The sequence below is a fragment of the Kribbella ginsengisoli genome, assembly GCF_039537185.1.
Classification (GTDB): Bacteria; Actinomycetota; Actinomycetes; order Propionibacteriales; family Kribbellaceae; genus Kribbella; species Kribbella koreensis.
Window position 1 is genome coordinate 1 of the sequence record NZ_BAABAA010000014.1, and the last position, 230,686, is coordinate 230,686.

Below are 230,686 nucleotides of genomic sequence, written 5' to 3' on the forward strand. Positions count from 1 at the left end.
GAACACGACGGTGCCGAAGACGACGTAGTGGAAGTGCGCGACCACGAAGTACGAGTCGGACAGCTGGTAGTCCAGCGCGGGCGAGGCCAGGATGACGCCGGTCAGGCCGCCGAACAGGAAGGTGGTGAGGAAGCCGACCGACCACAGCATCGGGGTGTCGAAGGACACCGAGCCGCCCCACATGGTGCCGATCCAGTTGAAGAACTTCACCCCGGTCGGTACGGCGATCAGGAAGGTCATGAAGGAGAAGAACGGTAGGTTCACCGCTCCGGTGACGAACATGTGGTGCGCCCACACCGCCACCGAGAGGACCGCGATCCACAGCGTCGCGCCGACCAGGCCGATGTAGCCGAAGACGGGCTTGCGGCTGAAGACCGGCAGGATCTCGGTGATGATGCCGAAGAACGGCAGCGCGATGATGTAGACCTCGGGATGCCCGAAGAACCAGAACAGGTGTTGCCACAGCAACGGCCCGCCGTTCGCGCAGCGCGCCGGCCAGGATCGGGAAGGCGATCAGGACCAGGATCGAGGTCACCAGGATGTTCCAGGTGAAGATCGGCATCCGGAACATCGTCATACCGGGAGCGCGCATCGTGATGATGGTCGTCACGAAGTTGACCGCACCCAGGATGGTACCGAGACCGGCCATCCACAGACCCATGATCCACAGGTCACCGCCGACACCCGGCGAACGGACCGCGTTCGACAGCGGCGCGTAGGCGAACCAGCCGAAGTCGGCCGCACCGCCCGGGGTGAAGAAGCCGCTGATCGTGATCAGGCCGCCGAACAGGAACAGCCAGAAGCTGAACATGTTCAGCCGCGGGAACGCCACGTCGGGCGCGCCGATCTGAACCGGCATGATCACGTTCGCGAAGCCGACGAACAGCGGCGTTGCGAACAGCAGCAGCATGATCGTGCCGTGCATGGTGAAGAGCTGGTTGTACACCTCTTCGTTGACGATCTGCAGACCCGGCTTGGCCAGCTCGGCCCGGATCAGCAGCGCCATCACGCCACCGATCAGGAAGAACGCGAACGACGTGATCAGGTACAGATGCCCGATCAGCTTGTGGTCGGTCGTGGTCAGCCACTTGACCGCGATCTGGCCCTTGGTGCGCCGCCTGGGCAGCGCGGTCGCCGCACCGATGGCGCCTGTGCGCTCGGCGAAGTCGGTCACTTCTCGCCCTCCTGCTCACCGTGGCCGGGAATGGTCGTCGCGTCCTGACCGCCGGTCGCCGCCCCGGTCTGGCCCTTGGCGGCCAGCTCCTTGAGGTGCGCCTGGTACTCGTCCGCGGTGACCACCTTGACGGTGAAGATCATCCGGCTGTGGTAGAGACCGCACAGCTCCGCGCACTTGCCCGCGAAGGTGCCGGTCTTGGTCGGGGTCAGCTCGAGCTTGTTGGTGCGGCCCGGGATGACGTCGAGCTTGAAGTAGAAGGCCGGCACCCAGAACGAGTGGATGACGTCCGGCGAGGTCAGGTCGAAGTGCACCGACTCGTTCACCGGCAGCCACAGCGTGGCGGGGTTGTCCAGCGTGCCGGTCTCCCAGACGCCTTCCTGCCCGTCGACGGTGTCCTTGTAGTTGAAGGTCCACTGCCACTGCTGGCCGACCACGTTGATCGTGTGGGACGGGTTGTCCGACATGTGCGTGATCTTGTTGCCGTGCTCGACGGTGTAGAAGAACAGCACACCGATGATCGCGAACGGCGCCAGCGTGTAGAGCACCTCGAGCGGCAGGTTGTAGCGCGTCTGCCGCGGGGCGTCCTCGTTGCGCCGGCGGTACCGGACCGAGGCGTACAGGATCAGGCCCCAGGTGAGCACACCGATGATCAGGGCGGCGATCCAGGCGCCGATCCAGAGGCTCTTCATCGCCTCGGTGCGGTCGGACGCGCCCGGGGGCAGACCGAGCCGTTTCCACTGCTCGGTGGTCTCCGACGAGCAGCCGGTCAGCACCAACGTGCCTACCGCTACTGACGTCGCCACCAGCAAGCGTCGCTTCGCCGGACGTACCGCGGCGCGGGCCCTCTTCAGACCTGCTGCGCGCACCACTCCGGGCGTGCCGTTCGAACCCACGGGGCGCCTTTCCCTTCCCAGGTGAGACTGACGACAGAACACTACTGGACACCTCTGGCGGTTCTGCGCATAGGTAGGGCTTAGCGTTTCCCGTGTGAGCAACCGTGCATACCTAGATGCCGCGACAGCGGAACCACTGCATCCCGCAGCGCGGGAAGTGTTGCTCTCGGCATTGGAATCCGGGTGGGCCGATCCGGCCCGGCTGCACCACGAGGGACGGACGGCCAGACTGCTGCTCGACAACGCCCGCGCGGTGCTGGCCGAAGGCCTCGGAGTACGGGTGGATGAGCTGTTCTTCACCGCCTCCGGCACGGCCGCCATCCATGCCGGGTTGCTCGCTGTGACGGCTGCCCGGCGGCGGGTCGGGGACGTGGTCGTGCACTCTGCGGTGGAGCACTCCGCAGTACTCCATGCGGCGGCAGCAGCCGGTACTGCGAACGAGATCCCCGTCGACAGCCTCGGACGAGTCGACCTGGACGCCTTCACGGCACAGGTCAGGCAACCCGGTGTAGCCGTCGCTGCGCTCCAGTCGGCCAACCATGAGGTCGCTACGCGCCAGCCGATCGCGGAGCTCGCCGAGGCGTGCGCAGCCGCGCAGGTGCCGCTGTTCGTCGACGCAGCCGCCTCGATCGGGCATGACGTCGTACCAGCCGGGTGGTCCGCGTTGACGGCCAGTGCCCACAAGTGGGGCGGGCCGGCGGGCGTCGGGCTGCTCGCCGTACGGAAGGGGACGCGGCTTGCGCCGAGCTGGCCCGTGGACGAGCGGGAGGACGGCCTCTCCCCCGGCCACCCGAACGTCCCCGCTGCTCTGGCGGCCGCAGCGGCTCTGCAGGCGCGACTGCTGGAGGCTGAGGAGCTCAACAAGCAGCACCGGGCGTGGATCGACGAGCTGCGGCACCGGGTCGCGGCAGACATCACCGACGTCGAGGTAGTCGGCGACCCGGACGACCGACTGCCACACGTACTCACCTTCTCCTGCCTGTACGTCGATGGCGAGGCACTGGTCACCGCCCTGGACGCCGAGGGCTTCTCCTTGTCGAGCGGCTCAGCCTGTACTGCGAGCACGCTCCGCCCCTCGCATGTGCTCGCAGCCATGGGTGTGCTGACCCACGGCAACGTACGCGTCTCCCTGGGCCGCACCTCCACCCACGACGAGGTCGACCGCTTCGCTAGCGTCCTGCCCGGCATCGTGCAGCGGATCCGGGCCGAGGTGGGCATGTGACGCTGGACTGCCGCGGCATGCTCTGCCCACTCCCCGTGATCAAACTCGCCCAGGCGTTCCCCAGCCTGCAGATCGGCGACACCATCACCGTCCTGGCCGACGACCCCGCCGCCGCCACCGACATCCCCGCCTGGTGCCGCATGCGCGCCCAGGAACTCGTCTCCGCGACCGGCGGCGAGTACGTCGTACGCCGGCTCAGCTAAAACGGTTGGCGCCCACGGCCGGGGCGTTGCGAGACTTCGCTGCGTGACTGACTTCGCCTACAAGCCGACGCTGACCGGAGAGCTGGTCGTCCTGCGGCCGGTGACCGAGGACGACTATCCGGCGATGCAGGTCGCCATGGACGATCCCGATGTGGTGCGGTTCACCGGGAGTCGGGGGGAGATCGGCGAAGAGGCCGCGCGCAAGTGGTACCGGACCAGGGGTGAGCAGACCGACCGGCTGGATCTGGCGATCGTCGACAAGGCCGGTGGTGAGGTTGTCGGGGAGGCTGTGCTCAACGAGTGGAGTCCGGAGGACGAGAGCTGTAACTTCCGGATTCTGATCGGGCCGGCCGACCAGGGGCGCGGGCTGGGGACCGAGGCGACCCGGCTGATCGTGGGGTACGGGATCGAGCAGCTCGGGCTGCACCGGATCGATCTCGGCGTCTACGCGTTCAATCCGCGGGCGCAGCGGGCGTACGAGAAGGCCGGTTTCGTCACCGAGGGGGTCAAGCGGGATGCCCTGAAGTGGGACGGCGAATGGGTCGACGAGATCGTGATGGCGGTACTGGCCACCGACTGGAAGCCGCTACCTTCGACCACGTGACCGATTTAGTCTCGAAGGCCCGGCGGATCGCCGTACTGACCGGCGCCGGAATCTCCACCGCCTCCGGGATCCCCGATTTCCGCGGTCCGCAGGGCCTGTGGACGAAGAACCCGGCCGCGCAGGCGATGTTCGACATCGACGAGTACGTCGCCTCGACCGAGGTCCGGGCCGAGGCCTGGAAGTTCCGCCGCGCGGCCGCCGCCTGGGACGCCGAGCCCAACGCCGGCCACCGCGCCCTCGTCGACCTCGAACGCCAGGGCCGCCTGACCGGCCTGATCACCCAGAACGTCGACGGCTTGCACCAGAAGGCCGGCTCGGTGCTCGTCCACGAACTCCACGGCACGGTCTGGTACGTCGATTGCCTCACCTGCGCCGATCGCGTCCCCATGGCCGAGGTTCTCCCCCGCCTCGAGGCAGGCGACCCCGACCCGGCCTGCGAGCTCTGCGGCGGCATCCTCAAATCCGCCACCATCTCCTTCGGCCAATCCCTGGACCAAGCTGTCATCGACGCAGCCACCAGAGCCACCCAGGAAGCCGACCTCTTCCTCGCGATCGGCACCTCCCTCCAGGTCTATCCCGCTGCCGGCCTCTGCGACCTGGCCCTCCGGGCCGGCATCCCACTCGTCATCCTCAACGCCGAGCCCACCCCGTACGACGACGAAGCCACCGCCGTGATCACCACCCCGATCGAGGAAACCCTCCCCGGCCTCGTCGCCTGATTCACGGATTCGCGGTAAAGGTGCTGACGATTCGGGCCCGGCGCGGTGAGGGACTCCGCAGCGCCGCCGGCCCTGTTGGGCGGGCCACTGGCAGGTTTCGGCCCCGGACCGCCCTGCACGCACAACCCGCGGCAACCCCTTCGACACGCCGAGGTAACCGCTTACCCGTCGAGTTGTGCATGCACCCACCGCCCCCCTGTTGCCCCAAGCAACCAAATCCGAACCCACCTCGCCTCGTCGCCCTAGGCTCAGACCCCTCCTCGGGATCCCGATAGCTACGACCACGGCCGTCCTCACCGCGGCAATCACGACCCTCCCCGGCCACCCGTCACCTGACCGCGACCTTTCAGGCCTTCCGTCGGGCTGGGGAGGGAGTTAGCGTCCCCGGCAGGCCGTACTGGCGTGGGAGGGGACCGAAATGCGTGGGTTCAGGCGAGGTATTGCAGGCGTGACCGTGGCGGCGGTGATCGCGCTGGGACTGGGGACAGCGTCGACCGCGACGGCACAACAGGCGACAGGACTACCGGCGACGGCGCAAGCGCAACGGGTGATCACGGTCGCCGGTTCGCTGCAGAGTGAGCTCGGCTGTCCGGGCGACTGGGATCCGGGCTGTGCTGCGACCAGTCTGGGCGCGGCCGCGCCGTACACGAAGGTCTTCGACGTCCCGGCCGGCAGCTACGAGTTCAAGGTCACCGTCAACGGCGCCTGGGACGAGAACTACGGCGCCGGGGGTGTGCGCGACGGGGCCAACATCCCGCTGCGGCTGGAAGGGCCGGCCAAGGTCCAGTTCAGCTACGACGACACGAGCCACGTCGTCGCGATGAAACCGGTCGACCTGGCCGGGCCGGCGGTGACCGCGGCCGACCAGGCGCTCGCGTCGCCCAGCCTGCGGCAGGACCTCACCAAGGAACGCTTCTACTTCCTGATGGCCGACCGGTTCGCGAACGGCAACAAGGCCAACGACTCCGGCGGCCTCACCGGCGACCGGCTGACCACCGGGCTGGACCCGGCCGACAAGGGCTTCTACCACGGTGGCGACCTGGCCGGCGTGATGCAGAAACTCGACTACATCAAGTCCCTCGGTACGACGTCCATCTGGCTGACCCCGTCGTTCAAGAACCGGCCGGTCCAGGGCGAGGGCGCGAACGTCAGCGCCGGCTACCACGGCTACTGGATCACCGACTTCACCCAGATCGACCCGCACCTGGGCACCAACGCGGACATGCAGCAGCTGATCACGCTGGCGCACCAGAAGGGGATGAAGGTCTTCTTCGACATCATCACCAACCACACCGCCGACGTGATCGCCTACCAGTCCGGCCAGTACGGCTACATCCCGAAGTCGGCCTCACCCTACAAAGATGCCAATGGCAACGTCTTCGACGACAAGCTGTACGCCGGTGGCGACACCTTCCCGCCCCTCGACGCGCAGACGTCCTTCCCCAACGTGCCGATCTTCAAGACTCCCGCGGACGCGACCGTCAAGCAGCCCGCCTGGCTGAACGACCCGACGCTCTACCACAACCGCGGCGACTCCACCTTCGCCGGCGAATCCGCGGAGTACGGCGACTTCGTCGGGCTGGACGACCTGTTCACCGAGCAGCCGAAGGTCCGCGACGGGATGATCGACGTCTACAAGACCTGGGCCGAGCTGGGCATCGACGGCTTCCGGATCGACACCGTCAAGCACGTCAACCTGGAGTTCTGGCAGAAGTTCTCACCGAAGATCCTCGAGGCGGCCAAGGCGAAGGGCACCAAGAACTTCTTCATGTTCGGCGAGGTCTACGACGCCGACCCGAAGTTCATGTCGACCTACACCACGGCCGGCGCCCTGCAGGCGACCCTCGACTTCGGGTTCCAGCAGAACGCGGTCGCCTATGCGAAGGGCGACCCGAGCACCAAGCTGCGCGACCTCTACGCCAACGACGACTACTACACCGACGCCGACTCGAACGCCTACCAGCTGCCGACCTTCCTCGGCAACCACGACATGGGCCGGGTCGGCACCTTCATCAAGCAGTCCGGCGCCAGCGGGCAGGAACTGCTCGCCAGGGATGAGCTGGCGCATTCGCTGATGTACCTCACCCGCGGCCAGCCGGTGATCTACTACGGCGACGAGCAGGGCTTCACCGGTCCGGGGGGCGACAAGGACGCCCGGCAGGACATGTTCGCGACCAAGACCGCCGACTACACCGACGACGAGGTCGTGGACGGCACCGGTACCTCGACGATCGGGAGCAAGGACAGCTTCAACACCAACTCTCCGATGTACAAGCACATCGCGGGGCTGGCCGAGCTGCGGGCGAAGTACCCGACGCTGGCCGACGGCACCCAGGTGCACCGCTACTCCTCCAACACCGGCGGGCTCTACGCCTTCAGCCGGTTCGGGAAGGACAACACGGAGTACCTGGTCATCGCCAACAACGCCACGACGACCAAGACGGCGACCATCCCGACGTACATGGCCGATGGCCGGTTCAGGTGGATCTACGGTGGCGGCAAGCAGCTCAGGGCCGATGAAGAGGGCCGAGTGGTCGCCACAGTGCCTCCGCTGTCCGTCTACGTCTACAAGGCCACAGAGCAGCTCCCCCGCCGGCTGGCGGCTCCCCCGGTCTACATGAGCTCGCCAGAGCCGGGTGCGGCGGTCAGTGGTCGCGCAGAGATCGCAGCAGCCGTCCCTGCTAACACCCCTGTCACAGTGACCTTCGGCTACCGCCCAGTCGGTACTACGGCTTGGCAGCGGCTCGGGAGCGACGACAACGCGCCGTACCGGGTGTTCCAGGACACCAGCAAGCTCCCCAAGGGCACCCTGCTCGAGTACCGGGCAGTCCTGAAGGATGCGTCTGGCAACTACTCGGTGTCAGGCTCGTACGGAATCGTCGGGGACGCGCCAGCCCCAACCCCGGGCGGCGGTGGCCAGGACCCGGTCTCCCAGCCGGCCAACGTCAGCGTGCCGGGCGATCACAACAGCGAGATGGGCTGTCCCGCGGACTGGTCACCCGACTGCCCGCAGGCGCAGCTGACCCTGGACCCGAAGGACCAGGTCTGGAAGGGCACCTACACGCTCCCGGCCGGCGAGCACGCGTACAAGGCAGCCATCAACAAGACCTGGGACGAGAACTACGGAGCCGGCGGCAACGCCAATGGCGCCAACATCTCCTACACCGCTCCGGCGACCCCTGTGACCTTCTACTACGACCACGGCCGGCACTTCGTCACGTCGACCGCCGAGGGACCGATCGTCACGGTGCCGGGGTCGTTCCAGTCCGAGTTCGGCTGTCCGGCGGACTGGTCCCCCGACTGCATGCGTCCCTGGCTGACCGACCAGGATGGCGACGGCACCTTCACCTGGTCGACGAGCAAGATCGGAGCAGGCAGCTATGAGGCCAAGGTCGCACACGGCCTTTCGTGGGACGAGAGTTACGGCGCCGGGGGCAGCCCGACCGGCGGCAACATCCCGATCACCGTTCCGGGCGATGGGTTGGTCGTCACGTTCTCGTACGTCCTCGCGACCCACGTGCTCACGGTGACGACCTCCAAGCCCGGCGCGCAGCCGGATCTCAAGCAGGCCAAGGCCTACTGGCTCGGCAAGGACCTGCTCGCTGTACCGGCGGTAGCGCATCCCGAGTGGTCGCGCTGGCGGCTGCACTGGTCGGCGACCGGGTCGCTGGCGGTGGACGCCGACGACATCGGCGGCACCTCCGCCGGACTGCGCGTCGACCCCAGCGGGATCCCGCCCACGGTCCTCGCCAAGTTCCCAGCGCTCAAGGGCTATGTCGCGCTGAGGCTGGAGCACGGCGATGCGAAGAAGATCCTCACCGGGCAGCTCGGGCTGGCGCAGTACGACGACGCCGGGCGGTTGCTCGACGCGACGGGGGTGCAGATTCCCGGCGTACTGGATGACCTGTACGGCGCCGCGGCGGACCGCTCGTACGGCGTGACGTGGAACGGCGGGACGCCCAAGTTCTCCTTGTGGGCGCCGACCGCCCAGGGTGTCACTCTGCTGCTGGGCGACCAGCGGATCGCGATGCAGCGCAACACCGACGGCTCGTGGACCGCTGACGGGAAGCGGAGCTGGGAGAACGCGCTTTACCGGTTCGAGGTGAAGGTGTACGCGCCGAGCACCGGCAAGGTGGAGACGAACGTCGTCACCGATCCGTACTCGGTCGCGCTGGCCACCGATTCGGCGTACTCGGTCGCGGTGAATCTCGCGGCGCAGGCCGGCAAGCCCGCGCTGTGGAGCGACACGCCGTCGCCGACGCTCGCCCGGGCGGTCGACTCGACGATCTACGAGCTGCACGTGCGGGACTTCTCGATCGACGACGCCTCGGTACCGGCGGCTCATCGCGGGACGTACCTGGCCTTCGCGGACGAGGGGAACGGCACGAAGCACCTGCGGTCGCTCGCGCAGGCCGGGTTGAACACCGTGCATCTGCTGCCGACTTTCGACATCGCCTCGATCCCGGAGACCGGGCAGCAGACACCTGCCTGCGACCTCAAGTCCTACCCGGCGGACTCGGACCAGCAGCAGGCCTGCGTGACCGCGGTCGCCGCGAAGGACGGCTTCAACTGGGGCTACGACCCGTACCACTGGCTGGCGCCGGAGGGGTCGTACGCGACGTCCAAGGACGGGCTGGCGCGGGTCGCCGAGTTCCGGACGATGGTCGGCGGGCTGCACAAGTCCGGTCTGCGGGTCGTACTGGATCAGGTCTACAACCACACGCCCGCGGCCGGTCAGGCGCCGACGTCGGTGCTGGACAAGGTCGTACCGGGCTACTACCAGCGATTGAACAAGACCGGTGGCGTGGAGACGTCGACCTGTTGCAGCAACATCGCCACCGAGCACGCGATGGCCGAGAAGATCATGGTGGACAGCACGGTGTCGTGGGCGCGCAACTACCACGTCGACGGCTTCCGCTTCGACCTGATGGGCCATCACAGCAAGGCGAACCTGCTCAAGGTCCGGGCCGCGCTGGACAAGCTGACGCTCGCCAAGGACGGCGTCGACGGCAAGAAGATCTACCTGTACGGCGAGGGCTGGAACTTCGGCGAGGTCGCGAACAACGCGCTCTTCGTGCAGGCGTCGCAGGGCAACCTCGGCGGTACCGGGATCGGCACCTTCTCCGACCGGATGCGCGACGCGGTCCGTGGCGGCGGGCCGTTCGACGACGACCCGCGGGTGCAGGGCTTCGGCTCCGGCGCGGCGAGCGACCCGAACGGCGCGCCGATCAACGGTACGCCGGCCGAGCAGGCGAAGCGGCTCGCGCACGACACCGACCTGGTCCAGCTCGGGCTGGCCGGCAACCTCCGCTCGTTCACCTTCCGCTCGGCCGACAGCGGGACCGAAGTACGGGGTGACGCCGTCGACTACAACGGATCACCCGCCGGGTACGCCGATCAGCCGGTCGAGGTGATCAGCTATGTCGACGCCCATGACAACGAAACGTTGTGGGACTCGCTCACCTACAAGCTGCCCGCGACGCTGCCGATGGCCGACCGGGTCCGGATGAACACGTTGTCGCTGGCAACGACCGCGCTGGCCCAGACACCGTCGTTCTGGCATGCGGGTGCGGACCTGTTGCGGAGCAAGTCGCTGGACCGCAACTCGTACGACTCGGGCGACTGGTTCAACACCCTGGACTGGACAGGCGCCGACAACGGCTTCGGCCACGGCCTGCCCCCGAAGGCCGACAACGAAGCCAAGTGGCCCTTCATGAAGCCGCTGCTCGCCAACCCGGCGCTGAAGCCTTCCCAGGCCGATGTGACGACAGCGAGCGCGGCCGCTGCCGATCTCCTCAAGCTCCGCTTCTCCACGCCGCTGTTCCGGCTGGGCTCCACGGACCTCATCAACCAGAAACTCTCCTACCCCCTCAGCGGTACCCCCGCCGCCAAGCCGGGCGTCGTCGTGATGCGCATCGACGACACCGTCGGGCCCAACGTCGACCCAGCCCTGAAGGGCGTGGTGGTCGTCTTCAACACCACCGGCTCACCGGTCACCCAACAGATCCCGGGCCTGGCCGGCGCCAACCTCACCCTCTCCCCCGTCCAAGCCGCCGGCTCGGACGCCACCGTCAAGCAGACCACCTGGACCGCGGCGACCGGCACCGCAACAGTCCCGGCCCGCACGGTCGCAGTACTAGTCCAGCCCTGACAGGAACACCTCGGCCACCAGGTCGTCGGACTCGGCTGCTTCGGCGTCGACCGTCGTGCGCGACATCGTGCACTGACGGTCGGCGCCGCGGCTGTGGAAGCTGCTGGTGAGATACCCGAAGATCCCTCCGTTGTGGCCCCAGAGCTCCGTTCCGTCGGCCAGCTGCCGCCGCGCGATCCCGAGCCCGTAGTCGCCAACCGTCGTGAGCATGGCTTCAAGCTGCGCCGCAGGAAGCAACTCACCGGCCAGCAGCGCGGCGAAGAACTTGTTGAGGTCGGCTGCGGTCGAGATGAGCTCACCGGCCGCCCAGGCCTGCGACGGATTCAGCTCGTCCAGGTCAACGGACTCGTCGTCGACCAGCAGATACCCGTGCGCGTGCGGCTGGGGCAGCTTGGGCTCGTCGCCGGGGACCAGGGTCTGGTGGAGGTGCAGGGGCTCGATCGCTCGCGCTCGCACGGCATCGGCGTACGAGCCGTCAGTGATCTCCTCGATCAGCAGACCGAGCAGTGTGTAGTTGGTGTTCGAGTACGACCAGTCGGCGCCCGGTGCGAAGAGCGGCTCATGCGCGAAGGCCAGGCTCAGCGCCCGCTGCGGTGCCCAGTGATCGAAGCGCTCTCGGACGATCTGCGCCGGGTCGGGGAGGTCGTCGGTGTAGTTGTAGAGGCCGCTGGTGTGGTTGAGGAGACGGCGGACGCTGATGCCGTCGCCGGCCGGTACGACGCCGGGCAGCCACTGCTCGATGGGCTGATCGAGGTCGACCAGTCCCTCGGCGACCAGCGACAGGACCACGGTCGCGGTGAAGGTCTTGGTGACGCTGCCGATCCGGAACCAGCCGTCGGGGGCGACCGGTTGGCGGGAGTCGAGGTCGGCGACGCCGGCTGAGCCGCGCCACTCACGATGTCCGTCGCGGTAGTGCATCAGTACGCCGGTGGCACCGGCTTCGACCAGGCGATCCAGGATCTGTTGCATGGCGGTCAGCCTAAAGAGCGGGCTGCCAGGCGCTCGCGCCACCAGTCTTGGAACGGGTTGCCCATGGGGGCGCCTTGGAGTTGGTTGAGGAGTGGCTCGAGGTCGGACGGGTCGGCGTCGTCGATGTGCATGGAGAGGTAGCGCCAGGGGCGGCCGCGCGGGATTTCGGTGGGGAGGCCGGTGCCCAGGCTGCCTTCGTCGATGGCTTGGAGGACCTGATCGGGGTCCTGGAAGGCCAGTAGGCGGTCCAGAAGGCCGCCGGTCAGGACCTCTGTGATAGCGGCAGCGCAGCGGTCCGGGCCTTCGGAGGCTGGGTAGGACCACAGCTCGGTGGCTGACCCCGTCACGAAGGCGGGCGGGGCCGGTACGCGGTCGGCGATCACGCCCCACGTGATCGATGGCGACTTCGAACCGGCGTGGAAGGCGAAGGCTGCCGACGGGATCACGGCCCATTCGAGGTGGAAGCCGACCTTGGTCTGGTCGCCGGTGAACGGGGCGAAGGCAGCCAGTACGGCGTTGCCGGGGGCACCGGCCGGCGGCATCAGCAGATACCGCCGCCCGGACTTCGCGAAGCCGGCCGCGCCGAACAGCGCCGCGACCGCCTTCACCAGCTCGTCGAGAGGTTTCACCCGCCCATCATCACCGAACAGCCGGTCACCGGATCACCGCGCGGCCGGTCGTCGGATCGGCGATACGGGCGGTCACCGGATCAGTGGGATCGGGATGGGGATGGGAATCGGGATCGGGATGGGGATCGGGATCGGCGGGAAGAGCGGGTTCGGCTTCTGCTCGCTTTCCGGTTGCGGTGGTGGCGCGGGGCACCCGCACGGCTGGGTCTGCCGCCAGGTCTTCCAGCGGTCGCGTTCGGGGGCGAACTCCTCCAGCGTGCCGATCTCCTGCGAGTCCTTCAGATGCTGCTTGACCTTCGGCTGGTCCTCGTCGCCATAGGTGACCGCACCATCGACGATCCCCCAGTAGTTCGTCTTCGGGAACCCGGCGACGTCCTTGTACGGCCCGCCGATCGTCCAGCCGGTCCGGGCGAAGATCGGCTTCCCCGGATCGGACAGGTCCTGCAGGTGGTCGGCGTACCACTGGGCCTCCTTCTGAGCCCGGTAGTTGCGGTCCTGCCCCAGTGCCTTGACCTCCCAGACGTACCGCTGGTCGTAACAGGAGGCCGGCCCGGTCGGGCACATCTCGACGGTGAGCATGATGTCGGCCTCACCATCGGCCGTACAGCCCGGTATCTGGATCCAGGTCGTCTTGTCGGCGCACTTCTTGGCGCCTTGTGGCACTTTGACCTTGAACTGCAGCCGGACGTTCTTCATCCCGAGCGCCCTGGCCTGCCGCGCGATCCGCTCACCAGCTGCGGTCTGCACCGCGTCATGCTTGGCGGTGAAGTTCTGCGGGTGCAGCAGGTTGGTCCCGTTGTACTCCGGACTCGACGGGCAGACACAAGTGCCGTCTGCGGCCTGGTACTCCGTGCAGGCAGGGTCATCGCACATCCGCAGACCGGTCGGGTCGGCAGCGCTGACCGGGTCGTTGTTCGCATAGGCATACCCGTTGAGCTGCTGCGGAACAGCCGGATCGAGCACCTTGTCGACCGACAGGAACCGCCCGGTGTCCGGGTCATAGGCCCGGGCCCCGATCTGGGTCAGCCCGGTGGACGCGTCCTGCGTCCCCCCGACGAATCCCTTCTCACCAGGCAGGTCCACAGTCGTCCCACGCGGACCACCGAACGGCAGCGACCGCTGCTGGACGACCGATTGAGCCTGCGAGTCGATTGCCAGCTGCTCGGTGTTGTGGTGATCACTGGCCAGCCAGGAGAGCCCCGCCGTCGTCCTGACCGCTATCGCGGACCCCGCGTGGTTGTAGTAGCGGGTAGGAGTCAGTGCGCCGGTAGCGCGGTCGAGCTTGAGCTCCTGGTTGCCGAGATAGAGCGTGGTGCTCGTCGGGTCCCGCCGAAGCAGGCGGGTCCCCTCGGAGTCGTACAGGAACTCAGTGCTCTTCCCTGCCTCGGTCACCTTGCTCAGGCGACCCTGCGGATCCCAGGCAAGGGTCTGCGCACCCTTGGCCGTCGTATTGCCACTCAGGTCGTAGCCGTAGTCCTCGGTCCGGGTCCCAGTCGGTTCGCCGGTGACAGTCACCGAACCGACCGCATGCGGACGTGTTGCCCCCGCTGCCGGATAGGTGGAGGTGCGGACACGGTCTACGGCACCGGCGTGCTGCGTCTCGGTCTTGCGGTTGCCAGTGCTGTCGTAGGTGTAGGAGTTCCAGTACGGCGCCCCGCCCGCGAGCTGGTCCTTCGCCGGTGCATTCTCACAGCCGTTGCCCGGGGTCCACGCCTCGGTCAGCCGCTGCAGGTAGTCGTACCTGAAGCACTGGACGTCCGCCGGTTGCTCCATCGGGGTGTCCGCGATCGAGGTGATCCGGCCGGACTGGTCCCGCGTGTAGTGCACATCGGACTGCATCGGCTGGGGTAGCTCGGCATCGACGATCGTGCGGTTGAGCCGGCGCGTGCTGTCCTCGTAGTAGCTCGACAGCCAAACCCGCTTGGTCCCCTCACCCAGCTGGACCCGTTGCTGTTCGCCGTACTTCGTGTAGTCGGTCTGCAATGCATACTCGACCGTCTGGCCGGTCGGACCGCCATAGGTCCGCAGTGGCCGGGCCTGATCGTCGTACGTGTGGAAGACCGACTCCTTGAAGAGCCCACCGATCTCTGGGTAGGTCTCGCTGGCCACACTGCCGTCGACGTTGTAGGTGGTGCTCGCCTCGTACGTCCCCGCCAGCGGCCCCTCTGAGCCGACTGCCGTCTCCGGGACGGTCAGCGTGGTCTTCACCGGCTTGTAGAGCTGGTTGTACCCGAGCACGGCCTCCTTGTAGGCGGCTCCCCCTGGTCCGTAGCTGGTCGCCGTCGCCAGTTGGCCCTTGACCGTCGCCCCGTTGTCCAAGGTGTCGTAGGTCCAGGATGCGGTCTTCGTACCGCTGGTCGAGCCGACGTAGTCGCCCGTCTTCCGGCCGAGCACGTCGTAGGTGTAGGCGATCGTCTGGCTACGGGCATCCGTGGTCGAGACCACCTGACCCACGTCGTCGTACTCGGTGGTGGTGATGCCCTTGTCCGGGTCCTTGCGCCAGACCTCCTGCCCGCGGAGGTTGTAGCGGTACTCCCACTTGTTGCCCGCGGCATCGGTCATCGTGGCCAGCTGGCCGGACGGCGTGTAGGCGTAGCTGGTCTTGTCGAAGTCCCCGGTCGGTGCGGCGCCGCGATACTGCCGGAGCTCGATCGCCCGGCCACGCCCGTCCGTGATCGTCTTGGTCGGCGTGGTGCCGTCCGGCGGATCGATGGAGGTCCAGTCCCCGCTGTACCGGGTGCTGGTCCGCCAGAGCTCGTGCCCGTCGCCGCCACCGCGGTAGATCGACTCGGCCGGTCGCCCGCCCCCGTCGTACTCGGTGGTCGTCAGCCCCGGTACTTCGTTGTCGTTGGCAAGCCAGAGCTCGGTGTCGACCGCCTTGTCGTTGAAGAACGCCTGCGTCGTCTTGGCCTGCCGGCCCTGCGAGTCGTACCGGGTATCCACGAGCAGACGGCCACCACCGGGAGACGGGCTCTGGGTCTGGCGCTGCCGCAGCAACCCGTCGTACAGGGCGGTCGAGGTGGAGTAGAGCCCGCGCGGGCCGAGGGTCGACGTGGTGACGGCCGTCGGGGCGTCATTGCGGACGAGGTAGGTGTAGCGGTAGTTGCCGGTCTGCGGCGGGTTGGCGTTGCGCAGGCGGTTCGGCAGCCAGGTCTCGACCAGCCTGCCGAGGGCGTCGTACGCGGACTCGGTCCTGCGGTTGTTGGGATCGACGACCAGCACCGGCTGTCCCTTGGCCGGGTCCAGCGTGGTCGTGGTCGTGTGGCCGAGCGCATTGGTCTGCGTGGTCTTGAGGACCGGCCCGCCCGTCTCCGGGGCGTACGTGGTCGTCGTGGCACGCCCGAGAGCGTCCTTGCTCACGGTCACCCGGCCATGCGCGTCGTACTCGGAGGTCGCGACGGTCTTGTACACCGGTGCGCTGGCTGTCCCGCCGACGCGCTGCTCCAGCCGGGTCACCGAGCCGGACACCGGTGCGGTCGCCGCTGCCTGTCCGTCGAAGGAGGTCCGTACGTCGGAGATCAGGTCGTCGGGGTAGGTCGGAGTGGTGGCGCACTTCACCGCCACCGTCTCCACCCGGGACGGCAGGCTGAGCAGCCACTTGCCGTCGTTGCGGAGGTACGTCGTCCGGGTGCAGGTGTCGTCCGTGGCGACCGCGACGTCACCGGCGTCGTCGACCTTGGTCACCTGGCCGCGGTCGTCGTACTCGGTGCTGGTCTCGGTGACCCGCCAGCCGCGGCCAGCGTCGAGCGCGGCGTACTCGCGCTTCGTTCCCGGCCTGACGATGTAGGCGTTGAAGGCGCCACGGGTCGCGGTCGGCCCTTGCCAGGCCGGGTCGGTGATCGTCTTGCCGAGGACCGTGTCCGAGTCGCCGTCGTAGGTGGTCGTCTCGTACTCGGTCCCGGCCAGCCAGTCCTCGTCGGCATGGACGCCGCCCTCGGAGTCGGTCACCGACACCGTCTTGGTGCCGCCGTCCTTGTTCAGGCGGTCGCCGTTCATGCCGCGGTAGAAGCGCTGCTCCGAGCGGGTGATCGGGCCGGCCTCGTCGTGCTCGCTGCCGCCGCGGATCACCACCCGGCCGAAGCCGCGGAACTCGTTCCAGGTCTTCTTGTCGGCGGGGGTGAACTCGGACTGGTCGTAGTGCCAGGCGGCGCCGTCCAGGTACTCGTAGTGGATCTCTTGCTGGGTGCTCGAGCTGAGCCGGTCGGACTGGATCACCGACTCGACGACGTACTTGTTGAAGTAGTCGGTGCGCTCGGCGAAGTCCTTCTTCGTCCAGCGGACCGGGAAGCAGCGTTTGGTGTTCGACTCCGGGTTGGTCGGCGGCGCGAGACAGTCCGGTGGCGCGTAGTTGACCGAGATGACGCCGCCGGACTCCGAGACGATGCCGGTGATCCGGTACCGGATGATCGGCGACAGGTTGTCCGACTGGTAGACGCGGTTCGCCATCTTGGCGCCCTCGAACGTCACCGCCGGCAACGTGATCGAGCCGCCGCCGGCCAGTCCCGTGTGAGTGATCGACTTGAGCCACAGCGCGGCCTTGTCGCCGTCGCCCGGCGCGGGGAACTGCTGGTCGAGATCCCAGCGGTCGACATCGGCGTACGTGTCGTCGCCGGTCCGCACCTGGGTGGTGATCGCGCTCAGCCGCTTGGTGGTCCAGAAGGTCGGCGAGTAGTGGTCCTTGCAGGTCGCGACCACGCAGCGCTCGTCGAGCGGGACGTCCGGGAAGTTGTCCTTCTTCTCGTAGACACAGGTGCTGCCAGGGACACAGCGTTCGGCGGTCGTGAACAGGACCCGGCCGGTCGGCTGCACGTCGAGCCCGGTGTGCAGGCCGTACTCCGCCTTGGTCAGCCAGCCACCACGGATGTAGGAGACGGCCGCGTCCTTGACGTTCTGGCCGTACGAGTTGCTCTCGGTCTCGTAGTCGTACTGGATGACGTTGCCGTACCGGTCGATGACCTGGTCCAGGTTCCACTTCCACGCCTGGGTGCAGACGGAGGTGGCGAAGGTGCTGCCGTGACACGGCTCGTCGGTGTCGTCGCCGTACACCGGGACGGTCCAGGTCGACTTGGCGGCGGGCCGGGACCCGAACAGGTACTGCGTGCCGTCGACCGTGGTGATCCGCCAGTACTCGCCGTCCTTGGCCCCGTTGGCCGCACCGGTCAGCTTCTCGATCCGCGACCCGTTGTCGTTGCGCTGACGCCACCCGTTGGCGCCGATGATGAGCTGGCCGCCGCCGCCCGGGTAGGAAGCGGTGGCGTTGTCCGACCGCCAGCACAGGTCCCCCGCGTTCTGGCCCTTGTTGCTGCCTTCCTTGTCCTCGGAGCAGCCGCCATAGGTGCGCTCGATCGAGCCGACGTCGAGGTCCCAGCCGTCACCGACCCAGGACGGCTGGTTGTTGGTCGCGCTGGTCCGGCCGTCCACTGCCGACGAGGAGTAGGACAGCGCCAGCGAGGGCTGCAAGCCACCGGGAGCCGGCGGTACGTCGATCGGGTACGACCAGGTGAACGTCCCCGACTGCGCCGCGACGCTCCAGGTCGAGGACGGCGCCAGCTGCGTCGCGTGCTGCGTACCGGACCCCTCAGCGGCCGCTCCGGACTGCGGCTGATCACCGCTCAATGCGCGGATGCTGGCCTCGTCCTTGCCTCTCGGCTGCATCTGCTGGCCGGTGACGTTGACGGAGGGCACGTTCGGCAGTGGGACGCTCGGACCGCCTCCGGCCGCCGCCGCGGTGACCGTGGTCGGTGGCGACCCGACCAGTACCGAGATGAACAGAGTTGCCGCCAGGACACCGGCCAAGCGGCGGCGCGTTCGTGTTTCCTTCACAGTTGTGACACCCCTCCCCTGTGCGGGTGGGCATACCCGCACAGGTGATGGTGGTGCCTGTCACCGGTCCTGATCGACCTGTTCCATCAGCATGGAAGAGGTCGACGGCTCAGGGCACCTTCACCAGCAGAGCGGCAGGGTCGACCGTTGCCGTGAGAGTGCTGCCGTTGGCGATCTGATCGCCGTCCAGTTCGCGGCGGACCGTCGTCGACGCCTTCACCCGGATGGTCTGGCCGGTGAAGCGCTCGATGTGCCGGCCTTCCTGGACGCGCTTGACGACCAGGCTCAGGGCCAGCCGGGGCCAGTGGCTGACGCGACGCGGCGCCAGCACGACCAGGTCGATCTTGCCGTCGTCGGGCTCGGCGTCCGGGAGCAGCGGGATGTTGGCCTGCAGGGTGCCGACGTTGCCGATCACGACGGTGCGGGCTCGCCGGCGTACCGGAGGCCGGTCGTCGATGGTGATCTCCACCCGGATGAACGGGTGGTTGAGGTTCTTCACGGTCGAGACCACGTACGCCGCCCAGCCGACGTGCTTCTTCAGGCCGTCGGGGGCGTCGGCGATGATCGCGGCGTCCAGCCCGAGGCCGGCCATCACGACGAAGCGGTCGTCGTCGAGCTGGTCGCCCTTGACCGTGACGCTGTCGATGCGGTGTTCGCCGCCGTCCAGGAGCTGGCCGAGGGCCTCGTCGAGGTCGAGCGAGATGCCGAGATTGCGGGCCAGCAGGTTGCCGGTACCTGCGGGAAGTACCGCGACCGGGATGCCGGTCCCGGCCAGCTCGGCGCAGACGACCCGGACGGTCCCGTCGCCGCCGGCCACGACGACCAGGTCGACACCCTCGTCGATCGCCTTCCGCGCCATCGACGAGCCGGGGTCGTCCTCGGTCGTCTCCAGCCACAACGGCTCGGCGACGCCGCGTTCCGCGAGCGCCGCTGCGACCTTGCTCTGAAACCCGTCGGGGACCTTGATCGGATTGAGGATCACGGCGGCTGTGGATATCACTGTGCTTTTTGTCCGTTCGACGGGATAACTTGCTCGGGTGAGCAGCCTCCTACGGAGTACCCCAGAAGACCAGGGCCTATCCGCCACCGCACTGGACGCCTTCGTCGGCGCGCTCGACGCGTCCGCGCAGGAGATCCAGACACTGATCCTGCTGAGACACGGCAAGGTCGTGCTCGAGGAGGCCTGGGCGCCGTACCGGATCGAGGATCCGCACCTGCTGTTCTCGATCTCGAAGAGCTTCACCTCGACCGGGATCGGCCTGCTCGTCGCCGACGGCAAGCTCTCGATCGACGACAAGGTGGTGTCGTTCTTCAGCGCGGACGAGCTGCCGGACACGATCAGCGACAACCTGGCCGCGATGGAGATCCGGCACCTGCTCACGATGTCGACCGGTCATGCCCAGGACACCATCGAGGCGCTCGGCCGGGACGAGCGGATGATCCGCACCTTCCTCGGCCTGGAGGTCGCGCACGCGCCGGGCGCTCCGTTCGTCTACAACACCGGCGCGACCTACATGCTGTCCGCGATCGTGGGGAAGGTCACCGGCGAGACGCTGCTCGACTACCTGCGGCCGAGGCTGTTCGGGCCGCTCGGCATCGACGAGGCGACCTGGCCGACGTCGAAGGAGGGCGTCACGCTGGGCGGCTGGGGGCTGAGCATCAACACCGAGTCGCTGGCGCGGTTCAGCCAGTTCCTGCTGCAGCGCGGCGAGTGGGACGGCGAGCAACTCGTGCCCGCGGCCTGGATCGACGAGGCGACGAAGAAGCAGGTCGACAATTCCTCCGAGACCAACCCGGACTGGCAGCAGGGGTACGGCTACCAGTTCTGGCGCGCCCGCAACAACGCGTACCGGGGCGACGGCGCCTTCGGTCAGTACTGTCTGGTCTTGCCCGATCACGACGCGACGCTCGTCATCACCAGCGCCTCGCCGGACATGCAGGCCGTCATGGACATCATCTGGGAGCACCTGCTGCCGGCTCTGCAGGGCGAGGCAGGCGACGGTACTGCGCGGCCGCCACGGCTCGAGCTGGTGCCGCCGACCGGCGCGACCTATGCCGGCGACGGGCGGACGTACGAGTTCGACGCCAACCCGATGGGGATCGCCGCGGTCCGGCTCGACCCGGACGGTACCGGCACCTTCACCCTCGTGCCCGGCTCGCTGGCCGACGATGCGCAGGCGACCACGGGCAGGACGCAGGAGCTGAGCTTCGCTCCCGGGCCGTGGCAGGAGGATGTCGACAAGCTGCAGGACACCCCGCAACGGCTGGTCACCAGCGCGTACGGGGACGGCGACACCTTCGTCGCGATCGTCCGCTACCTCGAATCGCCGTATGTCGTCACGATGCGCTGCCGGGTCGACGGTGAGGCGCTGCAGATCGACCTGCGCTTCAACGTCTCCTTCTGGCCACCGGAGCTGACCCTGCGCTCACGCTGAGCACGTGACGCGGGTCATAGTCACACCCGCGCTCTCCGCCGTGTCCCTGGGTCGTCAACGGTGAGACGGAGGATGACATGAAGGTGTTGGTGGCAGGTGCGACCGGCGGGCTCGGACGTTCGCTGGTGCCGAAGCTGATCGCGGCGGGGCACGACGTGACCGGGATGATCCGGTCCGAGTCGGGCGCGGCCGGCGTACGGGCGCAGGGTGCTCAGGTGGTGCTGGCGGACGGGCTGGATGCTGCCGCGGTGAAGGCGGCCGTCGGGTCCGTGCAGCCGGAAGTGGTAGTGCACCAGATGACGGCGCTGAAGTCCGGGATCGACTTCAGGAAGTTCGACGAGAGCTTCGCACTGACCAACCGGCTGCGCACCGAGGGCACGGACAACTTGCTCGCTGCCTCGCACGCGGCCGGCGTACGGCGGATCATCGTCCAGAGCTACGCCGGCTGGAACCTGCAGCGCAGTGGCTCGCCGACCAAGACCGAGAGTGATCCGCTGGATGCTCACCCGGTCGCCGCGACCAGTCAGACGATGGCCGGCATCCGCCACCTCGAGGCGGCCGTCACCGCAGACCAGGCAATCGAGGGCCTCGTACTCCGGTACGCGAGCTTCTACGGCCCGACGGGCGCGATCGGCAAAGGTGGCGAGCTGGTCGAGCTGATCCGCCGCCGCAGGCTGCCGTTGATCGGCGACGGGTCCGGCGTCTGGTCCTTCATCCACTACGACGACGCGGCCGATGCGACCGTTCGGGCAGTCACGACGGGCGACCCCGGCATCTACCAGATCGCCGACGACGACCCGGCCTCCGCTGCGGTCTGGCTGCCCGAGCTCGCCCGCATCCTCGGCGCGAAGCCACCACGTCACCTCCCGGTCTGGCTGGCCAAGCTGGCCGCGGGTGAGGCAGCGGTCTCGGCCTTCACCCAGATCCGCGGGGCGGACAACGGCAAGGCGAAGGACGCCTTCGGCTGGCACCCCGCCTACGCCAGCTGGCGACAGGGCTTCCGCCACGGCCTGTGAGCGGCGTGAGGTGACGGCCGGTCCCAGCGCCTGGTCACCCGTTCGGGCAGGGGTGTCTTTCCGAACATGCAGCGTCCGGTGGATTCGCCCCCTTGGGTGGTGCGAGCTGCTTACGGTTCCAACAGACCGAAGTCATCGCTCAAGGGGGATACACCCATGCGTTACAAGTCGTTGCTCGCAGCAACCGCGCTGCTTGCTTCCGGACTCGCGTTCGGCACGCCCGCCGAGGCGGCGCCGTCCGCCGCGCCTGCTCTTCCCGAGTGCAAGCCGCTGGTGCCGGCGAAGCTGATCATGCGGAGGCGCACGACGAACTACACGGTCGGCCTGGCCGCCTCCTGCCCCGCAACCCTGTACAACGCCGACTGGAAGGGCATCCAGCCCGGCGACCCGGAGAAGACGAAGCTCGAGTTCCTGAACGGCGACCGGTTCGCCGAGCTCCAGCTGTCCGCCTTCGTCTCACCGGTCGGCCGGGTCACCTGGACGCCGACCAGCGAGACCGGCACCGACTCGCAGGGTGACGACGTCGCCATCCTCAAGCCGGTCCCGTCCGTGACGAAGTACGCGTCGTCGGCAACGGTTTCCGGCAAGCGCGTCGGCGGCACCACGACGGTGGTCGCCACGGTCGGCTACTACAACCCGAAGGCGAACGCGTTCGTCCGCTGGCCGTCGAAGGCCGTCACCCTGCAGTACAAGGTGCCGGGCAGCACGAAGTGGCTGTACCTGCGCAAGGTGACCACCAACAAGGTCGGCCAGGCCGCCTTCACCTGGACCCCGAAGGCGACCCGGTACTACCGCGCGGTCGTTCCGGCGAACACCACCATCTGGGACTTCACCACCGCCGCCATCAGCAAGTGAGCTCGCAGGCCGCGTCCCCCACTGGGGGTCGCGGCCTTCCGCTGCGAAACTGACTTCATGATCACACCCGCCGAACAAGCCGTCCTCGATCGCGTCGACGAACAGCTCCTCGTCCGGATCACCCAGAACCTGCTGCGGGCGCCCGGGCAGAATCCACCCGGCGAGGAGGCTGCGACGGTCTCTGCGTTGAGCGCGGCCGCGATCGAACTGGATCTCGATGTCGTAGCCACCCGGGTCGAGCCCGGCCGCGACAACCTCACCATCACCCTTGCCGGCGGCAACGGCCCGGGCCTGCTCCTCCTCGGCCACACCGACGTCGTCCCGATCGGCGACGGCTGGACCAGGGACCCCTTCGGCGGCGAACTACTCGACGGCCGCATCTACGGCCGCGGCGCCTCCGACATGAAAGGCGGCCTCGCCGCCGCACTCGCCGCCCTCGCGGCGCTTCGCGGCGTCGAGCTGAGCGGCCCGGTCGAGCTGGCCGCCCTGATGGACGAGGAAGAAACCGGCAAGGGAATCCGCGCCTATGTCGAAGCCACAAGGCGGGACGCCACCGCCGATGGCGGCGACAGCGGAGGCAGTGGTGTTGGCGGCGGCAGCGGCGTCGGCGGCGGCTCGTGGCTTGGGTGCATTACGGCTGAGCCGACTGACTTGCAGACCATCATCGGCGCTCGTGGCGACTCCTACCTTCGGGTGGAGATCCATGGGAAGTCTTGTCATGCGGGGAATCCAGCTGATGGAGCGAACGCCATCTACGGCGCGGCTGCTGTGGTTGCGGAGATCGAGCGGTTGCATGCGGAGTTGGCCGAGGCGCCGCATCCGTTGCTGGGGGCGGCTACTTGGAGCGTCGGGCAGATCCAGGGTGGTACGGGTGGTTCGATCGTGCCGGCCGAGTGCGTGCTCGTCGCCGACCGGCGGCTGCTTCCGGGTGAATCACCTGAGGCCGTCCTCGACGATCTCAAGGCCCGGGTCGCTGCCCTCGAGCTGGAAGATCGCGGCCTTTCGGTAGAGCTCGAGATGCCGATGGAGATGCCCGCGTTCCTCACCTCCGCGGATACGGAGCTGGTCACCGTGACCGATGCGGCGCTCGCCGACGCCGGTGGACCGCGGCTCCCGCTCGGCGGTTGGACAGCTGCCTGCGACGGCGGTTTCGTAGCGCGCGACCTCGGCGTACCGGTCGTAGTGCTCGGCCCCGGCTCCGTCACCGACCAAGCCCACCGCGCCGACGAATCCGTCGGCGTCGATGAGCTGGTGGTAGCCGCCCGGACCTACGCCCTGACTGCCCTACGGCTACTTGGCTGAGCACTGATCGATGACCGGTACGGAGCCGGCGACTCGCAGAGCGGCGGTCGAGAGCAACCGGCGGACTGGGTCACCGCAGACCGCGTCAGAAGGTTCGGTCGAAGGTGATGAAGAGGCCGTTGGCGTCGATCGTCACGGTGCGGGCGTCGCTGACGATGCCCTTGATCGCACCGATCTTCTGGCCCGGCAGAGGATTGGTCACGGTTCCTGATCCCAGGTCGACGGCAAGCAGCCCGTCGTCGAAGGTGTTCGCCAAGAGGCTGTTACCGAGGACTTCGGATGCCCCCTGCCTCAGGGGCGAGCCGGTTGCGGAGATCTGCGTTCGCCAGCGTTCGGTGCCGTCGGTGAGGTTGCGGGCAACCAGGTCGGACGACTTCGGCTTGCTGTTGCTCTTCTCGTAGGACAGGACGAGGTCGCCGGTCACCTTGAAGGAGTCGACGAGCCAGTAGCCGAACTGGTTCTTGAAGTCGTGCTTCCACAGTTGTTTGCCGGCTCGATCGATACCGGTCATCCAGGTCTCGGTCATCAGGGTCTTGCCTTGATCGGACGAGCGGCGGGAGATCACTACCGCGACGTCCTTGCCGGTGCCGACGACGTTACTGATCCAGCCTCGATCGTCGGGTCCACGGTAGGACCAGGTCGGCGTACCGTCCGCAGCCGACCGCGCCACGACGGCACCCCGATCCCTGACCGGCGGCTCCGACCTGCGGTCCGGATCGAGTTTCCGCGAGCGGCCGATGTCGTCCAGGTCGGTGGGGAACCGGCTCAGCAGGACCTGGTCGTGCAGCAGCTGCACAGAATCGGCCTCGTCGAGGCCCGCGACGCGCTTGTTCCAGCTGACTTTGCCCGACCGGGTGTCGATGCGGGCCAACCGCACGTCATGATCCGATTTCTTGGTCGCGTCGGATGGGCGGACGACGAAGAGCGCGTCCCCGGACGCCGCCGAGCCGAAGGTCCAGCGCGAGTCCGTATCGCTGTCCTTGCCGACCTTCGTGCACCATGCGATATCGCCGTTGCTGGTGTCCACGGCCGTGATCCGTGGCGCCTTGTCCCTGGGCATGCGCATCAACAGCATGCGGTTGGCCAGGTCCCCACCGCCGGCGCCGTAGCCCACCTGGTGGCGTCCCCAGACCGGCTGTCCGGTCTCGCCGTCGACCTGCACGAGGGCACCGCCGGTACCCGGCCCTAGGAGGCCGCCGTCGCCTACCTCGAATCGGACGTCCCCGTCGTTCGAGTTGGCCAGAGTCGCGATAGCCGTACCCGTTTCACTGGGTAGGACGACGGCACTACGGGCGGCCCCGAGCGGTGCCACCGGATGCTGTGCGACCTCCAGCAGATTCCGGAGGTCCTGCCGAACCCCGTCGTAGAAGTCGTCGACCTTGACCTGGTCCAGCGGCACCGCGTGGAGCCGCGCCAGTTTCGCGACCGGAACCTCTCCGAAACTCGCCGCGCACCGCCCCGTCCACAAAGGCCGGACGATCAGAACTCCGGCCGCGATCACCGCGACGCCGGTGACGACGGCGATGGCCCGCCGGTTCATTGTGGTCTCCGTTCGAGGTAGGGATCCGTAGCGGGCCGAGCCCGGCCCGTCAGAAGGTTCGGTCGAAGGTGATGAACAGGCCGTTGGCGTCGATCGTCACGGTGCGGCCGTCGCTGACGATGCGGTCGATCGGGCCGATCTTCCGACCCGGCAGCGGATTGGACACGGCTCCCGAGCGGAGGTCGACGGCCGTGAGGCCGCCGCCGTAGGTGCTCGCCAAGAGATCGTTGCCGAGGGTTTGGGCTGCCTCGGGCCGCAGTGGCGACCAGGTTCCGGTGAGCTGGGTTCGCCAGCGTTCGGTGCCGTCTGTCAGGCTGCGGGCGACCAGGGTGGAGGTATCGGCCTTACTGTCTCGCTGCTCGTGGGACAGGACCAGATCGCCCGTCACCAGGAAAGAGTCGCGCCGGAGGTCGGTGAACTGGCCCTTGAAGTCGTGCTTCCACAACTGCTTGCCGGTCCGATCGATGCCGGTCAGCCAGTTCTCGTTGACCAAGAGCTTTCCCTGATAGGACGAGCGGCGCGAGATGACTACCGCGACGTCCTTGCCGGTGCCGACCACGTTGTTGATCCAGCCTCGATCGTCCGGTCCGCGGTACAGCCAGGTCGCGCTACCGTCCGCAGCCGACCGGCCCACAATCGCGCCGCGGTCGTTCACCGGCTGCGACATGTCGTCCGACTCCAGGACCTGCCTTCGGCCGTTGGCGTCCAGATCGATGTGGAACGGGCTCAGCAGGATCTGGTCGTGCAGCACCTGCAAGGAGTCGGCCTGGCCGAGACCCTCGACGGGCAGGTTCCAGTTGACGTCGCCGGACCGGGCGTCGATGCGGGACAACCGCACGTCGTCGTCGGATTCGTTGTCCGCATCGGATTCGCGGACGACGAAGAGTGCGTCTCCGGACGCCGCCGAATCGAAGGTCGGACGGTACCGGGTCTCGCTGTCCTTGCCGAGTTTCGTGCACCAGGCGAGGTCACCGTTGCCGGTGTTCACCGCCGCGACGCGTGGGGCCTTGTTCCTGGGTGTGTGCATCAGGATCAGGTGGCCGGCGAGGTCTCCGCCGCAGGCGCCGTAGCCCACTTGGCGGCGTCCCCACACCGATTGACCGGTCTTCGCGTCGACCTGCACGATGGCACCAGCTGTCTCCGTCCCGACGAGACCACCACCGTCCAGCTCGAATCGCACGTTCCCGTCGTCCGAATTGGCCAGGCTCGCGGCACCCGAGCCTCCTACATGGGGTACGACAACGGCGCTTCGGGCCGATCCGAGTGGGCCCACCGGATGCAGTGCGACCTCCAGGAGATTCCGGACGTTCTCCCGATACTCATCGTCGAAGTCGTCGACCTCGACCTGGTCGAGCGGCATCGCATGGAGCGTCGTCAGCTCCGCGGCCGGGATCTTTGCGAAGCTCGCCGAGCACCGCCCGGCCCACAAGGGCCGGCCGATCAGAACTCCGCCGGCCGCGATCACCGCAACGCCGACGGCAATGGCGATGATCCGCCGTTTCATCGTGGTCTCCGTTCGGGGGTGAAGAGCAGTTCTGATGCTATGGGCAACGATCGTCGACCTGGACGTCCGGTTCGGCATCGAGTCCGGTGCCGGTCAGGAGCCGCCGGGCACACCCGGCATCCGGTCGGCGGACACCCATTTCCCGGACCGTCCGATCAGATGGTTGCCGCCGGCGACCGCGAGCTGGGTCGCGCGCATCCTTGCAGAGTTGCGGTCGAAAGGCCGTCAGAAAGTCGTTGATTGCAGCAACCTGCAACAGGCAACTGCGTGGGACCGGTGCGGGCGACAGATGCGTCCGGCTCGGTGGACGGCTGGTGCAGCCGGGCTGAGATCGTCAAACGCGATGTCCTCTCGCGAGCAGCTGCCTGTGGTTCGCCGGGGTTCTCGTCGGTGACCAGGCCGAGGGTTCTCACAGCCGAGATTTTGAGGGGCCTGGCCACCTGGATGGGTGGGGCTGGGCCTACTTTCGGGCCGGTTCGGCCAGAATCGGGAGCCGGTCGGTACAGAGTGGAGACAGCGAGCCGTACCGACGACTGGAGGAGACATGCGACAGGTGGTGCCGTGGCTGGTGAGGGTGTGCGTGGGGTTCGCGCGGGCCTGTGTTCTGGTTGGGGTGACCATGGTGGTTCCGGCCGTCTGGGCGATTGCCGCGGTGGTGTGGATCTGGTGGGGTGGCAACCCCTGGTCGCTTTTCGCACCGGTCGTGCTGGCGGCCATCGGCACGTTCGCCCTGGCCCGGCCGGTCTGCCGGATGATCCGGTACTTCGTAGCGCGCTGGACCGGCACCGTCATCCCCGGCGGCTACCTGGAGCCTGCACCCGTGACCCAGATGTCCACCGGCTACTGGTGGAACGGCCGCTCCTACTCCTCCACGCAGAAGGAAGCCAAGGAGGACCAGGAACTCGCGAACCTCTGGCGCGATCCCGCGACCTGGCGCGACCTGCGCTTCCTGGAGATCGCCCCCTTCGCCATCGGCCTGCCCGCCGCCATCCCACCAGCCGGCATCGCGCTGGCGGTCCTCGCCTTCATCGAGCCGTCGGGCCTCACCATTCTGCTCGGCGCTCTGGGCCTGATCGCCGCAATCGCCGTCTCCCCCTACGCCTGGCGCACCACCGGGCCAGTGGCCATCCGCTTCCTGCGTCCGTCGCAGGAGCAACTCCTGGCAGAGCGAGTCGATGAATTGACCGCCCAGCGTGCCGACAGCACCGTCGCCCAGGCCGCTGAAATCCGCCGAATCGAGCGCGACCTCCACGACGGCGCCCAAGCCCGACTGGTCGCCCTCGGCCTCGCTCTGGCCACCGCCGAGAAGCTGATGGAGACCAACCCCGAGCAAGCCAAGGCACTCATGCGCGAAGCCCGAGCCGGCGCCGCCACCTCCCTGACCGAGCTCCGCGAACTGGTCCAAGGCATCAACCCGCCCGTCCTCAACGAGCGCGGCCTCATCGACGCGGTCCGAGCCCTCGCGCTGGACAGCCCACTCGCGGTCACCGTCAGCGCCGATACCCGCCTCACCCTCGACCCACCCATCGAGTCCGCCCTGTACTTCGCAGTCGCAGAACTACTCACCAACACCACCAAACACGCCCACGCAACGTCAGTACGAATCACCTTCACCCGCTCGCCGGTGCCGGACGAGGATCGAAAAGGCGCGGCGCTCGTCGTCGAGGTCTCCGACGACGGCAAGGGCGGCGCCACCGCTCGCAAGGGCGGCGGACTCGAGGGATTGCAACGACGGCTGGCGGTCTTCGACGGCGGGTGCGAGATCGCCAGCCCGCCCGGTGGCCCGACGACGGTCAGAATGGTGGTGCCATGCGAATCCTTGTAGCCGAAGACCTGTACCTCCTCCGCGACGGAATGGTCCGCCTGCTCGAGGCCTACGGGCACTCGGTCGTCGCGACCACGAGTACCGGTCCTGAGACCCTCGCCGCCCTGCTGGAGCTCCGGCCCGACGTCTCGATCATCGACGTCCGGATGCCACCGACCCAGTCGGACGAGGGCCTCCGCGCTGCCCTTGCCGCGCGCAACGAAGTACCGGGCCTGCCGGTCCTGATCCTGTCCCAGCATGTCGAACAGCTCTACGCCCGCGAGCTCCTCGCCGACGGCACCGGCGGCATCGGCTACCTGCTCAAGGAGAGCGTCTTCGACGCCGACCAGTTCGTCGACGCCCTCGAACGCGTCGCCGCCGGCGGCACCGCGATGGACCCGGCCGTGATCGCCAAGCTGCTCAACGCCGGCACCCCCGGCAAGAAACTCGGCCGGCTCACCGAACGCGAACACGAAGTCCTCGCCCTGATGGCCGAAGGCCTCTCCAACCAGGCCATCTGCCGGCGCCTGTACCTGAGCGAGAGCGCGGTCAGTAAACACACCACCGCCCTGTTCACCAAACTCGGCATCACCGACGACACCACCACCAACCGCCGGGTCCTGGCCGTCCTCGCCTACCTGAACCAAGTCACAAGCTGAAGTGGGAACCGGCGGCGGCCGGAACAGGTCCAACTGGCCAAAGGGATCCAGGAGGACACCAGGATGAGAGCGGCCGCGTTGTCGTTGCACGAGTTGTCCTACCTCTGTGGTGGGGCTCGGCGGGCTGTGGTGACGGCGGTGCTCGCGCTGTGTCAGTCGGAGCAGTTGGAACTCGGCGCGGACGGGCGCGCCTACCGGGTGGACGAGGGACCCTCCGCCCCGGGCGCGGTGAGCGCCGTGCCGGGTGCGGCACCCTCCGCGCCGGGTTGGTCTGTTGAGGTCGACGGCGTGGAGCAGGCCGTGCTTGAAGCGGTAGGGGCGGGCGGGGTCGAGTTGAGCGCGATTGCGGACGCGGTCGATGGGTCCAGGGGCATGCGGCAGGCGCGGAGCATGTTGGTTGCGCGGGGGCTGGCGAGGAAGTGGTGGCCGGGGCTCACCGGGGCGGGTCGGCGGGCACGTCGTGAGGTGCTGGCCAACCCGCCCGATGGGCTGCGCCGGATCGCGGTGCTCGGGCCTGAGGCGATCGAGGACGCGCAGCTCCGGCGTACCCTCAGCGAGTCGTCGTACCGGCCAGAACGGCAGGGAGTTCACCCGACGCCAGTACGCCGAGGCGCCGCGTCGAGCGCGTGACCGCGACGTACAGGTCGGACAACCCCCTGCCCGAGTCGGCGATGATCGCGCCCGGGTCGGCGATCAGCACTCCGTCGAACTCCAGTCCCTTCGACTGCGCGACATCGAGCACGACCGTCGTCGCGTCGAGCACCGAGGGATCCGGCCCGTACGCGATCCCCGGCACCTTGGCTGCCAGTAACGCGGTCAAGGCAGCATGCCGTGACGACGGCACGATCACCGCAAGCCGCCCGTCACCGACCGCCTCCTGCTCAGCCAGAACGGCCTCCACCAGCGCTGAGTCAAAGGCCTCCGGAGCCACGACCTGGCTCCAAGGCGCCGCGCCGGTCTCACGGACCGACGTAGGCGGGGTGAGTGAGGGATTGATCGCCGCCAGCACATCGGCGGCGACCGCCATGATCTGCGCCGGTGTCCGGTAGTTGACCGTCAACTCCTCCGTCCGCCATCGCTTCGGCGCATACCGATCCAGTACCTCCGCCCAAGACCCGGTACCAGCCTCAGACCCGGTCTGCGCGACATCCCCGACCAGCGTCATCGACCGCCGCGGACACCGGCGCATCAGCGTCCGCCACTCCATCGCGGACAGCTCCTGCGCCTCGTCCACGATCACATGCGCGAACTGCCAGCTCCGATCCCCGTAGGCCCGCTCCACGATCGTCGCCAGCGGATCCCTGACCCGGTTGCGATTGGCCGCCTGCCCGATGAACTGCTCGATCTCCCACGGCATCAGCGTGATCCGGTCCGAGCCCGCGTCGAGCTCCTCCTTCACCACCGTCTTCATGTACTCGAGGTTCTCCCGTACCGCCGCCGTCTCAGCCGCAGCAGCGGCGGCCCGTTCCTGGATCGCCGACTCCGGCTCCCCCAGCAACTCGGCAGCCTCATCCAGCAACGGCACATCGGACTGCGCCCAAGCCGAATCACGCGACCGAAGCAGCAAGGCCAGCTCAGCCTCGGACAAGTGCGGCGCCGCCGAGGCCAACCGCTCCCGCGAAGACAACAGCAGCGCCACCACCGGCTCCGGCGTGAGCTCCGGCCACAACTGATTGATCACCGACCGGACCAGATCGTCCTCACGCACCTCCTTGCGAAGATCCGCGACGTCCTCCTCCCCCATGTACCGCCCGCCGACCTGGTTCACGACCTGCTGCGTCAGCTCCTCGATCACCCCACGCGCGAAGTGCCGCCGAGCCTGGTTGTGCCGATCGTCGCGCCGACGGGCCCGCTCCCCGAGCTTCCGCACGACGGCCGGCTTCAGCTGCAACCGATACCCACCGATCTTGATCGCGATCGGCTCGTCCGGCACCAGCTGGAAGTCCCGCACAGCCCTAGCGACGACATCGACCATCGCAAGATCACCCTTGAGCCGGGTGGCGGCGGCTGACTCAACAGCGGTTCCGACGACTCCAGGGAACAACTCGCCTGCAGTCGACAGCATCACGTCGGTCTCACCGAGCGACGGCAGCACCTGATCGATGTAGCGCAGGAAGGTGGAGTTCGGCCCGACGACGAGCACGCCCTTCTCGGACAACTGCTCCCGATGCGTATAGAGCAGGTAGGCCGCCCGATGCAGTGCGACCACCGTCTTGCCCGTCCCCGGCCCACCCTGCACAACCAGTACTCCGGGCAGCCCCGACCGCACGATCTCGTCCTGCTCGCTCTGGATCGTCGCGACGATCTCCTTCATCCGCCCGGTCCGGTTCGACGCGACCGAAGCGAGCAACGCAGCCTCGCCGGTCAGCGAACTCCGATCGCTGATCCCGTCGAGGTCCAGCAGATCGTCGTCCACCCCCACCACCGTGCGGTGATGCAACTGGATGTGCCGCCGCCGGGTCGCCCCGAGCGGATTGGCCGCGGTCGCCCGGTAGAACACCTGCGCGGCCGGAGCCCGCCAATCGATCAGCAGCGGTTCGTAGTCGTCGTCGAACAATCCGATCCGGCCGACATGGAAACGGCTCTCGTCCGCGTTGTCGACCCGGCCGAAACACAATCCACGCTCGACCGACGACAACTGGGTGTGCCGCCGGGAATAGAGCGTGGTGAGCGATTCGCGTTCACCCAACGCCTGGTCGGTACCGGTCGTCTGCTCGCCGAGCACCCGGCGCAGATCGGCCGCCGCACGCTCCCGGAGTACGTCCAAACGGTCGTAGAGCAGGGTCACCTGCTCCTGCTCTTCGGCGATCTCATGCTTCTGCGTTCCACCCGTCATGCGCGCTCCCCGATCCCCTGCTGCCCTTTCAGGAATTCCACGATTTGCCTTTTGACACACCGCGCCTGAATGCGTTAAGCTGTTAGCAGTTGCTCCCTTGAGGGAGCTTTTTTTATGTCCAGACACAAAGACAAAAGGCTACTCCGGTAATACCGGGCAGGCAATCAGCACTTGACCCTGACACCGTGTCAGACCGTAGAGCTGACGCCATGAACAGACTCCGTACCGCGACCGAGGCCGCCGCGGCGATCCGCACCGGCCAGACCTCCTCCCGCGAACTCACCGAAGACCTGCTGGCCCGCATCGCCGCCGACACCACCGTCAACGCGATCGTCGAGACCCGACCCGAGTACGCGCTGGCAGCAGCCGCAGCCGCCGACAAGGCAGGCGGTGCCGGCCCGCTGCACGGCGTACCGATGACCGTGAAGGACGCGATCGACGTCGCCGGTCTGCACACGACCTGGGGCGACCCGGCCTTCGCCGACTACCTCCCGACCACGTCGGCGCCATTGGTCGAGCGGTTGACCAGGGCCGGCGCGATCATCGTCGGCAAGAGCAACGTCCACACCATGCTCGGCGACTTCGGCCAGACGGCCAACGAGCTCTACGGTCGCACCAACAACCCCCACGACCCCGCCCGTACGCCGGGAGGCTCCAGCGGAGGTGGCGCCGCCGCACTGGCCGCCGGCCTCACGTACCTCGAATACGGCTCCGACCTGGTCGGCTCCATCCGCCTCCCCGCTGCGTATTGCGGCGTCTACGGCCTCAAACCCACCGCGGGCGTAGTACCGCTCGACGGCTTCCAGCCCCCAGGCCCGCCCGCCCCCACCACCGAGTTCCCCAATCCCTCAAGCCTCGGCCCACTCGCGTCCTCGGCCGCCGACCTCCGCACTGCTCTCGCGGTCACCGGCGGCCCGACTGGCAAAGCAATGTCTTGGCACCTGGAGCGGCCTCGCCATCAAAGGCTCGCCGACTACCGGGTAGGCGTAGTCCTCGACCACCCCGACGCGCCCGTCACCGACGAGGTGGGCAAGGCACTCTCCAACCAAGCCGACGCGCTGGCAAGCCAAGGCGTGAAGATCGTCGAAGGCTGGCCGGACGGCGTCGACCCGACAGCCCAGGCGGAGGCGTTCGGCTTCCAGATCGGACTGTTCTTCGCGACCCACGGCGAGGACGCCGACTTCGCCCCGCTCGCTCAGGTCATTCACGAGGAGCAGAACCGGATCGCCGCACGAGCCGCCTGGCAGAGGTACTTCGAGGAGATCGACGTCTTCCTCTGCCCGACCAGCTTCACGACCGCGTTCCCGCACGACGACCGCCCCTTCGAGGAACGGACGATCGACGGCCGCCCGTACGACGCGCAGGTCTTCTGGATCTCGCACGCCTCCCTGGCCGGGCTGCCCGCCGTCAGCATGCCGATCCCGGCCGACGGCCTGCCGGTCGGCGGTCAAGTGATCGGCCCGTTCCACGAGGACGACACCGCGATCACCTTCGCCGAACTACTGGCTGATTGACTTGCACCATGTTCGCGATCGGGGATTTCGCCAGGCACGGCCGGGTGTCCGTGCGGATGCTGCGGCACTACGACGCCATCGGGCTGCTCCGGCCGGCCCACGTCGACGAGGCGACCGGCTACCGCAACTACGACGCCGCGCAGCTCGCCGACCTCAACCGGATCGTCGCGCTGAAGGACCTGGGCTTCAACCTCGAGCAGGTCGCGACGATGCTCGCCGACGAGATCAGCCTGGTGGAGGTACGGGCCATGTTGTCGTTGCGGCGGGCCGAGCTCGAGTCCGCCGTGGCCGAGAGCGTCGCGCGGCTGACCCAGGTCGAGTCACGGTTGCGCAGCATCGAGCAAGGCGACGACGTGCCCGCCGTGGTCGTCAAGGACCTTGCGGCCGCCAGGTTTGTCGAGCTGACCAGTACCGCGGCCAGCTTCACGCCCGACGACATCGGACCGGTCGTCCACCCGCTCTGCGCCGAGCTCGGTCGACGGTTGCCTGAGGCAACTGGAGTCCGGCCGGCCGGGCGGTTGACCTGCTATTACGAGGCGTCCGGCGACGAGGTGATCGTGCATGCCGCAGTACCGGCCGCCGTCGACTCCGATGCCTCGCTCAACGGCCTGACGGTGGTCGATCTGCCCGGGACCCGCGCCGCAACACTCGTCCACCGCGGGCGCATCGACGAGGTACTGCCGTCCTGGCAGGCATTGGCCCGCTGGATCGACGACAACGGCCACCGCTCCGGCAGCCCGTCCCGCGAGCTCTACCTGGACTGCCCCGACGACCCCGCAGCCTGGGTGACCGAGCTCCAGGAGCCTCTACTTCTCAGCGAGTGAAGCCAGCCCGGCCACGATCACCTGTACGCCGAACTCGAACCGCTCATCGCCCCCGGCGCCCGAGGTGAGCGCACCGGCCAGCGCGACCATCATCGGGAACTTCTCCGGCGGCAGCCCTTCGAAGAACCGGCGCAGTCCGCCGACGAACTCGGTGACGTCCTGTTCGCTCCACTCGTCGGCGCGCTGAACGCTCTCCTCGAACGCCGTCGCGGTGACGAACAACGGGATCAGGTCGACCGCGAAGGCCGCGACCTGATCCGGCAGCTTGCCCGCCTTGAGGATGCCGAGCATGTTCTCGCTGCTCTGCAGTGCGCGCTCCCCCAGCGGAACCTGCCCGATCGCCGCCCGCGCGACCCCGGGATAGGCGCGCATCATCTTCAGCATCTGCCGCATCGAGTCCTTCAGCTGCTCCTGCCAGCGCTCCGGATCGGGCTCCTCGAGCTCGAGCCCCTGCGCCGCCCGGTCGAGCATCAGCTGGTCGAGCTCCTTCTTGTTCGCCACGTGCGCGTACAGCGAGGCCGGCCCGGTGTTCAGCACCTGGGCGACCTTGCGCATCGAGACCGCCTCGTAGCCCTGCTCGAGCAGCACGCTCAGCGCCGCGTCGACGATCCGCTCCCGGCTGAGCGGCTCGCGGACCGGCCGGGCCGGCTTCTCGGGGCTGATGGGTTGCCACGGCGACTGGTTCATACCGACCACTGTAGCGAACACCGTACTTGACACGAACACTGTACGCGCGTAGAACAGTGTTCGTAGACGAACACCGTTCGACAAACGACACTTCTGGAAGGGGCGCCACCGATGAGCACCCAAACCCTGACCGAACCGGCCGCGCCGGCCACCTCCCCGGCGTACAAGTGGCGCTGGATCGTGCTCGGGACCGTGCTGGTCGCCGAGATCATGGATCTGGTCGACGCCACCATCGTGAACATCGCGGCCCCGTCGATCCGGGCCGACCTGGGCGGCTCCGAGGCGGCGATGCAGTGGATGCTGGCCGGTTACACGCTCGCCTTCGCGATCGGGCTGATCACCTTCGGCCGGCTCGGCGACCTGGTCGGCCGGCGCCGGCTGTTCCTGATCGGCGCGGCCGGCTTCACCCTCACCTCGGCGCTCTGCGGACTCGCCACCTCGCCGGAGTTGCTGATCGGCAGCCGGATCGCCCAGGGACTACTGGGCGCGGTGATGATCCCGCAGGGTTTCGCGATCCTGAAGTCAGTCTTCCCACCGGCTGAGATCGGCAAGGCGTTCAGCCTGTTCGGTCCGGTGATGGGTCTGTCCGCGGTGGCCGGCCCGATCATCGCCGGCGTCCTGATCGATGCCAACTGGTTCGACTCGGGCTGGCGGATGATCTTCTTCATCAACGTCCCGATCGGCGCTCTGGCCCTGTCCGGTGCGCTGCGCTACATGCCCGAGCTGAAGACACCTGGCGCCTCTCGGCTCGACCTGCCCGGCGTACTTCTGGTCAGCCTCGCCTCCGGCCTGTTGGTGTACCCGCTGGTGCAGGGCCGCGAGCTCGGCTGGCCGGCCTGGTCGATCGCGATGCTGATCTCGTCCGTGGGTGTGTTCACGCTGTTCGGCTGGCGTGAACGCCGGTCCGGCAACCCGGTGATCGACCCGTCGCTGTTCCGCAACCGCGGCTACGTCGCCGGTCTCGGCGTGATCTCCACGTTCTTCCTCGCGATGTCCGGCTTCATGCTGGTGTTCAACCTGTTCACCCAGCTCGGACTGCACTACAGCCCACTGAAGGCCGGCCTCGCGATGGTGCCGTTCTCGCTCGGGATCGCGATCGGCGCGCCGCTGTCCGGCGGACTGCTCGCTCCCCGGCTGGGCCGGACCGCGCTGCAGCTGGGCATCGCGGTGATGACGGTGGCGATGGTCGGCGTCTGGTTCACGCTGCACACCCAGGGCGACGCGACGACGATCTGGAACCTGGTACCGGCCACGCTGGCGACGGGGATCGGCGCGGGCATGGTGTTCGCCCCGCTGTTCGACATCATCCTGGCCTCGATCGACGACCAGGCGGCCGGGTCGGCTTCCGGCGTACTGACCGCCATGCAGCAGTACGGCGGAGCGATCGGCGTCGCGGTGATCGGCACGATCTTCTTCCAGCTCCTGCCGGCCCACCAGTTCCTCGGCGCCACCAAGACGGCCACCCTGGTCGCCGTCGCCCTCTTCATCGTCAGCTTGCTGGTCACCTTCGCCCTGCCCAAGCGGGCGCGTGAAGGCGTACAGGCTCACTGATTCGTTGAACCGGCCGGCCTCCGTTGTCCGGGGGCCGGCCGGTTCATGCGTTCAGCCCGGGATCATCCACTCGAGGACCGTGGCTTGAAGCAGGGCGATGAGGCCGACGACGAAGGCGAGGATGAGCGACCACCAGAACGTCATCCGGAGTAGCTGGCCTTCCTTGCCGCTCTGGCCGATCGCGGTGGCGCCGATCGCGAGGTTCTGTGGCGAGATCATCTTGGCCATCACACCGCCCGCGGTGTTGGTGGCGCCGGCCAGGATCGGGCTGATGTGCAGTTGCTGGGCGGAGATCACCTGCATCGGGCCGAACAGGCTGTTGGCCGACGCGTCCGAGCCGGTGAGGAAGACGCCCAGCCAGCCGATGTACGCCGAGAACAGCGGGAAGAGCACGCCGGTGGTGGCGAGCGCCAGGCCGAGGGTCTGGGTCGCGCCGGAGTAGTTCATGACGAAGGCGATGGCGAGGATCATGAAGATCGTCAGCAGGGCCCAGCGCATTTGGTGGAGGGTTTTGCGGTAGGTGGCGACGAGCAGGCCGGGCTTGGCGCCCATCGCGAAGCCGGCGATCAGGGCCGCGATGAGGGCGATCGTGCCCGGGGAGAACAGCCAGTCGATGGTGATCGTGGCGGCGTACGGTGCGTCCTTGGCGGTGATCGGGGCGTGCTGGATGACCTCGTTGTGGAGGCCTGGCCAGGGGAACTTCCAGTCGGCGCGATGGAGCAGAGCGCTCAGGTCGAGCCAGGCCGGCAGGTTCTTGATGATCGAGCCGATCCGGGACAGGAAGATCGCGACGATCAGGATGACGTACGGCATCCACGCGGAGAGCGTGCCGGTCCTGAGTCCCACACTCTGTTGTGCCGGGGTGGGCTCGTCGTCGAAGCGCCAGATGGTCGGGGGCTGCCAGAAGCGGGTGAGCAGCCAGAGCGCGCCCATCGCAGAGAGGGCGGCGATCACGTCGACGAGGCTGGGGCTGATGAAGTTCGACGTCACGTACTGCATCACGGCGAAGGTCAGGCCGGTGGTCAGTACGGCCGGCCAGATCTCGATCATCCGCTTCCAGCCGGCCATCACGATCACCAGGAACGCCGGGACGATCCACGCGATCAGCGGAAGCTGCCGGCCGACCATCGAGGAGTACAGGTCGGTGGCTTGATCCTGCTTCATGCCGAGGATCGGGGCCGTCAGCCGGCCGAGCACGATCAACGGGTTGCCCAGGCCGCCGAAGGCGACGGGCGCGGTGTTGGCCAGCAGCGCCAGTACGACCGCTCGGATCGGCGGGAAGCCGAGCGCCGCCATCATCGCCGCGGTGATCGCGATCGGCGAGCCGCCACCGGCGATGCCCTCGAGCAGCGCGCCGAACCCGAACGCGATCAGCAGCGCCTGCAGCCGCCGGTCCTCACTGAAGCCCGCCAGCACCGACTTGATCTGCTCGAACCGGCCGGTCGCGACGGTGACGTTGTGGAAGTAGACGGCATGGAACGCGATCCAGGCCACCGACCAGACTCCGAACACGATGCCCATCGCGGCCGAGTCGAACGCCAATCGGGCCGGCATCCCATAGCCGATCAGAGCGACGCCGAGCGCCGTGAGCAGCGACAGCGCGGCCGAGAGCGGTGCCGAGAGTCGCGCGATGCCGAGCGCGACGAGCAGTACGACGACTGGTAACGCGGCCATCAGAGCGGAGAGCCACAGTGGGCCGGCCGGTTGATAGTCCTGGATCCAACCCATGTCATTCTCCCCAGGTAGGTATGGCGCAAGTCACACCGAGCGAGGGGACGCTAACACCGGGTATCTCCGGCCGGGAAGAGTTTTCGGTAAGCGTTTGCACACGTCACACTCCGGATGGAACTCGGCTCGCCGGAGGTCCGCTGCGGGGCCCGAAAACAGCCTTTTCAGCCGGTTCAGGACATGACAAAGCCCCGCACACCGGAGTACCGGTGAGCGGGGCTCTGCTGGCTAGCTCAGTTGAACGAGTCGCCGCAGGCGCAGGAGCCGGTCGCGTTCGGGTTGTCGATCGTGAAGCCCTGCTTCTCGATCGTGTCCACGAAGTCGATCGACGCGCCCTTGAGGTACGGCGAGCTCATCCGGTCGGTGACGACGCTGACGCCACCGAAGTCGGTCACCACGTCGCCGTCGAGCTGACGCTCGTCGAAGAACAGCTGGTACCGCAGCCCGGAGCAGCCGCCCGGCTGCACCGCGACACGGAGGGCCAGGTCGTCGCGACCTTCCTGGTCCAGCAGCGCCTTCACCTTGGCGGCGGCGCCATCGGTCAGCAGAATGCCGCTGCCCGTCGTGGTGCCCTCCGTAGTCTGCACTGCCTCGGTCTGCGCTTCAGTCATTCCTGACTCCAGTCATCTCATGAGCGCCCGGCCGCTTTGGGCAGGCGGCCACGCGCGGAAAGTCCGCTGTCATTCGAGCCAACATCAGCTGATCCCGAACCATTCCCATGGTCGCACACCATTTTCCAGACTCAACTCCCCACCACACCCCTGAGACCGCCCCGCCTCCCGCCGGCCCGCCCTCTCCGTCGACCTCGGACACCCATCCGCGACCTTGAACACCCATCGGCGACCTTGAACACGTTATTTCATGTCCGAGGTCGCCATTGGGTGTCCGAGGTCGCCGGATCTGGTACGCGTCAGCGGGCCCAGGTGCGGGCTACGCGCTCGGCTACCGTCGCAAGCGAGCCGTGGGGGTCGGCGAATGCCTGGTCCTCGCCGACGGCGTCGACCAGCGAGTACGCCGACTCGACGCCCATCGTGCGCATCTCGCGGGCGCCGATCTGGACCTTCCCGGCCAGTACGACGCACGGCCGCATCGCGTCGTTGGCGACCTTCGCCACCCCCGAGATCACCTTCCCGTCCCGCGACTGGAAGTCGAACGCGCCTTCGCCCGTCAGCACCAGATCAACCTGCTTCGCCTTGGTCTCCAGCCCGGTCAGCCCGGCGACCAGGTCGATACCCGAGACGCGCTCCGCGCCGAGCAACAGCAACGCGTACCCGAGCCCACCAGCAGCCCCCGCGCCCTTCTGATCAGCCGTCTTCCGCCCCGCCAGCTCCGCGAACTGCGTCAGATAACCGTCGACCGCAGGCTTCCGCTCGTCGGCGATGCCCTTCTGCGTACCGAAGATGTTGGTCGCCCCGCGCAGCCCCAGCATCGGGTTCTCGACATCGCTGGCAGCAACGAACTCAACGCCAGCCAACCGACTCCGCGCCGGCTCCAGATCCACCGCCGTCAACGTCGCCAGCCCCGTGGCCCCTGCCTCGAGACTCCCGCCCTCGGAGGTAGCCCCGAGCGCCGCGAGCAACCCAGCCCCCGCGTCGTTCGTCCCCGACCCACCCAACCCGAGAATGATCCGCTTGGCCCCGGCATCCACCGCGGCCCCGATCAACTGCCCCACCCCGTACGTCGACCCGTCCTCCGGCCGCCGATCAGCCACCTCAACGAGATGCAAACCACACGCCTGCGCCGTCTCGATATAAGCGGTCTCCCCCGCCACCAGCACCGTCGCCGGCACCTCGTCGCCCAACGGCCCCCGCACCGTCACCGACAGCAACGTGCCATCCACCACAGCCGCCAGCACATCGATGAACCCTGGCCCCCCATCAGCCATCGGCGCCACCAACACCACAGCCTCAGGATCCCGCCGCCGCCACCCCTCCTCAATCGCAGCCGCAGCCTCCACAGCCGTCAACGTCCCAGCAAACTTGTCCGGAGCAATCAGCACGCGCATGCCCACATCCTCCCCTACCCCTCACCCACCCCGCCGCCACCCAGCCCAACCCCCGGACAAACGCTTACCCGCACCGGTACACCTGTCAGGCGCGATAGCCTCCGCGGAGTGGACTGGCCTACGACAGCAGCTGAGGCGATTGCGGCGCAGGAGGAGCTTCGGGGGCAGGTCGATGGCATCGGGCCGGGGCCGTCGCCCGACAGCACGCGCTATGTGGCGGGGCTGGATGTTGCTTATGACGGGGATGAACTGGCGGCCGCCATTGTCGTGCTCGATGGGCAGAGCCTGGTCGAGGTGGATCGCTCGATCGTTCTCGGGCGCACAGGCTTCCCTTACGTTCCCGGGCTTTTCGCGTTTCGGGAGATTCCGGTGCTGCTGGAGGCGTTGGGCAAGCTGTCCGTCACGCCGGATCTGCTGGTCTGCGACGGGCAAGGGCTCGCGCATCCGCGGCGGTTCGGGCTGGCTTGTCATCTTGGGGTGCTGACTGGGTTGCCGACCATCGGGGTCGCCAAGAACGCCTTCGTCGGCACCTTCCTGCCACCCGCCGCTGAGCGCGGGGCCAGCTCCGACCTGGTGCTGGACGGTGAGGTGGTCGGAGCGGTCGTTCGGACTCAGAAGGCGGTCAAGCCGGTCTTCGTGTCTGTTGGGCATCGGGTTGATCTGGCGACCGCTGTCGCGCACACGTTGCACCTCACGCCGAAGTACCGGTTACCGGAGACCACCCGGGCCGCCGATCACGCCTGCAGGTCGGCGCTCACGAGCTGAGGGCGGTGGCTACTGCGTTGGCGGCTCGGTGGCCGGAGACCAGGGCGCCTTGGATTGAGGCTGTGTCTCGGTGGTCGCCTGCTATGAAGAGGTTGTCGCCTAGGGCTACGGGTTGGCGGGTGACGAGTGGAGCGGGTTGCTCGGGTAGTGCCTCGTGGATGTCGTGGCGGATGAGCAGGTCCCAGGCGCCGGCTGAGCGGCCGTAGAGGCGGGTCAGCTGGATGCGCACCTCGGCCTCCGTGGCATCTGTGGGCCAGAGGGTGGTGGCCTGGACCAGGTGGCGTCCAGGAGGCGCATACGACGGCGCCACGTTGGAGATGACCGCTGTGTTGAGCACAGGTCCGTTGCGGCGGCCGTCGACGACCAGGAGCTTGTCGGCCCGCGGCGCTTCCTCGGTGGCGAACCAGTAGGTGCGCAGTCCCTTCATCCGAGGACGCGGCAGGTCGGTGAGTCCTGCGGTCGGGTTGGCGGCGACCACCACGGCGCGGGCAGTCAGTTCGCCGTCGGCGGTCTTCACCGAGCAGCCGGTCACCGCCTCGGCCCGTACGCCGGTACGCACGGGCTCGGCCAGCCGGGCGGCCAGTTGCCGGGGTAACGCCGACATACCGGCGGCCGGCAGGCCCGGAGTACCGAGCAGGAAGGCCCTGAGCAGGAGTCGCACGAAGGCGGCTGATGTGGATCCGTCGTCCGAAGCCAGTACGCCGGCCAGGAACGGCTCGAGAATCTCGTCCCGCAGTCGGCCGCCAACCCCGGCGTCATCCAGCGACTCGGCCAGCGTGGTGTCGCGCCCGCCGAGCAGACGCGGTACCGGCCCCAGCGCGGGAGCTGCCCACGCGGCGAGACGGGCTACTTCGAGCGGACGGACGTAGCCGCTGAGGAGCGAGCGCCCGATGAGTCGCGGCTCACGCCGGGGGTCCGCGACCGTCGTAGTACCGGCATCTCCCCCGACCGCGACCCCCGCGGCGAAGGACTGCAGCTCGAGGGCCGGCAGGTCGACGTACCGGCGTACGGCCGGATAGCTGGGGTTGAGTAACTGAAAGCCACGATCACAGCGGAAGCCGTCGACCAGATCGGTCCGGACCCGGCCACCCACCTCATCGGCCGCTTCGAGGACCGTGACGGTGAGGCCGTGCCGTTGCAGGCCGATCGCGCAGCTGAGTCCGGCGAGCCCTGCCCCGACCACGATCACGTCAGCCATCCACCGATGCTTGCACAAGCGTTCGCGCTTGTGCTTCCGTGCACAAGATTTCGCATGCTGGGCAGTGACGTGGACCATGAAATCCGGTGGCGGGTGCGTGGCACGATGGGTGCCGTGACAACCATTGCAGAGGGCTCGAAGTCTCTCCCGTTGCTGTTCCTGGGCCGCGACACCGACCCACATTCGGAGCGTGGGGTGGAGTGCCCGGGCGCGCTGCCGCCGGCCTCCGACCCCGACCTCGTCGAGCGCGCGCTGAAGGCCAAGGCGGCGCTCGGTGACCAGGTCTTCGTGCTCGGCCACCACTACCAGCGCGACGAGGTGATCCAGTTCGCCGATGTCACGGGTGACTCGTTCAAGCTCGCGCGCGACGCGGCGAACCGGCCGGACGCGCCGTACATCGTGTTCTGCGGTGTGCACTTCATGGCCGAGTCCGCCGACATCCTCACCAACGACAACCAGACGGTGATCCTGCCCGACCTCGCGGCCGGGTGCTCGATGGCCGACATGGCCCGGATCCAGCAGGTCGAGGCGGCCTGGGACGCCCTCGCCGACGCCGGGATCGCCGACGTCACCGTCCCGGTCACCTACATGAACTCCAGCGCCGACATCAAGGCGTTCTGCGGCCGCAACGGCGGAGCGGTCTGTACCTCGAGCAACGCCGACGTCGCCCTCGACTGGGCCTTCCAGCAGGGCGAGAAGGTGCTCTTCCTGCCGGATCAGCACCTCGGGCGCAACACGGCGGTACAGAAGATGGGCATCAGCCTCGACGAGTGCGTCGTCTACGACCCGCACAAGCCGGGCGGCGGCCTGACCAAGGAGCAGCTCGCCAAGGCGAAGATGATCCTCTGGCGCGGGCACTGCTCCGTGCACGGCCGCTTCACCGCAGCGTCCGTCGACGACGTCCGCAGCCGCGTCCCCGGCGTCAACGTGATCGTGCACCCCGAGTGCCAGCACGAGGTGGTCCTGAAGGCCGACCTGGTCGGCTCGACGGAGTACATCATCGACACCATCGACAAGGCCGAGCCCGGTACGTCGTGGGCCGTCGGCACCGAACTCAACCTGGTCCAGCGGCTGGCCAAGCAGCACACCGACAAGAACATCGTCTTCCTCGACAAGACGGTCTGCTACTGCGCCACGATGAACCGCATCGACCTCCCCCACTTCGTCTGGGCCCTGGAGAACCTGGTCGCCGGCCACGTCGTCAACCCCATCAAGGTCGACCCCGACACCGAGAAGTACGCCAAGATCGCCCTGGACCGGATGCTCGCCCTCCCCGGCAAGACCGCCCGGGACTGATGCCTTGAGCAACTCGGCCTTCCACCTGCTCCAAACCGGCACGGACCCAGCAGACGCCGAAGCGCTCGTCGCGCGGCTGCTGGACCTCAACGGCTCGGAGCAGGTGAGGGTCGAGCTCCAGCTCGACACCGACAGCCACGCGGCTACGCGGTACTTCGACCTTGCCCGGATCGCGCAGGTCCAGATGGAGTACGTCGTACCGCCGGAGCACGCCGAGCTGATCGAGTCGCTGCTGGTGGTCGACGATCGGCCGCGCACCGGCGTACCGGGCGCCGACGGCGTCGACCTGTGGGTACTGCCAACGGACACCAAGGCGCTCGAGCAGCTCGGCGAGCTCGCGCCGATGCCGGTGTCGGTCCACCTGTACTACCGGTCCGCACGAGACTTCGACTGGGATGTCGTCTCGCGCATCGGCGAGTCGGAGCGGGCGGCCGTGCAGTGGACCGACTGCTGGTGGCGGCCGGTTCCAGAGGCCGGCCTTCCGGGCGACTCGAAGCATGCCGGCGTGATGCTCTCGGTCAACTCGTCCGGGCAGTGGGAGCTCATCCCTGCTCCCCCAGGGTTTCGCCTGTACGTCGAGACCCGCGAGGGCACGGACGGCCTGGCCCGCTGGCTAGGAGCTCAGGTACAACGGCCGATCCTGCCGGAGTAGCTCCGGTAAGTACGCCGGGGTGCAGGGCTAGTGCGGGACCCGTGTGGTGCTGTACCAGCCGGCGAGGACGTCGGGGAGGCGCTCAGGTGCCCAGCGGTTGACCGGGTCGATGCGGCCGGTCAGCGAAGCCAGTCCCTTGGCCAGGCCGCCTACTACGTCGCCTTGCAAGGGGACTACGGCGCCGTCTTCTGGGGAGACGATGACTGAGGGGCCGGCCCGGTCGATGCAGACGACCGGGCAGCCGCTGGCCAAGGCCTCGGCTACCGCCCAGCCGGCGGCTTCGCGCATGGCGGGGGCGAGCATGGCGTCGGCTCGCAGGAACGCAGCGAGGACCTCTTCGCGGGGGAGCTGGCCGACGAACTCGACCCGGTCCCGTACGCCGAGTTCCTCCGCGAGCCGTTCTGCGCGGCGCCAGTCCGGGCCGTCCCCGATGACACGGAGTTCCCAGTTGGCGGCCTCGGGGCGGGCGAGGACGCTGATCGCGATCAGCAGGCCCTTCCACGGGATCATCCGGCCGACGAAGACCGCCGTCTTCACGCCAGGCGCGCCGTACGGCTCGCGCGGACCGCAAGCGGCGGCGAAGCGGCTGATCGCCACGTTGGGCTGGACGGTGACGGAACGCGCGTACTTACCGAAGTACTCGGCGACATCCTTGTTCTGGGCAACGACCAGGTCGGCCCGCGCAGCGTGCTTGCGGCCGACCAGTCGCCGCATCAGCCCGGTGTAACCGCGGCGTACCAGCTCGTTGACCAGCCCCTTCGACCCCAGCCAGTGCGCCATCGACAACGGCACCGTCGTCGAGCCGCCGACCGGTCCCCAGATCACCTTCGCCGTCGACTCCTGGACGACGCCCGCAGGCATCCAGTCCGTCGCGAAGGTCAGGTGATGGATGACATCGAAGGAGTGCTTGGCGTGCAGCCGAGCAGCCGTCCGCCCGGCCAACTTCTGCCAGAGCGGGTAATACCAGTAGACGTCCGCATGCCGCCGACGAAGCTTGAGCAGCCACTTCGGCAGTTCCAGCGGTACGACAGTCAGCGACGGAATCGGCCGGACGGCCAGCTCCTCGGTGATCTCGTGCGCGAACTTTCCCCGGGTGATCAGCCAGACGTCGTGATCGCGCGCCGCGGCCTTCGCCCAGGCCCAGCCGGCACCCGGCTCGGACCCGCCCTTCGGCCGGCACGCATAAGCGCTGAGCAGGATCTTCGGCCGGGTCGACATCAGAGCGTCCCCTCCAGGAGCCTGCGGAGATCCGTGCTGGACGTGGAGGCCGTGTACGGGAAGTAGTGCACGCTGGCACCGACCTCGCCGAGCAGCTTCTCCAGCCGCAGGCCCTTCTCGGTGCCCTTCCAGTCGTCACCTTTGAAGAGCACGTCGTAGCGCAACTGCTTCCACATCTCGAACTTGTCGCTGGACCAGTCGCTGACCACCTCGTCGACCAGGCCGATCGCCCGGACGACCTCCATCCGCTCGTCGTGCGGAACGACCGGCGGACGGCCCTTGATCTTGGTCACCACGTCGTCCTCGACCACGCCGGCGATCAGGTAGTCGCAGTGCTCGCTGGCCCGGCGCAGGATGTTCAGGTGGCCGATGTGAAACATGTCGTAGACCCCGGGCGCATACCCGATCACGCCCATCAGCCGTTCACCCCGGTACTGCGCGGAGCCGGCTGCAACGCGGCCATTTCCCTGTACCACTTGGCGATCGCGGCCAGCAGGAAGAGCAGGTTCGCGGCCAGCAGTACGCCGTACAGGGTGGCGAACAGCCTCGGCCAGCCGAACGTCAGGAAGACCAGGCAGAGTACGCCGTAGTCGGTCGGTGCTATCAGCAACGACTTCACCACGGAGTCGCCCCGCACGTTGGCGGTGCTCGCGCCGTGCCGGCGGCGGAGCTGATCGACCAGGATCAACCCGAAGAACAACACCGCCGAAACGCACAGATAAGCGAGCGGAATGAGCAGCACCAGCTCGTTGCTGAAGGCATCGAATCGGTAGAACGAGATCAGCACCGCGCTGTGCAGCAAGGCGATCTTGACGCAGTCGATCATGTGGTCGAGCCACTCACCCAGCGGCGACCCACCGCCCCGCAGCCGCGCGAGCTGGCCGTCGGCGGAGTCGAAGGCGTACCCGAGCACCAGCATCAAGGTCACCACCAGCGCGAGCGGAACGCTCGGCTCGACGGTGGCCAGCACAACGATGCCGACGAGCGAGCAGAACCCGCTCGTCAGGCTGATCTGGTTGGGCGTCCGGCCGGCCAGGAACGCGCCGGCAGCCAGGTACCGCCCGATCCGGCGATTGACGAAGCGCGAGTACGCCGGGGTGCCGGCGGACGGCTTCTGCGCGCGCGACAGTTCGCCGACGACGTCTCCGATGGAGCGCCGGCTCATGCGACCGAGCTGCGCGACTGCCGCTGGTCGATCGCGGCGCGCAGGATCTGGCTTCGGGAACCGCGGCCGGACGCCAGCACACTGACTCGCTCGGCCGGGACCCCGTCCAGCTCGTCGGGACCCAGCACTCCGTCCGTACCGTCAGCGGCGAACACGATGGCGTCGGCGAAGTCATGAGCCGCCTCGGCGCCGTCCACCACGACGATCTCGTCCACGCAGCGTAACTGCTCGAGAATCTGCGCCCGCTCGACGATCGGCACGAACGGCCGCGCGCCCCATGCGTCCGCGGCCCAGTCGTCGGTGAGCACGCCCACGACGAGGCGGTCGCACTGCTGCTTCGCCCGCTCCAGCACGTCCAGGTGCCCGACATGGAACAGGTCGAAGACCCCGATCAGATAGCCGATGCGTAGCGGCACCTTGTACTCCCCCACTGAGCCCTCACGGACCCTGCCCCGTCGCCCCCCGGGCGAGCTGAAAGACGAACTCCTGGTGAACATCCCGACAACCGGACCCCACCAGTGACCGACGTGACCCCCCACGTCTGGGCTGACCTTACACCGGGTAATCGCCACTCGCCTAGCTATCCGCCGGACGGCGTGCCTGGCTGCGCGGGCCGGTCCGTGGGTCGGCCGCGTGCCGCGCGATCGCATCGGTGTAGATCCTCTCCGTGGCCGCCAGGTCGCGCTCCGGAGTGAAGCGGTCGAGATAGACCTGGCGTGCTCGTTGGCCGAAGGCTATCGAAGTCGCGGGCTCGGTGAGCAACCCGAGGGCCTTTCGGAGCGCCTCCGTGTCGCCCGCGGCGACCAGCGCGCCGGTCTCGCCGTCGTCGACGAGCTCGGCCAGCGCCCCGATTCGGGACGCCACCACGGGTACTCCGTTGGCGAAGGCTTCGATCACCACGAGTCCGAACGTCTCATAGGACCGCGCCGGTACGACGACGGCGCGCGCGGACCGTAGTACCTCCATGCACTCGGCCCACGGCAGCGCGCCGAGCACCTGGACCGACGAGTCCCGGGCAGCCCGCTCGTCGGCCTCGGCCCGGAGCGGACCGTCGCCGATGACCTTCAACTCCCCCAGTGACGCGTCCCAGGCCTTCAGCAGATCGGCGAAGCCCTTCTCCTCGGTCAGCCGCCCCAGGAAGACGACGCCCTCCCCTGCCCCTTCCCGCACCGAGCCCTCATGGGGGACCGCATGGGGTTTCACCACGATCCGGTCGGCGTCGAACCCGCCGGCGACGTACCGGGACCGGACGAACTCCGACGGCGCGATCAGCGTGGTGACGTACCGCTGCCAGGTATCGAGGATGTTGTGCACAGCGATCCCGGCGACGAGCGGCAGGCTCTGCACCTTGGAGTCGCGGTAGCAGCCGTGGACCGCACCACGCCACGGAAGCTTGCCGACGCAGGACTCGCAGGGGCCGCCGTCGCGCTGCAGCACCCCGTTGGCGCACATCAGCCGGAAGTTGTGCAGCGTGGCCACGATCGGCAGGTCCTGGCGGGCCGCGGCCCGCAGTACCGACGGGCTGAACAGCGGGAAGGTGTTGTGCACATGCACGATGTCCGGACGCGCCGATTGCAATCGGAATGTTAAATCGCGTTCGGCGGCGAATGACCATACGGAGCGGACCGGTAACAGCGCGCGATCTTTTCGGCTCATTTGCGCAATGTCGTCGCTGTGCTGCGCGTAAAGCTCAACATCATGTCCTGAACTACGCAAAAGATCAGCCGTTTGATCGACCACGGTGTTCTCGCCACTGGGTTGACCCGAACGGTAACGGTTGTGCAACATGGCGACCCGCATGACACCACCTTAAGTCTCGCGGTGGTGACAACTGGTACTTGACTGGCCGCACCTGGGGACGAACTACCGCGCGCCGAGACACCCGGAGGGTGCTTTGAGGTTGATTGGTTCGAGAAGGGTGTTGTTCGTCGCCCTTATCGCCGTGGCACTGGCTGTCGTTACAGTCGCCTACCCGGTTATCTCTCATCACAAGAACGCGGCATCGGCCGAGAAGTCACGCGAAACGGCCCAGAACGGTCCGTCCGGCTCAGCAGTCCTCCCCTCGAAACACCCGACTGCGCAGCCGAGCAAGGCCCCTGGCACCGTCTCGAGCAAGCCCCCGACTGTGGCACCTCCGAAGAAAGTTGTGCCCAGCAACAAGTTGCCGGCTACCACCAAGCCGACGACGGCCGAGCCCACCGGGACTCCGCCGTCCAGGACCGAACCCGCCATCGGCGAGACCGACGCCGGCCCAGCCGTCGCCGGTCCCTGCAGCGGCGTACTGATCAAGCCCGGCCAGAACGCCCAGGCCGTGGTCAACTCGCAGCCCGCGGGCTCGACCGTCTGCTTCGCCTCCGGTCTGCACCGGATCAGCCAGACGATCCGCCCCAAGGCGAACATGACGATCGCCAGCTCCGCCCGCGCGGTCCTGACCGGCTCGGTGCCCCTCACCGGTTGGGCCAAGTCAGGCACTCGCTGGGTCAACCACGGTGCGCTTCCCTCGGCGTACGGGAAGGCGGGGCAGTGCGAGGACAACAAGGCGAACATCTGCTCGCTGCGTGAGCAGGTCTTCCTCGGCGGTACCCACCTGACGCGGGTCGCGTCGCTGGCCGGCGTCAAGGCCGGCACGTTCTACGCCGACTACGCCGCGAATGCGATCTACCTCGGCAGCAACCCGGCCGGCAAGCCGGTGGAGATGTCGAAGACGGCGACCGCGATCGAGTCGAACCAGCCCGGCGTCACCGTGCGGGGGTTGACCATCGAGCACTTCGCCAGCCCGGCCCAGGCCGGCGCGCTGGTCTCCGGCCCCAACTGGACCGTGAAGGCGAACGAGGTCCGCTGGAACAAGTCGGTCGGCCTGATGCTGGTGAAGGCGAACAACACCAAGGTCGAGCGCAACCTGGTACACCACAACGGCCAGCTCGGCGTGGGCCAGTACAACTCGCTCAAGGCCAACGTCACCCGCAACGTGATCACCTACAACAACACCGACGGCTTCTGGATCGCCGACTGGGAGTCCGGCGGGATGAAGTCGACCCGCTCGTCGGGCACGGTCAGCGCCAACCTGATCCGCTCCAACAAGGGCGTCGGGTTCTGGGCGGACGTCGCCGACGACGGCCGGGTGATCAGCTCGAACAAGATCACCGGCAACGCCGCCGACGGGATCCGGTTCGAGATCAGCCGCAACGGCGTGATCGAGAACAACACGATCACCGGCAACGGCTTCGGCACCGGCCGCGGCTCCGGTACGTCGCTGTGGGACGGCGGCGGCATCAACGTCAACACGTCGGCGAACGTGACGGTCCGGAACAACACCGTCTCCGGCAACGTCAACGGCGTCTCGATCCAGTCGCGGACCCGCGGCGACGGTCCCTGGGGCCGCTACCTGCTGCGCAACGTGCACGTCACCGGCAACACGATCGGGATGACCGGCGGCACCCAGGCGACCGGGATGGTGCAGAACTCCGGCGCCGAGGTCCCGGCCGGGCAGCTGACCTTCAGCGCCAACACCTACCTGCTGGACAAGCTGGCCGCGCAGCGGTTCAGCAAGTTCGGCACCAAGCTCACCGCCATCGGCTGGCGCAGCGCCGGCCTCGACACCGCAGGGAGCTTCTCGACGAGCTGAGCCGACGCGACACTCCCGAGCCCGATGCCCCGGGCAAGCATCACGGAGCGCAGTTTCGATGACAGAGCGCAATTGATGCACCCAGCAACAACGTGCCGATATCCACCTCGGCACGCCTGGGGCACCTGACTCGGAAGAATGCCGATTTCCCTGCGTACAGGGAGGCCTGGTCGGTATTGGGGGGCAGACGCAACCATTTGCGTATTGCCACGACTACCGCTAGTAGTAGTCTTCTGGGGAAGGCCGCACCAGGGGGGTGCAGAAATAGGTACCCAACCCCCGGAGGGTCGTCAGTGAAGAAGTCAGTGACCATCATCTGCGTCGCGGCAGCCGGTGCGGTCGCCTTGACGGGGATCGTGGCCGGGACGCGGACCAACATGGCGTCCGCGTTCGGCCAGGACAAGTCCGGTGTTCTGCCGGGCGACCGGCCGCACAAACCATGGCCGCCCCGACATACCCCCAGCCCGACCGCCGGCGTGCCTACCACGCCCACCCCGACGCCCACGGCGACAGCTACCTCGGCCACGCCGACGGCGACGCCGACCACCACGAAGCCGACGTCGACACCGACGTCCACGCCGACCCAGCCGCCGACCACTCCGCTGCCACCTGGCGCCTTCCCGGCCGGCCCTTCGCTGGCCCCGGCATGCAAGGGCACCACGATCGGTACCGATCAGAACGCGGCCGACGTCATCGACAAGGCCCCGACCGGTACCACGTTCTGCTTCTCGGCCGGGCTGCACCGGATCAACCGCACACTGCAGCCGAAGGCGAACTCGACGCTGGCCAGCGACCAGGGCGCCGTGCTGACCGGGTCGATCCCGCTGACCAGCTGGACGGCGGACAACGGCGACTGGGTGACGCGCGGCGTGCTGCCACCGGCGTACGGGATGTCCGGGCAGTGTGAGGACAACGTCGCCAACATCTGCTACCTGCGCGAGCAGCTCTTCCTGAACGACAAGCACCTGACCCGGGTGAAGACCCGCGACAAGGTTGCGCCCGGCACCTTCTACGCCGACTACGCGGGCAACGCCGTCTACCTGGGCGACAACCCGGCCGGCAAGTCCGTGGAGATGTCCAGGACGCCGACCGCGATCCAGTCGGGCGGGACGAACGTCGCCGTCGTCGGGCTGACCGTCGAGCACTTCGCCTCGACGCCGCAGTCGGGCGCGGTCGTACTGGGCAACGGCTGGCGGGTGTACGCCAACGACATCCGCTGGAACCACGCGGTCGGCGCGATGCTCGTCAACGCGGACGGCGCGGTGCTGGACAAGAACCTGATCCGCAACAACGGACAGCTCGGCATCGGCCAGTACAGCACCACCAACGGCCGGATCGTGGCCAACGAGGTGAGCGGCAACAACACCGACGGGTTCTGGATCGCCGACTGGGAGTCCGGCGGCATCAAGACCACCTGGTCGACCAACGGCGCCGTCACCGGCAACCTGATCAAGGACAACCGCGGCGTCGGGCTGTGGAGCGACGCGTACGACGACGGCCGGGTGTTCAGCGAGAACCAGATCATCGACAACGCGGCGGACGGGATCCGCTACGAGATCGGCCGCAACGGGGTGATCGCGGACAACGTGATCACCGGCAACGGCCTCGGCACCGGGCGCGGTTCGGGCCGGTCGCTGTGGGACGGCGGCGGGATCAACGTGAACACCTCGACGAACGTGGTGGTCCGCAACAACACGCTGCGCGACAACGTGAACGGCATCTCGATCCAGTCCCGGACCCGCGGCAACGGCCCGTGGGGCCTGAACGTGCTGCGCGACGTGACCGTCACCGGCAACAAGGTGACGATGCGCGGCGGCACCACCTCGACCGGCATGGTGCAGAACTCGGGCGCCGCGATCCCGACCGGTGAGGTCGTGCTCAAGTCCAACACCTACGTCCTGGACAGCCTGACGGCCGACCGCTTCCAGAAGTTCGGCCAGTGGTTCAGCGCCGCGGAATGGAAGGCCGCGGGCCTGGACACCGACAGCCAGTTCACCACCGGCTGACCCGATCGCCCGGCTGCTTCTCCCAGGGGTTGCCGGGCTACAGGTGGCGGCCGCCGCGAGCAGCATCTCGCGGCGGTCGCTCCCCTTCTATTCGGTGAGACTGCCGACCTGCTCGACCAGCAGCTCCCGAAACACCGAGTTCTCCCGAAGGTCGGCCCCGAAGATCGACTCGACCCCCAGCAACGCGTCGACGACGGCAGCCGGGGTGGCGCCGAGAGCGATGCCGCCGGCCCCGCCCGGCGCGCCCGCAGGGCGGGCGAGCGAGGTGCCACCTCCGCGTGATCGGAGTCCCGGGGTGATGCCGGCGTCGGCAAGGGTTGCTTGGAGTTTGTTTGCTTGCGGGTCGTCGAGCTTCAGGGGGTTGCCGTTGGCATCTACTCCACCGGCGACATAGACCATCCAAGCGGCGACGGCGAGGCCGGCCAGCCTGGGCTCTGCGTTGGCGGCGAGGCGGTCGCGGATGGTGCCGAGCAGCCGGACCGGAAGCTTGACCGAACCATCCATCGCCACCTGCGCCGTACGGTGCTTCAGCGCCGGATTCGCGAAGCGCTCCAGCACACTCTGCCCGTACGCCGTGAGGTCGAGCCCCTCCGGCGGCGTCAGCGTCGGGATCACATCCGCTGTCATCAGCTCATTGGCGAGCCCCGCCAACTGCTCGTCCCGCACAGCCTCGGCGATCGTCTCGTACCCCCGCAACGCGCCGAGATACGCGAGCATCGAGTGCGTCGCGTTGAGCATCCGCAGCTTCGCCTGCTCCCACGGCGCGACATCACCCGTGAGAATCGCCCCCGCCTTCTCCCACCCCGGTCGCGGCCCCGCGAAGTCGTCCTCGATCACCCACTGCAGAAACGGCTCCGCGACAACCACAGCCTCATCCCGCACCCCGAGCAGCCCCGCGGCCTCCTCCCGATCGGCATCGGTAGTAGCCGGCACAATCCGATCCACCATGCTCGCCGGAAACCTCGCGACCTCCAGCTCATCAATCAAGCTCTTTCCATCGGGTAATGCGGCGGCGTAGTCCTCCATCAGGCGGCGGAGGAACGGGCCGTTGGCTACCAGGTTGTCGCAGGACAGCACGGTCAGCGGTCCGGCTCCGGTCTGAGCACGCCGTACCAAGCCGGCGGCCAACTGCCCCACCACGGTCCGCGGCGCCCGCCCGGCCAGGTCCGCCTGGATTTCCGGATCGGTGAGATCGAGCCCGCCTTGTACCGCCGCCCGGTACCCCTTCTCGGTGACCGTCAATGTCACCACCGACACCGCCGGGTCCGCGATCCGGGCAACCACCGCCTCCGGATCCTCCGGCGCGGTCAGCACCTCGCGAATGCTCCCGATCACCCGGATGCTGGGGTCACCCAACCCGCGCGTCAACACGGAGTACAGGCCGTCCTGCGGGGCGAGCTGCTCGCGGACGGCGGCCGACCGCTGACTGATCCCGCTGATCCCCCAGCCGGTCTCGCCGGTAAGGATCGCCGCCTCCTCGGTGAACACCGCCTGGTGCGCCCGATGGAATGCCCCCAACCCGAGATGGACTATCCCGATCTTGCTCGGCTCCACGACAGGCTGCAGCGCCGCAGGCAAGGTGGTCAGGCTGAGTCGGGCAGTCATGCAGATACCTCCGCTGTTCCGTTGGCTGCGTGCGCCCGGGTCTCCTCGAGCGTGGCGACATGGCCGGTACCACCGAGTCCACTCACCGACAGCGAGGCGGCCGCCACCCCGAGCCGGACTGCCTCCTCCAACGCATCGCCGAGCGCAAGCCGCGCAGTCACTGTCCCGGCGAACGAGTCGCCCGCACCCGTCTGGTCGACAACCACCGGCGCCGGGATCACCGGCACCTCCACGATGCGACCACCGTCGTCCAGCAACACTCCATCGGCGCCACGAGTCAGAGCGACCGCGTCCACCCCGAGCCCTCTGATGGCAGCACAAGCCGCCACCGAGTCGGTAGCGTCGGTGACCAGCTGTGCCTCATGCGGCCAGCCGGGCGTGACCAGCCGCGTGTACTGCGCGAGCGCCCGCAGATGATCCCCCGCACCGGCCGCACTCACCAAGCGCGGTCGCCAGTTGGGGTCGTAGACGAAGCATCGCGAGGTGGACGCCGCAACCCGCACCGCCTTCGCCGACAGCGGGGAGATGGCACAAGCGATCCCACTCGCCAGCACTGCACCCACTTTGGCCACGAGGTCCAGTGGTACATCGCCCGGCCCCAGTCCAGAGCCCGCGCTCCCCCGCCGTACATAGGTGAACTCCCGCGCCCCCGACGGATCGGCATGCTGCAGATAGAGCCCATGCTGGCCGGCCACCCGCAACACCTGCGACGTATCGATGCCCAGAGCAACCACTCGGTCGAGCAGCCGATCGCCCAGCTCGTCGTCCGGCACCCGGGCGAGCAGCGCCGTGTGCGCCCCGGCCGCAGCAGCCGCGGCCGCCGAGTTGAGCGCGTCCCCGGAGAAGTTGAGGGTCAGCGCGGTCCCGGCGTCGAGCGGCTCGGTGGAGCTCAACTCCACCAGGATCTCGCCGATCACCAGTACGTCCGGGATCACCATGCGTGCACCGTTCCATCCTCCAGGCGATTCACCGGCAAATAGGCCGGGCGGTACGGATAGGCCGCTGCGGCCTCTTCGTCGAGGTCCACACCGAGCCCCGGCTGCTCGCTGGGCTGCAGGTAGCCGTCCGCGAAGCTGTAGCTGTGCGGGAAGACCGCATCGGTCTCCGCCGAGTGCGGCATGTACTCCTGCAGACCGAAGTTCGGGATGGAGATGTCGAGCTGCAGCGCCGCTGCCAGGCAGACCGGCGACAGATCGGTCGCGCCGTGCGAACCGCTGCGGACGTGATGCAGCGCGGCCAGGTCGAAGATCCGGCGCAGGTGCGTGATGCCACCCGCGTGCACGACCGTCGCCCGGATGAAGTCGATCAGCTGCTCCTGGATCAGCTGCTGGCAGTCCCAGATGCTGTTGAACACCTCGCCGACAGCGATCGGCGTCGTCGTGTGCTGCCGGATCAGCCGGAACCCTTCCTGCAGCTCCGCCCGCACCGGATCCTCGATCCAGTACGGCGCGTACGGCTCCAGGCTCTTGCCCAACCGTGCTGCCTCGATCGGAGTCAGCCGATGATGCACGTCGTGCAGCAGCCGCAGCGTCGGGCCGAACTCCGCCCGAACCGCCCGGAACACCGACGGAACATGATCCAGGTACTTCTCGGTCGACCACACACTCTCGCCCGGCAACGCCAGCGAAGGGTTCGCAGGCTCGTACGTCGTACCAGCGGTGCCCACCCCATACGTCGAGGCGAGGCCGGGGACGCCGGTCTGGATCCGGACTGCCTTGTAGCCGAGGTCGACGTAGCGGCTGACTTCCTTCAGCAGGTCCTCGGTCGTCTCCGCGCTGGCGTGGCCGTAGACCGTCACGCCGTCACGGCTGCGACCGCCGAGCAGTTGGTAGACCGGAAGACCGGCCACCTTGCCCTTGATGTCCCACAACGCGGTGTCGACCGCGGCGATGGCCGACATCGTGATCGGGCCGCGCCGCCAGTACGCGCCCTGGTACAGGTACTGCCAGGTGTCCTCGATCCGTGCCGGGTCGCGCCCGATCAGCAACGGGATCACGTGATCGTTCAGGTACGACGCGACGGCGAGCTCACGGCCGTTGAGGGTGCCGTCGCCGATGCCGTACACGCCTTCGTCGGTCTCGAGCTTCAGCGTGACGAAGTTGCGTCCGGGGCTGGTGACGACGACCCGGGCGGCGGCGATCCTCATTCGGGCTCCTCCTTCACCCGGGCGACCAGTTGGGTCGGGTTCACGAAGCGCAGCGCGACGACGAGCAGCACCAGCATCATCGAGGTGTAGATGATCGCCATCGCGTCCACCGACTGCTGTGCGCGGATGCCGGCCGCGGACATCGAGTAGTAGAGGGCGACGACCAGGGTCTGCGAGTCGGGCCCGGCGGTGAGGAAGGTCAGCTCGAACATCCCGACCGTGCGGACGAGCACGAGGATCGCCGAGGCGAGCAGCCCGGGCACGAGCAGCGGCGTGAGGATCTTGAGGAAGATCGCGCGGGTGCCGGCGCCGAGCATCCGGGCGGCGCTCTCGATCCGGGGATCGACCTGCTCGATGAACGGGGTCATCGTCAGGATCACGAACGGCACCGAAGGCACCAGGTTCGCCAGCACGACGCCGGACAAGTGCCCGGCGAAGCCGAACTTGTAGAGGACCGTTGCGAGCGGGATGCCGTAGGTGATCGGCGGCATCAGGATCGGCAGCAGGAAGGTCAGGTAGACGAGTCGCTTGCCCGGGAAGTTCTGCCGGGCCAGCACGTACGCCGCCGGTGCCCCGATCAGAACCGACAAGACGACCACCAGCGCCGAGGCGATCAGCGTGACGGTGATGACATGCAACAGACCGAACTCGCGCCAGGCATCGCCGTACCAGTCGGTGGTGAAGCCGCTCGGCAGCCAGGTGTCGAACCACCGCCGCCCGAACGAGCTGACCAACACAGACCCGACAACACCGGCCAGGTTCACGAAGAAGAAGATCACAACGGCCCAGATCACCCAGGCAGTCGGCGTCCCCCGCAGAACCCGCCGTCGGGGCGAACCGCCCGGGGCCGGCTGGCCGGCGGGCGGCCGTCCAGCGGTCGTGGTTGCTGTGGTCATCCTTTGCCTCCGGTTGATCCGGTGTAGAGGCGGGCTCGCCAGACGAGGACGATCGCCACCACGACGAGCTCGACCGCGCCCATGATCATCGCGATCGCGGAGGCGTAGGAATAGTCGTACTGCTCGTAGGCCGCCTGGTAGGCAGCGAGCGAGATCACCCGGGTGGAACCGGCCGGATTGCCGACCAGGACCGCCGAGGGGAAGACCGAGAACGCGAGCACGAAGGTCAGCAGGAAAGTCGTGGCCAGCCCCGGAGCGAGCAACGGCAGCGTGATCCGGCGGAAGCGTTGCGAACGGGAGGCGCCCAGCGTCGCGGCCGCGCGCTCGAGCGTCGGGTCGATGCCGCTCAGGTAGGACAGCACGAGCAGGAACGCGAACGGGAACCCGGTGATGATGAGGCTGAAGAACACCCCCCAGTAGTTGTTCGTCAACCGCACCGGGCCCTCGGTGAGGTGGAGGCCCATCAGCACCCGGTTGAACCAGCCGGTCGGGCCGAGGAAGTTCAGCAGGCCCTGGGCGGTCAGCACGGTGCCGAGGGTGATCGGCACGACGAGCAGCGTGGTCATCAGCCGCTTGCCCCGGAACCGGCCACGCATCCGGAAGGCGATCGGCACCGCGGCCAGCACGTTCAGCAAAGCGGCGGGCAGAGCGATCTTCAGCGTGGTGGCGATCGTGTCGCGCTGATAGGCGTCGCTGAAGAACTTGCTGTAGTTGGCCAGCACCCCGCCGCCGTTCATCGGCTGGAACGACAGGCTCAGGCCATAGAGGAACGGGTAGATGAAGAGCACCAGCACGAAGACCGTTGCCGGCAGCAACAGCCAGAGCTTGCGATCGACACCCCGCTCGGCCAGCCGATGCCGCCAGTTCAGCGCTTGCCCCGAGCCCACTCCCCAGCCCGTCGGTCCGGAGCCCGTCGGTCCGGAGCCCGTCGGTCCGGAGCCCGTCGGCCCTGAGTTCGTCGGCCCTGAGTTCGTCGGCCCCGAGTTCGCCGGCCCGGAGCTCGTCGTGGTGCTCATACCGCGAGGCCTGCCGTCGCCAGCTCGGCCGCTGGGCGGTCGGCCGGGTCTCCGGACGGGTACACCAGGAGCCGTCCGGGCGTGATCGTGATGGCGACCTGCTCACCCGGCTCGACCTTGCGATCGGTACGAGCATGCAGCCGGACACCATCCGGCAGAGCGACCTCGACGGCCAGCTCGCGGCCCTGGTACTCCACGACCTCGATCCGGCCCTTCAGCCCGGCGACATCCGCACTGCCCAACCGCACGTCCTCCGGCCGGACCGCCGCGACCACCTCGTCCCCGGCGTTCATCTCACCCTGGGCGACGCCGTTCACCGTCGTCTCGCCGAGTGGCACCGTGACGGCGTCGCCCTCGACCCGCGTGGCCGACACCGGCAGGAGATTCCGGTAGCCCATGAAGTCGGCGACGTGCCAGGTGGCCGGCTTGGTGTGGACCTCCTCGGGCGTGCCGATCTGCTGCACCCGGCCGAGCCGCATCACGACCAGGCGGTCGGCCATGCTGAGCGCCTCCTCCTGGTCGTGCGTGACATAGACCGTCGTCAGGCCCAGCGACTGATGCAGCCGGCGGATCTCGGTGCGCATCTCCAGCCGGAGCTTCGCATCGAGGTTGCTGAGCGGCTCGTCCATCAGCACCAGCGACGGCTCGAGCACGGTCGCACGCGCGATCGCCACTCGCTGCTGCTGGCCACCGGACAGCTGGCCGGGCAGCTTGCTCGCGTGCTCCGCGAGCCGGACCATCTCGATCGCGGCCTCGGTCCGGCGGCGGACCTCGTCCTTCGGCAGCCGGCGCATCCGCAGGCCGAAGGCGATGTTGTCGCGGACCGTCAGGTGCGGGAAGAGCGCATAGTTCTGGAAGACCATGCCGAAGCCGCGCTTCTCCGGCGGCAGCGTGTCGATCCGCTGGTCGTCCTGCCAGATGCTGCCCGCGGTCAACGGCAGCAGCCCGGCCAGGCAGTTCAGCGCGGTCGATTTGCCGCACCCGGACGGCCCGAGCAGGGCGATGAACTCGCCCCGCTCGATGGTCAGGTCCAGGTCGGCGAGCGCATCCGCGGTACCGAATCTGCGGCCGACGCCTTCGAGCCGGAGCTGGTCGAATCCAGTCACGAGCTCTTCACCTTGCTGCCACCGACCTCGCGGTCCCACTTGTCGAAGGCGGCAACCAGGCTCTTCGCGTCCAGCGGCACCTCGGTCGGGTTGTCCGCGATGAGCTTGTCGTACTCAGCCCGGCCGTAGTCCTTGATCGCGTCCTGGCTCTCCTGCGGTGCCTGCGAGAGCTCGACCCCCTTGATCGCCGGGCCGGGGTAGAAGTAGCCCTTGTCGTACGCCTTGGCCTGCTGCTCCGGGGTGAGCATGAACTGCAGGAGCTGCAGGATCGCCGCCTGCTTGTCGGTCGAGACACCCTTCGGCACGACGGCGTAGTGCGCGTCGGTGACCCAGTGGAAGCCCTTGAGCGTGGTGATCGCGGCTTCCTTCGGCACCGTGCCGAGCACCCGCGGGTTGATGTCCCAGCCGGTGGTGCTGACGATGATGTTCGACGAGCCGTTGGCCAGCGCCTTCATCGTGTCCGCGGTGCCCGACGGGTAGTAGTCGACGTACTGGTTGAGCTCCTTGAGGTACGCCCAGGTCTTGTCCCAGCCGTTGATCGGATCCTTCGGATCCTTGTCACCCAGGATGTAGGGCAGGCCCATCAGGAAGGTGCGGCCCGGTCCGGAGTTCGACGGTCGCGCATACATCACCTTGCCCTTGTTGGCCTTGGCGTAGGCGAGCAGCTCGTCCGCGTTCGTCGGCGGCTTCGCGACCTTGGCCGGCAGGTACTCGAGGAGCGGACCGGACGGGTAGTAGGTGACCGTGACGCCGCTGTTGCCCGCGAGCTCCTGCATCTTCTGCGCCGGTGGCAGGTAGTCCTTCATCCCTGGCAGCCGATCGGCGTACTTCGGGAGCAGCTCGTTCCACAAGCCTTGCTGGGTGCCGGCCGACAAGCCGTCGGTGCCGGTCAGGACCAGGTCGATGTCGACCCGGTTCGCGTTCTGCTGGGCCTTGATCTTGCCCGACAGCTCCGGGGCGGGAGCCTTGGAGTAGGTGACCTTCGAGATCACGTCGGAGTGCTGCTTGACGAACTCGTCGATCATGCCCTGTGTCAGCTGCAGGTCGCCGGCCACGTCGAGGATGTTGAGGCTGACTGCCTTGGCGGGCTTGTCCGGCACGTCGCCGGTGGTGTCGGCGGCGGGCTTGCCGGCGGTCGGGGCTCCACAGGCTGCCAGCACGGCGAGTGCGCTGGCGGCGGCGATTATCCGGTAGGGGCGCATCGGAATCTCCTCAGGATCAGGGTCGTGCGGGGTCGGAGGTCCGGTCGGCCGCGAGGCCGGTGGAGTCCCGCACCATCAGCTCGCCGTGCAACGTGCCCCGGGTGCCGATGATGGTGTCCGGATCGGGGTCGTCGATCATCGCCAGCAGCAGCTCGACGGCGATCTCACCCGCCCGCTGTTTGGGCAGCCGCACCGTGGTCAGCGCCGGCCGGGACATCCTGGACATGGCGATGTCGTCGATGCCGACCACGCTCAGGTCGTCGGGCACCGTGATCCCCCGTGCATGCAACCGGGCCAGCAGCCCGATCGCGACCAGGTCGTTGTAGGCCACGACCGCGGTCGCACCACTGGCGACCGCCTGGTCGGCCGCGGCCATCCCTCCTTCGTACGTCGGGGCGAAGTGGCCGACGTCGACCAGCTTCACCCCGTGGTCGTGCGCAGCGGCGTACAGACCGATGCTGCGGTGGGCGCTGGACCAGGACGTCTTCGGTCCGCCGACCCAGGCGATCTTGCGGTGCCCGAGCGCGACCAGGTGGGCGATCGCCTGCCGCATCCCGCCCTCGTTGTCGAAGGTGACGGCCGGGACGCCTTCGACCAGCCGGTTGACCAGGACGACGTTGGTGTCGGCCGCGATCGCGGCGAGCTCGTCCTCGTCTGCTCGTGGTGAGCACAGGATCAGCCCGTCGACCTGCTTGGCCAGCGCCAGCACGAGGCCCACCTCGGCCGCCGCGTCCTCGTCGGTGTCGGCCAGGAAGACCGCCACGTCGTGCATCCGGGCGCGAGCCTGGACACCCTTCACAACGCTCGGGAAGAACGGGTTGGCCAGGTCGGGGACGACCAGGCCGATATTGCCGGTACGGCCGGTGATCAGGCCTCGGGCGGCCTTGTTGGGCGCGTAGCCCAGCTGCTCCGCCGCGGCCTGCACCCGGGCCCGGGTGGTCGCGTTCACCACACCGGGCATGGACAGCGCGCGGGAGACCGTCGACGCGGACACGCCCGCCAGCCGGGCGACGTCGCGAATGGTCGCTGCCATCTCCCACCTCCGGGGTCGTCGGGCCTGGTCGTGGAGCGAGTCTGCAACCGTTTGCAATCCTGTGTCAAGACGTCGTCAGCGAGCTGTGGACGACACGCTGGATTTCCTTTATTTGCTGGGCTTGTGTGACGCTGAGCGGGCTGCAATCCTTTTCAGCCGCCGTTGCAGCCCGACCCCACGGAGGACTCATGCCGAAGGCTCTGCAGCCTCATCCGGACCGCGCCCTGCCCGCCGGCGAGGCGCGCGACGTGGCCCGCCGGATCCACGCGTCCACGAAGGACCTGCCACTGCTCTGCTTCCACGGGCACGTCGACGCCGGGCTCTTCGCGACCGACGAGGCCTTCGGCGATCCGGCCGAGCTGCTGGTGGTCCCGGATCACTACGTCACCCGGATGCTGGTCTCCCAAGGCGTCTCCCCCGACCGGCTCGGGTTGCCGCGCCGCGACGGCCTTCGGACGGCGGAGCCGCGCGACATCTGGCGGGAGTTCTGCTCGCACTGGCAGCTGTTCCTCGGCACCCCTAGCCGGTACTGGCTGGAGCACGAGTTCGCCGAGGTGCTCGGGTTGAAGGTCGCACCGTCGGCCGAGACCGCGGACGAGCTGTACGACGAGATCTCGGCCCGGCTGGCCGAGCCGGAGTTCCGGCCGCGCGCCTTGCTCGACCGCTTCAGGATCGAGGTCATCGCCACCACCGACGCCGCGACCGACGATCTGGCTCAGCACGCCAAGCTCGCCGCCGATCTCCCCGGCCGAGTCATTCCCACTTTCCGGCCGGACGCGGTCGTCCACGTCGACCGGCCGGGCTGGAGTGAGCTCGTGGTCGACCTCGGCGTACGGGCGGGCATCGACACTTCGTCGTATGCCGGATATCTGGAGGCACTGCGGCAACGGCGGCAGGCATTCCTTGCGGCCGGGGCGCTGGCGACGGATCACGGGCACTTGAGCGCGTCAGCCACACCGCTCGACGAGTCGGCGGCGGCGCGGATCTACGAGACGGCTTTGCGGGGCGAGGTGTCGACGGAGGATGCGGCCGCGTTCGCCGGACACATGTTGTTCCAGATGGCGGCGATGTCGGCCGAGGACGGGTTGGTGATGCAGCTGCATCCCGGCGTACTGCGCGATCACCACTCGGGGATCCATGGGACCTACGGGCCGGATCAGGGGCACGACATCCCGGTGGCGACTGAGTTCACGCGGTCGCTGCGGCCGGTGCTGGAGAAGTTCGGGCATGCCGAGGGGTTCCGGCTGGTCCTGTTCACGGTCGACGAGACGGCGTACTCGCGGGAGCTTGCGCCGATCGCCGGCGTCTACCCGTCGGTGCGACTGGGGGCACCCTGGTGGTTCCTCGACAGCCCTGACGGGATGCGGCGGTTCCGCGAGCTCGTCACCGAGACGGCCGGCTTCTACAACACCTCCGGCTTCGTCGACGACACCCGCGCCTTCCTCTCCATCCCCGCCCGGCACGACCTGTCCCGCCGGATCGACGCCGGCTACCTCGCCAACCTCGTCGTCGAACACCGGCTGGAGGAAGACGACGCCTTCCAACTGGCGCAGGACCTCGCCTACAACCTCGCCCGCAGCACCTACGTGCGCTGACTCAACCTCGCCCACACCAAGCACCTCGGCATGCTCCTCGAGCACCTGCAATCGATGGTTGCGTATTCCTGGGTAGCTGATCTACTCTCGTGCAACCGATTGTTGCAGAAGAGGAGAGGTTGCCATGTCTGACTATTCGACGTCCTTCACGGTTCAGCAGTCAGCGGACGAGGTATATGCCGCGATCCTGAACGTCGGCGCCTGGTGGACGGGTGAGATCGAGGGCCGGGCCGATGAGGTCGGTGGGGAGTTCGCCTACCGCCATCTCCCCCAGCACTACAGCCTGCAGCGCGTGGTGGAGCTCGAGCCCGGTCGCCGGGTGGCCTGGGAGGTCGTCGACAGCAAGCTGGCGTTCGTCTCCGAGCCGAGCGAGTGGACCGGCAGCCAGATCGTCTTCGACATCCTGCCGGGGACTCAGGCCAGCGGTGGCACAGACGTCGGCGGTGGCGAACACGAGGACACCCCCGACGGCGGAGCGGTTCGCGGACGGTCCATCGGCAGCGGGGCGGTTCGCGGACGGTCTGTCGGTGGCCGGGCGGTTCAGGCGGGTGGTGTGGGTGCGGAGGTTCGGTTCACTCATCTTGGGCTGGTGCCGGAGGTTGAGTGCTTCGGGGCTTGTTCGACGGCTTGGCGGCACTACGTCAACGGGAGTCTGTACAGCTTGATCACTACGGGCGAAGGGCTGGCCGATCCGTGGTGAACCTATAGTTGGGCAACTTCTGGGGTCGGCTGTGTGGGGGAATTGATGGGACGCGGGTTCAGGTCGGCTGGCGGGGTTGTGCTGGCCGTCTTCTTGGTGGCTGGGTGCACGGACGACAAGGCGGCGTCCCCGCCGCCGGATGAGCCGACGGTCGCGCTGCCGTCGGGTCCTCCCCCGGCCGCGAGCATCAAGCTCGGACCGACCGGGCCGGCGGCCGCGGCCAAGTGTGTCGGGGTCGCGATTCCGGCCGGCACGGATCCGCAGCAGGTGATCGACGCCCATCCGGATGGCGGCACGTTCTGCTTCGGCAAGGGACTGCACCGGATCACGCGAGCGATCCGGCCCGTGGACGGATCAACGCTGGCGAGCAGCGAAGGGGCCGTACTGACCGGGTCGGTGCAGCTGACTCGGTGGCTGCCCGAGGGTGGCCACTGGGTGGTGCGTGGCGCACTGCCTGCGCCGTACAAGTTGAAGGGGAAGTGCGAGGACGAGAAGGCTGATCCTTGCCAGCTTGCTGAGCAGGTGTTTGTGGATGGGGTGCATCTGTCTCGGGTGATGAGCCTTGATCAGCTCACCGCCGGGACCTTCTACGGCGACTATCAGAGCAACGCGCTGTACCTGGCTGATGATCCGGCTGGGAAGGACGTCGAGATGTCGCGGACGCGGACGGCGGTCGAGGCGTCGGCGCGGGAGGTGACGGTCAGCGGGCTGACGATCGAGCACTTCGCGAGTCTGCCGCAGGGTGGGGCGCTGGAGGTTGGTACGGGGTGGAAGGTGGTTGCCAACGAGGTTCGCTGGAATCACGCGGTCGGGGTGATGGTGATCGAGGGCGATCGGGCGAGGGTCAGCGGCAATACCGTTGCCGACAACGGGCAGCTCGGGATCGGGCAGTACCACTCGGCCGATGTGAAGCTGACCGGGAATCTGGTGACTCGCAACAACACGGATGGCTTCTGGATCGCGGACTGGGAGTCGGGCGGGATCAAGTCGACGCGGTCGTCCGGTGAGGTGTCGGGCAACGACATCGTGGCGAACCGCGGGATCGGGATGTGGAGCGACATCGCGGAGTACGACCGGAAGATCGTCGGGAACCGGATTCGCGACAACGCGGCGGACGGGATCCGGTACGAGATCAGTTATCAGGCGGAGATCTCGGGGAATGTTGTCGAGGGCAACGGGTTCGGGACCGGGCGGGGGTCGGGGCCGAGTCTGTGGGACGGCGGCGGGATCAACGTGAACACGTCGGCCGGGGTCAGCGTGGTGGGGAATCTGATCAAGGACAACCGCAACGGGATCGCGATCCAGTCGCGGACGCGGGGTGATGGGCCGCGCGGGCAGTACGTGCTGAAGGACGTGCTGATCGAGGCGAACCAGGTCGTGATGGACGAGAAGACGGCCAGCACGGGTGTGGTGGAGAACAAGGAGTCGCCCGCTGCGGACGGTGCGATCCGGTTCAGCCGGAACAGCTACCGGATCGGCGGCCGGCAGGCGGAGCGGTTCGCCTACCGCGGCGAGACGATGACCTGGGAGCAGTGGCAAGCAGCCGGCTTCGACAAGGACAGCATCACCAGCTGAAGAGCGCCGCCCCGCCGCCAACGGCCGGGTGGCCGAGCCGACGGCGGTGGCTGGCCGACCGAGCCAGCCGCGGTGGGTGTGGCCGACCGAGCCAGCCGCGGTGGGTGTGGCTGGCTGAGCCAGCCGCGGTGGGCGTAGATGGCCGAGCCAGCCGTGGTGGGTGTGGGTGGCCGCGGTGGATGTGGGTGGCCGCGCCAGCCGCGGTGGGCGTGGGTGGCTGAGGCAGCCGCGGTGGGTGGGTGGTGGTGGCTAGACCCAGCGCGGCTTTGGTGGTTTGGGTGGGGGTGGATGGGCTTTGGCTCTCATGCGGTCGGCGTCGCAGACTGCGGCTGCTACCAGGAGGTGCAGGGTCATGGAGCTCAGGTCGGAGAGGCCGCTCTCGTTGAGGGAGGCGACCGAGACGTAGCCGAGAAGCAGGGCGCCGCTGGCCTTCACGTACGGCGTGGGCGCCCGGAGGACCGAGATCCAGGCGACGATGAAGGCGATTCCGACGATGGTGACCGCCAGCAGGCCGGTCTCCCAGTAGAGGCTCAGCCAGCTGTTGTCGATCGCCATCACGTCGATGTCTCCCTCGCCGCGGCGCAGCAGGACGCGCTTGTTGCCGAGGCCGTGCCCGATGATGGCCGTCTGCAGCGACACCTCTTCGTCGATGACGTAGTGCCAGCTCGTGGTCCGGCCGCTCAGCGAGCTGATCTGCTTGGTCCCCTGCCCCCGCAGCAACCAGTTGTGCAGCGTCGGGACCACCAGGAACGCCAAGCCCATCAAGGCCGGCACCGAGATCGAAGCGATCCGGGAGAACCAGGTCTTCCGGGTCAGGAACAACGCCAGCACCAGACCGACCGCGACCGCCGCGGCCGCCGTCCGCGTCCGGCTGGCGCCCACCAGGACGACGCCGAGGCCGATCAGCACGGTCGCCGGCACGAACGCCAGCTTGCGGGAGAAGAAGGCGACGATCGCCAGCCCGAGCAGAATCGCTCCGACCTCACCGACCCGCGGCGGCAGCATCGGAATCAGCACACCCTGCAGCCGATAGCCGCTACCGAAGGAAGTCAGCGGCCGCCAAGCCACAGTCGGCCGCCAAATCACACTGAGCACGACCGTGAGCGCCAGCAGCAGATGCGCGACCAGATGCGCGCGGATCAACCGCTCCGGTACCCGGATCAGCGGCCGCCACAGCATCAGCAGCAGAACCAGACCGATCAGCAACCGGGCCAACCGCAGCAGCGGACCGCCCGGATCGGCCAGCAGGAACGCCGTCGCCGTCGCGAAGAGCGCATAGACGACGTACATCGTGGTCGCCGGGCTCGAGCGAGTCCGGAACCCAGGCTTCGTCGCCGCCAGGCAGATCAGGAAGATCGCGCCGAGCAGCACGCCCTTCATCAAGCTGTTGGTCGACCCCGTCGACCCCTGCGGCGCGGCAGCACGAGAGGACCACGGCTGCACCCCGAGCACCAGCAGGCACCACATGGCGATCCAGAGCCAGCTCGCCTTCGTGCTGTCCGACTCTTCGATCGTCCCCGGCACGGGCGGTGCCGTCAGCGTCATCCCAGCACCATCAGCGCAGCGGAAGAGTGGAGATCTCGGCCGGGGTGAAGTTCGCCGGGATGCCCAGCGTCTCGTCGTGCTTCGAAGCACCGATCAGTACGACGCCCAGCACCGGCGCCCCCGCGAACCGCAGAGCCGCCGTGAGCCGCGTCAGGTCCGTCTCCTTGTCCTGACCGACCTGCACCACCAGCACCGACGCATCGACAGCAGCCGCCAGCGGCGTGATCCCGTGCCGGCCGAGCGAGGCCTGGCCATGGACGACGACCGAATACCCCGGCGGCAGATCCGCCACGATGCCCGGAACCAGCGACGGCGCGACGGCCAGCGCCGCCTCGTCGTGAGTCAGCCCAGGAGGCAGGACGTACAGATCCGCCACCGTGCCCGGACGGAACATCTTGCGGGCCCGCACCGCGCGGGTCGGAGCCGGCTCCGTCACGAGATCGCTCAGACCTTCGTGGTCGGTCACATGCGACAGCACCGGGGCGCTGCGCAGATCGGCGAGCACCAGCAACGTCTCGCGGCCGTCGCGCGCGCTGGCCTCGGCCATCGCCAGCGCGATCCCGGCCGTGTTGCTGTTCGGCGAGGCCGAGACGACCAGCAGAGCGCCGGCGCCGCCGGACCCGATGCCCTTGGGGTTCAGCTCACGACGAGCCAGCGCGCCACTCGCCTCGGTGCCCAGCGCCGTCGTCTCCGAGGCCGGCAACTGCGGAGTGGCCCGGAGCCAGAACCGGAGGCGGAAACCGAGCCGGTACCGCCGGAAGCCGATCGCCGTGGTGATGACCGGCGCACCGGCGGCGCGGGCCGCCTGGTCGCGGGTCAGGATGAAGGGGCTCAGATGCGTGCTGAGCAAGGCCAGACCGAAGCCGAGCACCAGGCCGAGAATCGCGCCGACGGTGATGTCGCGCGCTACCAAGGGTGACGACGACGCGGTGTCCACCGTGGCCGGCGTGACGAGCGTGCTGCTCGCGCCGACACCGGTCAGCGCCTTGTTCATCGCGGCCGCCTCGTCGGCGGCCTGCCGGGCTTCGGTCGCCAGGCCGACCCGCTGGTCGCGCAGCGAGCTCGCGCCCTGGGTGTCGTTCCGCCCTTGCGCCTCCTCGATCTGCTTGACCAGGGTCTTCGACTGGGCGTTCGCGGTCTTGGCCCGGTCGGTGGCCTGGCTGGCCAGTGTGACCAGCAGGTTCTTGGCCTCCCGGCTGCGCTGCGCGAGGTAGATCTGCGCGATCGCGTTGGCGCGGCGGACCGCCTCGTCGGCGGTCGGGCCGTCGATGGTGATCAGGTAGGCGTTGTCGGTGACCGCCTTGACCCGGGTCACGCTCGCCAGCGACTGGATCGAGTCGTCCGTGGTCGGCATCTGCAAGAACTTGGCGACCTCGCGCAGGATCGCCGGGCTGGCCATCACCCGGGCCTGCGTCTCGGCCGGCAGGTCGAGGCCGAGCGGGCCGGTCTTGTCCGAGCCGGTGGGCAGGTTGCCGACCAGGGCCGGCGGAACGGCCGGGCCGATCACCACCTGGCTGGACGCGGTCCAGCGGACGGTCTGCGACAGCGAGAAGAAGGCCGCGCCGCCGATTCCCAGCAGAACACATCCGATGATCAGCCACTTGTGCCTCAGCAGTGACTGCGCGGTGTCCCGCCAGACGACAGTGCCCGGTTCCATTCCGGTCCCCCAACTTCCCAAACCTTGGTCACGCGAGGTGACCGGCTCCTTGCCGGGGCCAGGATATAGGCATCGCCACACTGACGCGGCAATCGTCCACACCGATCACACGCAGTGACGAAGGCTGGCAACTCGCCGACGATAACCGTTTGGTGACTGGTCAAAGCTCACTTTGTGTGGCCTACTCTGTCTCGGGGGAATTCTGGGGATCACGAAAACGGGAATCACTTGTAAGGCGCCGGGGATGGCGCCTGTCCGAGGGGGGACACCGCAGGATGAAGAAGAGATGGCTTTTCGCGCGCCTTGGCGCCGTCGGAGCGCTGCTGGCCGGGGCCGGCATCATGGTGCTCGCGCCGTCGGCCCAGAGCATCGAGGCCTCGCTCTCGGCGCAGGACAGCCCGGTCTGGCAGACCAACGCCAGCGTCCAGGGACTGGCCGTGGCCGCTGGAAAGGCTTACGCAGGCGGACGCTTCACCAGCGTCCGGCCGCCGGGCTCGCCGCTCGGCAGCAACGAGGTCGGCCAGGCCTACCTGGCGGCCTTCGACTCGGCCACCGGGAACCTGGTCGCGTCGTTCAACCCGGTCCTCGACGGCCAGGTGTACGCCGTGGCCGCGTCGGCCGACGGCTCCCGGATCTTCGTCGGCGGTGACTTCACCACCGTCAACGGCCAGACCCGCAACCGGATCGCCGCCTTCGACACCGCCACCGGCGCGCTGGTCGCGAACTGGAAGCCCTCGGTCTCGTACCGGGTCAAGTCGATCGCCGTCTACGGCAGCACCGTGTACTTCGGCGGCTCGTTCGGGCTCGTCAACGGCGAGGACCGGCTCCGGCTCGCCGCGGTCACCGCGGACACCGGCACCCTGTTGCCCTGGGCCCCTGCCACCAACGGCGACGTGTACGCCGTGGACGTGGCCGACGACGGCTCCAAGGCGTACGCCGGTGGCCAGTTCAGCACCGTCAACGGCACCAACCAGAACACCGTCACCAGCCTCGACCCGGTGACCGGCGCGGTCCTGCCCTTCCCGGGCGCGTCCGCGGTCCCGCCGCCGAACGGCTCCTGCACCACCCGCGTCAAGACCATCGACGCCAGCGGCGACACCGTGTACTTCGGCAACGGCGGTGACGGCGGCGGCTGCTTCGACGGCACCTGGGCGGTCGACCTCGCGACCAACACGCTGAAGTGGAAGAGCCAGTGCCTGGGCGCCACCGAGGCGATCAAGATGGTGAACGGCTGGCTGTACAAGGGTTCGCACGCGCACGACTGCGCCAACCAGGGCGCCGGCGGCTTCCCGCAGGGCTTCGGCTACCGCTTCCTGCTCACCCAGAACCCGGTCGACGGCAAGCTCGGCCCGTGGTTCCCGAACACCAACGCCGGTCCGCCCACCGAGGTCGGCCCGCTGGCGTTCGCGACCGGCGGCTCGGACCTGTGGGTCGGCGGCGACTTCCTGCTCACCAACGGCGTCGCCCAGCAGGGTCTGACCCGCTTCACCAACGCGACCCCGGGCGCCGCTCCGGCCAAGCCGGCCAAGCTGCTCCCGTACTCCGTCCAGCCGGGCGTCGTCCAGATCCACTTCCCCACGGTCGTGGACAACGACGACAGCACGCTCACGTACCGGCTGCTGAAGGGCTTCAGCAACACCACGATCGCGACCTGGACCGTCAAGTCGACGCCGTGGGACAAGCCCTGGATCCACTACACCGACACCAACGTCACGCCGGGCGAGGTGACCAACTACCGGGTCGAGGTCACGGACGGCAGTACGACGATCCGCGGCAACTACTCCGACCCGCTGACCGTCGCGAGCACCGCGAGCACGGCGTACGACCAGCTCATCAACGCCGACGGGCCGCAGGCGTACTGGCGGCTCGGCGAGGCGGCCGGCACGACCACCTCGGTGGACGCGTCCGGGCAGAGCAACAACGGCACGTTCAGCGGCATCACGCTGGGCACCGCCGGCAAGGTGAGCGGCAACACGGCGGCGACGATCAGCGCGAGCAACGGCAAGATGGTCGGCGAGAAGGCGTACAGCATGCCGCAGCAGTTCACCGTCGAGGCCTGGTTCAAGCAGGGCTTCCTGAAGGGCGGCCGGATCATCGGCTTCGGCAACTCGAAGACGGCGAACAGCAGCCTGAACGACCGGATGCTCTACCTGCGCTCCAACGGCCAGGTCACCTTCGGGATCAACGACGGCAGCCAGCGGACCATCAACAGCGCGTCGAACAAGAACAACAGCGCGTGGCACCACGCGGTCGGCACCTACGACAACGGCGCGATGAAGCTCTACGTCGACGGCGTGTTGGCCGGCAGCCAGACGATCGGGCAGGCCTCCCTGTACTACGGTTGGTGGCGAGTCGGCAACGACACCACCAGCAGCTGGTCGGGTGGCGGCGCGACCCAGACCGGCATGGTCATCGACGAGGCGGCGGTCTACCCGTACGCGCTCACCGCGGACCAGGTCACCGCTCACTACAACGCGGGCTGATCCAGCCGCGCCGACGCGCACGCTGAGCGGACGGTCAAACGTTCATAGCACAAAGTCATAACGCCGGTGGGAGCCTGACTTCCAGTCGGGTTCCCACCGGCGCTAGGTTACGGACGCTAATGGACTTTCCCCCCGCCCAGTCCTAAGGAAGTTGATGAAGAAGTTAGTTCTGGCAGTCGTGACGGTCGCCGCCGTGCTCGCCGCGGCGCTGATCCCGTCCGGGCCACCCGTACAAGCGGCCAACGGCGGCTTCGGCTCCGCCGTGTCCGCGATCAAGCAGCTCTCGTGGCAGACGAACTCCAGCGTGAACGCACTCGCCACCGCCGGCAACGTGGTGTACGCCGGTGGCCTGTTCACCCGGATCCGGCAGCCCGGCAAGGCCGCCGGTCAGGGCGAGGCGGTGCGCACCTACGTCGCCGCCTTCAACCGCACCACCGGCGCGCCGCTGGCGTTCGCGCCGAAGCTGAACGGCGCCGTCTGGGCGATCGCGACCAGCCCGGACGCCAAGTGGGTCGTGATCGGCGGCGACTTCACCACCGTGAACGGGATCAAGCGCAACCACATCGCGATGTTCAGCGTCGCCACCGGCAGGCTGGTCTCCGCCTGGGACGCCTCCGTCGCGACCCGGGTCAAGGCGATCGCGATCTTCGGCAACAGCGTCTTCTTCGGCGGCTCGTTCGGCCGGGTCGACAACACCGTCCGCAACCACCTGGCCGCGGTCCGGCTGATCCAGGGCGATCTGCTGCCGTGGAACCCGAACGCCGACGACGACGTGTACGCGATCGACCTGTCCGACAACGGCACCCGGGTGTTCGTCGGCGGGCCGTTCACCAAGATCAACGGCAAGGACCACTACTCGCTGGCGATGGTCGACAACGGCCGCGGCAACGCGTTCGCCTTCCCGGCCGCGGCGGCGATCCCGAAGCCGACGATCGGCTGCACCACCCGGGTCAAGGACATCGACACGCTCGGCACCAAGGTCTTCGTCTCCAACGGCGGCGACGGCGGCGGCTGCTACGACGGCGTACTGGCCGCGGACGTCGCGACCGGCAAGCTGCTGTGGCAGAACAAGTGCCTGGGCGCGACCGAGGCGATCAAGGCGATCGGCAACTGGGTCTACAAGGGCTCGCACGCGCACAACTGCAGCTCGAGCGGTGCCTTCGGCGACGGGACCGGGACCCACTACCTGCTGGTGGAGAGCGGCATCGACGGCAAGATCGGGCCGTGGTTCCCGAACACCGACGCCAACCCGAACAGCACCACCCAGGTCGGCCCGCTGGCGTTCGCGTCCGGTGGCAACGACCTGTGGGTCGGCGGCGACTTCCTGCACGTCAACGGCAAGGTCCAGCAGGGCCTGACCCGGTTCACCAACGCCGCGGGGGGCGCGGCGCCGGCGGCACCGAAGGTCCCGACCGTGTCCACCGCAGTGACCAACCAGGTGTCCGTCAGCTTCAAGGACAGCTACGACCTGGACAACCTGACTCTGACCTACAACGTGTTCCGCGGCTCGACCAACATCAGCTCGCAGAAGTTCACCACGTACTACTGGCAGCCGCGCAAGACGATCACGGTCGTCGACAAGGGCGTCAAGCGGGGCCAGTCGGTCAGCTACCACGTCGAGATCCACGACGGCAGAAACATCATGAAGGGCCCGGCGATCGCCGTGAAGGTGAAGTGAGCCCGGGCAGGTGACTCTCGGCCGCACCAGGCGGCCCGGGAGTACATCCTTGAGGGGGGATGTCGTGAAGAAGGTGGGGATATTCGCGCTGGGCGGACTGCTGGTGGCAGCGTTGCTGTCACCAGCAGCACCCGCACAGAGCATCGGAGCTTCGCTGTCGGCTCTCACGAGCCCGGCGTGGCAGACCAACGCCAGCGTGCAAGGACTCGCGGTGGCGAACGGCAAGGCGTACGTCGGGGGACGTTTCACCACGGTCCGGCCACCGGGGGCGGCAGCCGGCACCAGTGAGACCGCGCGGACCTATCTGGCCGCGTTCAACCAGAGCACCGGCGCGCTGGACACCGGCTTCAACCACACCCTGAACGGCATGGTCTGGGCGATCGCCGCGACCGCTGACGGTTCCCGCGTCTTCGTCGGCGGCGACTTCACCAACGTCGACGGTCAGACCCGCAACCGGGTGGCCGCGTTCGACACCGCGACCGGCGCCCTCGTCTCCAACTGGAAGCCGTCGGTCTCGTACCGGGTCAAGGCGCTCGCCGTCTCCGGCAGCACGGTCTATCTCGGCGGCTCGTTCGGCCTCGTCAACAACGTCGCCCGGCCGCGCCTGGCGGCGGTCACCACGAGCACCGCGTCGCTGCTCCCCTGGGCTCCCCAGGCGGACAACGACGTCTACGCGATCGACGTGGCCGACGACGGCAGCAAGGTGTACGCCGGCGGCACGTTCTCGACCATCAACGGTACGTCGAGCTGGGCCGTGGCAAGTCTCGACCCGACCGACGGTTCCCTGCAGCCGTTCGCGGCCGCGAGCGCAGTACCGGCTCCGAACCCGGGCTGCACGTCACGGGTCAAGGACATCGAGACCAGCGGCGACCGGGTGTACTTCGCCAACGCCGGTGACGGCGGCGGCTGCTTCGACGGGACCTGGGCGGCCGATGTTGCCTCGGGCAACCTGGTCTGGAAGAGCAACTGTCTCGGCGCGACCGAGACGGTCACCGTGGTCAACGGATGGCTCTACAAGGGCTCGCACGCGCACGACTGCAGCTACCTGGGCGGCAACGGCTTCCCGCAGGGCGCGGGACGCTACCTGCTCACCCAGAACCTCGACACCGGCGAGCTCGGCCCATGGTTCCCGAACACCAACACCGGTGGCCCGACCGTGGTCGGTCCGCTCGTGTCCGCGACCGGTGGCTCCGACCTCTGGGTCGGCGGCGACTTCACCACGGTGAACGGAGCCGGTCAGCAGAGCCTGGCCCGCTTCACCAACACCGGGCCGGGTGCTGCACCGGCCAAGCCGGCCAAGGTGACTCCGGTCAGCTACAAGGCCGGCCAGGTCAAGGTGAACTTCCAGACCGTCGTAGACAACGACGACATCACCCTGACCTACCGGGTACTCCGCAGCTTCAGCAACACCGTCGTCGCGACCTACACGGCCGACTCGCGGTTCTGGAACCGGCCCTGGCTGTCCTTCACCGACACCGGGCTGACCCCGGGCTCCTCGCAGGTCTACCGGATCGAGGTGACCGACGGGAACAGCACCCTGCGCGGTGACTACTCGGCAGCGGTGACAGTGGCCAGCGTGGACGCGCCGTACGACCAGCAGGTGATGGCGGACGGCCCGACGGCGTACTGGCGACTCGGTGAGCCCAACGGCACGGCCAACGCGACCGACTCGTCCGGCCAGGGCAACACGGGCCCGTACTCCGGGGTGACGCTCGGCGTTCCCGGCGTACTGACCAGTGGTGGCAACACGGCCGGCGACTTCGACGGTGCGGGCAGGCTGATCGGGCAGACCGCGATCAGTCAGCCGCAGAACTTCAGCGTCGAGGCCTGGTACAAGACCACCTCGACCAGCGGCGGCAAGATCGTTGGCTTCGGCAACAGCTCCAACGGGACGAGCAGCCAGTACGACCGGCACATCTACCTGCAGAACGACGGCACTGTGACGTTCGGGCTGTGGGACGGCTCAGCGCGGACGATCAGCTCCGCACCGGGGACGAACGACGGCCAGTGGCATCACGTGGTCGGCACGTTCTCACCGGGTTCGCAGAAGCTCTACCTGGACGGCGTACTGCAGGGCACCCAGAACGTGACCGCCGCGGAGGCGTACACGGGGTACTGGCGGGTCGGCGCCGACAACCTGGGCGGCTGGCCGAACGGCCCGTCCAACGCCGGTATCAACGGCACCCTGGACGAGGTGGCCGTCTACCCGATCGCGCTGGATGCGGACCAGGTCGTAACGCATTACGACGCACGCTAGATAAAGGGAGTGCCGGAGGGGGTTCCGGCACTCCCAAGGGGGGAACACACATGCGACTACGAAGAATCACTGCTGCACTCGGTGCGGCAGGTCTCGCGCTGGCCATCGTGCCGACGCTCCCGGCGCCCGGTACCGGCGCCTCACTGACAGCGGTGGCCGGCTCCACCTGGCAGACCGACGCCAGTGTGCTCGGGCTGGCGGTGGCGAAGGGCAAGGCGTTCGTCGGCGGCCGCTTCACCCGGGTCCGCCCGCCTGGCGCCGCACCCGGCACCAGCCAGACCGTCCGGACCTACCTGGCGGCCTTCAACCAGACGACCGGCGCGCTCGACACCACCTTCAACCATGACGTGAACAACCTCGTCTGGTCGATCGTGGCGTCACCCGACGGCTCGAAGATCTACATCGGCGGCGACTTCACCCGCGTCGACGGCCAGGTCCGCAACCGGATCGCCGCCTTCGACGCGACCACGGGCGCGCTGCTGCCCAACATCAAGCCGAACGTCTCGTACCGGGTCAAGACGCTCGCAGTCGGCGGTACCAGCCTGTACTTCGGCGGCTCGTTCGGACTCGTCAACAACGTCGCCCGCAACCGCGCCGCGGCGATCAGCACGGTCGACGGCAGCCTGTTGCCGTGGAACCCGAACGCCGACGCGGATGTCTACGCGATCGACGCGGCCGACGACAACTCCAAGGTCTACCTGGGCGGCACCTTCGCCAAGGTCGGCGGCGTGGCCCACTGGGCCGTTGCCAGCGTCAACAACTCGACCGGCGCACTGCTGCCGTTCGCGGCCTCGTCCGCGGTACCGGTGCCGAAGCCGGGCTGCACGACACGGGTCAAGGACATCGAGACCAGCGGCGGAGTCGTGTACTTCTCCAACGCCGGTGACGGTGGCGGCTGCTTCGACGGGACCTGGGCGGCGAACATCGCCACCGGCAACCTGCTCTGGAAGAACACCTGCCTCGGCGCCACCGAGACGATCACGATGGTCGGCGGCTGGCTGTTCAAGGGTTCGCACGCACACAGCTGCCCGGGCGCCTTCCCGGACGGCACCGGAGCGCACTTCCTGCTCCTGCAGAACCCGGCCACCGGCGCACTCGGGCCCTGGTTCCCGAACACCAACGCAGGCCCGCCCACCGAGGTCGGCCCGCTCGTGTCGGCGACCGGTGGTTCGGACCTGTGGGTCGGTGGTGACTTCACCACGGTCAATGGCGTCGGCCAGCAGGGCCTGACGCGCTTCAACAACCTGGGCGCGGGCGCAGTGCCGCTTGGCCCGGTGCTGCCGACGCTGTCCAGTACTACTGCCGGCCGGGTTCAGGCGACCGTCCAGACGTCACTCGACAAGGACGACATCACCCTGACCTACCGGTTGCTCCGTGGCAGCACCAACACGGTCGTCGCGACCACGACGGCGAACTCCACCTTCTGGAGCCGCCCGAACGTCACACTGACCGACACCGCTGCCCCATCGGGCACATCTCAGCAGTACCGGATCGAGGTCTCAGACGGCAACAACACCGTCCGAGGCGGCTTCGCCAGCGTCACCGTCCGCTAGATGCCTGAGGTCGTGGTGGCCATTGCCACCACGACCTCAGCACTACTTGGTGAGGTCCGGCACGCGCGCGGCATCGAACCCGTGCAGCCAGGCGACCTTGTCCTGTAGCTCCTCGACCGACAGCCCGGACAGCATCTCGTTGCGAGCCACCCGCGCCGCTCCTGCCGGGTGATACAGCTGCGTCCCGAGCTCCCGGGCCACCAGCGTCGTCCGGGCCGTCCGATCGCGTCGAGCCTCGACGAACCGCTCCAGCCGGTACTGCGACTCGCCAGCCGGGCAGTCGAGTAGCTCACCGAGCAGTACTGCGTCCTCCAGCGCCATGCACGCGCCCTGGGCGGCGTACTGGAGCATTGGGTGCGCAGCGTCGCCGAGGAGGACTACCCGGCCGTCGGACCACTCCGAGATCGGGTCTCGGTCGCAGAGCACCCAGACCCGCCAATCGGCTCCCAGCTCGAGCAGCCGCCGAGCGGTCTCCCCCAGGTCCGGGAACTGCCCGAGTACATGAGAACGCTCGGCCGGTTGCCCGGCTACCGCGACCTCAGCGCTGTCATCCCGTGTCGCAGCCAGGTTCAGCAGCGTTCCACCGGCGATCGGGTAGTGCACGAAGTGCCACTTCGGACCGGCCCACAAGGTCACCGCATGCCAGCGCAAGTCTTCTGGAACCAACTCCATCGGGATGACGGACCTGTAGATGGTGTGCCCGGACACCCGCGGCTCACCGTCGCCGACCAGCTGGCGACGGATCGTCGACCGGATGCCGTCAGCACCGACCAGCAGGTCGCCCCAGACGCTGCTGCCGTCAGCGAGCAGCAGGGTGACGCCATCTGCGTCCTGCTGATAGCCCGAGACCGCACTGTTGCTCCGCAGCTCGATCAGCGGCGACCGCTGCGCCGCCGCGAGCAGCGGGGCGTACAGGTCAGCCCGCGCGACAACGGCGTACGGGTTGGCGAAGCGTGCCCGGTAGTCCTCGTCAAGCCGCAGGCTCTGGACACGTTGCCCGGTAGTGCCGTCCATGAACCGCAGCTCGTCGATGTAGACCGCGCGCTCGCGGACCTCGTCGCCGATCCCGAGCCGGTCCATCGCGCCGAACCCGTTCGGGCCGATCTGGATCCCGGCGCCCAGCTCCGCGAAGGCCGCCTGCCGCTCGAGTACGACGATCTGGTGACCGCGTTCAGCCAGCGACACCGCCGTCGCGAGCCCACCGATGCCACCCCCGGCGATCAGGATCGTGCTCATCGAGACACCAGCGCGTTGCTCGCCAGCAGCCGGCTGAAGGCGTCGTGCAGCAACAGCACGCCTTCCTCGGTCAGCACGGACTCGGCATGGAACTGCATCGACGCGAACCGTGGGCCACGCAGCGCGTGCACCTCGTTGGTCACCGGGTTGCGGCTGATCTCGACGTCGCCGATCCGGTCCGTCGCGGACCGCGCGGCGAAGGTGTTGTAGAAGCCGACCCTGGCCGGACGGCCGAACAGGTCGATCTCCTTCTGCACCCCCTGGTTGGGCTTCGGGCAGCGCTCGATCTCCAGCCCGAGGATGCCGCTGAGCACCTGATGACTCAGGCAGACCGCCAGGAACGGGCGCTCCTCGGCGATCAGCCGCTTGATCGTGGCCCGCAGATGCGCGATCTTCGGGTGCTGCAGCTCGCCCGGATCGCCCGGACCGGGACCTGCCACGACCAGGTCGTAGTCCTCGATCCGGTAGGACTCGTCGTACCGGCGTACGGTGACCGTCAGGCCGAGCGAGCTCAGCTGGTGCGCGATCATCGAGGTGAAGGTGTCCTCGGCATCGATGACGAGCACGGTATGCCCATTGAGATCAGTTGCTGCAGGCAACGACCGGTCGTTGAACCAGAACCCGGAGATGCCGGCGTTACGGCCCTCCAGCGCACGCCGTACCTGCGGGTGATCCGCGAATCGCGAACCACTGCCGCCCGCCAGCGCGGCAAGCAGCCCAGCCGCCTTGGCGCGAGTCTCGGCAACCTCGGACAACGGGTCCGAGTGCCGGACCAGCGTGGCGCCGACACCGATCGAGAGCCGCCCGGCGCCGGAGATCTCTGCGGTCCGGATCAGGATCGACGAGTCCATCGTCCGGCCACCGGCCGCGTCCGAGCCGATCAATGCGACCACACCGCTGTAGTAGCCACGGCCGTTGAGCTCGTGCCGGCTGATCACCTTGCAGGCGCTCTCCAACGGCGAACCGGTGACGGTCGGCGCGAACAAAGTCTCGCGCAGGATCTCGCGGACGTCGCGAGTGGTCCGGCCCTCGATCAGGTACTCCGTATGAGCCAGCCGGGCCATCTCCTTGAGGAACGGCCCGACCACCGTGCCGGCGCCGTCGCAGACCCGGGCCATCATCTTGAGTTCCTCGTCGACGACCATGTAGAGCTCGTCGGTTTCTTTGCCATCGGCAAGGAAGCCGAGCACGCCGTCCAGGGTCGGACCGGAGGCCGGATAGCGGTAGGTGCCGCTGATCGGGTTCATCACGGCGGTACCGCCGGAGACGCTGACGTGCCGTTCCGGGGTGGCGCCGACGAAGGTGCGGTCGCCGGTGTGGACGACGAAGGTCCAGTAGGCGCCCACCTCGGAGCTGAGCAGCCGGCGGAAGAAGGACAGCGCGTGGGCGACGCTGTAGCCGGTGATCTCGGCGGTGAAGGACCGCTTGATCACGAAGTTCGCGCCCTCGCCGGTGCCGATCTCGTCCTCGACGACGCGCCGCACGATCTCGGCGTAGGTCTCGTCCTCGACGTCGAACCGCTCGTTGACGAGCGGCGTCCGCAGATTCGGCAGCCGCTGCATCAGCTCGTCCAGCGGTACGACGGCCTGCTCGGCGACCTGCAGCACCAGCAGCGGGGCGCCGTCGTCGGTGCACTGGAAACCACGCTCGGCGAGCTGGCGATACGGCACGAGTACCAGCACCTCGTGCTCCCCCGCCGGTGCGTTCGCGGCCAGCGGTACGTCGGCCAGCGTCTGCACCGCGCCCGACTCCCCCACGATCAGGTCGACCCGGTCACGGCCGGCCGTCTCCGGCCGGTAGAGCAGGGCGAACGGCGGCACACCGTTGCCATCAGCAAGCACTTGATCGAGCAGGGCGGTCATACCAGGACCTCCTCGGCGACCAGGGACCCGAGCAGCACGTCGGTCGGCGCGACGACGGCGCACCGCTCAGCGGCGTACGTGAGAGCCGTCTGGTGGTACGACGCGTTGAAGTCGGCGACGGCGTCGGCGGCCAGGAAGGCCTCGATGTCGTTGGTGAAGGCGTCGCAGAGACTCATCAGTACGCCGACGTGCGCATACACCCCGCAGACGATCAACTGGTCGCGGCCGGCCGCGCGCATCCGCTCGAGCAGATCACTCTTGTGGAAGGCGCTGTACCGCCACTTCGTGAACACCCAGTCGCCCTCGGACGGCGCCAGCTCGGGCACCAGCGCGCGGTCCTCCGGGGACGGCGTCATACCAGGGCCCCAGAAGTCCTTGAGCAGGCCGCGCTCGGCCACCGTCATCCCGCCGGGCTGGGCTGTGTAGGCCACCGGCATGCCGAGCTCGGCGGCCGCCTTGCGAAGCCGCGCGGCGTTGTGCACCAGGGTTTTCACCGGTGCCGCGTCGCCGAACGGCCTGAGAAAGTACCGCTGCATGTCATGGACGAGCAGCACCGCACGCGCCGGGTCGGCCTGCCAGCCGGCCACGTTGACCGGCAGCTCCGATGCCACCGGCATCTCATAGGTCTCGATCAGGGGAATTCCAGCCATCATTGCCTCCTTACACGCCTAGGGTTGCGCCGCCGTCGACCGTGAGGTCGTGCATCGTGATGTGCCCGGCCTGGTCCGACAGCAGGAACAGCACTGCTGCCGCCACGTCGGCCGGCTGAGCGATCTTGCGCAGCGGGATACCGAGCTTGTACGCCGACGGAGTGCCCGCGATCGAGCTCTCCGGGCCGGCGCCGTCCTTCCAGAGACTGGTCAGCATCGCGGTGTCCGTCGAACCCGGCGCCACCACGTTGCAGCGGATCCCGTACTCCGCGGCCTCCAGCCCGAGACACTTGGTGAACATCGCCGCCGCGGCCTTCGAAGCGGCGTACGCGGCCATCTCGGTCCGCGGCGTGCCGGCCGCGTTGGACGCGATCGTCACGACGGCCCCGGTACGCCGGGCCGCCATCCGCTCGATCACGGCCCGCGAGACGTAGAAGGTCCCGGTGGCGTTGACCGCGAACGTGCTGGCCCAGTCGTCGTCGGTCAACTCGCGAGTCGTGCCGAGCCGTAGTACGCCGGCGCCGTTGACCAGGTAGTCGATCGGGCCCAGCCGGCGCTCGACCTCGTCGACCACAGCGGCGACGTCCTGGCTGGAGGTGATGTCGAGCCCGAACGCCTCCGCCCGCAGGCCGTCAGCGACGAGCAGCTCGACCTGCTCCTTCAGCACCTGCTCGTTCCGGTCGGCAGCGGCGACGATGGCACCCTCACGGGCGAGCGACTCGATCACCGCAGCGCCGATGCCACCGGCCGCGCCGGTCACCAGGGCCACCCGGCCCGCCATCCCCGTGTTGCCGCTCATGACTGCCACTCCGCCGCGACGGTGATGGCCTGGTTCGGGTTGAGCCGCGGGTCGCAGAAGCTCGTGTACACGTCGCCCACCTCGTCGAGGCGGCTCAGGTCGTCGGCGCACTCGGTCACGCCGGTCGGCGTCGTCTCGAGGTGAAGCCCACCGGCCACACCACCCGCGGCCGGTACGACGAGCTGGAAGTCACGGACCTCCTGGATGACCCGCTCGACCAGCCGCGTCTTCAGCCCACCGGGCGCGGTCATCGTGTTGCCGTGCATCGGGTCGCACATCCAGATCACTGGGTGTCCGGCAGTCCGTACTGCGGCGACCAGCGGCGGCAGCAGCTCCGTCACCGCGTTCGCGCCCATCCGGCTGATCAGCGTCAACCGGCCGGGCTCGCGGTCCGGGTCCAGCTGCTCGCAGATCGCCAGCAGGTCTTCGGCCGTCGTACTCGGTCCGACCTTGCAGGCAACGGGATTCGCCACCATCGCGAGCATGGTGAGGTGAGCGCCGTCCACCTGGCGGGTGCGGTCGCCGATCCAGGGCCAGTGTGTCGAGGTGAGCAGCGACCGGCCGTCGGCGTCGCGACGGATCATCGAGAGTTCGTAGTCGAGCAGCAGTGCTTCGTGGCTGGTCCAGATCGGCGCGTCGGCAACGGGATCGCCTGCAGCACCACGGTCCCGCAGTGCACCGGACACCGCGGCCGCGGCGTGGTAGCCCGCGAGCAGCCGCTCCGGCTGGGCCCGGCGCGACACCAGGTCCGCCTCGGGCCCGTTCACCATGTGACCACGGAAGACCGGCATCTCCTGGCCGTCCACGTGCTCGGTCGGCTTCGACCTCGGCTTGCCGAACTGCCCGGCGATCCGGCCGACCCGAAGCACCTTGCGGCCCGCGTTCAGCGACATCACCGAGGCCAGTACGTCGAGCAGCGCCGCCTTCGGGGCGACCGCCGCCGGGGTGCACTCGGCCGGGTCCTCGGCACAGTCGCCGGCCTGCAGGACGCGCAGCTCTCCGGCCGCCACCCGGGCGAGCAACGCCTTCAGGGTGTCGATCTCCGCCCCGTCGACCAGTGGCCGGGCCTGCTCCAGCTCACTCGTCACCGCCGCCAGTTCGGCGGCGTCGTGCCACTCCGGCTGCTGAACCGCCGGCAGCGATCGCAGGAACTCGCGATCCACGCCGGCTTCCGCCAGCGGGTCCGCTGCGATATTGCCGAATCCGGCTGTCGCACCGCTCATTGGATCCTCTCCCCAGAACGATTGAAAACGTTGTGGCCCAGTTGTCTGCCAGCACAAAGATCGCCTGCCCGGGCGGCCCGGAAGTAGCGACCGGACCGCACTTCGTCAGGTCGCCGCTACTTGGTCACTTCGTGAAGCAAGCGTTGTAATCGGGCAACGAAAAACTCCTGACCCGCAGTGCGGATCAGGAGTCTCGGGGGCGGTCGGATCAGCTGGTCAGGACACTGCCCGCAACGCCGTTTCGTCAAGTGCCGAAGGCATCTGGCCCACTTCGGCCAGCGCGCGGACCGAATGTGCGATCGATGCCAGGGTCGCGTGCCGGTGCCACCCCTGGAAGCTGCGGCCCTCGAAGTCCTGGATGCCGACGTCCTTGGCGATCGCCTCGAAGTCGTGGTCCACCCGCAGGACCAGTTTGGACAACCGGAGCAGCTCGGCCGTCGACCGGCCGCTGACATCGGTCAGCCAGAACCTGTCCGGCTTGGGGCCGGGCTTGTCCCACTCGGCCAGCAGCACCATCGGCACCCGGCCCTGCGGGGTCGGCAGCTGCACCCGGATGGGCGCCGCACAGCTGCGACGCAAGCCGAGCCGCGGATCCAGCCAGTAGACGGGCCGGCGCAGGATTCCGGCGGACTCCGCCAGCTTGTTGGCTCCGGTCAACTCACCGGACGGACTCTGCAGCCGCGAGTCCGCGCCCACCAGCTGCAGACCTGGGCCCACCTGCATCATCACCGGTACTCCGGCCGCGCGGAACTCGCGCACGCAGGCGACCGGGTCGAGCACCCCGACACTCAGCACGGCCGGCAGCGGCTCGGCGTCCCGGCGCCCGTCGATCAGGTCCAGCACGGACCGGCACGCCGCCTCCCCCGGGAACGTCTCAGCCTGCTGCTCCGGTACTCCGGCGCGGCGCCGCCGGTCGGTGTCGGTCACCCAGGCGTCGGGCAACTGCAGCCGCCAGTTCATCGGGCTGCTCGCCGTCTCCGCGGCCGCCCAGACGCCGAACGCCTGCTGGCTGTTGACCGTCTGGCCGAGCATCCGCACGAAGGACTGCCCCACCCCCACCGAGTGGTTGCCCGCCTTGGGCACGATCATCTGCCGGACCACCCAGGCCTGCGGGTCCAGGCCGTCCTGCAGCTGACACCTCAGGGCCTGCCGAACAGGCATCCAGTCCCAGGGCGAGTTGCTGATGAAGTGCTGCATCCGCTGCTGCTCGGCGTCACCGCCGTACTGCTCGGCGAGGCTGCGCATCGTCTTGCGCCCCTGGACCGTCAGCAGCCCGTTCACGTACCGAACCGCGGTGGCCCGCTGAGCCCGCCGGCGCAGCGACGCGAACAACGGCCCGAAGAACTCGCCGACCGGATCCTCGAGCAGACCGATCGACGAGGTGGGCTGAGCGACCGAACACGTTTCCACAGATACCGTCCCCTCCACAGCGACAGAGCCTCACCTGCCGTTGGCAACGGAATCGTAACAAACCGGAAGGTCTGTTTCCTTCTCCCAGCCGAATTTGAAACAAACTCGCCTGAACCAGCAGGGTTCAGCCGGCCGCCGGCGGGTCGGTGGTCAGGTGCGGGAGCACTCCAGGCACCGCGATCCCCGGCAGCAGGTACCGCCAGAAGGCGCTCAGCCGCTCGGCCAGATCCTCCCGCCGGCTGTACACCTGCGACACCAGCTGGATGCCGGTGAACGACGCCACCACCAGCTCCGCGACCGCCGCCGGCTGGACATGCCCGAGCAGCTCGCCATTCGCCTTCGACTCGGTCAGCAGGCCGCCGCAGATCTCGATCCATTTGGCGTAAGGACTCGCCTGGCTGGCGCCGAGGAGGTTCAGCGTCCGCTCCTCCACGGTCAGCCTGACGCCTGCGCGGAGCAGTACGTCGGTCTGCAGCCGGCGGGCGATCGACTGGGTCAGGCAGACCAGGTCCTGCAGCTTCGACCCGGTCTCGGGCAGCTCCAGATCGGCGGTCTGGGCGTCGATCACGCCGAGCGCCAGCGCCTCCTTGGAGGCGAAGTGGAAGTACAGCGCGCCCTTGGTCATCTTGCTGCGACTCAGGATCTCGCTGATGCTGGCCGCGTCGTAGCCGACCTCGTCGAAGACCGAGGCGGCCGCCAGCAGCAGCACCTGCCGGGTCCTGATCGCGCGCTCCTGCTGGGCCACTGACATCCATCCTCACGGGAAACCAGACCGTACGGTCTCTATATTTCTAGCAGACCGAACCAGCGGGCGATGGCCCGGTCCAGGGTGATCGGGTCGTCATCGCGACCGCGGGCACTCCAGGCGACGTAGCCGTCGGGCCGCACCAGCAACGCGTCGGTGCCGACCCATGAGCTGGCATTGGCAGTCAACACCTTCAACCGGTCAGAGCGTCCGGCCGCAACGGCCTGCAGGTCGGACCGCCCGGCGAGGTCCAGCAGGAACGCCTTCCCCTCGTGCTGAAGGCGCGCCACGCTCGTGATTCCGTCACTGGTCTTCAGGCGCAGGTCCGGCGCCAGCTCGCCGGCCAGTGGCGCGTCCGGGAGGCCCACGTCGTACGCGACGTCCATGCCGCTGATCATCCGGCCCAGGTACTCGTTCACCTGATCCAGTCCCATCAGCTCCCGAAACAGGTCACGTAGCCAGTCGACCCGCGGGTCAGGCTGCATCAGCGCGACCTGGGCCCGCACGTTCCACAGCACCCGGGCGCCGATCGGGTGGCGCTCGGAGTGGTACGTGTCCAGCAGGCCGTCCGGCGCCCAGCCGTGCACCGCCGCGGCCAGCTTCCAGCCCAGGTTGAGCGCGTCCTGCAGACCGAGGTTGACCCCCTGACCTCCGGCCGGGAAGTGCACGTGCGCAGCATCACCGGCCACGAACACGTTGCCCTTGCGGTACTGCTCGGCCTGCAGCGCCGCGTCGCCGAACCTGGCCAACCAGCCGCCGTCGGTCATCGGCACATGCCGGCCGGCGAGGTAGTCGACGGTCTGACTGAACTCCTCGAGCGTCAGCGGCTCGTCCCGGTTCTCGTGCGGGCCGCGGAAGTCGTACGCGAAGATCCGGCTCGGCCCTGCCGCCGAGGCGGAGACCATCGTCCAGCCGCGGGCGTTTCGCTGCCAGCCCTGCGGGGCGTTGTAAGGATCCAGCAGCCGCACCTCCCCCATCATCGCGGCGACAGTCGCCTCCGTGCCGGTGAACGGGATGCCCGCACTCTTGCGTACCGCGCTCCGTGGGCCGTCGCATCCGACCACGTAGCGCGCGGTGAAGCGGCCCTCGGCCGTCTGCACCGACACATGGTCGCCGTGATCGGTGACGTCCAGAACCTCCTCGCCGCGCAGGACCTCGGCGCCGCGGATGACGGCCTGTTCGGCGAAGACCCGTTCGGCGTACGCCTGCGGGCTGCCCACGATCGCGGGCCCCTCGTCGACCACCTCCGCCAGGTCCAGATCGAACATGCCGGCGAAGTGGAACGGCACCGGGCCGGCACCGGACTGGTTCACCGCGACCAGGTCCAGCAGCCCACGACGCTCGAGAACCTGCGCGGTGCGGGCGTGCAGCGTGCCGGCCTTGGACCGGCCGGTCGGCGCGGCCAGCGCCTCCAGCAGACCCACGCGGACGCCCTGCAGAGCCAGCTCGGCGGTGAGCAGAGAGCCGACCGGGCCCGCCCCCACCACGACCACGTCGAAGTCGAAGGCCATGTCACTTCCTCACGAAACGGTAGACCGGATTACTGTACGTGGATAGTCGTACAGTTAACCGGCGGCCGGTGTCAACCGGGCTACTCGGAGTGAGTCAGTACGGTTGTCCGCGTACAATCCTTGACGTGCTGGAACCTCATCACCCGACCCGCGACCAGATCCGTCTCGAGAACGTGCTGGCCGCCCTCGGCAACCCGCTGCGGATGACCGTGCTGCAGGTGCTGGCCGCCGGCGGCGAGTACCCGTGCGGAGCCATCGTCGAGGGGGTCTCGAAGTCGACGCTCACCCACCACTGGCGGGTGCTGCGCGAGAGCGGTGTGATCAACCAGCGCGCGTCCGGGCGCGAACTCCTGCTGTCGCTGCGCCGCGAGGATCTGGACGCCCGGTTCCCGGGCCTCCTCACCACGATCCTCGCGGCTCACCAGCAGTCCTCGTCCTAGGCAGCCCCGAGGACTAGGCGGTCACGCCGCCGTCGGCGACCAGGTCGTGGCCGACCACGAAGGCGGCCTCGTCCGATGCCAGCCACAGCACGGCCGACACGATCTCGTCGGTACCACCCACGCGGCCGATCGGGACGACACTCGCGAGCCGCTCGGCGCGGCCGTCGGCGTCCTCACCCGGACGCAGCGACATCGAGGTGTCGGTCGCCCCGGGGCTGACGGCGTTGATCCGGATGCCGTCCTTGATGTGGTCCAGCGCGGCAACCCGGGTCAGCGTGCTCGCGGCGGCCTTCGAGGCGGCATAGGCAGCCATCCCGGGCCGACGGCCGTGAGCGCCGATGTTCGAGCTGGTGTTGACGATCGCGCCACCACCGTTGTCCCGCATGTACTGGATCTCGTACTTCAGCGAGAGCAGCAGGCCGGTGAGGTTGATGTCGATGGCCCGCTGCCAGACCTCGAGGTCGGTGTCGCCGACCGGTCCCGGCTTGGGGAACACTCCCGCGTTGTTGTGTGCGATGTGCAGACCACCGTGCTGCTCCACGGTGGTCCGGATCAGGTTGGCGACCTCGTCGGCCTTGCTGACATCGGCGACGACGGCGCTCGCCGTGCCGCCGGCCGCCTCGATCAGCGCGACGGTCTCCTTGATTCCCTCGCTGCCCCGGGCCGCCGCGACCACGGTGGCGCCTTCGCGCGCGAACGCGAGGGCGCTGGCCCGGCCGATGCCGCTGCCGGCACCGGTGACCAGGACGACCTTGCCCCCGAAACGATCAGTCATGTACTGCTCCTTCTTGTTGTAGCTCGGGAATTTCCGTCGCAGCCGCCCGCGGTCCGCGCAGTACCGCGAATCCGGCGGCCGCGAGCAGGAACGCAATGGCCCCGATGGCCAGTGCGAAGCTGTAGCCGGACGTCAGCGCCGCGCCGGCCGTCCCGGCGGAGGTCAGGCTGTCGGTCCGGGCCGCCGCCACCGTGACCAGGATGGCAAGCCCGACGGCAGGCCCCATCTCCAGTGCAGTCGTGGCCACTGCGCCGGCCAGCCCCGCCTGCCCGGCGGGTACGTCGCTCGTGGCCGAGACGGTCGCTCCGGCGAACACCATGCCGACACCGACCGGGAAGACGACCAGGCCGATCAGTACCGGCCCGACGTACGGCGTGGTGGTGCTGATCAGGCTCAGTGCGCCGAGACCGGCCGCGCAGATCACCAAGCCGGCCAGCGTGACGGTCCGCGGGCCGAAACGGCCGACCAGGCGTCCGACGTTCGCGCCGGTGGCCACCAGAGCGAGGCCGAACGGGACGAAGGCCGCGGAGGCCTTCAGGGGTGAGTAGCCCAGCACTTCCTGGAAGTACAAGGACAGCATGAAGAAGATCGTCGTGATTCCCGCGGCTCCGAGGAAGACGGCGAGCAGGGCCACCGCGCGGCGCGGCGATGCGAGGAAGGACAGCGGCAGGAGCGGGCGCGCAACCCTGGTCTCGACCAGGACGAACAGCCCGAGCATGACCACGCCACCGATCAGGGTCGCGAGCACCAGCGGTGAACCCCAGCCACGCTCGGGTGCCTCGACCAGGCCGTACCCCAGCACGGTGATGCCTGCGGTCACCAGGATCGCGCCGAGGATGTCGACGCGTTCACGAGGCGCCGTCGCGGCTTGCGGAAGCATCCGCGACGCCAGCGCGACAGCCACCACCGAGATGGCTACCGGTACGACGAAGGCCCAGCGCCACGAGTCCCACCAGGCGACAACGCCGGACAGCAACATGCCCGCCGTACCGCCGAAGGCCGCAAGTCCACCCCAGACAGCCATCGCCCGGGCGTGCCTGGCCGGCTCGGAGTACACCAACCCGACCAGCGCCATCGCCGCGGGCACTGCGAACGCAGCACCGATGCCCTGCACGAACCTGGCCGACAACAACACCTCGAACCCGGGTGCGAGTCCAGCGGCGGCCGAGCTGATCGCGAACAGCGCAGTGCTCACGACGAACACCCGGCGCGCGCCGTACAGGTCCGAGAGCCTGCCGCCGAGCAGCAGCAGACCGCTGAAGGACATTCCGTACGAAGCGCTCAGCAGCACCAGCTCGGCCCGGCTCAGGCCGAACTCCTGCTGGATGTCCGGCATCGCCACGTTCAGCACCGTCATCCCGAGGATGAGGACGAACTGGACCGAGGCCAATACCGCGAAAGCGCCGCTCTTGGACCTTGATGTCATGTTGGCAGGCCGATCGATTGGGAGTGCCGGAAGATGTTCCGCGGGTCGTAAGCGGCCTTGACCCGCTGGAGCCGCGGGTAGTTGTCCTTGTAATACAAGGTGTGCCACGGCACGCCGGACCTGTTCTGCGCCGGGTCGGTGATGTCGCTGTCCGGGTAGTTGATGTAGCAGCCGTCCGTCTGGCCGGTCGCGGACGGAACCGGGTAGCCACCGGTCGCCGCGAAGACGTCGCGGAACACGTCGCGGGTCCACGCCAGGTTGACCGGGTCGTCGTCCGGGTCGCCCCAGAAGCTCTGGAACAGCCCCTTGAACAAGGAGTCTCGCTGAGCCGAGGCGGTCGCGTCGGAGCGGACGCTGTTGATCTTGCCGCCGTACGACAGCAGCACGACCATCGAGGCCGGGTTGTGGTGGTCTTCCCGGGTCAGATGCCGGTACATCGCCGCGATCTGGTCATCGGTCAGCCCCTGCCGCAGGTACGCGGACTTGTGATGGCCCCGAAGCGTCGGATTCGTCAGAGTCGGGTTGCTCGTGCCCAGCAGCTTGACCGAGCTCAGCCACGGCAGCCGCTGCGGCGTGAAGAACTCCGGCAACGGTCCGAGCTCCCCGGCCGGCGCGTGCAGCGGCTGGATCTCCAGGTCGGCAGTCAGGTCGGTGAGGTAGTCCTGCAGCAGGCGCTCCGCGTTCGGTACGCCGGCATCGATCTGCGTCAGCAAGCCGATCGACCCGTTGGACTTGTGGTTCATCATCAGGAAGCTGCAGAGCGCGGCGTACGGGCTGTCGGGCGCGTTGTTGCGGGCGTGGAACGCGCCGAACTTGCGCACCAGCGACTTGTGCGCGGCCGGCGTGAGCGAGCTCCAGGGCAGACCGACGGCGCTGACCAGCACCTCGCGCGGCGGGTGGATCAGCTGCTGCGCGGGATCCGACCCGGTCGAGCCAGGGGTGCGGAACCAGTACCGCGTGACGATGCCGAAGTTGCCACCGCCGCCACCGGTGTGGGCCCACCACAGCTCACGGTTGGGGTCGCCTGGCTCGCGGGTGGCGACCACCGCGCGGGCCCGGCCGTTCGCGTCGACCGTGACGACCTCGATGGCCAGCAAGTGGTCGACGGTCAGGCCGTGGCGGCGGGAGAGCATCCCGTAGCCACCGCCACTGATGTGGCCGCCCATGCCGACCGAGTAGCACATACCGCCTGGGATGGTGACGCCCCAGCCCTTGTAGAGCGACTCGTAGACCCGCAGCAGCGTCGCGCCCGCCTCGACGGAGAACGCCTTGCGGTCCTCGTCGTAGCTGACCGCGGTCATCTGCGAGGTGTCGATCACGACCTGGACGGCCGGGTTGAAGACGAAGTCGGCGTAGCAGTGGCCGCCGCCGCGGACCGAGATCCGCTTACCGGCACTGACCGCCTCCTGGACGGCCCGGACCACCTGGGCGGTGGTGGTGACGAGGCGGACGGCCTCGGGGCGGCCGACCCAGCGGGAGTTGTTGCCGACCACCAGGTCGGCGTACCGCGGGTCACTGGGCAGCACGGTGACTGCGTCGGTCGCCCGCAGGGCCTCGGCTGTGGTGGCGCCTTGGGTGGCCAGCGCGGCAGTACCCGCCGCAGCGGCGGCGCCGCTGGCGAGGAAGCGTCGTCTGTTCAGCATGGTGTTTCGGTCTCTCCTGGGTTCGGGCGGGAACGAAGGGTGGATGAGGTCAGCTCGGCCACAACAGGCCCAGGCCGAGTTGCTCGGCGAAGTCCTGCGTGCGGGCGGGCGACCAGCGATCGCCGACCGGTGCCGCTGCCCCCAGGTCGAGCGGGTAACCGGCCTCGGCGAAGAACTTTTCGAACCCGCCGGGGGTGGTGATCACGTAGAAGTCGGCCGTGTCGGACTCGACCAGGTAGGAGTGCGGAATCCCGCGCGGCAGGAAGACCACGCCGGCGCCCTCGATCTTCGAGGTCTCCTCCCCGGCGGTCACCACCACCTGGCCACCGCGGACCATGAAGATCTCGTCTTCGAGGGTGTGGATGTGCTTCGGCGCACGCTCCCCGCTCTTGGCGGCGAAGTGGGTGATGCCGAGCGCGCCCGCGGACTCCTCCGCGGTCAGGCAGGTGGTCACGATCGAGCCGACGCCCCACAGACGTGAGCGGCTCGGGTCCGTCGGCACGATGGCTGGGACGGGTGAGGTCATGGTCGTTCCAATGCAGGGTTGCGCGGGGGATCTGCTGTCGCCGCCACGGTCACACGCGGCGCCGGAGCCGGACAACGAGCGCTCCGGTACTTAGTCAGGTACAGGTTTGAGACAACGAGACCCTGGGTGGAGAGCAGACCGTTCGGTATGTATCTTGCTAGGCACCGGCCCCGCCTGGCCGGTACCGAGGGGAGTGGGGGCCTCGAGCCTCCGCTCGATGGAGGGGTCCTGCGAGCATGTCCACACAGATCGTCATCGCCGCGGATCGGAGCCCGCTGACGGCTTCGATCCCGATACTCACCAGCACCGTTCCGAGCCAGTACGTCCACCGCGCGGCCATCGCCGAGGTGCTGCTCACCTCCTGGCGGGCCGAGGCTCCGGAAACGTTCAGCGTCACCGCTCAGTGGCCGCGCTGCCACTCCTTCTACACGCCGATCGCCGGCCATCGGTGCCAGGATCCGATGCTCGGCGCCGAGACCGTCCGGCAGGCCGGGCTGCTGCTGGCGCATGCCGAGTTCGGCGTACCGCTCGGCCACCAGTTCCTGGTGTCGGAGTTGTCCTTCGAGACGACGCCCGAAGCTCTGCGGGTGTCCAGCACGCCGACCGATCTCGACCTGCAGGTCACCTGTCACGACATCGTCCGCCGCGGCAACCGTCTCAGCGGGATGCGCTACGAGGTGAGTTTCTTCCGCGACGGCGTCCTGGCCGGCTCTGGCCAGGCCAAATACACCTGTACTTCGCCATCGGTCTACCGCCGGCTCCGGGTCGATCGGGAGCTCGGCCCGCTCCCTGAGCTCACCCCGGAGTGCCCGGTCGCCGTCGGCCGGACGGACGTACGGGACGTAGTACTGACTCCCTTTGACGGCGGTGCCCGGCTACTACGGGTTGACCTGTCCCATCCGGCGCTGTTCGACCATCCCCTCGACCACGTACCGGGCATGCTCCTGCTCGAGGCCGCTCGCCAGGCCGCACTCGCTGCGTCCTTCCCGGAGTCGGTGCTACCGGTCGCGCTCGACATCAAGTTCTTGCGCTACGCCGAGCTGGACCAGCCGTGTGTGATCACCACCGCGCGTGGCCAGACCGGCAGCGACGGCCGGACGCCGGTCACGGTGACCGCTACCCAGGAAGGCGAGGCGGTGTTCACCTCGAGCGTGACCGTCGAGCCGGTCCGCTGATCGATGACCACGGTCACCATCACCGGTGCCACCGGCTTCGTCGGTCGGCAGGTCGTCCGGGCCCTTACCCGGCCGAACGTCAGCCTTCGCCTGGCCACCCATCGCAAGCCGATGGCTGCCGCGCCGCCGGGCAGTGTCGTGCAACCGGTCGATCTCGCCGTCCCGGGATCGCTGACCGGATTGTGCGATGGCGCTGACGTCCTGATCCACTGCGCCTCGATGATCGGCGGCACGACGGCGGCGAGCAACGCGGTGAACGTCGACGGCACCCGCAGCCTGCTCAGCGTCGCCGCGAAGGCCAAGGTCAGCCGGGTGATCTACCTGAGCACCGCGAGCGTCTACGGCCGTGGCGTCTACCGCAACGCCTCACCCGACGAGCTGATCCCGGCGCCTTTGTCGATTGCCAGCCGGACCAGGCTCGCCGCCGAGCAAGAGGTGCTGGCTGCGGGCGGGGTCGTCGTACGGCCCTATCTCGTGTACGGCGACGGCGACCGGTGGGTCATCCCCGGGCTGGCGAAACTGCTCGGCACCCTGCGGGCAGACGTCGACGGATGGCCGGCTCGGGTGTCGATGGTTGATGTGGAGGACCTCGCCCAGGGGCTCGCCGGCCTGGCTCTCGCCCCGACGCTCAGCTCAGCGATCTACCACGGGAACCACCCGCTACCCGTGCCGGTCACCGAGCTCATGCAGGCCGTTTCCTGCTTGCTACCAAGGACTTCTGGCGGCCCGGCAAGTCTCACGTACGACGAGGCGGCGGCCCGGCTGAGCGCTGTGGGTGGCTCGACGCACGCGCTCGACATGATCGCCACCGATCACTGGTTCGAGAGCGCCAGCCTCTGGCGCGACACAGCATGCGATCCCGGCCCCGGCTTCACTACCCGGTTCCCCGACCGCCTCGGCGGGTATCGCCAGGGCTAGCGCGGGTTTGCGGCGCGGTGCGCGGCGATGGCGCGGTGGGCTTCATTCCACCACAGCAGGAGCGTGCAGAAGGACGCGACCGCAAGTCCCCAAGCAGCGCCCTTGGGTCCTTCCAGGAAGGCTCCCCCGACACCGATGGTGATCAGGATGATCGACGAGATCAGCCTGACCCGCAGGCCACGGGTGGCGGCGGTCAGTGCACGCAGGATGGCGAAGGCGCCGGCATTAGACGCTCCTAGCGCCTGCAAGAGGATCACCGGCACTAGTACCGTCCGGGCTTGAGTCCATACGCCAGGGCCGAGCAGGTGCTCCCCCACGGTTTCAGGCAGCAGCAAGAAGACCGCACCCCAGGCCAGGGCCCCTGCCCCGACTCCTAGTGAGATCGCCAGGCCTACCAGCCACAAGCGCCGGTACGAGTGCTTCAGAGCACGAGCGGCCTCGGGTACCGCGATCATGCGGATCCCCTGGTTCAGCACGTTCACCGGGCCGAGCAGTACCTGCGCACCACGGATACCGGCCGTGGCGACCAGTCCGGCGGCCACTGTGATCCCCAGCATGTACACCTGGATCGTGCCGCTCACGGCGAGCATCTCCCCGACGTACTTGGGCGTGAGATCGCGATGGGTGAGCAGCCACTCCTTGATCAACTGCCGACGCGGGCTCACCCCAGCCTGGAAGCGCCCGGCTATTGCAGCGATCACCGCGCCCAGGCCCCAGCCCAAGGTCAGCGAGAAGGCCGTGTCGGCGTTGGTCAGGTAGAGCCCGCCGAAGATCGCGCCCATCGCGAGCAGCCAGATCAAGTCGTTGAGGAAGGCCTTCTGCCCCTCCCCCACGACGAAGAAGGCCCAGCGCCACGCGTCCTGCAGCAGCAGGCCCGGCAGGGTCAGTGCAAACGCCAGCAGCACGCCCTTCGACGGCACGCCGGGGAACAGCGCGATCGCGAGCCCGACGATCATGCCCATCAGGCCGGCGAACAGGGCCGTCGCGGTCGCCGCCCGCACAGCCCGCTGCCACGCCGGGTTGCGATCCCCGGAGTAGCGGACGGACAACGGCTCGGTGGCCACCGCCCGGGAGACGTTGAGGGCGATCGTGTACCCGCCGAAGGCGAGCGCGTAGACGCCGAAGTCGGACACCGTCCCACTGCGTGCGACCAGCACCCCGACCGCCAGATTGCTCAGGCTGGACAGCGCTTGGTCGCCGAGCCCCCAGCCCGCCCGGCCGGCGGGACCGGCCAGCTTCGACAATTTCAAGATGAGACGGGCCTCGGCGGCTTCCGCAGGATGCCCACCCCGAACTTCGGGATGCCCAGCACGTACCGGCGCCAGAGCCGGCGCGGCTCCTTGTAGATCCGGTAGCTCCACTCGAGCCCGGACCGCTGCATCCACCGCGGCGCGCGATCGACCCGGCCGGTGTGGAAGTCGAAGGCCGCCCCGACGCCGATCAGGATCGCCGCGTCCAGCCGGTCGCGGTGGTCGGCCATCCAGCGCTCCTGCTTCGGCGCGCCGAGACCGACCCAGATGATGTCCGGGTTCGCCTCGTTCAGCCGGGCGACGATCTCGTCGTCCTCTTCAGCAGTCAACGGCCGGTACGGCGGTGAATACGCGCCGGCCACCTTCAGCCCCGGATGCCTTGCGGTGAAGGTGTCCCGCAGCTTCTCGGGGACGCCGTCGGCACCGCCGTAGAAGTACTGCGACCAGCCACGGTGCTCGGCCTCGGCCATCACCCGCTCGATCAGGTCCGGCCCGCAGACCCGGTCCATCCGGTCGAAGCCGGCCTTCTTGCCGGCCCAGACCAGCGGCATGCCGTCGGGCAGCGTCATCCCGGACGTGTTGTAGACCTGGGTGAGCTTCGCGTCCGCGCGAGCCTGCAGCAGCGCGTTCATGTCCGAGACGCAGACCAGGTGCCGTTCGCCGTCGTCGATCCAGCGCGCGAAGGTGCCGACGGTGTGCTCCATGTCGGTGACACTGACATGGATACCCAGTACGTCGACGCGGTCCTGTGTCGTCTCAGCGGTCATCGGTCAGTCCTCGCTGGTCAGGGCGGCGAGATCGGCGTCCACCATGATGCGGACGAGCTCGGGCACGTGCACCTGGGCCTTCCAGCCCAGCTCGGCCTGCGCCTTCGACGCGTCGCCGATCAGCGAGTCGACCTCGGTCGGCCGCTCGTAGCGCTGGTCGTAGTCGACGAAGTCGTTCCAGTCCATCCCGGCGTGCTCGAAGGCCAGCTGGACGAAGTCGCGGACCGAGTACGACGTCCCGGTGGCCACCACGTAGTCGCCCGGCTGGTCGTGCTGCAGCATCCGCCACATGCCCTCGACGTACTCCGGGGCGTAACCCCAGTCGCGGCAGGCGTCCAGGTTGCCCAGGTACAGGCGCTTCTCCTGGCCGAGCTTGATCCGGGCGACCGCCCGGGTGATCTTGCGGGTCACGAACGTCTCGCCGCGGCGCGGGCTCTCGTGGTTGAACAGGATCCCGTTGACCGCGAACATGTCGTACGCCTCGCGGTAGTTGCGGGTCATCCAGTACCCGTACAGCTTGGCGGCGCCGTACGGCGAGCGCGGGTAGAACGGGGTCTCCTCGTTCTGCGGCGGCGGCGTCGCGCCGAACATCTCCGAGCTGCTCGCCTGGTAGAAGCGGCAGTTCAGCCCGATCATCCGGATCGCCTCGAGCAGCCGGGTGGTGCCCATCCCGGTGGTGTCGCCGGTGTACTCCGGTTCGTCGAAGCTGACCCGGACGTGGCTCTGAGCGGCCAGGTGGTACACCTCGTCGGGCTGGATCGACGCCAGCAGCGTCACCAGCCGGGATCCGTCGGTCAGGTCGCCGTAGTGCAGGAACAGGCGCTTGTCCTGCTCGTGCGGATCCGTGTACAGGTGGTCGATCCGGTGCGTGTTGAACGTGCTGGCCCTACGGATCAGGCCGTGCACCTCATAGCCCTTGCTGAGCAGCAGCTCGGCCAGGTACGACCCGTCCTGCCCGGTGATACCGGTGATCAGAGCCTTCTTCGCAGCGCCCCCGGCCGCGGCGTGCTCCGGCGTGTGGCCCCCAGTGGTGGTCATGCGTCGTTCCTCCCGTTGGCGAGGTACCAGGCGTAGACACTGGCCACGCCCTCCTCGAGGTCGATACCGGGCTTCCAGCCCAGAGCGCTCAGCTTGCTCACGTCGAGCAGCTTGCGCGGTGTGCCGTCCGGTTTCGACGGATCGGTGCCGATGGCACCTTCGTAGCCGACCGCCTTCGCGATGATGCCGGCCAGCTCGCGGATCGTCACGTCGGTGCCGACGCCGACGTTGATCGGGCCGGGCTCGTCGTAGTGCTCCAGCAGGTGCAGGCTCGCGTCGGCCAGGTCGTCGACGTGCAGGAACTCGCGCCGCGGGGTTCCCGTCCCCCACAGCACGACCTCTTCGGCATTGCTCTGCCTGGCGTCGTGGAACCGGCGGATCAGGGCCGGCATCACATGCGAGCTGGTCAGGTCGAAGTTGTCGTTCGGCCCGTACAGGTTGGTCGGCATCGCCGAGATCCAGCGCAGGCCGTGCTGGCGGCGGACCGCCTGGACCTGCATGATGCCGGCGATCTTGGCGATCGCGTACGCGTCGTTGGTCGGCTCGAGCTCACCGGTGAGCAGGCTCGACTCCTTGATCGGCTGCTCGGCGAACTTCGGATAGATGCAGGACGAGCCGAGGAACAGCAACCGCGGCACCTGTACGCCGAGCGCCGCGTCCATCAGGTTGACCTGGATGCGCAGGTTGTCGCTGAGGAACTCGGTCGGGTGGTCCCGGTTGGCCAGGATCCCGCCGACCTTGGCGGCCGCGTCGATCACCACCGACGGACGGTGCTCGGCGAAGTAGGCGAAGGTGGCGTCGCGGTCGCGAAGGTCCAACTCCTGGGAGGTCGCGCCGATCAGGTCGGTGAAGCCTTCGGCCTCCAGCTTGCGCCAGATGGCCGAACCGACCAGGCCACGGTGTCCCGCGACGTACACCTTTGCGTTCCGGTCGAGCCGGCCTTCCACGACGTCCCCCATCAGTAAGCACCAGACCCGCGGATCACCGCGCGGGCCGTTTTCCACAGAATCAGCAGGTCCAGCGTCATCGACCAGTTGTCGACGTAGCGCAGGTCGAGCACGACCGACTCTTCCCAGGACAGGTCGCTGCGGCCGCTGACCTGCCACAAACCTGTCAGCCCCGGCTTCACCAGCATCCGGCGGGTGTCGTCGGCGGCGTACAGGGCGACCTCCTGCGGCAGCGGCGGGCGTGGCCCGACCAGCGACATCTCGCCGCGCAGCACGTTGATCAGCTGCGGCAGCTCGTCCAGCGAGAACCGGCGCAGGATCCGGCCGAGGCTGGTGACGCGCGGGTCGTCGCGCATCTTGAACAGCATCCCGTTGCCGTCGCTGAGCGCGTGCAGGTCACCCAGCCGCTGCTCGGCGTCGACGAACATGCTGCGGAACTTCAGCATCGAGAACTCTTCGCCCGAGCGGCCGACCCGGCGTTGCCTGAACAGCACCGGCCCCTTGCTGCTCAGCCGGACCGCGACGGCGAGGCCGAGCAGCAGCGGCGACAGCACGATCACCAGGATCAGCGCGAGCATCCGGTCGAAGACGCCCTTCAGCAGGTGCGGTCCACCGCTGACCGACGGGCGCTCCAGGTGGAGGAGCGAGAGCCCGGCGACCGGACGGACGGAGATCCGCGGACCGGCGACCTCGATGATGCCGGGCGACACGATCAGCTCGACGCCCTTCTGCTCCAGCGCCCAGGACAGCCGCCGCAGCGACTGGCCGGCGAGCTCCGGGTCCGAGGCGACGGCCACGACGTCCACGGCATGCCGGTCGACGGCAGCCATGATGTCCGCCTCGTCCAGCTCGTCGGGGCCGAGCAGCAGCGCGTCGTGCTCGCGGTGCGGCCTGCCATCGCCACGCGGGCGACAGGTGGCGACCACCCGGAAGCCGTCCGAGGGACGCTTCTCGAGGTGTTCACTCAAGGTGGAGGCCTGGCCGTTGCGGCCGACGACCAGCACCCGGCGCATGCAGCGGCCGCGGTACCGGTGCCGGCTGAGGTCACGGCGCAGGCCGTACCTGAGCAGTAGCGCCAGCAGGACGGTCGCCGGGATCGCCAGTACGACGAAGCCGCGGGCGATCTCGCTCTTGGTGGCGTAGGAGACGATCGCGACGACGGCCGTCAGCCCGGCGCCCGAGCGCAGGATGGAGCGGAACTCGTCCGGCCCGGCGCCGAAGAAGCGCGGCTCGTAGCCCTTCGACATCGCCACCGCGGCGACCCATCCAAGCGGCAGCAAACTGCCGAAGACGAGGTAGGCGCCGCCGACCTGATAGCCGAACCTGGTCAGCAGGGCGATCGAGACACCGATGACGGCCGCGAGCAGGTCTCCCCCGAGAGCTGCCCAGCGGTAGACCGCCACCCATTGCGGCTCGGTCAGCCGGGCCGACCGCGGCACGATCGCCGGCACCGAGTCCGGCACCACCCAGACCGGGCGGCGCCGATCGAAGTATTCGGACGGCACGACCGCGGTCTGCAACGTCGCTGATGGCAGGCCTGTCGACGACAGGCCTGTAGTAACGGTCGCGTCTGTTTCAGACGCGGCTTCCCCCATGACGGCATGATCCGTCACCCTTAGTCACCCCCCGGTGAACCGGCCGCGATTTGAGTCACACTCTGTCACAATCTCCAGTGGACCCAGTTGCGTTACGCCGTGAAGTACACCGTCCCGTCGACGGCAGTTCACCGAGGGTACTACGCGCAAAGCGGGTCCGACAGTAGTAACTACGGAGTGTTGGGAAGCGTTACGCACGGGAGTTCGGGGCTTCCTCATACGCAGCACCGCGGGACCGTGACGACGGTCCCGCGGTGTTCGCAAGGGGTGCTGGAACAGCGTGGTCAGCCTGCGATCAGGCCGTCTCCGCTGATCAGTTCGCGCATCTCGGCCAGCGTGCTGTCACCCGGCGGCAGGATCGCGTCGGAGTCGTGCAGCTCGGTGTCCGGCACCCGGTCACCGGCCCGGACGAACGCCAGCAGCGCCTCGAAGGCGGCCTTGAAACCCTCTTCGTCTCCGGCCGAGACGGCCTTCTCCAGGTCGGTGTCGACCAGGTTGAGCTGGTCGAGCTTCTCGTCGGCCAGCTGGTACTGACCTTCGCCCATGATCCGGACGATCATCACGCGTCTCCATCCTGCGGTCGGACCGGCTGCTGCACTGGCTGCTGAGCCGGCTGCTGGGGCTGGGCCGCGCCGGGCGCGTCCTGAGCGATCTGCTTGGGCGCCTCGGCCGGAGCCAGCTGCGCCTTCAGCGCGGCCAGCTCGGACTCGACGTCCGAACCGGTCGACATCCGCTCGAGCTCGAGCGTGATGCTGTCCTTGGCGGTGCCGGAGGCGTCGTCGAGCGCGCCGGAGGCGAGCAGCTCGTCGATCGCGCCGGCCCGGGCCTGCATCTGCAGGGTCTTGTCCTCGGCCCGCTGGACCGCCAGACCGACGTCGCTCATCTCCTCGGAGATGCCGGAGAAGGCCTCGTTGATCCGGGTCTGCGCCTCGGCGGCCGTGTAGGTGGCCTTGATCGTCTCCTTCTTGGTGCGGAAGGACTCGACCTTGGCCTGCAGCCGCTGCGAGGCAAGGGTGAGCTTCTCCTCCTCACCCTGGAGCTGGGCGTGCTGGGTGGTCAGGTCGTCGATCTGGCCCTGCAGCCCGGACTTGCGGGTCAGCGCCTCGCGGGCGAGGTCCTCGCGGCCCATCGAGAGCGCCTTCTGGGCCTGGTCCTGCAGCTTCTGCGACTGCGACTGCAGCTGCGACGCCTGCAACTCGACCCGCTTGCGGCTGGTGGCGACATCGGCCACACCCCGGCGCACCTTCTGCAGCAGCTCGAGCTGCTTCTGGTACGAGTAGTCAAGGGTTTCGCGAGGATCCTCGGCCTTGTCCAGGGCCGAGTTGGCCTTGGCCTTGAAGATCGTCGAGACCCGCCTGAAGATGCTCATCGATATCCGTACCCCTTCTGTGCCGGAGGTGACCCGGCGTGCGTGTCAACCACCCTATGTCCCTGCGGGTCACCACACCATCGGGACCGGCCCGGATAAAGTGGTGCAAAGGTCCGGGGACCACCCCGAGACCGGCGTCGCCAGTTCCCGAATGAGGTTCAGTCCCCGTGTTCCGTCGTACCAAGTCTGAGACATCGTCCCAAACGCAGGCCACGGCCCCCCAGCCGAAGGTCGGGGGCAAGGGGCGTCCGACCCCGACCCGGCGCGAGGCCGAGGCGTCCCGCAAGGCGGCGCTGAAGAAGCCGCGCAACCGCAAGGAGGCGGCGGCGTACCGGCGGGAGAAGGTACGGACCGAGCGCGCCAAGATGCAGGACGCGATGAAGACCGGCGACGACCGGTACCTGCCGGCCGCCGACAAGGGCCCGGTCCGCCGGTTCGCCCGCGACTACGTCGACGCCCGCTGGTCGGTGATGGAGTTCGCGCTCCCGGTGCTCCTGGTGATCTCCCTGGTCGGGGTCGTTTTCTCTCGGGCCTTTCCCTGGTTGCCGGGCCTGGTCAACATCCTCTTCCTGCTGATGATCGTCGCGATCGCGGGCGACTGGTTCATCGTCACCGGCGGGCTGAAGCGCGCGGTCAAGGCCAAGTTCCCCGACGAATCGGCCAAGGGCATCGGCTTCTACGCCGTCCGCCGGACGATGCAGATGCGCCGGTGGCGGCTGCCCAAGCCGATGGTGGCCCGCGGCGAGAAGCCCGCGTAACTTTCGAGCCCCGATAGGCATCGAGGTAAGCAGAAGCATTACTTCGCACCGACCTGAGGGGCTGGACATGTCCGGTCGACCAATTTCAGCGGCTGTCGCCGCGTTGCTGGTGCTGACGATCACCCCCGGGGCCGCGCGGGCCTCGGGTACGCAGGCATCGGGGCAGGCAACGGCCACCGCCGCGTGCGCTGTGGCGCCCGGGTCGGTGACCGCCGGTGGCGATCACACGGCCAGGGGGATCACGGCCGGCTCGCCACCAACGGTGCGGGAGGGCCGTACCTTCACCGACATCTACCCCGACGGCCAGGTCCGGCTGAGTTCGATGATCGCGAACGATCCGGACGTCACCGGTACCGGCGGGGTGTTCTGGGGCTTCGTGGTGATGGGCCCGACCATGTACAACACCGGCTACGTCCTCACGGAGGAGGGCGAGGTCGACCGGTCGAGACAGACGCTTTCCCGGGTGGGCGGCGGCTGGGGTGAGATGACCTTCTTCGAGACCAGCAGGTACTGGGACTATCCCGATCCGCCGAACCTCACCACCCACTACGCCCTGCGCGCCGACGGGACCCTGACGCGCTGGGAGAACTACTACGACAACACCAACCCCGCCAGGCTCTGGGTCAACAAGCAGTCCGCGACCGGGTTCGCGGCGGTGAAGACGATGGCGCTGATCAGCCAGACCCCGACGTACGAAACCTTCCTGGCCAACACCCGGGGCGGTGCCCTCTACACGATCCGGATCCCTCGGACCTCGCCGATGAAGCCGGTCGTCAAGTTGGTGCGCAGCTCGACCTGGCAGGGCTTCGAGGCGCTGATCGCCGAGAAGTGCGGCCAGTACGGCACGCTGCTGCTCGGCATCGACAAGGACACCCAGTCCGGCTACCTGTACGCCGTCGGCCACGCGAACGGCACCGCCACCGTGATCCAGGGGCTCGGCAAGGTACCGGACACCTTCACCGACCCCGTCTACTTCCGCCACGCCCTCCGGCCCGGTGACGCCCCGATCCTGTTCGGGGAGTGATCAGGCGTCGAAGGGGGTGACCTCGATCGGGCGGGCGCAGGCCTTGCTCGCCCGGGCCGCCCACTCCTGCGCGGTCGCCACGTCGGGCACCTCGATCACCCAGAAGCCCGCCATGTACTCCTTGCTCTCCACGAACGGCCCGTCGGTGATCAGTACCTCGCCCTGATGGGCGCGGACCACCGACGCGGTCGGCCGGGGGTCCAGACCGCCGCCGAAGACCCAGATGCCCTTGGCCACCATCTCCTCGTTGAGCTTCCCGACGTCGCCACGCTCGTGCTCGTCGGACTCGCCGTCCACGTGAATGACTCCCAGCAGGTACTGCGTCATCTCGCTCACCTCTCGCTCTCGTCGTACCGGTCATCCCCTACACGAGGTGGACCGGGCCGGATCGACACCGCGTCCAAGAGTTTCTCGCAGTAGGGTCAGAGGCATGGACTTTCGGTATCTCGGAAACAGCGGTTTGAAGGTCAGCGAGATCTCGTACGGGAACTGGCTCACGCACGGGTCGCAGGTGGAGAACGAGCAGGCGAAGGCCTGTGTGAAGGCGGCCCTGGAGGCCGGGATCACCACGTTCGACACCGCGGACGTCTACGCGAACACCAAGGCGGAGTCGGTCCTGGGTGAGGCGCTGGAGGGCGTGCGGCGCGAGTCCCTGGAGATCCTCACCAAGGTGTACTGGCCGACCGGGCCGGGCGGACCGAACGACGCCGGGCTGTCCCGCAAGCACATCCACGAGTCGATCAACGCGTCGCTGAAGCGGCTGAAGACCGACTACGTCGACGTCTACCAGGCCCACCGGTACGACACGGAGACCCCGCTCGAGGAGACGATGGAGGCGTTCGCCGACGTCGTCCGGTCGGGCAAGGCGCTCTACATCGGGGTCTCGGAGTGGACCGCGGAGCAGCTGCAGGAGGGCCACCGGCTGGCTCGTGAGCTGCACATCTCGCTGGTCTCCAACCAGCCGCAGTACAGCATGCTCTGGCGCACGATCGAGGCCGAGGTGGTACCGGCCTCGGAGGAGCTCGGGATCGGCCAGGTGGTCTTCTCGCCGATCGCGCAGGGCGTGCTGACCGGGAAGTACAAGCCGGGCGCCGAGCTGCCGGCCGGGTCGCGGGCGACCGACGACAAGGGCGGCTCGAACATGATCAGCCGGTACCTGAACGACGACGTGCTGACCCGGGTGCAGGAGCTGCAGCCGCTGGCGGCCGAGGCGGGGCTGTCGCTGTCCCAGCTCGCGATCGCCTGGGTGTTGCAGAACCCGAACGTGTCGTCGGCGATCACCGGCGCCTCACGGCCCGAGCAGGTCACCGAGAACGTGAAGGCGGCCGGGGTGAAGCTGGACGACGCGCTGCTTAAGCGGATCGACGAGACGCTGGGCGGCATCGTCGAGCGGGATCCGGCGAAGACCGCGCAGAACTCCCCGCAGACCAGGCCGGGCCGATGAGCTGGACGTGGCGGTTCGAGACCGCTGCCGGTGAGACCGCCGACCCGGGCGACCTGACGGGCGCGGAGTTCTCCGCCCAGGGCGACGCCGAGAGCTGGCTGGGCGAGATCTGGCGTGAGCTGGCCGAGAAGGGCGTCGGACAGGTCTACCTGCTCGAGGACGGCCGTGAGGTCTACGGCCCGATGAGCCTGGCGGCCCAGGAGTAGGTAACTGGCGGTAGCAGAGTGGCCCGGAGCCGAGCGATAGGCTCCGGGCCATGATTGCTAAGCGACTGGTCCTCACCTTGCTGACCGGCCTCTTACTCGCGGGCACGGTCACCACCACAGCCCACGCCGAGGACGGGTACCGGTTCTGGGGTTACTACCAGTACACGGGCGGACAGTGGGCCTTCGCCCAGAAGGGCTCCGAGGCGGTAGTACCGGCGGATGGCTCTGTGGAGGGTTGGCGGTTCGCCGTGGGCGGCGCCAAGCCGCGGACGCCACGGGCCGCCGGGGACTTCAACGCCATCTGCGGAGCGACTCCTGCCGAGACCGGCAAGAAGCGGGTCGCCCTGGTGATCGACTCCGGTACTCCGGCCGACTCGGCCTCCGGCGCGACTCCTCCCCCGGCCTCCGGCACCTGTGTCGTCACCGACCTCAAGGCGACCGGTGCCAAGATCCTGGCCGCGGTGAAGCCGGTCCGGATCGAGAAGGGTCTTACCTGCGGGATCGACGGCTACCCCGCGACGGGCTGCGGCGACCAGGTCAAGAACATCTCTGTGCCCGCCACGGACGAGCCGGTGAAGCTGGAGATCGGCGCCCCCGTCGGGGCCGCCCCTGCTCCGTCGGCCTCGCCGTCGCCCTCGGCTGACGCTCAGCCCGCAAAGGGCCACAAGGTCGGGTGGGCCGGTGGCGTGCTGATTCTGCTCATCGCCGTCGGCGGATATCTCACCAGCCGCCGCCGCACGAAGTTCCTGAAGCAATAGGTGCGCGCTGTCAATCGTCCCGACCTCCCCAGAGCACTGCACCCGGGGGCCTGGTGGCTATGGGCGCTGGGGCTGGCCGTGGCCGCCAGCAGGACCCGCAATCCCGTCCTGCTGATCCTCATCCTGGTGATAGCCGGCTTCGTGGTGGCTGCCCGTCGCAGTGATGCTCCTTGGGCCAACAGCTACGTGGCGTTCCTCAAGCTCGGCCTGGTCGTCATCGGCGTCCGGGTGGTGCTGCAGGCGCTGCTGTCGACCCGCTCGCAGGGAAACACGCTCCTGTTCACCCTGCCGCAGATTCCCTTGCCTGATTGGGCCAATGGCGTGAAGCTCGGCGGCGAGGTCACCGCCGAGGCAGTACTGACCGCCCTGTACGACGGCGGCCAGCTCGCCGTGATGCTGTGCTGCATCGGCGCCGCCAACGCGCTGGCCAGCCCACGCAGACTGCTCAAGTCACTACCGGGTGCCCTGTACGAGATGGGCGTCGCCTGCGTCGTCGCACTGACCTTCGCGCCGCAACTGGTCACCGATGCTCGCCGCATCCGGGCTGCTCGACGCCTACGCGGCCGTACCCGCGGTTCCTTCCGTACTACTGCCATGCCGGTGTTGGAAGGCGCGCTGGACCGGTCGGTCGAGTTGGCCGCGGCAATGGACTCCCGTGGCTACGGGCGAACCGCACACGTCCCCCGGCGGCAGCGCCGGATCACTGGTGGCGCTGTACTCCTTGGGCTGCTCGGGATCGCCCTGGGTGTCTATGCGCTGCTGACTGACGCGATGGCGTTCCCTCTCGCCGCTGGTGCGCTGGCTGTCGGGTTGCTGCTCGCTGTCGGAGCGATGGCTGTTGGGCGGCAGCGGGTGACTCGTACTCGGTACCGGCCGGATCCGTGGGCTTTGCCCGAGTGGCTGGTTTGCTTGTCGGGTGCTGGGGCTGCTGCGGTGATGATCGTTGCGTCTGCTCGCGGAGTGCCTGGGTTGGTGCTGGCGGGTCCGTTGGTCGTTCCGCCGGTGCCCTTGGTGCCGGTGATCGGCCTGCTGTTCGGTCTTGCTCCGGCGGTGGCCGCTCCGCCGCTGGTCCGACGACGTGAGCTGGTGCCGGCATGATCGAGTTCGACCGGGTGACGGTCACTTACGACGGCGCCACCGAGCCTGCGGTCCGCGACGTGAGCTTCACCATTCCGGAGGGTGAGCTGGCGCTCGTGATCGGGCGGACCGGCTCGGGCAAGTCGACGCTGTTGCGGACCATCAACGGGCTGGTCCCCCACTTCACCGGCGGGACGCTGGCCGGGCGGGTGCTGGTGAACGGGCGGGACACTCGCGAGTACCGGCCACGCGATCTGGCTGACGTGGTCGGCATCGTCGGGCAGGATCCGATGGCGGGGTTCGTGACCGACACGGTCGAGGACGAGCTGGCTTACAGCATGGAATCGCTCGGGATCGCGCCGGACGTGATGCGGCGGCGGGTCGAGGAGACTCTTGATTTGCTGGGGCTGGCCGACGTACGGGACCGGGCGTTGACCTCGTTGTCTGGCGGGCAGCGGCAGCGGACGGCTATCGGGGCTGCGCTCACCTCTCACCCGGCGGTACTTGTCCTGGACGAGCCGACGTCGGCGCTCGACCCGCAGGCGGCTGAAGAGGTGCTGGCCGCGCTGCAGCGGCTGGTGCATGACCTGGGCGTCACTGTCGTGATGGCGGAGCATCGGCTCGAACGGGTCATTCAGTACGCGGACCGGGTGATCGAGGTGCCTGGTGGTTCTGGGGCGGTGTCTAGCGGGCTGCCGGCTGACCAGATGATCACTGCGCCGGTCGCGCCGCCGGTGGTCGAGCTTGGCCGGCTTGCTGGTTGGTCGCCGCTGCCGTTGTCGGTGCGGGACGCGCGTAGGGCTGCTGTGGCGCTGCGCTCTCGGCTGACCAACCTGGCTCCGCTGAGGCCGGTTGCTGTCGAGGGACGTGAGTTGGCTTCGTGCAAGGACCTTGTGGTCTCCTACGGCGGCACTCCGGCGCTGCGTGGGGTGTCGTTGAGTATCAAGGCCGGCGAGGTCGTTGCGCTGATGGGGCGGAACGGCGCGGGGAAGTCGACGTTGCTCAACGCGCTGGTTGGACTCGTGCAGCCGCGCTCTGGGAGCGCTACGGCGGCTGGGGCGGATCCGCGGCGTACCAAGCCTTCGCGGTTGGTGAAGGCTGTTGGGCTGGTGCCGCAGGAGCCGGCTGATCTTCTGTACGCGGCGACTGTGGCTGACGAGTGCGCCGGGGCCGACAGTGACTTCCGGGTGGCGGCCGGGAGTTGTCGGGCGGTACTGGATCGGCTTGCGCCGGGTATCGATGACCAGTTGCATCCGCGGGACCTGTCCGAGGGACAGCGGCTCTGCTTGGCGCTGGCGGTCGTACTGTGCGGTGCTCCTCCGCTGTTGTTGCTGGATGAGCCCACCCGTGGATTGGACTACGGCGCCAAGCACCGGCTGGTGGAGATCCTGCGGGAGCTGGCACTGGCTGGGCATGCGGTGGTGCTGTCGACGCATGACGTGGAGATGGTCGCCGAGGTCGCTACGCGGGTGCTGGTGCTGGCGGAGGGCGAGTTGGTGAGTGATGGCGAGACCGCGACGGTGATCGCGGGCTCGCCGGCGTTTGCTCCGCAGGTGGCGAAGATTCTGGCGCCACTCCCGTTCCTGACTGTCGGCGAGGTCGCCACTGCGCTGGAACAGGCGTCGTGAGACTCGTCCGGCTCAAGCCGCGCAGTACTGCGACGCTGGTGCTTGCTTCGGTCGTGGGGATTCTGGCGTTTGGTTGGCCGCTGCTCTGGTCTACGTCGCAGGGCGGGGAGTCGGCCATCGGGCATACGACTGATGCGCCTTGGCTCTTTGTGCTGTTGCTGCCTCTGTTGGTGGCGGTCGTACTGGCCGAGCTGTCCGAGGACGGGATCGACGCGAAGGTGATCTCGCTGCTGGGCATGCTCGCGGCGGTGGGGGCTGCGTTGCGGGCGCTCGGGCCGGGGACTGCGGGGCTTGAGCCTGGGTTCTTCTTGTTGATCTTGGCGGGGCGGGCGTTCGGGGCTGGGTTCGGGTTCGTACTCGGGGCGGTGTCGTTGCTGGCGGGGGCGCTGGTCAGTGGCGGGGTCGGGCCGTGGATGCCGTTCCAGATGTTCGCCTGTGCGTGGGTGGGGTGCCTGGCGGGGTTGCTGCCGCGGGTGGGTGGGCGGCTGGAGTTGCTGCTGCTGGCGGCGTACTCGCTGGTCTCTGGAGTTCTCTATGGCTTGGTGATGAACCTCTGGTTCTGGCCGTATGCCACCTTCGGCAGCGACTTCTCCTTCATCCCCGGCGACTCCCTGGCCGACAACCTGCACCGCTACGGCCTCTTCGTCGTCGCCACCTCCCTCGGCTGGGACATCCCCCGCGGCATCCTCTGTGCCGTCCTGGTCCTCGTCCTAGGCCGCCCTATCCTCAACGCCTTCCGCCGCACCGCCCGCAAGGCCGCCTTCGACGTCCCCGTCGTCTTCGAGAGGACCCCCAATGGCTGAACTCCTCACCGGCCCCGACGGCGCGGTCGTAGACGGCGTACTCCACCTAGGCACCAACGGCGCCGTCGCCGCAGCCGGCTACGAGGTGACGACGACCAGAACCCCCACCGGCCTCCGCTACGACGTACTGACGCCCACCGGCGAGCAGTTGTCGTGGACAGCTCCACCTCCGCAGGCGGACCTGACTTCGGACTCGGACCAGCCCGGCGTGCCGCAAGGCGCCTCGGTGCAGACGGGCGCGACGGAGGTGCGCCCGGCTCGAGCCGGGGGGTCGCGGACCTTGGTGCTTGGCGGGGCGCGGTCGGGCAAGTCGACCGAGGCGGAGCGCTTGCTCGCCGACCAGCCGGACACGGTTTATGTCGCCACGGGTGGCGACGGGTCTGCTGATCGGGAGTGGGCTGAGCGGATTGCGTTGCACCGGTCTCGGCGGCCCGCGTCGTGGGGGCTGGTCGAGACCATCGAGCTGGTGCCGTTGCTGGAGTCAGCCGGGCCGCCGTTGCTGATCGACTGCTTCACACTCTGGCTCGCGCGGGTGATGGACGAGTGCGAGGTCTGGACCGACCCCAGCCGGGTTGCCGAGGTCGAGAAACGGATCGAGCAACTGGCCGACGCCTGGTCGGCGACCACCAGACCGGTGGTTGCTGTCAGCAACGAAGTCGGCTCCGGCGTGGTACCGGCCGACGCAGGCACCCGCCTCTACCGCGACCTGATGGGCCGCGTGAACGCTACCCTCGCCAGACGCTCGGAGACGGTCCTGTGGTGCGTAGCAGGCCGTACCGTCGCCCTCTGACCAGCGGCCGGAACTCAGGCCAGATGGCCGGAGCCCGGCCGAGTCCACGGTCAGAGGTCGGCAGCACGCTCGGCACGGCTGGGAGCACGCTCGGATGGTTTGTGGGTCGGCTGGGAGGGCCGCTTGATGGTTGATGGGTTGAAGCTGGCGTTCGGGACCTTGTCGGTTTTGCCGGTGGGGGCGCCGGGGAAGGTCGACCGGCGGGTGGCTGGGCGGGCGATGGTGTGGGCTCCGGTGGTGGGGCTGGTGCTGGGTGGGATCGCTGGGCTGGTGGTTTATGCGGTCGATCGGGTGAAGCCTGATGCGTCGTTACTGGCGGCGGTGCTGGGGGTCATCGTCTTGATGGTCCTGTCGGGGGCGCTGCATCTGGATGGGTTGGCGGACAGTGCTGACGGGTTCGGGAGCCGGCGGGATCGCGAGACCAAGCTCCGGATCATGAAGCAGAGCGACATCGGGCCGTTCGGGGTGGTGTCGATCGCTGCGGTGCTGCTGATCGATGTCGCCGCACTGCAGGCATGTGTGCAGAACGGCTTCGGCTGGCAATCACTGCTGATCGCCGGCGTCGCGAGCCGCCTGACCCTCCCCTGGTCCTGCCGCACCTCGGTCCCGTCCGCCCGGCCCGACGGCCTCGGCGCCATGGTCGCCGGCACAGTCCGCCCGTACGCCGCCGCGCTCCTCACCCTCGTCAGCCTCGCCGGCGCCGCCACCCTCGGCTGGCTAGCCTCCCGCTCCACTGTCCGCGGCTGGTTCTCCTACAGCGACCTGTCCGACGAGGGCTCGTTGGTCGACTTCAGCGGCAGCCGGGCCATGGAGACCCTGCGCATCTTCAGCAACCAGCCCCACAGCACCGTCCCCGGCAACACCCGGCTAGCGCAGTGGCTCAACCTCTCCACGCTCCAGCTCACCATCATCGGAGCAGGCGTCGCGGTGCTGGCGGCCGTCTTGCTGAGCTTCGCCGCTACCCGGCGTACGGGGAAATCTCTCGGGGGGATCACGGGTGACACCCTCGGGGCGACCGTCGAGCTGGCGGTGCCCGTGACACTGCTCATCCTCGCCTTCACCAGCTGATCCCCCCTCCCAGCCACACAACCGAACGCCATCCGGCGACCTCGCCCACCACCAGCAGCGACCTTGAACACCAACCAGCGGGCTCGGACAAGACATGACTTGTCTCCACCCACCACTTGGTGTTCAAGCTCCCCACTTCCCCAAACCAGCGGCCTTGAACAGGACCCGGCGGCCTCGGACAGCATCCAGTGGACTCGGACAGAACCCGGCGGGCTCGGACAGCATCCAGTGGGCTCGGACAGGACCCGGTGGGCTCGGACAGCATCCGGTGGGCTTGAACAGGAGCCGGTGGGCTCGGACAGTGCATGAGTTGTCCTCGGCCACCGGATGCTGTTCAAGGCCCCGCCGGCTTGTCAGGGGTGATGGCGGTCCGCTGGTGGGGGAGGGTGGCGGCGGACGGGCCTTTGGTGCATTAGTGTCCTTTCGGGCATGGGGGTGGGCAGCACTACGCGTAACGGTGAGGACACGTGACGGTTACCCGGAGATTCCATTACGGCAGTTCGGGAACGAACCGCCCGCGATCCGTTATCTTTATGTAATGAACGCAACCCGCCCAGCGCCTGGCTCGCAGGCTTCGCTGCGCGAAGCCAACCGCGAGCGCGTCCTGGGGGTTGTCCGGCAGCACGGGCCGCTCACCCAGGTCGAGATCGCCGCGGCCTCCGGGTTGTCCGCCGCGACCGTGTCGAACATGGTCAAGGAGCTCGACGCCGCCGGCATGGTCGGGCTGTCCCGCAGCATCCGCAACGGGCGCCGCGCAGTACTGGTCTCGCTGGCATCCGGCGGCGCCCTACTGGCCGGAGTCGCCTTCGGTGAGCGGGACGTCCGGGTGGCGATCGCCTCCGAGAGCCGCGAGATCCTCGCCCAGCAACTGATGCCGCTCCAGGCCGACCACGTCGCCGACGACGGCATGGAACGCGCCGCCCGCCTGCTCGCCGACCTGTGCGAGACGGTCAACGCCAGCGTCGAGGACATCGGCGCGATCGGCTTCGGCCTGCCCGCGCCGGTCGACTCTGTCAGCGGGGAGGCCGGCTCCGACGCGGTCCTGCCCGGCTGGCGCGGCGTCAACGTCGCCGAGGCGATGGCCGGCCATCTGCGCGCCCCGGTCGCGCTCGACAACACCGCCAACCTGGCCGCCCTCGGTGAACTCCGCGAAGGCGCGTTGCGCGGCGTGAAACACGGCTGCTACATCAAGTTCTCATACGGCGTAGGCGCCGGCATCGTGCTCGGCGGCGAGGTCTTCCGTGGCTCAGCCGGTACTGCGGGCGAGATCGGCCACCTCACCATCGACGAGAACGGCCCGATCTGCCGCTGCGGCAACCGCGGCTGCCTCGACACCTTCGTCGGATCACGCGCCCTGCTCGCCAGCCTGCAGGCCTCCCACGGAGCGCTCCGGCTGCGCGACATCGTCACCCGCGCCCTGGCCGGTGATCTCGGTTGCCGACGGGTGATCGAGGACGCGGGCCGCCGCGTGGGAGTCGCGATCGCGGGCCTGGTGAACCTGTTCAACCCCGAGGTGATCGTGGTCGGCGGCAAGATGGCCGAGGCCGGCGACCTGATCATGCTGCCGCTGCGCGAGGCCCTCGACCGGTGCGCCATCCCGAGCGCCGCCGCCACCGTCGAACTCCGGCCGGCCGAGCTCGGTGACGATGCGGATGTGCTCGGTGCCATTCAGTTGGCGTCGGTGCTGAGCCACTCCCGGACGGCCCGAGCGCTAGAGACAACCGTGTAACAACGATATGTCTATTTCTTGAATTCAAGCCTTGACGTCAAGCTGCTTCTGGGTCTTGACTCTGCTCAGGCCTACTCGGGCCCTCACGTCAAGGAGTCGCTCTATGTCCGTCTCACCAACCCGTCTTGTCGGCCTCGGCATCGCCGTATCGGCCCTTGCCCTCTCACTGGTGGCCTGTGGGTCGGACGACAAGTCCGACACCGCTGGCGGCGGTGACAGCAAGGGCGGCAAGATCGCCCTGCTGCTGCCCGAGTCGAAGACGACTCGCTACGAGGCGCTCGACCGCCCGCTGTTCACCGAGGCCCTCAAGGCCGAATGCGCGAGCTGTGAGCTGATCTACAGCAACGCCGACCAGGACGCCGCGAAGCAGCAGACCCAGGCCGAGGCCGCGCTGACCCAGGGCGCCAAGGTCCTCGTCCTCGACCCGGTCGACGGCAAGGCCGCCGCCGGCGTCGTCGCCTCCGCGAAGGCGCAGAACGTCCCGGTGATCGCCTACGACCGGTTCATCGAGGGCGCGAACTACTACGTCTCGTTCGAGAACGAGGCCGTCGGCAAGCTGCAGGCCCAGACCCTGGTCGACGCGCTCAAGGCGGCCGGCAAGACCTCGGGCAACATCGCCGAGATCAACGGCTCGCCGACCGACCCGAACGCGGCCGACTTCAAGAAGGGCGCGCACAGCGTGCTCGACAGCTCCGGCTTCAAGATCGCCGCTGAGTTCGACACCCCGGACTGGAGCCCGGACAAGGCCCAGTCGTGGATGGAAGGCCAGCTGAGCGCGATCAAGTCCGGCCTGGTCGGCGTGTACGCCGCAAACGACGGTACCGCTGGTGGCGCTATCGCAGCCCTCAAGGGTGGTGGCGTGAAGCCGCTGCCGCCGGTCACCGGTCAGGACTCCGAGCTCGCCGCGATCCAGCGGATCGTCTCCGGCGACCAGCTGATGACCATCTACAAGGCCGTCAAGCCGCAGGCCACCGCCGCCGCCAAGGCCGCTGTCGCCCTCGCGAACGGTGGCAAGGCCGAGTCGACCGGTGACTTCAAGGGTGTTCCGGCCACGATTCTCGACCCGATCGCCGTCACCAAGGCCAACATCAACGACACTGTGGTGAAGGACGGCATCTACAAGGTCTCCGACATCTGCACCGCGTCGTTCGCCGCGGCCTGCACTGCCGCCGGCCTCAAGTAACTCCCGGCCGCACCCGATGACGGCCCGCCCCCGGGCCGGCATCAAGCAGAGCCGAGGTCCGGGTGGGCACCCAGATGCCCACCCGGACCGAAGCCGGATAGATAGCCCTCAGGAGGCTGATCGATGACTGTCACACCCACCCCTGTCACGGCCGCCGGCACGGTGCTGGCGCTTCGGGGTGTCTCCAAGCGCTTCGGCGCCGTGCAGGCTCTGAAGAACATCGAGCTGGACGTGCGCGCTGGTGAAGTGCTCGCCCTGGTCGGCGACAACGGCGCCGGCAAGTCGACGCTGGTGAAGACCATCGCCGGCGTCTACACCGCCGACGACGGCACCATGGTGTTCGACGGGCGGGAGGTACGGGTGCACAGCCCGGCCGAGGCACAGCAGCTCGGCATCGCCACCGTGTTCCAGGACCTGGCCCTGTGCGACAACCTCGACGTGGTCGCGAACCTGTACCTCGGTCGCGAGCTGCGCAACGGCAAGGTGCTCGACGAGGTCGAGATGGAACGCTCCTCCTGGGAACTGCTCCGCCAGCTGTCCGCCAAGATCCCCAGCGTCCGGATCCCGGTCGCCAGCCTTTCCGGCGGTCAGCGCCAGACGGTCGCGATCGCCCGCAGCCTGCTCGGCCAGCCCAAGGTCGTGATGCTGGACGAGCCGACCGCCGCGCTGGGCGTGGCCCAGACGGCCGAAGTACTGAACCTGGTCGAGCGGCTTCGTGAGCGCGGTCTCGCCGTGATCCTGATCAGCCACAACATGGCCGACGTGATGGCCGTCGCGGACCGGGTCGCGGTACTGCGCCTGGGCCGCAACAATGGGGTCTTCGACGTCGCCGAGACGAAGTCCCAGGACATCATCGCCGCGATCACCGGCGCCACGGACAACGCAGTCTCCGAGCGCGCGGCGCGCCGGACCCAGCAGGAAGGCTCCGCATCATGAGCACCCCGGTCGACGGATCGCCGGCTCCCGTGCAGGACGCCGTGCCCGAGACGCACGACGCGGCCGCGCTGCCCGCCGATCTGCAGGACGAGCGCCTGATCGCCAGCCACGGCATCAGTGGCGCGGTCTCCGCCTTCACCTCGCGGCTGCGCTCCGGCGACCTGGGCTCGGTCCCGGTCGTGGTCGGTCTGATCATCATCTGGGCGGTCTTCCAGATCTCCAACAGCTCCTTCCTGACCAGCCGCAACCTGGTCAACCTGACCCTGCAGACCACCTCGGTCGGAGTGCTTGCCCTGGGCATCGTTCTGGTCCTGCTGCTGGGCGAGATCGACCTGTCGATCGGCTCGGTCAGCGGACTGGCCGCCGCCGTCCTCGGCGTGACCTTCGTCAACAAGGGCTGGCCGCTGGTGTTGTCACTGGTGGTCGGTGCGCTGATCGGCCTGGCGATCGGGTTGTTCTACGGCGCGCTCTTCACGAGATTCGGCGTACCGAGCTTCGTGATCACGCTGGCCGGTCTGCTCGGCTTCCTCGGTCTGCAACTGCTGGTGCTGGGCAAGGAAGGCACGCTGAACATCCCGTTCGACTCGGGCATCGTGAAGTTCGCGACCCAGGACTTCCTGCCGCCGGCGGTCGCCTACGGCCTGGTCGTGGTGGTCGTGGCCCTGTACGTCGTCAGCCGGCTGCGCACCCGCAGCGCCCGGGCGAAGGCCGGGCTGTCCGCCGCCCCGACCTCGATGATCGTGATCAAGGCGGTCGCGCTGGCGCTCGTCCTGTTCGTCCCGGTGATCGTGCTGAACGGCGACCGTGGTGTCTCGTACATGTTCCTGCTCTTCATCGCTTTGGTGGTGGCGACCGACTTCATGGTCCGGCAGACCCGCTGGGGCCGCTCGGTGCTGGCGGTCGGCGGCAACGTCGAGGCGGCTCGCCGCGCCGGTATCAACGTCCGGTTCATCTACCTGTCGGTCTTCGCGGCCTGCTCCACCTTCGCTGCCGTCGGCGGCATCCTGGGCGCGGCCCGGCTGATCGCGGTGAACCAGAGCAGCGGTGGCGCGGACACCAACCTGAACGCGATCGCCGCCGCCGTCATCGGTGGTACCAGCCTCTTCGGCGGCCGCGGTTCGGCGTACTCCGCTCTGCTCGGCGCGCTGGTGATCATGTCGATCAACAACGGTCTGGCGCTGCTCAGCCTGGACTCCAGTGTTCGCTACATGGTGACCGCAGGCGTCCTGCTGATCGCCGTCACGATCGACTCTCTGAGCCGCCGTAGCCGTCAGGCACACGGCCGCGCATAAGCCCGGTGGGCTGCTACCTGACCCCTGCCTCGGTAGCAGCCCGCCGTTCCAACGAACGGATCGCCACTCCCCGCCCGGGGTGGCGATCCGTTTCTCTTTGCCCGTACTAGCGGGAGTTCACCGCTCGGGTGGCGAGCAGGGCGCCTCGGCGTACTGCGCGTTCGACGGTCCAGCGGCGGGCGGTGAAGTCGGCTGAGGGCAGCGAGATCGCGACCGAGGCCAGTACCGCGCCCGCGCTCGATCTGACCGGGGCGGCCAGACAGGTCAGACCGTCCTGGAACTCGCCGATCTCCAGCGCGACGCCGGACAGCCGGACCTGCTCCAGGTGGCCTTCCAGCTGGGTGCGGTCCGTCAGGGTCTTGGCTGTGCACTGTCGCAGGCCGACGCGGTCGAGGTAGGCGGCGCGATCCTCCGGGGTCATCGCGGCGAGCATCACCTTGCCGAAGGCGGTCGCGTGCGCCGCCTCGTGAAAGCCGATGTCGAGCAGCTGGACGCGCGGCCGGCGCTCCGAGTCGACGACGTGGGCGACCACGACATTCACCTCGCGGTAGACCGCGTAGTACGCCGCCGCGTCGGCCTCCAGATGCAACCGCCGGACAGCAGCCGCGATCAACGGCCGCACCTCCAGCTGCCGCTCCAGCCCTTGCTCGAGCAGCCGCACCCTGTACCCGAGCCCGTACCGATGGTCCTGCGCGAGGTGCACCAGATACCCGGACTCGGTCAGCGTCGCCAACAGGTGGTACGCCGACGGCACCGCCAGCTCCAGATGAGCCGCGATCTCCTTCGCGGTCACCCCATCCTTGCTAGCAGCAACAAACTCCATCGCCCGCAGAGCCCGGGAGACAGATTGCACAGTCCCCGAAGCCGGCCGGCCTGCTGAGGCTGACGCAATTCCGCGCGCTGTCGGCCCGTACCGCCTCTGCGGAGCCGACCCGCCGGGCGCGGCTCCTCCCCCGCCCACGGCGGGGTCGAGGTCGGAGGTCGAAGTCTTCACGCTGACACCCTGCCCCGAACCCCACCCCGAAGCCGCCCCCGTCTCAACTTGAGACAAGCCCGGCCGGGCTCAGCCGGTGGTCAGTTGGTCGACGTCGGCGGGGCGGGGGAGGTTGTAGCGGACGCTGAGCAGGCCTCGGCAGAGACCGGAGTTGCCTTCGATGCTGATCCGGGTGGTCTTGGCCATCCGGAGTTGGAGTGGGAGATCCAGTTCTGTGATGGGCGTGCCGTCGTCGTGGAGCAACAGCGGTGCGTCGGGGCCGGACGGAAGGTTGAGGTCGTTGCGGCGGCGGGTCAGACGCTCGAGGTCTTGCCCGGCGCTGGCGTCGCCGAGAGTGGCGGCAGCTAAGTCAGATACGGACCACCCTTGTTTGACCAGGTGCGAGGCGACTTGCTCCTGGCAGGCGCGGTGGGCCTTGCGCTGGAAGGTGAGTCGTAGTTCCTCCAACTCGTCGTCGGCCAGCCCGGGGAACGAGCCGGCGAAACCACGCCCGCCCGCGACCCCCGCGTTGATCTCGTCGGAGGCGAAGTGGTCGAGCAGGCGGATCACGAGGTTGCGTACGCCAGGGACAGCCGCCACCGCGTCGTACGCGTCGGCGACCATCAGATAGGCGAAGTTCGGCGCACAGAAGTACGTCGGCAACCGCAGCTCCACGGTCAGCACGGCCGGCTTGGACAGCACCGCCGAGACGAAGCCGAGCTCGGTGATCGGCGAGTCCAGCTCGGGATCCCGGACCGTACCGAGCGCCGCCCAGATCGCGTCGTCCACGCCGTCCGGCCGGACCTTCGGTCCACCGTCCACATCGACGCCCATCAGACGACCGAGACCGGGTCGGAGCCGATAGCGCCGTCAGCCGACTCGGGCAGCCGCAGTTCAGCAGGTATGTCGATCCCGTACAGCTTCGCCGCATTGAGACCAAGGATCTTCTTCTTCACCTCAACGGTGAGCTCGGGGTATTCGGTCAGCTCAGCCGGATACTGGAAATCCACGAACCGTTCGATCAGCCAGGCCGGCGTCCAGATCGCGTAGTCGCTGGCGAAGGTGATCCGGTCCGGCCCGATCCAGTACAGCAACTCCCCCAGGATCTGCGCGAAGTACTTCGGCCGGCTGTGGATGAACGGCATCGCCACCGCCAGCCCGCCGTACACATTGGGCTCCTGCGTCGCGATCCAGCAGAAATCCTCGAGCCGCGGCAGCCCGACATGCTCGACGATGAAGTTGAGCCCGGGAAAGGCCGAGGCGACATCATCCACATCGGCCACGTCGAACGCATCGCGGTTGAGCGGATAGATCGTCGGCCCCTTGTGGATATGGATGTTGCGGATCCCCAGCTCGACACACTTCTCGAGGTACCGGTACGACCAGGGATCGGTCAGCTTCCACCCCTTCGAGTCGCCCTTCCACTCGGCCGTGTAGAGCTTCACGCCCTGCAGATCCCACCGCTCCGCCAGCTCAGCCAGCTTGTCCAGCCCGGCCTCGCCGTCGCGCGGATCCCAGGCGCCGTTGACGATGAACTTGTCCGGGTGCTTCTCCGCGATCGCGCCGTCCTGGTCGGTCGTGTTGAAGCCGTTCACGTAGAAGTCGGTCAGGTACGTCGGCTGGAAGATCGCGCGATCGACGTACCCATCGGTGAACAGATCCTTGATGATCCGCTCCTCCGACTGCTTGTGGAACTCCTCCAGCGTCCACACCTTGTCGGCCGGCGACAGGTTGCGGTGATAGTCGTAGAAGCAGTTGATGAACCCTTCGCCGTACCGGTTGGCCTGATTGGCCGGCGTCGCGTCCCACGCGTGCACGTGGCTGTCGACGATGAAGTAGCCGTTGCCGTCCTTGCTGTACATGGAGAAGCTCCTTCAGCTCGTCAGGATGGCGCGGCCACCGGGCACCCGGCCGCCGTCGAGATCGTCGAGCGCGGTCAGCGCGTCGGCCAGCGAGTACTGCTTGGTGGCCAACTTCACCCGGCCCTGCGCGGCCAGCGTCATCAGGTCGTCCAGGTCGTTGTACGAGCCGACCAGGTTGCCGATCACGTTGATCTCGCGGGAGATGATGTCGATCGTCGGTACGTCGACCTTGCCGCCGTACCCGATCACGAAGTACGAGCCGGAGTTGCGCGTCATCGCGACCCCGTCGGCCTCGGTCCCGTGCTCACCGACGAAGTCGAGCACCACCTGCGCGCCCTCGCCACCGGTCTGGTCGAGGACCGCCGCCACCTGGTCGCCGTCGCTCAGTACCGTGTCGTGCGCGCCGAGCTTCGACGCCTTCTCCAGTACTTCGGCCGACCGGTCGACCACCGTGACCCGGGCCGATGTCATCGCGACCAGGCACTGCAGCCCGATGTGCCCCAGTCCCCCGGCGCCGATCATCACGATCCGATCGCCCGGATGCACCAGCGGCACCGCCTTCCGGACCGCGTGGTACGCCGTAAGCCCCGCGTCGGCCAATGCCGCCACATCGGCCGGCGCCAACCCGTCGTCCAGCTTCACGACCGAACGGATCGAGGTCCGCAGGTACTCCGCCATCCCGCCGTCCCGGTTGATCCCGGGGAACTCGGAGTTGCGGCAGTGCACGTCGTCGCCGGCCCGGCAGGCGCGGCAGAGTCCACACGTCACCAGCGGGTGGAGGATCACCTTGTCGCCGACGCTCACGCCGGTCACCGCCTGGCCGAGCTCGACGATCGTGCCGGCGTTCTCGTGGCCGATCACGTAGGGCAGCCCGACCCCCGACTTGTCCTGCCACTGCCCTTCGATGATGTGCAGATCGGTCCGGCAGACGCCCGCCGCATCGACCTTCACGATCACGTCGAGCGGTCCTTGCACGGTGGGATCGGGGATGTCGTCGAGGGTCGGAGGTTTCCCGTATTCATGGACTCTGACAGCTTTCACCGTGGCCACTTCCCTGCTCTTCGGGGATCAGTCGTCCGATGGTGCCGATCCCGTGCAGCGCAGCGAAAGAGGCGTTATCGCCTTCCGATAACGCCTCGATCCCCCAGCCCGAAGCGTCTGGCCAGCAGCGCCGCCTCGGTCCGGTTGCCGACGCCGAGCTTGCCGAAGATCGTCGACAGGTTGTTGTTCACCGTCTTGGCCGTCAGCTCCAGCCGGGCAGCGATCACCGAGGTGGCCAGCCCGGCCGCCAGCAACTCGAGCATCGCCAGAGCCTGGGCCGGTTGCTCTGCCGGGCGGGATCCGTCGCCCGCGAATCTCGGTGCATCGAGCAACTTACCGAGCGAGGAGCACCGCCATGACGATCACCACCACAACCACTGCTACGCCGCTTCCCACGATCGGCGGCTGGTCGGCCGCGATCGGCGGGCTGGCGATCACTGTGCTCGGCGTCATCGCCGCGGTCCAGCCCGACACCGCCGGCCCGGCCTGGTTCGCCGTCGCCGGGGCGGCCGCGGTGCTGTTCGCCGGCGGGCTTTCCGGTCTGCGGATCGCGGTCCGGGACGTGCGTACGGCGTACCGGGCCCTCACTGTCAGCATCTTCATGGTGCTGACCGCGGTCGCGCTGATCGTCGCCGGGGTCGCCGTGCTGCGGACCCGGATCTGGCCGGACGGCCGCCGGTTCGCGCTGCTGGCCGCCGGGGTCTGGCCGCTCGCGACCATCCCGGCCGGGGCCGCGCTGGGCGACGTACCGCACTTCACCGCGATCGCCGTCTGGGGGCTGCTCTGGACGACGCTGGGGGCGATCCTGCTCAACACCGGGGTCCGGCATCCGTGATCCGGGGGCCCGTGGCAACCACCACGGGCCCTTTCGTGTGCAGAATGTGCGACATGACGACACGCAGGACGCCGATCAAGACCGAGGCCACCTCGGAGGACCAGTCGGTCACCACGCTGGAGCTGTTCTTCGATCTGGTCTTCGTCTTCGCGCTGACCCAGATCACCGCCTTGATGGCGCACGACCTGACCTGGGGCGGGGTGATCCGGGGTGTCCTGCTGACCGGTCTGCTCTGGTGGAGCTGGATCGGGTTCTCCTGGGTGTGCAACCTGGTCAAGGCCGACGAGGGCTCGGTCCGTGGCGTGATGCTGGCCGCGATGGCGGCGATGTTCGTGATCGCGCTGGCCATCCCGGAAGCCTTCCACGACCTGCCCGGCGGGCTGCCCGGCCCAGTGGTGATCGCGGTCGCGTACTTCGTCTTCCGGGCCATGCACCTGTGGCTGTTCTGGCTGATCGCGGACGGCGACCGGGTGCTGCGCCGGACGCTGCTCCGCTTCGCCCCGGCGATGATGACCGCTACGGCGCTGCTGCTGGTGGCATCCCAGTTCCACGGCACCACGCAGACTCTGATCTGGGCGGCAGCGCTGGCTGCCGACTACGGCGGCACCTACCTGGTCGACGCCCGCGGCTGGCGACTGCGGTCGGCCGCTCACTTCGCCGAACGGCACGGGCTGATCGTCATCATCGCGCTGGGCGAGTCGATCGTCGCGATCGGTGTCGGCGTCACCGACCTGCCGATCTCCTGGCCGATCCTGGTCGCCTCGGTCCTCGGTCTGGCCATCGCGGCGGCGATGTGGTGGATCTACTTCGACGCGACCGTCCACTACGGCGAGCAGGCACTGGCGAACGAGCCGGCGGAGACCCGGCCGAAGCTCGCCCGCGACGCCTACACCTTCCTGCACTTCCCGATGGGGGCCGGCATCGTGCTGCTCGCGCTGGGCCTGAAGAAGGTCCTCGAGTACGTCGGCGACACCGAGCACCACCATCTCGACGACCCGCTGAAGGGCATCGGCCTGTACGCCCTGTTCTTCGGCGTCGTGCTCTACCTGCTCGGCCACGTCGGCTTCAAGTGGCGCACCACCCACCGCCTGGGGATCAGCCGGCTGATCACCGCCGCGCTCTGCATCGTCGCCCTGCCGCTGATCGCCCACGTGCCGGCGCTCGGCCAGCTCGCCGTACTGGCCGTGCTCCTGATCGGCCTGGTCGCCTTCGAATCGGTCCGCTTCGCCCAGGAACGCGAAGCCCTCAGGCACGGCGAGCACGCCTGACTCAGCCCTGGTTGGCCGGATCCCGGGGGTCGGTGTCCACGAGGCGCTGGATCTCGTGCTGGAGCGTCAGCTGGCCACTCGCCCCGGCCTTCTCGGCCAGCCGCAGCCTCGTCCGCCGGCTCTCCTCGACGCCGCCGAGTGCCATCATCAGATCGGCCTCGTTCAACTCGACCAGGTCCATCAGGTTGGTACCGGGGTGGCGCCGGTCCCAGTCGATCGCCTGGTCGAGCAGCTCCCGGGCGAGCGTCGTGTCACCGGTCCGGCTGGCCACCAGGGCCATCATCGCCTGCACCCGGGCGACGGTGAAGTCGTTGCCCACCGCGCGATAGATGTCCGCGGCGCGGGTGAGGGTCGCCATCGCGTCGTCGTACCGGCGCAGCTCGATCTCGTTCTCGCCGAGCAGGAGCAGCCCGTCGCCCTCGCTGATCGTCCCGGGTGGGGCCATCGCGTGCAGCTCGCGGGCCCACCCCGCGCCGGCCTCGAAGTCACGCCGCTCGGCGGCGATGATCGACAGCTGCTGCAGGACGAAGACCCGCAGGTCGTCCGGCCCGTCCGGCTGCTCCGTCAGCTCGAGAGCCTTCGTCATGACCTCCTGCGCCCGATCGAGGTCCATGCTCTGATTGGCGCCGATGCTGATGTGGAACATCGCCCGCACCTGGAGCTCGACGGAGCCGAGCTGCTCGGACAGGTCCAGCAGTTCCTCTCCCGCCGCCAGCCGATCGGCCGGTGACAGGTCGGGCAACGCCGGGAGCAGGCCGAACGCCAACCGGACATAGAGTTCCAGCGGCCCGGACTCCTTGACCACCGCTCTGGCCGCCGACAGCACCTCGGCCCGGAGATCGTCGAGCGCCTGGATCACGCAATAGCCGTTCAGCCGCAGGGCAAGCTCGGCCGCCTCGACCGGGTGGCCCGATTGGAGACCAGCGAACACGGCTGCCCGGATCAATGGCCAGCTGTCGTCCATCCAGGCGGCCGGCGCGGCGATCGCGTCGGATTCCGCCGCCGGTAGCAGCGGCCGGTCCGGCACCACCAACCGTGCCGCAACGGTGAGGCCATGCGGGAGGCGGTTGTCCACGAGACCTGCCAGCCGTAGTACGGCCTGCAGGTACCTCCCGAGTGGTTCGTCGCGATCGCCCGCGAGTGCGAGTTGTTCGGCCGCGTAGGCGCGGACCAGGTCGTGCATCTTGTAACGCTGCCCGTTGACGAGCTCGACCAGACCGAGGTCGACCAGGCGGCCGAAGGTGTTGCCGCCGGTCACCTCATCGCTGTCCAGTAGCGGAGCAGCGACCCAGGACGGGAACTCGGTGATGCCCACGAGAGACAAGCGCTCGAGGAGTTGCCGGGCTTGGGGATCGGCGAGCTTCAACGTGCGCCCGAGGCTGGTCCGTACTGCGAGGTCGCCGGCCACCATCGAGTCGAGGCGCTGGTCGTCGTCGACCAGGGCCTGGGCGATCGACTGGAGCGCATCGTCGCCCGACAACGCCAACCGTGAGCCGATGATGCGCAGCGCCAAGGGCAGACCGACACACTGCTCGGCCACCGAGTCGAGGGTCGGCAGATCGCGTAGCGTTCGCCCGATCAGCCGCGTCAGCAGGGCTTGGCTCGTCGGGCCGTCCAGCGGGGTGACCTGGCGGTGCACTGCCTCGGTCAGCTCCGGCAACGGTTTGCGGGAGGTGACCAGCACGGCACAGTGTGGACCAGTCGGCAGCAGTTGAGCGACGATCCCGGCATCCAGCGCATCGTCCAGCACCAGGAGAATCGCCAGGCTCTCGGTTCGCTGGCGGAACATCTCCGCACGGTCGGCAGCCGAGGCCGGTACCGCGCCGGGCTGGACTCCGAGCGCGCGCAGCATCCGCCCGAGCAGGGCGTGAGCAGACACCGCCTCCCCCCGGACGTCTTGCAGCCGCGCGAAGAGCTGCCCGTCGGGGAACGACTCAGCCACCAGATGACCGATCCGCGTCCCGGCCGCCGATTTCCCGACACCGGCGCCACCCCAGAGGCAGTAGACCGCCACCCGACCACGACCGTCGCCCGCGCCGCCCATGCCACCCGCGCCGGCCGAGTCTGCGGCGCCGGCCGCGCCGGTCAGGTGGGACGGTGTTACCTGGGTCAGCACCCGGACCGCATCGGCCAGCAGGTCGTCGCGGCCGACGAGCAGCGAGATGTCCACCGGCAACTCCCGCGGCACGGTGCCCTCGGCCCGCTTGGCCGCGGCGGCACGCAAACCCGGATCGTCGCGCAGGATGGCCAGGTGGAGCCTGCGCAAGGCCGGAGCAGGGTCCAGTCCGAACTCCTCTGCCAGCCGCTCCGCCAAGTCCTTGTACGCCTGCAACGCCTCAGCTTTACGGCCGGAGCGGTAGAGCGCCGTCATCCAGGCCGCCATCAACCGCTCGCGTTGCGGGTGCGCGCGGACCAGGTCGGCCAGCTCCCCCTCGACCTGCTCATGCCGACCGGCCAGCAGGTCCGCATCCAGCCGGTCCTCGACGGCCGCCGCATGCTCCTCGACGAGACCTGCGCTCAAGCGATCACGAGTTGCCTGCGGCATCAGGTCAGCCAGCGGATCACCACGCCAGAGGTCGAGCGCCCGGCGCAGGCCGTCGGCCCGGAGTACGGGATCTGATTCGGTGCGCGCAGATGCCAGTTGGCGACGGAAACGCTCGACATCGATCGACTCGGGGTCGACCTGTACGGCGTACCCAGCGGTGCTGCTGGTGATCGTGACGCCGGGCAGCGCCTTGCGCAGGCGCGAGAGGTAGACCTGGAGCGATCCGCGGGCGTCGGCCGGCGGATCCTCGGGCCACAACAGGTCGACCAGCTCCGCCGGCGGCACCGGCTCATTTGCCCTCAGCAACAAAATGGCGAGCAACGACCGCTCCTGCCGGCGCAGCGGCGCTGCCTGCCCGGCCACCTCGATTGCCCCCAGCAAACGGAAGTCCATGCACGAACAGTAGAACGCCCTGCTGACAAAGTGCTGTCGGCAGGGCGTTCTCTGTGGATAACTACGCGGTGGCTGCGGTCAGGTCGACCTTCGGCTCGGCGAAGTGGCAGGCGGCCGCGTGGCCGGGGCCGGACTTCGGCTTGCCGATCAGGAGCGGTTCCTGGGTGGCGCAGATGTCCTCGGCCTTCCAGCAGCGGGTCCGGAACCGGCAGCCGCTCGGCGGGTCGATCGGCGACGGCACGTCGCCCACCAGCCGGATCCGCTCCTTCGGCGGGGTACCGCGGATGGTGCCCAGGTCGGGAGCGGCCGACAGCAACGCCTGCGTGTAGGGGTGCTGCGGCGCGTTGTAGATCTGGTCCCGCGGGCCTTGCTCGACGATCTTGCCGAGGTACATCACCGCGACCTCGTCACAGAAGTGCCGGACCACGCCGAGGTCGTGCGCGATGAAGACGAAGGCGATGCCCAGATCGCGGCGCAGGTCCTCCATCAGGTTCATCACCTGCGCCTGGATCGACACGTCCAGCGCGGAGACCGGCTCGTCGGCGATGATCACCTCGGGCTCCACCGCGAGCGCCCGGGCGATCCCGATCCGCTGGCGCTGGCCGCCGGAGAACTCGTTCGGGTACCGGTTGTGGTGCTCGGGGTTCAGCCCGACCCGCTCCAGCAGCTCCTGCACGCGCTGCAACTCCTGGCCCCTGGGGACCAGGTTGTGTACCCGCAGCGGCGTGGTCAGGATGTTGCTGACCGTCTGCCGCGGGTTCAGCGAGCTGTACGGGTCCTGGAAGACGATCTGCAGCTGGCGCCGGAACGGGCGCAGCTGCTTCTCCTTCATCCGGGCGATGTCCGTGCCCTTGAACAGGATCTGACCGGCCGTCGGGGTCAGCAGTCGGGTGATCATCCGGCCCGTCGTGGACTTGCCGCAGCCGGACTCGCCGACCAGGCCGAGGCTCTGCCCCGGCTTCAGGTCGAAGCTCACTCCGTCGACGGCCTGGACCACCTTCTTGGTCCGGCCGAGCCCCGCGGCCTCCTTGATCGGGAAGTGCATCTTGAGGTCGCGGACCTGCAGCAGCGGGCTGGTGGTGGCGTCCACCGGACGCATCGTGTCGCTCATCTCTCTCCTCAGCCCAGTCTCGGCGCGACCTCGGCCTCGTAGATCGAGGCCTTGTCGTGCAGGTGGCAACGGGACGTGTGCGCGCCGGCACCGTCGACCGGAAGCAGCTCGGGCAGGTCGGTGGTACAGCGTTCGCCCTTGACCCGGTCCTTGTAGGGACAGCGCGGGTTGAACGAACAGCCGTCCGGCAGCGCCAGCAGCGACGGCGGCAGGCCCTTGATCGGCCGCAGCTTCTCGTTGGCCGCCGAGACGGTCGGGATCGACTCCAGCAGACCCCAGGTGTAGGGCATCCGCGGCCGCGCCAGTACGTCCTCGGCCGTGCCGTACTCGACGCAGCGGCCGGCGTACATCACCAGGACGTCGTCGGCCATCTCGGCCACCACGCCCAGGTCGTGCGTGATCAGCACGATCGCCGAGCCGAACTCCTTCTGCAGGGTGTTCAGCAGGTCCAGGATCTGCGCCTGCACGGTGACGTCGAGCGCGGTGGTCGGCTCGTCGGCGATCACCAGCTTCGGGTCGTTGACGAGTCCCATCGCGATCATCGCGCGCTGCCGCATACCGCCGGAGAACTCGTGCGGGTACTGCTTGAACCGGCGGATCGGGTTCGGGATGCCGACCAGGTCGAGCATCTCCAGGGCCCGCTTCTTCGCGACGTCCTTGGACACCTTGTGGTGCACCCGGTACGCCTCGCTGATCTGCGCGCCGATCGTGTAGAGCGGGTGCAGCGACGACTGCGGGTCCTGGAAGACCATCGCCACCGCGTCGCCGCGGACCTTCATCAGCTCCGACTCCGGCAGCCCGACGAGCTCTTCGCCGCCCAGCTTGATCGAGCCGGTGATCTGGGTCCGCTTCGGGTCGTGCAGACCCATCACGGCCATGCTCGACACCGACTTGCCGGACCCGGACTCGCCCACGATCGCGAGCGTCCGGCCCAGCGGTACGGCGTAGCTGAGCCCGTTCACGGCGCTGACCAGACCGTCGGCGGTCGGGAACCTGACCGTCAGGTCCTTCACCTCGAGGTACGGGGTCTCACCGCTCGGCGTCAGGCCCGAGCGACGCTCGCGGGTCGCGACGGAAGGATTACGGGGGATGTCCTGCGTCGTCACGCCAGCCTCACTCTCGGGTCGATCACGCTGTAGGTCACGTCGACCAGGAAGTTCATCGCGACCAGGATGACCGAGGAGATCAGCACCGTGCCCATGATGACCGGCAGGTCGTAGTTCTTCAGGCTCTCCAGCACCAGGTTGCCCAGCCCGGGCAGGTCGAAGATCCGCTCGGTGAAGATCGCGCCCGCGAGGCTGGTGGCGATGTCCAGACCGAAGATCGTGACGACCGGGATCAGGCCCGAGCGCAACGCGTGCTTGTAGGTGACCACCCGGTCGGACAGGCCCTTGGCCCGCGCCGTCCGGATGTAGTCCTCGCTGAGCGTCTCCACCATCGAGCCGCGCGAGTACCGGGCGTACTGCGTACAGCTGTAGATGCCGAGCACGAGCCAGGGCGTCAGCAACCCGGTGAACCACTTGGCCGGGTTCTCCGTCAACGGCACGTAGCCGCCTCGGGGCAGGATCGGGTAGAGCACGGTCAGGTAGAGCGACAGCATCAGCGCGACGATGTAGTACGGGATCGAGCTGAGCACCAGGGTGCTGCTCATCAGGACCCGGTCAGCGGTGGTACCGCGCCGTTTGGCCGCCATCGAGCCGATCGTGACGCCGACCGTCAGCACGATCACGGCGTACCCGAGCACCAGCGAGACCGTCACCGGCAGCCGGCTGGACAGCATCTCGGTGACCGGCCGGTTGCTCTTGAAGGAGAAACCCAGACAGGGCGCCCTGCAGTCCTGCACCACCCCGGAGGTGGTGAAGGTGCGGCCGGCGAAGATCCCTGCCGTGTACTCGGCGAACTGCTGCACCTTGGGTCTGTCCAGGTGCAGGTTTTCCTTGATGTCGTTGTACCGCTCCTGGGTGCAGTTGCGGTCACCACAGATCGCCGCGGCCGGGTCGGTCGGGGCGACGAAGAACAACGCGAAGGTCGCGACCAGCGTGACCAGCACGACACTGAGCGCGCTCACCAGCCTGCGCGCCACGAAGTAGAGCACGAGGTTTCTCCTCACCGGTCGGGGTGACGGCCGGACGATTGTCCGGCCGTCACCCCTTCATTCAGATCAGACGACTGCCTGGGGCAGGACCGATCAGGGCTGCTTCAGGTACAACGAGGTGAACTCGGGCATGCCCTGGGTCGGGTCGTTGACCGCGTGACCGATGTTCTTCCCGACCGGGAAGGCGCTGGCCGCGTAGTACAGCGGGACCGACGGCAGGTAGTCCTGCATGATCATCTTGTCGACCTTGCTCCACTCCTTCAGCTGCTCGTCCGGGCTGAGCGCGGCGACGCGATCGATCTCGGCGTCCAGCTTCGGGTCCTGCAGCTGGCCCTGGCTGTTGCCCAGGGCAATGGCGTCGGACTTGTAGAGCACCGGGAACCAGCTGGTGCCGGTCGGCCAGTCGGAGCACCAGTTGGCCGGCGCCTTGCCGATGTTGACCGGACCGTCCTGCTTGCCGATCAGGGCGCGGATCTTCGCCGACGGCACACCGATGGTACGAACCTTGAAGCCGGCCTTCTGGAAGACCTGGGTCCGCAGCGCGTTCACCTGGGTGGTGATCGGGTTGTCGTTGGAGTAGTACCAGCTGAGCTCGAAGTTCTCCTTGCCCAGTTCCTTCAGCTTGTCCTTGACCTTCTGCGCGATGGCCGGGTCGGAGGCGCCCTTGCCCTTGCCGGTCAGGCCGGGGAGCTCGTACTTCACGAAGCCCGGGACGGCCGGCGGCAGGTAGGTCGAGGCCGGGATGGCGGTGTCCGGGGTCAGGCCGGCGACCTTGCGCCAGTCGTCGATCGGGTACGCCTCGGCGATCAGCTTGCGGACCTCGAACGGGATCTTGCGGGTGTCCATCGAGAAGGTGATCACACAGGGCGAGTCACCCTTGATGATCTGGGTCGGGTCCTTGACCTCGTTCAGCAGCGACGCGTCCAGGTTGGTGTAGTTCAGCGCGTTCGCGTCGGTACCACTGCTGGCCAGGATCTGCCGCTGGACCTTGACCAGGTCCTGGGCGAACTTGAAGTCGAAGCCGTCCACGTACTGGTGCCGGACCGGGTCGGTCGCCGGGTCCCAGAAGGTGTTCTTGACCAGCTTCAGCTCCGCGCCCGGGGTGAGCGAGGCGACCTTGTACGGGCCGGTCGACTTCGGCTTGAGCTCGTACTCCTTCTTGGTGTCGGCCTTCTCCGGGATCGGGGTGAACATCGGGAACGCCGCGTAGAACGGCAGGTCGTCGAACTTCTTGGCCAGGTGGATGACCAGGGTCGAGTCGTCCGGCGTCTCGACACCGGAGTAGTTCTGGCCGTTCGGGCCGAACGGTCCCTTGTACTTGTCGCCGTCCTTGAAGAACTGCAGCTGGTACGTCGGGCCGCCGTCGAACAGGTCGTGGGCGAAGGACCGCTTGATCGCGTACGCGTAGTCGACCGCCTTGACCGGCGTGCCGTCGTCGTACTTGATGCCCTTCTTCAGCTTGAACGTCCAGGTCAGGCCGTCGGCCGACTTGGTGCCCAGGTCCTCGGCGAGGTCGGGGACCAGGATCGGCTTCTGCGTCTTCTCGTCCAGCTTGTACTGAGTCAGTGCCCGGAAGTACAGCTTCTCGATCTGGTTGCCGTCGACGTAGTAGGTGTCGGTCGGGTCGAAGTTGTCGGGGACGACGTCGGACAGGATGGAGATCGTCCCGCCCTTCTTGGCCCCTTCGATCTCCGGCGCCGGGCCCTTGGCGGTCGCGTCGGTCGCCTTGACCTGCGCGCCGCCGATGGTGGCGTCGCTACCCGGCTTGTTGCTCGCCGACGGGCTGCCGCAGGCCGCCACGGCCAGCATGACCGTCGCCGAGACCGCGGTGATCCGTTTCCACTGCATTGTCGTGATTCTCCTTTTCTGCCGCTGGGGCAAACGCCGGGCTACCGACGAGTCTTGGGGTCGAAGGCGTCGCGCACCGCGTCACCGAGCAGGGCCAGCGCGAGCACCAGGATGGTGATGCCCAGCACCGGCAGCCACAGGTAGAGCGGGTCCGCCTTGAACCAGTTGGTGGCGTTGGCGATCGTCTGGCCCCACGACGGCTTGGGCTCGATCAGCCCGACGCCGAGGAAGGACAGGCCCGCCTCCGCGGTGACGTAGGCCGGCAGCGCCAGCGAGGCCGAGATGACGATCGGGGCGACCAGGTTCGGCAGCAGCTCCTTGAACAGGACCTGCCAGGTCGGTACGCCGATCGCCTTCGCGGCCAGCACGAACTCGCGCTCGCGCAGCGACAGCACCTCGCCGCGGATGATCCGGGCCAGCCCGGCCCAGCCGAAGAACGAGAGCACGAAGATCAGCACGTAGAACCGGGTCGAGGACTGCTCGGCCGGCGTGAGGTTGAACGACCCGCCGCGCAGCGACTCCACGATCGGCACCATCGCGATGGCGAACAGCAGGTAGGGCAGGCTGAGCACGAAGTCGATCACCCAGGAGATGATCCGGTCGACCCAGCCGCCGAGGAAGCCGGCCAGCAGGCCGGCCACGACGCCGACGATGGTGCCGATCACGGTCGCGACGAAGGCGACGATCAGCGACGGCTGCGCGCCGTACACCCAGCGGGCGAAGTTGTCCCGGCCGGTCTTCGGCTCGACGCCGAACCAGTGCTCGGCGTTCGCCAGGATCGTCGGATAGCCGAACTCGTCCACCAGGTCGGTGTGGAAGGTGCCGACGTCGGCGCCCTCGAGCTTGACCAGCAACGGCGCGAACACCGCGATCAGGATGAAGAAGACCACCAGCGAGGCGCAGACGATCGCGACCTTGTCCTTGCGCAGCCGGTCCATCGCGATCCGGGTCGGGGACTTGCCGTGCGCCACCGACGCCGGGCGCACCGGCTCGGCCGACGCCGGGTGGTCCTCGACACCTACGGTCGAGTCGGGTGACCCAATACTCATGCGTGCTCCGTCAGCTGGTCAGCCAGAAATCCGGGGGGACAGGATCGGCGGCGGTCTGTAGATCGTGCCGAGCCTTTGCTCCGGGGGGCCATGCAGTCAAATTCGCTTGACAAGGCCGGATCGTCCGGAGCCGCGCGCTAGCCTGCCCGACACTTCCTCGACAAAACCAGCGGGTTCCGTGACCAGTGCACAAATCGTTACCGGAGGACGTACCGGACCGGAACATTTGCCACCAATAGTTACGCTCCGCACCCGCTTCCTCGCGAAAAGCGTCGGCACAGCGCCGTCATTGGCCATTCTGTGCCACATTATTACGGAGTGTGCCGGGAAGACTGCGGAGCGAGATGTCTTGAAATTGTCACACTATTCGCGGCGAATTCACCCCGAATGGCTTTTCGGTCAGCCAATCTCGCGGTGAATGGCGTCTTCCAGACCCAGTAACGGATCACGGGAAGTGGCAATGACCGCGCACCTACCTTCGGCCGGCATCAGCGGCCGCAGCCGGCCGGCATTCCGGACGTCGTCGAAGACCAGCAGAACCGCCCGTCCGGCCAGGGTGCTGCGGAGCAGGGCCGACCGCTCCTCGAGTGAGTCGGGGAAGGCCTTCACCCCCAGCGACCCCAGGAGCCGCGCAAGGACGGTCGCGGTTGGCAGCGGCTCCCCCTCGACGTCTTGCAGCCGGACGAAGAGCCGGCCACCCGGATACTGCTCAGCGAGCCGATGTGCGAGCCGCACCGCGATCGCCGACTTGCCGACCCCCGCGGCGCCAAAGAGACACAGCACGCTGGGTACGCCGTTCCCCTTGCGTGCCAGTACTTCGGACAGCTCGGCGAGCAGCTCGTCGCGACCAACGAGGCTCTCGTCGTCGGCAGGGAGATCCTGCGGACCCGCCTCGGTAAGACTCAGCGATCCGTCCTGCCGGAGCATCGCCACCTGAAGGTGGCGAACCTCTTGGCCGGGCTCAACGCCCAACTCCTCGCTCAGGTGACGCACTAGGTCGGCATAGACGGCCAGCGCGTCGGCCTGTCTCCCAGACCGGTAGAGCGCCAGCATGCGCGCCGCCGCCAGTCCTTCGCGCGTCGGCTCGGCGCTGGTGAGCTCTGCTAGCTCTGGCAGCAACTCCTGGTGGTGTCCCAGCGCCAGCTCGGTCCTCAGCCGTTCCTCTTGGGCAGCCCATCGAGACTCGTCGAGGGCCGCGCACAGTCGCCGGCGTACATCCTCGGAAGCGACGTCTGCGAGAGCGGGTCCGCGCCAAAGCGTCAGCGCCTCGACCAGTACCTCCCGACGGCGCTGCAGATCCGGTAGTACCCGCGCCTGCTCCACCAGTGCCGCGAACTTCTCGACATCGGTCCGGCCAGCAGTCCCTTCGATCGCGTAGCCGTGGGCACCGCCCACTAGCTCTGCATCCGTCAGTACTGCGCGCAGCCGGGACGCATAGACCTGCAGTGCCCGCCTCGGGTTACCCGGCTGCTCCTCAGGCCACAGCAAGCCGATCAGGCGGTCGGTCGGTACTGCCTTCCCTGGCTCCAACAGCAGGACGGCGAGCAGCAACCGCTCCTGCCTCCGCTTGAGTTCCACCTTGCGGCCGTCCGCCCAGACCTCCACCGGACCCAGCAAGCGGTATTCCACCTGCGCAGGGTAACGCGGTGGTAGGCGCCGGGTAACAGGTTTGGCGGAGGCTGCGCTCATGCGCTCGTGGCGGAGTAACCCGGTGGTCCTGGTGACGGCATTGCTCGGGCTGGTGTCCAGCCTGCTCACGCCCGCGTCGCAGCCAGGGCGTGGGTGGTGCGTGAGTGCGTACGGAGTACAGGCTCACTGCCGTGGCGCTGCGGCACCACGGGTGCGGGTCGAACCCCGGATCAGGATGACCGGGGTTCGGCGCCGGCGTATTGGCTTGGCTCAGCTCTCGCGGACGTGCACGGTGACGAACGGGGGCTTGACCACCTCGAAGGCTTCCTGCCGGCCACGGATGTCAACCGCGACCTGGTCGCCTTCCTTGACGGCCGCGTCGAGCAGCGCCAGGGCGATGCCCTTCTTCAGCGTCGGGGAGAACGTGCCGGACGTCACCTCACCCAACGCGGTGCCAGCAGGGTCGACGACCGTCATGTGAGGCCGCGGGATGCCGCGGCCGACCGCACGCAGGCCGCGCAGGATCTTGGCCGGTCCGGCCTCCTTCTCTGCGCGCAGTGCCTGGTCACCCCAGAAGTGCTCCTTCTTCCAGCCCACGGCCCAGCCCGAGCGTGCCTGGACCGGCGTGATCTCCGGCGAGATGTCCTGACCGTGCAGCGGGTAGCCCATCTCGGTCCGGAGCGTGTCGCGAGCGCCCAGCCCGGCAGGTACGAGGTTGTACTGCTCCCCCGCCTTCAGAATCGCGTCGAAGACGGCCACCGCTGCCTCATTGGGCACTACCAGCTCGTAGCCACGCTCACCGGTGTAGCCGGTGCGGCAGACCACTACCGGCGTACCGGCACTGTGCTCATTAGGGAACGCAGCTACCGCAAAGGACATGTAGTCGTGGCCGGTCGGGAGACCGATCGCCTTGACCACCTCGTCGCTGTCGGTGCCCTGGACGGCCAGGATCGCGTAGTCGTCGTGGGTGTTGGTCACCACGACGCCCTCCGGCGCCTGCTCGGCCAGCCGGCGCACGACCTCGGCGGTGTTGGCCGCGTTCGGGATCAGGAACACGTCGTCGTCGGCGTGCAGGTAGGCGATCAGGTCGTCGACCACGCCGCCGTCCTCGGCACAGCACAGCGTGTACTGCGCCTGGCCGGGGGCGATCTTGCCCAGGTCGTTGGTCAGGCACGAGTTCACGTACGCCGCGGCGCCCGGGCCCTTGACCGTCGCCTTGCCGAGGTGGCTCACGTCGAAGACCCCGACGGAGGTCCGGACAGCGGTGTGCTCGGCGACGACGCCGCTGTACTCCAGCGGCATCTCCCAGCCGCCGAACTCGGCGAACTTGGCGCCGAGGGCGACGTGCCGCTCGTGCAACGGGGACTTCTTCAACGCCTGCGACTCGGTCATGGACCGGAACTTACCGGACGCGCGGCGGTGGTGATGCGGTCGACATCACTGCCTGAGAGTCGGATCACGGCCCCGCGACGCGTAGCATGCGGAGGCAGCATTCACGTACCGTCACGACCGGCACCTGCCACCCGGTCAAGGAGGACTGAGGATTTCGTGAGCACCATCACCCTGAGCAAGTCCGATCCGGCCGGCGTCAAGACCGACGTCCTGGTGATCGGCGTGGTCAAGCTCGACGGCGGCGTCACCCTGCCCGCCGGCACCGAGTCGCTGAACGCCGCGTACGGCGGGAAGCTGGTGGAGGTGCTGGCCGGCCTCGGCGCCACCGGCAAGGCAGGTGAGGTCACCAAGGTCCCCGGCCCGAAGCCGGGCAAGTCGGCCATCGTGATCGCCGTCGGCCTCGGCGCCGCGCCGGACGGAGCGCTGAAGACCGAGGATCTGCGGGTCGCCGCCGGGACCGGCGTCCGCGCCGCCAAGGCCGGACAGTCGATCGCCTTCTCGCTGCCGACGCCGGACGCCGAGTGCGTCCGGGCGATCGCCGAGGGCGCGCTGATCGGCCGCTACACCTTCAACGCCTACAAGTCCGAGGCGAGCACCGAAGCCCCCGGCAACGTGATCGTGCTGACCGACCTGGCCCGCAACCGCGACGCCAAGGCAGCCCTCGAGCGGGCCGAGGTGACGGCCGACGCGGTCCACCAGGTCCGCGACTGGGTGAACACTCCCCCGTCCGACCTGCACCCGGCCGAGTTCGCCGCGCACGCGGTCAAGCTCGGCAAGGAGTACGGCGTCAAGGTCGAGGTCCTGGACGAGAAGGCGCTCGCCAAGGGCGGGTACGGCGGCATCCTCGGCGTCGGCCAGGGCTCCACCAACCCGCCGCGGCTGGTCAAGCTGACCTACACGCCGAAGAAGCCGGTGACGCACCTGGCCTTCGTCGGCAAGGGCATCACCTTCGACTCGGGCGGCCTCTCGCTGAAGACCGCCAGCGGCATGATCAGCATGAAGTCCGACATGGCCGGCGCCGCCGCCGTGATCGCCGCCACGGTCGCGATCGCCCGGCTCGAACTGCCGGTGCAGGTGACCACGTACGCCGCGATGGCCGAGAACATGCCGTCCGGCTCGGCGGCCCGCCCGTCCGACGTCCTCACCATGTACGGCGGCAAGACCGTCGAGGTGCTCAACACCGACGCCGAGGGACGCCTGGTGCTCGGCGACGCGCTGGTCCGCGCCTGCGAGGACCAGCCCGACCTGATCGTCGACGTCGCCACCCTGACCGGCGCGTGTGTCGTTGCCCTGGGCACCAAGGTGGCCGGCGCGTTCGCCAACACCGACGTCGCCCGTGACCGGGTCGTCGACGCCGCCGTCGCCGCTGGTGAGGCGATGTGGCCACTGCCGATCCCGGCCGAGATGCTCGACAAGCTGCGCTCGCACTCGAAGATCGCCGACCTGGCGAACATCACCGGCGAGCCCTGGGGCGGTGCGCTGGCGGCGGCCGCCTTCCTCGGCGACTTCGTTGCTGAGGGCATCGACTGGGTGCACCTCGACGTGGCCGGCCCGGCCTTCAACGACGGTGGGTCGTCGGGTTACACGACCAGCGGTGGTACCGGGTACTCGGTCCGGACGCTGGTCGAGCTCGCTGCCGCTGCGAGCTAACTAGTAGCGGGTCTCCAGCATCGTGCAGCCCTCGTCGGTCCGGTACGGCCCATGTGGCATACCGGGCCGGCGAGCTGCGTACTCGCCCTTGGTGAAGGTCTTGCCGAGCGTCAGGTCGGTGAGCGAGCCCTCGAGCAGGTAGACCTCCTCGAAGTACTCGTGCCTGATCACCTCGTCGCCCGTGGTGGTGCCGGGCGCCCAGCGGGCGATCCTGGTCAGGGTGCCGTCTTCTGCTGTGGTCAGGACGCGTTGGGTGATTCCCGGTCCGTCTTCCGTCCAGGGCACGTCGGCCGCTGGGAAGAACTCGTGCTCGGCCTTCATTCCCAGGCCGCCGCGAGCTGCTCGACCGAGTAGACGATCCGGCTGGTCAGGCCGCGTGGGTCGGTCAGCTCGACCCGCCACGCGTCGGCGAACTGGTCGACGCCCGCGATCATCGGGATCGTCCCGCTGAGCACCACCGTGCCGGGCACCAAGCGGTCCTTGAGTTGCTCCACCCAGTACGACGGCGGCCGCAACTGCGCGAGCGTGCCGTCCTGGATGAGCTGCTCGGTGTCACCATGACGCACCCAGGCCTTCAGGGTGAACTCGTCCAGCTCGTCCTCGATGGCTTCGAGTGGCCAGGCCACGTCGCCGAGCACATCGGGCGCGGACTGCTTGCTCCAGGCGACCCCGTGCACCTCGAGCGCCCGGTCGGTGTGGTCGCAGGCGACCGTCAGCAGCAGGTCGTCGGGCCCGTCGCCCACGATCAGCGCCCACTCCGCCTCCCCCGAGGTCTTGCCGTGCGCCACCTGTACTACGTCCGGCCGGCTCACCAGGCTGGCCGACAGCGGGTAGAGGGTCGGGATCCGCTTCGGCGCCGGGACGCCCAGCTCCGCCAGCTCGTCGACGTGGTGCTGGACCTGCTGGGTGTCGCGGCCGGCATACCCGGCATTGAGCGCATATCGGACGTCGATCTGCCGCTCCGAGCCGTCCGGGAGCGTGAATCGCAGGGTCTGGGGCACGGGAACCTCCACTGAATTCGAGTCAGGGCTTGCGTGAACACGTTGTATACAGCAAGTATGGAGCAACGACGCGAGGAGGTCCACCCCGATGTCCACCCCCACCGCCCCCACCGGCTCCGTCGCCGGTGATCGCCGGAGTCTGCACAAAGCCTTCGCGGCGAGCCTGTCCGGCACGTCGCTGGAGTGGTACGACTTCGCCGTCTACAGCTCCGCCGCGGCGCTCGTCTTCGGCGACCTGTTCTTCCCGGGCAGCGAGCCGCTCACCGGGACCCTGCAGGCCTTCGGCACGTACGCCGTCGGCTACATCGCCCGCCCGCTCGGCGGCATCATCTTCGGCCGCCTCGGCGACGTGATCGGCCGCAAGAAGGTCCTGGTCGCCACGCTGCTGCTGATCGGCATCGCCACCTTCTTCATCGGACTGCTGCCGACCCATGCGCAGGCCGGGGCACTTGCGCCGACCCTGCTGGTGTTCCTGCGGTTCATCCAGGGTGTAGGTGTCGGTGGTGAGTGGGGTGGCGCGGTCCTGCTGAGCAGTGAGTTCAGCCAGGCCGGGCAGCGGGGCTTCTGGGCCTCTGCCGCTCAGGTGGGTCCGCCGCTCGGCACGTTGATGGCGAACGGCGTACTGGCCGTACTGGCGGGGCTGCTGTCGGAGGATCAGTTCTTGAGCTGGGGTTGGCGGGTTGCGTTCCTGTTGTCGGCAGTACTGGTTGCCTTCGGGCTGCTGATCCGGACGAAGCTGGAGGAGACTCCGGTGTTCAAGGAGCTGGAGGCGCGTGGGGATCGGCCGACTGCTCCAGTTACGGAGGTACTGCGTACACAGACGCGCGGGCTCGTCGCGGCGATCCTGTCGCGGGTGGGGCCAGACGTGCTCTATGCGATGTTCGCCGTCTTCGTGCTGACCTATGCGACCAAGAACCTGGACATGAGTCGCGGTGAGGCGGTGACGGCTGTCTTGGTCGGGTCTGCGTTCCAGGTGGGGCTGATTCCCTTGTCTGGTTGGCTTTCTGACCGGTATGGGCGGCGGTTGATCTATGGGATTGGTGCAGTCGGTGGAGCCATCTGGAGTGTGGTGTTCTTCGCGATGGCGTCTTCGCTGGCCACCGTGCTGCCGGGAGTGGTGATCGGGCTGGTGTTCCACTCGCTGATGTACGGGCCGCAGGCGGCGTTCGTGTCGGAGCAGTTCACGGCGCGGCTGCGGTACACGGGTAGCTCGCTCGCTTACACGTTCGCCGGGATCATCGGGGGTGCGCTGGCACCGCTGGCCTTCACCTACTTCCTGGCGAAGACCGGTACCGGGTATGTGATCGCGCTGTACATCGTGGTGGCCTGTGTCGTCACGCTGGTCGGCCTGCGGCTCGGCCGGGCGGTGCAGGACGAGGATGCGCCGGTTGCCGCGGCCGCGGTCAGCCCTGCATGAGGATGGAGCCGGTGGTGTCGAGGTGGCGCAGGATGGCCGCCTCGGCCTTCGCCGGGTCGCCGGAGGCCAGACCGTCCACGATCGCCTGGTGCTCGGCCAGTACGTCCTGGCGCCTGGTAGTGCTCCGCTGCAACGCCACTACTCCCAGGAGCACGTGGCGAGCGCGCAGGCTGTCGTACAGCCGGCCCAACACGGTGTTGCCGGCCGCCTCGACCAGTAGCGCGTGGAACTGGCTATCGAGCTCAATGAACTCCTTGGCGTCGCCCGCCTCGACGATGGCCCGCTGCTGCTCGAGCACCGTGGACATGGCGTCCACCGGCGCGCCATCGGGTGAGGCCAGGCAGGTGGTCGCGGCCCAAGACTCGATGACGCCGCGGGCCTGCATCATCTCGGCGATCTCCCGGCCCGGCACGGGCGCGACGAAGGCTCCGCGGTGTGGGACGAGTTGCACCAGGTCCTCGGCGGCCAACATGAGCAGGGCTTCGCGTACCGGCGTACGGGAGATGCCGACCTCGGTCGCGACGGCTTGCTCGTTGATGAACGTCCCGGAGACCGCTGGATCGCTCAGCACGGTCCCACGCAAGTACTGGTAGGCACGGTCCCGGCCGGAGTCCCCACTCAATTGCATACTCAATGTATACAGCCTTTGGAGGGTTCATGACATCCCTGCGCGTCGCGGCGGCCCAGATCAGCACCGGCCCGGACCCAGCCGCCAATCTAACCACCGCCACCGAAGCAGTACGCCGTGCCGCCGACGCCGGCGCCACCCTGGTTGCCCTCCCCGAGGCCACCCTGGCCGCCTTCGGCACCGACCTGCGCGCTGTCGCCGAACCACTCGACGGTCCGTTTGCGACCGGCCTGCGCAAGGTCGCGGCGGACCTGGGCGTGGTGGTGATCGCCGGGTTGTTCGAGCCTGCCGACGACGGGAGGGTCCACAACACCCTGCTGGCGACCGGCCCGGGCGTCGAGGCGTCGTACCGCAAGATCCACCTCTACGACGCCTTCGGCTCCCGCGAGTCCGACCTGGTTGCCCCTGGCAATGAGCTGGTGACGATCGAGGTGGACGGGGTCCGGGTCGGACTGGCGACTTGCTACGACCTGCGCTTCGCCGCCCAGTTCACCGACCTGGGCCGGGCCGGGGCGGAGCTGATCGTCGTACCGGCCTCTTGGGGCGCAGGCCCGGCCAAGGAAGAGCAGTGGGACCTGCTGACTCGCGCCCGAGCATCAGACGCCCAATCTTGGCTCCTGGCCTGCGACCAGGCCTGGACTCCCCCAGTAGGCACAGACCCGCTAGGCATCGGTCGCAGCGCCCTGGTCGATCCGCTGGGCCACACCCGAAGCCACCTCGCTGCCGATCCCGGCCTTCTGGTGGGCGAGATCGACACGGACCTGCCCGCTACGGTCCGCGCCCGGGTCCCGATCCTGTGATCACTCGGCGCCTTGATCAGTCGGCCACAGTGTCGCCGTGGCGGTGGGCTACTTTCCAATCGCCACCCTCGCGGCGATACACCTGGGTTGCCCGGAGCGTGTAGGTGCGTGGCTGTCCGTCGACCGAGGCAGAGGTGTGCTCGAGGCCGGCCGTATAGGCCATGTCGCCCACCACGTCGTAGGCCATCAGCTCGAACGCGTAGGACGTGCAGTCGGAGAAGCTCTTGCCCAGGGCAGTGAAGAGCTCGTCGATCTCCTGCTGGCCGTGGGCGTTGCGCCAGGCCCCCAGGACGCTGACGGGCTCGTTGCGAGACCAGAGGGCCCGCCTGGGAGCGGGATCGCCGTTGTGCAGCGCCAGCTCGGCTTCGTACAGCGCGGTCCTGACCCAGGTCAGGAACTCTTCGCGATCAGACATGCCCTCAGAATGCGCCCGGCCACGGCCATTGCGCACTGGTGCCGGTCAGGCGAGACCGTTTTTCTTCATCCGGGCGTTGTACTCCCGCATGCGGGGCGGGTAGCCGACCACGGCGGCGTCGTAGGAGGGGATGCCCAGCTTGTTGGCGAACTGGTGGGCCCATTGGACCGAGGGGACGCGACGGCGGGTCCACTCGCCGTCGATGGCGACCAGGAGCAGCGTGTAGTCCGTCACCGCCGTCCGCGGCTCGACGAACCCCTCGACACCCTGCCGTGTCTGGGCGAACTCCCGCAGGTGCGCTTGGTCGGGGTTGTCCGACTTGCGCATCGTGCCCGGCTTCTGCCGGCGACCGAACCACTTCATGGGAGCTAGTGTCCACCATTCCTGCAAATCCGGCCCGGGAGCGACGCGGACCGCCGACGGTGACAAGATGACGCCCGGGCCGGAACTCCGCGATCCGGGGCCGCCCGCCGACCTTGACGCCCCACGGAGGAACCTCGTGACGAACACGGCAGACAGCAGCACGACGTACGACCTGTTGATCCTCGGCGGAGGCAGTGGTGGCTATGCCGCCGCGCTGCGCGCCGCAGTACTGGGGATGTCGGTCGCACTGGTGGAGAAGGACAAGCTCGGCGGCACCTGCCTGCACCGCGGCTGTATCCCGACCAAAGCCCTGCTGCACGCCGCCGAGGTGGCCGACTCGGCCCGCGAGGGTGAGCAGTTCGGTGTCCGGACGACGCTCGAGGGCGTCGACATGGGCGGCGTGAACAAGTACAAGGACGGCGTCGTCGACCGGCTCTTCAAGGGCCTGCAGGGGCAGATCAAGTCCCGCGGCATCACCGTGATCGAGGGCGAGGGCCGGCTGACCTCGCCGCGGACGGTCGCCGTCAACGGCACGACGTACACCGGCAAGAACGTCATCATCGCGTCCGGCTCGTACTCCCGCTCGCTGCCCGGGCTGGAGCTCGACGGCAACCGGGTGATCGCGAGTGAGCACGCGCTGACGCTGGACCGCGTGCCCGAGTCCGCGGTGATCCTCGGCGGCGGCGTGATCGGTGTCGAGTTCGCCAGCGCGTGGACCTCGTTCGGCACCAAGGTGACGATCGTCGAGGCGCTTCCCCGGCTGGTACCGGCCGAGGACGCCGACTGCAGCAAGGCGCTCGAGCGGGCCTTCCGCAAGCGCAAGATCGCCTTCAAGACGGGTACGCCGTTCGAGTCCGTCGACACCCACGACAACGGGGTCCGGGTCACCGTCGCCGGCGGCGAGGTGATCGAGGCCGAGGTGCTGCTGGTCGCGGTCGGCCGCGGTCCGAACACGGCCGGGATCGGGTACGAGGAGGTCGGCATCGCGCTCGACCGCGGCTTCGTCACCGTCGACGAGAACCTGCAGACCAGCGTGCCGGGCGTCTACGCGGTCGGCGACATCGTGCCCGGCCTGCAGCTCGCGCACCGCGGCTTCCAGCAGGGCATCTTCGTCGTCGAGCACCTGGCCGGGCTGAACCCGGCCCGGATCGACGAGCTCGGCATCCCGCGCGTCACCTACTCCGAGCCCGAGGTCGCCTCCGTCGGGCTGACCGAGGAGCAGGCCAAGGCGAAGTACGGCGAGGTCGAGATCCTCAACTACAACCTCGGCGGCAACGGCAAGAGCCAGATCCTGAAGACCCAGGGCTTCGTCAAGCTGGTCCGGGCCAAGGACGGCGCGGTGGTCGGCCTGCACATGGTCGGCTCCCGGGTCGGCGAGCTGATCGGCGAGGCGCAGCTGATCTACAACTGGGAGGCCTTCCCCGCCGACGTCGCGCCGCTGGTGCACGCCCACCCGACCCAGAACGAGGCCCTCGGCGAGGCGCACATGGCGCTCGCCGGTAAGCCCTTGCACTTCCACGAATAGATTTCGGCTGCTCCTACCGGCGGGTCCGGCTGACCCAGATCCCGCCGGTTCGAGCGGCACCGTAGGCTGAACTCGAACCGAATAGACGAAGGAGCAACGACCGTCATGCCGACCTCTGTATCCCTGCCGGCCCTCGGGGAGAGCGTCACCGAAGGAACCGTCACCCGCTGGCTCAAGCAGGTCGGTGACACGGTTGCCGTCGACGAGCCCCTGCTGGAGGTCTCGACCGACAAGGTCGACACCGAGATCCCCTCCCCCGTGGCCGGCACTCTCCTGGAGATCAAGGCCGCCGAGGACGAAACCGTAGAGGTAGGCGCCGAACTAGCAGTAATCGGCGACGCCGGCGAATCCCCCACCCCCGACTCCAACGGCCAGGCACCCGCCGCCGAGGCCGCTCCCGCTGAGGCCGCCCCGGCCCAGGAAGCCCCAGCAGCACAGGCCGCCCCGGCCCAGGAGGCCGCGCCGGCCGCCGCTGCGCCGCAGGCCCAAGCTGCCCCGGCTCAGGCCGCTCCGGCCGAGGCCGCGCCGCAGGCGGAGGCCGCTCCGGCTCAGGCCGCCGCTGACAACTCGTCTTCTGCTGCCGCGCCCGCGGCCGGCACATCGGTCACGCTGCCCGCCCTTGGCGAGAGCGTCACCGAGGGCACCGTCACGCGCTGGCTGAAGCAGGTTGGTGACGACGTAGCGGTGGACGAGCCGCTGCTCGAGGTCTCCACCGACAAGGTCGACACCGAGATCCCCTCGCCGGTCGCCGGCAAGCTGCTGGAGATCAAGGTCGCCGAAGACGAAACCGTCGAGGTAGGCGCCGAACTGGCCATCGTCGGCTCCGGCGACGCAGCCCCAGCCGCCTCCGCCCCGGCAACACCCGCCCCCGCCGAGTCCGCCCCGGCCCCCGCAGCCCAGGCCCCGGCCGCTCCGGCGGCCGCACCCGCTGCAGCCCCGGCACCCGCCGCAGCCCCCGCCCCGCAGGCGGCACCGGCAGCACAGGCACCCGCTGCTCAGGCACCCGCTGCTCAGGCGCCGCCCACGCAGGCTCCCGCGCCGCAGGCACCTGCCCAGGCTCCGGCAGCACAGGCTGCTCCGCCGGCTCAGCCCGCAGCCCAGGCTCCGGCCCCGCAGGCAGCACCGGCTGCCGCGCCGTCGGCTCCGGCTGCGTCGTCCAACGGGTCTTCGTCAGAGGGTCCGAACTACGTCACCCCCCTCGTCCGCAAGCTGGCGACTGAGCACTCGGTCGACCTGGGCGCGGTCCAGGGCACCGGCGTCGGTGGCCGGATCCGCAAGCAGGACGTGCTCGCCGCCGCCGAGGCCCAGAAGGCCGCGGCCGCCGCAGCTCCGGCAGCAGCCGCCGCTCCCGCCTCCGCCCCCGCGGCGAAGACGGCAGCGCCGATCAGCCCGCTGCGCGGTACGACCGAGAAGATGAGCCGGATCCGCAAGGCCATCGCCAGCCACATGGTCAACTCGCTGCACGTCTCGGCGCAGCTGACCACCGTGGTCGAGGTCGACGTCACCGAGATCTCCAAGCTCCGGAACGCGAAGAAGGCCGAGTTCGAGGCCCGCGAGGGCGTCAAGCTGTCCTTCCTGCCGTTCTTCGCGCTCGCCGCGGTGGACGCGCTGAAGCAGTACCCGAAGCTGAACGCCTCGATCAACGACGAGGCCGGTGAGGTCACCTACCACGCCGCCGAGCACCTGGGCATCGCCGTGGACGCCGAGAAGGGCCTGATGGTCCCGGTCGTGCACAACGCCGGCGACCTGAACATCGCCGGCCTGGCCAAGAAGATCGCCGACCTGGCCGCGCGGGTCCGCACCAACAAGGTGCTGCCGGACGAGATGGCGGGCGGCACCTTCACGATCACCAACACCGGTAGCCGGGGCGCGCTGTTCGACACCCCGATCCTGAACCAGCCGCAGGTCGGCATGCTCGGGACCGGCTCGGTCGTCAAGCGCCCGGTGGTCATCACCCACCCGGAGCTCGGCGAGACGATCGCGATCCGGCAGATGGTCTACCTGGCGCTGACCTACGACCACCGCCTGGTCGACGGCGCCGACGCGGCCCGCTACCTGACCGCGGTCAAGCAGCGCCTCGAGGAAGCCCAGTTCGACGTCTGATCCGGCCGGACGCAGGTAGCGTCCGCGATCTGATCCGACGAGATGGAAGTTGCCTGGCCGCCGCTCCGGCCTGACCCGATCGACGAAGGTCAGGCCGGCCGCGGCCTCACCGAGAAGCCGGAGCTGTGACTCGTGAAATATGTGCTCGCCGGTTCGTCCGGCTTCCTCGGTAAGGCGTTGGCGCGGGACCTGCTGGCCGACGGCCACCAGGTCACCCGGCTGGTACGGCGTGAGCCGTCGCAGCCGAGCGAGGTCCGCTGGGATCCCGCGCGAGGACAGCTCGATCCCTCCGCGCTGGACAACGCCGACGTCCTGATCAACCTGGCCGGCGCGAACATCGGCCGGCCGTGGACCCCGAAGTACCGGAACGCGATCCGGGAGAGCCGGGTCACTACGACGGCCACGCTGGCCGAGGCCGCCGCGCAACTGGAGCGGCCGCCGGTGTTCATCACCCAGAGCGGTATCGGCGGCTACGGCAAGGACTGTGGCGACGAGATCCTGACCGAAGAGTCCGAACTCGGCGATGGGTTCCTCGCCGACGTGGTGCGGGTCTGGGAAGGTGCGGCCGACCCGGCGCGCGAAGCTGGTTGCCGGGTGGTTGCGTTGCGTACGGGCGTCGTGCTCGAACGCACGGCTCCGGCGTTTCAGCTGCTCTCGTTGCCGTTCCGGGTGGGCGTCGGTGGACGCCTCGGCTCTGGCAAGCAGTACTTCCCGGTCGTCTCGCTGACCGACTGGCTCGGCGTGGTTCGGCACTGCGCCGAGAACGACCAGGTGTCCGGGCCGGTGAACGTCACACTGCCGGAGCCCACCACCAACCAGGAGTTCACGAAGGCCCTGGGTGCCGCGCTGCATCGCCCCACGCTGGTGCCGGTCCCTTCGTTCGTCCTCACCACAGTCCTCGGCGAGTTCGCCTGGGAACTGATCGGCAGCAAGCGCGCACTCCCCAACGCGCTGCTCGCCTCCTCCTACACCTTCAAACACCCCACGGCGGAGACCGCCCTCGAGTCCGCCCTCGCCTGACGCAGGCTCGTGCCGGGCGCCCTCGACCGGAGCCCTCCGCGTCACGTCCTCAGCCCTGCGGCTCCGGGGCGTCATGCTTCGGCTATCTCGGAGATGCGCCATGTGTTGGCGGCTGCCGTCAGGGTGACGCGGCGGGTTGTCGGTTTGCCTGGTGGGAAGGTTGTTCGCCGGCCGGCTGGGGTGACTGCCACGCCTGCGATGAAGCGGTCGACCACGCGTAGCACGACGGTTGTCTTGCCTTGGGTTTCCACGGTCACGGAATGGATCTGGAGGCGGAGTCCTTCGATGTGGAGTTGCTGCTTTCGGTAGGAGGACAGGAGATCGCGGTCGGCGGACCAGGGTGAGCTGCCGGGGACGTAGACGGAGTTCAGCTCGGTGGGGTCGAGCGTGGCGAACGCGTGCGAGCGGCGTACATCCAAAGCCTGCAAGGTCTGCAGCCACTGACCTTCGGTGGCCCGTGTCGGTTGAGCTGGTGGCGTGCTGGGTTTGTCGACGGCGGCGGTGGGGTTGGGGGCTGGTTGGCCGAGGACGCCGGCGGCTGCCAGGCCGATGGCAAGGGTTGTCAGCGCACCCGCTCCGCAGGCCGCGAGGATCCCGTAGGCGGCGCGTTTGGTGCGCAGGAACTTCAGTGCGGATTGCCGGAAGCCTCCGCGTCTTTGGCCTGGAGGCTGAGGTCGCCGCAAGCTCATGGCGGGCGAAGGTGGGGCTGGGGTGGGCTCGGGCTCCTGGGTGAAGTTGAGGGAGATGGGGAGTGGGGTGGCTCGGTGGAGGGTTTGCTGGGCCAGGACGTCTGCGGTGGTGGTGAAGAGGGATGCGGGGAAGGTTTTGGGGGTGCCGCCGGCCTGGTGGGCGATGGCGCCCAGGGCTGTGAGGTCGGCGGCAGGAGTGCTGGGTGGAGCCAGGGCACGGAGGCCCACGTCGGTGATGACCGGTCGGCCGTCGGCGTCGAACATGATGTCGTCGAGGTCCAGGTGCCCGTGGGTGAGACCGCTTCGGTGCAAGGCGGACAGACCTTGGGCCAGCGGGCTGATGAGAGTGACCAGTTCGCCTGGCGAGAGGGCGCCACGACGCTCGAGCAGCGACGTGAGCGTGCCGGCAGCGACGTACTGGCTGAAGAGGAGCCACTCCTGGTCGGACTCTCTGACCTCGAGAAGGCGGGCGAGGTGTGGGTGATCGATGGTGTGGGCGAGGTCGAGGTCGCCGATGAACTCGCTCGGCGCCACGACGGCGGTTTTCGGGATGCGTTTGAGCACAGCGTGCCGCCCGGTGGCCAGGTCCCGGAGCAGCCAGACGGTACCGGCCGAGCCGGACCCGAGCCCTCGGCGCAAGCTGTAGCCGGAGATGTCCTCGGATTCCATACCCAAGAGAGTGCCCGGATCGGCGCCGGCGGCCCGGAAGTTATCCACAACCACCGCCCGGGACCGGGCCCTGTGGATGGCGGCGAACGGCCGCGGAACGGGCCGCCTACACTCGAAGGCGTGAGGGCTATCAAGTATGTGGAGGCCGGTTTCGGCGCCGACGCAGTGGACTACGAGACGGCCTGGGCCGAGCAACGGCGGCTGCACGCGCAGGTTGCCGACGGCACCGGCTCCGACACGGTCATCCTGCTCGAGCACCCGCCGGTCTACACAGCCGGCAAGCGCACCGAGCCACACGAGCGACCGGTGGACGGTACGCCGGTGGTCGACGTCGACCGTGGCGGCAAGATCACCTGGCACGGCCCCGGCCAGCTGGTGGGGTACCCGATCGTGAAGCTCGCCTCACACGTGTACGTCGTGGACTACGTCCGCCGGCTGGAAGAGGCGCTGATCGCGGTCTGCGGTGAGCTCGGCGTACGGACCGGGCGGGTCAAGGGCCGTAGCGGGGTCTGGGTGCCGGCCGATGAGCGGGGGCGGGAGCGGAAGATCGCGGCGATCGGGATCCGGGTGGCGCAGAGCGTCACCATGCACGGGTTCGCGCTGAACTGCGACAACGACCTGACCTGGTTCGACCGGATCGTGCCGTGCGGGATCGCCGACGCCGACGTCACCACGCTGTCGAAGGAGCTCGGCCGCGACGTCTCCATCGCCGAGGTGCTCGAGCCCGTCCGGCGGCACCTGGACGTGCTGCTGTCCTGGCAGGAGTACGAGCGCACGCCGGACATCGACCACTCCGACGCCCCGGCTCCGACCGGCATCACGTACGGCCTGACCGTCTGATCCGTACGGCCTCACCGTCTGATCCGTACGGCCTCACCGTCCGAGCCGGACTGCCTCACCATCCCAGCCGTACGGCCTCACCGTCCGAGCCGGACTGCCTTATCGTCTGCCCGCGGCGCCTCGCCATCGGTCGTGCGGCGCCATCGGCGGACGGCCCGTCGGGGCGGAGCGTAAAGATTGAGCGAAGTGTCTGCGCTGTGCGGAGCGTAAACGTCGCTACGGTGGGGATGTGTCCAAATTTCTCGGCTTCCTCCTTGGCATCGCGGTAGCGCTCGTCGGGCCGGCCATGTTCGGCGTCCTCGCGGCGGACGGCGGTATCAAGCTGAACGCGAAGGAGATGGCGCTTGCCTACGGCATCGGTGCGCTGATCTTCTGGGCCGTGGTGTCGTACTTCTCGGGCGCCGCGGCGCTCGGGGCGGCGCTGACTTTCGGCGCGATGATCTACACCGTGCACTGGATCCCCAACCGGATGACGAACTTCCTCAACGACGTGCCGGGTGTGACGTCGGGGATGATCGACGGGATCAAGCAGTACACGGGAAACGGTGTGGTGCCGATTCTCGCGGTGATCTCGCTGGTGTTCGGGATCCAGTCGATCGTGCGGTCGGTGCAGCGGCGCCGGCGCGAGCGGGTGGAGGCGGAGCGCCGGCAGCGTGAGCAGGAGGCCGCGGTCCAGGCGCAGCAGATGCCGCAGCCGCCGCAGCCGGTCGGGGCGTATCCGGTTGCCGGGGGCGACTACCAGCCGGACGACCGGTTCGGGAACAACTTCGGGAACAGCAACTACGACGACCTGTTCGAGGAGGAACCGAGGCCGTTCACGCCGCGGAACCAGGCGGACGAGCAGACGGCGCAGTTCTCCCGCTCCGAGGCGCCGACGGAGTACGACGACGGTCGCGACGAGACGCGACTCGTCCCCACGGACGCCGACGAGACAGTGATGGTTCCCACCGGCGACCAAAACGTTGCCGACAGCTACGACGAAGAGCCCGCCCCGGAGCCCGAAGAGGCGCCGGACGAAGTGGAGACTCAGCACGTACCGGCAGAAGAGCCCGCGGAGGCCCCGACACAGCACGTGGCCGTGGAAGAGCCCGCGAACGCTCCTACGCAGCAGGTGCCGATGGAAGAGCCCGCGACGGAGGCTGCCAAGCAGACGCCTGTGGAAGAGCCTGCGCCCGCGGAGACTGCTACTCAGCAGGCGTTTGTGGAAGAGCCTGCGCCGGCGGAGGTTGCTACTCAGCAAGCGCCGGTGGAGGAGCCGGTGGCTGAGGAGACTGTTGCTCAGCCGGTGCCGGTGCCTGAGCCGGAGGCTGTGAAGCCTGTTGCGCCGCGGGTCGCAGGTAGTGCTCCTGCCGCTGCGCCTCAGATCGGCGGTCCGCAAGGCGGTTCGCAGGACGAGGACGGCGGTGAGGCCACGCAGCCGATGCCGGTTGCCCGGCCAGAAGGGCCGAAGGCTCCGCAAGCCCAGCCGCCACAGGCCGAGGCGCCCAAGGCTTCGTTGAGCAAGGAAGAGATGGGCCAGCAGTACCGCGAGCGGATGGACCCGCCGGACGTGGACGACACCGGGGAGTTCTTCGTGGGCGCCTTCGAGAACCCGGCCGAGCAGGCCACCCAGCGGATGGAGCTTCCGGGCCAGTTCCGGAGCTGAACCACCAAGCAACCCAAAGAGAAGAGCCTCCACGAAAGTGGAGGCTCTTCGACGTTTCAGGCGACGTGCATTCGTTGATGCTGTCCCCACCGAGCATGCTCGGCGAACGCTTCGTCATAGGCATGGATCGCCATCTGGCACACGTCCCCCGCCATCTGCGCCCGCGGAGATTCAGTGCTCCAGGCAAGCATCAACCGCCGGTGGATCGGATCCCCCACCAACGGCCGGGTGGTGACATCGGACGACAACATCCGGTACGACGTGGGCGAGATCAGCGCCACGCCCTGCCCACTCGTCACAAACCCCATCAGCACCGACGTGTCCACCGAGTGATGCTCGATCCGCGGCTGGAACCCAGCCTGCTCACAAGCCCCCCGGAACAACACGTGGAATCCGCTGTCGTCCGGCGGCTCCCCGATCCACTCCTCATCGGCCAGGCTCGCCAGCTCGATCTCCCCACGATGCCGGGTCGCCACGGCCAGCGGATGATCAGCAGCCAGTACTACGTAAGCCGACTCCGACTCGACAATCGTGCAAGCCTCGACCCCGCTGGGCAACCGCAGTTCGAATCCCGGGAACTCCCGCAGCAACGCGAAGTCCAGCCGCCCACTCTCCAGCTGCTGCAACAAAACGCTGGTGGCCCACTCGACCTCGATGCTCACCTGCTCGATCTCACCGTGATCGCGCAGCCGGCTCGCGATCCCCGACATCGGCGCCGTCGGGAACCCGCCGAGCCGGACCGCGCTCGACTCCACCGCCGTCATCGCCGACACCGTCGCGGACAAATGATCCACGTCGACGAGGATCGCCCGCGCCCGATCCACGGCGTACCGGCCGAGAGCGGTCGGGGTGACGCCGGTGCGGGAGCGCTCGAACAGCTCACCGCCGAAGGCCGACTCGATCCGTTTGAGCTGCGCCGTCAGGCTCGGCTGGCTCACCTTCAGCCAGCGGGCGGCCCGGCCGACGGACCCCGCTTCTGCCACCAGGACCACCACCCGCAGGTGGCGCAGCTCGACGTTCATGCGTTGTGACCGTAGTCCACCCAGCGCGCCGGTACACAGTCGCCGCGTGTTGCGGTTTCGTCACAGCCCACTAAATTTCTGTAACGCCGGCCGGACTATCACGATAAGTCAGGACGCCTTCAGTGAGATCGCCTCTCGGTAACCGAGTTTCCGCCCGGTCTGCAGCAGCGTCCGCTCGTACAGGCGGGCTCCGAGCCGGATGATCAGCACGGTCGTCACCAGCAAGATCGCGATCGCGGCCAGCGGCTGCCACAGCGGCACGTGCTCGGTCAGCATCCGTCCCGGCATCGACATCGACGAGGCGATCGGGATGAACGAGGCAACGGTCTTCGCCTCGGCGCCGGCGAAAGCGGAGAAGAAGAACGGAATCATCAAGATCATCTGCCCGGGCAACGTCGTCGAGCCGAGATCCTCCTGCCGGGTGGCCAGCGACCCGGCGACCGCCCAGAGCCCGGCCAGCGCGACGAACCCGAGGACGAAGAAGACCACGAACCACCCCGCGACCGGCGCGATCACCTTGAGGATGTCGGCCTGATCGGTCACCATCAGCCCGATCAGCGACGCGACCGCGATCACCACGATCTGCCCCAGCGCGAGCACGGTGTTGCCGATCACCTTGCCCCACAACAGCGCCCGGATCGGGATCGCGGCGGCCAGGATCTCGACCACCCGGCTCTCCTTCTCCTGGACGACGCTCTGCGCGATCATCATCCCGAAGCTCAGCGCGGTGATGTAGAAGATCAGCGCCAGCCCGATGTTGACGAACCCGGCCACGACCTCGGGCAACGGCCCCGGATCGAGCAGCCGTTCCTGCACCTGGGTGCCGGCCCGCAGTTGCTCGGGCGTCATACCGACGCGCCCCGCGTTCGCCTCCATCCCGAGGTTGACGGCCGCTTCCCGCAGGTTGTCCTGCAGTTCGGTGTCGACGCGTTGCTTCCCGAGTACTTCGAACCCGTCCTCGCCCGGCAGCAGCGCGGCCTTCACATCGCCGTCCCGGACGAGCTTCTCGGCCGACGCGACGTCCGTAGTACGGGTGGCTTCGTAACTGTCGCCGCCCTTGACCGCGTCCGCGACGGCGACGATCCTGGCGCCGGAGTCGTCGAGGACGGCGATCTTGTCCTTGCCGCCCATCCCCGAGATCAGCGCCGGGATGATGGTCGCGGCCAGCACGACGATCAGCATGAACGCCGTCGAGCCGAGGAAGGTCCTGTCGCGGAGCTTGGTACTGATCTCGCGCTCGGCCACCAGTTGCCACGGGTGCCGCAGGGTGTCGTTGTTCATCGGGTCGCCTCCCGGAAGACGTCGCTGAGGGCCTGCCGTTCGGGCGCGAACTCCAGTACCGGCCCACGACTCATCGCCTGCTGCAGAACCTGTTGCACAAGGCCCCCATCGTCGCCGGACCCGACATCGAAGAGCGCCGCCGCGCCGGCCACGTCCCGCACCGTGATCCCCGGTACGTCGCGCAGCCACCCCGCGTCCCCACCGACGACCAGCCGGTACGTCGTAGTCGGCCCGGCAGCCAGTTCGGAAACGGGGCCGGCGGCAACCACCTTGCCGCGGGACAGCACCACGAGGTCGTCACACAGCCGCTCGACCAGCTCCAGCTGGTGACTGGAGAACAGCACCGGTACCTCCGGGGTGACCTCTTCGCGCAGCAGATCCACCATCGCGTCGACGGCCAGCGGGTCGAGGCCGCTGAACGGCTCGTCCATCACCAGCGCGATCGGCTCGTGAATCAGCGCGGCAGCGATCTGCACCCGCTGCTGGTTGCCCAGTGACAGCGTCTCCAGGGTGTCCCCCGCACGCTCGGCCAGCCCGAGCCGGGACAGCAGCTTGTCGGCCCGCTCCCCCGCCCGCGACCCGAGTCCGTGCAGCCGGCCGAAGAAGATCAGCTGCTCACGGATCTTCATCTTCGGGTACAGCCCGCGCTCCTCGGGCATGTACCCGAAGTCGCGGCGTACCTCGGCCGACAACGGCTCGCCATTCCAGGTGACCGCGCCGCCCGTGGGCGCCAGCACCCCCAGGATGATCCGCATCGTCGTCGTCTTGCCGGCCCCGTTCGCCCCGACGAACCCGGTCATCCGACCTGGCCGTACGTCGAAGCTCACGTCATCCAGCGCGAGGTGCTCACCGAACCGCCGGGTCAACCCAGCCACGCTCAGCATCCCGTTCACCGTTCCTCTACTACTCCGGCCCCCAGAACCAGGCATCCACCCGATCCGCTCCCATCACCAGGAGTAGCCACCACGCTAACCATCCACCCCGCCCAGCACGTCGCCCCGCAGTGTGATCACCCAGGTCATCCGCAGGGGGGACCGGCCAGCCCGCAGGGCTGACCCTCAGTGCTCGTCGCCTGGTACTACGAGGCCGCATTCGTAGGCGAAGACGACTGCTTGGACTCGGTCGCGGAGGCCGAGCTTCAAGAGCACCCGGGAGACGTGGGTTTTGACGGTGGCCTCGCCTACGAAGAGGGAGGTGGCGATCTCGGTGTTGGTGAGGCCTCGGGCGATGAGGCCTAGGACCTCGCGTTCGCGTTCGGTGAGGTCGGCAACGAGGTCTGGGCGGTAGACGCGTTCACCGCCGCCGGTGAAGCGTTTGATGACCCGGCGGGTGACCTCGGGGGCCAGCAGGGCGTGGCCGGAGTGGACTACCTGGATGGCTTCGACGAGGTCTTCGGGGGCGGTGTTCTTCAGGAGGAAGCCGCTGGCGCCTGCGCCTAGCGACTCGAAGAGGTAGTCGTCGCGGTCGAAGGTGGTCAGGATGATCACCTTGCCGGCGTCGGCGGTGACGATCCGCTGGGTCGCGGCGATGCCGTCGAGGCCGGGCATCTGGACGTCCATCAGGACGACGTCGGGGCGCAGCTCCAAGGCCAGCTCGACCGCCTTCTCGCCGTCGGAGGCCTCCCCGACCACCTGGATGTCGGGCTCGACGGACAGGATCATCCGGAAGCCCGCCCGGACCAGGTCCTGGTCGTCGACGAGCAGGACGCGCATCGGCGTACCGGCCTCACTCATGCTTGTGGTTCTCCCTCAGGGATCGTCGGGTTCAGCGGGATCCGGGCGCGGACGCGGAAGCCGCCGACCGGACGGGGACCGATCTCGCTCTCGCCGCCGAGCAGGCTGACCCTCTCACGGATGCCGACATGGCCGAGCCGGCTGCCGACCGGCGCGTGCTTCGGGCGGCCGTCGTCGATCACTTCGACCTCGACCGCCGTGTCGGCGAGATAGCGCAACGTGACGTGCGCGCTCCGGGCCGTCGAGTGCCGGCGAACGTTCGTCAGGGCCTCCTGCGCGATCCGGTAGACCGATACCGAGACGGTCTCCGGCAGCGTCACCGGCTGGCCGATCTGATGGAACCCGACCGACAACCCCTCCCCGTTCGCCGTCGACACCAGCGCCGGCAACCGATCAGCACCGGCCTGCGGAGCCTTCCCCGCCGGTACGCCGAGGTCGTCGTCCAGGTCCGGATCAGCGGCGCGCAGCATCCCCAGCAGCTGGCGCATCTCGTTGACCGCGGTGCGGCTGGAGTTCTCGATCACGCTCAACGCGTTCTTGGCCGCCTCCGGATCGGAGTCCATCACCCGACGGGCGCCACCGGCCTGTACGCCGATGCTGCTGATGTGGTGCGCGACCACATCGTGCAGCTCCCGCGAGATCCGCAGCCGCTCGTCGATCACCGCCCGGCGCGCGTTCGCCTGCTGCTGGGTGGCCAGTTCCTCGGCCTGCTGCTCCAGCTCATGCCGCTGCCGGGCGACGCCCCACGCGGTCCGGCCCCAGAAGTACGCGCCGAAGAAGTAAAGGACGTTCAGCGCGAAGTTCAGCAGGACGAAGGACACGTACGGCGAGAGCATCCCGCCGCCCGGGCCCTTGATCGAGTCGTTGTTCAGCGCCTTGACGAAGCCCCAGCCGAGCCAGCCGAACATGCCGACGAAGACGACGACCATCGTCAGCTTCATCCGGCGCCGGTCCCGGGCCCACGCGACGGCCGCGTAGATCGCCATGAACTGGGTCGCCTGGGTGACCAGGTTGCCGACGAAGGCGAACGTGTTCCACTCGCCGTTGACAAAGAACAGCACCGAGACGACGACCAGCACCGACAGTGGGTAGCGCCGGCGCAGGCAGAGCGGCAACGCGACGGCCGCGCTCAGGACGTACGCCCCGACTCCCCCGAAGCCCATGTCGACCGGGATGCCGGAGGTACTGCGGGCCAGATCGGTCCCGATGACAGCGGCCAGGGCCATCCCGACCCCGAGGAACACGTCCTGCCGCAGCTGACGCCGGGTGGGACCGGGGCGCTGCCACTCGGTGGTATTCGTCACAGCCGGCGCAGCGGTCGGCAGCGGCTCGGCGGGCCGCGACGTCTCCGCCGTGGCGGAGCGCAGTACCGGCTGCTGCGGCTGCGAGGTGGACATGGTTGCCCAGCCTACGGGTGGGGCCGCCGGGCGTGTCGGAGCGCCGCGTACTCTGGTGGGCGTGACGATCGCCCCAGAAGGACGGAAGCTGCTCAGGCTCGAAGTGCGCAACGCGGAGACCCCGATCGAGCGCAAACCCGAGTGGATCAAGACGCGCGCCAAGATGGGCCCGGAGTACCAGAAGCTGCAGAAACTGGTGAAGTCCGAAGAGCTCCACACGGTCTGCCAGGAAGCCGGCTGCCCGAACATCTTCGAGTGTTGGGAAGACCGCGAAGCGACCTTCCTGATCGGTGGCGACCAGTGCACCCGGCGCTGCGACTTCTGCCAGATCGACACCGGCAAGCCGCTGGACCTGGACCGCGACGAGCCGCGCCGGGTCGCCGAGTCCGTCGTGAAGATGGGCCTGCGCTACGCGACCGTGACCGGTGTCGCCCGCGACGACCTGCCCGACGGCGGCGCCTGGCTGTACGCCGAGACCATCCGCCAGATCCACGCGCTCAACCCCGGGACCGGCGTCGAGATGCTCGCGCCGGACTTCAACGCCGTACCGGAGCAGCTGGCCGAGGTGTTCTCGTCCCGTCCGGAGGTGTTCGCGCACAACGTCGAGACGGTGCCGCGGATCTTCCGCCGGATCCGGCCGGGCTTCCGCTACGAGCGGTCGCTCGACGTGATCACCCAGGCCCGCGACTACGGTCTCGTCACCAAGTCCAACCTGATCCTCGGCATGGGCGAGACCCGCGAGGAGGTCAGCCAGGCGCTGACCGACCTGCACGACGCCGGCTGCGAGATCATCACCATCACGCAGTACCTGCGCCCCTCGGTGCGGCACCACCCGGTCGAGCGCTGGGTCCGCCCGGAGGAGTTCGTCGAGATGCAGGAGGAGGCCGAGGAGATCGGCTTCGCCGGAGTCATGTCGGGTCCGCTCGTGCGTTCGTCGTACCGGGCCGGTCGGCTGTACCGTCAGGCTGTGGAGTCGCGGATGACCTCCGCCACCCAGGATGCTTAGAACCGACCGCAGAAACCACGGACAAAGGTAGAGATGGCCAAGAACGACGCGCCAGAAGAGAAGACCGGCCGGCTCAAGCAGATCCGGTCGGCGTACCAGCTGACGAAGAAGTCCGACCCACGGATCGGGCTGATCCTGGCCGGGATCTTCCTGGCCGTGGTCGCGGTGTTCGTGGTGGTCGGCATCCTGGTCGGCCCGCTGCTGGTCTGGATCCCGCTGGGCGTCGCGCTCGGCTTCCTGGCCGCCACCATCATCTTCGGCCGCCGGGTCGAGAAGGCGGCGTACAGCCAGATCGAGGGCCAGGCCGGCGCGGCCGCCTCGGCGCTGCAGACGCTGCGCCGCGGCTGGAACGTGACACCGGCCGTCGCGGTCACCAAGAACGCCGACATCGTGCACCGGGTGGTCGGCCGGCCCGGCATCGTGCTGGTCGGCGAGGGCCAGGCCAGCCGGGTGAAGAACCTGCTCGCCGCCGAGGGCAAGAAGCACCAGCGGGTGGCCGGCGGCGCGCCGGTGACCCAGATCATCGCCGGCAAGGGCGAGGGCGAGATCGACATCCGCAAGCTGACCAAGCACGTGATGAAGCTCCCGCAGGCGCTGCAACCGTCCGAGATCACCGATCTGCTCCAGCGGCTGAAGGCGCTCGACGCCGTCCGGCCGCAGGTGCCGATGCCCAAGGGCCCGCTGCCGACAAGCATGAAGGGCGCCCGGCAGGCGATGAAGGGCCGCTGACCGTAACGCAACAGGCCCCACCGCCGTTTTCCCTGCGTGAGGACTTTCTTGTGCCTCGTGTCGCGCCCTGAGGTCGGTCACCGGCCTTAGGGTGCGACCAGGGACGGGATGAGAAACCAGGGGTAGAGCTGATGACCGATCTGTACACCGCTGTGCACGAGCCGGCGGTGGAGACGTGGCCGTCCCTGGCGGCCCCGCGCTCCAATCCGGTACGCCGGGCCGGCGCGCACGCCGCCTTGCGCTTCATCGCGCGGGACCTGCCGGCCACCATCACGCTCGACAACCGCAGCTACGGCCTCGGTGGCCCGGCGATGCGGGTGCACCGTACGGGCCCGTTCCTGGACCGGCTCGGTCACGACGCGGGCTCCGGTTTCGGCGAGGCGTATCTGGCCGGCGACTGGGACCCGGAGCCGGGCACCGATCTGGCCGATCTGCTGCTGCCGTTCGCGCAGCGGTTCAGCTCCGAGCAGGACCGCCACCTGCTGCCGAAGTGGGCGCAGTCGCTGCGCTGGCTGGTGACGCGCTCGCAGCCGTCCGACCAGGAGAACGACCGGGCCGGCGCGCGGGAGAACATCAGCCGCCACTACGACCTGAGCAACGCGATGTTCAGCGAGTTCCTCGATCCGTCGCTGACGTACTCCGCGGCGCTGTTCGATCAGCAACCCGAGTCGGACCTGGCGACGGCGTCGTACGACGAACTGTCCAACGCCCAGCTCCGCAAGCTCGACGCGATCCTCGACGCGGCCGGCGTGGTCTCGGGATCGCGGGTGCTCGACATCGGCTGCGGCTGGGCGAGCCTGGCGATCCGCGCGGCCCAGCGCGGCGCCTGGGTGACGGCCATCACGATCGCCTCGCAGCAGGCGCTGCTCGCCCAGCGCCGGATCGCCGACGCCGGGGTGAGCGACCGGGTCCAGGTCGCGTTGCGTGACTACCGCGACCAGATCGGGGTCTTCGACGCGGTCCTGAGCGTGGAGATGATCGAGGCGGTCGGCGAGAAGTACTGGCCGGTGTACTTCGACGCGATCGAGCGGCGGCTCGCGCCGGGCGGCAAGGCCGTCATCCAGGCGATCGTGATGCCGCACGACCGGATGCTCGCCACCCGCAACACCTTCACCTGGGTGCAGAAGTACATCTTCCCCGGCGGCCTGATCCCGTCCGTCGACGTGATCGAGCAGGTGACCGCCCAGCACACCGGCCTGCAGGCCGAGGTGCTGCGGCACATGGGCATGGACTATGCCCGCACCCTCCGGATCTGGCGCAACCGCTTCATCGAGCACTGGCCGGCCATCGCCGACCTCGGCTTCGACGCGACCTTCCGCCGGATGTGGGAGTTCTACCTCGCGTACTCCGAGGCGGGCTTCCGGGCCGGCTACCTCGACGACGTACAGATCCTGTTGACCAAGCGGTTCGGCTAGTGCGCCGTGTCGGAAGTTGCGTTAGCGATAGCGGTGGTCAGGTGCGTGCCTCGCGGTGGCGCAGGGAAGGCCTCGATGTTCTTCCATCGTGGTCTTTCCTGCGCTGCCGCGAGGTGCGTGCCTGGGCGCCGGTAGCGCAACGGAACTTCTGACACGGCGCACTAGCGCCGGACGACGATCGTGCCGGCGGCCAGGTCGTGCAGGCCGCGGTGGTCCTTGTCGAAGACGACGGCCGGAAGTACCAGGCAGAGCAGGAGAGTGCGGATCGCGCCGCCCAGGAGGCCTACCTGGGCGGCGTAGCCCTCGCCGCCCGGCTTGGTACGGATCACTCGCAGGCCGAGCAGGCGGTGGCCGATGGTCGAGCCGGCCAGGCCGACCAGGATCGCTGACATGGCGAAGAAGATCACCAGCTGGGCGGTGTTGAAGTCGTTGCCACCGGCCCAGATGGGTTTGCCGACCACCGCGGAGGCGATCAGGCCGGCCACCAGCCAGTCGGCGAACAGGGCGGCGAGGCGGCGGCCCCAGCCCGCGACGGAGCCCTGACCGGCCTCCGGCAGGCCCAGCCGGTTGCCCGGATATCGGAAATCTCCGGTGGGTCCTGCCCCGGATTGCGCAGATGATGCCATGATGACCAGGCTAGTGCGGCGGTTGAGGATCTCACTCCCCGCCCGCCCCCTACCAGTGGGTCAGCGCGGACACGCTGGGCGTAACATCCGCGAAACACTGGGGTCACGACCGAGTAATCGGCAGGGCCTACGTTCAGATGAATCTCTGAGCCACCCCGAGGAGTATGTATGTTTTCCAGCGCTGAGGAGCTGCTCGCCTACGTCAAGGACGAGGGCGTCGTGTTCATCGATGTCCGGTTCTGTGACCTGCCGGGCATCATGCAGCACTTCACCGTCCCGGTCGGGTCCTTCGGTCCGGAGGTCTTCGAAGACGGCCTCCAGTTCGACGGTTCGTCGATCCGGGGCTTCCAGCAGATCCACGAGTCGGACATGTCCCTGCTGCCCGACCCGACGACGGCGTATCTCGACCCGTTCCGTGCGGACAAGACGCTCATCATCAACTTCTTCGTCCACGACCCGCTGACGGGTGAGGCCTACAGCCGCGACCCGCGCAACATCGCCCGCAAGGCGCAGGAGTACCTGAAGTCGACCGGCATCGCCGACACCGCCTTCTTCGCGCCCGAGGCCGAGTTCTACGTCTTCGACGACGTGCGGTTCGAGACCAAGCAGAACGAGAGCTACTACCACATCGACTCCGTCGCCGGCGCCTGGAACACCGGCCGGGTCGAGGAGGGTGGCAACCGCGGCTACAAGGTCCGGTACAAGGGTGGGTACTTCCCCGCGCCGCCGGTCGACCACTTCGCCGACCTGCGCAACGACATCACCAAGCACCTCGAGACCAGCGGGCTGACCGTCGAGCGCGCCCACCACGAGGTCGGCACCGCGGGCCAGGCGGAGATCAACTACCGCTTCGACACGCTGCTCACCGCGGCCGACGACCTGATGAAGTTCAAGTACATCGTCAAGAACACCGCCTGGGAGGCCGGCAAGACCGCGACCTTCATGCCGAAGCCGATCTTCGGCGACAACGGCTCGGGCATGCACTGCCACCAGTCGCTGTGGAGCAACGGCGACCCGCTGTTCTACGACGAGTCCGGCTACGGCGGCCTGTCCGACGTCGCCCGCTGGTACATCGGCGGCATCCTCAAGCACGCGCCGTCGCTGCTGGCCTTCACCAACCCGACGGTGAACTCGTACCACCGCCTGGTGCCGGGCTTCGAGGCGCCGGTCAACCTGGTCTACTCGCAGCGCAACCGTTCGGCCTGCATCCGGATCCCGATCACCGGGTCCAACCCGAAGGCCAAGCGGATCGAGTTCCGCTGCCCCGACCCGTCGTCCAACCCGTACCTGGCCTTCTCGGCCCAGCTGCTGGCCGGTATCGACGGCATCCGCAACAAGATCGAGCCCGCGGACCCGATCGACAAGGACCTGTACGAGCTGCCGCCGGAGGAGCACTCCTCGGTCGCGCAGGTCCCCACCTCGCTGCCGGCCGTGATCGACTCGCTCGAGGCCGACCACGAGTTCCTGCTCGAGGGTGACGTCTTCACCGGCGACCTGATCGAGACCTGGATCGACTTCAAGCGCGAGAACGAGATCGCCCCGATCGCGCTCCGCCCCCACCCGCACGAGTTCGAGCTGTACTACGACGTCTGAGTTCCACCTGATCGACGCTCCGAGCCCACCCGCATCGCGCGGGTGGGCTCGTTGCGTTCTCAGGCCCTGAGACGGCTAAGGGGAGTAAGTTCAGTGAAATAGTCTTGTTTGTATGAGCCTCGAGACGTTGTGGTACATCCCGAATCAGGTGGAGCCCGGGCATCGTGGGGACGATGCGGTGCAGGATCACAACAGTCTGGATCGGCTGACTGAGTTGGCTGAGCTGACTGAGCGGCACGGGTGGGGCGGGGCGTTGCTGGGGACCGGGTGGGGGCGGCCGGATACGTTGACGGTTGCTACTGCGTTGGCGGCTCGGACGTCTACTTTCCAGCCGCTGGTGGCGATTCGGCCGGGGTACTGGCAGCCGGCGCATTTCGCGTCGGCGTCGTCGACGCTGGATGAGTTGTCGGGTGGGCGGCTGCTGGTCAACATCGTGTCGGGGCAGGACAATCTGGCGGCGTACGGGGACAGCGAGGGTGATCAGGCACAGCGCTACGGGCGTACTCGCGAGTTCTTGCAGCTGGTTCGGCGGCTGTGGACGGAGGAGGACGTCACCTTCGCGGGTGAGTACTTCTCGGTCACGGGATCGACGGTCGCCACCAGGCCGGTCGCTCGCGAGGGCCGGCCGCATCCTCGGCTGTACTTCGGTGGCGCATCGCCCGCCGCCGAACGCGTCGCGGCGACCGATGCCGACGTACAGCTCTTCTGGGGTGAGCCGTTGGACGGAATCGCCGAGCGGATCGACCGGCTGAAGGGGCTGACCGCCGAGCTGGGCCGGGAGCACGCGCCGCTCGAATTCGGTCTGCGTATCACCACCCTGGTCCGCGACACCACCGACCAGGCGTGGGCCGATGCCGAGGCCAAGGTCGCCAAGATGGCCGAGTCCAGCACCTATCGCGATGAGCGCCGCTTCAAGGCAGTAGGCCAGCAACGCCTCCTCGAGCTGGCGGACCGCGGCGAGGTGCTCGACGACATCCTCTACACGGCCCCCGGCAGGTACGGCGGCGGTGGCGCCGGTACGACGTGGCTCGTCGGCTCCGCCCAGGACGTCGCCAAGGCGCTCCGCAAGTACCAGGACCTCGGCATCACGCACTTCATCCTCAGCGACACGCCCTACCGCGAGGAGATCATCCGGATCGGCGACCAATTGCTTCCACTGCTGTCGAATTGATGCTCGGCGTAAGCCCCACTTGTGATCTCCTAACCGGGTGCTCCTGACAGTACTGCGAACGCTGGGCGGCGGTCCGTACGCCGAAGTCGGCCGGCCGACTGTTTCCGCGAGCAGCCCGGACGGCGAGCGGGTCGCCATCGCCGGCGAACTCGGTTCGCTCTACTGGCCAGGCGACGCGACCCTCACCGGCACACGCGGTCACCGTCTCGGCGTCTACCGCGACGGCTCCTGCGAGTGGTTGGTGCAGCCCAGGTGGCCGGTCCGATCGCTGGCGTTCCATCCCGGACTCCCGTTGCTCGCGATCGGCATCGGCAGCTACGACGGCGGCTTCTCCTTCGAAGGCGACCTGCTCCTGCTCGACCTCGGCACCGGGAAGGTGATCGAGGCGCTCGGTCGCAACGGCCGCGAAATCCGGCAGGTCGGGTGGGCCGACACCCACACCCTGCGCGTGCTGGTCGCGCCACTCGACGATGACGAGCTCGACGAGAAGGCGCACACGCATTCGTATCCGATGGAGATCACCGGCGACGACTGGACGGCGTGGCCGCGGATCGAGTTGCCGCACACGGCCGACTCGATGGTCGAGTACCCGACGCCTCCCCTCGACCAGACGCTGACCGAGTTCGAGTGGAGCGGCAGGACTCACGTCTGGGCGGTCGAGTGTCTGGACGACGGGCGGGTGCTGGCCGCGCTCGAGAGCCGGGAGCTCGAGTGCTGGGGCGTCGACGGTGAGCTGGAGTGGGAGATCGCCGAGGGGTCCAGCGGGCGGCAGATTGCGGTGTCCGCGGACGGGCTGACCGCTTGGGTGAACTCCGAATGGCCGGACGACTTCGGCACCTCCAGGGATCTGGTGCTGCTCGCCACCGGACAGATCATCGAGGAGGTCGAGTTCGACGGCGCGACGACGATGACGAGTTCGCTCGGCTGGATCGCACTGCGCGGTACCGCGCCGAAGCCGGGCCGGCTGACCCTGGTCGACGCGTTCGGAGATGTTGCCGAGGGCCCCGAACTGACCGGGTTCGACCCGGCCAACCATCCGTTCGCGATCCGCCGCGCCACCGAACTCCTTTTCCTGCAAGGCGATGAGGACAAGCCCTGGCGCAACAAGTGGGTCGTCGCTGTCGATCCCTACGCCTTGACGGTCCGCCGTCTGTTCCCGCTCGACTGGCAAGGATCACGACAGCTCTTCGGTGGTCCGGGCGTCATGCTCGAAGACGACCTCGTCCACGCCGGCACGGTCTACGACAGCAGCGGACTCCAGCCCGGTGGGTCGTTCGTCGTACGCCGGGCGCTCGCCGACGGTTCGGCGTACTGGGTGTTCACGACCGACTCCCCCGCCACCGCGATCGGCGAACTCAACGGCGTCCTGTACGTCGGCTACGCCAACGGCGACCTGGTCGCCCTCGACGCAGCCCTCGGCAACGTCCGCTGGCGCACCCGCTTCACCCTCGACGGCCAACCCGCGATACCACTGAGCCTCGCCACCGCAGCACCAAATCGATTGGTTATCGGCACCACCGACGGCCGGATTGCGGACTGCCGGGTCAGACGCTGACCGATCGGGCAATGGTGCTCGACTGGGTGGGCGATTGATGGGTAGGTTCCCTGAGGGTTTGAAGCCGGAGTACGGTGGATATCACCGAAAGTAGGGGAACCGCCACTCCCTGTCGCCGGAGGGGTGGGACTCGCACCGCCACATGCTGTAAGGAGTCCCGATGGTCGACTACCTCCCACGTTCTGCGTGGGGTGCCCGAGCGCCCAAACCAGGGCCCGGCAACCTGCTCGCCTCGCGGGTGCGGGGCGTCGCGATCCACTGGCCAGGGACCGGTACTACGACGCCCATCCACAGTCAGGCCTCGGTCGCGTCCGCGTTGCGCGGCTGGCAGGCGTTCCACATGGACGATCGCGGCTGGTCCGACATCGCATACCAGGTCGCCGTCGATCAATCCGGCCGGGCCTGGACGTTGCGCGGTCTGCGCGAACAGTCCGGCGCCAACGGCGACGTCGCCGTCAACCAGCAGTACGGCGCGATCCTGCTGGTGCTCGTCACCGGCGAGCAGCCGACGGCCGCGATGAAGGCGACCACGCGCGCCGTCGTCGCCGACTTCCGCCGGCTCTACCCCCGCGGTACGACGATCGTGCCGCACTCCGCGATCCGCCCCGACCCGACCGACTGCCCAGGACCGGCCGCACGCGCCGCCATCACCCGTGGGGACTTCAACCCCGACGGCTCATCGGAGGACGAGATGACTCCCGCCCAGATGCAGGAACTGAAGAACTTCATCGAGGCCCGCACCCAGGCCTACGCGCTCTGGGTGCAGAAGCAACTGTCCCGCCAGGTCGAGGAGGTGGGCAAGAAGTACGCCCTCGACATCAAGAACTTCGAGCGGCAGACCGACGGCCCCGACGCCGCCCGGGCCGCTGCCGCCGTCTGGGCCACCCAGCCCAAACCCACCGACAACCCCACCGGCCCCTCGGACCCGAAGGACCCCACCGATCCCACCGACCCGGTCGACCCGACGGACCCCACCGACCCGGTCGACCCGGCGGACCCCAGCGACCCGACGGACCCCGCCGACCCGAACGATCCGGGCGGCCCCAAGGACCCGACCGAGCCCGAGGACCCGAAGGACTCGGCCGGGCTCGTGCTCGACCCGTTCCCCCCGTTGCCGCCCCCTACGCCGGCCACCCCCACTCCGGAGAACTGACCGGCAACCCACCACCTGACCGTCAAACCCACCACTTGACCGGCGCACCCACCACTTGGTGTTCAAGCCCACCACTGGTGGGCTTGAACACCTTGGCGTGGCCTTGAACACCAACGGGCGACCTTGAACAAGCTATTTCGTGTTCAAGGTCGCCCTTTCGTGTTCAAGGTCGCCCTTCGGTGTTCAAGGTTGCCCTTCGGTGTTCACGGTCGCCCTTAGGTGTTCACGGTCGCCCTTCGGTGGTCGCGGTCGCCGGTTCTGTACCGGGAGCGGTTCCGGATCTCGGGGTTACTTAGGCTGACTCTTGAATTAAGTAGGGAAGTTAGCTTTCCTTAGGGAGCGCAGCGTTTGAATGCGCATTCCCGCCCCCCGAAAACTGCATCAGGAGAGTCGATGACTCCAGGAGACGCCCCACTCCGCCTTCCCCCGCGAACCCGCCGGTTCGCCGCGATCGCCGCGGCTCTGGTGGCCGCGGTAGTCGCAACAGGTCTGACCGTTGCCAACTCCAACGACGCCAGCGCCGCCATCTCGCCGACCGGCTGGAACACGGTCGTCAGCAAGAACAGCAGCAAGTGCGTCGACGCCCGGGCAGCCGCCACCGCCAACGGCACGGCGGTGCAGCAGCAGGCCTGCAACAGCAGCACCGCCCAGCAGTGGCAGTTCCAGCCGACGACCAACGAGTACGTCCGGGTCAACGCGCTCAACAACGCGGCCCAGGCGCTCGACGTCACCAACGTCTCCACCGCGGACAGCGCGCCGATCCAGCTGTGGTCGTACAGCAACGGACTCAACCAGCAGTGGCTACCCGTCGAGGAATCGGACGGCGCGTACCACCTCGTCAACCGCAACAGCGGCAAGTGCCTCGACGTACCGGGCGCTTCGACCGCTGACGGACTCCAGCTGCAGCAGTACACCTGCAACGGGACCGCTGCCCAATCGTTCAGGATCAACCCCGTGGACGGCACTCCCCCGACCGACCCGCCCGCGGGTCAGCCCGACTTCGGCCCGAACGTGTCGGTCTTCGACCCGTCGATGTCGCAGAGCAGCATCCAGAACAAGCTCAACTCGGTCTTCAGCCAGCAGGAGCAGAACCAGTTCGGCGAGCAGCGGGTCGCGCTGCTGTTCAAGCCCGGCACGTACAACGTGAGCGCCAACGTCGGCTTCTACACCCAGGTCGCCGGTCTCGGCCTGACGCCGGACAGCGTCAACATCAACGGCGCGGTGCACGTCGAGGCCGACTGGTTCCCGCCGCAGAACGCGACCCAGAACTTCTGGCGCGGCGCCGAGGGCCTGACCATCACCCCGCCCGGTGGGCTCGACCGCTGGGCCGTTTCGCAGGCAGCGTCGTACCGGCGTAACCACCTCAAGGGCAACCTCGCGCTGGACGACGGCGGCTGGGCCAGCGGCGGCTTCATGGCCGACACGCTGGTCGACGGGCAGGTCCGTTCCGGCAGCCAGCAGCAGTGGATCTCCCGGAACACCAACTGGGGCAGCTGGACCGGGCAGAACTGGAACATGGTCTTCGTCGGCGCGCAGAACGCACCGGCCGGCACCTTCCCGGACCCGCCGTACACCAAGGTCGCGCAGACCCCGGTGGTCCGCGAGAAGCCGTACCTGTACGTCGATGCCGCGGGCAACTACCAGGTCTTCGTCCCGGCGCTGAAGTCGAACTCGGCCGGACCCGGCTGGGTCGGCGGCAACCCCGCCGGTCAGTCGCTGCCGATCAGCCAGTTCTACATCGCCAAGCAGGGCGACTCCGCGGCGACGATCAACGCGCAGCTCGCGGCCGGCAAGGATCTCCTGTTCACGCCGGGCGTCTACCGGCTCAGTGACACCCTGCGGATCAACCGCGCCAACACCGTCGTCCTCGGCCTCGGCCTGGCGACGCTGATGCCGACCAGCGGGACGCAGTCGATCACCATCGCCGATGTCGACGGCGTGAAGGTCGCCGGCCTGCTGATCGACGCGGCGCCGACCAACTCGCCGTTGCTGATGGAGATCGGCCCGGCCGGGTCGTCGGCGAACCACTCGGCGAACCCGACCTCGCTGCACGACGTGTACTTCCGGATCGGCGGCGCGGCCGTCGGCAAGGCGACCGAGACGCTGCGGATCAACAGCAACAACGTGATCATCGACCACACCTGGCTGTGGCGCGGTGACCACACGTACGGCGTCGGCTGGAACTCGAACACCGCGGCGACCGGGTTGGTCGTCAACGGCAACGACGTGACGGCGTACGGGTTGTTCGTCGAGCACTACCAGAAGTACCAGACGATCTGGAACGGGAACGGGGGCCGGACGTACTTCTACCAGAACGAGATGCCGTACGACCCGCCGAACCAGGCCGCCTGGATGAACGGCTCGACCCGCGGCTACGCGGCGTACAAGGTGGCCGACTCGGTCACCACCCACGAGGCGTGGGGCCTGGGCAGCTACTGCGTCTTCAACGACGACCCGAGCATCGTGGCCGACCGGGCCTTCGAAGTCCCGAACAAACCCGGCGTCAAGTTCCACTCGATGGTGACCGTCTCGCTCGGCGGCAAGGGCACCATCTCCCACGTCATCAACAACACCGGCGGCCCCTCCAACTCCGCCAACAACAAGGCGCAGGTAACCAGCTACCCCTGACGCCCGACCGGACTAGGGTCCGGCCGCGATCTGCCCCGCGGCCGGCCCCTACCACTCAACGCCCTGCAGCTGTCAGGGGCGGCAGGGCGTTGAGTGTCGGCCCCACCTGCTTGGCTGGTGCCGTGGAGATCACCGAACTGTCAGACCGCCTGGAGAAGTTGTCAGCCCGCTACGCCGAGCACGTCGGCTTCGACCGAACCGGCGACTGGTTCCTGCTGAAACTCCAGGAAGAAGTCGGCGAGCTGACCCAGGCCTACCTGCAGGTCACCGGCCGAGCCCGCACCAAGGGCAGCTCGCCCGACGAGATCCGCGACGCCTTCCAGCTGGAGTTCGCCGATGTGTTCTGCCAGCTACTCCTGCTGGCCCGCCACTGCGATGTCGACGTACCGGCTGCGATCGAGCGTAAGTGGCTCTCGCACGAGTGAGCTGACAGGGTTGCGGGCATGGAGATCACTGCCGGTTTTTTCGCCCTCGGCGGCGTCGCTCTGACCGCTCTGCTCGGCGAGCTTCGCGGGTGGCGCGAGACTCGGGTCAAGCAGACGACCGAGCTGAACACCTTGCGGCGCGAGACCTATATCCGCGCTCTGCACGATGTGGAGGCGGTGTCGGCCAGCCTCGGGCTGTGGTCCGGGACGGTGCCGGGGCCCGAGGAGGTCGAGACGGTCAGCGCGGCGCCGTTCTTCGCCGCGCTGACCAAGGCCTACGAGTCGCTCAACGAGGTACGGCTGCTGGGTGGGGATCAGCGGCCGGCGCTGGCGATGATGGACGTACTGCGGACCTTTCGCAATCAGGTCGAGTCGGGCGAGCGCGAAGTACCCAGCGCCGGCGTCCAGCGCAATGCCATGCTCGTCGCCTTCCGCAACGACCTCGGCCTCAGCTAGCCGCTCGGCCGCGGCGGGGTTGGGCGTTTCTGAAGAGCATGGAGATGGTTGCGGTTTGGGTGACGAAGATGATGGTCCAGCCGGTCCATGCCAGCCAGGAGGGCATGTCGTTCGGGATGAAGTGCTCCAGCAGGAAACCGATGAAGGCGTAGCCGAAGGGCCAGATGAGGGTGCCCAGGCACTTCTCGTTACGGGTCCAGCGGTCGGAGGTCCAGAGCAGCACGACCCCGATCACCCAACCGAACAGGAAGACGAGGCCGCCGAGGGCCAGCAGCAGCAACGCCGTCGCGTCGCGGCGGCGCAGGCGCGGCTCGTCGACCAGGACCAGGCCGTCGGTGGCGGCCAGGACTATTTCTTCCGGGGTGCCGAGCCGGGCGAGCATGTCGCGGATCTCGGGCTCGGTGACGGCACCCTCGGCGCGGGCCTCGGCGATGTGAGCGGTGACCTCGGCGATCAGGTCGGTACGCCGTGCCTCCGGCAGCGGCTCGGCCTCTTCGGTCAACCGGCGCAGGTAGTCGTCCACCAAGCGGTCCGCGTCGTTCTGCACGTTCATCCCTGTCTCCCTCGCCCCAGTACGGTGTCGACCGAGTTCCGGAACCGCTCCCAGTCGGCGGCGAACGCAGCCAGCGCCAACCGCCCTTCACCAGTGCTCTTGTAGTACCGCCGCGGCGGCCCGGACCCCGACTCACGCCAGGTGGTCTCCACCAGCCCCTCCCGCCGCAATCGCGCCAGCAGCGGGTAGATGGTCCCTTCGGTGGTGACCAGCCCGTCGACCTCGCCGAGCTCCTTGACCAGCTCGAACCCGTAGCGCTCCTCCCCCTGCAGCAACGCGAGCACGCAGAACTCGAGCGTCCCGCGGCGCAGCTGGGTGAAGACCTTCTCCGCTACCATGCGATACAAGGTACCTGCGTACGCCAGTAACCGCAAAGCGCGGCCGGCGCTCAGTTCTGTTTCGGGGGGATCGCGAAGAGCAGCATGAGAATGATCGCCGGGACGACGATGATCCAGGTGCTGCTGAGCCCGAGCAGCACGGGCGCCAGGCAGATCAGCAGCAAATCGAAGCCGCGCATCGGGGTGGAGAAGAGCCCGGGCGGAATGGCACCCATCGGCGAAGCGACCAGAGGTCCGCTGTACGACGGCGGCCGGGCCGACGCCTGGCGAACCGCACCCGTGAGCATCCCGGCCGCAACAGCAAACGCCACCGCAGGACTCCCCAACGCAGGCTCAGCCAGCGCAGCCCACACCACCGCAAACCCACCCGGTACGAACGCCATGATCACCCGCAACTCGCGCAACTCGAACCCGAGCGCCCGTACCAGCCCAGCGGACCGGCATACCGACCGCAGCCCGTCCATCAACGGCCGCACCGCCCCAAAGCCGGCCAGCCCCGCAGCAATCGGCACCAGTACGTCGTACCCGGTACCGGCGACCGCATAAGGCACCACCAGCAAAGCAAAGGCGATCACCAGCCGCCGCGGCCACCGCAGTACCCGCAGGAACTCCCGGTGGATCATGGCGACCGCATTGGCCCCGCGCCCACGCCGGGACTTCAGCCGCCCCTTCAACCGCCAGTGCCGCCCAGCAACCACATCAGCCAGCAAGCTGACATCCAACGTGATCGCAGCGCCGGCAAGCCCAGCCAGCAGGTCTCCCCCGGCAATCACCGTCTGGCGACTAAGTCGCCCCAGCGTCCGCCCAGCAAGAACCACCAGCACCACCGCGACAACCAGTGCCAACGCGCCGATCACCAGCAGCCGCGCGTCCAATGCTGCGGACGAAGACACCTCGTCCGGGCTCAGCACCCCAAGGCCCAGAGTCGGCTGACCTCCAGCCGTTGGCTCTTTGCGGAGCGCCAGCAGGAGCGCAGGGACAGCAGCAACAACTAGTAGCCCGTCGGCGATCCAGATGGCCCAGCGAGAGCGCTTGGCCGTCTGCTGTGCCCAGACCGTCGCGCAGGTCGTGAAGAGCAGCAGCACCGTCGTCAACACGGCTGCCTCACCCACGGTCGACCAGGCAGCGCCGAAGAGCGCCCACCCGATCACCGCCGCCCCAGCGCCAACAACGGCGGCCACCACAACCACCAGCCGGTACGACGGCCGCAGCAGCGCCCCACGGTCGACAGGTGTCGCCAGCATCCAGAACCCGGTCGCCCGGGATGCCGACACCGGCCCAATGCTCAACAGCACCCGCAGCATCGTCGACACCAGCAACGGCACCAGGATGTAAGGCACGGTGTCGAGCAACCAGGAGCAGGATCCCGACGTACAGGCTGCTGACTTGTCGTTGAGGTTGACCAGGACGTTGCCGCCGGTCGCGCCGAGCATGGCGACGGCGAAGACGATCACGTAGATGTCCTCGAGCTGCTGCCAGACCGTACGGTCCGCCTTGCCCCGGCGGACCTTCCGCATCCACTTGCGCAGCGACCGCGACGACGGGATCGCGCCGAAGTCGGCGGGGTCGAAGACGACCGGGCCGTCCGCCGTGCTCATGCGAGCGGGGTGAGCGTGACGGTCTCGTCGGCGACGGCGGCCACCAGCGCCGCGTCGTGACTGGCGAACAGGATCGACGTACCGCGCTTCTTCTCCGCGAGCAGCATCTCCCCCAGCCAGGCAACGCCCGCCGAGTCCAGCCGCGCCTCCGGCTCGTCGAGCACCAGCAGCTTGCGCGGCCGGACCAGCGCCGTCGCCAGCGCGAGCCGCCGCCGCTGACCCGATGACAGTGAGCCAGGCAACTGGTCGGCAGCACCGAGCAGGCCGACATCATCGAGCACCGTGTCGACCAGGTCCTCCGGCGTCCCGTTGCCGTGCGCCCGGGCCAGCAGGTCCAGGTGCTCGGCGGCGGTCAGGTCCGGGAAGAAGTCGAGGTCGTCGAGCAGCGACGCCACATCCCGGCGTACCACCTCGGCACGCTCGTCGATCGGCGACCCGTCCAGCAGGATCTGCCCAGCGGCGGGCTCGGCCGAGCCGACGATGCACTTGAGTACGGTCGTCTTGCCCGCGCCGTTGGGGCCGACCAGGGCGATCGCCCGGCCGGCCCGCAGGGTGAAGGTGAGGTCCTCGATCACCGGACGTTCGGCGTACAGGTGCCGAAGGCCCTTGACGGCCAACCGGGGTGCGGCCTTCGTCACCGCTTCCGGACCAGGGTGAGGCCGTCGCCGATGCCGAGGATGACCACGTCGACCCGCTCGTCGGCCGCGATGTGCGCGTTGAACTCCTTGCGGTCGACCGGGTCGTCCTCGCCCGTGTGCTCGCCGACCACCCGGCCACCGGCCAGCGTGTTGTCGAACAGCAGGATCCCGTTGGGCCGGATCTTCGGGACGAGCTGCTCGAAGTAGTCGGTGTAGCCCGGCTTCTCGGCGTCCACGAAGGCCAGGTCGAACTCGCCCTCGAGCTTGGCGGCCGACTCGTGCGCGTCGCCGATCCGCAGGTCGATCTTGTCCGCGACCCCGGCCCGCTCCCAGTACCGGCGCCCGATCGAGGTCCACTCGTCACTCACGTCGAGGCAGATCAGCTCGCCGTCGGCGGGCAGCCCGCGGGAGATCGCCAGCGCCGAGAATCCGGTGAAGGTGCCGATCTCGACCGCGCGCCGGGCCCCCACCAGCCGGGTCAGCGTGGTCAGCAGCCCCGCCTGATCCGGGGTGGTGAGCATCTCCGAGACGCCGCCGAGCGCGTTGGTCTCGGCGACCAGGTCGCTCGCGATCTCGTCCAGCGGCATCCCGTGCGCGACCATGTACTCGTGCAGTTCGTCGGTGACCAGAACCTGACTACCCATCGAAACCCGCCATCCTGAATGTCGTCGTGATCTCGGCTACAGCGCTCGGCTGTAGTCTCTATCGGGTTGCCCAGCCGCCCGACACCACCCCTCCGAGGAGACCTCCGTATGCGTATCGCCGTCGCCGGATCGATCGCGACCGACATCCTGATGACGTTCCCCGGACGCTTCAAGGACCAGTTCCTCGAAGAGCAGATGCACAAGGTATCGCTGTCGTTCCTGGTCGATGAGCTGGTGGTGCACCGCGGTGGGGTGGCAGCCAACATCTGCTACGGGATGGCCCAGCTCGGCCAGCCCTCGCTGCTGGTCGGCTCGGTCGGCGCGGACTTCACGGAGTACGGCGAAGCACTGGCCCGGGCCGGCGTGGACATCTCGCACGTCCGGATCTGCCAGAACGTGCACACCGCGCGCTTCACCTGTACTACGGACCTGGACGCCAACCAGATCGCGTCCTTCTACACGGGCGCGATGGCCGAGTCGCGGGAGATCGACCTGGCCGCGATCCATGCCGCGACCGGTGGTGTCGACCTGGTCCTGGTCGGCGCCGACGACCCGGACGGCATGCTGCGGCACACCAAGCTGGCCAAGGCGAACGGGATCGACGTCGCCGCCGACCCCTCGCAGCAGCTGGCCCGGATGGACGGCGAGCAGATCCGCGAGCTGATCGACGGCGCGACGTACCTGTTCAGCAACGAGTACGAGTCGGGCCTGATGGTCCAGAAGACCGGCTGGAGCCACGACGAGATCCTGTCCCGGGTGGGTGTCCGGGTCACCACGCACGGCGGCGACGGCGTCGTGATCGAGAACTCCGGCGGCATCCTGGCCAAGGTCCCCGCCGTCCCCGCGCCCGGCCTGGTCGACCCGACCGGCGGCGGCGACGCCTTCCGGGCCGGCTACCTGACCGGTCGCACGACCGGCCTCGACCACGAAGCGGCCGCCCAGATCGGCTGCACCCTGGCCACCACGGTCCTCGAGACGGTCGGCACCCAGGAGTACACCCTGGACCGCCCCGCCTTCCTCGCCCGCCTCGCCTCGGCGTACGGCGAAGAAGCCGCCGCCACCGCGGCAAGCACCCTCAAACTCGGCTGAGCCGGTCCAAACCACCGGTCTGCGCCAGCAACGCGAACCGATCCGGGCATCCCCAGTGCTCGACGATGACGCCGTTCTCGATGCGGGCGACCTCGAAGAGCGGGATGTCGATCGGGGCGTTGCTGGGCGGCCCGAAGAAGCCACCGGTGGCGGTTCCACGCGCCCGCCCGCGTAGCCACACCTTGTCGCCGGCGACGATCGAGTCCTCCACCGTGTAGACGATGTCCGGCATCATCGCGTGCACGTCCCGGATCGCGGCCTTCACGTGCTCCCGCGCCTCCTCGCCGCGCCCGGCCAGGCCGAACTGGTGCTCGACCAGGTCCGGCGAACACACCTCGTCGACGACGTCCGGATTCCCCGCCGCGAACCCCTCGTGCAGGATCCGCTCCAGCGCCTCGAAACCTGTCATGACTCCCCCTTGGTTGATTGCACTTATCGTGCACTCGCTGCAGTGTAACTGCACTGAACACATTGATAGTGTGCCCACATGGCCGAATCCGTCAAGACCTATCGCCAGGAGCAGGCGGAGCTGACCCGCGTCCGGATCGCCGAGGCGGCCCGCAAACTGTTCGCGGACGCCGGGTACGGCGCGACGAGCATCGACGCGATCGCCAAGGAGGCCGGGGTGGCCACCCGGACCGTCTACTCGGCCTTCGGCACCAAGCGGGAGATCCTGTCGCTGATCTGTGACCGCTGGCTCGAGCAGGCCGGCGCCCGGCAGTTGGCCGGCGAGGTGCTGCAGGAGACCGACCCGGCCGCCAAGCTGCGCAAAGCCGCGCACTGGTTGACGAATCTGTACTCCGCCGGCTTCGACGTCGTGCTGATCTTCGAGGCCGCGACCGACGAGAGCGCCGAGACCCGGGCCCTGCTGCGCGCGAAGCTGGCCGGGCGCAACGAGGTGATGGACGCGATCATCGCGTCACTGGAGTCCAGCCTGGCGATCCCGCTGAAGCAGGCCCAGGCCGTCTATCGCGCGCTGGCCGCGCCAGGCGTCTATCGGGAGCTGGTCGACGAGTCCGGCTGGACCGAGGCCGAGTTCGAGCAGTGGGTGAGCGAATCTCTGCAGCGCCAGCTCCTTGCGTGACGCCGACCCCGCGCTAGGGTGAACTGTACGTTCAGTTCACTTAGGAGATTGATCATGACCGAAGCAGTCGCAGCGGCGTCCGGTGAGTTCACGATCGGCGGCGACCTGACCGTTCGCCGGCTCGGATACGGCACCATGCAGCTCCCCGGCCCCGGAGTCTGGGGCGAGTCGCGCGATCCCGACGAGGCCGTGCGGGTGCTACGCCGCGCGGTCGAGCTCGGCGTCAACTTCATCGACACCGCCGACGCGTACGGCCCGTTCACCGCGGACCTGCTGCTCAAGAAGGCCCTCCACCCGTACGCCGATGACCTGGTGATCGCCACCAAGGCCGGGTTCACCCGCCAGGGCCCCGGCGCCTGGTCGCCCGTCGGCCGGCCGGCGTACCTGCGCCAGGCCGTCGAGCTGAGCCTGCGCCACCTCGGGCTCGAGCGGATCGACCTCCTCCAGCTGCACCGGATCGACCCAGAGGTCCCGGTCGCGGACCAGGTCGGCGAGCTGGCCGCCCTGCAGTCCGAGGGCAAGATCCGGCACATCGGCCTGTCCCAGGTCAGCGTCGACGAGCTGGAGGAAGCCGCCAAGACGGCGACCATCGTGTCAGTACAGAACCTGTACAACCTCAGCCAGCGCGACGACGAGCCGGTGCTGGAGTACGCCGAGAAGAACAATCTCGCGTTCATCCCGTGGTTCCCGCTGGCCACCGGCGAGCTCGCCAAGCCGGGCGGCCCGCTCGACGCGATCGCCAAGCAGCACCAGGCGAGCCCGTCGCAGCTCGCGCTGGCCTGGCTGCTCAAGCGCTCGCCCGTCGTGCTGCCGATCCCGGGCACCTCTTCGGTCGCGCACCTCGAGGACAACGTCGCCGCCGCCAAGCTCGAGCTGACCGACGAGGAGTTCGCGAAGCTGACGGCAGCGGTCTGATGAGCGTCTGGTTCGTCACCGGCGCGTCGCGCGGATTCGGCGCCGAGCTGGTCAAGGAAGCAGTTGCGCGAGGCAATCAAGTGGTTGCCACCGCGCGGCGCCCGGACGATATCCCTGACCAGCAAGGGGTTCTGCGGCTCACGCTCGACGTGACCGACGAGGCGCAGGCTCGGGCCGCGGTCGACGCCGCGGTACAGGAGTTCGGCCGGATCGATGTCGTCGTCAACAACGCCGGCCGTGGGTTGCTCGGTGCTGTCGAGGAGGCGAGCGACGAGGCCGCGCGGGCGGTCTTCGACACCAACGTCTTCGGCGTGCCGGGCCTGTTCCGGACCGACTTCCTGGATGGGTCGAGCCTGCATCGCGCAGACGGCGAGATCGCCGACTATGCGGAGACGGCCGGCGCGATGCGTCAGATCGCCACCGAAGGGAACCACGCCCAGCCGGGCGATCCGGCCAAGGCGGCGGCCGCGATCGTCGCCCTGACCGAGGCGGCCGACCCGCCGCTGCGGATCCAGCTCGGCGCCGACTCGGTCGGGCGGGTCGAGGCCAAGCTCGATCAGGTCCGGTCGGAGCTGGAGCAGTGGCGCAAGGTCTCGGTCGGTACGGATCACGACGATGCCTGAGCAGTCGTCGCACCCGCGCAGTCTGCGGGCGATGGATTCGGTGCTCGGGGCAACTACTGAGCTGCTCTCCGAGGGTGGGTTGCCGGCGGCGACGGTCGATGCGATCAGTGCCCGGTCCGGGGTGAGCAAAGCGACCATCTACAAGCACTGGCCGTGCCGGACGGCGATCGCGGCGGAGGCGTTCGGCAAGCAGATGGCGGCGGCGATCCCCCTTCCCGACAAGGGGAATGCGGCTTCGGATCTGGCCGAGCAGGTTCGCCGGGTGAGCGCGTTCTACGCCGGGCCGCAGGGGACGATCTTCGCTCAGTTGCTTGCGGCGTCGGTTGCTGATCCTGCTGCCTCGCCGTACTTCCGGGAGTACTTCCTGGACAAGCGGCGGGAGGCCGTCGCCGAGCTGTGGCAGCGGGCGCTCGACCGCGGCGAGGTCAAGCCGGAGATCAGCGCGGAGACCGCGACCGACGTACTGTTCGGTCCACTGATCTTCCGGCTGATGTCCGGGCACGCACCCCTGACACCGGAGGAGGCCGACAGGATCTCGTCGGCCGCCCTCGGCGGGCTACTCGTGTAGCGCCCTCGGCTCTAGCGCTCATGCCGGCGCTAGAGCCGAGGGTCCACGGGTTCGGATTCGAGGGCGAGGACGGCGAAGACGCATTCGTGGATGCGCCAGAGCGGCTCGCCCCGGGCGGCTCGTTCCAGCGCCTCCAGACCGACGGCGTACTCGCGGAGCGCGAGCGACCGCTTGTGCCCGAGCTTGCGGTCGCGCAGCCGGCTGAAGTTCTCCGGCTCGGTGTAGTCCGGGCCGTAGATGATCCGCAGATACTCCTGCCCACGAACCTTCAACCCCGGCTGTGCCAACCCCTTAGCCGTCCGGACGAGGTTTGCCGCAGGCTTCACCACCATGCCCTCGCCACCGGCTCCGGTCAGCTCCTCCCACCACTTGATCCCCGCATCCCACGACTCGAGATCGACGAACAGCCGTCGAGTCGCGGTGATGAGAGAGGGGCCTGCGGCAACCATCCGGTCGGCCAGCGCGAGATGCCACGCATGCGGCTTGTCCTGGTACGTCGCTCCTTCGGACGCCAACAACTGGAACGGCGCCAACCGGACGCCGTCCAGCCCCTCAGTCGGCCAGCAGTAGCGTCGGTATGCCTCGGTGAAGCGGTCCGCGTTCGCCGTACGACGCTTGGTCCGTTCGAGCATCTCTCCCACGTCGAGCCCTGCTGCAGCAGCCGATTCGAGCGCGGCCGTTGCGGCGGGCAACGACGATCGAGCGGCCGCGCCGACTGCGGCGTACTGGTTGCGCAGGAGGTCGCCCGCCTTGGCGCTCCATGGCAGCAGCTCGGCATCGAGTAGCAGCCAGGAGGTGTCCAGCTCCTCGAACAGGCCGGCCGCTTCGGCGACCTCGCGCAACCTACCGAGCAGGTCGTCGGTGAGGGCTGGGTCGAAGAAGGAGCGGCCGGTTCGGGTGTGCACGGCGCCGCGTCCGGCGAGACCGAAGCGCTTCTCGGCGACGTCGTCGTCGCGGGTCAGCAGGACGACGGCACGCGAGCCCATGTGCTTCTCCTCGCACACCAACTCGGTGACACCCTGGCCTTTGTACGCCTCGAAGGCCTGGGCCGGATGCTCCAGCAGGCCGGGCACCGGTGAGGTCGCGACCGGGCTCATCGTCGGCGGCAGGTAGAGCAGGAAGCGCGGGTCGATCGCGAACCGGCTCATCACCTCCAGCGCGGCACCGGCCTGCTCGGCGCGGACGCTGATCCGGCCGTGGGTCGCGGTCTCGATCACTCGCCGGCCGACGACGTCGGTGATGTCGAGGACGTCGGGCTCTCGCTCAGGGGCGGACGGTACGTGGAGCGGTTTTGCGGGTTTGTAGTACTGCTCGGCCGCTTCGATCTGGACGAGTTCGCGCTCGGGATAGCGCAGGGCGGTCAGTGAGCCGCCGAACACGCAACCGGTGTCGAGGCAGATCGTGTTGTTGATCCACTCCGGCTCCGGGGTCGGCGTGTGGCCGTAGACGACCATGGCGCGGCCGCGGTACTCGTTGGCCCAGGGGTAGCGGATCGGCAGGCCGAATTCGTCGGTCTCGCCGGTCGTTTCGCCGTACAGGCAGAAGGAACGGACGCGGCCGGAGGTCCTGCCGTGCATCCGCTCGATCAGGCCGGCGTGCGAGACGACGAGGTTGCCGGCGTCGAAGACGTAGTGCGAGATGAGGCCGTCCATGAAGGTGGCGACCTCGGCGCGGAACTCCTCGGACTCCTCGGCGAGCTGCTCCAGCGACTCGGCGAGGCCGTGGTTGACACGGACCTTCTTGCCCTGCATCGAGCGGAGCAGCTTGGCCTCGTGGTTGCCCGTCACGCAGTACGCGTGGCCGGTTCTGACCATGCCCATGACGAGTCGCAGTACGCCGGGGGTGTCCGGGCCGCGGTCGACGAGGTCGCCGACGAAGATCGCTTTTCTGGTGGGGTGGCTCGCGTCGACTGGGCGGCCTTCGGGGTCGCGGGTGATCGTGTAGCCGAGGGTGGTGAGCAACTGCTCGAGTTCGGCGCGGCAGCCGTGGATGTCGCCGACGATGTCGAACGGGCCGGTCTGGTCGGTCAGATCATTGAAGAGCCTGGTGCGTTCGATGCTGACGGCATCGATCTCCTCGACGCTCGACAGCGTCTGGACGGTCCGGAATCCCTCGCGCTTAAGGCTTTTCAGCCCACGGCGGAGCTGCGACCGCTGCCGCTCTACGACCTTCTTGCCGAACTGACGGTCGGGCCTCTGCTCGTTGCGCGCAACACAAACCTGCTCCGGCGGATCGAGCACGATCGCCACCGGCAACACGTCATGCTCCTTCGCGAGCGCGATCAGCTCCTTCCGCGCCTCAGGCTGCACGTTCGTCGCGTCGATCACCGTCAACCGCCCCGCCGCGAGCCTCTTCCCCGCAATGAAATGCAACACCTCGAAGGCGTCCTTGGTCGCCGCCTGGTCATTCTCATCGTCCGAAACCAGACCCCGGCAGACATCACTGGAGATGACTTCAGTCCCGAGGAAGTGCTTCCGGGCAAACGTCGACTTCCCCGACCCGCTGGCCCCCACCAACACCACAAGACTCAACGCCGGCACCGCGATGCTCACCATCACACCTCCTCCTTCTTCCGGAAAACCGCCAGCTGAGTAGGCGCCCCGACCACGTCATCCACCGGTCCCACCGGCCGGAACTCAACCCCATACCCGTACGCCGCACCCACCCCAGCAGCCCACTCCCCAAACTCCCCGCGAGTCCACTCGAACCGATGGTCCGGATGCCGGAACGCTCCCGCCCTCAATTTCTCGAACCGCACGTTGTACTCCGCATTAGGCGTAGTAACCACCACAGCCTGAGGTTTCGCGGCTCCGAAAACAGCCTGAGCCAAGGCCGGCAGCCGAGGCGGATCCACATGCTCGACCACCTCCATCAGCACCGCGGCATCCAATCCCGTCAGCCGCTCATCGGCATACGTCACCGAAGACTGGAACAACCGCAACCGCTCCCGCTGCCGATCCGACATCTCCCCCACCCGCAACCGCTTCTCCGCAAACCCCAACGCCCGCGAGGAGACGTCAGTCGCCACCACCAGGTCATACCTGCCGTCCTTCAGCAGTTCACCGACGAGCACCCCCTCACCACACCCAAGATCACCAACCCGGTGCCCGCCGATCTCCCGCAGCACCTCCAACACCGTCGCCCGCCGCTGCACAGCAAGCGACGGAGTAGAGGCAGAGCCGCCACCGAATAGCGCGCTGCTGCCGGAAGCAGCGGCGAATGGCGCGCTGCTGCCCGACGCGGCGGCGAGTGCTGATGGCGGCGAGGCGGGGAGGTTGTCGCCGTGTTCGGCGGCGGACTCGTCCGGTAGGAGTTCGCCGTCGGCTTCGGTGAGGCGTTCCAGGGCGGTGTCGGTGAGGGTTCGGCTGTGGGCTAGGTAGCGACGGGAGATCAGGTCCTTGTCGGGGTGGGAGCTGAGCCAGCCTTCGCCGGCTCGGAGGAGTTTTTCGATTTCTTCGGTGTCTACCCAGTAGTGCTTGGCGTCGTCGAGGACCGGCATGAGGACGTAGAGGTGGTTCAGGGCGTCGGCTAGGCGGACAGTCCCGGTCAGGTGGAGGTTTATGTAGCGGGAGTCGCCCCAGGCGGGGATTGCCGGGTCTAGGGGGATGGGGCGGGCGTCTACCGTCCAGCCGAGGGGGCTGAAGAAGCGTTCGGCCAGTGGGGCGCCGCCTCGGCAGGGGAGGGCGGGGATGTGGATTTCGAGCGGGATGGCGCTGGCAGCCAGCGACGGGCGGGCGTCGCAGCGGCCGTTCATGGCGGTGCGGAAGAGTTTGCCGAGAGCGACCGCGAGCAGGCTCGACGCGGCGTACGGGCGGTCGTTGACGTACTGGCCGAGGGTGAAGCCCTCAGCCGGCCGGCCGCGGCCGGAGCGCACCAGGGCGATCGGGTCGACCTCGAGCAGCACCGCCGCGGTGCAGCGTTCCGCCGTCGCCTCCGGGTACAGCACGTGCGCCGTCCCACCGGCGACCTCCAAGGACTGAGGTCGCGCCGGATTCTTGTGCAACAGGAATCCGAGATCGGTCGCGGGAACTTCGGGCGCCGGGGAACGCAGGGCGATGGTCAGGAACACCTCCGCATTCGATCACGCCGCACGGCCATCAATCGCCTGAATTGTTGACCGGACAGGATCGAAGAATGAGACACGCCCACTGACCACTGGCGTGTCCGGGCGGTTGGTTCTACCTTGAATTCCAGTAGATGAGTCGCTACAGACCGTCCTTCCCCGCTGACGTTCAGTACTGGTCCCCCGGTTTGTGGCGAATGCCCAGAACCACGCCGACCCGGGGAAAGGACCATGGCAACTCCCTCAGCTCGCCCCAGCCAAAGATCCAGCCAAAGATCCAGCCGAAATTCCAGCGACAGACCCAGCAGCAGTCAGCGGACCGCACCCGCGACCAGGACCGACGAGGTCCGCCGGTGAAACCCCAGACGTTCGAACTCGTCAGGTACGCCGACATCAGCGGTGTCTCCGGCACCGGAACGGTCGCCGAAGGATGCGTCTTCACCGACGGATCGGTGGCGCTGCGCTGGCACGGCCAGAACCCGTCCACCGCGGTCTGGCCGGATCTCGACTCCATCCTCGCCGTCCACGGCCACTGCGGCGCGACCGTCGTCCGCTGGCTCGACGTCTCCGAGATGGAACCGGTCCCCGGCACCGACCTGCTGCCCGGGGAGGTCGCGCACATCCTGGCGACCGGCCGCCACACCCATCACCACCAGGCGGTGGCCTCAGCCTGACCCGTACGCCGGTACGCCGCGCACCCGGCGTTCCCACCAGCCCCATGTCCGGGGCCGGGGCGAACTCAGGTCGCCGACGAGATGCCGGTGAGTGCGAAGAACTCCTGGCGTGAGCTGGGGCTGTCGCGGAGCATGCCGTGCAGCGCCGAAGTGACCGTCTTGGAGCCGATCGCGCGCACGCCACGCAACGACATGCACTGGTGCTCGGCCTCGATCACCACGCCCACCCCCTTGGGCGCCAGCTGATCCTGCAACCAGTCGGCCACCTGCTTGGTCAACCGCTCCTGCACCTGCAGATCCCGCGCGAACAACTCCACCACACGTGCCAACTTCGACAGCCCGAGGATCCGCTCCCCCGGCAGATACCCGACATGCGCCACCCCCTGGAACGGCAGCATGTGATGCTCACACAACGACTGCACCGGAATGTTCCGCGCCAGCACCAGCTCGTCGTACCCCTCGTCGTTCGGGAACGTCGTCAGCTCGAACTCCCGCGGCGTCAGCATCTCCGCATACGCACTCGCCACCCGCCGCGGCGTCTCCGCCAGATGGGCGCTGTGCGGATCCCGTCCCAGCGCCACCAGCAGGTCCGCGACCGCACGCTCGGCCGCCACCAGGTCGATCTCCGGCCGGCCACCGACGACGTGCAACGGCACGGGTCGCAGGAGGTCCTCGGCCTCGTCGAGCCCGGCGGGATCGAGCTCTGTACGAATCGTGGTCATCTGACGCCTCCTGCAGATAGATCGATCGACCTTAAAAGCCACCGTACTATTTCGTCAACGGGAGTTGGCGATAGAATCATTCCGTGGACCAGCCGACGGACGCGAGCATCCAGGCGGTCGCCGCGCTCGACGAACCGACCCGACGACGGCTCTACGACCACGTCATCGCCGAGCCCCGGCCGGTCAGTCGCGAAGACGCCGCCACAGCGCTCGGAGTACCGCGAACCACCGCCGCCTTCCATCTCGACAAGCTCGTCGAGGAAGGCCTGCTCAGCGTCGTCTTCGAGCGGCGTACGGGCCGTACCGGACCAGGCGCGGGCCGACCGGCCAAGCTCTACCGCCGCTCGGACCGTGAGATCGGCGTCTCTTTCCCAGAGCGCCAGTACGACGTCGCTGGGCGACTCCTGGCCGCCGCGATGGAGGACGCCGAGACCTCGGGCGGCTCGCCCCGGCAGGCGCTGGAGCGACGAGCCCGCGAGTACGGCGAATCCGCCGGCCGCGCCGCCCGCGCACACCCCGGTACGCCGCTCGCCGAAGTACTGCAAGCGCACGGATTCGAGCCTCGCCGCAACGGCACGGCCATCGACCTCGCCAACTGCCCGTTCAAGGCGCTGGCCGCGGAGCACACCAACCTCGTCTGCAACATGACCCTGCACCTGCTCGCCGGCTTGCTCGACGGTCTCGGCGGCACCGGGCTGCAGGCCGTCCTCGAGCCCCAACCCGCCCACTGCTGCGTGCGCCTGACCCCGGCGCCGAAGTCGTAGGCTGCCCCCGTGGCGAAAAGTAAGAACAGTCAGGGCACACCCGCGACGGTCGCGCTGACGAAGGCCGGGATGACGTTCACGACGCATGCCTACGAGCACGATCCGGCCGCCAAGTCGTACGGACTGGAGGCCGCGGAGGCGCTCGGGCTGCAGCCGGAGCAGGTGTTCAAGACGCTGCTCGTCGAGGTCGACGGCAAGCTGTCGGTCGGCGTCGTACCGGTCGACAAGCAGCTCGACCTGAAGGCGGTCGCCGCCGCCCTCAACGGCAAGAAGGCGGCGATGGCCGACCCGGCCGCGGCCGAGCGGATCACCGGGTACGTCGTCGGCGGGATCAGCCCGATCGGCCAGAAGCGGCTGCTGCCGACCGTCGTCGACGCGAGCGCCACCGACCACGAGACCGTCTACGTCTCCGGCGGGCGAAGAGGCCTCGACCTGGGCCTGTCCCCCGCCGACCTGATCAAACTCACCGCGGCCCGGACGGCGTCCATCGCGCGCTAGGTCTACCGCAGGTTGTGGAAGAAGGCCGTGATGTCGTCGGCGAGCAGCTCCGGCTCCTCCCAAGCGGCGAAGTGGCCGCCGCGCGGCATCGCCGTGTACCTGGTGACGTTGTACGTCCGGGCCGCCCAGCTGCGCGGCGGGCGGACGAGATCCTCGGGGAAGACGGCGATCGCGGTCGGCACGGTCACCGAGGTCACCCGCTCGCGCAGTCCGCGGTGGAACTCGTAGTACGGGCGGAACGAGGTCGAGATCGTGTTCGTGAACCAGTACAGCGACGCCTGGGTCAGCACGAAGTCGTCACTGAACCGGGTGCTGAGGTCGTCGTCACAGTCGGTCCAGGCCCGGTACTTCTCCAGCAGCCACGCGAGTAGTCCCGCCGGCGAGTCGGACAGCCCGGCGCTGAGCGTCAGCGGACGGGTCATCTGCTCGTGCTCGTAGCCGCCCTCCTCGGCGTACCACTCGGCCTCGGACGCGAGGTAGGCCTGCTCTTCCGGCGTCACCTCGTCCGGGTCGTAGCCGGCCGGATTCGCGACGGCGAGCACGTGGATGCCGACGACCGACTCGGGATAGGTCTGGCCGAGCAGCGCGCTGATCCCGGCGCCGAGATCGCCGCCGTGCGCGGCGTACCGGTCGAAGCCCAGCTCGTCATGCATCAATCGATGCCACAGTTCATGCGTTGACGTTGCCGGTGGCAACGACGGTCGTTGCGGCGAGAACGCGAAGCCGGGCAGCGACGGCACGATCACGGCGAAGGAGTCCAGCGCCGATCCCCCGTACTCCGAGGGCGTGGCGAGCCGGTGAGCCAACTCGGTCAGCTCGAGCACTGAGCTCGGCCAGCCGTGCGTCAACACGATCGGCAGCGCAGCCGGGTGTTCACCGTCGTACCGGAGGTAGTGCACCGGCACGCCGTCCAGGTCGGCGAAGTGTGACGGCAGCGCATTGAGCGCGGCCTCCTGCTTGCGCCAGTCGAAACCGGTTGCCCAGTAGTCGACCAATCTGCGGAGTTCAGCGCCGTCGGTCCCGGCCTCCCACCCGGTCCCCGGCCAGCTCGTCCCCCACCGCGTCCGCCGCAGTCGCGTCCGCAGATCGTCCAGCTCGTCCTCAGCAACAGCAAGCACATCCACGCGAACGATCCCTCCCCAAAAATCGCCCCGAACATCCCCCACCTTGGCTTATGTTGCGTTCAACTACCAGGGGTGAGGTGCAAGTGCTGGAAGATTCCCGTCCCGCGGAACACGTTGAGGCCGAACTGGCCGGCGGATTGCTCGGTGTCGGTGGCATCGATCATCAGGGTGCCGTCGACCCAGACCTCGATAGCCGTACTAGCTGCAGTGAGCTTGAAGTGATAGATGCGACCGCGCTCGATCGCCAGCGGGTGGGTGGCTATGTCGCGGCCTGGTCGCCAGAGCTTGACGACACCCGCATCCGCGTCGATGTTGGCGGTGTAGTGACGGCTTGCATCCTTGTTGGCACGGAAGGTGAGCGCCGCCGCCGTGCCGCTGACCAGCTTGACGTCGCCCTCGAGGGTGAAATCTGAGCCGCTCGCCTTGCTCAGGTAGAACGCGTCGCCGCCGGCCTGCCCTTGCTTGCCTCCGGCAACATCCGTCCAGTTGCCGGAGGCCGGATACCATTGGCCGGCGATGTCGGTGCTCAGCGTTGACTGGCCCGATGTCTTCCAGATGGAGCCCAGCTCGTGCAGTGTCAGCGATTCGACGTGCACCTTGCCGTCGACGAAGAACTCGAGTCCGTTGCCCCCGGGCAGGCTGTCGAAGTTGACGTTGTGGCTCTGGTAGACGTCGCCGTCGTTGCCGAACACCTCCAGCTGGCCGCGATCGACGAGCAGCCTGAGCTTGACCTTGCCGTGGTCGGGTTTCAGCGCGGTACCGTCGAGCGTTTGCGCCTTGGCGTCGTAGACGACGTCGCGATCGAACCAGCCGTCCGGACTGGTATGCAGGCGGAACCCGAACCGCTCGGCATCCCGTACATCGACCGTCGCCTCCAGTTCGTACGTGTCGGCCTCGACCCCCGCGAGGAGTTGCTTCGCACTCCGCGCGTCGAGCGTGCGGTCCTTCCACGTCCGGGTCGAGGTCCGCGCCGACGCGATCTCGGGGATCGGGGTGCTCACGACACGCGGGCCGTCGGGCGTCCGCTTCAGCCGCTGGTCGACCGGAAAGGTCGCGTTGCCGGTCCAGATCGTGCCCTGGTTCTCGCCCTGCCAGGCCATCGAGACCACGCGGTCCTTGACCGGGAGGTTGGCGAAGGTCAGCGCGGCGTAGTACCCGCCGCCGGCGTGGGTGTCGGTCTGGTTGATCTTCTGCTGCATCCGGTTGAGCGGATGGAAGGTCGTGCCGTCGAAGTCGCCGACGACGTATTCGCCGCTGCCGTCGCTCAGCACCCACTTGTAGCCCCCCTCGAACGGCATCCGGACCATGTCCGGGCACTCGAACAGCCAGTCGGCCTGGTACCGCGAGCCGAAGGTCCAGTCGAGCAGGTTCTCCGACGTGTAGAAGTCGGCGCCGTTGCCGCCCTCGTCGGACCAGACGACCATCCCCCAGTGCTTCGCGATCGGATCCCAGAAGACCTTCGGATCGCGGCTGGTCCGGGCGTTCGGCTTCACCACCTTCTTGCCGTCGGCAAACGTCTTGAAGGTGTTGCCACCGTCGAGGCTGTAGAAGACCTGGACGCCGTTGGTCCCGGAGAAGACGACGATCGGGTCGTCGTCACCGTTCTTCAGACCGGTGACGTTGCCGGTGTCGACGACTCCGCCGCCGGACCAGAGGTCACCCGGATGGATGCCTGGGTCGAGGGCGATCGGCTTCTGTTGCCAATGGACCAGATCGGTGCTGGTCGCGTGGCCCCAGTGCATGGTGTCCCAGACGAGACTGTTCGGGGCGTGCTGGTAGTAGAGGTGGTAGACGCCGCGGTAGTACAGCGGCGCGTTGACGTCGTTCATCCAGCCGCCACGCGAGCTGAAGTGGAACTGCCCGCGGTTGTCCTCCTGGTAGTTCGTCACCGGGTAGGGGAAGCTCGGATACTCAACAGCTGCCGTGTCGTGCACGCCCAACACTCCAACCAGTGTCCCGTAAGCGATGTAGCTCGAACGATAGCGGTGTCCAGGTGCGTGCATCGTGGTGCTTGAGCAGTGGCCTCGATGCGGAGCATCGTGGGCGCTGGGCAAGTGCCGCGAGGTGCGTGCCTGGGCGCCGATAGCGTCGGAGCTGCTCCGCTGCAAGATTCGGCGGCGCGCCTTCGTCGCCCGGTTGCAGGGCGCCGGTCATCAGTGAGACCACCTGACTCATCGACGCGTCGGCCGGGTCGACGACAGCCGCTCGCCGGCCGAGCCGGTGGACATGGATGCGGTCGGCCAGCTCGAACACCTGTGGCATGTCGTGGCTGATCAGTACTACGGGAAGCCCGCGATCCCGGATCCGCCGGATCAGGTCGATGACGAGCCGGGACTCCTTGACGCCGAGCGCGGCGGTCGGCTCGTCCATGATGACTAGCCTGCTGCCGAACATGGCTGCCCTTGCTACTGCGACCGCTTGGCGCTGACCACCCGACAGGGTTTCGACGATCTGGCCGATGTGCTGCACGGTTTCGATGCCCAGGGCATCCAGTTGCTCCTGGGCTTGGCGGCGCATCGTCTTGCGGTCGAGCAGCCTGAGGACCGAGCCGATCGGGCCGGATCGGCGGAGTTCGCGGCCGAGGAAGAGGTTGGTGGCGATGTCCATCGCCGGGGCGAGGGCGAGGGTTTGGTGGACGGTCTCGATGCCTGCCTGGCGGGCTTCGAGGGGTGAGTGGAAGCGGGTTTCCTTGCCGTCGAGGAGGATGGTGCCTTCGTCGGGGACGAGGGCTCCGGACAGCGCCTTGATCAGGCTGGATTTGCCGGCGCCGTTGTCGCCGACGACGGCCAGCACCTCCCCGGCGTACAGGTCGAAGTCGGCGCCGTCGATGGCGGTCACGCGGCCGTAGCGTTTGACAAGGCCGCGGGCCTGGAGGGCTGGGGCGGTCATCGGGACCTCCGGCGGGCTAGCTGATCGAAGGCGACGGCGGCGATGACGAGGACGCCGGTGGCGACGTCTTGGTAGAGGCTGTCGATGCCGGCTTGGGTCAGGCCGCTGCGGAGTACGGCGACGATCAGCGCGCCGACGACCGTACCGAGCACGCTGCCGTGGCCGCCGAACAGGCTGGTACCGCCGATGACGACGGCGGTGATGCTGTCGAGGTTGCCGGTCTGGAAGGCGTTCGGGTCCGCGTTGGGGATCCGTCCGAGCGCTTGCCAGGCGGCGAAGGCGTAGATGACGCCGGCGATGAGGTAGACGCTGAACCGCGTCCGCCCGACGTGGATGCCGGTCAGCCGGGCCGCCTCAGGATCGTTGCCCAAGGCATACACATGCTTCCCCCAGGCAGTCTTGGTCAGCGCGTACCAGGCGACCGCGAACATGACCACAGCCAACGTCATCCCGTGCGTGACTTTGAGCTGCCCGAAGAGATAGCCGCCCTTCCCGAGCACACCCAGCACGTCGTCGGTGACCGGGTAGGAGTTGCCCTCGGAGTACAACCGCCCGATGGCCAGCACCACCGTCAGCATCCCCAGCGTCACGATGAACGGCGGCAGATTCAGCCAGGTCACCAATCCACCCGACACCACCCCCAGCACCGCACAAACCACGAACCCCATCATCAACGCCACCCCCGGCGCCGTCCCCCCGATCACCAGCCGGGCGAACAACATCGTCCCCAGCACCATGATCGCCGCATTCGCGAGATCGATCCCCCCGGTCAACACGATCAACGTCTGCCCCAGCCCCAACGTCGCCACCACCAACGCCTGCTGCACCACCAACGACAGATTGTCGACGGTGAAGAACGTGCTGGTGGTCACCGCGAAGACGATGACGGCAAGGAGCAACGCGCCGAGCGGACCCAGTGCGGGGTTGTGAAGGACGGCCTCGGACGCCCAGCCATTTCCTGCGCCGCCCGGCGCCCTCCGGGTGGCGGGCGGCGAGGAGTCGGAGGAGGGGTCGGTGGGCGGGGTTTTTGGGGTGCTCATCTCAGCCCCAGCAGTTTTCTGCGCCCCAGGTGGTGTCCTTGGAGTCGAGGCCTGGGAGGGGTTTGTCGGTGATCAGCTGGGCGCCGGTGTCTTGGAAGCCTGAGGGTTTGGTGCCGTCCTTGGTGAAGGTGACTACGGCGTTGACGCCTTGTTCGGCCATCTTTTTCGGGAACTGCATGACGGTGACCAGGTACTTGCCGGCTTTGACGTCGGCCACGCCTTGGCAGCCGCCGTCGATGGAGCCGACTGCGACCTTGCCGGCCAGGCCTTTGGCAGTGAGGGCGGCTACCGCGCCCCGGGCGGCGGGTTCGTTCAGGGTGTAGACGGCGTTGACGGAGGCATCGCGTTGGAGGAGGTTCTCCATCGCGGCCTGGGCTTTGTTCTGGTCGCCGTTGGTGGGGGCGGCGCCGAGGATGGCTGGGTCGCCGTCCTTCAGGCCCATCCCTTGCAGGAAGCCGCGGTGGCGTTGCTCGTCCACGGTGCCGCCGGGTGAGCCGTCCATCAGGATGAGCTTCGGCGGCGTCGCGCCGAGGGTCGCCTTGATGTACTTGCCCTCCAGCACTCCCGCCTGCTCGTTGTTGGTCGCGTAGGTGGCGTCGACCGCGTCCTTCGGGTCGGTCTCGGTGTCGAGGGCAATCACCAGAATGCCCTTGTCCTTGGCCTGTTTCAGCGCGCCGAGAATGCCGGTCGAGTTGCTCGGCGTGATCAGGATGCCCTTCACACCTTGCTGGACCAGGTTCTCGATCGCGCTCACCTGCCCCTCGTTGTCGCCGTCGAACTTGCCGGCCACCGCGATCAGCGTCGCGCCGTTGGCCCCGGCCGCCGCCTTCGCCGATTCGCGCAGCTTCACGAAGTACGGATTGGTGTCGGTCTTGGTGACCAGGCCGATCTTCACCGGTCCGCTGCTGCCCGCGTCGTCACCACCACCCGATTTCGTCTGGGTGCACGCGGTCGTCGCGGCCAGGCACAACGCCAGTACGCCGACCGGCAGCCGCCGCGCGACCGTAGTACGGGCTGTGGACGAGAAGTCGAATGCCACGGATCTGCCCTCCGGGGTCCGGGCGCCCGGGAACCAGAACCCGGGCGGAGGTTCTCGAGCGGTACGACCCGCTCGTTTGAGCGAAGTTAGGCCTGCCCCGCGGCACGCCGCAGCCTTTGCGCAAAGGGTTGCGCAAAGCACGCTGAGCGACGACCATTCGACGGATGGTCACGATGACCGAGGTCGCCCGCAGCGCCGGCGTATCGGTGAGCACGGTCTCGCATGTCGTCAACGGCACCCGCCTGGTCGCCACCGCCACCCGCGAGAAGGTACTCCGGGCGATGCTGCTGCTCGGCTACGAGCACCGCCCGATCGCGCGGTCGCTGTCGGCCGGCTCGAACCAGACGATCGGCCTCGCCCTGACCGCCGCCTCGAATCCGTACTGGGTCGATCTCGTCCAGGGCATCGACGGCGAGGCGACCCGGGCCGGCCTCAACCTGATCATCGTCGACACCCGCGACGACGCCCGCCACGAGGCCGCCGCGGTCGCCAACTTGCTTGCCCACCACATCGAAGGCCTCGTCATCGCCCCGGCCGACGGCTGGCGCGACCTCACCCTGCCGCTGCTGCGCGACCACCCGGTCCCCTACGTGATCGTCGACCGGATCGACCCGGACCTGCGCGCCGACCAGGTCGGCGTCGAGAACGAGGCATCGACGGCAGCCGTGATCGACCACCTGATCTCAGCCGGCCACACCCGGATCGGCATGATCGCCGGTATCTCCGGCCTGGCGACGAGCGCCGAGCGCCTGCGTGGTTTCCGTCTGGCCCACCATCGCGCGGAGCTGACCGTCGACCCCGACCTCGTCGTCGACGGCGCCTCCACCAGCGAAGGCGGCCGCCGCGCCGCCCTCGCCCTCCTCGACCTGCCCGATCCACCGACCGCGATCTTCGCCGCCAACAACGACATGACCATCGGCGCCATGGCCGCCTTCAAGGCCGCCGGCATCCGGATCCCCCGTGACCTGGCCATCGTCCACTTCGACGACTTCGCCTGGGCCGACCTCTTCACCCCCGGCATGACCGCCATCGCCCAGCCATCAGCCGCCATCGGCGCCCGGGCAGTCCAGCTCCTCCTCCGCCGAATGACCGACCACGAAGCCCCACCCCAGACAATCCGCCTCCCCGCAGAAATCATGCACCGAGAATCCTGCGGCTGCTCCCCCGCTGCCTGATCCTCAACCCTGCAAGACGATCCCGGCGCCTCAGTGCAGCAGGACGATTTTGCCGCGGGCGTGCCGGGTCTCACTCAGCTCGTGCGCGGCCGCAGCTTCCTCCAGCGGAAAAGCAGCGGCGACCGGCACGTGCAACCTGCCCTCGGCAGCCAGACCGACAGCCGTCTCGAGTCCATGGAAGGCCAGCGAGTCGGCGCCCGCACCGAGCGATGTTCCCGTCTCTTCAGCGGGGGCGCTGTGGGACATGTGTACGCCGTGGGCCGCCGCGTCGAAGTCGGCGATTGTCACGACCCGCGCCGCGTCCCCCGCGATGGCGATGAGATCGGGCAGCGAGCCGCCCGCGCAGTCGAAGACGGCATCCACACCGCCGGGCACCAATGCGCGGACCCGGTCGATGAGTCCTTCGCCGTAGCTGGCCGGCTCGGCGCCGAGTTCGCGCAAGAAGTCGTGGTTGCGTTCGCTCGCAGTACCGATCACTCGCGCGCCTCGGGCCGCCGCCAGCTGGATCGCGACGGTGCCGACGGCGCCGGCCGCGCCTTGGACGAGGACGGTTTGGCCTTCCTTGACGGCGAGTCGGTCGAGGACACGGGTGCTGGTCTCGACGCTGCCGGCGGCGCCACCTGCTTCCTCCCAGGTCCAGGTGGGTGGCTTCGGCGCCCAGCCGGTCAACACCGCGAAGTCGGCGTTGGCTGCGCGGGCGGTCGTGCTTGTCATGCCGAAGACCTCATCACCAACCCGTACGCCGGTAACGCCACCCCTAACCTGATCCACCACCCCGGCCGCGTCGAACCCGGTCCGGTAAGGAAACGTCACGGGCACCAGCTCGCGCAGCCGGCCTGAGCGGATGTAGGTCTCCCCCGACGAGATCCCGGATGCCCTGACAGCGATCCGGATCTCCCCCGGACCGGCTTGCGGCTCCTCCACCTCGGCGACGTGCAGGACGCTGGGCGGACCGTATTCGCTGAACTCGATTGCTCTCATGCGGCCGAACGTAACGGAGCACCCCGTCCGGTTGGCTAAAGTGAGAGCGGTGACGCCACAAGTGGGAACGAAGCTCCGTTCGGACGCCCGCGACAACCGCGATCGCATCCTGGTGGTGGCACGGGTGGCGTTCGCCGCCGACGGTCTCGACGTACCGATCCGGGAGATCGCCCGGCGGGCGGAGGTCGGAGTCGCGACCGTGTACCGGCACTTCGGGACCAAGGAAGAGTTGCTGACCGAGGCGTTCGCGCAGCAGGTGCAGATGTGCTCGGCGATCGCCGAGGAGGGGCTGGCGGCCGAGGATCCGTGGCAGGGCTTCAGCCATGTGATCGAGAAGGTCTTCGAGATGCATGCGCTCGATCGTGGGTTCGCGCGGGCTTTCACCTCGCAGCTTCCGCGGACCGAAGGCTTCGCCGCCGAACGCGATCGCTCGCTGAAGACGCTGCTCGAGCTGATCCGCCGGGCGAAGAAGGCCGGCAGTCTGCGCGAAGACCTTGTCCTGGAGGACGTCGCCCTCGCGTTGATGGCCAACGAAGGCATCCGCGCGGAGTCCCCGCAGTTGAGGGTGGCGGCGTCGCGGCGGTTCGCTGCTTTGATCCTGCAGTCCTTCCAGGCAAGCCCGACCGCGACGCCACTCCCTCCGGCAGTCCGGCTGCCGCTCAGCCGGTGATGCTCGGGGCGCCGGTCTCCACGTGGCCGCTCAGCCGGCGACGGAAGGTGGCGTCTTCGGCGGTGGTCACTTCCAGGTCGTACCAGCCCCGGTCGGTCGGCCAGGTGAGCGACCGGGTCTGCTTGCCGCGGACGTCCTGGTTGATCGTCCGGCTGCCGTAGCCACGGGCCTTGAGCTTCACGGTGAGCGGCTTGGTGCCGGTGTTCTGCAACTCGACGTGCAGTTCGCCGCGGTACATGCTGATCCGTACGTCGAGGCCGGCCGCAGCCCCGTCGGAGGTACCGGCCAGCTCGGCCCAGAACCGGTTCGGGCCCTGGACGGCGAGTTCGTACGGACCGCTGACCGCGATGTCCTGCTCGAACTCACCCGCGACGTCGACATGCGCCGGCGCGGGCAGCTCGCCGCCGTACGGGTAGATCGCGAAGTGGGCGGCCTGGTCGCCTTCGTTGCCCAGGGCCAGCTTCAACTTGCCCTTGGCAACGAAGCCGGAAGCCGCCGGCTGGTAAGGCAAGGCGCGAGCCGGCCGACGACCAGGCTCCTGCAGCGGCAACGCCTGGTTGACCGGAGGCGTCGGCTTCCAGCGCGAGATCGGCGCCGGTACCGGACCGGGCGCGTCGGTCGTCGGCTGCTTGTGCGAGCGCTTGAAGTCGAAGGCCGAGGTGAGATCGCCACACGCGGTCCGCCGCCACGAGCTGATGTTCGGCTCCTTGACGCCGGTCCACCTCTCGAGGAACTGGATCACCGACGTGTGGTCGGACACCTGCGAGTTCACGTGGCCGCCGACCGACCAGGGCGAGATGACCGTCATCGGGACGCGCGGTCCGAGGCCGATCGGGCGGCCGGCGTACCAGTCGTCGCCCTCACCCGACGCGGGCCGCGGCGCGACCGGCGGTGGGACGTGGTCGAAGTACCCGTCGTTCTCGTCGAAGTTGATCAGCAGCACGGTCTTGGACCAGGTCTCCGGGTCCGAAGCGATCGCGTCGAGCAGGTCGTAGACGAGGTTCGCGCTACCGACCGGCGTCGACGATCCGGGGTGCTCGGAGTCGACCGCCGACGGGACCAGCCAGCTGACGGCGGGCAGCTTGCCGGCCTTGATGTCGGCGCGTACGCGCGGTACTAGCGACTCGGGCTCGCTGCGGTACATCGCCTTGTAGAACAGCTTCTGGTCAGCCGCGGACTGCTTGGCCACCGCGTCCTTGAGCAACTGAAGCGCGGCGGCCTGCTCGGCCGGGTTCTTCTCGAAGAGCTTGTCGTAGAACTCCTCGGTGGTGCGGTACCCCGGCACGTCGGCCAGGAGCCGGTGGCCGAGTTCCTTGAACGTCTTGAAGTATTCGACCGCGTTGTCGGTGAAGTTGTCCCACTCCTGGTAGATCTGCCAGGAGACGCCGGCCGCTTCCAGGCGTTCCGGGTACGCCGTCCAGTCATAGCCCTTGTGGTCGTAGGAGTACGCCGCGTTGGTGACCGCGCGTTGCGTCGTACCGGGCTCGAACCCGGTCGTACCGGACCAGAGGTAGTTGCGGTTCGGGTTGGTGGAGCCGTTCACCGAGCAGTGGTAGGCGTCGAGGATGGTGAAGGTCTCGGCCAGCTCGTACTGCAGCGGGATGTCGCGCCGGTCGTAGTGCGTCATCGTCGCGGCGGTCTTGGCCTGCACCCAGTCGTCGTTCCAGCCGTTGCCCCAGGCCTGGGTCGCGTCGGTGTAGCCGTGCGCGAGCGCGCCGAGGTACTGGATGTCGTCCGGGTTCCGGCCGGCGTCGGCGGCCGCCTTGCGGATCGAGAACGGCAGCACCTCGCCGCCACCGGTGACCGGCTGGTGGAACACCGACGTGCCGTTGCGCAGCCGCAGAGGCAGGCGGTCGCCGTACCCGCGGACGCCGCGCAGCATGCCGAAGTAGTGGTCGAAGGAGCGGTTCTCCTGCATCAGCACGATCACGTGCTCGATGGCGTCGAGGCCACCGGGGCGGATGGGCTGCGCCATCGCCGCGTGCAGCGACGGCGGGAGCAGCGAGAGCGCTACCCCACCGGCCGCGGAGCCGAGAACAGTGCGGCGGGAAATCTCAGTCATGCCCCGGACAGTAGGTCAGGACCTAGCCGTCCGGGGATGCCCCGGAGTGTTCCTTCTTCAGAAGTTCACGCGCCCGTACGACGCTTGATCGCGGCGTCGCGCAGCCCCTCCAGCACCGTCTCGGTGGTCTCCCAGCTCATGCACGCGTCGGTGATCGACTGTCCGTACACGAGCGGCTTCGTCGGGTCGAGGTCTTGCCGTCCCTCGACCAGGAACGACTCCAGCATCACGCCGACGATCGCCTGGTTCCCGTCGGCGACCTGCCCGCCGATCTCGGCCGCGACGACCGGCTGCCGGTGGTGGTCCTTGCGGCTGTTGCCGTGGCTGGCGTCGACGACGACGCGCTCGGCCAGGCCGCCCTTGCGCAGCAGCTCGGTGGCGCCGGCGATCGAGTCGGCGTCGTAGTTCGGGCCGGCGTCGGAGCCGCGGAGGACGAGGTGGCAGTCGGGGTTGCCGCGGGTGTGCAGGATCGCGGGTGCGCCGTCGTGGTCGATGCCGGTGAAGACGTGCGGGACAGCGGCGGCCTTGATCGCGTCGACGGCGGTCGCGATGCTGCCGTCGGGGCGGTTCTTCATCCCGATCGGCATCGACAGGCCGGACGACAGCTGCCGGTGCACCTGGCTCTCGACGGTCCGCGCGCCGATCGCGCCCCAGCCGACGGTGTCCGCGATGTACTGCGGGGTGATCGGGTCGAGGAACTCGCAACCGACCGGCAGGCCCTTGGCCAGTACTTCGAGCAGCAGCGCGCGGGCGGTCCGCAGACCGGTGTTCACGTCGCCGGAGCCGTCGAGGCCGGGGTCGTTGATCAGGCCCTTCCAGCCGAGGGTCGAGCGGGGCTTCTCGAAGTACACGCGCATCACCACGAGCAGGCCGTCGGAGAGTCGCTCGGCGATCGGGGCGAGGCGTTCGGCGTACTCGAGGGCGGCCTTCGCGTCGTGCACGGAACAGGGGCCGACGACAACGAGCAGGCGGTCGTCATCTCCGTTGAGGACGTCGGTGACCGCTTGGCGTCCGGCCACGACCGTCTCGGCCAGTTGTTGCGTCAGCGGCAACTCTTCGTGCAGGGCGAGCGGGGTGATCAACGGGACGGTCTTCTCGATCCGCCGGTCGACGACGGCGCCCTCGGAGATCGGTCTGGCCTGGGGCTGGGTGTTCATGGTGGGAACCTTTCCGCCGGTACTCCGCGGGTGGTCCCGAGGTCAGCGCCGGCTGGGAATGAGAAAAGGCAAGGACGAGTGTCCTTGCCTCGAGAGCCGGCTGCTGGTTCTTGATCAGGCGTCAGCGATCAGCTGAGCTACCCGGCACCACAGCCGGCCACTCAAAAAATCGCCAATAGCAACGCTTCACGTCGATGACGATATCACCCACCGCAACCAGCCCGCCAAAATCTCCTCGCCCTGGACCGGCCGGCCATGGTTGCCTCTGGCCATGACCGACACCACCATCCGCCTGGCCCGGGCGGACGAACTACCGCTGCTGCGCTCGATCGAGAAGGCGGCCGGCGTCCTGTTCCGCGAGATCGGGATGGCCGACGTCGCCGATCATCCGCCACCGTCGCTCGAGGCCTTCGAGGCGTACCAGCGGGCCGGGCTGGCCTGGACTGCCGCGGATGCTTCTGACCTTGCGGTTGGCTTCGTGCTGGTGAAGCTCGTGGACGGGTGTGCGCATATCGAGCAGGTGAGCGTTCATCCGGCGCATGGGCGGCAGGGCATCGGGCGGTCGCTGATCGACGAGGTCGGGCGCTGGGCCGCCGAGCAGGGTTTGCCGGCGTTGACGCTGAGTACGTTCCGGAATGTGGCCTTCAACGGGCCGTACTACGCGCGGCTGGGATTTCGTGAGTTGGCAGAGCTCACGCCGGGGCTGGTGGAGATTCAGCGGCAGGAAGCCGCGATGGGGCTGGACCCGGCGGAGCGGGTGTTCATGCGGCGGGAGTAACCGGGGGTGGGCGTGCGTCGTTGAGGGTCGCAACAGGTTGAGGCTTTTCTGAGGGATTCTCAAAGGGGTGTGTCGGTGAGGCCGCGGACTTTCGAGTTGGTTCGTTATCGCGACCTCAGTGGGGTGTCGGGGACGGGCGTGGTCGCTGAGGGGTGTGTGTTCACCGATGGGTCGGTCGCGCTCCGTTGGCGGGGTACGAATCCGGCGACGGCCGTCTGGCCCGACCTGGAGTCGGTGCTGGCTGTGCACGGCCATCAGGGTGCGACAGAGGTCCGCTGGCTGGAAACTGAGGCCGAGGTCGAGCGGGCCGACGTCGAGTTGGAGCAATTGTTCGGGGGGCAGCACAACGTGCGGCCGCCGAGTTCACTGTCCGATCCTTCCGCGCTTCCGCCAAGCCGCGCCAGAGGCTGGGCGGGGGCCCGACATCTGAGGTAGAAGGTTCCCGTGACCCAGATCTACCTGGTCCGGCACGGTCAGCCGGACTATGCGCCGGTGGATAGCCGTGGCTGGCCCGGAATGGCCGCTGACGCCGCTCCACTGACCCCAGAGGGGGCCAAGCAGGCCGAGGCGGTCGCGGACCTCCTGAGTGGCATCGGTGCCACATACCTGGTCAGCTCCCCGTTCACCCGGGCGCTTCACAGTGCCGCGATCATCGGGCACCGGTTGGCTCTCGGCGTACGGGTCGACTACGACCTGCGCGACTGGCTGCCGGACAGCACCGGCTCCTGGCGCGGGGTTGCCGACGTCCGGGCGGCCGAGGCCGAGCTGGACGAGTACGACGGCGAGTGGCCGGAGGGGATCCGCCGTTCTTGGGAGCCACTGTCCGTGGTGCGAGCCCGGGCTCGGGAGGCTCTGGCCCGGCATACGGCGAGCACGGACGGGCCGGTGCTGGCGATCACGCATGCCATGGTCATCCGGGCGCTGACCGGTGAGCGCGGCGTTGAGCACGGCGGGCACGTGTACTTCAGCTACGAGGGCTAGGGGCGCACTGCCGCTACCAGGGCCGCGACGGCCTCGGCCAGGGAGTTCACCCAGCCGTCCGGCTTCCCCAGCGTCTGCCAGCCGGGTCCACCGACCACCAGCTGGTACGACGGCCTGGTGCGCGCCAGGGTCCGCAGGGCGTCCCCGTCGGCCGTCTCGGGCGTACTCGACCAGATGAAGACGGCGGCCGGGCGGATCCGGCGTACGGCGTCCGAAAGCGAGCTGACCGGGGTCGCTGCGCCTAGGGTCCGCACCTTGATGCCGCGCTCAGCCAGTGCAGCCGCCACCGCGAGGAGGGGTAGCGCATGGTCCTCCCGCTCGAGACACGCGAGTACTACGGCCCGCTCGCTCTCGTCCGGCTTGAGGCGCTCGACTGCCCGACGGGTGTGGTACCTGAGCCCACCGGCGACCGCATCCGACGCGAGGTGCTCAACCTCGACGCAGGCACCCGTGCGTTCCCACTGGTCGCCGACCTCGACCAGTAGCGGCATGAGCCGGCTGGTCCAGGCCTCGACCGCCCCGGACTTGTCCAGGCTGCGGGCGACCTCGTGGGTGAGCCGGTCGCTGTCCATGGCGTTCGCCAGCTCGAACAGGTCGGCCAACTTGCCCGGGCCGTCGGTGCGGGACCGGGCTGAGCGGCGTACCGGCAGTGGCTTCGGCACTGCGTGTGACCGCCCGCGGGTGCCTTCGGCAACAGAAGTGGCGGATGTCACAGTGGGTGATTGGGCGAGGTAGATCCGGTCACGAACCGAGCCGGCCGCTTCGGCGGTCGGAACCCCCTGGTCGATCAGCCGGAGCATCGCCCGCAGCCGGGCCAGATCCTCGGGGCTGTAGCGCCGGTGACCGCCCGCTGACCTGGCACTTGGGCTCAATCCGTACCTGCGTTCCCAGCTCCGCAGCGTCGGCGCGGCGATCCCGAGCCGGCGCGCGGCGGCCCCGACGGTGAGGGTCTCGGAGCTGGTCGGCACGGCGTTCATGATGCCCGCTCGGTGCCCTGAATCGGCGGAAAACAGCGCTCGTCGATAACAACTCGACGGACTTTCGCGACAACAAGGGTTGAACTGCGCATGAGTTGAGCATAGTTTTCACCGAGCGCCCGTCCGCGCTCACGGTGAGTCATAGGAGGTTGCCATGTCGAGAGGGATGCCTCGCCTACCCCGCCCGCTCATGGATCTGTGGGACTGGCAGTCGCAGTCTGCGTGCCGCGACGTCAACCCGGAGCTGTTCTTCTCCCCCGAATCGGAGCGTGGCGTTCGCAAACGCGCTCGCGAGATGGTGGCCAAGTCGCTCTGCGGTACCTGCCCGGTCCAGCCCGAATGCCGTCAGCACGCCATCTCCGTCGGAGAGCCGTACGGCGTCTGGGGTGGAACCACGGAATCCGAACGGGACAACGTAGTACTCGCCGAACACAGGAAGTCCGCCTGACGGCCGCCGGGTGAACCACCCCGACCCACCCGGGTCCGGCCCTGCCGCCGGACCCGGCCCCCGATCCCCCAGCAGCCTCATCTGCTGAAGATCGGATTACACCTCGCCCCAGGCCCCCTTGCCTGGCAACGATTGCAGCCACGCCACCAGCCGACCAGCGACGCCTGCACCGCTGCGCCGAAGCCTGCGCCAGCTGCATCGCGGACCGCCACGCATACCCAAGTCCAGAGGCGAGCGCCGTTCCCACCGTGCCACGGAGCCGAGCGCGGACTTATGCGTGCGCGGCCGTCCACCCGCCCCCGTCGATGGCACCGCGAGCCGGGCGGCGGGCGAGATGGCGAAGTGGGTCAAGGGAGTTTGGGGGCTGCCCGGATGTGGGCTCGTTCGCCTTGTTTGCCGATCAGGCTCAGGTATTCGACCGGGCCGGCGCTCGTCGAGCCGAACCAGTGCGGGGTGCGGGTGTCGAACTCCGCGGCCTCGCCTGCCTGGAGGAGCATGTCGTGCTCGCCCAGGACGACGCGCAGGGTGCCGTTGAGGACGTAGACCCAGTCGTAGCCTTCGTGCGTCCGGAGCTCAGGCTCGGCGTTGTCGTCGCCGGCCGGCCGGATGAACTTGTACGCCTGGATGCCGCCCGCTCGTCGGGTGAGCGGCAGGATGGTTGCCCCGTCGCCGGATGCGATCGGGCGGAGGTTGATCCGGGGATCGCCGGTCGGTGGCGCGTCGACCAGCTCGTCGAGGGTGGCGCCGTACGCGCTCGCCAGGGGGAGTAGCTGCTCGAGCGTCGGCCGCCGCAGTCCTGCCTCCAGCCGGGACAGCGTGCTGACGGAGATACCGGTGAGCTCCGAGAGGTCGGCGAGCGTGATGTCGCGCCGGAGCCGGAGCTGCTTCAGCCGGGGGCCGACGGCGTTGAGAGTGCGGTCGATCGGGTCGTCGCTCATCTCGCCATTTTGCCATTCGGCAACAAGGTTTGCCATCGCTCATCCGTCGAGCCAGTCTCGGAAAGGCAGGCGACGACACGAAGGAGCAGCCGATGACCTTCGGCAAGGACTACTGGAACCAGCACTGGCAACCCACCACCACCGGCATGGAGCGCAACCCACCGAACCCGTACCTGGTCAACGCAACCACCACCCTCACCCCCGGCACAGCGCTCGACGCCGGCTGCGGCGCAGGCGCCGAGGCGATCTGGCTCGCCTCCCAAGGCTGGCAGGTCACCGCGGCCGACATCTCCCGTACCGCTCTCGACAAGGCGATCAACCGCGCGGCCGGACTCCCGATCAACTGGCTGGAAGCAGACCTCACCGTCTGGACCCCTGACACCCAGTACGACCTGGTGACCACCCACTACGCCCACCCGACAATCCCCCAGCTCGCCTTCTACCAGCGCCTCTCCACCTGGGTAGCCCCCGGCGGCACCCTCCTCCTGGTCGGCCACGGTCACGCCCCCGACCCCAGCCACGGGCACGGGGGTGCTGAGCAGTTCCTGGCCGAGGCATCGGTCAGCTTGGCGGACATCACGGCAGGGCTCGACGACGCGCAGTGGGAGATCCTCGCCGCCGGTGAACACACCCGGACGATCCCCGGCCGTGAGGCAGGCCTCCGCGACGTCGTAGTACAGGCAACTCTCAAACCAAGGAAGTCATGAACGCCAACCAGGCGCTACCCGTCCACGCCCCCGACACCACCATCCACGACCCCCGCAAGCGCCGGGCAATCCTCATCGCCGTCTGTATCGCACTGATGGCGGTCATCGCCTCGGTCTCCGGGCTCAACGTCGCCCAACCCCAACTGGCCGTCGCCTTCGGCGCCTCGCAGAGCACCGTGCTCTGGATGATCAACCTCTACACGATCACCCTCGCCGCGCTCCTCCTCCCACTCGGCGCACTAGGCGACAGGCTGGGCCGCAAGCCGATGCTGCTCGCCGGCCTGATCGTGTTCGGCGTCGCGAGCATCGCCGCCGGCCTCGCCCCGTCGACCGAGGTCATGCTCGCCGCCCGCCTCCTCATCGGTATCGGCGCGGCGATGATCATGCCCGTCACCCTCGCCGTCATCACCTCGACGTTCCCGGACGAGGAACGCTCCAAAGCGATCGGGGTCTGGACCGGAGTAGCCGGCGGCGGAGGCCTCCTAGGCATGTACCTGTCCGCAGTACTGGTCGACGTAGCAACCTGGCGCTGGCTCTTCGTACTCCCCGCCGCCCTCGTCGCCGCGGCCATCGCCATGACGCTCCGCTCCATCCCGAACTCGGTCGAGCAAGCGACCCACCGGTACGACGCAGCCGGCTCCCTCACCTCCGTGGTCGCCGTGATCGGCCTCATCTTCGTCCTCCACGAAGGTCCAGAGCGCGGCTGGACCGCCCCCAGCACCGTCGTCAGCCTCGCCATCGGCCTCATCGCCGCGATCGCCTTCGTCGCCTGGGAACTGCGCCGGCAGTCCCCACTCCTCGACCTCCGCCTGTTCCGCCAGCGCGGCCTGGCGAGCGGCTCCGTCTCGCTGCTCACCCTGTTCGGCGTACAGGCCGGGATCTTCGTCGTGCTCTTCCCGTACTTCCAAGCGGTACTCGGCTGGTCAGGCCTTCGCTCCACGCTGGCCATGATGCCGATGGCGCTCCTGATGATGGTCGCCTCCGGCCTGGCTCCACGCGTGGCCGCGCGCATCGGCGGCCGCTCGACGATGGCAGCCGGTATCGCCCTCGCCGGCGCCGGTCTCGCGCTGATGGCCGCCCTGGTCTCCGTCGACGGGGGCTACTTGTCTGTACTACCGGGCATGCTCGCGATGGGCCTCGGCATGGGTCTCACGATGACCCCCTCCACCGAAGCGATCACCAGCGCCCTGCCCCGCGAACGCCAAGGAGTCGCCTCCGCCCTCAACGACGTCACTCGAGAGTTCGGTACTGCGCTCGGCGTCGCCCTGCTCGGAGCAGTACTGTCCGCCGGCTACCGCACCGCCATCGACTCCCGCCTGGACGGCATCCCGGCCGGTGCTGCCAGCGCTGCTCGTGACGGCATCGCCAACGCGATCGCCGCAGCCAACGCGAGCGGTGCGACCAACGCGGGCGGTGTGGCGAATGGCGCCCGATCGGAGGCGTTGATCCGGGCGGCCCAGGAGTCCTTCGTCACCGGCTGGCAGCAGGCGATGTGGGTTGGCGCGGGCATCATGGCGGTGCTGTTCGTCTACGTCATCGCCCGCGGGCCTGAGCGCAGCGCGCCCGTAGTACAGAAGACCAGTTAAGGCTTGCCGGTCTCGGGGTCTTCGTCTTCGGGGGTCTTGTCCTGCGGTTCCGGCTCAGGCGGCTTGATCGTGGTCCTCGGATCCCGGTAGCGGTCCAGGGACGCCAGGAAGTCCGGGTCGTCGTCGGGCGCCACCGGCCGGCCGCTGGGTCTCGCCTTCGGGACCGCGGCCCGCTCGCGACGGACCGCCTCTGTGCGGGACATCAGGAGCCAGACGATCGGGCCGACGAACGGCACGAAGACGATCAGGACGATCCAGACCAGCTTGGGCAGGTAAGGGACGTCTTCGTCGCGTGTCTGGATGCAGGAGAAGAGCGCATAGACGCTCAGCACCAGGCTGATCAGGAACGGCAGAAATCGGACCACGCTCCAACAGTACGGGCACCGGAGGATCGGTGCGGCCAGTCGACGCCGATCCTCCGGTTACGGGATGCGGTCAGTTGTGGGCGCCGGTCAGGCCGCGGGCGCGCAGGACGGAGTTCTCCAGCGGGCGGAAGACGAGCAGTTCGATGCCGACACCGACGATGAAGATCAAGAAGATGCCGGCGAAGACCATCGAGATGTCCGACAGGGACATTCCGTCGTGCAGGTACTGGCCCAGGCCTTTGCCGAGGTCTGGTGAGGTGGCGATCAGTTCGGCCGCCATCAGCGAGCGCCAGGAGAAGGCCCACCCCTGCTTGAGGCCGCCGAGGAAACCGGGCAGCGCGGCCGGCAGCAGGATGTAGCGGATGCCACCCCAGCGACCAGCGCCGAGCGCCTTGCCGACGCGCGGCAGGATCGGCGGTACCTGGTCGAGGCCGGACACCAAGCCGTTGGCGATGGAGGGGACAGCACCGAGCAGCACGACCCAGTAGATCGCCCGGTCGTTCAGCCCGAACCAGAGAACCGCAGCCGGCACCCAAGCCACCGACGGCAGGCTCTGCAGCCCGGACACCAGGGGCCCGATCCCCCGGCGTACGACGCTGAAGTTCGCGATCGCCAGCCCGAGCGGCACCGCGATCAACAGCGAGAACGCGAACCCGATCACCGCCCGGTGCACCGACACCCAGAACAACTCGATGATGTCGCCCGACGTCACCAGTTGCCAGACCTGCGACCACACGTCCGCCGGTGCGGGCAGCTTGTACTCCGGCCAGAAGGCGGCCGCCCACAACACCTGCCAGACGACCACGAACAGCACGATCGCCGCGACCGGCGGCCACACCTTCGACAGCGTCCGCCGCAGCAGACTCCCGTCCGGCGCGTTGACCGGTGTGTCGAGCGCGTCGAGGCCGGCCTCGACCGACCCCGGCTCCAACCGGTCCTGCACGTCAGGCTGCGGCATGACTGCTGATCACCTTTCGCAGAGCGCCGTTGATCTCGTCGACGGCCCCGGTCTCCCCCGGACCCGACAACCCGTCGACATCCCATTCCCGGACGACCCGTCCGGGCCGCGAGGACAGCAGTACGACGCGCTGTCCGAGCCGCACCGCCTCGCGTACGTCATGCGTGACGAACAGGATCGCCGTACCGGTCGCCTGCCAGATCCGCAGCAACTCCCCCTGCAGTACGTCGCGGGTGATCGCGTCCAGCGCCGAGAACGGCTCATCCATCAACAGCAACGAAGGCTTCGCCGAAGCCGCGCCGGTGTTGTCCGAGGTGGATGCCAATGCCCGAGCCAATGCGACCCGCTGCCGCATACCGCCCGACAGCTCGTGCGGACGCTTGTCACCCAGCCCACCGAGCCGTACCAGCTCCAGCAGCTCGGCAGCCTTCGCCCGACGCGCGGACTTCGACACGCCGGCCATCCGCAGCGGCAGCTCCACGTTGCCGGCCGCGGTCAGCCACGGCATCAGCGCCGCCTCCTGGAACACGACCGCCGGCCGCGACGAGCTCAGCTCGATCCGGCCGGTGGTCGGCTTGTCGAGCCCCGCGACGAGGTTGAGCAGGGTGGTCTTGCCGCAGCCGGACGCGCCGAGCAGGCAGACGAACTCACCGGCCCCGACCTCCAGGTCGACGCCCTCGAGCGCGACCACCGACTTGTGGCCCTGCCCGAACGCCTTGCCGACCTGGTGGAACCGCACCGGCCGTACTGCGCCGCTGGTGACCGTCCTGCTGGCTTCGACTGTCGCAGTCATCGTCTGCCTCCTCGTTGCGGAACTGTGGGCACTTCGGGGCGACACTTACTTCTTGTCGAGACCGGCGGGGTCGACGGTGGGCTTGCCGGCCTTGGTGAGTACGTCGTTCAGCGGGCCGAGGTCGGCGAAGCCGGAGACGTTCGGCGCCGTCTTGGCGATTCCGGCCGTGACCTGGTCCTTGGCGAGCTGCGGGAACTGCGCGGCGATCGGGTCCACGGTGGCGGTGATGTTGCCGAACGCGCGGTCGATCACGGCCGGCTTGAGCGCCTTGCCGGTCAGGTCGAGCAGTTGCTTGTTGACCTCGGCCTTGGCCGCGGTCTTGTCCGAGTCGATGAAGTCGATCGAGGCGACCAGCCCGCCGAGCAGCTGCCGGACGGTCTCCGGGTGCTCCTGCAGGAACTGGGTACGGACGATCAGCACCGTGGTCGGGAACTTGCCGTCCGGCCACAGCGACGCCTCGTCGAGCAGCACCTTCGCGCCGGCGTCGAGGACGAGTCGCGACGACCAGGGCTCCGGCAGCCAGGCGGCGTCCACGTCGCCCTTCTTGAAGGCGTCCAGGGTGGCCGCGTTCTCCAGGTTGGTGACCTTGACCTTGCTGGTCAGGTCCTTCTCGGCCAGCCACTTCTTCAGCGACACGTCCTGGGTGTTGCCCAGCTGCGGGGTGACGATGGTCTTGCCGACCAGGTCCTCCGGCTTGCTGATCGTCGGCTTGACGACCAGCTGCGCGCCACTGGACGTCGTACCGGCGATCAGCCGGACGGCTTCGCCGTTCGACTTCGCGTAGGCGTTGATGGCCGGGCCGGAGCCGATGAACGACGCGTCCAGCGAGCCGCCGAGCAGCGCGCCGACCGCCTCCGGGCCGGCGTTGAACTTGGTCGGGACGAGCTTGGTGCTACCGAGCTCCTTGGTGAACAGCCCCTTGCCGAGGCCGACCAGGGCAGCCGCGTGGGTGACGTTCGGGAAGTAGCCGAGCCGCAGCTCGGTCGCGGCGCCCTTGTCGGACGCGGCAGCCGGGGCCGCCTTGCCCTCGTCGGCGCGCGAGCAGCCGGCAACGGCGGCGATCAGGGAGAGGACGGCGGCCGAGGCGGCCAGAACACGGGCAGGACGGAAGCTCGTGATGCTCACAGAAGAAACCTTCGGGTGCGGGCGACCGGCAGGGGTCGCGGGCGGGATGTTCAGAGCGGGCTGGGCAGAAAGCAGCTGGCGTGACCGGAGTGGGTCAGCCGTGCACTGAAGAGAGCGCCGAAGGTCAACAGGTCGCGGAGGCGACGCGGAGCAGGTCGACGTGCCGACGGCGCGTGAGCGCGTCGGCTGGCCGGTTGGCGGTGACCTGCATGCACACCATGAAACCGGACAAAGTCCATCAACGGGCTCTGGTTTCGCGATGTGAGACGACAAATCACGATCTGAGACATTTCAAGCGATTCATCTCCGGACCGATCAGCTCCGGCCGCTGCTCCGAAGTACTCCCGAAGCGTTCTGAACTTGTTCAGAACTTATGCATCGGGAAAGGCTTTCGTATGAGCGGCGACCGTCCGACCGCCGCGGTGCTGGGCTCGGGAGTCTCCGGGCTGACCGCGGCCCACCTGCTGAGCAGGACCCATGACGTGACCGTCTTCGAGGCCGGCGACCGGCCCGGCGGCCACGCGCACACGCACGACGTGGTGGATTCCGCCGGCAACCTGTTGCGGGTTGACACCGGCTTCATCGTGCACAACGAACGCACCTACCCGAACCTGCTCCGCCTCTTCGCCGAGCTCGGCATCAGGACCCAGCCGACCGAGATGAGCATGAGCGTGCACTGCGACGGCTGCGGCCTCGAGTACGCCGGTGGTCGCGGCGCCCGTGCCCTGTTCAGCCAGCCCAGGCGCGCGGCCGATCCGCGTTTCCTGCGGATGCTGACCGAGGTACCGCGCTTCCATCGCGAGGCGAAGGCGGTCATCGAGGCCGGTGACGACGGGCTGACCTGGGGTGAGTTCCTCCACACGCATCGCTTCTCGCCCTACTTCAGGAAGCACTTCGCCGTACCGCTGGTGTCCTGTGTCTGGTCGTCCGGCTCGGCCGACGCCGAGCGGTACCCCGCGCACTACCTGTTCCGCTTCCTCGACCACCACGGCATGCTCGCGGTCAGCGGCTCGCCCAAGTGGCGCACGGTCACCGGCGGCTCCCGCACCTACGTCGACGCAGTCGTCAGCAGACTCCAAGCAGTCCGTACGTCGACGCCGGTCCGGGCCGTACTACGCCACGACGACGCCGTCGAGGTGGTCACCGACCGGTCCGAGGAGTTCGACCACGTCGTCGTCGCGACGCATGCGGACACAGCACTCGACCTGCTCGGCGACGCAACCCCCGAGGAGAAGGCGCTGCTCGGCGCCTTCGACTACTCCGTCAACCCGACCTGGCTGCACACCGACACCGCAGTACTGCCACACGCGACGAATGCGCGCTCCTCCTGGAACTACCGCATGCGCAGCTGCGAGACGGCCGAGCCACAGGTACTGGTCAGCTACTGGATGAACCGCCTGCAGGACCTGCGGAGCCCCGACGAGCACCTGGTCACGCTGAACCCGCAGGGCTGGGTAGACCCCACCAAGGTGATCGCCCAGATGACCTACGCCCACCCCATCTTCACTCCCGAGTCAGTAGCCGCAGCACCCGCACTACGCGCCGCCGGCGGCCCCCGACTCGCCTTCGCCGGAGCACACCTCGGCTGGGGCTTCCACGAAGACGGGTGCCGCTCCGGAGTAGAAGCAGCCGAACGCCTAGGCGCTACATGGTGAGTAGTCCGCAGTTGCCCGCAATCGTCTCTGGACATGTGAGCCACTCACGCCGCGTGCCCCTGCGTCATCGCTTCCGCTATCGGACGTACCAATGGCTGGTAGATGTCGACCGGCTCCCCCGCCGGCGCTTCTCGGCCAAGGACCACCTCGGCTTGGGGCCATCTCTGCGGGACAACGTCGCTACCTTCACCGCAGCACAGGGCGTCCAGCTGCGGCCGGACGACCGGGTGCTGATGCTGGCCAACGCCCGGAGCCCGTTCGGCTTCGTCTTCGATCCACTGAGTGTCTTCTGGTGTCTCAGCTCGACCGGAGAGCTGCGCTGCGTAGTGCTGGAGATCCACAACACCTACGGCGAGCGCCACGCCCAGCTGGCACGCCCGGACGCCGCAGGCCGCTTCACCCTCCCCAAGCAGTTCTACGTCTCCCCCTTCTTCACAGTCGACGGCCGGTACGACGTAACGCTCCGCCTGGACGCTGACCACGTCTCCGTAGCCATCGACCTCGTCCAGCACGAGCGTCGCGTCTTCTCGGCCGCCTTCACCGGCCAGCCCCGGCCCGCTACCCGCCGAGCCGTGCTGAAAGCGGCCTTGCTCACACCGTTCGTCACCTATCAGGTGTGGGCGCTGATCCGAATGCATGGTGTCGCGCTCTGGCTCCGCCGCTTGCCAGTAATCCACCGCGACCCCCACATCCCACCGGAGGGAGTCCGATGAGTTCCCTACCCCTCGTCGACGCCGAACGCTGGCCCCGCGTCGCCCGTACCCCACGCAGCCCGATCCGAGCTGCCGCTGCCCGGCTGATCCTGCGGAGAGCGGTCCGCGACCTCCCGCTGGTTGTCCTGCTCCCCAAGAGCGGTCGGCCCGGAGCCCGCGGGGCGGCCGGCGGGCCAGAGCGGCTCGGAGCCGGGGGCGCCGGTGCTCCGGTCATGGAGATCGTGTCGGACGCCTTTTTCCATCGGATCGGGGCTGACCTCAAGATCGGTTTCGGCGAGGCCTACATGGCCGGCGACTGGCGGCCCGCCGACGGCACCGACCTGGCCGACCTGCTGACGGTCTTCGCCAACCACCTCACCGACCTCGTCCCGCCGACCCTGCAACGCTTCCGCAAACTGATCGAGCAGCGGATGCCGTCGACGGAGCTCAACGACCGGGCCGGCGCGAAACAGAACATCGCCCGCCACTACGACCTGTCCAACGACCTCTTCGCGACGTTCCTCGACGAGACGATGAGCTACTCCTCGGCCTGGTTCGAGACCCACGACGAAGACCTCGAGACGGCGCAACGCCGCAAGATCGACGGCATCCTCGACTACGCCGGGGTCCGCGAAGGAACCCGGGTACTGGAGATCGGTACCGGCTGGGGTCAACTCGCCATCCAGGCCGCCGAACGCGGCGCCTCCGTCACCTCGGTCACCCTGTCCGCCGAGCAACGCGACCTCGCCCGCAAACGGATCGCCGAGGCCGGCGTCAACGCGGAGGTCGAGCTGCGCGACTACCGGGACGTGCGCGGCCAGTACGACGCGATCGTCAGCGTCGAGATGATCGAAGCCGTCGGAGCGCAGTACTGGCCGACGTACTTCGCGACGATCGACCGGCTCCTGGCTCCCGGCGGACGGTTCGCGCTGCAGTCGATCACCATGCCGCACGACCGGCTGCTCGCCACCAGGCACGCCCAGGGCTGGATCCATCAGTACATCTTCCCTGGCGGCCTGATCCCCTCGTTGACCGCGATCGAGCAGATCGCGGAGACAGCCGGCGGGCTCGAGATCGCACATCGCCGCGACCTCGGGCCCGCCTACGCCCACACCCTCCGGCTGTGGCGGGACCGTTTCACCGCGCACGCCGCGGAAGTCGCGAACCTGGGCTTCGACGCCGTCTTCCGGCGGATGTGGGAGTTCTACCTCGCGTACTCCGAGGCCGGTTTCCGCGCGGGGTACCTGGATGTTTCCCAACTCGCATTGGTGAGGAAGTAGCTATGGATCTCACTGGCCGCAGGGTCTGGGTCGTCGGCGCCTCGTCTGGCATCGGCGCGGCGCTGGCCCGCGAGCTGTGCCTCAGGGGTGCACAGGTCGCGGTGTCCGCGCGCCGGGCGGACGCGTTGAAGGAGGTCGCCGGCGAATGGATGACGGCGGTGCCGTGCGACATCACCGACGCCGACGAGGTCCGGCAGGCGGCCGGCGTGGTCGCGGCCGAGCTGGGCGGGATCGACATCGCCGTCCTCAGCGCCGGCTACTGGAAACAGATGGGCGACGAGTTCGACGTCGAGTCGTTCGACCAGCACCTGGCGGTGAATCTCAGCGGGATGGCGAACTGCCTCGGCGAGCTGATCCCCCGGATGAAGAAGCAGCGGGCCGGCATGATCGTCGGTATCTCCTCGGTCGCCGGGTATCGAGGACTGCCCGGCTCGGAGGCGTACGGCGCGACGAAGGCCGCGCAGATCAATCTCCTCGAAGCGCTGCGAGTACGGCTCCGCCCGGACGGCATCGACGTACTCACCGTCTGTCCCGGTTTCGTCGAGACCGAGATGACCTCGGACAACACCTTCCCGATGCCGTTCATCGTCTCCGCGGAACAGGCCGGACGGGCGATCGCGGACGGGATCGAGCGGCAGTCCGCCCGGATCGTCTTCCCGTGGCAGATGTCACTCCTGATGCGTATTTCCCGCCTTGTTCCCGATCGCCTGTGGGCGCTCGCTCTCACGCCTCGGTCCTGATCTGTCCAGATCAGGACATGGCTGTTGCCCGAGGCTCGGACGGGTGCATACGGTCCTCCGGGACCTTCCCGTCTTGTGAGGAGCTTGCCTGATGAGCTGGACCCCTGGTGGACCGCTGACCGCGGCCAAGCTCACCACCGAGTACGCCGACCGCCCGCTCGGTACGGACGTCAGCCGGCCCCGGTTGGGCTGGATCGCGACCGCACCGGGGTACGGCGCGACGCAGTCGGCGTACCAGGTGCTGGTCGCCTCGGCGTCTGAGCTGCTGACGCCGGAGACAGCCGACGTCTGGGACTCCGGGCAGGTCGCCTCCGCGCAGAGCTTCGGTGTCGCCTACGACGGTCCGGCGCTGGAACCGCGGACTCGCTATCACTGGGCCGTGCGGTTGTGGGACGGGCTGGAGCGGGTGGGGCGCTGGAGTGCGGGGAGCTGGTTCGAGACGGGCCTGCTCGGTGAGGGGTTCGGCGGGGCGCAATGGATCGGTGCGCGCGATTCCGAAGTACGGGATGAGGATGTACCGGCGCCTCTGCTGCGGCGGACCTTCACGCTTGAGTCTGTTGAGAGCGCCCGGCTTTATGCGAGCGGGCTCGCCTACCAGGAGCTGCGGATCAACGGGCAGCGCGTGGGCGACTCGGTGCTCGATCCTGGGTTCACCGACTACGACGAGACGGTGCTGTCGGTCGCGTACGACGTGACCGGGCTGCTGCGACCCGGCGACAACGTGCTGGGCGCTGAGCTTGGGCGCGGGTTCTTCGGGTTGTCGACGCCGAACGTCTGGCGCTGGCACCAGACGCCGTGGACCGCTGAGCCGCGGCTGCTCGCGCGATTGGTGATCGAGCACGCCGACGGCAGCGTGACCGAGATCGTTACGGATGACGCGTGGCGGGTGGCCGACGGGCCGACTCGGTCGGACTCGTTGTTCTCCGGTGAGACGTATGACGCGCGGCTGCATCCGGCGGGTTGGGATGCGGCCGGGTTCGACGACTCGGAGTGGAGCGCGGCTCTCGTCGTCGCGGCGCCGCGCGGTGAGGTACGGGCTCAGGAGCATGAGCCGATCCGGGTGATCGAGGACGTCGCGCCCGTGGAGTTCACGCAGCCGAAGCCGGGCGTGTGGATCGCGGACTTCGGGCGGACGACGGCCGGCTGGACCAAGCTACGGGTGACCGCGCCGGCCGGTACGACGATCAGCCTCACGCACGGTGAGTGGTTGCTTGCCGATGGCACCGTTTTCGCGGAGAACGAGCATGTGAAGAAGGACCGGTTCCAGCGCGACGAATACATTGCCGCGGGCAACGGGGTCGAGGAGTGGGAGCCGCGCTTCTCGTACAAGGGTTTCCGGTATGTCCAGCTCGAAGGTTTCCCGGGGGTGCCGACGCGTGAGTCGGTGACGATGCGGGTGGTGCATTCCGACGTACCGGCGGTCAGCCGTTTCAGCTCGAGCGAGCCGCTGTATGAGCAACTCGAGCAGGCGATGCGGCGGACCGTGCTCAACAACCTGCACGGCATCCCGACCGACACTCCGAAGATGGAGAAGAACGGCTGGACCGGCGACGCGCAGGTCGGGGCGCCGACGATGGCCGGCACGCTCGGGATGGCGCGTTTCTTCACCAAGTGGCTCGGCGACCTGCGCGACAGCCAAGACGCTTCTGGCCGACTGCCCGTCATTGTGCCGACGGGCGATTGGGGTTACACCGAGCTCGCGCCGGCGACCGAGTGGTCGACGGTCTATCCGTTCTTCCTGCGCGAGATGCATCGCTGGTACGGCGACGAGCGATTGCTGGCCGGCCATTGGGACGCCGTACTCCGCTACGTCGACTACGAACTCGATCGGGTCTCCGACGGGTTGTCGCTCAGTGTCCTCGGCGATTGGCTCCCACCCGGCTACCAGGACGGCCCGCCACCCGAGGACCGGCGACTGACCGGTACTGCGTACTTGTACCGCGCTGTCATCGCGGTCGCCGAGATCGCCGAACTGCTGGGCAAGTCAGCCGAGGCCGACCGGTTGCGGAAGGCTGCGTCGGAGCTCGTCGATGGGCTGAACCGGGCGTTCCTCGATCGATCGGCCGGGATCTACCGGACCGCGTCGGATCCGGATTACCGGCAGACGTCCAATGCGGTGCCGCTGGCTTTCGGGATGGTGCCCGCCGAGGTGGTTCCGGCGGTGGTGGCCAACCTGGTGGCGGACATCGAGGCGCGTGGGTTCCATCTCAACACCGGGTGTCTCGGGGTCGGTGTGCTGCTGCCGGTGCTCACTGCCTTTGGTCATGCCGACGTGGCGGCGAAGGTCGCGTTGCAGCGGTCGTATCCGAGTTGGGGGTACTGGATCGACAACGGCGCCGACACGATGTGGGAGATGTGGGAGACGGATACCCGGTCGCGCAACCACTACTTCCAGGGGACGGTGGTGCAGTGGTTGCTGGAGAACGTGGCGGGGGTCCGGAACCTGGGTGGTGGGTGGTCGCGGATTCTGGTGCGGCCGGACGGCCGGGCGGACGTTGATTCGGCGTCTTTGCTGACGGATACCGTTCGGGGGCGGGTGTCGGCCAGTTGGCGGCGGGTTGGGAGGGTGTTCCAACTCGAAGTACAGGTTCCTGTTGGTGCTGTCGCCGAGGTGCACGTGCCGGCTGAGGCAGTGGGTGACGTGGCGGTGGTGCCTGCGCCTTATGCACCGGAGCCGGTCGCTGTCGACGGGTACTGCGTGTTCACGGTGCCGTCAGGTCAGTGGAACTTCACGTCGCGGACTTCATGAACATCAGGTCATGACAGCGGCGGCCCTCGTCGTGCGCCCGTGACTCGAACTTGGTGATCGGGCGCCAGTCGGGTCGCGGCGCCCAGCCGTCGTACTCGTTGGTGAGCAGCGGCTCCGCCTCGCAGATCGCGAGCATGTCGTCGGCGTAACCCTGCCAGTCCGTTGCCAGATGCAACCTTCCGCCCGGCTGCAACCGGGAGGCGAGCAACTTCACGAACGGCGGCGTGATCAGCCGGCGCTTGTGATGGCGCTTCTTCGGCCAGGGATCCGGGAAGAACACCCGTACGCCCGCCAGCGACTCGGCCGGCAGGTGGTCGGTCAGGAACTCCAGCGCGTCGCCGTGCAGCAGCCGGACGTTGTCGAGCTCGTACTTCTCCACCCACAACATCAGCTGGCCGAGCCCGGCCGGATACACCTCGGCGGCGATGTGGTTGACCTCCGGAGCCTGCCGGGCCAGCTGCGAGGTGCCCTCGCCCATCCCCGACCCGATCTCGAGCACGGTCGGCGCGTCCCGCCCGAACCAGTCCGCCAGATCAACCAGTCCCGCCGGAATGTCTTCGAGCTTCCGCCCCAGTTGCGCCCAGTTGGTCTCCCAGACCCGCTGCTGCCCCACCGTCATCCGCACGCTGCGCCGGACGGTACTGAACACCCCCGCCTGCCGCACCTGCTCCACCGTCTCCACGCCCTAATCGTAGGTGGGGTGCTTCGGTCGCCCCAAAACAAGCACTCGACGCCAGCCGGCCGCGCGGTTGGCCTCCCGCGACGTTGCGGGCCCGGTGGTCCGAGGTCAGCTGGAGACGGCGTCCGAGTACCAGCGATTCCAGGCGAGGCCGCGGCGGCGGGCTCCGACGGTCAGCAGGACGGCGGCGAGGATCACCAGCAGACCGCCTCCGGCCAGCAGGCCTGCGCCGAGGGTGAGGTCCTTGCGGTCGGTCGCCCACTCGTGCGCGTCGATCGAGGCGATCGCAAAGGCCGGGTCCTCCGGGTCGTACAGGATCTTGAGGGGCATCGCGTACCGGGTGCCGGTGGCAGGCGCCTGCTCCCCCTCCGGCATTCCCTGTGGATCGTCCTCCTTGATCTTCAGCACCGCCGTGTTCGATCGGCCGTCGATCGTGCTGAAGGTCACCGTGACGTCCTCGACGAGCGGGCTGGCCTTGCCGGAGTAGACCGTGAGCCGGACGGACGCCGCACCGGTCTCGACACCATGATCGAGGAGATCCCGGCTTTCCCCACGGTGGTAGAGGGTCTGGCCGAAGATCAGCACCCCGATCACCAGCACGACCAGCCCGGGCACGCCGATCCAGGTCGGACCTCGGCCCGGGTAGTCCACTCTGCCTGCCATCAGGCGATGGTCTCAGAGAACGATCGCCAGCGTGCGACCGGTTTCGAGATAGGTCTTGAGGTTGGCCAGGATCGGGCCCCAGCCGTTGCGCCAGCCTTCCACGGTGTCCTCGGCGATCTGGTCGTGGACGACCTGGAGTTTGACGACCGAGTCGCCGGCCGGGGTGATGCTGAAGGTGACGCGGCCGGGGACCTCGCCGTCGACGGTCTCGTTCTTGAAGGTGTAGGCGAGGGTCTTCGGCTCGTCGTACACGAGGACCTCGCCGGAGTCGGTCAGGCTGTCGTCGGCGCTGTCGTAGAACCGGACCGGCGAGCCGACCGCCCAGTCGGACTCGATCCGGCGGCCGAACCAGTACAGCTGGGTGAAGGCTCCCGAGGTGAGCGCCTGCCAGAGTCTCTGCGGCGTGGTCTCGATGTAGGTGACGTGGATCATCGCGGGACTGCTCATGGTTTCTCCTCCAACGCTGCCTTCAGCGCACTGAGCGCGCGCAGCTTGTCGCGTTCGTAGTTGCCGATCCATCGCTCGGCGATCTCGTTGATCGGCACCGGATTCAGGTAGTGGTACTTGTTCCGCCCCCGCTTGACCGTGACCACCAGGTCGGCGTCCTCGAGGATCCGCAGGTGTTTCGTCACTCCTTGCCGGGTCAGCTCGGGCAGCAGCTCGCACAACTCCCCCAGCGTCTGCCCGTTCCGCTCGCGCAACGCGTCCAGCAGCCCCCGCCGCTGCCCGTCCGCCAACGCCTTGAACACCAGCTCCACCCTCACAAAATAGGCAACCAAAAGGTTGCCTGTCAAGCAGAGGTTGCCGGCCTGGGGAGTTCGAGCAGGTTCAGTCGCCCCAGAAGAGACGGTCGACGACGTTGCGGGCCTGGCGGGTCCGGCGGAGGTAGTCGTCGGAGAAGCGGCTGGTTTCGCCGACGTTGTAGCCGCAGATCTGGGCTACGGCGGCCAGGTCGCGCGGGTCCCGCGGGAGGGAGTCGCTGGGGCGGGCGCGGACCAGCATGATCGCGTTTCGGATGCGGGTGGCCATCTCCCAAGCGCGGCTGAGGACATCGGCATCGGGGGCCTCGACCAGGCCGACGTCGACGGCGGTCCGGAGTGCTCCGAGGGTGCGGGTGGTCCGGAGGCCTTCGACCTGATGGGCGTAGCGCATCTGCAGGAGTTGCACGGTCCATTCGATGTCGGCCAGACCGCCTCGGCCGAGCTTGGTGTGGGTTGCGGGGTCGGCGCCACGGGGTAGGCGCTCGGCGTCTACGCGGGCCTTGATACGGCGGATCTCCATCACGTCGCGGTCGGAGATACCGCCGTCCGGGTAGCGCAGTGGGTCGATGAGTTCGCGGAACGCGTTGCAGAGCGTGGGGTCCCCGCACAGCGGATCGGCCCGGAGCAACGCCTGCGCTTCCCAGACCGCTGACCAGCGGGCGTAGTACGAGGCGTAGGAGGCGAGCGTCCGTACCAACGGGCCTTGCCGTCCCTCGGGCCGCAGATCGGCGTCGATCGCCACCGCGGGATCAGCACCAGGTAGCGCCAGCAGTCGCCGCAACTCGGTCGCCGCCTGCGTGGCGAAGTCCGTCGCCGCCTTCTCGGAAGCGCCCGGCAACGGGTCGTGCACGAACATGACGTCCGCATCGGAGCCATAGCTCAACTCATGCCCGCCGAACCGTCCCATCGCGACGATGGACATCCGCGTCGGCTCCGGCTCGCCCTTCGCCACCGTCCGCCTCGCTACCTCCAATGCAGCCGTCAGCGTCGCCATCGACACCGTCGTCAGCGCCTCACCGACCGCCTCGACCTCGAGCAACCCCGACAGATCCGCCGCCGCGACCCGGAACAACTCCCGCCGCCGGGCCCCACGAATCGCCGCGACCGCAGCCTCGGGCTCATCCTGCCGCCGCCCGGCCGCGGTCATCTCCGTCAACAGCGACTCCGACGAGCGCGGCGACAACTCCCGCTCGTCCGCGAGCATCGCCGTCGCCTCGGGCGCCCGCTGCAACAGATCGACCGCGTACCGCCCGCTCGCCAGCAAGTGCGCCAGCCGCTCGGCCGATGCGCCCTCGTCGCGCAACTGGCGCAAGTACCAAGGTGTCGAACCCAATGCGTCCGAGATCGTCCGGAAGGCCAGCAACCCGGCGTCGGGATCAGGCGACTCGGCGAACCACCCGAGCATCGCCGGCAGCAGCGCGCGCTGGATCGACGACCGGCGCGACACACCCTCCGACAACGCCTCGATATGCCGGAGCGCCGAGCCGGGATCGGCGTACCCGAGAGCCGTCAGCCGCTGCTTGGCGGCCTCCGGCGTCAACCGCACCTCACCACCGGGGATCCGCGCAACGGCGGCGAGCAGCGGTCGGTAGAAGAGCTTCTCGTGCAATCGCCGTACTTCGAGCCCGTGCTTCTTCCAGGCTGCGGTGAGGTCGTCGATCGGGTTCTTGGTGAACCCCAGCGACCGGCCGAGTCGGCGCAGATCGTCGTCATCGTCCGGCACCTGATGCGTGCGGCGCAGGCGGTACAGCTGGATGCGGTGCTCCATCGACCGGAGGAATCGGTAGGCGTCGGCGAGTACCGCGCCGTCGGTGCGGCCGACGTATCCCGAGCCGGTCAACTGCTCCAGCGCGACCAACGTAGTACCGCTGCGGACCGATTCGTCGCTGCGTCCATGCACGAGCTGCAGGAGCTGTACGGCGAACTCCACGTCCCGCAAGCCACCAGGACCGAGCTTCAGCTGGCGATCCGCGTCGGCCGCCGGAATGTGGTCGACCACGCGCCGGCGCATCGCCTGGACGTCACCGACGAAGCCTTCACGATCAGCCGCCGACCAGACCAGTTCGCGGGTCCTCTTGGCGTACTCCTGCCCGAGTTCTGCATCGCCCGCGACCGGCCGCGCCTTCAGCAACGCCTGGAACTCCCAGGTCTTGGCCCAGCGCTGGTAGTAGGCGAGGTGGCTGTCGAGCGTCCGCACGAGCGGGCCAGCCTTGCCCTCTGGGCGCAATGCGGCGTCGACCGGCCACAGCGTGCCCTCGGCGGTATGGGCCGAGCAGATCCGCATGGTCGCCGACGCCAGAGCAGTAGCCGTCTTGAGGGCCGGCGCTTCGGGCTCGCCCTCCAACGGCTCGGCGACGAACAGTACGTCGACGTCGCTCACGTAGTTCAGCTCGCGGCCGCCACACTTGCCCATGGCAACAATCGCGAGGCGGCAGTCGGCGGCCTTCGGGTGCGCGGTGAAGTAGTCCTTGCGCGCGATCCTGAGCGCCGTCTCCAGCGCGCCACCGGCGAGGTCGGCCAGTACTGCGGCGGTCTCGTCGACGAGCAGCCCTTCGGCGAGATCCCTCGACGCCAGCCGGAGCAGCAACCGCCGGTACTCGATCCGCAGCGCGTCGACCGGGTTGGCGGCGTCGACGGCGGTCGCGAGGCACGCGGCGACATCATCCGGCGTCGGCCGGGACCCGGCCAACGCCGGGTCCGCAAGGTCGTACCAGTGCCGTGGATGCACGCTCAGGTGCCGGCCGAGCGCCTCACTCGCGCCGAGCACGAAGACCAGCCGCCGCCGGAAGTCGGGATCCATCTCCAGACAGCGCGTGAAGGCGGCGAGGTCGAAGCCTCCTGCGTGCAGCGACTCGGCGATCCCCAGCAGCCCGGCGAGCGCGAGATCCGGATCCGCCGACTCCCCCAGCGACGCGATCAGCTGATCACTGGCCATCGGACTGTGCTCGTCCGGCCCGCTCAGCGCGTCAAGAGCATCCAGCTGATCCAGCATCCGCCCGGCCCGAGCCGAATCCGCAAACCCAGCCCGCGCCAACCGCCCCGCACCCGAAACCCTCCGAACCTCCGCCACACCCGCCAGCCTAGTGTGACCCCTCCGCCCCCCACCTCAGCCGTCGTGTTGCGCTGCCGGGGGCCGGTGTCGGGCCTGGCTGCGTCGGCGGGTGGTGAAGGGTTCGAGGGAGATCTCGGGTGGATTGCGGTGGGATTGCGGTCAACACACGGAGTTGCCTGGCATATTCGGGCTGTAGTCGGCATGATGGCTCGTTATGGTCATGATGACGGGGTCGCTCGCTGTCCGGGGCACGGTGGTCTGGTTGACGCCCCAGCAGGGTGGGCGAGTGTCCGGGCCGCCCGAGCCGGACTACGACTACGACTACACAGCAACCGCCTACCTCCCACCGAGGTCAGCCGAGGACGGCCAAGCAGGCCTCTCCCTACGCCGCTTCGCCCCAGGTGCCTGGCGCACGCCCGCCGAGGGCATCCTGGTACCCCCCAAAGGCCACCGTGCCCAGCAAGTTGTCCCCGGCAACATCGTGGTGATCACCGAAGGCATCCGCCCCGTAGGCCTCCTCACAGTAGAAGAGGTCCACGCCCTCGCCCCCGACGGCTCCGCGGTGATCGAGCGCGCCCCCGAGGTGGAGATCACCGGCCTCACCGCCATCAAAACCCCCGACACCGACGCGCCGTACCGCCACTCCACGGCAGCCACCCGCTGGAGCTCACACGAACGCGCCGGCGCCAGCTAGCGACTGCCTACTCGGCCGGGAACTGATTCAGTACTGCGGACATGTCGGTGGCGCCTCCGTTGGAGGCGAGCAGGACGTCGGACGACCAATGGATGACGCCTCAGGAAACTATTTACCGCGCAAACGCGGCCGAGAGTAACTATCTGCGACCCTGTCGCGGACGCTACTCAGAGTGTTACTTTCGTGACTATGCGTCGATGGAAGCGGATAGTCGCCATCCTCCTGATCGCCGTGCTGGCCTTCGTGATCGAAGGCTGGGCCTCCAGCGCCCAGGGCGCCGAGACGTTCTTCAAGAAGTGCACCTACACCCGCACCGAGCCCGACGGTGTGAAGCCGCCGTTCTCGCTGGCGCCCCTGATGGGGTCGGTCAAGGTGACGGCGAAGACCAGCCAGGGCAGCGTCGTGCTCCGGCTCGACCGCAAGCTCGCCCCCTGCGCGGTGCACAGCATCGTCCACCTCAGCCTGATGGGGTACTACACCGACAAGACCTGCCCAGGGAAGACGGCCGCGTACGTCGAGTGTGCGACCGCCTCGCCCGGCTATCGGTTCGCGCCGGAGCTGTCTGGGCATGAGAGCTACCCGCGCGGCACCGTTGCGCTGGGCAACGTCAATGGCAGCGGGGCCCGGCTGATCCTGGTCCACCACGGCTCGCGGTTGCCCGCGAAGTACACCGTGGTCGGCAGGATCACCGGCGGCCTGCCCGCGGTCGACCGGATCGCGCGGGCAGGACAGCCGGCCTGGATCACCGGCGTACAGATCGGCTGATCGCCGACCTGATTACAGGACGGGGAGCAGCTTGTTCAGTTCGAACGGGGTGACCTGGCGGCGGTAGTCCTGCCACTCGACCCGCTTGTTGCGCAGGAAGAAGTCGAAGACGTGCTCGCCGAGGGTTTCGGCGACCAGTTCGCTGTCCTCCATCACCGAGATGGCTTCGGCGAGGCTGCTCGGCAGCGGCTTGATGCCGAGGGCCTTGCGCTCGCGGCTGGTCAGCGACCAGACGTCTTCCTCGACCTCGCGCGGCAGCTCGTAGCCTTCCTCGATGCCCTTCAGCCCGGCCGCGAGCATCAGCGCGAACGCCAGGTACGGGTTCGCCGCCGAGTCCAGCGAGCGGAACTCGACCCGCGACGACTGGCCCTTGTGCGGCTTGTACATCGGCACCCGGACCAGCGCGGACCGGTTGTTGTGGCCCCACGAGATGAACGAGGGCGCCTCGTCGCCGACGGCGAGCCGCTTGTACGAGTTCACCCACTGGTTCGTCACCGCGGTGATCTCGGCCGCGTGGTGCAGCAGGCCGGCGATGAACGCACGTCCGGTCTTGGACAGCTGGTACTGCGCGCCGCCCTCGAAGAACGCGTTCCGGTCGCCCTCGAACAGCGACATGTGGGTGTGCATGCCCGAGCCGGGGTGCTCGCTCAGCGGCTTCGGCATGAAGGACGCGTAGATGCCCTGCGACAGCGCGACCTCCTTCACCACCACCCGGAAGGTCATGATGTTGTCGGCGGTCGACAGCGCGTCGGCGTACCGCAGGTCGATCTCCTGCTGGCCCGGGCCGCCCTCGTGGTGGCTGAACTCGACCGAGATGCCCATCGACTCCAGCATCGTGATCGCCTCGCGGCGGAAGTCGTTGCCGATGCCCTGCGGGGTGTGGTCGAAGTAGCCCGACGAGTCGACCGGTTCGGGATACGTGCCGGGCGCGCCGGTCAGCGACTTGAACAGGTAGAACTCGATCTCGGGGTGGGTGTAGAAGGTGAAGCCGAGGTCGGCCGCCTTCGACAGGGTCCGCTTCAGCACGTGCCGCGGGTCGGCGAACGACGCCGAGCCGTCGGGCATGTTGATGTCGCAGAACATCCGCGCGGTGCCCATCGTCTCGCCCCGCCAGGGCAGGATCTGGAACGTCGACGGGTCCGGCTTGGCCAGCATGTCCGCCTCGGTCACCCGGGCGAAGCCCTCGATCGCGGAACCGTCGAACCCGATCCCCTCGGCGAAGGCGCCCTCCAGCTCGGCCGGCGCCACCGCCACCGACTTCAGGAACCCGAGCACATCGGTGAACCAGAGCCGCACGAACCGTACGTCGCGCTCCTCGAGCGCGCGCAGCACGAACTCCTGCTGCTTGTCCATCGGCGAGTCCACCTCTCCTGTCCTGAAACGACACTGTCCGAACGCTTGCTTCGCCCGGCCTCACACAGTCTGCCCCGGGCGTGTTAAGCAGACGTTACGTGTTGGAGGAGAGATCGCTCGCATCCGGCCCGGCAGTAGATTGGTGGTGTGCCGACCACCCCGATTCTGATCTTCGACGGCGACTGCGCCTTCTGTACGACGAGCGCGCGCTGGCTGCAGCGCCGGCTCGGCGGCGCGGTGCCGGTCGAGCCGTGGCAGTTCACCGACCTGGCGGCGTACGGGACGACCGCCGAGCGGGCGCAGTACGAGGTGTTGTGGGTGGACGGCGCCGGCACGATTCACGGCGGCGCGCAGGCGTTCGCCCGCTGGCTGATCCACAGCGGCGGCGTCTGGCGACCGCTCGGAGTGATGATCACGCTCCCACCCGTGCGCTGGGTGGCGGCCGGCGTCTACCGGCTGATCGCGAACAACCGCGAGAAGATGCCCGGCGGCACGCCAGCCTGCGCCCTCCCTCCCCAAAAGGAGCAGTGAACCTCTAGTCTCCTCTGGTGCAGACGATCTTCCATGCGGCGCTGGTGATAGCTGCGATCCTCTGCGCGGCTGACCTGCTGCTCAGCACGGTTCGCTTCATCCGGTCGGTCCAGCGTCGCCGGCCCGCGGAACTGGATGTGCTGGGAAGGCGCTGGCTGCCGATCCCGGAGCTCGGGTTCGGGATGTTCGCGTTCTGCTGCCCCGGGCTCGTCACGCTCGGCCTGACGCATGCCGACGCCGGCCTGCCGACCAAGCAGATCCTGTTCGCCGCACTGATCTTCGGGTACGCCGGTGCCGTGCTCTCCCGCGTCGTCCGTACTCCAGGCCCCGGCGGGCGCCGCTTCCGGCTACGCGCCGGCCTGCTGCTCGGCCTGCCGGCCCTCTTCGGCCTGGTCTTCGGCCTCTCGGGCGTGGCTGTCTGACCTGGCCGCGGATCGGCGCTCCTGGAACCAGGGCACGATCCGCTCCAGCGGCGCGAACGCCAGCCAGCAGACCACGGTCGGCAGGAAGTGGATCAGCAGGATCGCCGTGTTCGCGACGTGGAAGCCGATGAAGAACAGCGCGCCCATCAGTTGCCACCGGCCCTTGAGCCAGAGGATCACCGGCGAGCAGAACTCCCCGATGATGCCGACCCACTGCATCACGTGCAGCATCCACGGATAGTGCAGCAGCCACTCGCCGACCGGATGCGGGCGACGCACGATCGCCCAGGTCAGGATCGCGCTGCCCGGCCAGGCCAGTGTCCAGCCGGCGCCACGCAGCTTGGCGATCGCGGACAGGAAGTACGTCGCGATGACGGCGATCTGGACGCAGCGGATCGCCCAGCCGGCCGCCTCGGAGCGAGTCTGATCGGCGTACGGCGAGACGTCGCGGCGCCACTTGGTGTTCCAGCCTTTGACCGCCGGGGCGACGGTCGGCATCACCCAGAGTGCGACGACGAGCGCGAGGTGGTCGTGGTCGACCTTGCCGTCGCTCATCCCGATCAGCACCCACCAGGTGAAGGCCGGCGCGACGATCCAGCCGGCCAGCCTCGGGAGACGGTTGGCCGCGCCGATCAGGCAGAACACGATCAGTACGACGTACAGGGTGGTGGTGTTCGCGACGGACGGCTTCGGGAGGTCGAGGAGCCGGGCCAGCAGCAGTGGCTGGTAGAGGCCGGGGTGCTCGCCCTTGAGCCGGGTGTCGCGGACAAACGCATGCATGTCGAGGATGACGAACAGGTAGAGAATCGTCCGCAACCACGCGATCCGGGCCAACGCGATCGTCGGGGTGAACCAGTTCGCGACCCGCTGCCTGCGAGGCAACTCCGTGGCGGTGCTCATCGGCGTACCTGCCAGGTCGCCAGGACCTCGGGGACGGGATCGCCCTCGACGCGGCCCTTGACCAGCGTGGTGGTGTCGCGGATCAGTTCGAGCTTCACGTACTTCGGCTTGTCCGGGTGCTTGCGGGCCCAGCCGTCGGCGACCGCCTGCAGCAACGACGGGTCCTTCACGATCTCGCCGGTCCGTGCCTCGATCTCGGCCCTCGCGACACCGGCGCCCTCGATGTTGAGCGGTACGTCGACCGTCGTACCGGCATCGGTCCGCGCGGTGATCCGGGTGTAGGTGATCGACGCGTCGTCCGCGACCGATCCGGCGTACTGCGACATCGGCCCGAACGGCCAGGCGTCGTCACTGGCCCGCACCGACCCGTTGATCAGCAAGCCGATCCCGGCCAGCGCGACGACGACCCTGACGGCCTTGCCCACCGTGCCCAGCCGGACATCCCCAGTACGTTCCTTCGTCACCACGCCCGCCATTACACACCAACCACCTGGTCTGGTCGTCGTTCCTTCGACTGACTCAGTCCGCGTCGCTCGCCTGTGGTGGCAGCGTCGGATAGTCGGTCACCGGGTAGGCGCCGACGACGAACCCGTACGTCGTGTCACCCGACCGCGGCAGCTGGTCGAACTCCTGGACCAGCTCGTGCACCCGCCCCCAGAACTCGCCGATCCGCTCGTCGGGGACCCGCGCGTGCCGGATGAAGGAGCGCAACTCGCCGGCCTCGAAAGCAGTGACCGACTCCTTCGCCGCGACCTCGAAGTCGTTGAAGTCCAGCGCGCCCGTCCGGCCCATCTCGTAGAAGAACACCCGGGCGGCGCGGCCGTAGAACCGCTCCTCGATCGCGCGCACCCGGCGGGTCCGGACCACCTTCAGCAGCCCGGCGTCGGCGAGCACGTTGACGTGGTGCGCGACCGTGCTCTTCGGACGCTTCACCGCGGCGGCCAGCTCGGTCACCGTCGCGGCCCGCTCGTGCAGCAACTGGATGATCGACGTCCGGAGCGGATCGCTGATCGCCTTGACCTGCTCGGCCGTCGTGAGCTCGAGACTGTCCTCGAGGTCGTAGTCCGGGGTCTGGGGATTGCCTGCCATGGTCCGATCAGACTAACATCGCAGAACGTTCGACATTCTTGGATCATTCATCTGATGAGAGGTTCGCGATGGCTGAAGTAGTGCTGTTCCACCATGCACAGGGACTGACCGACGGGGTCCGCGCTTTCGCCGACACCCTGCGCGAGGCGGGCCATACCGTGCACCTGCCCGATATGTACGAAGGCAACGTCTTCGGCACCCTCGACGAGGGGCTCGACTACGCACGCCAGAACGGATTCGGCGTGGTCAAGGACCGTGGCATCAAGGCCGCCGAGGAACTGGGCGACGGTGCGGGCGGCAACGGTCTGGTCTTCGCGGGCTTCTCGCTCGGCGTGATGCCCGCTCAGCAACTGGCCCAGACGAGTACTGCGGCTCGCGGCGCGCTTCTGCTGCACGGCTGCATCCCGGTCTCGGAGTTCGGCGAGAGCTGGCCGGCGGGCGTCCCGGTCCAGGTGCACGCGATGGAAGAGGACCCGTTCTTCATCGAAGAGGACGGCGACCTCACCTCGGCGAACGCCCTGGTCGCTTCCACGTCCGATGCCGAACTCTTCCTCTACCCCGGCAAGGAGCACCTCTTCACCGACTCCTCGCTACCGGCGTACGACAAGGCCGCGACGACGCTTCTCACCACCCGGGTGCTGGACTTTCTCAAGAGCTAGCATCGGCGGATGCCGACGATTCAGCAGGTGGCTGAGGCGTTCTCGAGCCATCAGTTCCGGGAGACCTACGAGTTCCTGCACCCGCAGGTCGAGTGGACCCTGGTGGGTGCCGCGCGACTCGAGGGAACCGAGCAGGTCCAGGCCGCCTGCGAGCAATCGCTCGGCCAACTGGAGCGGACCACCACGCAGTTCCTCCGCTTCAAGACAGTCGTCGGTCCGGACGCCGTCGCCATCGACACGGTCGCGAAGTACGTCGACGCCAGATGGAACACGTCGTTCGTGCGCTCGTGCGACATCTACGAGTTCGCCCAGGGGTACCTGACCACCATCACCACCTACACCGCGGCCATCGAACCCGAGGACCTTCCGTAAAGTCCGGCCAACTTCTTCGGGCAGGTCAGCGGACGGAGGGCCGGTAACCAGTAGGGTGCTGCAGTGCCTCAGCTTCGGGTTGCTCTCGCTCAGCTCAACGTGACGGTCGGTGATGTCGACGGCAATGCCGAGAAAGTCGTCACCTGGACCCGGAACGCCGTTGAGCGCGGCGCCCATGTGGTGGCCTTCCCGGAGCTCGCGCTGACCGGTTACCCGGTCGAGGATCTCGCGTTGCGGGCGTCGTTCGTGGACGCGTCGCAGGCCAAGATCAAGAGCCTCGCGCAACGCCTCGCCGAGGAAGGACTCGGCGAGATCGTGGTCGTCGTCGGCTACCTGGACCGCGCATCCGGTACTGCGATGGGCGTCGACCGGCTCGGCCGCCCGAAGGGTTCGCCGACGAACTCGGCGGCGGTGCTGCATCGCGGTGAGGTGGTCACCTCGGCGGTCAAGCACCACCTGCCGAACTACGGCGTCTTCGACGAGTTCCGGCACTTCGTCCCTGGCGACAGCCTGCAGGTGATCCGGATCCACGGCGTCGATGTCGCGCTGGTGATCTGCGAGGACCTCTGGCAGGACGGCGGCCCGGTCGCCGCGACCCGGGCCGCTGGTGCGGGGCTTCTGCTCGTCATCAACAGTTCGCCGTACGAGGCCAACAAGGACGACGTCCGCGGCGAGCTCGTCACCCGGCGGGCCCGCGAGGCCGGTTGCTCACTCGCGTACGTGAACCTCGTCGGCGGGCAGGACGAGCTGGTCTTCGACGGCGACTCGCTGATCGCCGATGCCGAGGGCAAGGTGTTCGCGCGGGCCCCGCAGTTCGAGCAGGGCAGCATGGTCGTCGACCTCGACCTGCCGGCCCCGACCGGTACGCCGGGTGGCGAGCATGAGGGCATCCGGATCGAGCACACGGTGCTGCACGAGGAGCCACTGGCGCAGTACGAACCGATCGCTTCGGCGCTCGCGCCGCGACTGTCGGACGAGGCCGAGATGTACGGCGCTGTCGTGCTCGGCCTGCGCGACTACGTGCAGAAGAACGGCTTCAAATCCGTACTGCTCGGGCTGTCCGGCGGTATCGACTCCTCGCTGGTCGCCGCGATCGCCTGCGACGCGATCGGCGCGCAGCACGTGTTCGGCATCTCGAACCCGAGCGTCTACTCCAGCGACCACTCCAAGGACGACGCCGCGGAGCTCGCCGCGCGGACCGGCCTGAACTACCGGGTGGTGCCGATCCAGCCGATGGTGCAGCCGTTCCTGGACACGCTCGGGCTGACCGGGCTGGCCGAGGAGAACCTGCAGGCACGCGTTCGCGCCGTCATCTGGATGGGGCTGTCGAACGCCGACGGCCACCTGGTACTTGCCTGCGGCAACAAATCCGAGCTGTCCGTCGGCTACTCGACGATCTACGGCGACGCGGTCGGTGGCTACGCGCCGCTGAAGGACGTGCCGAAGACGGTCGTCTGGCGGCTGGCGAAGTGGCGCAACGCGGACGCCAAGGAACGCGGCCAGCAGCCGCCGATCCCGGAGAACGCGATCGCCAAGCCACCATCGGCCGAGCTCCGGCCGGGCCAGAAGGACACCGACTCGCTGCCGCCGTACGACCTGCTGGACGACATGCTCGACGACTACGTCGAACAGGACCGGGGTACGGCCGAACTGGTGGCGGCGGGCTTCGACACCGAGCTGGTCAGCAAGGTGATCCAGCTGGTCGACAAAGCCGAGTACAAGCGGCGGCAGTATCCTCCGGGTCCGAAGATCACCCACAAGGCCTTCGGCCGGGACCGGCGACTGCCGATCACGAACGCTTGGCGTGAGGACGCGACCCGTGTGGTCAGTAGGAAGGCTGCAGAAAGCTGAGTGGATCCTGGCGTAACCGCCCTTTCAACGACAGTCCGTTCTTTCCGCCCGAGGATCCCGAGCTGGCTGATTCCTTCGGCGTGCCCGAGCGCCGCAATCCTGACGCGTCAGGTGTGAGCGATCCCTCAGCGTCGGCCGGTAGCGCTCACCCTGCGCAACGGTGGGACGATGAGCCCATGGTTGACAACTTCATGTCGGCCGGTACCAACGGCGACGCCGACGACGAGCTGCCGGCGCCGTACGGGACCGGACCGAAGAACCGGACAACCGAGGATCAGCACCGCTCGGACTATGGCTACGCCGGAGGCTCCGGCGACGGCGGCTGGCGCGAGCGTTCGACCGCGCTCGACGGGCTCGACCCCGCGCCCTCGCTGCCGAACGCCCCGAGGTCGTACGAGCGTGGGCCGGTGCCGCAGCAGCCGTATGTGCCGAAGCCGCCGTTCCTGCCGGAGCGCGAGTACCCGGCGGGCGGCTATCCGCAAGAGGCCGAGTCGCCGTCGTACGGTGGCGCCCCGGGCTGGGGTGAGCGGGAGACGTACCAGGAGCCTGGCGGGTTCGAGCCGGGTTCGCCCTTCGCGCCCCGACCGCCGTACCAGGACGGACCGCCTCAGGACCGTGCTGGACAGGACCGGGCCGCACAAGAACGCGCTGCTGCCGAACGTGCAGCGGCTGAACGTGCTGCAGCCGAGCGGGCTGCGGCTGAACGGGTTGCGCAAGAGCGGGCTGCGCAAGAGCGCGCCGCACAAGAGCGGGCCACCGCCGAGCGGGCGGCACAGGAACGAGCTGCGGCTGAGCGCGCTGCACAGGAGCGGGCGGCGGCAGAGCGAGTGACCCAGGAGCGGGCAGTACAAGAGCGTGCGGCGCAGGAACGTGCGGCTGCGCAGGAACGAGCCGGCCAAGAGCGGGCGGCGCAGGAGCGGCAGGCGTTGGACCGGCAGGCGTTGGAGCGGCAGCAGCAGGAGCGGTACCCGGACCGTGGGTACCCCGAGCAGACTCCGTTCCGGCAGCAGCCGCCAGGATCACCGCAGCAAGGACAACAGCCACCCTTCGGCCCCGGCCGCAACGGCACCACCGGTCCCCCGCCGAGCCGCCCAGGACAGGGAGGCCCCGGTAGCCCGACCGGCCCCCTCGGCACTTCGTCCGGCCCGCTCGGTACGCCGACGGGTCCTCTCGGCTCTACGTCTGGACCGGCCCTCGGCGGGCCTGCCGGATCCGCGCAGTCGCGTCCCGGCGTACCAGGCAACGGCTCACCGCTCGGCCCAGGCAGCAACGGCCTCACGCCCCACTCCTCCAACGGCTCGGCCGCGAGCAACGGGTGGACCCAAGCCGGTCCGGAGTCGCGGGGGCCGAGTGCCAATGGGCTTCCGGCGAATCAAGCCGGACCGGGCGCCAATGGTCTGCGTTCTCCGGGCAACGCCAGCTCCAACGGTACGACCGGAGCACTGGGTTCCCAGCCGCAGAACGGTCCTGCGGCTGGTCGCAATGCGGCTGCTGGGCAAGGTCCGGGTAATCGGGCTGGGCAGGGAGCTACTGGATGGACTGGAGCTGCACCGGCACCCACGTCGGGACCGCCGGCCAGTGCGTCTACATCCGCCAATGGCTATCCATCAGATCCATCCGCCGAGTATGAGAGCAATGCCCCTTTGAGTGCAGCACCGACGTCCACTGGTGCTCTGCCGGTCATCAAGGCAGAGACCCCACCGCGACCTGCGGGTGCGCGGCGGCGAGCCGACGTACAGCAGGATGCGCCAAGCCAAGTACCGGAGACACCTGTGAGCTCACACCGCGCTCGTCGCGCAGGCGCATCGCCTGCGGCAGTTGAGCCGGCTGCAGAGACCAATACGCCGAAGGACGCAGCCAAGCCGGCTGCTGTGACCAACAGCCTCGGTGGCAACGGCGGTAGCTCGGCACTCGGGTCGGCTGGCGGCAGTACGCCGGCAGACGCGAGCAAGCGACCGCGGCGCTACCGCATCCACCACCTGCGGGACATGAAGAACCGTGGCGAGAAGTGGGCGATGCTGACCGCCTACGACCAGTACACCGCCGAGATCTTCGACCAGGCCGGCATCCCGGTACTGCTGGTCGGTGACTCCGCCGCGAACAACGTCTTCGGCTACGAGTCGACCCTGCGCGTCACCGTCGACGAGTTGATCCCGCTGTCGCGCGCGGTCGCGGGTGCTGTCGAGCGAGCGCTGGTCGTCGCCGACCTGCCGTTCGGTTCGTACCAGGCGTCGCCCGAGCAGGCCTTCCACACCGCCGTCCGGTTCATGAAGGAAGCGGGCGTGCACGCGGTCAAGCTGGAAGGCGGGCGCAACATGGTGCCGGCCGTGGAGAAGCTGACACAGTCCGGCATCCCCGTGATGGCGCACATCGGCTTCACCCCGCAGAGCGAGCACACGATCGGCGGCTACCGAGTCCAAGGCCGCGGTGACCAAGCAGCCGGCCTGATCGACGACGCAGTAGCCCTCGCCGAAGCCGGCGCCTTCTCTGTCGTCCTGGAGATGGTCCCCGGCGATGTCTCCGCGGAAATCACCAAGCGCATCCCCATCCCGACCATCGGCATCGGCGCCGGCCGAGACACCGACGCCCAGGTTCTGGTCTGGCAAGACATGGCCGGCATGCGAGCCGGCCAGATGCCCCGCTTCGTCAAGCAGTACGCCGACCTCCGAGGCATCCTCACCAACGCCGCCACCGCCTTCGCAGCAGACGTCACCGGCGGCACCTTCCCCGGCGACGAGCACACCTTCTAGGTCTTCTGCCGACAGACAAACGAGGCTGGTCCGCCCATCCGGCGGGCTAGCCTCGTCGGCATGACGATCGCCGATCCGTACCGCTGGCTCGAGACGGATGCGGCGGATTGGGTCCGCGACCAGGACGACCGGTCGTCGAAGTACCTGACCGCGCTGCCCGAGCACGCGTGGTTCACCGAGACGCTGCAGGCGATCCTGGCGTCGCCGCGGACCGGCGTACCGCAGTACCGGGCGGGTTGGTATCTCGTACTGCGCAACGACGGCAGCCAGCAGCACGAGGTCCTCCACGCCTCCCGCTCGTTGCGGGAACTGCTCGACGGCGGACGGGTCGTCGTCGATCCGAACACGATGGATGGCTCGCAGTCCCTCGCCAACTTCAGCGTCAGTGCGGACGGCCGGTACCTGACCTACGGCACGGTGACCGACGGCAACCCGCGACTGCGCTATCGCACGATCGAGGCGTCGACCGGCGTCGAGCTGGACGATGTGGTCGCGGACGGCAAGTACTCCGCGGTCACCTGGCTGCCTGACAACACGTCGTACCTGTACCTGCACGACACCGACACGATCGGCGGCCAGCTGCGCCTGCATCGACTCGGCGCTGCGCAGTCCGCCGATCCGGTGGTGCTCGAAACGACGTCCGTGGTCGAGCTGAAGCTGTCCCACGACGGCGAGCAGCTGATCGTCCAGCTCAACGAATCGACCGATCAGCGGAAGCGTCTGTGGGTCTATCCGGTCCACACCGCGAACGGCACAAGCACCCTCGGCGACCCCGTCCGGCTGATCGACGAGGCGGTCGCCAACACCCGCTTCGTCCGGATCTCGGGCGACGGCGACGGCGGTCGCGGTCGCGGTGGCGGTGGCGACCGGCTCGTGCTCTGGACGGACCTGGACGCGCCCCGCGGCCGGATCGTCACCTGCACGCTCGACGATCCGGCGTTCACCGACCTCGTGCCGCAGGGGCCTCATCCACTCACCGCGGTCCATGCCGCCGGCGACGGCGTACTGACCGTGGCCCTGGTCGACGTCCAGCCGCCGCTCGAGCTCCATCGCGCCGACGGCACCCGGGCCACCCTCCAACTGACCGGCAGTGCCATCACCGCCATCGACTCCGCGCCCGGCCGGGACGACATCATCGTCGGACTGGCATCCACGACCACACCCACCGAACTCGCTCTCGTCGAGTACTCCAGCGGAGAACTCACCCGCATCATCGGCGAAGACCACGGCGGATTCGTCCCACCCGCCATCACCGTTCTGCGACGGAAGACCGCCGACCGAGAGGTCCCGTACTTCCTGATCAGCCGCCGGGACCTGGATCACGACCAGCCGCGGCCGACCCTGCTCTTCGGGTACGGCGGATTCAACTCGTCCCAGCTGGCCGACTATCGACCGGGCTGGCCGGCGTGGCTTGCGGCGGGCGGAGTACTGGTGATCGCCAATCTGCGCGGTGGCGGCGAGTTCGGCGCCGAGTGGCACGACGCCGGCCGCCTCGAACGCAAGCAGAACACGTTCGACGACTGCATCGCGGTAGCTGAACATCTCCACCTGACCGGCGTGACCACACCAGCCCAGCTCGCGATCCACGGGCACAGCGGCGGCGGGCTACTCGTCGGCGCGATGCTCACGCAACGGCCGGACCTGTTCGCGGCGGCGCTGCCGAGCGCGGGCGTGATGGACATGCTGCGCTTCCACCTGTTCACGATCGGCCGGGCATGGATCCCCGAGATCGGTTCGCCCGACGATCCCGAGCAAGCGCGATACCTGCTGGCCTACTCGCCATTGCACAACCTGCGCGACGGGACGGCGTACCCGGCGACTCTGGTCCAGACCAGCGATCACGACGAGATCGTCGTACCGCTGCACAGCTACAAGTTCACCGCGACCATGCAGCAGGCGCAGGCGGCCGACGAGCCCGTACTACTCCGAGTACAGCGCCGAATCGGCCATGGACCTGGGCGAGCTGCTGCCGCGATCGCCACGGAGTGGGCAGACAGGCTGGCGTTCGCGGCGCATCACACTGGGCTAGATCCAAGGCAGGGCTGAGCGCTCCGACCAGTACTCGTAGGGCTCCTGGACGAACTCGTTCAGGGGCCCTTGTACTACGGGGGCCAGGTTGCTCTTGAGTTGCTCTGCGGTGGTGGCGCCGCTGAGGACGATGTCGGCCCACGGCTGTGCGGCGGCCGCACCGATGGCGAGGGCGTCCGGGGCGAGGCCGTGTTGCTCGGCGAAGACGTTGAACGGCGTCTCGCCTGCTTTGGCTGTCAGCCGCCCGTTGGCCACCGCTTCCTTCACCACTACGAACCAGCCCGCGTCGTGGGCCTCGGCCAGGGCGGGAGCCGCTGAGGTCTCTAGTACGTTCCAAGTGGACTGGACCGCAGTGAAGGGAGTGTCCAGAGCCAGTGCCTTGCGCAACGTCTCGGCTTGGCGTGGGCCGCTGGTTGAGAGACCGACCCGTACGCCGGTGTCTGCCAGCTCGCGTAGGCGGTCCAGGAGCTTGGGGTCGTCGAGGGCAGGGCTGTCCGCCGTGAGGCTGTGGACCAGGTAGAAGTCGGGCGGGCCGCCCAACGCGCGCAACGTCTCGGGCCATTGGCGCTCGAAGGTGCCCAGCGAGTGGTCCTTCACCTCGTGGGTGTCCGCGTCGTGCTTCCAGTCGGCGACGTAGGTGTAGCCCCACTTCGAGCCGATGGTGAGCTGGCTGCGGCGTTCCGGGGTGAGCCACTCCCCCAGGAACGACTCGGCCAAACCATACGATCGCGCCGCATCGAAGTACCGGACGCCGGCCTTCCAGGCTTGGTCCAGCAGCTCGTGCGTCAGCTGCCGAAGATCGTCGACCTCACGGCCGCGCGGAAGGTCCTGATCGTGCCCGAGGTTGATGTAGCCCGGCCGCCCGAGAGCAGCGAGTCCGAGGCCGATGCGTGCGGTCATGTCTCGATGCTCTCACCAAGCTCAACCATGCGGCTCGCCAAGCTCGGCCACCCCGCTCGGCAGCCGTTGCCCTGTCCCCGCATCCGGACGGCGTGACGAGACGCGCCGCGCGACGCGTCGTAGTACCGGCTGCGTCGTCTAGCGTTTTGAGGTGTGACCGAATCCCGCCTGCCACCGCCCGGCACCGTCGTCCGGCGTACGACGGCCCGCGTCCTGCCTGTCCGCCCGGACGGCAAGGTGTTGCTGCTGCACGGCTGGGACCCGCTGAAACCGCAGACGCCGTACTGGTTCACCATCGGCGGTGGCGTCGAGGCGGGCGAGACGGTCGAGCAGGCCGGGATCCGCGAACTGCGCGAGGAGGTCGGCATCGTCTGGCCGGCCGAACAGCTGGGTGCGCCGGTGGCGACGAACACGATCGAGTTCGAGTGGGGCGGCTGCCCGATCATCCAGCACCAGACGTTCTTCGCCGTCTGCGTCGACGCGGTCGAGGTGAGCTTCGCGAATCAGGAGCAGCTCGAGCTGGAGACGATCAGCGCGCACGGCTGGTGGCATGCCGATGAGCTGGAGGCAACCGGTCAGGCCGCGCACGCGACGATCCCCGACCTGCTCCGGCGGGCCGTGGAGGCGATCCGTTACCGCGAGGCCTCGTAGCGACCGGCTAGGACACGAGGCGCACTCAGCGGGCGCGAGCGGCCTTGAGGACCTTCTTCGGGAGCTTCTTGTCCACGATGTAGTGGCGCAGGTCGAGGCGCTCGGCGCAGCCTGCGTCACTGAGCCGCTTGAGGACCACCGGGCACTTCTTGCACCTCGGCTTGTCCTTGCAGCACTTCTTCTTCGCGGTCATGGACGGCACCCGGTAAGCGTAGGTGAGGCTGCCCTAACCGTCTACCTGAGAACTCAGCAATCGTGTCGCACGTCACGCCAGTTGTTCGGTGAGCAGCGCCCGCGCCTGCACCAGTGACGGTCCGTACCAGGTCAGATGCCGCCCGCTCACGTTACAGGCGGGCCGGTCGAATGCCTCCGGTCCGTCCTCGGGCGAGAACGCATAAGGCTCGTCCGGAAGTACCACCAGGTCGTACTCCGGTACGCCCGCCAACTCGATCCTGGGATAGCGCTCGGGCGATTCCGCGAGCACATTGTCGACCCCGATTCTTTGCAAGAGGTCACCCGCGAAGGTGTCCCGGCCCAACGCCATCCACGGCCGCCGCCAGATCGGAATGAGGGCCCGCCGGCGCGGTCCGGCGTACGGGGTGCGCCAAACTTCGCGTGCTTGGGTCAGCCACTCCGGTACCTCGCCGACGACGGCGCCGAGCAAACGCTGCAGCGAGTTCAGTGATTGCTCGACCGTCGTCGGCGCGGTCACCCAGACGACGAGTCCGGCGCCGCGCAACGCGTCGAGATCGGCGGCGCGATTCTCTTCTTCATTCGCGATGACGATGTCCGGCGCGAGCTCGCGAATGAGATCGACGTCGGGATTCTTGGTGCCGCGAACGCGCGTCACGTCGAGGTCCGCGGGGTGCGTGCACCAGTCCGTCGCACCCACCAGAAGGCTTGCGTGCGTGGTCGCGATCGCCTCCGTCAACGACGGCACGATGCTGACCACACGACGCACTCGCGACGGTACGTCGAGCATGGTTCCGAGATCGTCCTGCATGTGTTCGCGCCCCTCTTCGCAGACCCGTCGCGTAGACGTTGCCGATGACAACACTGTGCCGAAAGCACCGCGAATCGGCACTTCGAACCCAACTCCGCGCGCGTGTCGCCAACATTTCTTTGCCGCTGTCCGGCAGCCTACTGCCACCGTGAAAACCCAACTCTGCAAGGGTTTCCAGACATTTCGCGGTTGACGGTCTCCGGGACGCCTTAACGTGCAGACCTTTCGGGTGCTTTACGAATGGCACAAGTGTTGTCATCATCA

At 68.4% G+C, this 230,686-nt stretch carries 203 protein-coding genes and 1 pseudogene; 94 read left to right on the top strand and 110 right to left on the bottom strand.

Annotated elements, in window-relative coordinates; all coding sequences use genetic code 11:
• A pseudogene (locus ABD768_RS34840) lies at window positions 1-1,174 on the bottom strand (cbb3-type cytochrome c oxidase subunit I); the annotation flags it as partial.
• Window positions 1,171-1,980, bottom strand: coding sequence for an aa3-type cytochrome oxidase subunit II (gene ctaC, locus ABD768_RS34845; RefSeq protein ID WP_343980808.1), 810 nt, complete (start codon window positions 1,978-1,980; stop codon window positions 1,171-1,173). The pseudogene ABD768_RS34840 and the gene ctaC, both read right to left, overlap by 4 nt.
• A 184-nt stretch (window positions 1,981-2,164) precedes the next feature.
• Here ctaC and ABD768_RS34850 point away from each other — a divergent pair, with 184 nt between their 5' ends.
• The 5 genes from ABD768_RS34850 (at window position 2,165) to pulA (ending at window position 10,969) form a co-directional block, all read left to right on the top strand.
• Window positions 2,165-3,292: a cysteine desulfurase family protein gene (locus ABD768_RS34850; RefSeq protein ID WP_344847942.1), complete on the top strand. Its 1,128-nt coding sequence runs from the start codon at window positions 2,165-2,167 to the stop codon at window positions 3,290-3,292.
• Window positions 3,289-3,495 (top strand): sulfurtransferase TusA family protein, encoded by a 207-nt coding sequence (locus ABD768_RS34855; protein ID WP_343980813.1) that lies wholly within the window; start codon window positions 3,289-3,291, stop codon window positions 3,493-3,495. The genes ABD768_RS34850 and ABD768_RS34855 overlap by 4 nt, the downstream gene beginning before the upstream one ends.
• 43 nt (window positions 3,496-3,538) lie before the next feature.
• Window positions 3,539-4,099, top strand: a complete 561-nt coding sequence (locus tag ABD768_RS34860) for a GNAT family N-acetyltransferase (RefSeq protein ID WP_344847945.1) — start codon at window positions 3,539-3,541, stop codon at window positions 4,097-4,099.
• Window positions 4,096-4,818 carry an SIR2 family NAD-dependent protein deacylase gene (locus tag ABD768_RS34865; RefSeq protein ID WP_344847947.1) on the top strand — a complete coding sequence of 241 codons (723 nt, stop codon included), beginning with the start codon at window positions 4,096-4,098 and terminating at the stop codon, window positions 4,816-4,818. Before ABD768_RS34860 ends, ABD768_RS34865 begins: the two co-directional genes overlap by 4 nt.
• 448 nt (window positions 4,819-5,266) lie before the next feature.
• Window positions 5,267-10,969, top strand: a complete 5,703-nt coding sequence (pulA, locus tag ABD768_RS34870) for a pullulanase-type alpha-1,6-glucosidase (protein ID WP_344847949.1) — start codon at window positions 5,267-5,269, stop codon at window positions 10,967-10,969.
• Here pulA and ABD768_RS34875 read toward each other — a convergent pair.
• The 4 genes from ABD768_RS34875 to ABD768_RS34890 form a co-directional block, all read right to left on the bottom strand.
• Window positions 10,955-11,938, bottom strand: a complete 984-nt coding sequence (locus ABD768_RS34875) for a serine hydrolase domain-containing protein (protein ID WP_344847951.1) — start codon at window positions 11,936-11,938, stop codon at window positions 10,955-10,957. The two genes, pulA and ABD768_RS34875, sit on opposite strands and share 15 nt — an antisense overlap.
• Window positions 11,939-11,943: 5 nt before the next feature.
• Window positions 11,944-12,567, bottom strand: coding sequence for a hypothetical protein (locus ABD768_RS34880; protein ID WP_344847953.1), 624 nt, complete (start codon window positions 12,565-12,567; stop codon window positions 11,944-11,946).
• A 72-nt stretch (window positions 12,568-12,639) separates the two neighbouring features.
• Entirely contained in the window at window positions 12,640-18,390 is a 5,751-nt protein-coding gene (locus ABD768_RS34885; protein WP_344847955.1) for an RHS repeat-associated core domain-containing protein, read from the bottom strand.
• 109 nt (window positions 18,391-18,499) lie between these two features.
• The gene (locus ABD768_RS34890; RefSeq protein ID WP_344847957.1) at window positions 18,500-19,390 is read right to left on the bottom strand and encodes a diacylglycerol/lipid kinase family protein; all 891 of its coding nucleotides are present in this window, start codon (window positions 19,388-19,390) and stop codon (window positions 18,500-18,502) included.
• 37 nt (window positions 19,391-19,427) lie between these two features.
• Here ABD768_RS34890 and ABD768_RS34895 point away from each other — a divergent pair, with 37 nt between their 5' ends.
• From ABD768_RS34895 to ABD768_RS34910, 4 genes are all read left to right on the top strand, one after another.
• Window positions 19,428-20,825 carry a serine hydrolase domain-containing protein gene (locus ABD768_RS34895; protein WP_344847958.1) on the top strand — a complete coding sequence of 466 codons (1,398 nt, stop codon included), beginning with the start codon at window positions 19,428-19,430 and terminating at the stop codon, window positions 20,823-20,825.
• 77 nt (window positions 20,826-20,902) lie between these two features.
• Entirely contained in the window at window positions 20,903-21,841 is a 939-nt protein-coding gene (locus ABD768_RS34900; protein ID WP_344847959.1) for an NAD-dependent epimerase/dehydratase family protein, read from the top strand.
• A gap of 156 nt (window positions 21,842-21,997) precedes the next feature.
• Complete coding sequence (locus ABD768_RS34905; protein WP_343980844.1) at window positions 21,998-22,696, top strand: hypothetical protein; 699 nt, start codon at window positions 21,998-22,000, stop codon at window positions 22,694-22,696.
• A 57-nt stretch (window positions 22,697-22,753) separates the two neighbouring features.
• A complete protein-coding gene (locus ABD768_RS34910) occupies window positions 22,754-23,998 on the top strand; it encodes a M20 family metallopeptidase (protein ID WP_344847962.1) in 1,245 nt (414 codons plus the stop codon).
• 85 nt (window positions 23,999-24,083) lie between these two features.
• Here the strand turns inward: ABD768_RS34910 and ABD768_RS34915 are convergent, their stop codons facing one another.
• Window positions 24,084-25,538, bottom strand: a complete 1,455-nt coding sequence (locus tag ABD768_RS34915) for an outer membrane protein assembly factor BamB family protein (protein ID WP_344847964.1) — start codon at window positions 25,536-25,538, stop codon at window positions 24,084-24,086.
• Between the two features lie 49 nt (window positions 25,539-25,587).
• Window positions 25,588-27,042 (bottom strand): outer membrane protein assembly factor BamB family protein, encoded by a 1,455-nt coding sequence (locus tag ABD768_RS34920; RefSeq protein WP_344847966.1) that lies wholly within the window; start codon window positions 27,040-27,042, stop codon window positions 25,588-25,590.
• A 544-nt stretch (window positions 27,043-27,586) separates the two neighbouring features.
• Between ABD768_RS34920 and ABD768_RS34925 the strand changes: the two genes are divergently transcribed.
• The 3 genes from ABD768_RS34925 (at window position 27,587) to ABD768_RS34935 (ending at window position 30,135) form a co-directional block, all read left to right on the top strand.
• On the top strand, window positions 27,587-28,867 hold the full coding sequence (locus tag ABD768_RS34925; protein WP_344847968.1) for a sensor histidine kinase: 1,281 nt from the start codon (window positions 27,587-27,589) through the stop codon (window positions 28,865-28,867).
• A complete protein-coding gene (locus ABD768_RS34930; protein WP_343980859.1) occupies window positions 28,852-29,505 on the top strand; it encodes a response regulator transcription factor in 654 nt (217 codons plus the stop codon). Before ABD768_RS34925 ends, ABD768_RS34930 begins: the two co-directional genes overlap by 16 nt.
• Before the next feature lie 63 nt (window positions 29,506-29,568).
• Complete coding sequence (locus ABD768_RS34935) at window positions 29,569-30,135, top strand: hypothetical protein (RefSeq protein WP_344847970.1); 567 nt, start codon at window positions 29,569-29,571, stop codon at window positions 30,133-30,135.
• On the opposite strand, the gene ABD768_RS34940 is transcribed toward ABD768_RS34935, so the two are convergent.
• Window positions 30,056-32,341 (bottom strand): HelD family protein, encoded by a 2,286-nt coding sequence (locus ABD768_RS34940; RefSeq protein ID WP_344847972.1) that lies wholly within the window; start codon window positions 32,339-32,341, stop codon window positions 30,056-30,058. The two genes, ABD768_RS34935 and ABD768_RS34940, sit on opposite strands and share 80 nt — an antisense overlap.
• A gap of 209 nt (window positions 32,342-32,550) precedes the next feature.
• On the opposite strand from ABD768_RS34940, the gene ABD768_RS34945 reads away from it, so the two are divergent.
• The gene (locus tag ABD768_RS34945; protein WP_344847974.1) at window positions 32,551-33,855 is read left to right on the top strand and encodes an amidase family protein; all 1,305 of its coding nucleotides are present in this window, start codon (window positions 32,551-32,553) and stop codon (window positions 33,853-33,855) included.
• Window positions 33,856-33,863: 8 nt separating this feature from the next.
• Window positions 33,864-34,679 carry a MerR family transcriptional regulator gene (locus ABD768_RS34950; protein ID WP_344847976.1) on the top strand — a complete coding sequence of 272 codons (816 nt, stop codon included), beginning with the start codon at window positions 33,864-33,866 and terminating at the stop codon, window positions 34,677-34,679.
• On the opposite strand, the gene ABD768_RS34955 is transcribed toward ABD768_RS34950, so the two are convergent.
• Window positions 34,662-35,366 carry a TetR/AcrR family transcriptional regulator gene (locus ABD768_RS34955; RefSeq protein ID WP_343980874.1) on the bottom strand — a complete coding sequence of 235 codons (705 nt, stop codon included), beginning with the start codon at window positions 35,364-35,366 and terminating at the stop codon, window positions 34,662-34,664. The genes ABD768_RS34950 and ABD768_RS34955 overlap by 18 nt on opposite strands.
• A 111-nt stretch (window positions 35,367-35,477) precedes the next feature.
• Here ABD768_RS34955 and ABD768_RS34960 point away from each other — a divergent pair, with 111 nt between their 5' ends.
• The gene (locus tag ABD768_RS34960; protein WP_344847979.1) at window positions 35,478-36,917 is read left to right on the top strand and encodes a DHA2 family efflux MFS transporter permease subunit; all 1,440 of its coding nucleotides are present in this window, start codon (window positions 35,478-35,480) and stop codon (window positions 36,915-36,917) included.
• A gap of 51 nt (window positions 36,918-36,968) precedes the next feature.
• On the opposite strand, the gene ABD768_RS34965 is transcribed toward ABD768_RS34960, so the two are convergent.
• The 3 genes from ABD768_RS34965 to ABD768_RS34975 form a co-directional block, all read right to left on the bottom strand.
• Entirely contained in the window at window positions 36,969-38,645 is a 1,677-nt protein-coding gene (locus ABD768_RS34965; RefSeq protein WP_344847981.1) for an L-lactate permease, read from the bottom strand.
• Between the two features lie 233 nt (window positions 38,646-38,878).
• Window positions 38,879-39,256 (bottom strand): HesB/IscA family protein, encoded by a 378-nt coding sequence (locus ABD768_RS34970; protein ID WP_343980883.1) that lies wholly within the window; start codon window positions 39,254-39,256, stop codon window positions 38,879-38,881.
• A 299-nt stretch (window positions 39,257-39,555) separates the two neighbouring features.
• Complete coding sequence (locus ABD768_RS34975; protein ID WP_343980886.1) at window positions 39,556-40,650, bottom strand: glycerate kinase family protein; 1,095 nt, start codon at window positions 40,648-40,650, stop codon at window positions 39,556-39,558.
• Between the two features lie 108 nt (window positions 40,651-40,758).
• Between ABD768_RS34975 and nfi the strand changes: the two genes are divergently transcribed.
• Complete coding sequence (nfi, locus tag ABD768_RS34980) at window positions 40,759-41,415, top strand: deoxyribonuclease V (RefSeq protein WP_344847983.1); 657 nt, start codon at window positions 40,759-40,761, stop codon at window positions 41,413-41,415.
• Here the strand turns inward: nfi and ABD768_RS34985 are convergent.
• Window positions 41,405-42,613 carry an NAD(P)/FAD-dependent oxidoreductase gene (locus ABD768_RS34985; RefSeq protein WP_344847985.1) on the bottom strand — a complete coding sequence of 403 codons (1,209 nt, stop codon included), beginning with the start codon at window positions 42,611-42,613 and terminating at the stop codon, window positions 41,405-41,407. The genes nfi and ABD768_RS34985 overlap by 11 nt on opposite strands.
• A 105-nt stretch (window positions 42,614-42,718) precedes the next feature.
• Between ABD768_RS34985 and nadA the strand changes: the two genes are divergently transcribed.
• Complete coding sequence (nadA, locus tag ABD768_RS34990) at window positions 42,719-43,909, top strand: quinolinate synthase NadA (protein WP_343981523.1); 1,191 nt, start codon at window positions 42,719-42,721, stop codon at window positions 43,907-43,909.
• Window positions 43,910-43,913: 4 nt separating this feature from the next.
• Window positions 43,914-44,561, top strand: a complete 648-nt coding sequence (locus tag ABD768_RS34995) for a hypothetical protein (protein ID WP_344847987.1) — start codon at window positions 43,914-43,916, stop codon at window positions 44,559-44,561.
• A 27-nt stretch (window positions 44,562-44,588) separates the two neighbouring features.
• Here ABD768_RS34995 and ABD768_RS35000 read toward each other — a convergent pair whose 3' ends face one another.
• The 5 genes from ABD768_RS35000 to ABD768_RS35020 all read right to left on the bottom strand — a co-directional run bounded on the left by ABD768_RS35000 (window position 44,589) and on the right by ABD768_RS35020 (window position 48,744).
• Complete coding sequence (locus tag ABD768_RS35000) at window positions 44,589-45,779, bottom strand: glycosyltransferase (RefSeq protein WP_344847989.1); 1,191 nt, start codon at window positions 45,777-45,779, stop codon at window positions 44,589-44,591.
• Entirely contained in the window at window positions 45,779-46,195 is a 417-nt protein-coding gene (locus tag ABD768_RS35005; RefSeq protein ID WP_343980900.1) for an FAD synthase family protein, read from the bottom strand. The genes ABD768_RS35000 and ABD768_RS35005 overlap by 1 nt, the downstream gene beginning before the upstream one ends.
• Complete coding sequence (locus ABD768_RS35010) at window positions 46,195-46,944, bottom strand: CDP-alcohol phosphatidyltransferase family protein (RefSeq protein ID WP_344847992.1); 750 nt, start codon at window positions 46,942-46,944, stop codon at window positions 46,195-46,197. Before ABD768_RS35010 ends, ABD768_RS35005 begins: the two co-directional genes overlap by 1 nt.
• Window positions 46,941-47,360 carry an adenylyltransferase/cytidyltransferase family protein gene (locus ABD768_RS35015; protein ID WP_343980907.1) on the bottom strand — a complete coding sequence of 140 codons (420 nt, stop codon included), beginning with the start codon at window positions 47,358-47,360 and terminating at the stop codon, window positions 46,941-46,943. The genes ABD768_RS35010 and ABD768_RS35015 overlap by 4 nt, the downstream gene beginning before the upstream one ends.
• 160 nt (window positions 47,361-47,520) lie before the next feature.
• Entirely contained in the window at window positions 47,521-48,744 is a 1,224-nt protein-coding gene (locus ABD768_RS35020; protein ID WP_344847995.1) for a glycosyltransferase family 4 protein, read from the bottom strand.
• A 346-nt stretch (window positions 48,745-49,090) separates the two neighbouring features.
• Here ABD768_RS35020 and ABD768_RS35025 point away from each other — a divergent pair, with 346 nt between their 5' ends.
• Both ABD768_RS35025 and ABD768_RS35030 read left to right on the top strand, forming a co-directional pair.
• Window positions 49,091-50,569, top strand: coding sequence for a right-handed parallel beta-helix repeat-containing protein (locus ABD768_RS35025; protein WP_344847997.1), 1,479 nt, complete (start codon window positions 49,091-49,093; stop codon window positions 50,567-50,569).
• A gap of 293 nt (window positions 50,570-50,862) precedes the next feature.
• Window positions 50,863-52,575 carry a right-handed parallel beta-helix repeat-containing protein gene (locus ABD768_RS35030; RefSeq protein WP_344847999.1) on the top strand — a complete coding sequence of 571 codons (1,713 nt, stop codon included), beginning with the start codon at window positions 50,863-50,865 and terminating at the stop codon, window positions 52,573-52,575.
• An 87-nt stretch (window positions 52,576-52,662) separates the two neighbouring features.
• Here the strand turns inward: ABD768_RS35030 and ABD768_RS35035 are convergent, their stop codons facing one another.
• From ABD768_RS35035 to ABD768_RS35070, 8 genes are read right to left on the bottom strand one after another with little or no spacing between them, the layout of a single operon-like run.
• Window positions 52,663-54,180: a mannitol dehydrogenase family protein gene (locus ABD768_RS35035; RefSeq protein WP_344848001.1), complete on the bottom strand. Its 1,518-nt coding sequence runs from the start codon at window positions 54,178-54,180 to the stop codon at window positions 52,663-52,665.
• Complete coding sequence (locus ABD768_RS35040) at window positions 54,177-55,118, bottom strand: sugar kinase (protein WP_344848003.1); 942 nt, start codon at window positions 55,116-55,118, stop codon at window positions 54,177-54,179. The genes ABD768_RS35035 and ABD768_RS35040 overlap by 4 nt, the downstream gene beginning before the upstream one ends.
• Window positions 55,112-56,326 carry a D-mannonate dehydratase ManD gene (gene manD / locus ABD768_RS35045; RefSeq protein ID WP_344848006.1) on the bottom strand — a complete coding sequence of 405 codons (1,215 nt, stop codon included), beginning with the start codon at window positions 56,324-56,326 and terminating at the stop codon, window positions 55,112-55,114. Before manD ends, ABD768_RS35040 begins: the two co-directional genes overlap by 7 nt.
• On the bottom strand, window positions 56,323-57,222 hold the full coding sequence (locus ABD768_RS35050) for an ABC transporter permease (protein WP_344848008.1): 900 nt from the start codon (window positions 57,220-57,222) through the stop codon (window positions 56,323-56,325). The genes manD and ABD768_RS35050 overlap by 4 nt, the downstream gene beginning before the upstream one ends.
• Window positions 57,219-58,238: an ABC transporter permease gene (locus tag ABD768_RS35055; RefSeq protein WP_344848011.1), complete on the bottom strand. Its 1,020-nt coding sequence runs from the start codon at window positions 58,236-58,238 to the stop codon at window positions 57,219-57,221. Before ABD768_RS35055 ends, ABD768_RS35050 begins: the two co-directional genes overlap by 4 nt.
• Window positions 58,235-59,344, bottom strand: coding sequence for an ABC transporter ATP-binding protein (locus ABD768_RS35060; RefSeq protein WP_344848014.1), 1,110 nt, complete (start codon window positions 59,342-59,344; stop codon window positions 58,235-58,237). Before ABD768_RS35060 ends, ABD768_RS35055 begins: the two co-directional genes overlap by 4 nt.
• On the bottom strand, window positions 59,341-60,546 hold the full coding sequence (locus ABD768_RS35065) for an ABC transporter substrate-binding protein (protein ID WP_344848017.1): 1,206 nt from the start codon (window positions 60,544-60,546) through the stop codon (window positions 59,341-59,343). The genes ABD768_RS35060 and ABD768_RS35065 overlap by 4 nt, the downstream gene beginning before the upstream one ends.
• Window positions 60,547-60,562: 16 nt before the next feature.
• Window positions 60,563-61,579 (bottom strand): LacI family DNA-binding transcriptional regulator, encoded by a 1,017-nt coding sequence (locus ABD768_RS35070; RefSeq protein WP_343980939.1) that lies wholly within the window; start codon window positions 61,577-61,579, stop codon window positions 60,563-60,565.
• Between the two features lie 188 nt (window positions 61,580-61,767).
• Here ABD768_RS35070 and uxaC point away from each other — a divergent pair, with 188 nt between their 5' ends.
• From uxaC to ABD768_RS35085, 3 genes are all read left to right on the top strand, one after another.
• Complete coding sequence (gene uxaC / locus ABD768_RS35075) at window positions 61,768-63,174, top strand: glucuronate isomerase (protein WP_344848021.1); 1,407 nt, start codon at window positions 61,768-61,770, stop codon at window positions 63,172-63,174.
• 124 nt (window positions 63,175-63,298) lie between these two features.
• Window positions 63,299-63,874 carry a hypothetical protein gene (locus ABD768_RS35080; protein WP_344848024.1) on the top strand — a complete coding sequence of 192 codons (576 nt, stop codon included), beginning with the start codon at window positions 63,299-63,301 and terminating at the stop codon, window positions 63,872-63,874.
• A 45-nt stretch (window positions 63,875-63,919) separates the two neighbouring features.
• On the top strand, window positions 63,920-65,449 hold the full coding sequence (locus tag ABD768_RS35085) for a right-handed parallel beta-helix repeat-containing protein (protein ID WP_344848027.1): 1,530 nt from the start codon (window positions 63,920-63,922) through the stop codon (window positions 65,447-65,449).
• A 249-nt stretch (window positions 65,450-65,698) separates the two neighbouring features.
• Here the strand turns inward: ABD768_RS35085 and ABD768_RS35090 are convergent, their stop codons facing one another.
• Window positions 65,699-66,994, bottom strand: coding sequence for an O-antigen ligase family protein (locus ABD768_RS35090; RefSeq protein WP_343980947.1), 1,296 nt, complete (start codon window positions 66,992-66,994; stop codon window positions 65,699-65,701).
• A gap of 10 nt (window positions 66,995-67,004) precedes the next feature.
• Window positions 67,005-68,651: a Wzz/FepE/Etk N-terminal domain-containing protein gene (locus ABD768_RS35095; protein WP_343980949.1), complete on the bottom strand. Its 1,647-nt coding sequence runs from the start codon at window positions 68,649-68,651 to the stop codon at window positions 67,005-67,007.
• Between the two features lie 275 nt (window positions 68,652-68,926).
• Between ABD768_RS35095 and ABD768_RS35100 the strand changes: the two genes are divergently transcribed.
• The 4 genes from ABD768_RS35100 (at window position 68,927) to ABD768_RS35115 (ending at window position 76,622) form a co-directional block, all read left to right on the top strand.
• Complete coding sequence (locus tag ABD768_RS35100) at window positions 68,927-71,134, top strand: LamG-like jellyroll fold domain-containing protein (RefSeq protein ID WP_343980951.1); 2,208 nt, start codon at window positions 68,927-68,929, stop codon at window positions 71,132-71,134.
• Window positions 71,135-71,288: 154 nt separating this feature from the next.
• The gene (locus ABD768_RS35105) at window positions 71,289-72,812 is read left to right on the top strand and encodes a WD40 repeat domain-containing protein (protein WP_343980953.1); all 1,524 of its coding nucleotides are present in this window, start codon (window positions 71,289-71,291) and stop codon (window positions 72,810-72,812) included.
• Between the two features lie 64 nt (window positions 72,813-72,876).
• Complete coding sequence (locus ABD768_RS35110) at window positions 72,877-75,069, top strand: LamG-like jellyroll fold domain-containing protein (RefSeq protein ID WP_343980955.1); 2,193 nt, start codon at window positions 72,877-72,879, stop codon at window positions 75,067-75,069.
• Window positions 75,070-75,119: 50 nt separating this feature from the next.
• Entirely contained in the window at window positions 75,120-76,622 is a 1,503-nt protein-coding gene (locus ABD768_RS35115; RefSeq protein ID WP_344848032.1) for a PQQ-binding-like beta-propeller repeat protein, read from the top strand.
• A gap of 42 nt (window positions 76,623-76,664) precedes the next feature.
• Here ABD768_RS35115 and ABD768_RS35120 read toward each other — a convergent pair whose 3' ends face one another.
• From ABD768_RS35120 to ABD768_RS35155, 8 genes are all read right to left on the bottom strand, one after another.
• Window positions 76,665-77,858: a 3-hydroxybenzoate 6-monooxygenase gene (locus ABD768_RS35120; protein WP_344848035.1), complete on the bottom strand. Its 1,194-nt coding sequence runs from the start codon at window positions 77,856-77,858 to the stop codon at window positions 76,665-76,667.
• Window positions 77,855-79,720 carry an anthranilate synthase family protein gene (locus ABD768_RS35125; RefSeq protein WP_344848038.1) on the bottom strand — a complete coding sequence of 622 codons (1,866 nt, stop codon included), beginning with the start codon at window positions 79,718-79,720 and terminating at the stop codon, window positions 77,855-77,857. Before ABD768_RS35125 ends, ABD768_RS35120 begins: the two co-directional genes overlap by 4 nt.
• Window positions 79,717-80,370 (bottom strand): isochorismatase family protein, encoded by a 654-nt coding sequence (locus tag ABD768_RS35130; protein WP_344848041.1) that lies wholly within the window; start codon window positions 80,368-80,370, stop codon window positions 79,717-79,719. The genes ABD768_RS35125 and ABD768_RS35130 overlap by 4 nt, the downstream gene beginning before the upstream one ends.
• A gap of 10 nt (window positions 80,371-80,380) precedes the next feature.
• Window positions 80,381-81,169: a 2,3-dihydro-2,3-dihydroxybenzoate dehydrogenase gene (locus ABD768_RS35135; RefSeq protein ID WP_343980971.1), complete on the bottom strand. Its 789-nt coding sequence runs from the start codon at window positions 81,167-81,169 to the stop codon at window positions 80,381-80,383.
• Window positions 81,166-82,392 carry a 3-deoxy-7-phosphoheptulonate synthase gene (locus ABD768_RS35140; protein ID WP_343980974.1) on the bottom strand — a complete coding sequence of 409 codons (1,227 nt, stop codon included), beginning with the start codon at window positions 82,390-82,392 and terminating at the stop codon, window positions 81,166-81,168. The genes ABD768_RS35135 and ABD768_RS35140 overlap by 4 nt, the downstream gene beginning before the upstream one ends.
• Before the next feature lie 216 nt (window positions 82,393-82,608).
• The gene (locus ABD768_RS35145; protein WP_344848044.1) at window positions 82,609-83,802 is read right to left on the bottom strand and encodes an IS701 family transposase; all 1,194 of its coding nucleotides are present in this window, start codon (window positions 83,800-83,802) and stop codon (window positions 82,609-82,611) included.
• A 124-nt stretch (window positions 83,803-83,926) separates the two neighbouring features.
• Complete coding sequence (locus ABD768_RS35150) at window positions 83,927-84,553, bottom strand: ScbR family autoregulator-binding transcription factor (RefSeq protein ID WP_344848047.1); 627 nt, start codon at window positions 84,551-84,553, stop codon at window positions 83,927-83,929.
• Window positions 84,554-84,585: 32 nt separating this feature from the next.
• Window positions 84,586-86,058 (bottom strand): FAD-dependent monooxygenase, encoded by a 1,473-nt coding sequence (locus ABD768_RS35155; RefSeq protein WP_344848050.1) that lies wholly within the window; start codon window positions 86,056-86,058, stop codon window positions 84,586-84,588.
• Window positions 86,059-86,183: 125 nt separating this feature from the next.
• Here ABD768_RS35155 and ABD768_RS35160 point away from each other — a divergent pair, with 125 nt between their 5' ends.
• Window positions 86,184-86,498 (top strand): ArsR/SmtB family transcription factor, encoded by a 315-nt coding sequence (locus ABD768_RS35160; protein ID WP_343980985.1) that lies wholly within the window; start codon window positions 86,184-86,186, stop codon window positions 86,496-86,498.
• Window positions 86,499-86,511: 13 nt separating this feature from the next.
• Here ABD768_RS35160 and ABD768_RS35165 read toward each other — a convergent pair whose 3' ends face one another.
• The 4 genes from ABD768_RS35165 to ABD768_RS35180 are packed head-to-tail and all read right to left on the bottom strand — an operon-like array spanning window position 86,512 to window position 90,868.
• Window positions 86,512-87,273: an SDR family NAD(P)-dependent oxidoreductase gene (locus ABD768_RS35165; protein ID WP_343980987.1), complete on the bottom strand. Its 762-nt coding sequence runs from the start codon at window positions 87,271-87,273 to the stop codon at window positions 86,512-86,514.
• The gene (locus ABD768_RS35170) at window positions 87,266-88,699 is read right to left on the bottom strand and encodes an MFS transporter (RefSeq protein ID WP_344848055.1); all 1,434 of its coding nucleotides are present in this window, start codon (window positions 88,697-88,699) and stop codon (window positions 87,266-87,268) included. Before ABD768_RS35170 ends, ABD768_RS35165 begins: the two co-directional genes overlap by 8 nt.
• Complete coding sequence (locus tag ABD768_RS35175; RefSeq protein ID WP_344848058.1) at window positions 88,696-90,342, bottom strand: FAD-binding oxidoreductase; 1,647 nt, start codon at window positions 90,340-90,342, stop codon at window positions 88,696-88,698. The genes ABD768_RS35170 and ABD768_RS35175 overlap by 4 nt, the downstream gene beginning before the upstream one ends.
• Window positions 90,343-90,391: 49 nt before the next feature.
• Window positions 90,392-90,868 carry a cupin domain-containing protein gene (locus ABD768_RS35180; protein WP_343980995.1) on the bottom strand — a complete coding sequence of 159 codons (477 nt, stop codon included), beginning with the start codon at window positions 90,866-90,868 and terminating at the stop codon, window positions 90,392-90,394.
• Between the two features lie 236 nt (window positions 90,869-91,104).
• Between ABD768_RS35180 and ABD768_RS35185 the strand changes: the two genes are divergently transcribed.
• On the top strand, window positions 91,105-92,043 hold the full coding sequence (locus ABD768_RS35185; protein WP_344848062.1) for a ScbA/BarX family gamma-butyrolactone biosynthesis protein: 939 nt from the start codon (window positions 91,105-91,107) through the stop codon (window positions 92,041-92,043).
• Between the two features lie 3 nt (window positions 92,044-92,046).
• On the top strand, window positions 92,047-92,961 hold the full coding sequence (locus tag ABD768_RS35190; protein ID WP_344848065.1) for an NAD-dependent epimerase/dehydratase family protein: 915 nt from the start codon (window positions 92,047-92,049) through the stop codon (window positions 92,959-92,961).
• Here ABD768_RS35190 and ABD768_RS35195 read toward each other — a convergent pair.
• The 7 genes from ABD768_RS35195 to ABD768_RS35225 form a co-directional block, all read right to left on the bottom strand.
• Entirely contained in the window at window positions 92,958-94,211 is a 1,254-nt protein-coding gene (locus tag ABD768_RS35195; RefSeq protein WP_343981004.1) for an MATE family efflux transporter, read from the bottom strand. The two genes, ABD768_RS35190 and ABD768_RS35195, sit on opposite strands and share 4 nt — an antisense overlap.
• Window positions 94,208-94,978 carry a WecB/TagA/CpsF family glycosyltransferase gene (locus ABD768_RS35200; protein WP_343981007.1) on the bottom strand — a complete coding sequence of 257 codons (771 nt, stop codon included), beginning with the start codon at window positions 94,976-94,978 and terminating at the stop codon, window positions 94,208-94,210. Before ABD768_RS35200 ends, ABD768_RS35195 begins: the two co-directional genes overlap by 4 nt.
• 3 nt (window positions 94,979-94,981) lie before the next feature.
• Window positions 94,982-96,016: a GDP-mannose 4,6-dehydratase gene (gene gmd / locus ABD768_RS35205; protein WP_343981010.1), complete on the bottom strand. Its 1,035-nt coding sequence runs from the start codon at window positions 96,014-96,016 to the stop codon at window positions 94,982-94,984.
• On the bottom strand, window positions 96,013-96,975 hold the full coding sequence (locus tag ABD768_RS35210) for a GDP-L-fucose synthase family protein (protein WP_343981013.1): 963 nt from the start codon (window positions 96,973-96,975) through the stop codon (window positions 96,013-96,015). Before ABD768_RS35210 ends, gmd begins: the two co-directional genes overlap by 4 nt.
• Window positions 96,975-98,558, bottom strand: a complete 1,584-nt coding sequence (locus ABD768_RS35215; protein ID WP_344848072.1) for a sugar transferase — start codon at window positions 98,556-98,558, stop codon at window positions 96,975-96,977. Before ABD768_RS35215 ends, ABD768_RS35210 begins: the two co-directional genes overlap by 1 nt.
• Before the next feature lie 284 nt (window positions 98,559-98,842).
• The gene (pspAA, locus tag ABD768_RS35220) at window positions 98,843-99,118 is read right to left on the bottom strand and encodes a PspA-associated protein PspAA (protein ID WP_343981018.1); all 276 of its coding nucleotides are present in this window, start codon (window positions 99,116-99,118) and stop codon (window positions 98,843-98,845) included.
• Entirely contained in the window at window positions 99,118-99,927 is an 810-nt protein-coding gene (locus ABD768_RS35225) for a PspA/IM30 family protein (protein WP_343981021.1), read from the bottom strand. The genes pspAA and ABD768_RS35225 overlap by 1 nt, the downstream gene beginning before the upstream one ends.
• A 167-nt stretch (window positions 99,928-100,094) precedes the next feature.
• Between ABD768_RS35225 and ABD768_RS35230 the strand changes: the two genes are divergently transcribed.
• Both ABD768_RS35230 and ABD768_RS35235 read left to right on the top strand, forming a co-directional pair.
• The gene (locus ABD768_RS35230; RefSeq protein WP_343981024.1) at window positions 100,095-100,685 is read left to right on the top strand and encodes a DUF3043 domain-containing protein; all 591 of its coding nucleotides are present in this window, start codon (window positions 100,095-100,097) and stop codon (window positions 100,683-100,685) included.
• A 67-nt stretch (window positions 100,686-100,752) separates the two neighbouring features.
• Window positions 100,753-101,709, top strand: coding sequence for a hypothetical protein (locus tag ABD768_RS35235; protein ID WP_344848077.1), 957 nt, complete (start codon window positions 100,753-100,755; stop codon window positions 101,707-101,709).
• On the opposite strand, the gene ABD768_RS35240 is transcribed toward ABD768_RS35235, so the two are convergent.
• A complete protein-coding gene (locus ABD768_RS35240; protein WP_343981029.1) occupies window positions 101,710-102,036 on the bottom strand; it encodes a YciI family protein in 327 nt (108 codons plus the stop codon).
• Between the two features lie 103 nt (window positions 102,037-102,139).
• Here ABD768_RS35240 and ABD768_RS35245 point away from each other — a divergent pair, with 103 nt between their 5' ends.
• From ABD768_RS35245 to ABD768_RS35300, 12 genes are all read left to right on the top strand, one after another.
• The gene (locus ABD768_RS35245; RefSeq protein WP_344848080.1) at window positions 102,140-103,153 is read left to right on the top strand and encodes an aldo/keto reductase family protein; all 1,014 of its coding nucleotides are present in this window, start codon (window positions 102,140-102,142) and stop codon (window positions 103,151-103,153) included.
• Window positions 103,150-103,359: a hypothetical protein gene (locus ABD768_RS35250; RefSeq protein ID WP_343981035.1), complete on the top strand. Its 210-nt coding sequence runs from the start codon at window positions 103,150-103,152 to the stop codon at window positions 103,357-103,359. Before ABD768_RS35245 ends, ABD768_RS35250 begins: the two co-directional genes overlap by 4 nt.
• A gap of 50 nt (window positions 103,360-103,409) precedes the next feature.
• A complete protein-coding gene (locus ABD768_RS35255; RefSeq protein WP_343981038.1) occupies window positions 103,410-104,117 on the top strand; it encodes an SCO2322 family protein in 708 nt (235 codons plus the stop codon).
• Complete coding sequence (locus tag ABD768_RS35260; RefSeq protein WP_343981042.1) at window positions 104,118-105,215, top strand: CbiQ family ECF transporter T component; 1,098 nt, start codon at window positions 104,118-104,120, stop codon at window positions 105,213-105,215.
• Entirely contained in the window at window positions 105,212-106,822 is a 1,611-nt protein-coding gene (locus tag ABD768_RS35265) for an ABC transporter ATP-binding protein (protein WP_343981045.1), read from the top strand. Before ABD768_RS35260 ends, ABD768_RS35265 begins: the two co-directional genes overlap by 4 nt.
• On the top strand, window positions 106,819-107,625 hold the full coding sequence (locus ABD768_RS35270) for an ECF transporter S component (protein WP_343981047.1): 807 nt from the start codon (window positions 106,819-106,821) through the stop codon (window positions 107,623-107,625). The genes ABD768_RS35265 and ABD768_RS35270 overlap by 4 nt, the downstream gene beginning before the upstream one ends.
• Window positions 107,618-108,415: a bifunctional adenosylcobinamide kinase/adenosylcobinamide-phosphate guanylyltransferase gene (locus tag ABD768_RS35275; RefSeq protein ID WP_343981049.1), complete on the top strand. Its 798-nt coding sequence runs from the start codon at window positions 107,618-107,620 to the stop codon at window positions 108,413-108,415. Before ABD768_RS35270 ends, ABD768_RS35275 begins: the two co-directional genes overlap by 8 nt.
• Window positions 108,416-108,541: 126 nt before the next feature.
• Window positions 108,542-109,483, top strand: a complete 942-nt coding sequence (locus ABD768_RS35280) for an adenosylcobinamide-GDP ribazoletransferase (RefSeq protein ID WP_343981051.1) — start codon at window positions 108,542-108,544, stop codon at window positions 109,481-109,483.
• Between the two features lie 538 nt (window positions 109,484-110,021).
• Window positions 110,022-111,212, top strand: a complete 1,191-nt coding sequence (locus ABD768_RS35285) for an ROK family transcriptional regulator (RefSeq protein WP_343981054.1) — start codon at window positions 110,022-110,024, stop codon at window positions 111,210-111,212.
• Window positions 111,213-111,315: 103 nt separating this feature from the next.
• Window positions 111,316-112,395, top strand: coding sequence for an ABC transporter substrate-binding protein (locus ABD768_RS35290; RefSeq protein ID WP_343981057.1), 1,080 nt, complete (start codon window positions 111,316-111,318; stop codon window positions 112,393-112,395).
• A 123-nt stretch (window positions 112,396-112,518) separates the two neighbouring features.
• Window positions 112,519-113,331, top strand: a complete 813-nt coding sequence (locus ABD768_RS35295) for an ATP-binding cassette domain-containing protein (RefSeq protein WP_343981060.1) — start codon at window positions 112,519-112,521, stop codon at window positions 113,329-113,331.
• The gene (locus ABD768_RS35300; protein ID WP_344848089.1) at window positions 113,328-114,623 is read left to right on the top strand and encodes a sugar ABC transporter permease; all 1,296 of its coding nucleotides are present in this window, start codon (window positions 113,328-113,330) and stop codon (window positions 114,621-114,623) included. Before ABD768_RS35295 ends, ABD768_RS35300 begins: the two co-directional genes overlap by 4 nt.
• Before the next feature lie 106 nt (window positions 114,624-114,729).
• Here the strand turns inward: ABD768_RS35300 and ABD768_RS35305 are convergent, their stop codons facing one another.
• The 5 genes from ABD768_RS35305 to ABD768_RS35325 all read right to left on the bottom strand — a co-directional run bounded on the left by ABD768_RS35305 (window position 114,730) and on the right by ABD768_RS35325 (window position 118,762).
• Window positions 114,730-115,617 carry an IclR family transcriptional regulator gene (locus tag ABD768_RS35305; protein ID WP_344848092.1) on the bottom strand — a complete coding sequence of 296 codons (888 nt, stop codon included), beginning with the start codon at window positions 115,615-115,617 and terminating at the stop codon, window positions 114,730-114,732.
• A gap of 69 nt (window positions 115,618-115,686) precedes the next feature.
• Window positions 115,687-116,430 carry an iron-sulfur cluster assembly protein gene (locus ABD768_RS35310; RefSeq protein WP_344848095.1) on the bottom strand — a complete coding sequence of 248 codons (744 nt, stop codon included), beginning with the start codon at window positions 116,428-116,430 and terminating at the stop codon, window positions 115,687-115,689.
• The gene (locus tag ABD768_RS35315; RefSeq protein WP_344848099.1) at window positions 116,430-117,458 is read right to left on the bottom strand and encodes an amidohydrolase family protein; all 1,029 of its coding nucleotides are present in this window, start codon (window positions 117,456-117,458) and stop codon (window positions 116,430-116,432) included. Before ABD768_RS35315 ends, ABD768_RS35310 begins: the two co-directional genes overlap by 1 nt.
• 12 nt (window positions 117,459-117,470) lie before the next feature.
• Entirely contained in the window at window positions 117,471-118,499 is a 1,029-nt protein-coding gene (locus tag ABD768_RS35320) for an NAD(P)-dependent alcohol dehydrogenase (protein ID WP_344848102.1), read from the bottom strand.
• Between the two features lie 74 nt (window positions 118,500-118,573).
• A complete protein-coding gene (locus tag ABD768_RS35325) occupies window positions 118,574-118,762 on the bottom strand; it encodes a LuxR C-terminal-related transcriptional regulator (RefSeq protein ID WP_344848105.1) in 189 nt (62 codons plus the stop codon).
• Between the two features lie 92 nt (window positions 118,763-118,854).
• On the opposite strand from ABD768_RS35325, the gene ABD768_RS35330 reads away from it, so the two are divergent.
• The gene (locus ABD768_RS35330; RefSeq protein ID WP_344848108.1) at window positions 118,855-119,334 is read left to right on the top strand and encodes a hypothetical protein; all 480 of its coding nucleotides are present in this window, start codon (window positions 118,855-118,857) and stop codon (window positions 119,332-119,334) included.
• A 53-nt stretch (window positions 119,335-119,387) separates the two neighbouring features.
• Window positions 119,388-120,602, top strand: coding sequence for a low temperature requirement protein A (locus ABD768_RS35335; RefSeq protein WP_344848111.1), 1,215 nt, complete (start codon window positions 119,388-119,390; stop codon window positions 120,600-120,602).
• Between the two features lies 1 nt (window position 120,603).
• On the opposite strand, the gene ABD768_RS35340 is transcribed toward ABD768_RS35335, so the two are convergent.
• The 8 genes from ABD768_RS35340 to gcvT all read right to left on the bottom strand — a co-directional run bounded on the left by ABD768_RS35340 (window position 120,604) and on the right by gcvT (window position 132,664).
• The gene (locus ABD768_RS35340; protein WP_344848114.1) at window positions 120,604-123,540 is read right to left on the bottom strand and encodes an AfsR/SARP family transcriptional regulator; all 2,937 of its coding nucleotides are present in this window, start codon (window positions 123,538-123,540) and stop codon (window positions 120,604-120,606) included.
• Window positions 123,541-123,601: 61 nt separating this feature from the next.
• A complete protein-coding gene (locus ABD768_RS35345) occupies window positions 123,602-124,651 on the bottom strand; it encodes an ABC transporter ATP-binding protein (protein WP_344848117.1) in 1,050 nt (349 codons plus the stop codon).
• A gap of 8 nt (window positions 124,652-124,659) precedes the next feature.
• Window positions 124,660-125,757 (bottom strand): ABC transporter ATP-binding protein, encoded by a 1,098-nt coding sequence (locus ABD768_RS35350; protein ID WP_344848120.1) that lies wholly within the window; start codon window positions 125,755-125,757, stop codon window positions 124,660-124,662.
• Entirely contained in the window at window positions 125,754-126,746 is a 993-nt protein-coding gene (locus ABD768_RS35355) for an ABC transporter permease (protein WP_344848123.1), read from the bottom strand. The genes ABD768_RS35350 and ABD768_RS35355 overlap by 4 nt, the downstream gene beginning before the upstream one ends.
• A gap of 93 nt (window positions 126,747-126,839) precedes the next feature.
• On the bottom strand, window positions 126,840-128,594 hold the full coding sequence (locus tag ABD768_RS35360) for an ABC transporter substrate-binding protein (protein WP_343981089.1): 1,755 nt from the start codon (window positions 128,592-128,594) through the stop codon (window positions 126,840-126,842).
• Between the two features lie 41 nt (window positions 128,595-128,635).
• A complete protein-coding gene (locus tag ABD768_RS35365; RefSeq protein ID WP_343981092.1) occupies window positions 128,636-129,643 on the bottom strand; it encodes an ABC transporter permease in 1,008 nt (335 codons plus the stop codon).
• Window positions 129,644-130,042: 399 nt separating this feature from the next.
• A complete protein-coding gene (locus ABD768_RS35370) occupies window positions 130,043-131,272 on the bottom strand; it encodes an AfsR/SARP family transcriptional regulator (protein ID WP_344848128.1) in 1,230 nt (409 codons plus the stop codon).
• Between the two features lie 270 nt (window positions 131,273-131,542).
• Window positions 131,543-132,664 (bottom strand): glycine cleavage system aminomethyltransferase GcvT, encoded by a 1,122-nt coding sequence (gene gcvT / locus ABD768_RS35375; RefSeq protein ID WP_343981097.1) that lies wholly within the window; start codon window positions 132,662-132,664, stop codon window positions 131,543-131,545.
• A 156-nt stretch (window positions 132,665-132,820) separates the two neighbouring features.
• On the opposite strand from gcvT, the gene ABD768_RS35380 reads away from it, so the two are divergent.
• A complete protein-coding gene (locus tag ABD768_RS35380; RefSeq protein ID WP_343981100.1) occupies window positions 132,821-134,314 on the top strand; it encodes a leucyl aminopeptidase in 1,494 nt (497 codons plus the stop codon).
• On the opposite strand, the gene ABD768_RS35385 is transcribed toward ABD768_RS35380, so the two are convergent.
• Together ABD768_RS35385 and ABD768_RS35390 are read right to left on the bottom strand one after the other, a co-directional pair.
• Window positions 134,315-134,635 (bottom strand): cupin domain-containing protein, encoded by a 321-nt coding sequence (locus tag ABD768_RS35385; RefSeq protein WP_343981103.1) that lies wholly within the window; start codon window positions 134,633-134,635, stop codon window positions 134,315-134,317.
• Entirely contained in the window at window positions 134,632-135,315 is a 684-nt protein-coding gene (locus ABD768_RS35390; RefSeq protein WP_344848132.1) for a DUF2848 domain-containing protein, read from the bottom strand. Before ABD768_RS35390 ends, ABD768_RS35385 begins: the two co-directional genes overlap by 4 nt.
• 88 nt (window positions 135,316-135,403) lie before the next feature.
• Here ABD768_RS35390 and ABD768_RS35395 point away from each other — a divergent pair, with 88 nt between their 5' ends.
• Window positions 135,404-136,732: an MFS transporter gene (locus ABD768_RS35395; protein WP_344848135.1), complete on the top strand. Its 1,329-nt coding sequence runs from the start codon at window positions 135,404-135,406 to the stop codon at window positions 136,730-136,732.
• On the opposite strand, the gene ABD768_RS35400 is transcribed toward ABD768_RS35395, so the two are convergent.
• Window positions 136,719-137,360 (bottom strand): GntR family transcriptional regulator, encoded by a 642-nt coding sequence (locus tag ABD768_RS35400; protein ID WP_344848138.1) that lies wholly within the window; start codon window positions 137,358-137,360, stop codon window positions 136,719-136,721. The genes ABD768_RS35395 and ABD768_RS35400 overlap by 14 nt on opposite strands.
• Before the next feature lie 29 nt (window positions 137,361-137,389).
• Between ABD768_RS35400 and ABD768_RS35405 the strand changes: the two genes are divergently transcribed.
• Complete coding sequence (locus ABD768_RS35405) at window positions 137,390-138,160, top strand: carbon-nitrogen hydrolase family protein (RefSeq protein WP_344848141.1); 771 nt, start codon at window positions 137,390-137,392, stop codon at window positions 138,158-138,160.
• A gap of 16 nt (window positions 138,161-138,176) precedes the next feature.
• Here ABD768_RS35405 and ABD768_RS35410 read toward each other — a convergent pair whose 3' ends face one another.
• Window positions 138,177-138,575: a nuclear transport factor 2 family protein gene (locus ABD768_RS35410; RefSeq protein ID WP_343981117.1), complete on the bottom strand. Its 399-nt coding sequence runs from the start codon at window positions 138,573-138,575 to the stop codon at window positions 138,177-138,179.
• A 45-nt stretch (window positions 138,576-138,620) separates the two neighbouring features.
• Window positions 138,621-138,938, bottom strand: a complete 318-nt coding sequence (locus ABD768_RS35415; protein ID WP_343981120.1) for a hypothetical protein — start codon at window positions 138,936-138,938, stop codon at window positions 138,621-138,623.
• Window positions 138,939-139,074: 136 nt separating this feature from the next.
• Here ABD768_RS35415 and lpdA point away from each other — a divergent pair, with 136 nt between their 5' ends.
• The 3 genes from lpdA to ABD768_RS35430 all read left to right on the top strand — a co-directional run bounded on the left by lpdA (window position 139,075) and on the right by ABD768_RS35430 (window position 143,586).
• Window positions 139,075-140,463: a dihydrolipoyl dehydrogenase gene (gene lpdA, locus ABD768_RS35420; RefSeq protein ID WP_344848145.1), complete on the top strand. Its 1,389-nt coding sequence runs from the start codon at window positions 139,075-139,077 to the stop codon at window positions 140,461-140,463.
• Window positions 140,464-140,568: 105 nt separating this feature from the next.
• Window positions 140,569-142,566 (top strand): 2-oxoglutarate dehydrogenase, E2 component, dihydrolipoamide succinyltransferase, encoded by a 1,998-nt coding sequence (sucB, locus tag ABD768_RS35425; protein ID WP_344848148.1) that lies wholly within the window; start codon window positions 140,569-140,571, stop codon window positions 142,564-142,566.
• 132 nt (window positions 142,567-142,698) lie between these two features.
• The gene (locus ABD768_RS35430) at window positions 142,699-143,586 is read left to right on the top strand and encodes a TIGR01777 family oxidoreductase (protein WP_344848151.1); all 888 of its coding nucleotides are present in this window, start codon (window positions 142,699-142,701) and stop codon (window positions 143,584-143,586) included.
• 71 nt (window positions 143,587-143,657) lie between these two features.
• Here the strand turns inward: ABD768_RS35430 and ABD768_RS35435 are convergent, their stop codons facing one another.
• Window positions 143,658-144,944 (bottom strand): protein kinase domain-containing protein, encoded by a 1,287-nt coding sequence (locus tag ABD768_RS35435; RefSeq protein WP_344848154.1) that lies wholly within the window; start codon window positions 144,942-144,944, stop codon window positions 143,658-143,660.
• A 120-nt stretch (window positions 144,945-145,064) separates the two neighbouring features.
• Here ABD768_RS35435 and lipB point away from each other — a divergent pair, with 120 nt between their 5' ends.
• On the top strand, window positions 145,065-145,784 hold the full coding sequence (gene lipB, locus ABD768_RS35440) for a lipoyl(octanoyl) transferase LipB (protein WP_344848159.1): 720 nt from the start codon (window positions 145,065-145,067) through the stop codon (window positions 145,782-145,784).
• Window positions 145,785-146,013: 229 nt separating this feature from the next.
• Window positions 146,014-147,429 (top strand): hypothetical protein, encoded by a 1,416-nt coding sequence (locus ABD768_RS35445; protein WP_344848162.1) that lies wholly within the window; start codon window positions 146,014-146,016, stop codon window positions 147,427-147,429.
• Between the two features lie 56 nt (window positions 147,430-147,485).
• Here the strand turns inward: ABD768_RS35445 and ABD768_RS35450 are convergent, their stop codons facing one another.
• The 5 genes from ABD768_RS35450 to ABD768_RS35470 all read right to left on the bottom strand — a co-directional run bounded on the left by ABD768_RS35450 (window position 147,486) and on the right by ABD768_RS35470 (window position 152,862).
• Entirely contained in the window at window positions 147,486-148,451 is a 966-nt protein-coding gene (locus ABD768_RS35450; protein ID WP_343981141.1) for a LysR family transcriptional regulator, read from the bottom strand.
• 108 nt (window positions 148,452-148,559) lie between these two features.
• Window positions 148,560-149,732, bottom strand: a complete 1,173-nt coding sequence (locus tag ABD768_RS35455; protein WP_344848166.1) for an ABC transporter permease — start codon at window positions 149,730-149,732, stop codon at window positions 148,560-148,562.
• Window positions 149,729-150,661 (bottom strand): ABC transporter ATP-binding protein, encoded by a 933-nt coding sequence (locus tag ABD768_RS35460; RefSeq protein ID WP_425558467.1) that lies wholly within the window; start codon window positions 150,659-150,661, stop codon window positions 149,729-149,731. Before ABD768_RS35460 ends, ABD768_RS35455 begins: the two co-directional genes overlap by 4 nt.
• Before the next feature lie 129 nt (window positions 150,662-150,790).
• Complete coding sequence (locus tag ABD768_RS35465) at window positions 150,791-151,465, bottom strand: response regulator (RefSeq protein WP_344848168.1); 675 nt, start codon at window positions 151,463-151,465, stop codon at window positions 150,791-150,793.
• Window positions 151,462-152,862 (bottom strand): sensor histidine kinase, encoded by a 1,401-nt coding sequence (locus ABD768_RS35470; RefSeq protein WP_344848170.1) that lies wholly within the window; start codon window positions 152,860-152,862, stop codon window positions 151,462-151,464. Before ABD768_RS35470 ends, ABD768_RS35465 begins: the two co-directional genes overlap by 4 nt.
• A gap of 61 nt (window positions 152,863-152,923) precedes the next feature.
• Here ABD768_RS35470 and lipA point away from each other — a divergent pair, with 61 nt between their 5' ends.
• The 3 genes from lipA to ABD768_RS35485 all read left to right on the top strand — a co-directional run bounded on the left by lipA (window position 152,924) and on the right by ABD768_RS35485 (window position 156,012).
• Window positions 152,924-153,868: a lipoyl synthase gene (lipA, locus tag ABD768_RS35475; protein WP_344848172.1), complete on the top strand. Its 945-nt coding sequence runs from the start codon at window positions 152,924-152,926 to the stop codon at window positions 153,866-153,868.
• A 33-nt stretch (window positions 153,869-153,901) separates the two neighbouring features.
• The gene (locus ABD768_RS35480; protein ID WP_343981161.1) at window positions 153,902-154,597 is read left to right on the top strand and encodes a DUF4191 domain-containing protein; all 696 of its coding nucleotides are present in this window, start codon (window positions 153,902-153,904) and stop codon (window positions 154,595-154,597) included.
• A 131-nt stretch (window positions 154,598-154,728) separates the two neighbouring features.
• Window positions 154,729-156,012 (top strand): class I SAM-dependent methyltransferase, encoded by a 1,284-nt coding sequence (locus ABD768_RS35485; RefSeq protein WP_344848174.1) that lies wholly within the window; start codon window positions 154,729-154,731, stop codon window positions 156,010-156,012.
• A 161-nt stretch (window positions 156,013-156,173) separates the two neighbouring features.
• Here the strand turns inward: ABD768_RS35485 and ABD768_RS35490 are convergent, their stop codons facing one another.
• Window positions 156,174-156,638 (bottom strand): RDD family protein, encoded by a 465-nt coding sequence (locus tag ABD768_RS35490; protein ID WP_343981167.1) that lies wholly within the window; start codon window positions 156,636-156,638, stop codon window positions 156,174-156,176.
• Between the two features lie 168 nt (window positions 156,639-156,806).
• Here ABD768_RS35490 and glnA (ABD768_RS35495) point away from each other — a divergent pair, with 168 nt between their 5' ends.
• The 7 genes from glnA (ABD768_RS35495) (at window position 156,807) to ABD768_RS35525 (ending at window position 165,619) form a co-directional block, all read left to right on the top strand.
• Window positions 156,807-158,231 carry a type I glutamate--ammonia ligase gene (gene glnA, locus ABD768_RS35495; protein ID WP_343981169.1) on the top strand — a complete coding sequence of 475 codons (1,425 nt, stop codon included), beginning with the start codon at window positions 156,807-156,809 and terminating at the stop codon, window positions 158,229-158,231.
• 112 nt (window positions 158,232-158,343) lie between these two features.
• Window positions 158,344-159,402 carry an LLM class flavin-dependent oxidoreductase gene (locus tag ABD768_RS35500; protein WP_344848178.1) on the top strand — a complete coding sequence of 353 codons (1,059 nt, stop codon included), beginning with the start codon at window positions 158,344-158,346 and terminating at the stop codon, window positions 159,400-159,402.
• A gap of 37 nt (window positions 159,403-159,439) precedes the next feature.
• Window positions 159,440-160,957, top strand: a complete 1,518-nt coding sequence (locus ABD768_RS35505) for a hypothetical protein (RefSeq protein ID WP_344848180.1) — start codon at window positions 159,440-159,442, stop codon at window positions 160,955-160,957.
• A gap of 160 nt (window positions 160,958-161,117) precedes the next feature.
• Window positions 161,118-162,110: a peptidoglycan recognition protein family protein gene (locus ABD768_RS35510; protein ID WP_344848182.1), complete on the top strand. Its 993-nt coding sequence runs from the start codon at window positions 161,118-161,120 to the stop codon at window positions 162,108-162,110.
• Between the two features lie 393 nt (window positions 162,111-162,503).
• Window positions 162,504-164,738: an RICIN domain-containing protein gene (locus ABD768_RS35515; protein WP_344848184.1), complete on the top strand. Its 2,235-nt coding sequence runs from the start codon at window positions 162,504-162,506 to the stop codon at window positions 164,736-164,738.
• A 122-nt stretch (window positions 164,739-164,860) separates the two neighbouring features.
• Window positions 164,861-165,163 (top strand): nucleoside triphosphate pyrophosphohydrolase family protein, encoded by a 303-nt coding sequence (locus tag ABD768_RS35520; RefSeq protein ID WP_344848186.1) that lies wholly within the window; start codon window positions 164,861-164,863, stop codon window positions 165,161-165,163.
• Between the two features lie 18 nt (window positions 165,164-165,181).
• On the top strand, window positions 165,182-165,619 hold the full coding sequence (locus ABD768_RS35525; RefSeq protein ID WP_344848187.1) for a hypothetical protein: 438 nt from the start codon (window positions 165,182-165,184) through the stop codon (window positions 165,617-165,619).
• Here the strand turns inward: ABD768_RS35525 and ABD768_RS35530 are convergent.
• The 5 genes from ABD768_RS35530 to ABD768_RS35550 are packed head-to-tail and all read right to left on the bottom strand — an operon-like array spanning window position 165,612 to window position 169,390.
• Window positions 165,612-166,172, bottom strand: coding sequence for an HAAS signaling domain-containing protein (locus ABD768_RS35530; protein WP_344848189.1), 561 nt, complete (start codon window positions 166,170-166,172; stop codon window positions 165,612-165,614). The genes ABD768_RS35525 and ABD768_RS35530 overlap by 8 nt on opposite strands.
• Window positions 166,169-166,510, bottom strand: a complete 342-nt coding sequence (locus ABD768_RS35535) for a PadR family transcriptional regulator (RefSeq protein ID WP_343981191.1) — start codon at window positions 166,508-166,510, stop codon at window positions 166,169-166,171. The genes ABD768_RS35530 and ABD768_RS35535 overlap by 4 nt, the downstream gene beginning before the upstream one ends.
• Before the next feature lie 50 nt (window positions 166,511-166,560).
• Entirely contained in the window at window positions 166,561-168,108 is a 1,548-nt protein-coding gene (locus ABD768_RS35540) for a DUF6297 family protein (protein WP_344848192.1), read from the bottom strand.
• Window positions 168,105-168,746 (bottom strand): ABC transporter ATP-binding protein, encoded by a 642-nt coding sequence (locus ABD768_RS35545; RefSeq protein ID WP_344848194.1) that lies wholly within the window; start codon window positions 168,744-168,746, stop codon window positions 168,105-168,107. The genes ABD768_RS35540 and ABD768_RS35545 overlap by 4 nt, the downstream gene beginning before the upstream one ends.
• On the bottom strand, window positions 168,743-169,390 hold the full coding sequence (locus ABD768_RS35550) for an O-methyltransferase (RefSeq protein WP_344848196.1): 648 nt from the start codon (window positions 169,388-169,390) through the stop codon (window positions 168,743-168,745). Before ABD768_RS35550 ends, ABD768_RS35545 begins: the two co-directional genes overlap by 4 nt.
• Before the next feature lie 108 nt (window positions 169,391-169,498).
• On the opposite strand from ABD768_RS35550, the gene ABD768_RS35555 reads away from it, so the two are divergent.
• The gene (locus tag ABD768_RS35555; protein ID WP_344848198.1) at window positions 169,499-170,479 is read left to right on the top strand and encodes a carbohydrate kinase family protein; all 981 of its coding nucleotides are present in this window, start codon (window positions 169,499-169,501) and stop codon (window positions 170,477-170,479) included.
• On the opposite strand, the gene ABD768_RS35560 is transcribed toward ABD768_RS35555, so the two are convergent.
• Window positions 170,466-170,888: an ester cyclase gene (locus ABD768_RS35560; protein WP_344848200.1), complete on the bottom strand. Its 423-nt coding sequence runs from the start codon at window positions 170,886-170,888 to the stop codon at window positions 170,466-170,468. The genes ABD768_RS35555 and ABD768_RS35560 overlap by 14 nt on opposite strands.
• 78 nt (window positions 170,889-170,966) lie before the next feature.
• Here ABD768_RS35560 and ABD768_RS35565 point away from each other — a divergent pair, with 78 nt between their 5' ends.
• The 4 genes from ABD768_RS35565 to ABD768_RS35580 are packed head-to-tail and all read left to right on the top strand — an operon-like array spanning window position 170,967 to window position 173,669.
• The gene (locus tag ABD768_RS35565) at window positions 170,967-171,563 is read left to right on the top strand and encodes a TetR/AcrR family transcriptional regulator (RefSeq protein WP_344848203.1); all 597 of its coding nucleotides are present in this window, start codon (window positions 170,967-170,969) and stop codon (window positions 171,561-171,563) included.
• Between the two features lie 54 nt (window positions 171,564-171,617).
• Window positions 171,618-172,478 (top strand): aldo/keto reductase, encoded by an 861-nt coding sequence (locus ABD768_RS35570; protein ID WP_344848205.1) that lies wholly within the window; start codon window positions 171,618-171,620, stop codon window positions 172,476-172,478.
• Window positions 172,478-173,101, top strand: a complete 624-nt coding sequence (locus ABD768_RS35575; RefSeq protein WP_344848206.1) for an SDR family NAD(P)-dependent oxidoreductase — start codon at window positions 172,478-172,480, stop codon at window positions 173,099-173,101. The genes ABD768_RS35570 and ABD768_RS35575 overlap by 1 nt, the downstream gene beginning before the upstream one ends.
• A complete protein-coding gene (locus ABD768_RS35580) occupies window positions 173,094-173,669 on the top strand; it encodes a TetR/AcrR family transcriptional regulator (protein WP_344848207.1) in 576 nt (191 codons plus the stop codon). The genes ABD768_RS35575 and ABD768_RS35580 overlap by 8 nt, the downstream gene beginning before the upstream one ends.
• Window positions 173,670-173,698: 29 nt before the next feature.
• On the opposite strand, the gene ABD768_RS35585 is transcribed toward ABD768_RS35580, so the two are convergent.
• A complete protein-coding gene (locus ABD768_RS35585) occupies window positions 173,699-176,224 on the bottom strand; it encodes a polynucleotide kinase-phosphatase (protein ID WP_344848208.1) in 2,526 nt (841 codons plus the stop codon).
• A complete protein-coding gene (locus ABD768_RS35590) occupies window positions 176,224-177,738 on the bottom strand; it encodes a 3' terminal RNA ribose 2'-O-methyltransferase Hen1 (protein WP_344848209.1) in 1,515 nt (504 codons plus the stop codon). The genes ABD768_RS35585 and ABD768_RS35590 overlap by 1 nt, the downstream gene beginning before the upstream one ends.
• A gap of 347 nt (window positions 177,739-178,085) precedes the next feature.
• On the opposite strand from ABD768_RS35590, the gene ABD768_RS35595 reads away from it, so the two are divergent.
• The gene (locus ABD768_RS35595) at window positions 178,086-178,406 is read left to right on the top strand and encodes a hypothetical protein (protein WP_343981229.1); all 321 of its coding nucleotides are present in this window, start codon (window positions 178,086-178,088) and stop codon (window positions 178,404-178,406) included.
• Window positions 178,407-178,471: 65 nt separating this feature from the next.
• Here the strand turns inward: ABD768_RS35595 and folE are convergent, their stop codons facing one another.
• On the bottom strand, window positions 178,472-179,128 hold the full coding sequence (gene folE / locus ABD768_RS35600) for a GTP cyclohydrolase I FolE (RefSeq protein WP_343981232.1): 657 nt from the start codon (window positions 179,126-179,128) through the stop codon (window positions 178,472-178,474).
• 83 nt (window positions 179,129-179,211) lie between these two features.
• Between folE and ABD768_RS35605 the strand changes: the two genes are divergently transcribed.
• Together ABD768_RS35605 and ybaK are read left to right on the top strand one after the other, a co-directional pair.
• Complete coding sequence (locus ABD768_RS35605; protein ID WP_344848212.1) at window positions 179,212-179,892, top strand: helix-turn-helix transcriptional regulator; 681 nt, start codon at window positions 179,212-179,214, stop codon at window positions 179,890-179,892.
• Between the two features lie 9 nt (window positions 179,893-179,901).
• Window positions 179,902-180,390 (top strand): Cys-tRNA(Pro) deacylase, encoded by a 489-nt coding sequence (gene ybaK / locus ABD768_RS35610; protein WP_343981238.1) that lies wholly within the window; start codon window positions 179,902-179,904, stop codon window positions 180,388-180,390.
• A 2-nt stretch (window positions 180,391-180,392) separates the two neighbouring features.
• Here ybaK and ABD768_RS35615 read toward each other — a convergent pair whose 3' ends face one another.
• From ABD768_RS35615 to ABD768_RS35635, 5 genes are read right to left on the bottom strand one after another with little or no spacing between them, the layout of a single operon-like run.
• On the bottom strand, window positions 180,393-181,514 hold the full coding sequence (locus ABD768_RS35615; RefSeq protein WP_344848214.1) for an epoxide hydrolase family protein: 1,122 nt from the start codon (window positions 181,512-181,514) through the stop codon (window positions 180,393-180,395).
• A gap of 59 nt (window positions 181,515-181,573) precedes the next feature.
• Window positions 181,574-183,448 (bottom strand): glycoside hydrolase family 32 protein, encoded by a 1,875-nt coding sequence (locus ABD768_RS35620; protein WP_344848216.1) that lies wholly within the window; start codon window positions 183,446-183,448, stop codon window positions 181,574-181,576.
• Window positions 183,426-184,403, bottom strand: a complete 978-nt coding sequence (locus ABD768_RS35625; RefSeq protein ID WP_344848218.1) for an ATP-binding cassette domain-containing protein — start codon at window positions 184,401-184,403, stop codon at window positions 183,426-183,428. Before ABD768_RS35625 ends, ABD768_RS35620 begins: the two co-directional genes overlap by 23 nt.
• Window positions 184,400-185,443, bottom strand: coding sequence for an ABC transporter permease (locus tag ABD768_RS35630; protein WP_344848220.1), 1,044 nt, complete (start codon window positions 185,441-185,443; stop codon window positions 184,400-184,402). The genes ABD768_RS35625 and ABD768_RS35630 overlap by 4 nt, the downstream gene beginning before the upstream one ends.
• 1 nt (window position 185,444) lies before the next feature.
• A complete protein-coding gene (locus ABD768_RS35635; protein ID WP_344848222.1) occupies window positions 185,445-186,482 on the bottom strand; it encodes a substrate-binding domain-containing protein in 1,038 nt (345 codons plus the stop codon).
• 164 nt (window positions 186,483-186,646) lie between these two features.
• On the opposite strand from ABD768_RS35635, the gene ABD768_RS35640 reads away from it, so the two are divergent.
• Window positions 186,647-187,657, top strand: coding sequence for a LacI family DNA-binding transcriptional regulator (locus tag ABD768_RS35640; protein WP_343981255.1), 1,011 nt, complete (start codon window positions 186,647-186,649; stop codon window positions 187,655-187,657).
• Window positions 187,658-187,687: 30 nt separating this feature from the next.
• On the opposite strand, the gene ABD768_RS35645 is transcribed toward ABD768_RS35640, so the two are convergent.
• On the bottom strand, window positions 187,688-188,638 hold the full coding sequence (locus tag ABD768_RS35645; protein WP_344848225.1) for an NADP-dependent oxidoreductase: 951 nt from the start codon (window positions 188,636-188,638) through the stop codon (window positions 187,688-187,690).
• A gap of 49 nt (window positions 188,639-188,687) precedes the next feature.
• Between ABD768_RS35645 and ABD768_RS35650 the strand changes: the two genes are divergently transcribed.
• The gene (locus ABD768_RS35650; protein ID WP_344848227.1) at window positions 188,688-189,308 is read left to right on the top strand and encodes a TetR/AcrR family transcriptional regulator; all 621 of its coding nucleotides are present in this window, start codon (window positions 188,688-188,690) and stop codon (window positions 189,306-189,308) included.
• On the opposite strand, the gene ABD768_RS35655 is transcribed toward ABD768_RS35650, so the two are convergent.
• Together ABD768_RS35655 and ABD768_RS35660 are read right to left on the bottom strand one after the other, a co-directional pair.
• Window positions 189,298-191,370, bottom strand: coding sequence for a phosphocholine-specific phospholipase C (locus tag ABD768_RS35655; protein WP_344848229.1), 2,073 nt, complete (start codon window positions 191,368-191,370; stop codon window positions 189,298-189,300). The genes ABD768_RS35650 and ABD768_RS35655 overlap by 11 nt on opposite strands.
• Before the next feature lie 65 nt (window positions 191,371-191,435).
• Window positions 191,436-192,527, bottom strand: a complete 1,092-nt coding sequence (locus ABD768_RS35660) for a 3-deoxy-7-phosphoheptulonate synthase (RefSeq protein WP_343981266.1) — start codon at window positions 192,525-192,527, stop codon at window positions 191,436-191,438.
• A gap of 271 nt (window positions 192,528-192,798) precedes the next feature.
• Between ABD768_RS35660 and ABD768_RS35665 the strand changes: the two genes are divergently transcribed.
• Window positions 192,799-193,305 carry a GNAT family N-acetyltransferase gene (locus ABD768_RS35665; protein ID WP_344848231.1) on the top strand — a complete coding sequence of 169 codons (507 nt, stop codon included), beginning with the start codon at window positions 192,799-192,801 and terminating at the stop codon, window positions 193,303-193,305.
• Window positions 193,306-193,749: 444 nt separating this feature from the next.
• Window positions 193,750-194,286: a histidine phosphatase family protein gene (locus ABD768_RS35670; RefSeq protein ID WP_344848233.1), complete on the top strand. Its 537-nt coding sequence runs from the start codon at window positions 193,750-193,752 to the stop codon at window positions 194,284-194,286.
• On the opposite strand, the gene ABD768_RS35675 is transcribed toward ABD768_RS35670, so the two are convergent.
• Window positions 194,283-195,254, bottom strand: coding sequence for a MerR family transcriptional regulator (locus ABD768_RS35675; protein WP_344848235.1), 972 nt, complete (start codon window positions 195,252-195,254; stop codon window positions 194,283-194,285). The genes ABD768_RS35670 and ABD768_RS35675 overlap by 4 nt on opposite strands.
• Before the next feature lie 163 nt (window positions 195,255-195,417).
• Here ABD768_RS35675 and ABD768_RS35680 point away from each other — a divergent pair, with 163 nt between their 5' ends.
• Window positions 195,418-195,711: a WhiB family transcriptional regulator gene (locus ABD768_RS35680; RefSeq protein WP_343981278.1), complete on the top strand. Its 294-nt coding sequence runs from the start codon at window positions 195,418-195,420 to the stop codon at window positions 195,709-195,711.
• 347 nt (window positions 195,712-196,058) lie between these two features.
• On the opposite strand, the gene ABD768_RS35685 is transcribed toward ABD768_RS35680, so the two are convergent.
• Entirely contained in the window at window positions 196,059-196,649 is a 591-nt protein-coding gene (locus ABD768_RS35685; RefSeq protein ID WP_343981281.1) for a helix-turn-helix domain-containing protein, read from the bottom strand.
• Window positions 196,650-196,741: 92 nt separating this feature from the next.
• Between ABD768_RS35685 and ABD768_RS35690 the strand changes: the two genes are divergently transcribed.
• A complete protein-coding gene (locus ABD768_RS35690) occupies window positions 196,742-197,356 on the top strand; it encodes a class I SAM-dependent methyltransferase (protein ID WP_344848238.1) in 615 nt (204 codons plus the stop codon).
• Window positions 197,353-198,942: a DHA2 family efflux MFS transporter permease subunit gene (locus ABD768_RS35695; protein ID WP_344848241.1), complete on the top strand. Its 1,590-nt coding sequence runs from the start codon at window positions 197,353-197,355 to the stop codon at window positions 198,940-198,942. Before ABD768_RS35690 ends, ABD768_RS35695 begins: the two co-directional genes overlap by 4 nt.
• Here ABD768_RS35695 and ABD768_RS35700 read toward each other — a convergent pair.
• The 5 genes from ABD768_RS35700 to ABD768_RS43175 form a co-directional block, all read right to left on the bottom strand.
• The gene (locus tag ABD768_RS35700; RefSeq protein ID WP_344848243.1) at window positions 198,939-199,307 is read right to left on the bottom strand and encodes a PLD nuclease N-terminal domain-containing protein; all 369 of its coding nucleotides are present in this window, start codon (window positions 199,305-199,307) and stop codon (window positions 198,939-198,941) included. The two genes, ABD768_RS35695 and ABD768_RS35700, sit on opposite strands and share 4 nt — an antisense overlap.
• A 70-nt stretch (window positions 199,308-199,377) precedes the next feature.
• Complete coding sequence (locus ABD768_RS35705) at window positions 199,378-200,265, bottom strand: ABC transporter permease (RefSeq protein WP_343981293.1); 888 nt, start codon at window positions 200,263-200,265, stop codon at window positions 199,378-199,380.
• Window positions 200,252-201,058 (bottom strand): ABC transporter ATP-binding protein, encoded by an 807-nt coding sequence (locus ABD768_RS35710; RefSeq protein WP_343981296.1) that lies wholly within the window; start codon window positions 201,056-201,058, stop codon window positions 200,252-200,254. Before ABD768_RS35710 ends, ABD768_RS35705 begins: the two co-directional genes overlap by 14 nt.
• A gap of 45 nt (window positions 201,059-201,103) precedes the next feature.
• On the bottom strand, window positions 201,104-202,183 hold the full coding sequence (locus tag ABD768_RS35715) for an ABC transporter substrate-binding protein (protein ID WP_344848246.1): 1,080 nt from the start codon (window positions 202,181-202,183) through the stop codon (window positions 201,104-201,106).
• A 124-nt stretch (window positions 202,184-202,307) separates the two neighbouring features.
• Window positions 202,308-202,403, bottom strand: coding sequence for a putative leader peptide (locus tag ABD768_RS43175; RefSeq protein WP_363704822.1), 96 nt, complete (start codon window positions 202,401-202,403; stop codon window positions 202,308-202,310).
• A gap of 175 nt (window positions 202,404-202,578) precedes the next feature.
• On the opposite strand from ABD768_RS43175, the gene ABD768_RS35720 reads away from it, so the two are divergent.
• From ABD768_RS35720 to ABD768_RS35740, 5 genes are all read left to right on the top strand, one after another.
• Window positions 202,579-203,838 (top strand): NAD(P)/FAD-dependent oxidoreductase, encoded by a 1,260-nt coding sequence (locus tag ABD768_RS35720; protein WP_344848248.1) that lies wholly within the window; start codon window positions 202,579-202,581, stop codon window positions 203,836-203,838.
• Between the two features lie 53 nt (window positions 203,839-203,891).
• On the top strand, window positions 203,892-204,551 hold the full coding sequence (locus ABD768_RS35725; RefSeq protein WP_344848251.1) for a DUF1365 domain-containing protein: 660 nt from the start codon (window positions 203,892-203,894) through the stop codon (window positions 204,549-204,551).
• The gene (locus tag ABD768_RS35730; protein WP_344848254.1) at window positions 204,548-205,810 is read left to right on the top strand and encodes a class I SAM-dependent methyltransferase; all 1,263 of its coding nucleotides are present in this window, start codon (window positions 204,548-204,550) and stop codon (window positions 205,808-205,810) included. Before ABD768_RS35725 ends, ABD768_RS35730 begins: the two co-directional genes overlap by 4 nt.
• Before the next feature lie 2 nt (window positions 205,811-205,812).
• On the top strand, window positions 205,813-206,550 hold the full coding sequence (locus ABD768_RS35735) for an SDR family NAD(P)-dependent oxidoreductase (RefSeq protein ID WP_343981312.1): 738 nt from the start codon (window positions 205,813-205,815) through the stop codon (window positions 206,548-206,550).
• Window positions 206,551-206,641: 91 nt separating this feature from the next.
• Window positions 206,642-209,299, top strand: coding sequence for a family 78 glycoside hydrolase catalytic domain (locus ABD768_RS35740; RefSeq protein WP_344848258.1), 2,658 nt, complete (start codon window positions 206,642-206,644; stop codon window positions 209,297-209,299).
• Here the strand turns inward: ABD768_RS35740 and trmB are convergent.
• The 5 genes from trmB to ABD768_RS35765 form a co-directional block, all read right to left on the bottom strand.
• Entirely contained in the window at window positions 209,280-209,981 is a 702-nt protein-coding gene (gene trmB, locus ABD768_RS35745; RefSeq protein ID WP_344848263.1) for a tRNA (guanosine(46)-N7)-methyltransferase TrmB, read from the bottom strand. The genes ABD768_RS35740 and trmB overlap by 20 nt on opposite strands.
• A 105-nt stretch (window positions 209,982-210,086) precedes the next feature.
• Window positions 210,087-210,641 carry a DUF3592 domain-containing protein gene (locus tag ABD768_RS35750; RefSeq protein ID WP_344848266.1) on the bottom strand — a complete coding sequence of 185 codons (555 nt, stop codon included), beginning with the start codon at window positions 210,639-210,641 and terminating at the stop codon, window positions 210,087-210,089.
• A gap of 12 nt (window positions 210,642-210,653) precedes the next feature.
• Window positions 210,654-211,088: an SRPBCC family protein gene (locus tag ABD768_RS35755; protein ID WP_344848269.1), complete on the bottom strand. Its 435-nt coding sequence runs from the start codon at window positions 211,086-211,088 to the stop codon at window positions 210,654-210,656.
• Window positions 211,085-211,399: an ArsR/SmtB family transcription factor gene (locus tag ABD768_RS35760; protein WP_343981326.1), complete on the bottom strand. Its 315-nt coding sequence runs from the start codon at window positions 211,397-211,399 to the stop codon at window positions 211,085-211,087. The genes ABD768_RS35755 and ABD768_RS35760 overlap by 4 nt, the downstream gene beginning before the upstream one ends.
• Window positions 211,400-211,469: 70 nt before the next feature.
• The gene (locus ABD768_RS35765; protein ID WP_486327393.1) at window positions 211,470-214,472 is read right to left on the bottom strand and encodes a bifunctional [glutamine synthetase] adenylyltransferase/[glutamine synthetase]-adenylyl-L-tyrosine phosphorylase; all 3,003 of its coding nucleotides are present in this window, start codon (window positions 214,470-214,472) and stop codon (window positions 211,470-211,472) included.
• A gap of 196 nt (window positions 214,473-214,668) precedes the next feature.
• Here ABD768_RS35765 and ABD768_RS35770 point away from each other — a divergent pair, with 196 nt between their 5' ends.
• Complete coding sequence (locus ABD768_RS35770; RefSeq protein WP_344848273.1) at window positions 214,669-215,148, top strand: hypothetical protein; 480 nt, start codon at window positions 214,669-214,671, stop codon at window positions 215,146-215,148.
• Between the two features lie 189 nt (window positions 215,149-215,337).
• A complete protein-coding gene (locus tag ABD768_RS35775; RefSeq protein WP_343981331.1) occupies window positions 215,338-215,913 on the top strand; it encodes a peptidylprolyl isomerase in 576 nt (191 codons plus the stop codon).
• A gap of 12 nt (window positions 215,914-215,925) precedes the next feature.
• Here the strand turns inward: ABD768_RS35775 and glnA (ABD768_RS35780) are convergent, their stop codons facing one another.
• Window positions 215,926-217,266, bottom strand: a complete 1,341-nt coding sequence (gene glnA, locus ABD768_RS35780; RefSeq protein WP_343981334.1) for a type I glutamate--ammonia ligase — start codon at window positions 217,264-217,266, stop codon at window positions 215,926-215,928.
• 147 nt (window positions 217,267-217,413) lie between these two features.
• Here glnA (ABD768_RS35780) and ABD768_RS35785 point away from each other — a divergent pair, with 147 nt between their 5' ends.
• Entirely contained in the window at window positions 217,414-217,797 is a 384-nt protein-coding gene (locus ABD768_RS35785) for a thiol-disulfide oxidoreductase DCC family protein (protein ID WP_343981337.1), read from the top strand.
• Window positions 217,798-217,814: 17 nt separating this feature from the next.
• On the top strand, window positions 217,815-218,219 hold the full coding sequence (locus ABD768_RS35790) for a hypothetical protein (protein WP_344848278.1): 405 nt from the start codon (window positions 217,815-217,817) through the stop codon (window positions 218,217-218,219).
• Here ABD768_RS35790 and ABD768_RS35795 read toward each other — a convergent pair.
• The 3 genes from ABD768_RS35795 to ABD768_RS35805 are packed head-to-tail and all read right to left on the bottom strand — an operon-like array spanning window position 218,145 to window position 220,208.
• Window positions 218,145-219,119, bottom strand: a complete 975-nt coding sequence (locus tag ABD768_RS35795) for an HTTM domain-containing protein (protein WP_344848281.1) — start codon at window positions 219,117-219,119, stop codon at window positions 218,145-218,147. The genes ABD768_RS35790 and ABD768_RS35795 overlap by 75 nt on opposite strands.
• Entirely contained in the window at window positions 219,116-219,583 is a 468-nt protein-coding gene (locus ABD768_RS35800; RefSeq protein ID WP_344848284.1) for a hypothetical protein, read from the bottom strand. The genes ABD768_RS35795 and ABD768_RS35800 overlap by 4 nt, the downstream gene beginning before the upstream one ends.
• Before the next feature lie 55 nt (window positions 219,584-219,638).
• Window positions 219,639-220,208, bottom strand: coding sequence for an ArsR/SmtB family transcription factor (locus ABD768_RS35805; RefSeq protein WP_344848287.1), 570 nt, complete (start codon window positions 220,206-220,208; stop codon window positions 219,639-219,641).
• Window positions 220,209-220,276: 68 nt separating this feature from the next.
• Here ABD768_RS35805 and ABD768_RS35810 point away from each other — a divergent pair, with 68 nt between their 5' ends.
• From ABD768_RS35810 to ABD768_RS35830, 5 genes are all read left to right on the top strand, one after another.
• Complete coding sequence (locus tag ABD768_RS35810; protein WP_343981350.1) at window positions 220,277-220,867, top strand: dienelactone hydrolase family protein; 591 nt, start codon at window positions 220,277-220,279, stop codon at window positions 220,865-220,867.
• A gap of 9 nt (window positions 220,868-220,876) precedes the next feature.
• On the top strand, window positions 220,877-221,239 hold the full coding sequence (locus ABD768_RS35815) for a nuclear transport factor 2 family protein (protein WP_344848290.1): 363 nt from the start codon (window positions 220,877-220,879) through the stop codon (window positions 221,237-221,239).
• A 63-nt stretch (window positions 221,240-221,302) separates the two neighbouring features.
• Window positions 221,303-223,090, top strand: a complete 1,788-nt coding sequence (locus tag ABD768_RS35820; RefSeq protein WP_343981356.1) for an NAD+ synthase — start codon at window positions 221,303-221,305, stop codon at window positions 223,088-223,090.
• Between the two features lie 176 nt (window positions 223,091-223,266).
• Window positions 223,267-225,840, top strand: coding sequence for a 3-methyl-2-oxobutanoate hydroxymethyltransferase (gene panB, locus ABD768_RS43180; protein WP_425558468.1), 2,574 nt, complete (start codon window positions 223,267-223,269; stop codon window positions 225,838-225,840).
• Between the two features lie 60 nt (window positions 225,841-225,900).
• Window positions 225,901-227,886: a prolyl oligopeptidase family serine peptidase gene (locus ABD768_RS35830; RefSeq protein ID WP_344848293.1), complete on the top strand. Its 1,986-nt coding sequence runs from the start codon at window positions 225,901-225,903 to the stop codon at window positions 227,884-227,886.
• On the opposite strand, the gene ABD768_RS35835 is transcribed toward ABD768_RS35830, so the two are convergent.
• Entirely contained in the window at window positions 227,866-228,768 is a 903-nt protein-coding gene (locus tag ABD768_RS35835) for an aldo/keto reductase (protein WP_344848295.1), read from the bottom strand. The two genes, ABD768_RS35830 and ABD768_RS35835, sit on opposite strands and share 21 nt — an antisense overlap.
• A 153-nt stretch (window positions 228,769-228,921) precedes the next feature.
• Between ABD768_RS35835 and ABD768_RS35840 the strand changes: the two genes are divergently transcribed.
• Entirely contained in the window at window positions 228,922-229,419 is a 498-nt protein-coding gene (locus tag ABD768_RS35840; protein WP_344848299.1) for an NUDIX hydrolase, read from the top strand.
• A gap of 25 nt (window positions 229,420-229,444) precedes the next feature.
• On the opposite strand, the gene ABD768_RS35845 is transcribed toward ABD768_RS35840, so the two are convergent.
• Both ABD768_RS35845 and ABD768_RS35850 read right to left on the bottom strand, forming a co-directional pair.
• Window positions 229,445-229,621, bottom strand: a complete 177-nt coding sequence (locus tag ABD768_RS35845; RefSeq protein WP_343981541.1) for a hypothetical protein — start codon at window positions 229,619-229,621, stop codon at window positions 229,445-229,447.
• A 63-nt stretch (window positions 229,622-229,684) separates the two neighbouring features.
• Window positions 229,685-230,422: a helical backbone metal receptor gene (locus ABD768_RS35850; protein ID WP_344848302.1), complete on the bottom strand. Its 738-nt coding sequence runs from the start codon at window positions 230,420-230,422 to the stop codon at window positions 229,685-229,687.
• Window positions 230,423-230,686 lie beyond the last annotated feature (264 nt).

Bases quoted from the DNA above. Each gene is read 5' to 3' on its own strand.
- glnA (WP_343981169.1), top strand. From the start codon at position 156,807: ATGTTTTCCAGCGCTGAGGAGCTGCTCGCCTACGTCAAGGACGAGGGC.
- ABD768_RS35660 (WP_343981266.1), bottom strand. From the start codon at position 192,527: ATGAACACCCAGCCCCAGGCCAGACCGATCTCCGAGGGCGCCGTCGTC.
- ABD768_RS35240 (WP_343981029.1), bottom strand. From the start codon at position 102,036: ATGACGCAGTACCTGCTGGGAGTCATTCACGTGGACGGCGAGTCCGAC.
- ABD768_RS35065 (WP_344848017.1), bottom strand. From the start codon at position 60,546: ATGCGCCCCTACCGGATAATCGCCGCCGCCAGCGCACTCGCCGTGCTG.
- ABD768_RS34970 (WP_343980883.1), bottom strand. From the start codon at position 39,256: ATGACTGAAGCGCAGACCGAGGCAGTGCAGACTACGGAGGGCACCACG.
- ABD768_RS35050 (WP_344848008.1), bottom strand. From the start codon at position 57,222: ATGACCACAGCAACCACGACCGCTGGACGGCCGCCCGCCGGCCAGCCG.
- ABD768_RS34915 (WP_344847964.1), bottom strand. From the start codon at position 25,538: ATGAACCGGCGGGCCATCGCCGTCGTCACCGGCGTCGCGGTGATCGCG.
- ABD768_RS35485 (WP_344848174.1), top strand. From the start codon at position 154,729: ATGACCGATCTGTACACCGCTGTGCACGAGCCGGCGGTGGAGACGTGG.
- sucB (WP_344848148.1), top strand. From the start codon at position 140,569: ATGCCGACCTCTGTATCCCTGCCGGCCCTCGGGGAGAGCGTCACCGAA.
- ABD768_RS35645 (WP_344848225.1), bottom strand. From the start codon at position 188,638: ATGAGAGCAATCGAGTTCAGCGAATACGGTCCGCCCAGCGTCCTGCAC.
- ABD768_RS35560 (WP_344848200.1), bottom strand. From the start codon at position 170,888: ATGACAGGTTTCGAGGCGCTGGAGCGGATCCTGCACGAGGGGTTCGCG.
- ABD768_RS35450 (WP_343981141.1), bottom strand. From the start codon at position 148,451: ATGAACGTCGAGCTGCGCCACCTGCGGGTGGTGGTCCTGGTGGCAGAA.
- ABD768_RS35245 (WP_344848080.1), top strand. From the start codon at position 102,140: ATGGACTTTCGGTATCTCGGAAACAGCGGTTTGAAGGTCAGCGAGATC.
- ABD768_RS35515 (WP_344848184.1), top strand. From the start codon at position 162,504: ATGACTCCAGGAGACGCCCCACTCCGCCTTCCCCCGCGAACCCGCCGG.
- ABD768_RS35100 (WP_343980951.1), top strand. From the start codon at position 68,927: ATGAAGAAGAGATGGCTTTTCGCGCGCCTTGGCGCCGTCGGAGCGCTG.
- ABD768_RS35830 (WP_344848293.1), top strand. From the start codon at position 225,901: ATGACGATCGCCGATCCGTACCGCTGGCTCGAGACGGATGCGGCGGAT.
- ABD768_RS35185 (WP_344848062.1), top strand. From the start codon at position 91,105: ATGTCCACACAGATCGTCATCGCCGCGGATCGGAGCCCGCTGACGGCT.
- ABD768_RS35165 (WP_343980987.1), bottom strand. From the start codon at position 87,273: ATGACTGATCGTTTCGGGGGCAAGGTCGTCCTGGTCACCGGTGCCGGC.
- ABD768_RS35770 (WP_344848273.1), top strand. From the start codon at position 214,669: ATGGTCATGATGACGGGGTCGCTCGCTGTCCGGGGCACGGTGGTCTGG.
- ABD768_RS35150 (WP_344848047.1), bottom strand. From the start codon at position 84,553: ATGTCAGTGGCCCAGCAGGAGCGCGCGATCAGGACCCGGCAGGTGCTG.
- ABD768_RS35345 (WP_344848117.1), bottom strand. From the start codon at position 124,651: ATGAGCGACACGATGCGTCCGGTGGACGCCACCACCAGCCCGCTGCTG.
- ABD768_RS35280 (WP_343981051.1), top strand. From the start codon at position 108,542: ATGGTTGATGGGTTGAAGCTGGCGTTCGGGACCTTGTCGGTTTTGCCG.
- ABD768_RS35455 (WP_344848166.1), bottom strand. From the start codon at position 149,732: ATGAACAACGACACCCTGCGGCACCCGTGGCAACTGGTGGCCGAGCGC.
- ABD768_RS35095 (WP_343980949.1), bottom strand. From the start codon at position 68,651: ATGGAACCGGGCACTGTCGTCTGGCGGGACACCGCGCAGTCACTGCTG.
- ABD768_RS35575 (WP_344848206.1), top strand. From the start codon at position 172,478: ATGAGCGTCTGGTTCGTCACCGGCGCGTCGCGCGGATTCGGCGCCGAG.
- ABD768_RS35070 (WP_343980939.1), bottom strand. From the start codon at position 61,579: ATGGCAGCGACCATTCGCGACGTCGCCCGGCTGGCGGGCGTGTCCGCG.
- ABD768_RS35850 (WP_344848302.1), bottom strand. From the start codon at position 230,422: ATGCAGGACGATCTCGGAACCATGCTCGACGTACCGTCGCGAGTGCGT.
- ABD768_RS35530 (WP_344848189.1), bottom strand. From the start codon at position 166,172: ATGAACGTGCAGAACGACGCGGACCGCTTGGTGGACGACTACCTGCGC.
- ABD768_RS35210 (WP_343981013.1), bottom strand. From the start codon at position 96,975: ATGGGGGACGTCGTGGAAGGCCGGCTCGACCGGAACGCAAAGGTGTAC.
- ABD768_RS35035 (WP_344848001.1), bottom strand. From the start codon at position 54,180: ATGACTGCCCGACTCAGCCTGACCACCTTGCCTGCGGCGCTGCAGCCT.
- ABD768_RS35525 (WP_344848187.1), top strand. From the start codon at position 165,182: ATGGAGATCACTGCCGGTTTTTTCGCCCTCGGCGGCGTCGCTCTGACC.
- pspAA (WP_343981018.1), bottom strand. From the start codon at position 99,118: ATGATCGTCCGGATCATGGGCGAAGGTCAGTACCAGCTGGCCGACGAG.
- ABD768_RS35300 (WP_344848089.1), top strand. From the start codon at position 113,328: ATGAGCACCCCGGTCGACGGATCGCCGGCTCCCGTGCAGGACGCCGTG.
- ABD768_RS35550 (WP_344848196.1), bottom strand. From the start codon at position 169,390: ATGGGTAGTCAGGTTCTGGTCACCGACGAACTGCACGAGTACATGGTC.
- ABD768_RS34985 (WP_344847985.1), bottom strand. From the start codon at position 42,613: ATGGCTGACGTGATCGTGGTCGGGGCAGGGCTCGCCGGACTCAGCTGC.
- ABD768_RS35705 (WP_343981293.1), bottom strand. From the start codon at position 200,265: ATGCCGCAGCCTGACGTGCAGGACCGGTTGGAGCCGGGGTCGGTCGAG.
- ABD768_RS35010 (WP_344847992.1), bottom strand. From the start codon at position 46,944: ATGAGCCGGCGCTCCATCGGAGACGTCGTCGGCGAACTGTCGCGCGCG.
- ABD768_RS35540 (WP_344848192.1), bottom strand. From the start codon at position 168,108: ATGAGCACGGCGGACGGCCCGGTCGTCTTCGACCCCGCCGACTTCGGC.
- ABD768_RS34905 (WP_343980844.1), top strand. From the start codon at position 21,998: ATGCGTTACAAGTCGTTGCTCGCAGCAACCGCGCTGCTTGCTTCCGGA.
- ABD768_RS35580 (WP_344848207.1), top strand. From the start codon at position 173,094: ATGCCTGAGCAGTCGTCGCACCCGCGCAGTCTGCGGGCGATGGATTCG.
- ABD768_RS35535 (WP_343981191.1), bottom strand. From the start codon at position 166,510: ATGGTAGCGGAGAAGGTCTTCACCCAGCTGCGCCGCGGGACGCTCGAG.
- glnA (WP_343981334.1), bottom strand. From the start codon at position 217,266: ATGGACAAGCAGCAGGAGTTCGTGCTGCGCGCGCTCGAGGAGCGCGAC.
- ABD768_RS35835 (WP_344848295.1), bottom strand. From the start codon at position 228,768: ATGACCGCACGCATCGGCCTCGGACTCGCTGCTCTCGGGCGGCCGGGC.
- ABD768_RS34910 (WP_344847962.1), top strand. From the start codon at position 22,754: ATGATCACACCCGCCGAACAAGCCGTCCTCGATCGCGTCGACGAACAG.
- ABD768_RS35175 (WP_344848058.1), bottom strand. From the start codon at position 90,342: ATGCTGAACAGACGACGCTTCCTCGCCAGCGGCGCCGCCGCTGCGGCG.
- ABD768_RS35680 (WP_343981278.1), top strand. From the start codon at position 195,418: ATGTCGAGAGGGATGCCTCGCCTACCCCGCCCGCTCATGGATCTGTGG.
- ABD768_RS35755 (WP_344848269.1), bottom strand. From the start codon at position 211,088: ATGAGCAGTCCCGCGATGATCCACGTCACCTACATCGAGACCACGCCG.
- ABD768_RS35710 (WP_343981296.1), bottom strand. From the start codon at position 201,058: ATGACTGCGACAGTCGAAGCCAGCAGGACGGTCACCAGCGGCGCAGTA.
- ABD768_RS35555 (WP_344848198.1), top strand. From the start codon at position 169,499: ATGCGTATCGCCGTCGCCGGATCGATCGCGACCGACATCCTGATGACG.
- ABD768_RS35250 (WP_343981035.1), top strand. From the start codon at position 103,150: ATGAGCTGGACGTGGCGGTTCGAGACCGCTGCCGGTGAGACCGCCGAC.
- ABD768_RS35730 (WP_344848254.1), top strand. From the start codon at position 204,548: ATGAGTTCCCTACCCCTCGTCGACGCCGAACGCTGGCCCCGCGTCGCC.
- panB (WP_425558468.1), top strand. From the start codon at position 223,267: ATGGTTGACAACTTCATGTCGGCCGGTACCAACGGCGACGCCGACGAC.
- ABD768_RS35125 (WP_344848038.1), bottom strand. From the start codon at position 79,720: ATGACCGCCCTGCTCGATCAAGTGCTTGCTGATGGCAACGGTGTGCCG.
- ABD768_RS35170 (WP_344848055.1), bottom strand. From the start codon at position 88,699: ATGACATCAAGGTCCAAGAGCGGCGCTTTCGCGGTATTGGCCTCGGTC.
- ABD768_RS35080 (WP_344848024.1), top strand. From the start codon at position 63,299: ATGTCTGACTATTCGACGTCCTTCACGGTTCAGCAGTCAGCGGACGAG.
- ABD768_RS35055 (WP_344848011.1), bottom strand. From the start codon at position 58,238: ATGAGCACCACGACGAGCTCCGGGCCGGCGAACTCGGGGCCGACGAAC.
- ABD768_RS35740 (WP_344848258.1), top strand. From the start codon at position 206,642: ATGAGCTGGACCCCTGGTGGACCGCTGACCGCGGCCAAGCTCACCACC.
- ABD768_RS35325 (WP_344848105.1), bottom strand. From the start codon at position 118,762: ATGCTCGAGTTGCTGGCGGCCGGGCTGGCCACCTCGGTGATCGCTGCC.
- ABD768_RS35275 (WP_343981049.1), top strand. From the start codon at position 107,618: ATGGCTGAACTCCTCACCGGCCCCGACGGCGCGGTCGTAGACGGCGTA.
- ABD768_RS35360 (WP_343981089.1), bottom strand. From the start codon at position 128,594: ATGCAGTGGAAACGGATCACCGCGGTCTCGGCGACGGTCATGCTGGCC.
- ABD768_RS35005 (WP_343980900.1), bottom strand. From the start codon at position 46,195: ATGGGCGTGATCGGGTATGCGCCCGGGGTCTACGACATGTTTCACATC.
- ABD768_RS35470 (WP_344848170.1), bottom strand. From the start codon at position 152,862: ATGTCCACCTCGCAGCCGCAGCAGCCGGTACTGCGCTCCGCCACGGCG.
- manD (WP_344848006.1), bottom strand. From the start codon at position 56,326: ATGAGGATCGCCGCCGCCCGGGTCGTCGTCACCAGCCCCGGACGCAAC.
- ABD768_RS35565 (WP_344848203.1), top strand. From the start codon at position 170,967: ATGGCCGAATCCGTCAAGACCTATCGCCAGGAGCAGGCGGAGCTGACC.
- ABD768_RS34955 (WP_343980874.1), bottom strand. From the start codon at position 35,366: ATGAACCAGTCGCCGTGGCAACCCATCAGCCCCGAGAAGCCGGCCCGG.
- ABD768_RS34925 (WP_344847968.1), top strand. From the start codon at position 27,587: ATGCGACAGGTGGTGCCGTGGCTGGTGAGGGTGTGCGTGGGGTTCGCG.
- ABD768_RS35750 (WP_344848266.1), bottom strand. From the start codon at position 210,641: ATGGCAGGCAGAGTGGACTACCCGGGCCGAGGTCCGACCTGGATCGGC.
- ABD768_RS35640 (WP_343981255.1), top strand. From the start codon at position 186,647: ATGGTCACGATGACCGAGGTCGCCCGCAGCGCCGGCGTATCGGTGAGC.
- ABD768_RS35460 (WP_425558467.1), bottom strand. From the start codon at position 150,661: ATGCCTGGTTCTGGGGGCCGGAGTAGTAGAGGAACGGTGAACGGGATG.
- ABD768_RS35570 (WP_344848205.1), top strand. From the start codon at position 171,618: ATGACCGAAGCAGTCGCAGCGGCGTCCGGTGAGTTCACGATCGGCGGC.
- ABD768_RS35365 (WP_343981092.1), bottom strand. From the start codon at position 129,643: ATGAGTATTGGGTCACCCGACTCGACCGTAGGTGTCGAGGACCACCCG.
- ABD768_RS34965 (WP_344847981.1), bottom strand. From the start codon at position 38,645: ATGGGTTGGATCCAGGACTATCAACCGGCCGGCCCACTGTGGCTCTCC.
- ABD768_RS35020 (WP_344847995.1), bottom strand. From the start codon at position 48,744: ATGCGGGTCGCCATGTTGCACAACCGTTACCGTTCGGGTCAACCCAGT.
- ABD768_RS35465 (WP_344848168.1), bottom strand. From the start codon at position 151,465: ATGAGTGAGGCCGGTACGCCGATGCGCGTCCTGCTCGTCGACGACCAG.
- ABD768_RS35330 (WP_344848108.1), top strand. From the start codon at position 118,855: ATGACGATCACCACCACAACCACTGCTACGCCGCTTCCCACGATCGGC.
- ABD768_RS35085 (WP_344848027.1), top strand. From the start codon at position 63,920: ATGGGACGCGGGTTCAGGTCGGCTGGCGGGGTTGTGCTGGCCGTCTTC.
- ABD768_RS35415 (WP_343981120.1), bottom strand. From the start codon at position 138,938: ATGAAGTGGTTCGGTCGCCGGCAGAAGCCGGGCACGATGCGCAAGTCG.
- ABD768_RS35510 (WP_344848182.1), top strand. From the start codon at position 161,118: ATGGTCGACTACCTCCCACGTTCTGCGTGGGGTGCCCGAGCGCCCAAA.
- ABD768_RS35340 (WP_344848114.1), bottom strand. From the start codon at position 123,540: ATGGACTTCCGTTTGCTGGGGGCAATCGAGGTGGCCGGGCAGGCAGCG.
- ABD768_RS35810 (WP_343981350.1), top strand. From the start codon at position 220,277: ATGGCTGAAGTAGTGCTGTTCCACCATGCACAGGGACTGACCGACGGG.
- ABD768_RS35480 (WP_343981161.1), top strand. From the start codon at position 153,902: ATGGCCAAGAACGACGCGCCAGAAGAGAAGACCGGCCGGCTCAAGCAG.
- ABD768_RS35795 (WP_344848281.1), bottom strand. From the start codon at position 219,119: ATGAGCACCGCCACGGAGTTGCCTCGCAGGCAGCGGGTCGCGAACTGG.
- gcvT (WP_343981097.1), bottom strand. From the start codon at position 132,664: ATGACCGAGTCGCAGGCGTTGAAGAAGTCCCCGTTGCACGAGCGGCAC.
- ABD768_RS35410 (WP_343981117.1), bottom strand. From the start codon at position 138,575: ATGTCTGATCGCGAAGAGTTCCTGACCTGGGTCAGGACCGCGCTGTAC.
- ABD768_RS35215 (WP_344848072.1), bottom strand. From the start codon at position 98,558: ATGGGGGAAGCCGCGTCTGAAACAGACGCGACCGTTACTACAGGCCTG.
- ABD768_RS35665 (WP_344848231.1), top strand. From the start codon at position 192,799: ATGACCGACACCACCATCCGCCTGGCCCGGGCGGACGAACTACCGCTG.
- ABD768_RS35775 (WP_343981331.1), top strand. From the start codon at position 215,338: ATGCGTCGATGGAAGCGGATAGTCGCCATCCTCCTGATCGCCGTGCTG.
- ABD768_RS35385 (WP_343981103.1), bottom strand. From the start codon at position 134,635: ATGAAGGCCGAGCACGAGTTCTTCCCAGCGGCCGACGTGCCCTGGACG.
- ABD768_RS35310 (WP_344848095.1), bottom strand. From the start codon at position 116,430: ATGGGCGTCGATGTGGACGGTGGACCGAAGGTCCGGCCGGACGGCGTG.
- ABD768_RS35315 (WP_344848099.1), bottom strand. From the start codon at position 117,458: ATGTACAGCAAGGACGGCAACGGCTACTTCATCGTCGACAGCCACGTG.
- ABD768_RS35155 (WP_344848050.1), bottom strand. From the start codon at position 86,058: ATGGCCTTCGACTTCGACGTGGTCGTGGTGGGGGCGGGCCCGGTCGGC.
- ABD768_RS34900 (WP_344847959.1), top strand. From the start codon at position 20,903: ATGAAGGTGTTGGTGGCAGGTGCGACCGGCGGGCTCGGACGTTCGCTG.
- ABD768_RS35225 (WP_343981021.1), bottom strand. From the start codon at position 99,927: ATGAGCATCTTCAGGCGGGTCTCGACGATCTTCAAGGCCAAGGCCAAC.
- ABD768_RS34935 (WP_344847970.1), top strand. From the start codon at position 29,569: ATGAGAGCGGCCGCGTTGTCGTTGCACGAGTTGTCCTACCTCTGTGGT.
- ABD768_RS35130 (WP_344848041.1), bottom strand. From the start codon at position 80,370: ATGGCTGGAATTCCCCTGATCGAGACCTATGAGATGCCGGTGGCATCG.
- ABD768_RS43175 (WP_363704822.1), bottom strand. From the start codon at position 202,403: ATGGTGTGCATGCAGGTCACCGCCAACCGGCCAGCCGACGCGCTCACG.
- ABD768_RS35200 (WP_343981007.1), bottom strand. From the start codon at position 94,978: ATGACCGCTGAGACGACACAGGACCGCGTCGACGTACTGGGTATCCAT.
- ABD768_RS35090 (WP_343980947.1), bottom strand. From the start codon at position 66,994: ATGACGCTGACGGCACCGCCCGTGCCGGGGACGATCGAAGAGTCGGAC.
- ABD768_RS35395 (WP_344848135.1), top strand. From the start codon at position 135,404: ATGTCCACCCCCACCGCCCCCACCGGCTCCGTCGCCGGTGATCGCCGG.
- ABD768_RS34975 (WP_343980886.1), bottom strand. From the start codon at position 40,650: ATGCGCGTGCTGATTGCTCCGGACAAGTTTGCTGGGACGTTGACGGCT.
- ABD768_RS34945 (WP_344847974.1), top strand. From the start codon at position 32,551: ATGAACAGACTCCGTACCGCGACCGAGGCCGCCGCGGCGATCCGCACC.
- ABD768_RS34930 (WP_343980859.1), top strand. From the start codon at position 28,852: ATGCGAATCCTTGTAGCCGAAGACCTGTACCTCCTCCGCGACGGAATG.
- ABD768_RS35040 (WP_344848003.1), bottom strand. From the start codon at position 55,118: ATGGTGATCCCGGACGTACTGGTGATCGGCGAGATCCTGGTGGAGTTG.
- ABD768_RS35335 (WP_344848111.1), top strand. From the start codon at position 119,388: ATGACGACACGCAGGACGCCGATCAAGACCGAGGCCACCTCGGAGGAC.
- ABD768_RS35500 (WP_344848178.1), top strand. From the start codon at position 158,344: ATGAGCCTCGAGACGTTGTGGTACATCCCGAATCAGGTGGAGCCCGGG.
- ABD768_RS35285 (WP_343981054.1), top strand. From the start codon at position 110,022: ATGAACGCAACCCGCCCAGCGCCTGGCTCGCAGGCTTCGCTGCGCGAA.
- uxaC (WP_344848021.1), top strand. From the start codon at position 61,768: ATGCCGAAGGCTCTGCAGCCTCATCCGGACCGCGCCCTGCCCGCCGGC.
- folE (WP_343981232.1), bottom strand. From the start codon at position 179,128: ATGACCACGATTCGTACAGAGCTCGATCCCGCCGGGCTCGACGAGGCC.
- ABD768_RS35135 (WP_343980971.1), bottom strand. From the start codon at position 81,169: ATGAGCGGCAACACGGGGATGGCGGGCCGGGTGGCCCTGGTGACCGGC.
- ABD768_RS34960 (WP_344847979.1), top strand. From the start codon at position 35,478: ATGAGCACCCAAACCCTGACCGAACCGGCCGCGCCGGCCACCTCCCCG.
- ABD768_RS35490 (WP_343981167.1), bottom strand. From the start codon at position 156,638: ATGGCATCATCTGCGCAATCCGGGGCAGGACCCACCGGAGATTTCCGA.
- ABD768_RS35180 (WP_343980995.1), bottom strand. From the start codon at position 90,868: ATGACCTCACCCGTCCCAGCCATCGTGCCGACGGACCCGAGCCGCTCA.
- ABD768_RS35815 (WP_344848290.1), top strand. From the start codon at position 220,877: ATGCCGACGATTCAGCAGGTGGCTGAGGCGTTCTCGAGCCATCAGTTC.
- ABD768_RS35405 (WP_344848141.1), top strand. From the start codon at position 137,390: ATGACATCCCTGCGCGTCGCGGCGGCCCAGATCAGCACCGGCCCGGAC.
- ABD768_RS35290 (WP_343981057.1), top strand. From the start codon at position 111,316: ATGTCCGTCTCACCAACCCGTCTTGTCGGCCTCGGCATCGCCGTATCG.
- ABD768_RS35295 (WP_343981060.1), top strand. From the start codon at position 112,519: ATGACTGTCACACCCACCCCTGTCACGGCCGCCGGCACGGTGCTGGCG.
- ABD768_RS35690 (WP_344848238.1), top strand. From the start codon at position 196,742: ATGACCTTCGGCAAGGACTACTGGAACCAGCACTGGCAACCCACCACC.
- ABD768_RS34920 (WP_344847966.1), bottom strand. From the start codon at position 27,042: ATGAAACGGCGGATCATCGCCATTGCCGTCGGCGTTGCGGTGATCGCG.
- ABD768_RS35140 (WP_343980974.1), bottom strand. From the start codon at position 82,392: ATGAGCGGTGCGACAGCCGGATTCGGCAATATCGCAGCGGACCCGCTG.
- ABD768_RS35190 (WP_344848065.1), top strand. From the start codon at position 92,047: ATGACCACGGTCACCATCACCGGTGCCACCGGCTTCGTCGGTCGGCAG.
- ABD768_RS34950 (WP_344847976.1), top strand. From the start codon at position 33,864: ATGTTCGCGATCGGGGATTTCGCCAGGCACGGCCGGGTGTCCGTGCGG.
- ABD768_RS35115 (WP_344848032.1), top strand. From the start codon at position 75,120: ATGCGACTACGAAGAATCACTGCTGCACTCGGTGCGGCAGGTCTCGCG.
- ABD768_RS35105 (WP_343980953.1), top strand. From the start codon at position 71,289: ATGAAGAAGTTAGTTCTGGCAGTCGTGACGGTCGCCGCCGTGCTCGCC.
- ABD768_RS34875 (WP_344847951.1), bottom strand. From the start codon at position 11,938: ATGCAACAGATCCTGGATCGCCTGGTCGAAGCCGGTGCCACCGGCGTA.
- ABD768_RS35120 (WP_344848035.1), bottom strand. From the start codon at position 77,858: ATGAGCACGATCCTGATCGCCGGGGGTGGCATCGGTGGGCTCGCGACG.
- gmd (WP_343981010.1), bottom strand. From the start codon at position 96,016: ATGACCACCACTGGGGGCCACACGCCGGAGCACGCCGCGGCCGGGGGC.
- ABD768_RS35735 (WP_343981312.1), top strand. From the start codon at position 205,813: ATGGATCTCACTGGCCGCAGGGTCTGGGTCGTCGGCGCCTCGTCTGGC.
- ABD768_RS35695 (WP_344848241.1), top strand. From the start codon at position 197,353: ATGAACGCCAACCAGGCGCTACCCGTCCACGCCCCCGACACCACCATC.
- ABD768_RS35255 (WP_343981038.1), top strand. From the start codon at position 103,410: ATGATTGCTAAGCGACTGGTCCTCACCTTGCTGACCGGCCTCTTACTC.
- ABD768_RS35685 (WP_343981281.1), bottom strand. From the start codon at position 196,649: ATGAGCGACGACCCGATCGACCGCACTCTCAACGCCGTCGGCCCCCGG.
- ABD768_RS35235 (WP_344848077.1), top strand. From the start codon at position 100,753: ATGTCCGGTCGACCAATTTCAGCGGCTGTCGCCGCGTTGCTGGTGCTG.
- nadA (WP_343981523.1), top strand. From the start codon at position 42,719: ATGGGTGCCGTGACAACCATTGCAGAGGGCTCGAAGTCTCTCCCGTTG.
- ABD768_RS35000 (WP_344847989.1), bottom strand. From the start codon at position 45,779: ATGTCGACCCGGCCGAAGATCCTGCTCAGCGCTTATGCGTGCCGGCCG.
- ABD768_RS35655 (WP_344848229.1), bottom strand. From the start codon at position 191,370: ATGACTGAGATTTCCCGCCGCACTGTTCTCGGCTCCGCGGCCGGTGGG.
- ABD768_RS35585 (WP_344848208.1), bottom strand. From the start codon at position 176,224: ATGGTGAGCATCGCGGTGCCGGCGTTGAGTCTTGTGGTGTTGGTGGGG.
- ABD768_RS34940 (WP_344847972.1), bottom strand. From the start codon at position 32,341: ATGACGGGTGGAACGCAGAAGCATGAGATCGCCGAAGAGCAGGAGCAG.
- ABD768_RS35630 (WP_344848220.1), bottom strand. From the start codon at position 185,443: ATGAGCACCCCAAAAACCCCGCCCACCGACCCCTCCTCCGACTCCTCG.
- ABD768_RS35720 (WP_344848248.1), top strand. From the start codon at position 202,579: ATGAGCGGCGACCGTCCGACCGCCGCGGTGCTGGGCTCGGGAGTCTCC.
- ABD768_RS35400 (WP_344848138.1), bottom strand. From the start codon at position 137,360: ATGCAATTGAGTGGGGACTCCGGCCGGGACCGTGCCTACCAGTACTTG.
- ABD768_RS35435 (WP_344848154.1), bottom strand. From the start codon at position 144,944: ATGGAATCCGAGGACATCTCCGGCTACAGCTTGCGCCGAGGGCTCGGG.
- ABD768_RS35805 (WP_344848287.1), bottom strand. From the start codon at position 220,208: ATGGCAGGCAATCCCCAGACCCCGGACTACGACCTCGAGGACAGTCTC.
- ABD768_RS35625 (WP_344848218.1), bottom strand. From the start codon at position 184,403: ATGACCGCCCCAGCCCTCCAGGCCCGCGGCCTTGTCAAACGCTACGGC.
- ABD768_RS35265 (WP_343981045.1), top strand. From the start codon at position 105,212: ATGATCGAGTTCGACCGGGTGACGGTCACTTACGACGGCGCCACCGAG.